Genomic DNA, 209,108 nt, shown 5'->3' on the forward strand with positions numbered 1-209,108 from the left:
TCGGCTCCAGTGCCAGGGCATCCACCGTGGACCCTTGGTATCTTGACCATCTCTTTCATGGCGTTTCAGTCGCGCTGTTCCCCAGGGGGTTCAGTCGCGCTGGAACGCCGGTATATGCGTTCTCTCGCTCGTTTCACACTCGTTGTCATGCTGCCCGCCTCGCTTGAGGCTCAGAAAAGATACAGGTCCTACCTGAATCTGTCAACTCCCCTTGAGGAAGCTGACCTTGAGAGATCAACACAGCTCAGCGGAACGGCGTGTGGCAGCGCGAAACCTCATCGGGGGCTGGGAGACTGGGAGGCGATATGCCGCGCCTCTCCCCCATCCTGTGCCTGCTCGTGCTGGGCAGTGCCCCTGCCACAGCCCTGACCGTGAACCCTGTCGTCGCCGGGGGCACCCTCTACACGGTGGCGACCATCACGCCGGGCCGCGACGACCTGCGGCTGCACTGGCGCAACCCCACCACCTCTGCCCCATACGCGACCTTCGCGCAGCTGGGGGCCCGGTTGAAGAAGGAGGGGCGCACGCTGCTGTTTGCCACGAACAGCGGCATCTACGCGCCAGGCCTGACACCCCTGGGCCTCCATATAGAGGGTGGGCGGATACTGACGCCACTGAACCTCGCGCGGTCCGGTGGGAACTTCGCGCTGCGGCCCAACGGCGTGTTCTGGATCAAGGGCAGCCGCGCGGGCGTGCTGGAAACCGATGCGTATCGCCGCGCACGCCTGATCCCTACATACGCCACGCAGTCCGGGCCGCTGCTGGTTCAGGGTGGTCAGCTGCACCCGGCCTTCAACAAGGGAGGGACCTCATTCAAGCTGCGCAGCGGCGTGGGCGTCTGCCGGGGCGGGCAGATGCGCTTCGCGGTCAGTGCAGGGCCCGTCAACTTCTACACCTTCGCCACCTTCTTCCGGGACACGCTGGGCTGCCCGGACGCGCTGTACCTGGACGGCAGCATCAGCGCGTACGCCACGCCGGACCGCGACACCCAGCTGGCAGGCTTCGCCGGGATCTGGAGCGTGAGCCGCTGAGCGCCCCACCAGACCCGGGAACCCCGCCGCGCCGCCCCCCGTACTGTGCTGCATGGACTTCACCTGGAAAGGCACGACCGAACGCGACCTGAGCTGCGGGCAGAACCGTCTGGAGGTCATCGAGTACAGCGCCGAGCCCATGGAGGCCGCGCTGAGCGGCTACCACCAGACGCTGAGCCGCCCCGCCCGCTGGCGGCAGCTGGCCGTGCACGTCGCCGGGGACGGCAGTGCCGGGAACGCCGTGCTGGAGACCGGCGCCCTGCAGTACCTGCGCGGCACTCTAGAGATGCAGGCCGTGAACGCCGCCGGGGGCAGCGGCCTGGGCGGCTTCCTGCGCGGGGCCGTTACCGCCGCCGCCAGCGGCGAGGGCCTGTACAAGACTGCCTTCCGGGGCAGCGGCACCCTGTACACCGAACCCACCCGCCTGCACGTGCTGCTGGGCGAACTGCGCGGCGAGAGCCTGATCGTGGACGACGGCGCGTTCGTCGCGTGCGTGGGCGACATCAGCGTGGGTCGCCACGTGAACCACGGCTTCGCGCAGGCGGTCGGCAGCGGCGAGGGCCGCGTGCAGCCCAAGCTGACCGGCAGCGGCCTGTTCGCGTTGCAGAGCCCCGTCCCGCCCGAGGAATTCCAGGTGCTTGAACTGCGGGGCGACACCCTGAAAGTCGACGGGAACCTCGTGGTGGCGTACACCGACGGGCTGGAGTTCAAGGTGGAGAAGAGCGCGCGCGGGCTGCTCGGTAGCGGCAAGACCGGCGAGGGCTTCGTGCAGGCCTACCGCGGCACCGGCCGCGTATGGCTCGCCCCGACCCTCCCCCTGCACGTCTCTCACTGAGTCGGAGCACTGACACGGCTGGGACGGTGAATCCGTTTCAGCCTGTTTCAATTCAGGCCCACAGGCCAGGGTGCAGAGGGACGCCTCCGCCAGACGGCGCAGGCGCTTCTGACCGCGCCCCACTAGGGTAGAGGTGAAGTCGCCCCACGCTCAACGTGACGAGGCGGCCCCTTTTCCGTACTGCGCGGCGCCGTTGATTTCCGCAGCGGCCGCCCGCTGGGCCCCACGACCACCGGAAATCTGACCATGTCCATTCCTGATCCTCTGACCCTCTGGCGGGAGCTGGAGGCCGCCATTCGCCACACCCTGACGAACAACGAACTCGCGCAGGGCGGCCTGCTGATCGCCGCGCTGAGCGCCCTGGCCGTGCAGGCCCGCACCCTCCCGGCTACCGCCCTGAACCACCTGAAGGGCCGCTTCACGATCACGCTGGACGTGCAGGGCGACGACGCCGCGTTCCCGTGGCTGGCCGCGTGGCTCGCCGCGCAGCCCGTCGGACGGCACCTGCGGCACCTGGGCGTCGTGACCCGCTTCAACGAGCAGATGGGCGGGCAGAACCTCACGCTGGGCGTCGACCGCGACGGGGACGACGTAAACGTCCGCCTCGTGCCCCTGAGCGGGCAGGTTCTGCTGCGCTACCGCGGCCACTGGGTGCTCGCACGGCCCGCCCGCACCCAGCGGCAGATTGCCGGGAGCAGCGCCGGGGGGTTCAATCACAGCCTTACCTTCCGGATGCTGGCCAGCGCCCGGCCCATCATCGGGGAGCTGCTGCGCGACGCGTACGACAGCACCGCCGGACGCAGCGACGGCCGCGTCGAGATCCACGTGCCCGAGTACCAGGGCTGGACACTCGCCGAGCGCCGACCCGCCCGCCCCCTGAGCAGCCTCATCTACACCGAGACGCTGCTGGACACGCTGAGCGGCGACCTGAGCGCTTTCTTCCGCGACCGGGACTGGTACGCGCAGATGGGTATCCCCTACCGCCGCGGGTACCTGCTGCACGGCCCGCCCGGCAACGGCAAGAGCAGCCTCGTGGCGGCGCTCGCCGGGCACTTCGGGCTGAACGTCTGCGTGCTGAACCTCGCCACGCCCGACCTGACCGACGACCGCCTGACCGGCCTCCTGAGCAACCTGCCCCGCCGCGCCCTGCTGCTGCTGGAAGACATCGACGCGGTGTTCCTGGGCCGCGAACCGCGCGCGCCCACCGTGAAACTGTCCTTCAACGGCCTGCTGAACGCCCTGGACGGTGTGGCCGCCGGGGAAGGCCGCGTGACCTTCATGACCACCAACGACCTGGGCGGCCTGGACGCCGCCCTGATCCGCCCCGGCCGCGCCGACCGGCACGTGCACCTGGGCAACGCCACGCCCGAACAGGTCGCCGGGATGCTCCGGCGCTTCTGGCCCGACTGGACGGAAGCGCAGGTCCGTGACCTCACGCAGCGCGTGCCCGGCGGCCTGCTGAGCATGGCGCGCGTGCAGGAATACCTCCTCGAACGCCGCGCCGACGAGGCGGGCGTCACCCGCGACTGGGCTGCCCTGACCAGCACCGGCTGCCCCACCCGCCTGCGCCTCCTGCCCGCCAGCTGATCCCCGTCTGCACCTGCCCACCCTTCACCCCGCCACGCGTGACAGCATGGCGGGGTGCTTCAGGCCCTGAGTAACGTCCTGCTGCCCGTCATGCTCGTCGCGGGGCTGGGCGCGGTCGTCTCGGCGCGGTTTCCGATTGATCAGGCGACCATCGCGCGGGTCACGCTGTACTTGCTGTCCCCGGCGCTGGTGCTGAACGTCCTGCTGACCACGCCCGTCCAGGCGCGCGAGGTCGTCAGTCTGGGCGCGGCGTACGCCCTGACCGTCGCGGGCAGCCTGCTGCTGGGCTGGCTGACCGGCCTGCGCGCCCCGCAGGATCAGCGGCGCAGCCTCGCCGCGAGCGTCGGCATCTGGAACAGCGGCAACATGGGCCTTCCCATTGCGCTGTTCGCCTTCGGACAGGCGGGCTTCGCGCACGCCACGCTGCTGTTCCTGATGTCCTTCGTGGGCATGTACGTCATCGCGCCCGTCGTGTACACCGCCCGCGTGCGCCGCCCCGACCAGTCGCACCCCACGCCTGCCGGGATGCTGCTGAACGTGGTGCGTCTGCCCGCTGTGTGGATGGTCGCGCTGGGCATCACCCTCCGCGCGCTGCACCTGCATCTGCCTCAGGGCGTCATGCGTGGCGTGGAGCTGCTGGCGCAGGCGACCCTCCCGATGGTGCTGCTCTCACTGGGTCTGCAACTCGGCTCGGGCGGCTGGCCGCGCCTGGACGCCCGCGTGTGGCTCGCGACCGCCGCGCGGCTGATCGGCGGCCCCCTGCTGGGCCTCGTTGCCGGACTCGCCTGCGGCCAGCGGGGCGAGGTGCTAGCCGTCCTCGTGCTGTCCGCCAGCATGCCCACCGCGGTCAACGCGCTGCTGATCGCCCGCGAGTACGGAGGGGACGCCGAAACAGTCGCCCGCACCGCGTTCCTCAGCACGCTGTTGAGCGTCCCGACCATTGCCCTCGTCGTGACCCTCCTGCCCCGCCTGACGCCCTGACGCCTGTGCATAACCTGCATACCTCTGTCCGAGAATCCCCGTACAACACGCCATGTTCAGGTCCGGTGCGTAGAGGTTGACACGCCCTGCATACCACGCTATTCTTTCCTTATCACCGTCCGCGAAGGGCGGATTTTTTATTTCTCCCCCAACTGATCTCGCAACGAATGCCAAAGATCACCTGATGAGCGCCTGTCTGACCCGCAGTCCACACTGAAGGCACATGCGAAATCCTCTGCATCGGAAGATCCGGCAGGCGAAAGTCGAGTGGCGCGTCAAGTACGGCAGCCGCTGCAACGGAGGCCGAACCGGCCGAATCCGCATCAGGATCCCCAAACCCCACCGGCGCGGCGCCTAGCACAGAGAACGCGCAGCAGAGGTATCAGCCCCTGCCCCAGCTCAGCGGCGCTGAGAGGCGATCAGGGCATCCAGCCGGCCCAGGCGGCCCCGCAGCGCCAAGATGTAAACGGGCGGCGGGACCTCCTCACCCATCGTCCAGGTGCGCAGATCGTGCGTCTCGCCGACAGTCAGCAGCTGATCGAGGACCCGCAGGAGCATGCGGCGGCCCTCGGCATGCTCGGCGAGCAGTTCGGGCAGGGTCATGTCGGCCAGGGGCGCAGTGCGGCGCAGCGGCAGGCCGTCCAGGTGGCCTTCCAGACCGATGCGCATTTCCATCTGCATCTTGCGCTCCATGCCGATCGCGCCGCGCAGGGTCTCCTCGGCACCTGCACTCCAGCCGCCGGTGTCCTGCGGGGTGAGGGGTCGGGCGTGCAGGGCGCGCTGCACGGCGCGCGGGTCGGTGTGGCGGGCTTCCTCGCGCAGAAGGTCCAGCGGATGAGGTTCAGGAGCAGTCACGCCGTCCAGTCTGCCGCACGCGTGACCGGAGGGCCTGCGCCGCCTCGCCTATGCTGGAGGGCATGCAACACACCCGCACCTGGTCTGACGTGTATGGCAGCGCCCGCGCCCTGTTCGAGGGTCGCGCCGGGGGGCACGCGTGGCTGATCGCCGCGCCGCCCGAACTGGCGGGCGAACTCGCGGCGGCCATCGCGGGTGTGGACGGGAAGGGCCACGCCGCGCTGATCGTGTACGAGGGCCTGACGCCGCTGCTGGCCGCCGTGCAAGAGGAACGTCCGCGCGGGGTGATCGTGGTCGCGGACACGGCGCTGGCGGGCGGCCCGGCGGTGAGCGTGCCCGACACGCTGGTCGAGGACGCGGGCGACTTGCCCTACCGCGAGGGCGGCGAGTTCCCCGCCTGGACCGGCGAGGACACCAGCGCGGACGCGCAGGGCGAGTGCCCAGCCGCGTCCGCAGTGGCAGGCCTGGGCGTCCCCGTGACCGTCACCACGCCCGCCGCACTGACTGCCACCATGACCGCCTGGATGGACCGCACCCCGCACGGCCGCTGAAGCACTGGAGGTTTACCGCAGCAGGAGGCAGGTGGTCGTGGCGTGCGCGTACAGCTTCCCGGCGTCGTCCACGATGCGGCCCTCGGCGATGGCGGTCTGGCGGGTGACCTGCACGACCTGCCCGATGGCCTGCACCTCGGGGCCACCCGCGAGCAGGGGGCGGATGCAGTTGAACTTCAGTTCCAGTGTCGTGTAGCCCACTCCTGCGGGCAGCGTGGTGTGGACAGCGCAGCCCACGGCGGAGTCGAGCAGCGTGGCGAACACGCCGCCGTGCACGCTGCCGATGGGGTTGTGGTGAAACTCCTGCGGTTTCAGGCGGAAGACGGCGCGGCCTTCCGTGAAGTCCTCGACCCTCAGGGGTTCCATGCCGAGCGTCATGCCAATGGGGGCGGCGGGCAGTTCGCCGCGGGCGATGGCGTGCAGGTAATCCAGGCCGCTGAGGCGGCGGGCGGCTTCCAGCGCGGGGGTCATGTCGGCCCAGGTGTAGGTGCGCTCTCGGGGCAGGTGGGTCATGCGCGGAGGATACGCGCGGGCGGGAGGGGTTTCTGGACTGCCCCTCCCGCCCTGCCCTGCGGGGCATGGGACGCGGGTCACGGTTCGCTCGGGGGTGGGCGGTACACTGCCGCGCGTGAGCCTGCCTGCCCCCTCCCCCGCGCTGGATCCGGTGGCGCGGCACCTGTACGTGCACGTGCCGTTCTGCCCGACGATCTGCCCGTACTGTGATTTTCACGTCCTGACGCGCCGCGCCGGACTGGTCGAACGGTACCTGGAACAGATAGAGGTCGAGGCGGCAGGGCTGGCCGCGGCCTACACCGTCGAGCTGGACACGGTGTACCTGGGGGGCGGCACGCCCAGCTTCCTGCGGGACGAGGAACTCGCGGCGCTGGTGGGCAGCGTCCGGCGGCACCTGGGCTGGGGCCGCGTGGAGAACACGCTGGAGGTCAATCCGGGGACGGTCAGCGGGGCGCGCGCGGCGCACTGGCGGGCGCTGGGCTTCGACCGGGCCAGCGTGGGCGTGCAGAGTCTCGACGACGCCACCTTGAAATTCCTGGGCCGTCAGCATGACGCGGCGCAGGCGCGCGAGGCCGTGACGACCCTGATCGGCGCGGGCCTCCGCGTGAGCGGTGACCTGATCACGGCTGTGCCGGGGCAGCCGCTCCTGAGTGACATCCAGGGGCTGGTGGACCTGGGCGTGGGGCACGTCAGTGCGTACACGCTGACCATCGAGCCCGGCACCGAGTTCGCCCGGCGCGGCGTGACCGTGCAGGAGGACGACGAGCGGCGCGGCTTCGAGGACACCGAGGCGGCCCTGACCGCGCTGGGCTTCACCCGGTACGAGGTGAGCAACTACGCGCGGCCCGGGCAGGAATCCCGGCACAACCTCGCGTACTGGCAGGGCCGCACGTACCTGGGCCTGGGGCCGGGCGCGGCGGGGCACTACCCGGCGGAAGGTGGAGCGCAGGGACCAGGGGACGTGTTGACGGTCCGCCGGACGAATCCGCACCTGCACGAGTGGCTGACGGGGGCAGCGGGCGAGGCGGAGGCGATCGATGCGGCAGAGTTCGTGACGGACGCGCTGTTCATGGGCCTGCGCCTGCGCGCGGGGGTGGATCTGGCGGACCTGTCACGCCGCAGCGGCCTGGATGTGGCTGAGGTGTACGCCGCGCCCATCGCGCAGAACGTCGCGCGCGGCCTCCTGACCCTGGACGGCGACCGGCTGCGCGCCACGCCGGACGGCTGGTGGGTCCTGAATCGCGTGATAACAGACTTCCTGGAGGTGTGAGTCTTTTCTCCATCACCTGTCACCTCTCCCCCATCAACTTTTTTGACCAGTGGGAGTTGTGAATCACGCCTGTCCAGCTATGGCGGCAGGTCAGTGACGGCTCACGGGGGGCGCGTTAGACTGCCAGCATGACGAAATCCTATGACTACGACGTGCTCGTGATCGGCGCGGGACCCGGCGGGTATCACGCGGCGATCCGCGCGGCGCAGCTGGGCCTGAAGGTCGCGTGCGCCGAGCGGGAGAAGGTGGGCGGCGTCTGCCTGAACGTGGGCTGCATTCCCACCAAGGCGCTGCTGCACGCCGGTGAGCAGATCGCCGCGGCGCGGCACGCGGCGGACTTCGGCCTGACCTTCGGCGAGCAGCGGATGGACATTGCCAAACTGAACGGCTGGAAAGACGGCATCGTGAAGAAACTGACGGGCGGCGTGGGCGCGCTGTTCAAGGCGAACAAGGTCACGCACCTGACCGGGCAGGCCAGCTTCGTGGACGACCACACCGTCAAGGTCGGCGAGCAGACGGTCACGGCGGCCAGCATCATCATCGCGACGGGCAGCGAGCCTGCCAAACTGCCGGGCCTGGACGTGGATCAGGAGAGCATCGTGGACTCCACGGGCGCGCTGGTCATGCCGGACCCGGTGCCCGCGCGCATGCTGTGCATCGGCGGCGGCGTGATCGGCTTCGAGTTCGCGCACGTGTACAACAACATGGGCAGCAAGGTCAAAGTCATCGAGTTCATGCCGAACGTGGTGCCCGGCGCGGACGCCGACGCCGTCAAGGAATTCACGAAGGCCATGAAGAAGCAGGGCATCGAGATCGCCGTGCAGACCAAGGCCAACAAGGCCGAGAAGAAAGCCGACGGCGTTCACGTGGAACTCGAGGACGTGAAGACCGGCGCCAAGACAGTGGAGGTCTTCGACCGCGTGCTGGTGGCAGTGGGCCGCCGCCCCCGCACCGACGGCCTGAACGCCCAGGCGGCGGGCGTCACGGTCACGGACCGGGGCTTCATCCCGGCGGACAAGCAGCAGCGCACGAACGTCCCGCACATCTACTCCATCGGGGACGTCGCCAGTAACCCCATGCTAGCCCACAAGGCCATGAAGGAAGGCCTCGTGGCCGCCGAGGTGATTGCTGGGAAACCCGCCGAGCAGGACGCCGTCGCCATTCCCGGCGTGGTGTACACCAGTCCCGAACTGGCCTGGGTGGGCCTGACCGAGCAAGAAGCCAAAGACAAGGGCTACAACGTCAAGACCGGCGTGTTCCCCCTGTCCGCGTCGGGCCGCGCCATGACCCTCCAGCAGACGGACGGCTTCGTGAAAATGGTCGTCGAGAAGGACACGGACCTACTGCTGGGCGTGCACATCGTCGGCCCGCACGCCAGTGACCTGCTCGGCGAAGCCGGACTGGCGCTGGAGATGGCCGCCACCGCCAGCGACATCGCCCTGACCATCCACGCGCACCCCACCCTGGGCGAGAGCGTACTGGAAGCCGCCGAGGCGGTGCACAAGCAGGCGATTCACATCATGAACCGGTAAAAGCGCCGCCAGCGGACCGCGCTGGCCGCCCCGGTTGTGTGCTGCGCCGATCTCCGCACCCCGTGCAACGAGTCACCCCCTGGGATTCCAGGGGGTGACTCATGACCGCCGGCGGCGCGGCTGGCCTGAGGTCAACGGCCCTGAGGTTCGGCGGGGGCGTCCGTGTGCGCGGCGGGCAGCGTGAACCAGAAGGTGGTGCCCTGGCCGGGCGTGGAGTGCACGCCCATGCGGCCTCCGTGCCCCTCCACGATGCGGCGGGCGACGGATAGGCCAATGCCGGTGCCGGGGTACTCGTCGCGGCCGTGCAGCCGCTGGAAGATCGTGAAGATCCGGTCGTGGTACTCGGGGGGGATGCCGATGCCGTTGTCCTGCACGGTGAACTGCACCTCCTGCCCCTCGTGCCGCGCGCTGACGTGCACGTGTGGGGGCGTGCCGGGGCGGTGGAATTTCAGGGCGTTCCCGATGAGGTTCTGCAGCAGGCGGCGCAGCTGGGTGCTGGATACCATGACCGTGGGCAGCGGGTCGGCGCTGAGGGTCGCGCCGGTCTGCGTGATGGGCGCGGCCAGGTCGGCACGCAGCTGATCGAGCACGCGGTTGGGATCGGTGGGTTGAGGGGGTTCGCGCTGCGAGGTGACGCGCGCGAAACTCAGGAGGTCCTGGATCAGCTGCTGCATGCGGGCCGTGCCGCTGGAGATGTGATTCACGTACTGCCGCACGCGCGGGTCCTGCTGCGTGTCAAAGCGCCGGGTGAGCAGCTCGGCGAAGCTCGTGATGGTCCGCAGGGGTTCTTGCAGGTCGTGACTGGCGACGTACGCGAACTGTTCAAGTTCGGCGTTGCTGCGTTCGAGGTCCTGCGTGCGGCGCTGCAGCGTCTGGGCGTGCTCGGCGCGTTCCAGCGCGAGTTGCAGGCTGGACAGGACCGTGTCGAGCAGGCGGCGATTCACGCGGGACCAGGGCACCGGGTCGTGGCGGCCGATGACCAGCACGCCCCGCACACGCCCGCCGCTCTGCACGGGAAAGGACGCCGTGGCCTGGATGTCCGTGATGTCCTGGCGGGCGGCGGCGACGGTGGCGGGGTCGAACTGATCCTGGTAGTGGGGGGCGCGGGTGGTGTAGGGCCGGTCCACGTTGAGGGTCTGCCCGCGGGGCAGGCCGCGCTGGAGGACGGGCAGGAGCCTGGGGTTGCGGAAGTGGCCGCGGTGGCTGAGCAGGCGCCAGTGGTCGCCCTGCGGCTCGTAGTAGGTGATGACGGCGTGCGGCAGGAGGTTCACGATGATCTCCTGCGCGCGGCCCACCAGGCTGACCGGGTCGGGTTCCAGCGTGAGATCGCGGGAGAGTTCCGCGAAGGCTTCCAGCGCGCGGGTGCGGACCTCGAGTTCGGTGGCGTGCTCGCGCAGGGTGCGGGCCTGCTCGGCGCGTTCGATGGCCAGCCCGAGGCTCTGGGCGACGCTTTCCAGAACAGCCTTGTCGGCGCGTCGCCAGGGGCGGGCGTGGTTGAGTCCGAAGCCGAAGATGCCGCGCGGGTGGCCGTTCACGGCCACGGGCAGGGTCGCGGTCGTCTGGAGCTGCGCGGTGACTTCCTCCAGGCCGTCGGCGGCGTGATTGTACTGCTCCTGGTAGTAGGGGCGGCGGCTCTGCCAGGGAATGAGGAGGTTGGACGTGCCCTCGAAGGAGATGCCGGCGTCCAGCGTGGCCTGCAGGTCCGGGTTGCCCAGGTCGCCCACCTGGGATTTCAGGCGCCACAGGTCCCCTTCGGGTTCGTAGTACACGGCGAAACCGCTGGGCAGGAGCTGCTGCGCGAACTGCTGCGCGCGGCGGATCAGGGCGTACAGGTCGACTTCCTCCGTTAGGTCCCGCGTGAACGCCGCGAAGCCCTCCAGGACGGCCGTGCGGGCTTCCAGTTCGGTGTTCTGCGCGTGCAGCTGAGCGGCCAACTGGGCCAGGTCACTCTCGTTGCGGTTGAGGCGCGCCTCGGTTTCCGCGGCGCGGGCCTGACGTTCAAGTTCCAGGGCGCGGCGTTCCCGCAGGTCGCGGACGTAGCCGATGACCAGTTCGTCGGTCTCGTCGTGGTAGCGCAGGAGCTGCACCTCGACCGGGATGGGCTGGCCCTGGCGGTCCAGCATGGTTTTCTCGTACCAGCCGCTGGTGCCGTGCGTGAAGGCCCGCGCGAAGGCCGCCTCGTCGCTGGCGCGTTCCGTGTCGGGTGTCAGGTCCACCCAGTTGATGCGGCCGCCCTCGAAGTCCGCGCGGGTGTACCCGAGCAGGTGCAGGTACGCGTCGTTCACCTCGATCAGCTGGCCGTCCAGCGTGCCCACGGCACTCCCGACGGGGCTGAGGTCCGCGAAGGTCTGGGCGCGCGCCAGGCTGCTGCGGGTGGCCGCCAGGGCGAGGCGCAGTTCGGCGTGACTCAGGGCCAGGGTCGCCACGCGGGTCAGTGCGTGCAGCTCACCCTGTTCCTGGGCGGTGGGGGTGGGGCCGCTCAGGAGCAGGGCGGTGGTGCCGTTCACGGTCAGCAGCAGACCGCCGGGCGTGACGACCGGGCCCGGGCTGACGGGCGAGGCGCCGGGCAGCCCGTCCAGCGCGGGATGGGGGGCGTTGCCCGCGGCCACCGCCCAGCCGGGGCCGCTGCGGTGCAGCCGGGTCCAGTCCACCTGAAGCAGCAGCGCCACGGGCCTGAACAGGTGGCTGTCCAGGTCGGCGGGGGCAGCGATGGCCGTGGCCGCGCCGGTCAGGGCGGGCAGGTGGTCACGCAGGCGGGAGGCAAGCACCCAGGCACCATAGTGTACGGATGAATGGTTGAGCTTGTGACGCTGGGGGTGTCTGGCGTGGCGGGTCGGCGGGCCGGGGGGCTGGTCTAGACTGCCCGCATGGCCACGTCCCTGTCTGACCGTCTGACTGCCGAGCTGTCCGGCCTGCGTGAGAGCGGGCTGCTGATTCACCCGCGCGTGCTGGACAGCGCCAACCGCGCCCGCACGCGCGTGGATGGCCGCGAGGTGGTGAACCTCGCCAGCAACAACTACCTGGGCTTCGCGGATCATCCGGCCCTGAAGGCCCGCGCCGCCGAGTACCTGGAGAGGTGGGGCGTGGGGGCCGGGGCCGTGCGCACCATCGCGGGCACGCTGCGCATTCACGAGGACCTGGAAGAGCAGATCGCGCGGTTCAAGCACACGGGCAGCGCCCTGGTGCTGCACAGCGGCTTCACCACGAACCAGGGCGTGCTGGGCGCGCTGCTGCGCGAGGGCGATCTGGTCGTCAGTGACGAACTGAACCACGCCAGCATCATCGACGGGCTGCGCCTCACAAAGGCCACGAAGAAGGTCTTCAAACACGCGGACCCGGACGACCTGGAGCGGATCCTGCGGGAGAACGACACGGACGGCCTGAAGCTGGTCGTCACGGACGGCGTGTTCAGCATGGACGGCGACGTGGCCCCCCTGGACCGGCTGGTGGCGGTCGCCCGGACGTACGGCGCCGTGACGTACGTGGATGACGCGCACGGCAGCGGCGTGATGGGCGAGGCCGGGCGCGGCACGGTGCATCACTTCGGGTTCGAGTACGCCGACGACGTGATCCAGGTGGGCACGCTCAGCAAGGCGTGGGGCGGCGTGGGCGGGTACGCCGCCGGGCACGGCGACCTGCGGCAGCTGCTCATCAACCGCGCCCGCCCGTACCTGTTCAGCACCGCGCAGGCGCCCGCCACGGTGGGTGCGCTGGCCGCCGCCATAGACGAGGTGCAGCGCGACCCGACCCTGATGGAGCGCCTGTGGGCGAACACGCGCTACTTCAAGGCGGAATTGCAGGGCCTGGGCTTTGACATCTTCGGCAGCACCACGCCCATCACGCCCGTCATCTTCGGCGAGGCGCCCGCCGCGTTCGAGGCGAGCCGCCTGCTGTTCGACCGGGGCGTGTTCGCCGTGGGCCTGGGCTTCCCCACCGTGCCCAAAGGACTGGCCCGGATCCGCAACATCGTGACCGCCGAGCACACCCGCGAGGACCTGGATCACGCGCTCCAGGCGTACGCCGAGGTAGGCCGCACGCTGGGCATCATCTCCTGACCTTTTACCGCGTTCGCGAGTGGCCGGACCTGCCCGCGCTGGGCAGGCTCCGGTCCCTGACGTGGGGTGACCTGGACGACGGGTCACGCTGGCAGGCCGTGCTGAGCCGCAGCCTCACCTGGATCACCGCGCAGGCCGGGGAGCAACTGGTGGGCTTCGTGAATGTCGCCTGGGACGGCGGCGCTCACGCGTTCCTGCTGGACACCACGGTTCACCCGGATTGGCAGCGGCGTGGGATTGGCACGCGGCTGGTGCAGGAGGCGGTTCGCGCCGCGCGGCAGCAGGCGGGCGTCGAGTGGCTGCACGTGGACTTCGAACCTCAGCTGGCCACTTTCTATAGAGGCTGCGGATTCACATCAACCCGGGCGGGCCTGATCCATCTTCAGCCTGCTCTCAATACGACTGTGCCGTTCTCAGGTGTGGACCGGACAGGGCAATGAGCCTGACGTGCCCTTTCCCGCACCCCCAGAGGCCAGAATGCAATCATTTCTGAAACCGCTCAGTCTCCAAAGCTGCGCCGCTGCGTCATGTTTGTGACGCGCAGCGCAGTCTTGCTGAGAGGCGCGCCCGAGCCGCCCGAAGCGCAGCATTCAGGCCGCAATTCAATTCCCGCATCGGTCAAGCAATCAAAGGGCCTGCTCTCCCCTGTTTCTCAATGGTTCAGAAACGAACCTCAATAAATCATCCTCTTTACTTCACTTCAGCCTGTCCCTCATACTCTCAGGTCAGGAGGATTCCACTTATGGCTTACAAGAAACTCAGTGAACAGGTGTTGGAACTCAGCAACCCACAGCGCAGCGATACCTTCGTGAAACTGTTCCAGGAAGCGGTACGGTCCGGCAAGATTGACGGCGCCTACCTGCCTGAACGGTTCACGATGCCCAAGCAGTTCACGCGCCGCGGCAGCGAGGACACCTACCAGCGCGACACGCGCGAGATGCTCTTCGATCACACCCCGGACTTCGAGACGTGGTTCGAGGAGACGAACCGTGAGCTGGCCGCCGCGCGCCGCGGCGGGAACATCAAACCCACCCTGGAAGCAGTGGAGTCGGGCCTGGTGGACTTCCAGAGCATGGTGGAAGAAACCCGCCGCAAGATGCAGGCCAGTTTCGAGAAGGGCCAGGCGCTCGGCAAGGGCCGCGCGAAGACCGCCAAGAAGAAGAAGTAACGCCCCAACGCGCACGGCGCGGACCCCGCCCCGCTGGCAGGATCCGCGCTTTTCACGTGCGGGTTTCCAGTCCTAGGCGGCTTTGGGTATGGTGGGGAGATGACGGTTTCCGAGATTCCACTTTCAACGCCGGCGCGGCGCGGACTGCTGCTGGTCATGACCGGCGCGTCCGGCGTGGGCAAGGGCACGCTGCGCGAACGCTGGCTGGCCGGGCAGGACGTGTTCTTCAGCACCTCCTGGACCACCCGTGAGGCCCGCCCGGGCGAGCAGGACGGCGTGCACTACGTATTCGTGAGCCCGGAAGCCTTCGAGGAGAAGGCGCAGGCGAACGGCTTCCTGGAGCACGCGGCGTTCGTGGGCAACCGCTACGGCACGCCGATCGAGCCGATCGAGGCGGCGCTGAGCCGCGGGCAGGACGTGGTGCTGGAGATCGAGGTGGAAGGCGCCATGCAGGTCAAGGCGCGCGTGGGTGAGGAGGCCATTCTGATCTTCATCATGCCGCCCAGCCTGACGGAGCTGCGCCGCCGCCTGGAGGGCCGCGCGACCGAGACGCCCGAACGGATTGAGAAGCGCCTGGCGCGCGCCCGGGAGGAGATCCGCGAGGCGCACGAGTTCCGGTACGTGGTCGTGAACGACGACCTGGACCGCGCGGTAGAGGAACTTCTGGCGATCCAGCGAGCCGAGCGGGCGCGGCAGTTGCCGGAACCCGAGTGGACCGAAGCGGACCGGGAGGCGCGTGTGCGGGCCGATCACCTGCGCAGCTACACGTTTACGGACGCGCGGCTGGCCCAGGTCACGGGGGAGTAAGGCGCGCATGCCGCTGGAACTCGTGCAGGGGGACATCGCGGCGCAGGATGTGTGCGCGGTGGTCACGGCGGCCAACAAGGAACTGGCGGGCGGGGGTGGCGTGGACGGCGTCATCCACCGCGCGGCGGGGCCGGAGCTGCTGCGCGCCATCCGCGCCATCGGGGGGACGCCCACGGGCACGGCCGTGATCACCCCGGCGTTCGGGCTGTCGGCGCGGGGCGTGCGGCACGTGATTCACGCGGTCGGGCCGATCTGGCGCGGCGGCACCCAGGGCGAGCCGGAGCTGCTGGCCGGGGCGTACCGCCGCAGCCTGGATCTGGCCGTGCAGGCCGGGTGCCGCAGCGTGGCGTTCCCGGCGATCAGTACGGGGGTGTACGGCTACCCGCTGGACCGCGCGGCGGAGGTGACCCTGCGGACCATCACCGCCTTCCTGGCCGATCACCCGGACCTGAACGTGCGTTTGGTGCTGTTCGACAGCGGCACGCTGAACGTGTTCCGCCGGACCTTGCAGCGGCTGCCCGCCTGAGCGGCAGGTGTAGCCTGCGGGCATGGCCGACCTGACGCTGCCGACCCCACTGGTTTCCGTGTCCTGGCTGCGCGCGCACCTGCGTGACCCGCGCGTGCGGGTGCTGGACGCCCGCTACGCCCTGAGCGACCCGCTGACCGGGCGAATCGCGTACCTGGGCGGGCACATGCCCGGCGCCGTGTACGCCGATCTGGAGACGGACCTGAGCGGCCCGGTGCAGCCCGGCGGGGCGGGGGGGCGTCATCCGCTGCCGGACCCGGCGGCACTGGCCGCTTGGCTAGGGAGCGTGGGCGTCGGCAACGACAGTCTGGTCGTGTGTTACGACGATCCCAGTACCGGGCAGGGCTTCTACGCGGCGCGGGCGTGGTGGCTGCTGCGCTGGCTGGGGCACGCGGGGGTGGCAGTGCTGGACGGCGGCTGGACGGCGTGGCTCGCGGCAGGCGGCGAGGTGAGCACCGATGAACCCTCCCCCACCCCGGTCACGTTCGTACCGGACGTGCAGGCGGACCTCGTGGCGACCGCCGCCGACGTGCAGGCACGCGGGGCGGGCACCCTCCTGATCGATTCGCGCGCGCCGGGCCGCTACCGGGGTGAGGTGGAACCCATCGACCGCAAGGCCGGGCACATCCCGGGCGCGGTGAACCGCGACTGGTCTGGCGCGCTGGACGAGGCGGGCCACTGGCGGGACGCCCAAGCGCAGGCAGCGCGGCTGGACGCGCAGGGCGCGCCGACGGTTACGTACTGCGGCAGTGGGGTCAGCGCCACGCCGAACCTGCTGGCCCGGGAACTGGCGGGCGTGCCGTTGGGCCCGGACAACCGCCTGTACGCCGGGTCGTGGAGCGACTGGATCAGCGACGACGCGCGCCCGGTGGCGACCGGCGAGGAATAAGGGTCACTCCTCGGCCCGCACGGGCACGCGGCCGTCAGTCCATTCCAGCGTGAGGGTCTGGCCGGGCGTGACCTGCGCGGCGCGGGTGACGGGCTGCCCGTCGGGGCCGCGCACGAGGGCGTAGCCGCGCGCCAGGGTGCGCTGCGGGGTGAGGCCCAGTGCCTGCCGCATCAGGGCGTCCACGTCCTGCGCGGCGCGATCGGTGTGGCGGCCAGCGGCGGTGCGGGCGCGGTCCAGCGCCCAGTCCGCGCCTGCCTGGGCGTCCACGAGGGCCTGCGTGGCGTACGCGCGGATGATGCGGGCGTCCTCCTGCGCCTGGGCAGCCGCCTGCGCAACGGTGCGGACGATCAACGCGGCGGCCTTGCTGGGCGTGTCCACGCGGGTGTGGGCCACCTCGTCCGGCAGGGTGTCGTCGCGGGCGTGCCCCAGGCCCGTGATGACCGGCACGGGGAAGGTCGCCAGGGCGCGCGCGAACGCGAGGTCGTTCAGCCACGCCAGGTCCGTGACGGCCCCGCCGCCGCGCAGGACGACCAGCGCGTCCAGCGGCTCCTGCTCGTGCAGCGCGCGGGCCTCTTCGGTGGCGCGCAGGAGGCTGGGGGCAGCGTCGCGGCCCTGGAAGGTCGCCTCCAGGTACACCGGGCGCAGCACCCCGGCGGCCTCCAGCGGGTCGATCTCGCGGCGGAAGTCCCCCAGACCGGCGGCCTCACGCGGAGCGATCACGGCGAAGCGCCCGAAGTCCTCGGGGGCCGCCAGCAGGCGGTTCAGGCCGTATACGCCCTCGCGGACCAGGGTCTCTCGGTGCTCAGCGAGGCGCAGCGCGGCGTCCCCTAGCGTGAATTCCGGCGCGACGTCCAGCACGTTCAGCGAGAACCCGTACTGCTCGTGGAAGGTCGCCTCGGCGAACAGGAGGACCTTCAGGCCAGCCGTGAGGGTGCCGCCCGTCGCGCGGCGAAACTTACCTTCCAGGCTGAAGCGTTCGCGGGCCCATACGGTCGCGCGGCACTTGGCGACCTCGCCGTCCTCCGCGGCCTGCACGAGATCCAGGTAGAGGTGGCGGCGATCCGTGACGCTGGCGATCTCGGCGCGGACCCACACGGCGCCCGGCAGGCCCCGCGCGACGACCTGCCCCACGTACGCGAGGAGTTCCGACAGTTCCAGGAACTGCTCCGGGGGGCGGGTGACCTCGGCCTTCTTCCGGCGGCGGGTCACAGCCGCCCCCCCAGGGTGCGGCCCGCCACGGCGGCCAGGACGCCCAGCGTGACGCTCAGCAGCGCGTACAGCAGGGTCGCGCCGCCCCGCCCGTGCGCGAGCAGGCTGTCCAGTTCCACGCTGAAGGTAGAGAACGTCGTGAAGGCGCCCAGCACCCCGGTCCCGAACGCCAGACGCGCCGCGTCCGGCCACACGCCCCGGCCCACCAGCGTCAGCGTCAGGCCCAGCAGGAACGAGCCCACGACGTTGATCAGCAGCACCGGCACGGGAAACTCCGTGCGCAGGGCCAGCGGCGCCAGCAGGACCTGCGTACCGTAGCGGGCCGCTGCGCCCAGGGCGCCGCCCGCCATCACCCACAGCCACGCGTTCACCCTTTCAGCATAGAGGCCGGGCAGGAGTCTGCCATCCTGCGGGCATGATCAGGGCGCGGCGACTCAGTGACGGACAGGACTTTCCCTGGAACGGGGAGCACGAGAACGTCTGGGTGGACACGCAGGACCCCTCCCCGGATGAACTGGCCGCGCTGCGCGCCGCGTTTCCCCTGAACCGCCTGGCGCTGGAGGACGCCCTGGAACGCGGACACTGGAGCCGCGCCGAGGTGTACCCCGAACACGCGTTCATCACGGTGCGCTCGTACGTGAATCCGGATCAGGTGGATGAGTTCACGGAGCGGCTGAGTATTTTCACCTTCGATCATGCTGTGCTGACCCACAGCCCCGGCGGCACCCGAGCCCTGAATGGAGTGTGGCCCCTGGCCGGGCGCGACAGCGTGAATACCGCGCAGGAAGTCACGTACGAGCTGCTGGACCACACCGCCGATACGTTCTTCACGGCTGCCGACGCGCTGGAGGCCCGCGTGGACGACCTGGAAGAACGGGTGTTCCAGCGGGTGCGGGAAAACCCGGTGCCGCACGTCTTCGAACTCAAGCACCTCGTGTCGCAGGCGCGGCGGCTGGCGACCGACGCGCGCGAGGCGACCGCGCTGATGGGCCGCCACGCCAACTGCACCCCGGCTGATCTGGTGCGCTACCGCGACGTGCAGGATTCGTTCACACGCGCCGCCGGACGCTTCGACACCTTGCGGGACCTCCTGACGAACCTGCTGGACCTGCACCTGAACCTCCAGAGCCAGCGCATGAACGAGGTCATGCGCACCCTGACGGCGGTCAGCGTGATCTTCCTGCCGCTGACGTTCCTGGCGGGCGTGTGGGGCATGAACTTCGACCACATGCCCGAGTTGCGCAGCCCGCACGGGTACGCGCTGGCCTGGGCGACGTTCCTGCTGATCGGCGCGGCCCTGAGCGTGTACTTCAAGCGGCGCGGCTGGTGGTAAGGAAAGACCCCGCCTGGGGCGGGGCTTCTGGTGCACTCGCCGCGATTCGAACGCGGGGCCTGCCCCTTAGGAGGGGGCCGCTCTATCCAGCTGAGCTACGAGTGCGCGCGGTGCGGCTGGCGGTGGGAGTATAGCAGGCGTGAGGGCGGGGCGGCTGGCCGCGTTCATGCGCCCAGGGATGAGATATTCATGTAAGTCTGGTGTACCTATACTGCCTTGAGGTCCCTCATGACGAACGCTGTGTACACCATGACCGTCCGCGCCCTGTCCGGGGTGGTATCGGAGCGGGCGGCTGAAATGATGGTCCGGTCAGTTCTGCGCGAGCAGAGTCTGCTGCCGGACACCGTGAGTGCCCAGGAGATGCAGCGCATGCTGTCCGGGCCGCTGCTGTCGCGCCTGAGCGCCGTGATGCCCGCAGCCCGAGCGCGGCGGGAACTGCTGGCCCTGTCCAATCAGCTGGCCGAGAAGTACCCGAAAGCGCCGACGCTGTTCGTCGAGAGCGGTCCGCACGCCACCTGGGACGATACGCAGGACACCGGCGCGTGGAACGACCTGGGGCTCGGCGCGGACGATTTCGAGTTCGACGACCCGGAGTACGCGACCGGGCTCGCAGGCCGCGCGTACGACCTGGGGTCCACGCTGGATCAGGACACCCTGATTCAGACGCTGGGCCGCCTGAGTGGCGTGCAGGGCGTGATGGTGTGCCGCGCCAGCGGCGAGGTGCTGCGCGTGCGGGCCGTGCGGGACGCCAACGGCCTGGCCGGGGTGGTGGCGGCCAGCGCCATGCTGTTCCAGAAGCGGGCGCTGCGGCTCCTGTCGGCCGAACTGGGCGGACAGACGGTGTGCGTGTGCCCGCTGGGCGAGTACTGCGTGGCCGTGATCGCCAGCTCGCAAACGAACGTGGGCCGGCTGCTGGTGGAACTGCAGCAGCTCCGGGTGGCCGCGTGAAGGCAGGCCGGGCGGGTCTGGCCTGGGTGATCGCGTCGCTGGGCGCGGCCGGCGCGCAGAACCTCACGGCGTACGGGGCGCTGGCCAGCAACCTCGACAGCGCGGTTCAGGTGCGGGCGCAGTCCGCCGAGGCCGCCCTGAACCGGCTGGACGCCGCGAGCCGGGCGCTGGATGAACTGGCGCCGACACTGCGTAACCAGCAGATCGTAAGCGGCCTGAAAGACGCCCTGAGCCGCAGCCGCGCCGCCCTGGCACGCACGCCGGCGGAACTGGAGGCGCAGGTGCAGCTGGCGCGCGGGCTGATGCGCAAGGCGCTGTACGACCAGAGCCTGGTGGCCCTGAGCGCGCAGCCCACGAACGCGGACGCGCAGCTGCGGCTGCTGTCCCGCGAGTTCGGGCTGACGGGAGAGGCCGCGCAGGCGCTCTCAGCAGACGCGACGTCAGGTCGGCTGGAGCGCACGGCGTGGCGGTTGCAGCGCGCAGCGGTGCAGAAGGTGAGCGCCGCGCTGGCGGCCACGCAGGCCCGGCAGACGACCGCGTCGTACGTGAACCTGGCGCGCGCGACCGGGTGGTTCACGGTCGTGCAGGATTCCAGCAGTGCGGGCGACCTGAAACTCGCGCAGTTCGGGGACGCGCTGCGCCAGCTGACCGGCGGGGACACGGCGGCGCTGGAGGGCACGCTGCGCACGCTGCGGCAGGGGACACAGGCGTTCAGTCAGGCGCTCAGCTCGCCGCCTGGCGCGAGCGCCACCCCCGCGCCCAGCGCGGCAACACCCACCCAGACGGCGCCTGCCCCAAGCGACAGAGGCACCACCGGCGCCGCAGCGCAGACCGGCACCAGCACGTCCGTGCCGTCCACCTCGCCCGCACCGACGGGCAGTGCCGGTGCGGACGCCGTGTACGCCGCGCTGGGCCGCGCACTGACCGCCAGCGGACACGCGGACGGCGTGACAGCCCGCGCCGCCCTGAAGGAAGCCAGCGCGCAGCTGACCCGCGTGGGCGCGCCCCTGCGCGACACGGCGGAGTACCGCGCCGTGCAGAGCGGCCTGGACAGCGCGCAAAGGCGCGTGGCGCTGCGGCCCGCTGACGTGCAGGCCCTCATTGCGGGCCTGGCCAACGCCGAGCGGACCGCGCGCGGCGAGCGCAGCAGCGCGCTGGACCGCGCGTCGCTGGGCACCACCGGGTGGTTCAGCGGGTGGGTACGCGCCCTGGTGTTCCTGCTGCTGGGTCTGGGCGTGACCGCGCCGCTGTACCTGCTGAACCTGGCGTTCGGCGGGCGCAACGTGTACTGGCGCGCCATCACGGCCGGCCTGGTGCTGCTGCTGCTGCCCCTGTTCTTGGAAGGCGTGTTCGGCTTCCTGGGCGCCATCGGGGACGCGCTGGGCGGCGGGGCGCTGGCAGGCCTGACGAACGTCACGCTCTCGCAGGGCGCGTACGCGCTGCCCATCTGGGCGCTGCTGGCCGCGGGCGCGCTGGGCCTGCTGGCCTTCGGCTTCCGGGGGCTGTGCGTGCAGTTCGGCCTGATGGGCGACGCGAGCGGAAGTGAACACACGACCGCTCATCACACTGTGATTGACTGGGACGAGGATCTCTGATGGGCAGCCTGCACCGTTTACCTGTTCAAATGCTGGGCGACCTGGTGTCCCCCCGCGCGCTGGAGCGCATTCTCCAGGAAGCCGCTCAGACCCGGGGGTCCACGCTGGAACTCCTGGACGTCGCGTCGCTGGAAGACATCCTGAAAAAAGAAGTCTTCAAGCGGCTGCAGCTCAGCGTCCCCGCGCCACTGGCCAAGAAGCGCGTCTCGGAGGTGCTGAGCGAGCTGATTAAGGCCACGCAGGAGCGGCTGCTGCCCGTGCAGGGCAGTCAGATGCCCGCCCTGGAGGAAGCCGCGCGGCGCTTCTCGCTGTACTTCGACTGGCCCGAAACGCAGCGCCTGCGTGGCGTGCTCACCGTGGCCCGTCAGGAGGAAAAAGACGGCCGGGACGTGGCCGACCTGGTCACCGAAGCCCAGAACCTGATCGACACCATGGACCGCCGCCTGCAAGAAGGCCTGATTGAGCAGGGCCAGGACCTCGCGGAGCTGAAAGCGGCGTTCGAGCGGGTGCAGGGCATGGGCGGCAAGGACGTGCGCCGCCTGGACACCCTGATCGGGCAGATTGACGAGGCGCAGAAGCAGGGCACGCTGCTGCCCGGCGAGGTGGAACGCGCCCGCACCATCACCTTCAATCTCCGCAAGCTGCTGGAATCGTCGGTGGTGCAGACCGTCTCCGCAGACCAGGCGGTCATCCCGACCAGCGCCACGATCCTCGACCCGGACGCGCAGGCGCGCGTGCTCGCACTGGAACAGGAGCACGCCGCGCAGCAGCTGAACCTCACCGAACGCGAGTACATGACGCTGCTGCACAGCCGCGCCGACCTGCGTGAACAGCACGACCGCCTGCGCGCCCTGCAGGGCCAGAGTCAGCTGACCGCCGACCTGGTCGAGGGCTGGCGCGCGCAGCTGAAAGTCGAGCGGGACCGCGCCCTGAGTGAACAGCGCGCCCAGCTGACGCAGATGGAAGCCGCGCTGGCGCAGGTGACGGCCACGGCCGACATGCGCATCGCGCTGGACTCTGCCCGGCACCTGCTGGACAGCGGCAGCCTCGCCACCGACGAACTCCAGGAGTTGCAGGGCATGCAGGCCGCCCTGGCCGCAGGCGTCAACGCCAGCGCGCAACTGGAACTGCAACGTGAACTGCTGGACATCGAGCGCTCCGCCCGGAACGTTCCAGGCGCCAGCGAGGAACTCACGCCGCTGCTCACGCAGGCCCGCACGACCCTCGCGCAGGGCGGCACGGTGGACGTCACGGACCTCTGGACCCGCCTGGAACGCCACATGGGCGCCGCCGCGCAGGAACGCGAGGATTTCGACGCCCGCGCCGACCGCGTGATCCGCGAGTACGACATGGTCCGGCAGCTGGCCGGCGAGACCACGCAGCGCCTGGGCCGCCTGGCCGACACGCTGCGCGCCCAGCGGCACCTGGGCCGCATGAGCGCCCAGGCCCGCGAACGCTACGCGCAGACCCTGATCGACGCCGAGGCCCTGCTGACCGAAGCGCACGCCGAGCACCGCGCCGCGCAGGAAGTCACCGCGACCTTCGGCCAGGACGCCCTGAGCGGCCTGCTGGACGTCTTCGACTTCCAGGACAGCGCCATGATGGACACCGACCCGGGCCCCGCCATCGCCGCCCGCGTGGACCCCTTCGGCTTCGGCTCGCCCACCCCGGCAGCCGCGCCCCCCGCCCCGCAGCCCACGCCCGCAACGTCCCTGTTCGACGCCCTCCTGGCCACGTCCACGCCAGACAGCGCGCCGGGCACCACCACGCCGGCGCAAGACACGCCCAGCCCCTTCGCGTTCAACCTGCCCGCCCAGGCCGCCGAACCGGTCGAGACGTGGCTGTGCGTGCAGGGCCAGATTCAGCACGGCGCGCACACGCTGGCGGCGCAGGGCATGGCCACCCTGCTGCAACAGGCCAGCACGCTGGGCCTGCAACGCCTGGACATGGGTGACAGCACGCACGTGTGGTCAGCACGCAGCACCACGCCCGGCGAGTGGCGCGTGGGCCGCGCCCTGAACTGGACAGACCTGGACGAACAGGTTGGGCCCTGGCTCGACACCGGCCAGAGCTGAAGGCAGGTCAGCGGACGACCCGTTCAGGCTCTAAGGACCTGAACGGGTCGTTCCTCAATGTGGTGCACGCCGAGCGGCGAGATGACCTATTGTCAAGTTCGTTTCGGAGGCCACGACATGTTTGAGCTTCAGGGCGCGACCCGCGCCAAAAGCATCCAGAGATCGAGTATCCGCCGCATTGAGGTGACCGAGCAGGTCAGCCCAGCCCCGCTGGCCGCGCCGGTGCAGCGGTTTCTGGGGCGCCCGACGCGCGCCCAGGGTCAGGTCGCCCAACCCGTCCTGCGCGCCCTGGCGCTCCAGCGGCAGGAGGAGACCCGCCTCTCGGGCGCCCGCGAGGTCGTGCAGCAACAGGTTGCGGCCCTGGGTCATGTGCCGCCCGTCCAGCAGCTGGTCCAGCCTCCAGTGCCCGACAAACCCGTCACCCCCACCGACTGGGTCACCGTGATGCGGGCCCGAGCCGAGGGGATCGAAGGTCAGCGCCTCGACGCCCGCACCTTCGGTGAGTTCCAGACCCTGCAACGGCAGGTGGCCCAGTCCCTCAGTCAGGGCTTCCGCGCGGACCGGGGCGAGCCTGCTGCCCGGTACGCCACGTACGGCGCGCACCTCGCCACCCTGCACCGCCACGCGCTGAGTGCACCGGTCTCCAGTGTGGTCCTCGGCCTGGTTCCCCCAGCCGAGCGAGTGCCCCTCCAACGGGCAACGGACGAGGCGCTGCAACGTCAGATGGCGCAGGAGCAGGCCGCCCTGAACTTCGACATCCACATGGCCCTGCAACGTCAACTGGTTGAGCTAGACGCCGAAGCAACCCAGCCTGTCCTACAACGAATTCAGGCGCGGCGGGGTGCGGGGAATCCTCTCCCAGAGGCGGTTCAGCGGCACCTGGAGCAGGGCCTGAACCACGACCTGAGCCGCGTGCGGATTCACGACGACGCCGAAGCGGACAGGCTCGCCAAGGGCGTGAATGCGCTGGCGTTCACGACGGGAACGGACATCTTCTTCCAGGCGGGGCGGTTCAATCCGAACACGCAGACTGGCCTGGAGTTGCTGGCGCACGAGGTGACGCACACCGTGCAGCAGAGCCAGGGCCGGGTGGGGCGGGGCATCGACCCCGACGCCAGCCTCGAAACCGAAGCCAGAGCCATGGGCGCCCGGCTTGCGCAGAGCGGTCCGCAGTTCGGCACGAAACACACCCCCAGACCGCGCGCGCCGCTGACCACCGCGCCCGCGGCCTCCACCGTCCAGCGCTGGGGGCTGGGCGACCTGAAAAAGCTGACCGCCACGGCCACCACTCACGTCAGAGGCGCCGTTCAGAACATCCAGAAAGCTGCCCAGCAACGCGTTCAGAAGACAGTGGCCCGCGTGAAGAAAGCGGCGACGCCGGTGCTCAAGGCCGCCCGTCAATCCGTGACCCAGACGCTCAGGAACGCCCAGCAGCTCCGCTCGCAGGTCAGCGCGCGGATCGCGAAAGCAGGACAGACGGCACGTGAATACGGTCGGCAGACGCTCCAGAAGGTCAAGGCCAAAGCGAGCGCAGCGGCACAACAGGCACAGCAGCAGGCCGCCCAGTTGCGCGTGCGCGCGCATCAGCTGGCGGTCCGTGCGGCCACTGCGGTGGCCCACACGAAGCAGACACTCCAGCACAAAGCGCACGGATTGGCCGGGACCCTTCGGCAGGCGGCGTCTACCACAGCGGCGCATCTGCGCGACAGAGCCAAAGCAGCCGCGCAGACCTTCAAGACCACCGCGAACCGCATCGTTAACAGCGTCAAAACTCACGCCCAGCGTACCCGGGCCCGCGCTCAGGCCATTAGGCAGAGCGTCCAGAAGCGGGTGGCCACCATGGCTACCACTGCGAAAACCAGAATCACCGCCCTGTCAAAAGCCGCCAGGGCCAAAACCCAGAGCCTCACGCGACGCATCGGCACCAAATCCATGCGTGCGCTGCGATCAGTCAAGGGAGGACTGGGCAAATTCCCGAAAAACCGTCCAGCCACGGCACTTCTGCTGGGCGGCGGTGCCGCCTTCACCGCCTTCCAGGCCATCAAACAGGGCGGTGCCAGAGGACTCTGGAATGCTGTTAAGGGTAAGGCGTCCGAAGCCTGGAAGTGGGCGACATCCACCGAGGGTAAGGCCACGCTGGCCCGCCTGGCCGTCACGGTCGGCGTCACGGTCGGCGCGGCAGCGCTGACTGGCCTGACCGGCGGGCTCGCCGCGCCGCTGCTAATCATGGCGGCAGGCAGCGTCGCCGGGGGCGCACTGGGTCGCCTGACGCAGAACGCCGTCCTGCGCACCGATGACAAATACAAGGCAAAGTTGCCGCTGATGCACGGCGTTCTCGATCCCAAAACCATGGCCCTTGACGGTGCACTGGGCCTCGTCATGGGACCAGGCGGCGCGCTCGCCGGTGGCATCGTCAAAGGGGCCGCCGGAAACCTGGGCCGGTACGCCCTGAAGCCCATAGGACAGGGACTCGTGCAGGGCGCGCGGCGCGTCCTCGGTGGACGAATCGCGGTTAATTCTGGTTCACGTGCAGCCTTGGGCAATACCTCGCGGTTAGGGCAGCGCGACCTGATGAATCGTCTCACTCTGGTGTGGAAGGACATGAAGCAGTACAACGCCAAGCTGGCCAGAGAAACTTGGACGGACATGCAGCAGAGTCTGTACGGCAGTGCCGGTGTGGCTGGTCGGGCGACCAAGGACATCAGGTCACTGTTGGGGGGCCGGAAGGCGTTGAGAACCCGGCAGTTTGCCGTTGCACGGGACCGAATTTCTGCCATGGATGACCGTGAGGTCCTGACGCTGGCCGCGCAGCTGAAACTCCCCACGCAGTTTAGTCTGAACAAGCTGCGAGAACTGGTGGTGCAGGGGCTTGTGAAAACCAATCACCGACTGGTGGCGCGTCCCATCGCCAGGGAAGCCCGTAAAGCGGCGCTGGGCGCTTCCAGGAGGGACCTGACGCGGGCCGCTTTTGGTGCGCCCAGGCAGCGCGGTGAGTCCCTGTCCCGCCGACTCCTGAGAGGAACAGGAAACCTGTTGACAGCCGGCCCTCGCGCCACCTACCGCACGATCCTGGAGAAGGACGCTGGCTGGAGCAAGGCCATCAGCCAGGGCGTCGGTACGGGTCACCTGCTCAGCTCGGTAAGCAATGAGGCCGCCAAAGGCGCGGCGCTGGCGGCCAAGACCGAAGCGATCAAACCTGACGGCGAACAGCAACCTGTTAATGGCCTGAAATTGCTGACCGACGCAGTTCTGAACTCATTAGGCTTCAACCCCGACTACCTGAGCGAAAAAGCGTTGGGGGCAGGTATGACCGACGCCGCCAAAGCGACCAATGCGGGGGTCGGGGCTGGCGGCATGAATGATCCCGTACAGCTTGAAGACGCGCCACAGGTCGCCAATCCCTGATTATGTTCTGGAACAGAAAAAAATTTGTTGCGAGCGCATCGTTTACAGGGTCTGCCTTTGACATAGCCCTGAATTACTGCGAAGCACATGAGGTTGTAACTCGGCTGGGCTTGGATAATTTCTCCATCAAGCTGGGCGATTCAGCCGTTGAGGTCCGCCGTGGAGTTGATGACCGCTGGCTAGAAGCTCAAGCCTCGTTCGAGGTTGCAGCTACGAATGGCAGGTCAACGTCCTCCTACACGCAGCTAACCCAGAAGCAGTTCAAGCATATGACGCTGATTCTTGACATGAATAGGGAACAGGGCCTGGTCAGGTTCAGCCAACTCACGCAGTATCAGGCGCAGCCAGAAAAACACGTGTACAACATGCTGTCCGCATTCGAGTACTTTCTGAGCGGAACAGAATCTCGTCCGTGGTCAACCGATGACCTGCTTTTCTACTGCGACGGGAAGAAGTTTAACAATGCGACGGAAGCACTTCTGTTCTACCTACGGAAGGTTCGGCGGTGTCGAGTTATCAATCAGACGGAAGGACACGTGACATTCGAAGTGGGAGGCGCAAGCGTCGTCGTCAGCCTTGTTACCGTGCCTCACGAATTCGTGCTCAGGTGTGGCTTCAATGACTTTGAAAAGCTGATGCGCAATGATCGCCAGGCACTCACACCTCATTATTTCGCAGCGGCGTACCGTAAGTTTCCCCTTCACACTGCCTCGTACGGTTTCGACGATGGCACCTCTGAACTGGCGATTTCGGGGACGTTGACGGCCGGCACGGAGGCGCGGCCCATCTTCACGGCGACCCTGGCGGCGCTGTATCAGGTGCTGCTGGACAGTACAGAGCGGATCAAGATGAATCCGGGCCTCCTGACGGGCAAACAGCAACTTCAGTCCGAGGAAGAGTCCATTCTTCAGGCAAAGCAGTTCGAGGGAGACCGGACGGGTGGCGTGGAATTTCTCCGCGACCCCTGACATTCATTCCAGAGGAGTTCGTATGACTCAGACCATCAAATTTGGCCGGCAGGCGGTTCGTCGTCCTGCGTTTTCGATTAATGAGCTGTCGTTTTCGTCGTTGCCGTTGTCGCTGGCGGAGGAGCAGCGGCTGGCGGGGGCCGGAGAGGGTGTGGCGGAGGACGCGGTGATGTCGGGGGTGCTGGGCGTGCTGGTGGAGGTGCTGAACGCGCGGGCGGAGGGTGAGCTGGTGGATACGGGGTGGTTGATGGAGAACCTGACGCCGTCGGATCTGGAGGGGATCGTGGCGCATCTGCGGGGGGAAGGCTAAGGGAGCTGGGGCCGCGCGTCCCCGTGCCCACTGTCAGAATGGGGGCATGTGGACTCTGGTGCTGAATTGCGGGTCGAGCAGCGTGAAGTTTGCGCTGCTGGACGTGCAGGGTGGGCAGGTGCGGCTGTCGGGGCTGGCGGAGCGGCTGGGGTCGGCGGGCGCGTCGGCGCGGCTGGAGGTGGACGGCGTGCGGCGCGCGGTGGATCTGGCGGGTGGCAGTTACGCGGAGGCGTTCGCGGTGATCGCTGGGGCGCTGGAGGAGCTGGGCGTGCGCGCGCAGGTGGGTGCGGTCGGGCACCGGGTGGTGCACGGAGGAGAGCGCTTTAGTGCGCCGGCGCTGATCACGCCGGAGGTGCTGGCGGAGATCCGGGCGTGCGTGCCGCTGGCGCCGCTGCACAACCCGGCGAACATCGCGGGGATCGAGGCGGCGCAGGGGGCGTTCCCGGACGCGGCGCACGTGGCGGTGTTCGACACGGCGTTCCATCAGAGCATGCCGGAGGTCGCGTTCCGGTACGCGGTGCCGGGGGACTGGTACCGGCAGCACGGGGTGCGGCGGTACGGGTTTCACGGGACGAGTCACGCGTTTGTGGCGGCCCGCGCGGCTTTAGTGCTGGGGCGGCCTCTGGCCGAGCTGAATCTGGTGACGGCGCATCTGGGGAACGGGTGCAGCGTGTGCGCGGTGCAGGGTGGCCGCAGCGTGGATACCAGCATGGGCCTGACGCCGCTGGAGGGGCTGATCATGGGTACGCGCAGCGGGGACGTGGATCCGGGGCTGCATGATTACATCGCGCGTCAGGCGGGCCTGAGCCTCTCGGAGGTGACGGCCGCGCTGAACCGCGAGAGTGGCCTGCTGGGCCTGTCGGGGCTGAGCAACGACATGCGCGAGCTGGAGGAAGCCGCCGGGCGTGGGCATCCGGGGGCGCGGCTGGCGCTGGACGTGTTCGTGCACCGCCTTGCCAAGCAGATGGCGGGGATGGCGGCGGCGATGGGACGGGTGGATGGGCTGGTGTTCACGGGGGGCATCGGGGAGAACAGCGCCTGGGTGCGCGGCGCGGTGCTCTCAAAGCTGGCGGTGCTGGGCGCGCGGGTGGACGAGGCGGCGAACGCGGCCGCGGTGCGTGGGCAGTCGGGCGTGATCAGCGCGCCGGGCGCCCTGGCGGCGCTGGTCGTGAACACGAACGAGGAACTCATGATCGCGCAGCAGACCCAGACGTTGCTGGCCGAGCAGAAGGGAGTCCAGGCATGAAAACGCTCTTCGTCGCCCCGACCCGCAACGGCGTGGGCCTGAGCAGCACGGCGCTGGGCCTCACGCGGGCGCTGGAACGGCAGGGCCTGAAGGTCGCGTTCCTGAAACCCATCGCGCAGACGCACGAGCTGAGCACCGACGACAGCGTGCACTTCGCGCGGGCGCTGGCGCACCTAAGCGTGCCCGACCCGATCGCGCTGGCGCTGGCCGAGGAGCAGCTCAGTCACGGCGGCGAGGAGGACCTGATGGAGAGCGTCGTGGCCCTCGCGCAGGAGGTCACGCAGGGGGGCGCGGACGTCCTGATCGCCGAGGGGCTGGCGCTGAACGAACGGAACACGTACGCCGGGGCGCTGAACGCCAGCCTCGCGCGCAACCTCCAGGCGGACACGGTCCTGGTCTCCAGTCTGGCTGGGGTCACGCCGGGCGAACTGGCCGATGAGCTGGAGATCGCCGCGCAGGCGTACCGGCGCAGCGACGGCTCGGGCCTCAGCGGGTACGTGCTGAATTTCGCCCCGCCCGGCCTGGACTACGGCACACTGATGGCGGAACTGCGTTCGCGCAGCCGCGTGCTCGCCAGCGGGGAGTTGCCGCTGCTGGGCGTGGTGTCGCAGTCGGCGGGCCTGAACGCGCCGCGCACGCTGGACATCGCGCGGCACCTGCGGGCCGACGTGGTGAACGAGGGTGAGGCCGGCGTGCGCCGCGTGACGAGCACCGTCGTGACGGCCCGGACCGTGCCGCGCATGGCGCACCTGTTCGTGCCGGGCGCGCTGGTCGTCACGCCCGGCGACCGCGAGGACGTCATCATGGCCGCCGCGCTGTCGCACCTCAGCGGCGTGCCGCTGGCGGGGCTGATGTTCACGTCCGGCAGCGGCCCCGAGGAGAGCATCGAGCGGCTGTGCCGCGCCGCGCTGGGCAGCACCCTGCCGGTCCTGCGGGTGAACACGAACTCCTTCGAGACGGCCTCGCGCCTCTCGCGGCTGGACGCGCGCGTGCCGCACGACGACCCGCAGCGCATGGACCGCATGCTGGACTTCATCGCGGACCGGCTGGACACCGTACCCCTCGGTACGCGCCTGCGCGCCCCGCTGGACGGCGAGCGGCGCCTGCCGCCCAGCGCGTTCCGCTACGAACTCATCCAGAAGGCCCGCGCGGCCGCCAAACGCATCGTGCTGCCCGAGGGGGACGAGCCGCGCACCGTGAAGGCCGCGATCCGCTGCGTCGAGAAGGGCATCGCGCGCCCGGTGCTGCTCGCCAGGCCCGAGCGGGTGCGGCAGGTGGCCGAGGGGCAGGGCCTCACGCTGCCCGAGGGGCTGGAGGTGCTGGATCCGGACACCATCCGCGCGCTGTACGTCGCGCCGATGGTCGAGCTGCGCAAGAGCAAGGGCCTGACCGCCCCGCAGGCCGAGGCGCAGCTGGAGGACACCGTCGTGCTGGGCACCATGATGCTCGCCCTGGGTGAGGTGGACGGCCTCGTGTCGGGCGCCATCCACACCACGGCGAACACCGTGCGGCCCGCGCTGCAGCTCATCAAGACCGCGCCCGGCTCGAAACTGGTCAGCAGCGTGTTCTTCATGCTCATGCCCGAACAGGTGCTCGTGTACGGCGACGCCGCCATCAACCCCAACCCGAACGCCGAGGAACTCGCCGACATCGCCATCCAGAGTGCCGACAGCGCCCGCGCGTTCGGCATCACGCCCCGGGTTGCCATGCTGTCCTACTCCACCGGCGAGTCCGGCAGCGGCGAGGACGTCGAGAAGGTCAAGGCCGCCACCGCCCTGGTCCGCGAACGCCGCCCGGACCTCCTCGTCGATGGGCCCATGCAGTACGACGCCGCGTCCGTCCTCTCGGTGGGGCAGCAGAAAGCCCCGGGCAGTCCCGTCGCGGGCCGCGCCACCGTGTTCATCTTCCCCGACCTGAACACCGGCAACACCACCTACAAGGCCGTGCAGCGCGCCGCTGGCGTCGTCGCCGTGGGCCCCATGCTTCAGGGCCTGCGCAAACCCGTCAATGACCTGTCACGCGGCGCGCTCGTGGACGACATCGTGTACACCATCGCCCTGACCGCCATCCAGGCCACGCAAGTGGAAGGCACCCCCTCGCCTTGACGGGGTCGTTCACTCGCCGACGCTCCACCCGCTCCCCGGCTGATCGTGCTGGGGGGCGACTGGGGTGAGCCCTGCACCGGCGCGGCATCAGCGGGCCTCACTGATCCTCGCGCCCAGGGGCCTGCCTGGGTACGTGCTGGACGGTGTGGCGTACGGGCTGGCCCGTTCCGCTGACGTGAGGGCACTGGCTGCCCGGCATGCCGGTGGCCTGGGCTTTCTGGAGTGGCATGACGGGGCGGATTTGGCTGACCGGGCCGCCCAGGAGATTCGTGCCGAGCGGGCGGTTCATCTGGCCCGCGCCCTGCTTGATCTGGCGGCCGAGCGGCTGCCCGACGCGGACGGGCAGGCGGCCCTGCGCGCCGACCTGCCCGGAGCGGCAGGGGTGGTGCGCGTCCGGACGGACGGCAGCGCCGACAAGGCTGATGGCCAGCTGAGCCTGGGACACCTGCTGGGCGACCGCCGCTACGCGCTGAACCTGCCGGGCGCCGCGGGTCACGAGGGACTGGCGGAACGTGAGGCCATCCGCGTGGCGCTCACGCACGCGCGGGCGCTGGGCTTCACGCACTTTGAGGTGCAGAGTGACCACAAGTTCCACATGCGGCGCTACGACGAGGACCTGATTCACCGGGGCCGCCGCAAGTCCGCGTCGCTGGAACGGCTGGACGCCCTGGTGGATGAGCTGGGGGACGCGGTGACGTTCGAGTACGTGGGCACCCTGGATACCGACGCGCCGCACCGCATGGCCCTGCACGCGCGGGCGCTGTCACGACTGGACCTGAACGTGCCGCTGTCGCGCGCGCAGCGCCACCCCCTGCGCCGCGTGCACTTCGCTCTGAAGGCGGGCGGATCGGTGCTGTACTGATCCCAACTGGGAGAGGGGCGCGTGGTCTGCACTCACGCGCCCCTCTCCCCTGCCCGGTTACCGGCGGGCGCTGAGCCAGAGCAGCAGGCTGCCTGCCAGTACGGCGACGAGGTCGGGGGCGTACGCGGCGACCGCGCCGGGCAGGGCGCCCTTCTCGCCCATGACGTTGAAGACGCTGTACGTGGCGTAGTACGCGAAGGTCAGCATGAGGGCCCAGACGAAGCCGACGTTGCGGCCGCTGCGGAAGCTGAACACGGCGAGGCTGACCCCGAAGAACGCCAGGGCGAGCGCGGCGAGGGGCGCGGCGAACTTCTGGTGCAGCGCGGTGAACTCGGCCGGCGCCTGGATGCCCTGGGCGCGGTAGGTGTTCAGGCGCTGCCACAAGGCGGGCAGGGGATCGTTGACCGGCCGGGCCTGCGTGGCGCTGCCGAGGTCCGTGCCGGTGTCCTGGAGAGGCAGGGTGCCGGTCTCGAAGCTGAGGATGGTAACGGGCCGGGCGTCCTGGTATGTGACGCGCTGTCCGCCTCTCAGGGTGAGGGTAGCGCTGCCGGGAATGAGGCGGCCCTCGCGGGCGGTGATGACCTCGCGGGGAGGGAGGCCGTCTTGCATGGTGACGATGCGCAGGTCGCGGAGTTCCCCGCCGGGGAGGATCTGCCCGATGCTGATGGCGCGGCCCAGCGCGTCGCGCAGGACGACGTTCTGTTCATCCAGGCCCAGGACGCGGGGGTTGGCCAGAACGATGCGCTGCTGCACTTCACCGATCTGGGTCTGCGCGCGCGGCACGAGGCCCTCGCCGAGGGCGAAGGCGAGGGCGGTGACGACCGCCCCGAGGATCAGGACGGGCCGGTAGAGGCGGGTGGCGGGAATGCCGGCGGCCAGCGCGCTCTTGATCTCGCTGTCGGCGGCCAGCCGGGAGAGGCCCAGCAGCACGGCGAACATCAGGGCAATGGGCAGGGCGCGGGCGGCGGCTTCCGGGACGTTCAGCGCAAGGAGTCGCGCGACGAGCAGGGGCGGCGCGCCCTTGGCCAGCAGCGGCGCCAGGTAGCGTTCCAGGCTGGCGACGACCAGCAGCGCGATCACGGCGGCCAGCGCGCCGAACAGCAGCGGCGCGATCTCGGACAGGACGTAGCGTTCGAAGGTCTTCAGGCGCGGCGCGGGGCGCCGGGCGGTGGCGTGTGGCAGGGAACGGGTCACCGGAGCCTCCAGGCGAGCGCAGCGGCCAGGATCAGGAACGCGAGGTTGGGCGTCCAGGCGGCCAGGTCGGGCTGCACCGCCCCGGCGCGGGCCAGGCCGGGCATGGTGGTCCACAGGGCGTAGAAGCCCACCAGGAACACCAGCACGGCGCCGAACGCGGCGGCGCGGTTGCGCAGCAGCAGGCCCAGCGCGCCGGCGGCCAGGGCGAAGATGATGGGCGTGATGGGGTCGGCGGTGCGCTGGGCGACGGTGAACGCGGCCTCGCGGCGGTCCGTGTCGGGCAGGCCGGGGTCAGCGGCGCGGGCCTTGAGGGCCGTGGTGGTGGTCTGTTCAACCTCGATGATGGCGGGGCGGAGCCGGTCGGTCTGCGGCACGGTGACCGGTCCGGTCAGGGCGCGGGGGTTCTGGCCGGGCCGCGTTTCCCAGGGGTTCAGGAGGGTCCAGGTGCGTTTCTGGGTGTTCCAGGTGCCGGTGCTGGCGGTCAGGGTGGTGTCGCCGCGCTGCACCATGACGCCCTGAAGTTGCGCTTCGGCGCTGCCTTTGGGCGTGATGACCTTCCCGGCGTAGTAGAGCGCGCCGGGCGGGGCGTAGGTGTAGAGCTTCTGTTCGGGGGGTGGGGGGGTCGTGTTGTAGATGCCGTACCAGGTGTTCCACCAGCGGGCCATGCCGCGCGGGGCGGTGTCGTTCGCGTTGACGTACGTGAGGCCCGCGACGAGCAGGAACGGGACCGCGATGGGCCACACGAGGCGCAGGGGCGGGACGCCCCCGGCGCTCATGGCCTTGAGTTCGTTGTCACTCTGCATGCGGGCCAGGGCGAGCAGGATCGCGAACGGCACGGCCAGCACGAGGCTGCGGTTCAGGAAGCTGGGCGCGAGGCTCAGGAAGGCGCTGGCGGCGGTGCTCAGGGCAGGTTTGTACGTGAGGAGGTTGGCGACGGTGCTGCTCAGGGCGTCCGTGAGTTGCAGCGCGAGGAACAGCGCGACGCCCGCCGCGTACCAGCGCGTGACCTCGGCCAGAACGAGGCGGATCAGGAGTGACGGCACGTGCCGGATTCTAGCGGGCCAGCATGAGTGCGGCGGGGGGCATCTGCGCCCACCCGCCGCACCTGCATGACCTTAGCCTGCCTGGGGAGGCTGGGCGCCGTGCCAGCCCTGCCGCTCGTGCCGCGCGAGGTGCTCGTGCACCCGGAGGATGGCGGCGTTGCCGTGCGCGCCGCGGTCCTGGATGGCGCGGGCGGTGGCGGCGTCGAGGTACGCGAGGCGCAGCAGTTCGGTGCTGCTCAGGCCGTCGCGGGTGTGTTTCACGCCGCGTTCGCGGCGGATGGTGGCGCTGTCGGTGCCCAGGACGCTGCGGTTGCTGATGCTGCCCAGCTGCCCGTAGACGTTGCCGGCGCCGCCGTGCCGGGCGACGGTGCTCATGAGTTCGCGGCGGGCGTGGGTGCTGTCCAGGCGGGCGGCCAGCCAGCGGCGCGCTTCGGGGTCGGGGTTGCGCTCGGCGATGCTGGCGGCGAGGCGCACGTCGCCCTGCATGGCGCGGGTCAGGAGTTCCTGCGCGCGCTTGCGCCAGCGGCGGGCCTGCGTGGTGTCCAGCGCGAAGCAGAGCGTGGTGAACGCGGGGACGTTCAGGGCGCCTTCCGGCCCCGCGCCGAAGTCGGCGCTGTCAGGGGTCAGGTCGTGGGCGGCGAGGGTGGAGGCGTGCTGGTCTTCCGGGACGCCCAGTTGCGTCAGGGCGGAGGGCGCGTGGAGGAGTCCGTCCGCGCTGACGGGCAGCCGGACGGTGCCGAAATCGAGGGTCAGGGGTACGTTCTTCACAAGAAAAGTATAGCATAAATTCTGCTAAAAGCATAATGACCGGCGGGTGATCAATCCGCGCGAAAGGGCCAGAGCTCCACGTCAAACTGTCCTCCAGCAGCAGGAATTTCGCTCAGCCCCGGCGCGCAGCAACCCGGATCCCACCCCCTCCCCTTACACTGAGGGTCACGCACAACCCACGCCCCTTCCCACCTGCCGGAGGACCCACCCATGACGGATGCCCCACGCCCTGACCGCTGGTTCGTACCCCAGTCCGTGCTGCGCCGCCTGCAGAGCACCCCCGACGCCGACATCGAGGCCGCCCAGCGCGACCCGGACGCCTTCTGGCTGGCACAGGCCCGCACCTTCGAGTGGACGAAAGCACCCACAACCGGCCTGACCTGGAACCGCCCGCACATGCAGTGGTTCGCGGACGGTGAGACGAACATCACCCTCAGCGCCCTGGACCGCCACGCACGCGGCGAGGCCCGCACGCGCGCGGCGCTGATCTGGCTGTCAGAAACCGAGGAGGCGCAGGTCATCACGTACGGCATGCTGCACGAACGGGTCGAGCGGGCCGCCGCCGGGCTGCGCGCGCTGGGCGTGACCGCAGGCGACCGCGTGGTGATCTACATGCCCCTGACCCCGGAGGGCGTGATCGCCATGCTGGCCTGCGCGCGCCTGGGCGCGGTGCATTCGGTCGTGTACGCAGGCTTGGGCGTGGGCGCGCTGCGCGACCGCATCACGGACGCCGGGGCGCGCGTGGTCATCACGGCCGACGTCGGGTACCGGCGCGGAAAACTCGTGGACCTGTACGCCATCGCCTCCGAGGCCATCGCGGACCTGGGCGGCGTGGAACACCTCGTGCTGTGGGAACGCATCAAGACCTACCAGCGCGAACACGACGCCCGCACCGTCCCCTGGGAGAGCCTCTTCACGCACGGCCGCGCCGGAGCGGTGCCCGTGAACGCCGAGCACCCCCTGTACGTGCTGTACACGTCCGGCAGCACCGGGAAACCCAAGGGCGTCATCCACACGCACGGCGGGTACATGGTCGCCAGCACCTACCACCTCGGACAGCTGTTCGACGTGCGGGCCGGAGACGTGTTCTTCTGCACCAGCGACATCGGCTGGATCGTGGGCCACAGCTACATCGTGTACTCGCCGCTGGCCGCCGGGGCCACCGTCCTCTTCCGCGAGGGCGCCCCGGACTTCCCGGACCCCGGCGTGTTCTGGCGCACGGTCGAACGCTACGGCGTGAACGTGCTGTTCACCGCGCCCACCGCGCTGCGCCTGTTCATGAAACTCGGCCCGGACGTCCTGAAGGGGCACGACCTGAGCAGCCTGCGCGTGATCGCCTGCGCGGGCGAGGCCCTGAACCCCGAGGCGTGGCGCTGGGCGCAGGAGCACCTCGCCGGGGGACTGGAGGAGGGCGCGCACGCCGTCGTCATCGACCACTGGTGGCAGACGGAACTGGGCGCCCCCATCCTGGGCACCCACCCGCGCTGGCCCGCCCGGCCCGGCTTCGTGGGCCGCCCCCTGGCGGGCGTGGACGCCGACGTGGTCGACGAGCAGGGCCGCAGCCTCCCGGACGGCGAGCAGGGACACCTCGTGCTGCGCCGCCCCACGCCCGGCATGATGCGCGGCATTCACGGCAACCCCGAGAAGTACGCGCAGGTCTGGACCGAGAACCCCGCCGGGTACCTGTCCGGGGACCTCGCCGTGCGCGACGAACACGGGTACATCAGCATCCTGGGCCGCGCGGACGACGTGCTGAACGTCGCCGGGCACCGCATCGGCAGCGCCGACGTGGAAGACGCTCTGGTCGCCCACCCCGCCGTAGCGGAGGCCGCCGTGATCGGCGTGCCCGACGACCTGAAAGGCGAGAGCATCGTCGCGCACGTCATCCTGCGCCAGGGCTTCGAGGATCAGGTCGGGCGGGGCCTGCGCGCCAGCATCAGCGAACACGTGCGGCGCGAACTGGGCCCCATCGCCACCCCCGGCGAGATCCGCGTGGTCACCGCCCTGCCCAAGACGCGCAGCGGGAAGATCATGCGCCGCGTCCTGCGCGCCCAGGCGCTCGGACAGGACCCCGGCGACCTCACCACCCTGGAAGGATAGGCGGGGATAGAAATAAAAAAGCCGCCTCGTGGGCGGTGATGTCAAAAACTATACCGCGGTATGCAGGGGAGGTCAAGGGTATCCACTCGAAACTGCCCCTGTCCCGGTTCAGGTGCGCGGGTCCTCGCGGCGCAGCACCTCCAGCCAGTTCACGGCCACCAGCCACGGCAGGAAGGCGACCAGCACTCCGACAATGTTCAGGGCCGCGGTCAGGAACAGACTCGCGAGGTTCCGGGAGTCATAGCTCAGCAGGGCAGGGAACCATTGGATCACCATGAACGGCAGCACGCCACCCAGCATCACGGCCGCCAGGACGCCCTGCGCGGCCCGCCAGCCCGTATCACGGTGGCCCAGCCAGACGCCGTAGGCGAAGATCAGGCCCGCCGCGAGGAGGCCCGTGCTTGCCGCCATGCTGCCCAGGTTCAGGATGGTGTTCATCCCTGTACGCTACGCGGCCCAGCGGGGCCAAGTTGCCTCACCTGCCGCGCGCCCCAGCACCAATAACAGCGATCAAAACGAAAAATCCGCCCTTCTCGGACGGTGAGAGAAATAGGATAACCCGGTATGCGGCGCCTGTCAACTCATGCGCATAGACCTGAAAAACGTGTGCAGCACGGCCTCTTCCGATCTACCGTCCAACGGTATGCAGCCTCGCCTTCCCTCTCCCGGCTGGAACCGTTCCTGGCGCACGGACGCGCACATTGCCCCATGCGGTAGACTTGTCTGTCGCAGGCCCCCTCACCGTGAGGCGCAGGCCGTTTCGGCGGAACCCCCCAGACGCCCGGGGTGGAACCGACACCGTACAAGGAGCGTCACCATGCATAAAGTCGCCATCGTCGGCCGACCCAACGTCGGCAAGTCCAGCCTGTTCAACCGCCTCATCGGCCGCCGCGAGGCCGTCGTCGCCGACTTCCCCGGCGTGACCCGCGACGCGAAAGAAGGCCTGATGCTGTACCACAACCACCGCATCACCCTGATCGACACCGGTGGCCTCTGGAGTGGGGACGAGTGGGAAGAGGCCATCCGCCAGAAGGCCGAGTGGGCCATGGAGGGCGCGCAGGCCATCATCTTCGTCCTCGACCCCCGCGAGGGCCTCAGCGCCGCCGACTACGAGGTCACCGACTGGCTGCGCCGCCTGGGCAAACCGGTCATCATCGCCGCGAACAAGATCGACAGCCCCAAGCACGAGGTCTACATGGCCGAACTGTGGGGCCTGGGCTTCGGGGAGCCCATCGCCATCAGCGCCGAGCACGCCCGCGGCCTCGACGACCTCATGGACCGCGTCCTGACGCACATGCCCGAGGACACCGATGACGTTCCCGAGATCGCGCCCATCCGCATCAGCCTGATCGGCCGACCCAACGTCGGCAAGAGCAGCCTCCTGAACGCCATCACCCAGACCGACCGCGCCATCGTCGCCGACCAGCCCGGCACCACCCGCGACAGCCTGGACGTCGAATGGGACTACGGCGGGCAGCGCTTCGTGCTTGTGGACACCGCCGGGATCCGCAAGAAACCCGACACGGCCATCGAGGACTACGCCATCCAGCGCTCGCAGGCCGCCATCGAACGCAGCGACCTGATCTGGCTGGTGCTGAACGCCGGGGAACTCGGCGATCACGAACTGAAACTCGCGAACCTCGCGTACGACAGCGGCAAACCCGTCATTGTCGTCGTGAACAAATGGGACCTCGTGCCCGACGAGGACCTCAAACGCGTTGAGAAGGACCTCAACCAGAAACTCAACCACATCAGCTACGCGCCGCGCGTGTACACCAGCGCCATCAACGAGTACGGCATTCACGACATGCTTGCCGAGGCCATGAAACTCCACGAGAAATGGCAGAGCCGCATCCCCACCAGCGAACTCAACCGCTGGCTGGAAGTCTGGCAGATGCGTCAGGCCGTCCCGAACTTCCACGGGAAGAAACTCAAGATGTACTTCATGACCCAAGTGGAGACCGCGCCCCCCACCTTCGCGATCTTCTGTAACCGCGCCGACTTCGTCACCCGCGCGTACGAGGGCTTCCTGCAAAACCGCATCCGCGAGGACCTGCAACTCGCCGGGATTCCCGTCCGCCTGAAATGGAAGGAAAAGGGGCCCTACAAACGCGAGAAGAAAAACGAAGCCGACGAGTAACCGTCAAGGACAGAGCCCCCGCCCCGCGCGGGGGTTTCTGCTCAGGGCGCCGGGTTGAGCCCCAGGAAGCTGTTCAGGTTCCGCGACAGGGAACCCGGGTCGGCGCCGGGATCCGTGAAGGCCAGAACCGCCAGGGTGCAGGGTTTTCCCTTCTCGCTGGGGCCCTCGGCATAGGCGCGGGTCAGGAGATCACTCAGATCGCGGGCCAGCTGCGCGTAGCGGTCCGGCGTGAGGCGCAGCGTCAGGCGGTCCAGGTGCGCCGGGAAGGGCGCGCAGAGCTGTTCCGTGATGACTTCGGGGGGCTCGGCAGGATGTTCCTCACTGCCGAAGCTGCACACGTCCTCCTCGCCGTCATGGGCGACGCTCTAGCAGCGTTCGTACGCGCGGCGGAAGCCCTGCGTCAGGGCGTGCATGTCAGCGTTTCCGCTGTTCGCGTCGTCCTCCGGGGGGAACAGGCCGAACGGCACGCGGAAGGTCCGGGCGCGCAGCTGGTCGTACACGCGTCCGGCCTCGCGCCGCTGCTTGAACAGCAGGCCCAGGCCCGCCAGTCGCCGCGCGTGATGATGCACGAGGTTCGCGGGCATCCCGGCGCGGACGGCCACGTCGCTGGGCGAGGCGGGACTCAGGAACAGGCCCAGCAGCCGGGTGTCCTGCCGCAGGGCGCGGGCGGCGGGTTCGTCGGTGACGCGCAGGCTCTCCAGCTGGATGGGTTCGGGCATGGGCGCAGCATGGCCCGGAACGCTTTCAGCGCGCGACCGGCACCGCTGAAACGAGGCGGTCCAGTGTGTCCAGCAGGTCCAGGGGCGGGGTGGTGTGGACGTATCGGACGTTCCACAGACCGCTGCGCGCAATTTCGGGGGTGGGGGCGTGACGGCCCAGCCAGTCACTGGAGGCCGGGTCGCCATGCTGACTGAGCAGGCCAATGACACCACGTTCGATCAGGGCGCGTTCGCTGTCCGGACCGGGCGGGTCGGGGATGGGCAGCAGGAGCACCTGCATGGCCCCGACCCGGCGGCTGACTTCCTCTTCCAGCGGGCGTTCCTGGGCGCGGCCTTCGGGCGTGCCGCGTGGGCTGCCCCAGCTGGGGACCGAGAAGTCCCCCCGGGCGATCAGTGCTTCCCCAAGGTGGCGGCGCAGGATGGACGCGCGGTGATTACCGCTGCCTGCGCGGCTGCCCCGGTGCTGCGCGAGCCGCGTCCAGAGGCTGGCGCGCGAGCCCCGGCTGACGGCGTGCGTGCCGACTCGTACGACGCGCGGTCCGCTGCCCGTGACGCTGCGGTCCTCGCCGGGTTCGTACATGAAGTACACGCCGCGCGGCGGGCAATCCTCGCGCCGCAGGTCACTCAGGACCCGCAGGCCGCCCTGCCGCCGGGCCAGTTCGTCCAGCAGGGCGTAGATCCCCGCCTGGGCAGGGCGAACGTCACGCGAAGAGGGACACTGCATTGCTACAGTGTCCCTCTTCGTTTCTGGTGGAGCTGAGGGGATTCGAACCCCTGACCTTCTGAATGCCATTCAGACGCGCTCCCAACTGCGCCACAGCCCCTGATGCCTCAGGGCTCAGGGAATGTATCACCCTGTGCGGCGCGTGTCCAGTGGGGGCGTGTGTGGGGCTGGTCCTGCGCGGTGGGGGCTGTCCGCGCTACGCTGTGGGGATGTCGGACGCACTGCTTACGCTGGAAATTGAGAAACTTGTAGCCGGGGGGCTGGGACTGGCCCGGGACGAGTCCGGCGTGGTGCTGGTCCGGGGGGCGCTGCCGGGTGAGCAGGTCACGGCGCGGGTGCGCAGCGGGAAGGGCGTCCGCCAGGGCGTGACGGTGGACGTGCTGCGCCGCAGCCCGCAGCGCGTGGACGGCCCGGAGCTGCCCACGGCGGATCTGGCGCACGCGAGCTACGACGCGCAGCTGGAGTTCAAGCGGGCGTTCGTGGAGGAGGCCCTGAGCCGCATCGCGAAGGTGCGGCATGGGGTGGCGGCGACGGTGCCCAGCCCGCAGGAGTGGGGCTACCGGAACACCGCGCAGTACCTCGTGACCCCGCAGGGCCTCGCGTACCGCGAGCGGCGCGGCAGTGAGCCGCTGGTGGTGCGCGCAGACCCGCTGGTGATGCCGGAGATTCAGGCGGTGCTGGACCGCATTGATCCCGAGCGGCTGGACCCGGCGACCGAGGTGGCGTTCCGCGCCAGTCGCCTGACGGGCGAGGTCGTGGCAGCCGTGATCGGTGCGGGGGAACCGAAGGCGTTCCTGCGGGCTAGTGATCACCTGATGGAGGCCGGGGTGGTGGGCGTGAGTCTGGCGCAGCCGGCGGGTCGGCGCTTCAGTGCGGGCGTGCGCCTGATCGCAGGTGAGGGTGAGATCACCGAGCAGTTCGGGGAGGTGCAGGTGCGGGTGTCCGCGACGGGCTTCGCGCAGGTGAACCCGGAGGCGGCGGGCCTCGCGTACCGCCGGGCGACGCAGCTGGCCGGTGAGGGCGAGCACGCGGTGGACCTGTACGGGGGGGCGGGGGCGATCGGTCGTCACCTCGCGAAGCACTTCCGGCGGGTGACGGTGCTGGATTCGTCCGCGGAGGCGCTGGCGCGCGGGCGGCAGGACGTGGCGAACACCGGCGAGGGGAACGTGACGTTCCGCAACGGGGACGCGGCGCGGTTCAGTGAGCTGGGCACGGACGTGATCGTGGTGGATCCGCCGCGCGCGGGGCTGGAGGAGGCGGCGCGGGATCACATCCACGCGAGTACCGCCGACCGGCTGGTGTACGTGTCGTGCGACCCGGCGACGTGGGCGCGGGACGTGGGGGATCTGGTGCGGCGCGGCTGGAAGCTGGGTGAGGTGGTCCCGCATGACTTCTACCCGCAGACGAGTCACGTGGAGATCGTGAGCGTCCTGAACCGCTGACGCGGCGTGGGTGGAGTCCCGCCCTGTCCTGACCTGATGCCGGGCGGGGCGGTCTTCATGAAGCGGTTCATGAGGTTCGTCTGACCCAGGTGGGGGGGCGCAGACGCTAGGATTCCGCGCGTGAAGGCGCTGCCCCTGCTGCTGTGTTCCGTCCTGCTGTGCGGCTGTCAGGACCGTGAGGCCCGCGCCGAGAACGCGGCGCTTCAGGCGCGCTTGACCCAGCTTGAAGCACAGGTGAAGGCACTGAAGAGTGAGCAGGAGACGGCCCTACCCTTGGACGCGCAGAGCGTGACGGAACGCGCTGCGGGGCAGAACTGCGCGAACGCTCTGACCCGCATCCTGGAAACGTTCCGGGAGGACAGCCTGGATGACCGGTACCCGTCCGCGGCGCAGGTGCAGCTCCCGGCGGAATGCGTGGACCTGCGGGTGAACTGGGTCTCGCGCAGCGAGCGGGCCTACACGTTCACGGTCACGGACGACTCGGGGCGTGAACTGGCGCGGCAGAGCGGCGGCGCGCCTACAGCCGCGCCAGCCAGCGGGGGCTGAGGCCTGCCACGGGGTCGTTGCCCGTCTCCCCTTCCCGCAGGATCACGAAGGTGCTCACGCGCGCGCCCGTGAAGCCAATGATGAGCGCCCAGACGGTCGTGGGATCGCGCTGAAAGGTGGCGCTGCGGACGTAGAACGTCTCACCGCCCTGCGTCAGGGTGCGCTCACCGACCTGTTCACGCTGCGCGCCGAACGCCTGCACGCCCGCTTCGCGGTACGCGCGAAAATCTGCCAGGGTGCCCCACTGCGCGCGCACCTCGGGCGTGAACGCCTGCCACAGGGCGTCGAGCTTCACGGCGTAGAACTCCGCGAGCAGCGCGCGGCCGCGCGTCAGGGCGGTCTGCTCCGTGGCGGCCTGGGTGGTCGGCCCGGCGGGCTGATTCTGCGCCTGGGCGGGCGAGGCGACAATCAGGCAGAGGCTCAGGCCGACGCCCCGGCCCACGTTCCGGATGGTGGCATTCATGAGGTAGCGTACGCCCGATTACCGGGGCGTGCTGTCAGCGGGCGGACAGTTCCGGCAGCGTCTCGATCACGGCGGCCACGCCGTCCTCGTCATTGCTCAGGGTGACCTCGTCAGCGGCGCTCCGGGCGTCGGGGTGGGCGTGCGCCATCGCCACGCCGCGCCCAGCCCAGGCGAGCATCTCGGCGTCGTTGGGGGCGTCCCCGAAGGCCAGCACCTCCGCCTGACGGATGCCCAGATGGCCGCACAGCTGCGCGAGGCCCCAGGCCTTGCTGACCCCGGCGGCGAGCACCTCGATGAACGGCGCGCCGCTGTGCGTGACGGCCACGCCCGGCACTCTCAGCGCGCGCGCCTCGCGCAGCAGGTCGTCCGGGGTCAGGGTGGGGTGCCGGACGATCAGTTTCAGGCTGGGCGCGGCCAGCACGTCCGCCAGCGGCAGGGACTCCATCTCGTGCGGGTGCCGTTTGTGATCCTCGAAGTGCGCCAGATCGGCATACCCGGCCTGCGCGGCGAAGACCTCGCCCCGCTCGCGGACCGACACGAACAGCAGGCTCCCGATCCGCTCGTTCAGGGCGGACGCGATAGCCCGCTGCGCCTCGACCTCCACATGCGCCTCGAACAGCGTCTCCCCGGTGCCCAGGTGCACGCCGTGCGCGCCGTTCCCACACAGCGCCCAGCCCGTGAAGCCCGCCTGAGCGGCAATCAATCCCAGGCCGCGCGGCTGCCGGGCCGTGACGGGCACCACCTCGATTCCGGCTGCGCGGGCCGCGTCCAGCGCCGCACGCGTCCGCGCGCTCACCTGCAGACCAGAGGTCAGCAGCGTGCCGTCCAGGTCGGTGGCGATCAGGCGGGTGTTCACGGCGCCTCCCGGTTCACACTTTCCAGGATCACGACCGCGGAGGCGTGTTCTTTGGTGTGCGTGAGGGTCAGGTGCGCGACCCAGCCGCGTTCGGTCAGTTCGGCGGTGATGTCGGGCGCGAAGCCCAGCACGGGCGGCGCGAACGGGAAGGGGCCGCCTGGGGTGCGGTCGCGCTGCACCCACACGTCCCGCCAGCCGTGCGGGCGTGGCCAGACTTTCTGGAAGGCTTCTTTGGCGGCGAAGCGCGCGGCGAGGCTGGGGGCGGGGTCTTGCAGGCGCGCGCAGTAGTCGAGTTCGGTGGGCGCGAAGAGCTTCTCGGCGCGTTTCCCTTCGCGCTCGAGCATGCGCCGGATGCGGCTGATCTCGATCAGGTCATGCCCCACGGCGACGATCATGAGGGTCAGCATAGCGGCTGGGGCGGCCCGCGCCCCCTATCCTGGGGCGCATGCCCGCCGCTGAGCCCCTGTTTCCGGATCTCCGCCTGCCGACCATTGCAGGGGCGCTGCGGGAGGCGCGGCCGCTGTGGGAGGCGCTGGGCGTGGCGCAGGTGCGGGTGTTCGGGTCAGTGGCGCGCGGCGAGGCCGGGCCGAACAGTGACATTGACGTGCTGATCGAGTTCCAGCCCGGTCCGGCGCGGGGTCTGCTGGATCTGATGCGGGTGCGGGACGTGTTCGAGGGGGTCCTGAACCGCCGGGTGGACGTCATGACGCCGGAGGCGCTGCGGCCACCCCTGCGCGGGGAGATCCTCGCGGACGCGGTGGATGTCATGGCAGTGCCGGAGCCCGCGCCACGCTTGCACCGGCCCAAACGCTGGCGCTGGCGGGTGTTCGACCTGCTGGCGGCCATCGACCGGATCGTGGCGTTTACGGACCGGCATTCCCTGACGACCTTCGAGCGGGACGAGGTGGTGCGAGACGCCGTGCTTCACAATCTGGCGCGGCTGGGTGAGACGACTAAGTTCATTCCGCAGAGCGTGCAGGACCGGCATCCGGAGGTGCCGTGGGTGCTGCTGCGTGACATCCGGAACATGGTCGCGCACGATTACTTCGGGATCGAGGCGGGCCTGATCTGGCAGACCGCCCGCGTCGAACTGCCGGCGTTGCGGCCCACGCTCCAGGCCCTGGCGGACGGGCACGAGGACACGCCCGGCGGGTGACCGGGCGTGCCTGAAGGCGGGTGCGGTTAAGCCCCCAGAGCGCGCAGGATCACTCCGGCCTCCTCGGCGCCGCGTGGCGTGACGAAGTAGAACGCGAGCGCCAGGGCGATGTACACCGCGATGAGGAGCACGCCCTCGAACCAGGTGGTCTCGCCGTCCTTGGTGACGCTCGTGACGATCAGGGCCACGGCGATGATCGCGATGAGTTCCAGCGGGGAGCTGAACACGAGGTTCATGGGGTGGCCCAGCAGCGCCCCGATGATGACCAGCAGCGGCGCGGTGAGCAGCGCCACCTGGATGGTCGCGCCCAGGCCGATGTTCACGGCCAGGTCCATCTGGCCACGCCGGGCGAAGTACACCGCGGCGATGTACTCCGCGAAGTTCCCGACCACGGCCAGCACGATGATCCCCAGGAAGAACTCGCTGAGGCCCAGGGTGCTGGCGGTGGCTTCCAGCGCGCCGGACAGCAGCTCGGATTCCAGGGCGATCAGGGCGGTGCCGCCCAGCAACACGCCCAGCGCGACCGGCAGCGACCAGGGTTTCTCCGGGCCGTGCCCGTGTCCGGCCTCGCCTTCGGGCGCGGCGAACACGTCCTTGTGCGTGACCAGGGTGTACACGAGGTTCAGCAGGTACACGACGATCAGCAGCACGGCCACGCCGATGCTCAGGCGCTCGTCGAGGTTCGCGCGGGTGCCCGCCTCGGCAGCGAAGGCGGGCAGCTGCTCGGTGTAATCGAAGATGGCTGGCAGGGTCAGGGTGATGACGGTCAGGAACAGCATCGCGGACAGCTGCCCGGCGTTCGCGGCGTTGAATTTCTGCCGCCCGGCGTTCTTCGTGAAGCCCGCCGCGACAATCGCGAGGCCCAGGCCCAGCAGTGCGTTCCCGATGATCGACCCGGTGATCTGCGCCTTCACGACCTGCGTATTGCCGCTCATCAGGATGAAGATGGCGATGATCAGTTCCGCCATGTTCCCGAACGTGACGTTCAGCAGCCCGCCGATGGTGGGTCCAGCGTGCACGGCGACGTGCTCGGTGGCCTTGCGCAGCCAGTCGGCCAGCGGCACGATCGCCAGGACTGCCGTGAAGAACACCCACAGGGGTGGCGCGTGCACCACGTATTCCAGCAGCAGGCTGATCGGAATGAACGCCATCAGGGCTTTCATGAGCATGAGCGCAGTCTAAGCGCGGCCCGGCGGGACGCCCAGCGGGAAAGCGTTGATCCTGCGCGTCACTGCCAGGGCAGCCGGGCGCGCGCGTCCCAGTAGGCGGCCGGGGGGTGTGCCAGGTCTCGCAGCGCGTCCGCCGGGACATGTAGGTTCAGCGCGGCGAGGTTCTGCGCGAGTTGCCCGGTCGTGCTGGCCCCGCTGAGGACCACGTCCGCCCAGGGCTGCGCGAGCACGGCGGCCAGGGCGACCGCGTCCGGCGTGACCCCGTGCCCGCGGGCAAGTTCAGCCAGGGGAGGCGGCACGTCACCGTGGCCGGTCAGTCCGTGCGTGGTCAGGCGGCCGTTCGCCACGCCCTCCTTCAGCACGACGGTCCATCCGGCCGCGTGGGCCTCGGCCAGCGCCGCGCCGGCCGAGGGCTCCAGCACGTTCCAGGTGGCCTGCACCACGCTGAAGGGGGGCGCTCCGTCCACCCGCACCGCCAGCGCCCGGCGCAGCGTCTCAGCCTGCGCGGGTCCACTCGTGGATAGCCCCACCCGGACGCCCGACGCGGCCAGTTCCGCGAGCCGAGAGAGCACCGCCGCGTTCTCCAGCACGCCGGAGTCCACCGTCGCCGAGTGAATCAGGTACGCGTCCGGCGCGCGTCCCAGCGCGGCCAGGGTCTCCGGCCACTGCCGCGCCAGGGTGGGCAGGTCGTGGGTCTTGACCTCGTGCGTGTCGGCCTCCACGCGCCAGTCCGCGACGTACGTGTAGCCCCACTTGCTGCCCACCGTCACGTCCGCGTACCCACGTGCAGTCAGCCAGCCGCCCAGGAACGCCTCGCCCAGACCGTAGCTGCGCGCCGTGTCGGCGTACCGCACGCCCGCCGCATACGCCGCGTCCAGCACCGCCCACGCCTGCGCGCGCAGGCCATCCACGCGGCGGTCACGCAGGTCCGCCGCGTGGCCCAGGTTGATGTACCCGGGCCGTCCCAGCGCCGCCAGTCCCAGCCCGAACCTCGGGGCGCCCACCGGTAAGAACGTCATGCGCCCAGTCTGCCGCGCCGTGAGGCCCGTACGGGCCGGTCGTCCAGCATGAGGTTCAGCGCCCGGTGTCCGGACAGGCCGCCCAGACCCGACTCCGCAAGTCCCTCTGGCCGCTCAGGTCCGCGCGGGGCGCAGACCCAGCCACACGCTCAGGAGCAGCAGCAGCCCACCCAGGCCGTTCAGCAGCAGCAGGACAGCCACCCGGTGGGTCACGCCGCCCAGCGCGAACCCCATGACGTTCAGGGCGCAGCCCACTGTGATCAGGGCGGCCAGGCGGGCGCGGGGCGAGACGGGCGTCATGCGCTCACCCTGTCACGCCGGGCCGCGAGTGCCAAGCGAAGCTGACCGTCAGGGCAGGACCGCTTCAGCCTCGATCTCCACCAGGTGCAGCGGGTCGATCAGGGCGGCGACCTGCACCATGGTCGTCGCGGGTCGGATGTCCGCGAAGACCTCACCGTGCGCGCGGCCGATCTCCTCCCACTGGCTGATGTCGGTGACGTAGATGCGGGTGCGCACCACGTCCTCCAGCCGCGCCCCGGCGGTGTCCAGCGCCCGGCGGATGATCCCGAGGACCGCGCGGGTCTGCTCGGCGGCGTCGCCCTCACCTACCACCTCGCCGTTCACGGTGGCGGTCGTGCCGCTCACGTGCACCACGTTCCCGATCCGGACGGCGCGGGCGTACCCGATGCTCGCTTCCCAAGGACTGCCGCTGCTGATGTTCTGCCTCATGCCCCAGCGTAGGGGGTGAGGGTCCAGGTGCGACTGCCGCTCGTCTGCACGGGCCCTGTCACCCCGCGTGGCACAGCGGCTAGCCCAGGGCCTTCACGTCGCGGTGCAGGGCGTCCAGTTCAGCGCGCAACTCCGCCGAGCGGGTACGCGCGGCCTCCAGGCGCACCTGCTCCTGCCGCGTGAAGCGTGTGAACGGACTGATCGCGTCGTGCAGGCGGGTGTCGGCGCGCTCCTGCTCCCGTTCGAACTCGCGCCGCACGATGCGTTCCAGCGCCTCACGCAGTTCAGCCACGCGGGTGCGCAGCTGCCGGTGCGCCTGAATGCGCTTGTTCGGCAGCACGAACAGGCCCAGGCTGCCCAGCGTGAGGCCCGCCAGGATGCCGCCCGTGAAGTCCAGCGCACTGGCCCCCACCAGGGCGCCAATCCCCGCGCCGATCCCCACGCCGCCCGCCAGGCCGCCGATCACGCCCTTCATGGCGTCCTCTGCGTCCCGCGAGAGGTTCCGGGCGAGATCCTGCTCGGTGGTGGTCGCCAGGTGCTCCCGGGCACTCCCGGCAATGCCGTCCAGCAACGCCGCCCGGTCGTACGAGAAACGGGTGCGGGCCACCTCCTGACTAGGCTGGCGGCGCACCAGGAACGCCTGCACGTCCTCCCAGAAGTGCAGGTTCGCCTCCACGAAACGGTCGATCATGCTGCCGAACTGCCGGTCAATCGCCTCCGGCAGGTCCGCGACCGCCTCACGGCGGAAGTCCTCCTCCAGCTCACGGCTGTTCAGCAGGCCCCGCAGGTTCGAGAAGCGCAGCCGCGCGTCAATGAAGCGGTCAGCGCGAACCTCGAACTCACTGAGCAGGCGGCCCACCCGGTTCAGCTGCCCGTCCAGTTCACCCAGCATCGTCTCGCGGTGCGTGGCCCGCTGCGCCTCCAGGTCGCCCAGCACGCGCAGGTCCTCCCCCAGCGTCGCGCGGGCGGCCTCGGCGCGGGTGTCCTCCCCGGCGATCAGCTGCGAGACCGTGCCCAGCGGACTGAGCAGTTTCAGGCGGGTGCGTTCCGTCTCCGATAGCCGCTCCTGAAGCAGGGCGCGCAGCGCGGCGAAGCCAGCGTCCCCGCCGCGCTGCTCCGCGCGGGCGCTGATCAGCACGACCGGCGGCGTCAGGCCCAGCACGCCGCGCGCGCCGGACTCCACGAACGCGCGCACCTGCTCCCGCTGATCCGGGGTTTCGAGCAGGTCGGCCTTGTTGACTACCATGATCACGCCGCGCCCCCAGCGGGCCGCGAGTTCCAGGAACTGCCGCTCGGATTCCGTGAACGGCCGGTCCGCACTGGTCAGGAACAGCACCAGGTCCGCGCGCGGCAGAAACCCCTCCGTGAGCGCCTGATGCTGCCGGATGATCGCGTTCGTACCCGGCGTGTCCACCAGTGCCACTCCCTCCAGGCTGGGCAGCGGGTACGTCAGGCGGTTCACGAAGGGGTCACCCGTGGCCTCCATCTGCCCGGGTTGATCGCCGTGCACCAGCACGTAGATGCGGTCCGTGGTGGGCGTCACGCCCTCGGGCAGCACGGGCGCCCCCAGCAGCGCATTCACGAACGAGCTCTTGCCCGCATTGAACTCCCCCACCACCACCAGCAAGAAGGCCTCATCCAGGTTCCGCAGGGCCTGCCGGGCGTGCGCGACGACTTCGGGCGGCGCACCCTGGCCCTCCAGGAACACCTGCACGTCCCCCAGCAGTCCCCGCTCGCGCGACAGCAGTCCCTGAACCCGGTCCGATACCAGCATGAGAGACAGCCTACGCGGCCCGACTTGGCATGACCTTCAGGAAATGCCCCGCACACCTGTCATGTGTGACTGCCCCTGGCGGGGGGGTCAGAGCGCCAGACTCGGCAATGGGGGTATTAATAGAAAAATTCACACTTCCTGACTGGTTTGTGAAAGAAACTTGCAAGAGCGTAAACGCGACATTTTCCACAATGACCGGGGGTCAGGCCAAGATGCCGCGGCTCTCACAGGAGACGATGATGACTTGCCACACCCAACCACCACTCAAGCGGGGGCAGCCAGGCACATGACCCCCACACCCACCTATCCCCACGCGGGCTTCACGCTTCTTGAAATGCTGGTCACTCTGGCTGTCCTAGCCATCCTGATGGGTATCGTCGGCCTGACTCTACTTCCCTGGCTCCAGCGGCAGCAGGTCAAATCCGATCTGAGCGACCTAGTCGCGGACTTCAATCTGTACCGCACTAAGACCATGAGTCAGGGCGCCCCCTACTGCATCACTCTGTCAGCCAGCCAGTACACCGTCGCCACCAACTGCAACACCACCCCGACCACAGTCAAAACCCAGGTCTTCCGCCGGGCGCAACTCCAGCTGACCAACGTGGCCACGGTGTACACCTTCAACACGAAGGGCCTAGTCAAATCAACCTCATCTGGAGGGGCCCTGATGTCCAACACCACTTTCGTGGGTAAAAGGGGCACCGCCAGCGGCACGGTCCTCGTCACCGCCCTTGGCTTCGCGAGGCTCCTGTGAACCGCGACGCTGGCCTCACCATCGTCGAGATTCTGGTCGCCATCGTGATTGTCGGGGTGATCACCGCGGCCGTCATGCCACTACTGACCAGCTCCATGCGGAGCAACAGCAGCGCCAGAACGCGCACCCAGGCAGTCAGCGCGGCGGAAACCTGGATGGAACGCTACCGCGACGGCAGGGAACCCCTCAAGTCCGTCGGAAGCTGCACCGAGAACATCAGCGGCGTTGTCACCTGCACCTATCCCCTCAACTTCAACTACGCGAACGATACGGCCGTTCCTACACACACCGCGGACGGCGCGTCTATGAACTCGCAGTTCCAGCCGTTCAAGTCCGTGCTCGTGGCCACGCCTATCAGCGAGGGCATCAACGTCACCCTCTGGGAGTTAAAAGTCACCGTCTCCTGGACCGAAAAGGAGGAGAAGAGTGTCACGGCCTACACCCGCTTCACCCGCTAGCGTTCAGGGCTTCACGCTGCTGGAACTGCTGATCGCCGCCGCACTGGCCCTCGTGATCCTAGGCGCCGCCGGGGCGCTGCTGTCCACCACCGCCCGCATTCAGAGCATTGAGCAGGAACGCGTACCACTACAGGAGACGGTCCGCAGCAGCGTGGAGGTCATTGCGCAGGACCTGCGGCAGGCCACCGGCAACCGCGTGCTGTACAGCGGCGCGAATCTCCCCGCAGACCTCCTGACTAACCTGAGTACCTCGCAGCAGCTCACAGTCACCATTGCAGACAACAACGGCTACTTCACTATTCCGCAACCGGGCGGGTACCCGAACAGCAAATCATTCTCTCAGAATGCTGTGACTAGCTTAAATACTCCCAACGCCGCCGGGCAAACCTGCGACAACCAGTTCGTGGGCAACGACTGGGCCATGGTGACCGTGGGCAACGCTGTGCGGTGGATCCGAACTCATCCCACCAACCCCTGCACCGGCTCTGGTGGTGGCGGAAACGTGAAGCTGCAGCATAGGGGTTACACCCTGGATGATCTGGCCTGGACCCCGGATAGCGCCATCATAAAGGTGAACGTGGTGCGCTATTACATTGGCACTGCTCTCCTCAACGGCGCGAGCGTACCCACGCTATACCGTAGCGTAGACGCCCAGGATCCGCAGATCGTCGCGTACTACATCACGGCGCTCGCTCTGGCGTACTCGCAGGACGGGGTGAACTTCGTCTCGACCCCAACCGGCGCACCACAGGCCGTCCGGGTCACCCTGACTGGTCGCGAAACCCGCGCGCGTAAGGCTGGCGCGCAACCCGAAACCTTCACCGTTACCAGCACTGTGTCCATGCGGAGGGTCAACTTCAATGCCACGCCCTGAATCCACTATGCCCAGCACCCAGGGGTTCGCGCTGATCAGCGCGCTGGCCGTCATGATCCTGATCACGCTGATCACATTCACGCTGGTCACTACATCCACCAGTGAATTGATGCAGACGAATTCAAGTCAGGGTCTGATGCGCGCCCGTGCCCTGGCGGAAGCCAGTGTGGCCGAGCAGTACGCCACAGTCATGAACGAGGGCGTCACGAAGGCCAACCAAGTTCTGCTGCCCTACGTGGACACCTTTGCGGCCAGCAGTCAAGATGCAGCGAGCAGTCCTATTGTGCCCAGCAGCTCGTACAGTTCTGTCTTGGCTCAGCTCAACAGTGTGGTTACCACTACGACCGCCATAACCGCGCCAGAGAGCATGGGCACATCAAGCGGCAAACTGGTCTTCCAGAACTTTCGCGTGGATTTGGGCAGCTTCTCGAAAGCAGGTCAGACCTACTACGTCGACTATGTCCTCAACGGTCAGGGCAAGAGCCTGAAGTTCGTACGGAATATCACCACCAGTGGTACGCTCCGCCTGATTCTGGGTCGCACATACCTAAACCAGTACGTCCTGCTGGCTGACGACGGCGGGTTCAACCGGGGAAACTGCACGACGAAAAACGGCAAGACCTACTGTGAGGGCGGCGGATACTTCGGTACCGGATCCACCTTTGACGGGCCCGTACACTTCAACAGAAACCTGGCACTGGCTGGTACACCTGTCTTTCAGTATGGGCTCACCGTCGCTTCCCCTACCACCTATATGTGGGATTGTCAGGCCAAAGCGTGGGCGGTCACCGCTGCGCAGACCACCGACTGCACGAAACCTGATTACGGTGGGTACGGTCAGCAGCACGTGACGGACACCGTGGACCTCCCGAAAAATGCCTTCTCGCAGGGCCGCGCGGCGCTGGGCGGCGACCCACAGAAGACAGGCGCACTGACTAACTCTGAAATCTGCCTGGCCACCGGTCAGAAATCCAACTGCACCCCCGCCACCGGCGTATACGTACCCAGCAGCGGCAGCACTGTCACGGGCGGCATCTTCATCCAAGGTGACGCGAAGGACGTGCAACTGTCAGTGGAAGGGACGAATCAGGTCTACACCATCGTGGACGCCGCAGGCGTGACCACCGTGATCAAGGTGAACGCCACCGCCAACACCACCACCATCAAGAAGGGCAACGGGCAGCCCAGTGTCCTGCAGGGCGTCCCGAACGGGCAACTCTACGCCAACGGCAGCATCCAGTCCCTGCGCGGCCCAGCACGCCGGGGACAGCTGGCGAATCCGGCGCCCAGCACGCCAGACAGCACCGTGGTGCCGCCCGCCATTGCGGAGCAGACGCAGCTGAATGTGGCGTCCAGCGGAGATATCCGCATTCAGGGTGACCTGACCTATGAGAAGAACCCTAATCAGAACCCGGATGCGAAGAACGTGCTGGGCATCATCAGTGGGCAGGGGCAGGTGTTGGTCGGTCAGGGCGCGCCGAATGACGTGTACGTCATGGGCTCCATTCTGGCTGGCGCGGATGGCAAGGGTCTGAAGGTCGAGGGCATCGATAATGGGGCCGCCAACTACGGATATCGCGGCAAGGTGCACCTGCTGGGCAGCCTGGCCGAAGCGACTGATCAGTTGCGCGGCGTTGGGAGTGTCACGGGCGCGCTGGTCAAGGGCTATGATGACGACTTCAAGTACGATAAGCGCTTCCTGAACGGTGGCGTGGTGCCACCCTACTTCCCGGCCACCACGAAGTTCGGCGTGACTGCATTCATTCCCCAGCAGCGCACCTGGGAAGAGCAGTAAGGAGCGGCGTGCGGCCTGCGCTGAGGGTGAGGCTGGATGGGATCAAGCGAGATAACCTCCACTTTGTTTTTCAGTGCAGGTGGTAGCCTGTGGGTGTGACGTGGCTCAAGCCCTTAGAGATTGGTCAGGACGCGCAGGCGACCTATAACGAGTTCCTGCGTGATCTGGACGCGCGTCTCTCTGATCCTGCCACCGACCGGTTTGAGGTGGCGGCCGGGGTGCTTGCGGAGATCATGTATGGACGCCCCGTGGCGCAGCTGAGGGTGGACGCGCCGCTGGCGGCCCTGAACGTGGATGCCCGGAATGTCACGTTCGAGGCGGAGTACTACATGGCGACGGACGCGGCGGCCTTTGAACGGGTGAAGCCGCTGCTGTGGCTGTGGAAGAACGCGGATCTGACGCCGGTGGGGCAGAATCCGGTGCTGGGCATTCCGCTGCGCCGGGTGCTGGCGGGTCACATCTTCCGGCGGGTGGGTCGGGATTTCAAGTGCTGGCAGAACGTGGAGTTCAGCGTCGGGTACAACATGGAGGTCGGGAATGACGTGGTTGTGCACCGCCACGTGCTGCTGGATGACATCGGCGGGATTGAACTGCACGACAACGCCAGCATCAGTGATTACGTGAACGTGTACAGCCACACGCACAGCGTGCTGGACGGCCCGGACGTGACGCTGCGGCGCACGGTGATCGGGCGGGGCGCGCGGGTCACGTATCACTCGACGGTGCTGGCCGGCAGCGTGATCAGCGATGACGCGATGCTGGCCACGCACGCGCTGCTGCGCGGTGACATTCCCCCGCACGGCATTGCGATGGGCGTTCCGGCCCGCACGACGCGGTTCAAGCAGCGTGAGCCGCGTGACGTGCACGTGGATTCGCGTTCGTTCGTGCGCGCGACGGACCGCAAGGCAAACCCGGAGTTCCCGGAACCCACCCCGAATCAGACGCGTCTGCCGGATGAGCAGGATCTGGGCCGGTCGCTGGTGACGGAACAGGGCTGAGTCCAGGAGAGGGCAACGCCCAGAGCGAGTGGCAGACGGATAGTTAATCCGCCTGCCACTCACTGTTACAGGGTGGTGTGCTCGCCGGGTTTCAGAATACGGACCTCCACGCCGCGCGCCGCACCTTCGCGCTGGAACACGGCAGGATCGCCGGTTAGGGGTGGGAAGGTGCCGTAGTGCATGGGGATCGCCACCCGGGGCTTGAGGAGGTCGAGGGTGCGCGCGGCTTCCTCGGGGCCCATGGTGTAGTGGTCCCCGATGGGCAGGAGCGCGGCGTCGAGGTCGCGCTCGCCGATCAGGCGCATGTCGCTGAACAGGTTGGTGTCGCCCGCGAAGTACACGCGCCGGTCTCCCAGTTCGATGATGAGGCCGGTGGGCATGCCGCCGTAGGTGCCGTCCGGGAAGGACGAGGAGTGCCACGCGGGGGTCAGGGTGACGCGCCCCCACTCGGCGCGGTAGGTGCCGCCGATGTTCATGCCGATGGCCTGGGTGGCGCCGTTCTTCTGGGCGTACCCGGCAATCTCGGCCGTGGCGATCAGGGGGACGCCGGCGCGGGCGAAGTCCAGGGCGTTGCCCCAGTGGTCGCCGTGCGCGTGGCTGATCAGGACGGCACTGAGCGGCCACTGCCGCGCCTCGTCCAGCGTGACGCTGGCCTGTGGGTTGCCCTCGACGAATGGGTCAATCAGGAGGCGGTGTTCGCCGTGTTCAAGCAGGAACGTGCTGTGGCCGATGAAGTGAATGTTCATGTGGGACCTCCGGTGTCCGTCAGCTTGTCCCGCGCGGCGGGGGGTGAACTGTAGTGTGGGCAGCCTTCGCCCCTCTTTCGGTGGACGCGGTGGGGGCGGGCGTGGCGTTCTCATGGGGCGCAGACCGTATAGTGGGCGCGACTTCGCCCGCCCCGCCCCTAGTCTGTGAAAGGAGTGCCTACCCTTGATGCCCCAGCTTGGACAGGTCAGTGTCCGGGACGTTCTGGACATCCTGCTGGTCACGTTTCTGGTGTATCAGGGGTACCTGCTGGTGGCGGGCACGCGCGCCGTGAACGTGGTACGCGGCATTTTGGTGTTCGCAGGCGTGTGGTTAGCGGCGCAGCTGCTGAACCTGACCACCCTGTCGTACCTGCTGGGCCGGGCGGGCACGGTGGGGATCTTCGCGCTGATCGTGCTGTTCCAGCCGGAACTGCGCGCGGTGTTGGAACGGGTGGGCCGCCCGCGTGGGCGGGACACGGGCGCCAGTGGCGCGGCGCTTCAGGACCTGGCTCGGGCCATGGAACGCCTCGCGGAGCGCAAGACGGGCGCACTGATCGCCATTGAGCGGCGCACGCCGCTGGGTGAGTACGCCGCGACTGGGGTGCCGCTGGACGCGCTGGTCAGCGTGCCGTTTCTGGAGGCGCTGTTCGCCCGGAACGCGCCGCTGCATGACGGGGGCGTGATCATTCAGGGGTCGCGGGTGATTGCGGCGGGGTGCCTGTTTCCACTTCAGTCGAGTGACGGGACGTACCGGCGGTACGGTACGCGGCACCGCGCGGCGATTGGCCTGTCGGAACTGACGGACGCGGTGGTGCTGGTGGTCAGCGAGGAGCGCGGCAGCATGCGCGTGGCGCTGGGGGGCCGCCTGGGCCCGGACCTAACCGGCGCGGAGTTGCGCGAGCATCTGCGGACCCTGGTGTATGACCCGTCCGCCTACCGCGCCCCGGAGCGCCCGCCGGAAGGCCCCGCTGCGGAGCCGCTGGAGCCGTCCGCGCCGGAGGGCCGCGCGTGAGTGTGGGCCTGTGGCAGCGGGCGCGGCGCTGGCTGAGCCCGCGGTACGCGTGGGCGCGCGCCACGCATAACCTGCTGCTGAAGCTGCTGGCACTGGCGGTCTCGGTCACGCTGTGGTTCGTCGCCACAGCGGACCGGCGCGCGAACGTCGAGCAGGGCTTCGACGTGCCCGTTTCCGTGCGGGACACGACCGGCAACGGTGAGGAGAAACGCGCGACCGGCAACCTGAACCCGTCGTCGGTGCGGGTGATCCTGTCGGGCCGCCCAGAGCGCCTGCGGGACCTGCAACCGGACAGCATTGAGGCGGTCGTGGACGTGACGGACGCGCCGGAAGGCAGCTTCACGCGGACGGTGACCGTGACCCCGCCCGGCGGCACGACCCTGCAACGCGTGACGCCCACGCGCGTGCAGGGGTTCGTGGACACGCAGGTGGTCCGGACGCTGCCCGTGACCCTCAGCGTGACCAGTCCGGCCGAGTCGAGCCTGCCGCGCTATCAGGTCACGCCGACCGAGGCGACCGTGACGGGCGCGGGACAGGTGGTGCTGAACGTGGCGCGCATCGTCACCAGCCCCGCCCCGCTGGGCGCGAACTCGGAGCGGGAGGTGCCGCTCGTGGCGCTCGACGCGGCGGGCCGTCCGGTGACGGCCGTGACCATGCGCCCCAGCACGGTCACGGTGCGGCGGCTGGACACTGGGGAGGTGCCGGTCAAGACGCTGCGGGTGGTGCTGAACGATCCGCCGGCGGGGCTGCAGGTCACGGCCGTCAGTGTGCAGCCGGGAACGGTGAGGGTGGTGGCCGCCCCAGAGCTGCTCGCGCGGCTGCGCGAGGTGACCGGTCAGGTCACGTACCGCGTGGGGACGTACACGGCGCCGGTGCAGCTGAACGTCCCGGCGGGCGCGCAGGCGCTGGAAACCGTGAGTGTCCGGCTGACCGTCGTGCGCCGGACCGCGCCTTAATACAGCGGGCGGACTCCTGCCCCTGCTGAACCGAAAACGCTGCCTGACACGCTGATCAGCCGGACGTCAGAAAGTGACCGGGGTGTCAGCTGAGTTCGCCTGCGGGGCGTATAGTCGGGGTCATGATGTGGAGAAGCGGCCACATACTCGCGTGATCGCCCAGTTGCTGCCCCCGCCCCCCGGCGTGGCCGCCTGGACGGGCTGGGAGGAACGGGTGCGGCTGATGGTCAAGCCGCGCCGCTACGAGCATGTGCTGCGCGTGGCTGAACTGGCGGCGCAGATCGCCCGGGCCAACGGCCTGGACGACATGCGCGCCTACGCCGCCGGGGTGCTGCACGACATCGCGCGGGACCTGCCCGACCATGAACTCCTGCGCCTGGCCCCGCCGGAGTGCGAGATCGACGCTGCGCACCCCCTGGCGCTGCACGGCCGCGCGGCCCGCACGCTGCTGGAACGCTGGGGCTACCAGGACCGCGTGGTGCTGGACGCCGTGGAAGACCACACCACCGGGCCGCGCGGCGGCAACCCCGTGTCGTCCTGCGTGTACATTGCGGACGTGTCCGAACCCGGCCGCGGCGTGAACGCCGACATCCGCGAACTGGCCCTGACCGACCTGACCGCCGCGCTGGAACGCGCCATCGTCTCCAAGGTCACGTACCTTCAGGGCCGCGGAATTCAGGTGCATCCCCGCACGCTGAAGGCCTACCACGCCCTGCCCTGCAACGCCCACCTCTCCTGCCTGACGTGACGTCCGTGACCCACTCCCCTGCACCCCGCATCGCTGGGCTGCGCGCCCTCCAGGCGTTCGGCCTGACCCTCTCCGCCCTGGCCCTGGGGGGTTTTGCGCTGCTCAGCGGCGCCGGACCCGCCACGGCCGCCACCGTCACCCCCGGCCAGGCCCCCAACCTCACGCTGCTGATCGCCGGGCGCGACATCGTGTACTGCTACTACCAGCAGCCCTGCAAGAACCAGGACCAGCGCACCGGCCTGGCGCAGCCGCCGAATACCGACACGATCATGCTCGTCAAGATTCAGGGCACCACCGCGCACGTCCTGAACATCCCGCGCGACACGAACGTCGGCCCCTTTGACCGCTACCGGTCCGTGGCACTGCAGAAGATCAACAGCCAGTACTTCTCCGGTGGGGGACCCGAGGCGCTCGTGAAGGCCGCCGAGACCATAACCGGCGAGCACGTCGACTCCTACGTGATCGTCCGCACCGACTACGTCGAGCGGGTCATCGACGCCCTGGGCGGCCTGGACGTCACCGTGCCCGAACCCGGCATCGAATGGGTGGACAACGCGGCGGGCGTGAACCTGAAGCTCGCGCCCGGCGCGCACCACCTGGAGGGCAAAGAGGGCGTGCTGTTCCTGCGGGTCCGGAAGGGCTTCGGGGACGATTACGGCCGCATCGACCACCAGAAGCAGGCCCTCACCCAGCTGGCCGGGAAACTCCGCACCCCCCAGGGCCTCGCGGCGCTGCCCACCATCCTGGGCGGCATCGGCAACGGCGTGGAAACGGACGTGAACCCCGCCACCATCGCCGCGCTGCGCCCCTACCTGGGCCAGCTGAAACTGAGTTTCGCCACGCTCCCCACCGACGACATCCCCGGCACCTTCAACCTCGCCGTGAACCGCGAACGGCTCGCGCAGGTGTGGGGCGACGTGCCCGCCACGCCCCCCAACCCAGACGTGAAGGTCACGGTCGTGGACGCCAGCGGCGAGAACCTCGGCCCGGCCCTGACCCGCGCCCTGACCGCCCTGGGCTACCGCAACGTGCAGGTCACGCCCGCCCCCCGCAGCGGCGAGGCCAGCCAGGTGTTCACGCAGCAGGACGTCGCCGACGCCTCCCAGCTGGCCTTCACGCTGAACCTCCCCCGACTCCAGGGGGAACGCTTCCCCGTCAGCGCAGGCGAAGTCGGCATCCTGCTCGGCGCGGACGCCGTGAGCAGCCTCGGCGCCCTCAAAGGCCTGGGCAGCGCCCCGACCCCCTGACCCGCCCCCGCACCCCGCACACCACCTGAAATGAATTCACGGTAGGCGCGCGACCCGCCCCGCGCCCTGTAGACTGACCCATTGCAGCGCGCCCCGGCCCCAGAGGCCCGCGCCGCGCGCCAAACCCACGCCCCCCCCGCCCCACTCATCTCTGGAGCCCCCATGACCCCTGACACCACCACCATGAACCAGCTGCGCGCCATCGTGGACGCCGCCCGCGAACGCCGCGCCGAAGACGTCACTGTCCTCGACCTGACCGACGTGAGCAGCACCCTCGAATACTTCGTGATCTGCACCGCCACCGCCGGCCTCCAGCTGAACGCCGTGCAGGAGAACATCCGCGAGAAAGCCCAGGCGACCGGCCTGCCCCGCCCCAGCGTGGAAGGCCCTAGCGAACGCTGGCTGCTCCTCGCGTTCGGCGGCAGCGTCGTCGTGCACATCATGACCAAGGACGCCCGCGAGTACTACGACCTCGAAGGCCTCTGGAGCGACGCGCGCGTCCTCGACTTCCCCGAACCCGAAGTCAAAGCGTAAGCCACCAAACAGCGAGGGGCCCCGCCATGAATCAGGCAGGGCCCCTCGCGTTTCGCGTTATTCCTGCGCGGCCTGCATGATCCCTGTGGGCAGCTCGCGCGCCACGCGGTCCAGGGTGCGCCCAGCGGCGGCGCGGATCATCTTCTCGAACGCCGCGCCGCCCCAGCCCTGCGCGTCCGGCGTGGCCAGGTGCGCGCGGAACTGGAACGCGAAGTGCAGCGCATTCCCGTCCAGGCGGGCCTGACCGGCGACCTCCACCCAGGCGCGCTCGCCGCTGATGGCCTCCGGGGTCAGGATCGCGCCGTCCGGCGTGGCGGTCAGGACACTGCGGAACGGCAGGTCCACCTCTCCCAGGCCGGGGAGCGGCACGAGCAGCTCGCCGCGCACGCCCTCGCCGTCGGCACGCAGGTCCCGCAGGAAGCGCACGCGGGCCAGCGCGCGGGCCGGGTTACGCACGAACGCCAGCGCCGCCGCGTCATCCCCGGTCCAGGGCAGTGTGAAGTCCTGCGTCGCCTCGACGATCACGCGAGCACCGGAATCAGTCGACCCACTCGATCACGACTCGCTTCGCGGCCAGCGCCGCCTGCAACTCGGCGTCCCCGGCGCTGCGCAGCCGGGGCAGGTGCGCGAAGCGGGGCGTGGCGGACGCGAAGCCCAGCCGCACCACCACGTCGTCGCTGGCCTCGTCCTTCCCGATGCGCCACACGAGCTGCCCGCCCAGCGCGTCCAGGGCGCGCGCCAGTTCCGGCGAGGCGGCCTCCAGGGCGCTGGAGTCCGGCAGCTCGGCAGGGTCGCCCGGCAGATCGGTCATGCCCGCCATTGTACGCGGCCCGCCACGCGGCGTAGAACGGGTGGCATGACGAGCATCAGCTGGCGCGCCCTGGAAACCCACGTGGGCCTGAACGACCTGCCCGCCTTTCACCGCGCGTTCCTCACGTGGCGCGGCGTCGAGGGCGCGGACGGCATGCCGCTGAGGCGTGTGCAGCAGCGCGTGGAGGCCGAACTGAACCGCCTCGTGCAGGCGGGGCAGGCCACCCGGGACAGCGAGGACTGGCAGCTCCAGCCCGGCGCGCTGGACGGCTTCGAGGCCGCCGCGCCCCACCTCGGCTGAGCCGGGCCAAGTGCACCGTGCTCTATCCTGAAGGGATGACGTTCCCCTCCCCCACCCATACCCGTAGGGGCCAGCGATGAAGCGGATTCCGTCTGTTCCGTGGCTCCCCCGGAACCCCACCGGGGCAGCCACTCCACGCCCGGAACCCGCACGACTCTCACTCGCGTCCGCTCGGGTCGAACGGCAGGCCGTTCAACCGGAGGTGCTATGAGTCTCCGAATTCTGGGCGGTACGGCGAAGGGCCGTAGCCTGCAGGTGCCCGACAGCGCCCGGCCCAGCGGCGCGCGCGTCCGCAAGAGCCTGTTCGACCTGCTGGCCGCCCGAGCGCCCGCCGGACGCTACCCGGAGTTCATTGATCTGCACGGCGGGAGCGGCGCGATCGGGCTGGAGGCCGCCAGCCGTGGGTACCGCGTGACGCTGGTCGAGAAGGACGTGCGGGCTGTGCGGGCGCTGGAGGCGAACGCCCGATCGCTGGACCTGCGGGTGCGGATCGTCAAGGGGGACGCCGGGGCGCTGCTGAAACGCCTGGGGCAGTTCGACGTGGTGTTCAGCGACCCGCCGTACGAAGCAGACATCCCGAAACTGACCGCTCAGATCCTCGCCAGTGGTGTCCTCGCGCCCGGCGGGCTGCTGGTGTGCCAGCACCCGGACCGGCTGCACCTGCCCGGGCACGCGGGCTTCACGCGGGAGGAACGCGAGTACGGCAGCAATACCCTCACGCTGTACTGGCAGGGCGAGGCGGCGACTGACGACGTGCCCGATGACGGCGAAATCGGGTAAGGTGGCGGGGTTATGAACGCCGTTTTCCCGGGCTCGTTCGACCCGATCACCAGTGGGCACATGGACGTGCTGACGCGCGCCTCGCGCATCTTCGACCAGGTGACCGTGACGGTCATGCACAATGCCCGTAAGCAGGGCCGCCACCTCTTCACGCTGGATGAGCGCCTGGAGATTCTGCGCGAGGCGACCGCGCACTTCCCCAACGTCAGCGTGGATTCCTTCGGGGGACTGCTGGTGGACTACATGGCCCGCCAGGAGACGGGCAGCGTGATCGTGCGCGGCCTGCGCGCCGTGTCCGACTACGAGTACGAGTTGCAGATCGCGCACCTGAACCGCCAGATCGGGGACGCGGAGACGGTGTTCATCATGGCCGCCACCCGCTGGAGCTTCGTGAGCAGTTCCATGGTGCGCGAGATCGCCAGTTACGGCGGGAACGTCAGCGAGATGGTGCCCCGCGCCAGCGCCAGCGCACTGCGCCGCAAGCATGCTGACGTGTACGAGGAACGCGAGGCGGAATTGCAGGCCCAGACCGCCGGAAGCTGAAGCCAAAGACCGCGCCGCCCCCAGCCTGAACCGGGGGCGGCGCGTCTCCGTGGATGGGTCAGTCCTGCTGCGCGGCGGCTTTCAGCGCCTCGGCCTTGTGGGTCTGTTCCCAGGGGAATTCGGGGCGGCCGAAGTGGCCGTACGCGGCGGTCTGCGCGTAGATGGGGCGGCGCAGGTCGAGTTCCGCGATGATCGCCTGGGGGCGCGCGTCGAAGTGCTCGGTGACGATCACGGCGAGGCGGTCATCGCTGACCGTGCCGGTGCCGTACGTGTCGACGCGCAGACTGACGGGCTGGGCGCGGCCGATGGCGTACGCAACCTCGACCAGCGCGCGCCGGGCGAGGCCCGCGGCGACGATGTTCTTGGCGATGAAGCGCGCGTAGTACGCCGCGCTGCGGTCGACCTTGGTGGGATCCTTGCCGCTGAACGCGCCGCCACCGTGGGGCACGGCGCCGCCGTAGGTGTCCACGATGATCTTGCGGCCGGTCAGGCCGGTGTCCCCGTGGGGCCCGCCGATGACGAAGCGCCCGCTGGGGTTGATGAAGTACTTCGTGTCAGCGGTGAGGTACTCGGCGGGGATCACAGCGCGGATCACGTGCTCGATCATGTCGGCGCGGATCTGTTCCTGGCTCACGTCCTCGCTGTGCTGGGTGCTGATGACGACGGTATCCACCAGGGTTTCGGTGGCCTCGTGGGGTTCGCCGTCGCGGACGACCGTGACCTGCGCCTTCGCGTCGGGGCGCAGGTAGGGCAGCGTGCCGTCCTTGCGCAGCTGCGCGATGCGCCGCGTCAAGGCGTGCGCGAGGCTGATGGGCAGCGGCATGAGTTCCGGCGTCTCGTCGGTGGCGTAGCCGAACATCAGGCCCTGGTCGCCCGCGCCGACCATCGAGTGCGCGTTCTCTGCAAGTTCACGCTGCTCTTCGATCATGCCGCGCCACTCCTCGCTGTGGTTCACACCACCGGCGATCTCGGGGCTCTGTTCGTGCAGGCTGACCAGCACGGCGCTGTACTCGGCGTCGAAGCCGTAGTTCGCGCGGGTGTAGCCGACCTGCTTGACGGCGTCACGGACGGTCTTCTGGACGTCCACGTGGGCGGTCTCAGCGGTGACCTCGCCCGCCACGACGGCCATGCCGGTGGTGAGCAGCGTCTCCACCGCGACGCGACTGCCGGGTTCCTGGCGCAGGAACTCGTCGAGAATGCTGTCCGAGATGAAGTCGGCCAGCTTGTCGGGGTGCCCTTCAGACACCGATTCCGAGGTGTAATACTTCCGCATGTTGGCTCCTTGCGTGCGGGGGGGCGTCTCACAGAACCACCTGGAGAGGGATGTCGCTGCGGTCCCTGCACGGCTCCCAGCGCCGGGATAGGCGCGCAGTTGCACCCCGCAGGGTACCGCAGGCCGCGGAAGGGAAACAGGGGCGAAGGCCACCGCTGTCCAGCCTGCTGCGGCCGTGCGGGGCAACTGTGGGGGCGGAGCTGACATTCGCCTGACCTGAGCCTTAAGAATGAAGGGACATGAGCCACGTCGTTGTCATCGAGGACGAGGGGACCGTCAGAGACGTCCTGCGCTTTCACCTGGAGCGGGCCGGGCTGCGGGTCACCGCCCTGGAGTCCGTGACCGGCGCGTTCGACGTACTGCCCGGCGCGGACGCGCTGGTGCTGGACTGGATGCTGCCCGGCGAGAGCGGCCTGAGCTTCCTGCGCCGCCTGCGGGCCGACGCAGAACTGCGCCGCATGCCGGTGCTGATGCTCACCGCCCGCGCCGCCGAGGCCGAGCGGGTCGAGGGCCTGGAGTCCGGCGCGGACGACTACCTGACCAAGCCGTTTTCCGCCGCGGAACTCGTGGCGCGGGTGCGGGCGCTGCTGCGCCGCACGCAGCCGGACGTGCCCGCCGTCCTGAGCAACGGCCCCCTGAGCGTGGACGTGGGCGCCGCCGAGGCGCGCGTGGGTGGACGGCGCATGAACCTCACGCGGCGTGAGTTCGACCTGCTGGCGTTCATGACGCAGCACGTGGGGCGCGTCTATACCCGCACGGAACTGCTCGACCGGGTGTGGGGCGCGGACTTTCTGGGCGGCGAGCGCACCGTGGACCAGCACGTCACGCAGCTGCGCGCCCACCTGGGGGACGACCCGGGTAAACCCGGCTTCCTGGAGACGGTGCGCGGCAAGGGGTACCGCATGCGTCCCTGGGCGGACGGCGCGTGACGTCTCCGGAGGCCACCGGCCGCACGGTGGGCGCGTCTGATCACTGGATCGACGCGCTGCCTCAGGCGGTCCTGCTGACGCACACGGGGCTGGTCACGCGCGTGAACGCCGCTGCTGCGCGGCTGTGGGGCGTGCCGCAGGAGCGCGCCTCGGGCCGCCCGGTGCTGGAGGTCGTGCGCCGCCACACCCTGGAAACCCTGCTCGAACGCGGCGGGGAGCTGGAACTGGAGGTCACGGGCCGCACGCTGCGCTGCACCGCCACCCGCGACGGCCTGCACGGCGCGCTGATCGTGGAGGACGTCACCGAGCACCGCCGCCGCGAGGCGGAGCTGCGCGAGGCGACCGCTGTGCTCTCGCACGAGTTCCGCACGCCGGTTGCGGCGCTGCGCGGCGTGCTGGAGGCCCTGGAGTACGACATGCCCCGCGACCTGGCGCAGAATTTCGTGCGGCAGGGCCTTCAGGAGACCGAGCGCCTGGCGCGGCTGGCCGAGGACCTCGCCGTGGGCTTCCGGCCCACCCGCGCCCGCACCCTGCCGCTGGCCGAGGCCTTCGTCCGGGCCGAGCGGCTGCTCTCGGGCGACCTGAACGCCCGCCGGGCCAGCGTCACGTTCGGGCAGGATCACCTCGTGCGGGCCGATCCGGACAAGCTGCTGCAGGTGCTGCTGAACCTCATCGAGAACGCCCTGAAGTACGGCCCGCCCGCAGGGCAGGTCGAGGTGCAGACTCATGAACGCGGCACCTGGATCGAGGTGAGTGTCCTCGACCGGGGCACGCCCATTCCCGACACGGAGAGCCTCTTCAAGGCGCACACGCGGGGCCGCGCCGCGACCGGGCAGGGCAGCGGCATGGGCCTGTACATCGTCCGGAGCATCGTGCACGGCTGGGGTGGGCAGGCCTGGGCCGAGCGGCGCGGCGACGCGAACGCCTTCTGCTTCACCCTGCCGGGCGTGGGCGGCATCGGCTGACGGTGGTCCGGGGGCGTGAAGGTGCCGTGCCTGAAAGTCCCCCGGACCCGAGCGGAGCGAGAAACCGACCAGAACAGGCGAGTGAAGTGGAGGGGATGGGCGTACCGTCCGCCCGTCACCGCAGCGGAAAGCGCCTGCCCCCGCCAGCTGACCATTCCCTGACACTCCCGCGCGGCGCGGGGTGCTACGTTCAACACAGGAGTCCCCATGCGTGAAGCCCTCGAAAACGACCTGCGTGCCGTCCTGAACGGCGCACTGAACATGCTCGGCACTGTCGAGCGCATGCTGCCGGTGGCGGGGGACGTCCTGCTGCGCGAGAACGTCGAACGCCTCGCGGAGGTCAAGGCCCTCGACCGCGAGGTGGACGCCCAGGAAGCCCAGATCGAGGCCGAGTGCCTGCGCATCATCGCGCTGCACCAGCCGGTCGCGCGGGATCTGCGGATGGTCGCCCTGATCCTCAAGAGCCTCAGCGACATCGAGCGCATGGGTGACTACGTCGTGCACGTTGCCGAGGACGGCGCGGAACTCGCGCAGGCGCCCGCCCTGAAACGCTACGTGAACCTCTCGCGGATGCTTGACCGGCTGGGCGAGATGAGCCAGAACCTCCGCACCGCCATCGCCGACCGTGACGTGGCGCGCGCCGAGGCGACCGTGCAGATGGACGACGAGGTGGACGACCTGTACGAGCAGATCCAGCGTGAACTCGTGACGTACATGCTCGAGGACCCCCGCAACATCAGCAAGGCGCTGATGCTCATGCGGGTGGGCCGCAGCCTGGAGCGCGTCGGGGACCACATGGAGAACATCTCCGAACGCGTCCGCTACTGGGTGACCGGCCAGCGCGAAGGCTGACACGAGAAGAAGCGGCACCGCCCTGCCAGAAACGGAGGGTGGTTTTTTACGCCTATCCTGTACCCGTGAGAACGGCTGATGAGCGTCCGTGCGTGCTGGTGATCGTGGGGGGGAGCATGGCGGCGGTGAAGGCCCCGTCGGTGCTGCGCCGGTTGCGGGAACGTGGCGCGCAGGTGCGGGTGATCGCGACCCGCGCGGCGCTGGCGTTCATCACGGAGTTGAGCCTGAGCACGGCGGCGGACGGTGCGGTGGGCACGGACGCGCACTGGTTCGAGGCGCGGCCGGACGCGCTGCACCTCACGCACGCGCGGGTGGACGCGGCGGTGGTGGTGGGCGCGTCGGCGGAGTTGCTGGCGGGGGCGGCGCACGGGCACGCGGGGGATCTGGCGCTGGCGACGCTCCTGAGCGTGCGCGGGCCGGTGTTGTGGGTGCCCGCGATGAACGAGCTGATGTGGACGCACCCGGCGGTGCAGGCGAACGCGGAAACGCTGCGTGGCTGGGGGCACCGGTTCCTGGGGCCGGAGGTGGGGGCGTTCGGCACGCGCGGCGAGGGGCGCGGCGTGGGCCGCATGAGCGAACCGGACGACATCGCGGACGCGACACTGGCGCTGCTGAAGAAGGGGGACGCCTCCCCTGCCCCGCTGAGGGATCTGGCGGGCGTGCGGGTGGTCGTGTCGGCCGGGCCGACGCGGGAGTACCTGGATCCGGTGCGGTTCATCAGCAACCCGTCGAGCGGGAAGATGGGCTTCGCGGTGGCGGAGGCTGCCCGGGACCGGGGCGCGGACGTGACGCTCGTGACCGGCCCGGTGACCCTGCCGGACCCGGCAGGCGTACGCGTGGTGCGGATCGAGTCGGCGCTGGAACTGCGGGACGCCGTGGTGGACGCGTCGCGGGACGCAGGGATCGTGGTGATGACGGCGGCGGTCGCGGATTACCGCGCGGCCACGCAGAGCGGCGAAAAGCAGGCGAAGGTGGCGGGCGACGTGACGGTTCACCTGACGCCGAACCCGGACATCCTGGCGGAACTGGGCCGCGAGAAGGATGACCGGGTGCTGGTGGGCTTCGCCATGGAGACGCACGCCGGGGTGGAACGCGCGGCGGGCAAGGCGCAACGGAAGAACGCGGATTTCATCCTGCTGAACTACCCGACGCGGGAGGGCACGGCATTCGGCGGGGACGACAATCAGGTGACACTGGTGCGCGCCGACGGCTCGCATGAGGACTGGCCGCGCGTGAGCAAGCGCGAGGTGGCCGAGCGGCTGCTGACCGAGGCGGCGCGGCTGCTGCCCCGTCAGGGCTGAGCGGGGTTCTGCCCGGCGGGACGCCCGTCATTGAATTATGCAGTGCATATGCATATGCTGTGTGGAATGGCGGGAACGCTCAGTAAGGAACAACGTCAGAAACGCATTCAGGACATCATCGCCCGCGACAGTGTCAGCACCCAGGGGGAACTCGTCGAGCGCCTCCAGGCCGAGGGCATCCGCGTCACGCAGGCCACCGTCAGCCGCGACATCAACGAGCTGCGGCTGGTGCGCCTCCCGGTCGGCAAGGGCCGCCACCGCTACGCCCTGGCGCAGACCGCCGGGCACGTGGGCGCGCAGGAGGAACTCGCGCGGCTCTTCCAGAACTTCGTGCACGACATCGACCGGGGCGAGAACATGCTCGTGATCCGCACCACGGACGGGCACGCGACCGGCGTGGCGCTGGTGCTCGACCGGGTGCGCCGCGACGACATCATCGGGACCCTGGCGGGCGAGGACACGATCTTCGTGGTGGCGCGCACCACGGCGGACGCGGAGAACATCATGGAGGAGTTCCACGCCATGATGCTGGGCTGAAGCCATGACGAACGAACAGGCCCTGCTGACCGCCGTCGAGGCGTTCGCGGGGACGTTCTACGCCGGGCCGGGCCGCGCGTACCACAATGCCGCGCACGTGCGGGCGCTGCTGGACGCGCTGGCCACGCGGGGCGTGCTGACGCCCGCGCTGGCGCTGGCCGCGTGGGGCCATGACCTGATCTACGATCCGCGCGCGGCGGACAACGAGGCGCGCAGCGCGGACGTGTTCGGGGACTGGCTGGCCGCGCAGGGGGCGCCCACTGACCTTCAGGCGGAGGTGCGGGCGCTGATCCTCGCCACCCGGCACACTGCGCCGCCGACCACGCGGGCGGAGGCGCTGTTCGTGGACGCCGACCTGAGTGTCCTGGGGGCCGATGCTGCCACGTTCGACGCGTACGACCGGGCCATCCGCGCGGAGTACGCGCACGTGCCCGAGGCTGCGTACCGCGCCGGGCGGGCGGCGGTCCTGCGGGGCTTCCTGAACCGCGAGCGGCTGTACCTCACGCCGGAGTTCGCGGGGCTGGAGCCTCAGGCGCGGGTCAATCTGGCTCGGGCGCTGGCTCGGCTGCGCTGATCTCGGGACTGAATCCCAGTTCCGCCAGCACTTCGGCAGTGTGCTGCCCCGCCGTGGGGGGCGCGCGGCGCACCGGGAGGGCCTCCCCGCCGAAGCGCCAGGGGGGGCTGGTGACGGTCGTCTCGCCCAGGGTGGGGTGCGGGACGGGCACGGCGACGCCGCGCGCCTGCACGTGCGGGTCGCTGAAGACGTCGGCCAGGTCGTTCACGGGGCCGCAGGGGACGCCCGCCACCTCCAGGCGGGTCATGAGGTCGGCGCGGGTGTGGCGGGCCAGTGCGGGCAGCAGGAGGAGATCGAGCTCGGCGCGGTGGGTGACGCGGCCCTCGTTCGTGGCGAAGCGGGCGTCCGCGCTCAGATTCGGGTCGTCCAGCGCCGCGCAGAAGCGCCGCCACAGCGCGTCGTTCCCCACGGCGATGTTCACGAATCCGTCCGCGCAGGGGAAGGTGCCGTACGGGACGATGGACCGGTGATCGTTCCCGGTGGGCACGGGGACCTCCCCGGTGGCGAGGTAGCGGCCCACCTGCGAGGAGCCCAGCGCGATCACACTTTCTAGGAGGTTCACGTCCACCCGCGCGCCGCGTCCGGTGCGTTCGCGGGCGTACAGCGCCGCGAGGATCGCCTGGGTGATCAGGGCGCCGCTGTACACGTCCGCGACCGCCACGCCGACCCGCAGGGGTTCGCGGCCGGCCTCGCCGTTGTAGCTCATGAGGCCGCCCATGCCCTGCGCGATGACGTCGTACCCGGCGCGGTCGCGGTACGGGCCGCTCAGGCCGAAGCCGGTGATGCTCGCGTAGATCAGGCGGGGGTACGCGGCGTGCAGGGCCTCCCAGCCCAGACCCAGGCGCTCCAGGGTGCCGGGCCGGAAGTTCTCGACGAGCACGTCACTGCCCGCAATCAGGCGGCGGGCGGCCTCCAGCCCCTCCCCGGTCTTGAGGTCCAGGGTGACGCTGCGCTTGTTGCGGTTCACGCTCAGGAAGTAGCTGCTCTCCCGGCCGCCCGCTCCTGTCTGGAAGGGTGGGCCCCAGGCGCGGGTGTCGTCCCCGCCGGGCGGCTCGACCTTGATCACGTCGGCGCCCAGATCGCCGAGCAGCATGGTGCACAGCGGGCCGGTCAGGACGCGGGTGAAGTCCGCGACGCGCACGCCACTCAGGGGCAGGTCTGGGGTCATGTATGTGGATGCTAGCGCGGGCGTACACTGCCAGGGTCATTCATTCGTTCTTGTCCCCTGGAGGTTTCACCCGTGACCACGCCACAGCCCCCGGCCCGTTCGCACCTGGGTCGTCCCCGCAAGATCATTGACGGCCTGGAGAAACTCGTGGGCCGCGCGCCCTACGTTGCTGATCAGCAGCTGCCGGGGCTGCTGCACGCGCGGCTGGTGCTGTCGCCGTACCCGCACGCGCGGATTCGCGGGGTGGACCGCGCCGCGGCGCTGGATGTGCCGGGCGTGCAGGCGGTGCTGCTGGGCGCGGACCTGAACGTGAAGCCCGCGCACTCGCGGCCCAGCCTGCTGCTCGCGGAGGATCTGGTGGTGTTCGCGGGGCAGCCGGTCGCGCTGATCCTCGCGGACACGGAGGCGCAGGCGGCGGACGCGGCGGCGCTGCTGGACGTGGACTACGAGGCGCTGGATGCCGTGGAGGACGGCGAGGCGGCGCTCGCGGACGGCACGCTGGTGTGGCCGCAAGGCGTGCCGAAGGCGGACGGCGGCATGGCGGGCCTGCACGGCGGCGAGGCGGGCGCGCAGGCGGCGCAGGCGCCCAGCAACGTGGATGAGGACCGGACCTTCGGGCGTGGGGACGTGGACGCCGCCCTGAGCGCGGCCGCCTTCACGGCCGGGGGGTCGTTCCGGGTGGCGGGCGTGCACCAGTCGTACCTGGAGCCGCACGCGGTGGCCGCGCAGCCCGGCGCGAGGCCCGGTGAGGTCACGGTGTACACCAGCACCCAGGGGCAGTACGTGGTGCGCAGTGAGGTGTCGGGCGCGCTGGGCCTGCGCGAGCGGGACGTGCACGTGGTCCCACTGACGGTCGGTGGGGGCTTCGGCGCGAAGTACGGGATCATGGACGCGCTGGTGGCCGCGGCGGCCCTGCACGTTCAGAAGCCCGTGCGGCTGGTGCTGACCCGCAGTGAGGACATGCTGACCACCATGCCCGCCCCGGCCATTGACGTGACGCTGCGTCTGGGCGCGGACGCGGACGGCACCCTGACCGCCGTGGACGCGGACGTGCTCGTCGAGAACGGCGCGTTCAGGTTCGGGCACGGGGGGATCATCGCCACGATGCTGGGGGGCCTGTACCGCTGCGAGAACGTGCGGGTGCGCACGCGGGAACTGCTGCTGAACCGCGCGCCGGTGGGCGCGTACCGCGCGCCGGGCGTGCCGCAGGCGCTGTTCGCGCTGGAGTCCGCCGTGGACGACCTGACCCGGCAGCTGGGCGCCGACCCGCTGGAGTGGCGCCTTCAGCACGCCGTGCAGGCGGGCGACCCGATGGGCACCGGTCGCGCCTGGCCGGACATCGGGCTGCGTGACTGCCTGGAGGCCGCGCAGGCGCACCCGCTCTGGCAGTCGCGCGCCTCGCTCCCCGAGCAGGAGGGCGTGGGACTGGCGGTGGGCGGCTGGCCGGGTGCGTTCTCCCCGGCGGGCGCGGTGTGCCGCGTGGACACGGACGGCACGGTGCGGCTGCACGTGGGCAGCGTGGACATCAGCGGCGTGCATTCCAGCATGGTCCTGATTGCGGCTGAGACGCTGGGCGTGGACCCGGATCAGGTGGAGATCGTGCAGGGCACCACGGACAGCGGGCCGTACGCACCGAACTCCGGGGGGTCGCAGGTGACGATCAGCCTGTCGGGCGCGGTACTGGACGCCAGCACGCAGGTGCGTGATCAGCTGCTGGAACTGGCGGCGCGGCACTTTGAGGCGCACCGGGATGACCTGGAACTCGCGGGCGGGCAGGCGATGGTGCGGGGCATTCCGGACCGCGCGATTCCCATTGGCAAGCTGGCGGCGCAGGCGCAGCGCACGCCGGGCGGGCCGGGCCCGGTGGTCGCGGAGGGCCGCGCGGCGCTGAAGGCCGGGGCGCCGGGCTTCGTCGCGCATCTCGTGCACGTGCGGGTGGATCCGGCGACCGGGGCGGTCACGCTGCTGCGGTCGGTGGCGGCGCAGGACGTGGGCTTCGCGCTGAACCCGCTGCTGGTCGAGGGGCAGATTCAGGGGGGGAGCGCGCAGGCGCTGGGCCTGGGTCTGCTGGAGGGACTGGCGTACGCGGGCGGTACGCTGGTGAACCCGAACTTTCTGGAGTACGCGTTCCCGACGAGTACGGACATGCCGCCGCTGGAGACGGTGCTGGTGCAGCGGCCCAGTGAGCACGGGCCGTTCGGGGCGCGGATCGTGGGGGAGCCGCCGATCACGGCGGGCGCGGCGGCCCTGGCGAACGCGGTGCGTGAGGCGGCGGGGGTGCGCGTGACTGAGCTGCCCATCACGGCTGAGGCGGTCTGGCGGCTGGGACAGGAGGCGGCCAGTCGGTGAGTCTGGGCGGTGGTGGGCTCAAAGGTGAACGCCAGAGTAAACCGATTTAAGTTTTAAAGTTATGCTGGGGGTATGTCGATCCCCGCCTCATCCCCTGCGCCCGGTCTGGCCCCACCCGACCGGGCCACGCAGGTGACCCTTCTGCTTCTCTCCGCCCTGACGATCATGTCCGGGGCGACCATCGCCCCCGCCCTGCCCGCCATGCAGGCGCACTTCGCCAACACGCCCAACGCGGCCCTGCTCGTGAAGCTGGCCCTGACCATCCTGGGCATCGTCATTGCCATCACGGCGCCGCTGTTCGGCACGCTCGCAGACCGGTACGGGCGCCGTCCGGTGCTGCTCGCCTCGCTGGCCCTGTACGTGCTGGGGGGCGGCAGCGGCCTGATCGCCCAGAGCCTCGGGGCGGTGCTGCTGGGGCGCGTGGTGCTGGGCCTGGCCGTGGCGGGCACCATGACGGCCGCCGGGGCGCTCGTGAACGACCTGTTCAGCGGCGCAGAGCGGGGCCGCTTCCTGAGCCAGCAGGCGGCCTTCAACAGCTTCGGCGGCGCGGTGCTGCTCCCACTGGGCGGCGTGCTGGCCGCCGTGGGCTGGCGCGCCCCGTTCACGCTGTACCTCGCCGCAGGACTGCTGCTGCCCCTCCTGCTGCGCCTGCCGCGCGGCATTCCGGGCGCCGCTCACGATCCCGCAACGCCCGCGCAGGCGCCCCGCTGGGGCGCCATCTCCCTGGTGTACGCCCTGTCGCTGGGGTACATGATCGTCTTCTACCTGATGCCCGCCCAGGGGCCGTTCCTGCTGCGCGCCCTGCACGCCAACCCCGGCCTGACCGGCCTGATGCTGGGCAGCTCCACCCTGATGGCCGCCGTGACCTCACTGGTGTTCTCCCGCTTCGCCGGACGCTTTGACGCGCGGCGCCTGGCGGGCCTGGGCATGATCGTGGTCGCCGCGGGCTGGCTGCTGGTGTTCCGCGCGCCGGGCCTAGGCGCCGTGGAGGCCGGGCTGCTGATCGCCGGGCTGGGCGGCGGCGTGATCTTCCCGAACCTGTACGCTTGGCTGGCTGACCTGACGCCCCCCGCCTGGCGGGGCCGCGTGACGGCCGGGATGAGCAGCGCGATCTTCCTGGGGCAGTTCCTCAGTCCGCTGGTGCTGGCTGCGCCCACCGGGCACGAGGCACAGGGCTTCGCGGCCGGCTCGGCACTGGCGGCTGGGATGGGCGCGCTGCTGCTGATCCTCAGCCTGCGCGGCCGCCGTGCGCCTGAGCCGCCGGTCGCGGCGGTGCCCCAGCGGGGCTGAGCAGCCACGCGATCAGCCCATGAAGAAACCGCCCTCCGGCTGGGGGGCGGTCTTTGCGTGGTGCGGGTCAGTCGGCGGCGCTGCCGTGGCTCTGCGCGTTCTGCGCTTCGCGGGCGGCCTTGTTCTTCGCCTCGATCTTCGCCTTGATCTTCTTCTGCGTGAAGCCGGCCTCGCGCTCGCGCTGGTCGAGCACGCTGCGGATGAAGCGGATGTCGTCCTCGATACCGGGGATGACGACCTGCTCCAGGGCGTTCACGCGCCGGGAGGTTTTCTTGATTTCCTCACCGATGCGGCGCAGCTTGGTTTCCGTGCCGGCGACCTTGACGATCGCTTCGAGCACGCCGCCGAAGTCGGTGGCGGCCTGAATGGTCCGCGCGCCGACGTTGATGGGGCTGAAGCTGGCCTGCTGGCCGCGTTCAGGGACCTTGATCTTGGGGACCTTCACGCCGTACAGGTTGTCGATCTGCATGTCGATCACGTAGTCGCTGCTGCCGGCCAGCGAGAGGCTCTCGACCGCTTCGGGGCTGTCCCAGGCTTTCGCGCCGAACAGGCTGGTGTAGGCGCCCTTGCTGACGCCGCTGAGCTGCTCGCGCGCGGCGAGGGCGTCCTTGACCAGCGCGAAGAATTCGCCGATCAGGGCGTCACGCTTGCGCTTGAGCAGGTCCGCGCCGCCGGAGGCGGTGCGCAGGCTGGCCTTGCTGGCCAGCAGGGCGCTGCGGGTGGGGCTGATCTGTCCTGCCATGTGTATTCACCTCCTGACGTTTCTGGAGTTCATTGTTGAGGACCGCAGGGTGCGCCGACGAGGGCCGGCGTCACCCTTCAGGCCCTCAGGGGTTTACTTGGTGGAGCGGCTGCCCTTCCACATGTCGTCCATCTTCGTACCGTAGTACTTGTCGATGGAGTCCTTGCCGATTCGGGTCAGCTGGCTCTGGGGCAGCTTGCTGAGGATGCCCCACGCGACGGTCAGGCTGTCCTCGATGCTGCGGTCCTGGTCGCCCTGGCCGATGAAGTATTCCTCGAAGTCGTTGGCGAACTTCAGGTACAGCTTGTCGGTCTCGGTCAGCGCGTCTTCACCGGTGATGGCCACCAGTTTGCGCAGGTCCAGACCATTGGCGTACGCGGCGAACAGCTGGTCGGAGATGTTCTTGTGGTCGGCGCGGGTCTTGCCCTTGCCGATGCCGTTGCCCTGAAGGCGGGACAGCGAAGGCAGGGGGTTGATCGGGGGGAACACGCCCTTGGAGTTCAGGGTGCGGTCGACCACGATCTGACCTTCGGTGATGTAGCCGGTCAGGTCGGGGATGGGGTGGGTGATGTCATCATCGGGCATCGACAGGATCGGCACCTGGGTGACCGAGCCGGGCTTGCCGTCCACGACGCCCGCACGCTCGTACAGGCTCGCAAGGTCGGTGTACATGTAGCCGGGGAAGCCGCGGCGACCGGGGATCTCCTCGCGCGCGCCGCCGATTTCACGGAGGGCCTCGCAGTAGTTCGTCAGGTCGGTCAGGATCACCAGCACGTGGTAGCCGTGCTCGAAGGCCAGGTACTCGGCGGTGGTCAGGGCCATGCGGGGGGTCAGCAGACGCTCGACCGCGGGATCGTCGGCCTTGTTCAGGAACAGCACGGAGCGGGCGAGCGCGCCGGTGCGTTCGAATTCCTGCGTGAAGAAGCTGACTTCGCGCTGGGTCAGGCCCATCGCGGCGAACACCACGGCGAAGTCACCCTCGTGGCCGGGCACCTTGGCCTGACGGGCGATCTGCGCGGCGAGTTCGTTGTGCGGGAGGCCCGAGCCGCTGAAGATCGGCAGCTTCTGGCCGCGGATCAGGCTGGTCTGCACGTCGATGGTGCTGATGCCGGTCTGGATGAACTCCTCGGGCTTGGCGCGCGCGGCGGGGTTCATGGGCTGGCCGTTGATGGACAGGCGCTTTTCGGCGACCACGGCGGGCAGCCCGTCGATGGGGCGGCCCAGGCCGTCGAAGCGGCGGCCGATCATTTCCTTGCTGACGCCCAGGCGGGCCACGTCTTCGACGAGGCTGACGCTGGCAGTCGCGAGGTCCAGACCACGGGTTTCTTCGAACACCTGAATGACGGCGTTCTGGTCACTCACGGAGATGACCTGCCCGCCACGCATCTTGCCGGAGGCGTCTTTGATGTTCACGATAGCGCCGTAAGCGAGGTCGCTGGCGGCGTTCACGAACAGCAGAGGCCCGGAGATGTACGCGACGTCGTTGTATTCCTTCTGGAGGAGGGTCACGCTTTCACCGCCTTGAAGCTGCTGTCGAGCTCGCCGAGGACGCTGTCGGTGTACGCGGCGAAGTCACCTTCGGGCGTGTAGCGGGCGCGGGCGAGTCGCTCGATGATGGGGCTCTGGATGATTTCGTCGATGGTGCTGCCGTTCTTGAGGGCCGTGTCGGCCTGGTCGTAGAACTTCAGGAACATCTTCATCAGGCCATAGTTCTTGGGCATGCTGGCGCTGGCGTCGACGGGGTCGAAGCCGTTCTGCTGCAGGAAGTCCTGGCGGAGCATGCGGCCGGTCTCGATGATCAGGCGCTCGTTGTCCTGCAGGGCGTCGGGGCCGACGAGCTGCACGACTTCCTGCAGCGCGGCCTCTTCCTGGAGGATCGTGCCGATCCGCTGGCGCAGTTCCGGGAAGTCCTCGCCGACGTTGGCGCGGTACCAGGAGTCCAGGATCGGGGTGAACAGGCTGTAGCTGCCGTTCCAGTTGATCGCGGGGAAGTGGCGGCGGCGGGCGAGGCCGGCGTCCAGACGCCAGAAGGCGCCGGTGATGCGCAGGGTGGCCTGCGTGACGGGTTCGGACATGTCACCGCCGGCGGGGCTCACGGCGCCGATCACGCTGACTGCGCCGTCGTCGCCAGCGAGGGTCTTGACGGCCCCGGCGCGCTCGTAGAACGCGGCGAGCTTGGCGCCCAGGTAGGGCGGGTAGCCTTCTTCGGCGGGCATCTCTTCCAGGCGGGAGGAGATTTCACGGAGCGCCTCGGCCCAGCGGCTGGTGCTGTCGGCCATCAGGGACACGCTGTAGCCCTGGTCGCGGAAGTACTCGGCCAGCGTGATGCCGGTGTAGACGCTCGCTTCGCGGGCGGCCACGGGCATGTTGGACGTGTTGGCGATCAGGATGGTGCGGTGCATGAGGGGGCCGCCGGTCTTGGGGTCTTCCAGTTCGGGGAATTCCACGAGCACGTCGGTCATCTCGTTGCCGCGTTCGCCGCAGCCCACGTACACGACGATGTCGGCGTTGCCGTACTTCGCCACGGACTGCTGGGTCACGGTCTTGCCGGAGCCGAAGGGGCCGGGGATGGCGGCAGCGCCACCCATGACCAGGGGGAACAGGACGTCCAGGATGCGCATGCCCGTGAGGAACGGCAGGCTGGGGTCGAGTTTCTTGGTGACGGGGCGCGGGGCGCGCACGGGCCAGTAGTGGGCCATGCGCAGCTCGGTGCCGTCTTCCAGGCGGGCGATGGTCTGGTCAATGTTGTACTGACCGGCCGGGGCGATCCACGCGATCTTCCCGCCCTTGTCGGGGGGCGTCAGGATCTTGTGCGTGAAGCTGAACTCCGGCACGGTGCCCAGGATGGCGCTGCCGCCGACGGTATCGCCGACCTGCACGCTGGGCGTGAAGTCCCACATCTGCGTGCGGTCCAGGCTGGAGACCTCGATGCCGCGGGCGATGAAGTCGCCGCTGGCCTCGCGGATCTTGCCCAGGGGGCGCTGAATGCCGTCGTAGATGCCGTTCAGCATCCCCGGCCCCAGTTCCACGCTCAGGGGGAGGTTGGTGGTCTGGACGGGTTCACCGACGGTCAGGCCGCTGGTGTCCTCGTACACCTGGACGAAGGCAGTGTTGCCGTCCAGTCGGATGATCTCGCCCACGAGGCGTTCCTCGCCCACGCGGACGATGTCGTACATCTTCGCGCCGTACATCCCGTCCGCAATCACGGCGGGTCCGGCGATGCTCTTCACGACGCCGCTCTTGTTCTGCGTCATTACGTTCTCCTTGAAAGGTCTGAGGGGCGGGGAGGGACTTCCGAGTCTAGAAGGGGAAGCGTCACGTGTCTGTGGGCCTCATCTCCTGGACCCCCGGCTGTCCCTGCGCCCCGACCTCTTACAGTTTGATATCGAAGCCGATGGTGTCGCGCACTAGCTTGCCCATGTAGGCCTTCGCGTCGACCGTGTCGGGGTTGAAGGCGTCCTTGAGGCTGGGGATGGGCAGCAGGATCGGCAGGTCCCGGCCGCGCATGATGCGGGCCGTGGCGGTGGCCGGATCGGCGATCAGGCCGGTATCCACGGCCACCAGGCCGTAGTCCCCGTCCGTGATCAGCTTCTCCAGGGCGGCCTGGGCCTGCTCGGGCGTGGTGTCCACCACTTCGGCGCCGGCCAGGCGGAAACCGGTGGCGGTCTCGTGGTCGGTCAGGACGACGACTTTACGCACCTTGCAGCTCCTTTACCAGCTCGTCCTTGCTCAGGCCGTAGAACTTCGCGCGGCCAATCAGGCGCAGACGGGCGATTTCCTGTTCCTTGCGGCGCAGGTAGTCGAGCGCCACGCCGGGGCCCAGGGCGTCGGCCATGGCGACGTTGCGGCTGGCTTCGTCTAGCAGGCGCCGGGCGACCGCCTCGGCCGTACCGAGATCGGCGGCCTCCGCGATGGGTTGCAGGTCGGCCGCGACGGCGTTGTCGCCGCCTGCGAGGCGCAGGAAGTCGCTTTCGGTGACGTCGCGTCCGCCGGGAATGAAGTACCGGACGTTGGCGGCGCTGCCGCGCAGCTGGCGGGCGATCAGCAGGTTGCGGATGTCGATTTCACGGGTGAAGTAACGGCGCACGTGGGTGCCCCGCACGCCGGCCAGCACCGCGCGGTAGTAACCCTGGTCGAGGGCCACTTCGAGATCCAGCAGGCTGCTGGCCCCACTGCTGACGGCCGAACGCAGGATCTGACCCAGCTTCCCACCGGCAACCGCGAGGGTCTGGGCGAGGCTGGCGACATCGGCACTCTGCGCGGCGCCCTGGAGCACGCTCCAGGGGACCGTACCGGCCGGGATCAGGCCGCCGACGATGTCGTCGGCACTGCGGCCCGTCAGCACGCCGCGGACCAGGGTCTTGACGTTCTGCAGGTCGTACCGGAGCAGCAGGGATTCGATTTCACGGGCGGGCTGCCCGACGGCGATGGAGCGCAGGTGGGCGATGGCCTTGAGGTAGTTGCGGCTCAGGGCCTCGTCCAGCTGGGCCAGCCCGGCTCCCTGCGCCGTGGCGTCGCCCAGGTCCTCGCGGAGCGGGGTTTCGCTGATCTGGCGCAGGAACTCCTGGTAGTTGACGCTGCTGGCCGCTTCGTCCAGCGAGCGGGCCTCCACCAGGGCGGTGCGCATCATGCGCACGCGACCGTTGATGTAACCGTAGGGGTTATTCACGCACCCTCCCTTACGCTTCGGCGAGCAGGCGGGAGACCTGGGCGCTCAGTTCGCCCTGCGCGGCGCTCAGGCGGCCCAGCAGGGTGTTCTGAACGCTGGTCTTGCCGTTCTCGCCGACCAGGCGCACGCCGGTCTTCACGCTTTCGTTGGCGCGGAGTTCCAGGTGACGGCCCAGCTGGGCGAGGGCGGCGCGCACGGCGTCGTGCTCGCTGCTGGCGGCCTCAATCACCTGGGCGTTCGGGAGGGCGGTCAGGGCTTCCTGGATCAGCTTGGCGAGCACCTGGGGGTACTCGGGCAGGCTGGGGATCTGCCTCAGGTGGGTCTGGGCCGTCTGGAAGGCCTGCACCTGCAGCGTGTCGCCGGCGGCGAGACGCTGGGCGTTGGCATCCAGGTCGGCAGCGGAGCGCGCGCGGGTCAGGCCGGCGGCGTAGTCCGTGTGCAGGGCCCGCTGACGGCTCTCGAGCATGGTCCGGGCGCGCTCCTGCGCCTGGGCGATGATCTGGTCGGCGTGTGTCTGCGCCTGCTCGCGGATGCGTGCGATCTCACCCTGAATTTCGGTTTCGAGAATGTCACCAAGGCTCATGGTTCCCTCCGGGGGTTACTTGAGGAGGAAGAAGCCGACGAAGCCGAAGATGACCAGGGTTTCGGGGATGAAGAACCAGATGGCCATCTGACCGAACTTCTCGGGACGCTCGGCAACGACGCCGGCAGCGGCCGCACCGATGGGGCCCTGGGCGAGACCGGTACCGACGGCGCCGAGGCCGAGGGCCAGGCCCGCGCCGATGGCCTTGAGGCCGGCGGTGTTGGCGTCGCCGGTGGCGGCGGCTTCCTGGGCGAAGGCGGTGCTGGCAACGGTGGCGGCGGTCAGGGCGGGCAGGTACTTGGCGAGTTTCTTCATGGGGTTTCCTCCGTGGATTACTTGCGTGCCGCAGGGGCAAATGGGGCGTAACGGATACCGGTTTCCTGGTAGAAGCCAGTGGGGTTGAGGTACTCGACCCAGACCAGTCGGATGGGCTGCATGACGTGGCCCAGGATGGTCAGGACGAACAGGAAGACGTGAACGATCAGGCCGACCAGGATGCCGAGGATCGGGCCGATGACGGGCAGCGTGCCGCCCAGGCTCCAGCCGACGTCGGTGGCGAGGTTCGCGAGGATCGCGGCGGCCACGCCGACGGCGAACAGTCGGGTGAAGGAGATGATGTTGCCGCCGTTTGAGAGGATCTCGATCAGCATCAGGGGGTTGCGGGCGCCAAACAGGCCGCCGACGAACACCAGGAAGCCGAGGAGCATCACGAGGACGAGGGGGTTGCCGAAGTTCGACAGGGCGCCGAAGTCCTGACCGGCGCGGCTGACGTAGGCCAGCAGGATCAGGCCGATCAGGCCGCCCAGCATCCCGACGGCTTCCCAGAAGTGGTGCATGTGCTTGTGCTTCCAGGTCAGCTGCGCCTTGAGTGCCCAGCTCCAGAGCATGAAGATCACGCCCACGGCGATGCAGATCAGCATGATGGTGTTGCTGAATTCTGGCAGGACGCGGGGGAACAGGATCGGAATCAGGCCGCCGGCGTGTTCTTCACCTTCGGCCAGGCGCACGCCCCAGATGTTCTGGATCAGCTCGGGGTTCACGTAGAACACGTGGAGTTTTTCCAGGACATTGCCGAAGAATTCGCCGGTCAGGATGCCCCACAGGATGCTCCAGCCGCTCATGGTGAGCAGCACGGTGCCGACGCGTTTGAGCGTCGCGGGGTCCAGGGTGATGCCCAGCAGACCGATCGGGAGGCTCTCGCCGCGGCGGGCGCGGGCCAGGCCCCACAGGGACGCCAGGAGGAACAGCAGGCCGAAGCCGATGTCCGCGACGATGAAGCCGAAGAACAGCGGGAAGAACCACGCCACGACCCAGCTGGGGTCGAAGGTGCCGTACTTCGGGGGGTCACTGATGTTCAGCATGAATTCGAAGTTCTCGGTGTACGAGGAGTTCTTCAGCTGAACGGGTACGCCGTCCCCGTGGTGGGCGTCAGCGGCATGCAGTTCGAACATGGCGCTCTGCTTGAAGGGGTCCAGCGCGCGCTTGAGGTCGGGCACGCGGTCGTCGGGCACGAAGCCCTGCAGCACGAAGCCGTACTTGCCGCGGGCGGTCTGGGCGCGTGCGTCGTCAATGCCGACGCGGTCGGCCAGGGCGTCGCGGATCGCGGCCAGGGTGGGGCCGTGCTGCTGCGCCAGGGCGCGCTTGTCGGCTTCCACTTTGTCCAGGGCCTGGGGGTGGTTGCGGGCGATGTCCGCGAACGCGGCCTGCACGTCGCCGAGCGGCATGCGTTCGAAGCGGCCCGGGAGGCGCAGTTCGCCCAGTCGGGCTTTGCCCAGCGCGGCGCGGGCGCGGTCACGGTCGGCGCTGAGGACGGCCACGATGGCGGCGCTCAGGCGGTCGTTCACGCGCTCACTGCCGATGGCGAAGCGGTCTCCCAGTTCGGCCTTCAGGGCGTCCTGGGCGGCCTGCAGTTCGCTGGCCTCCTGGGCGGTGAAGGGGATCAGGGCGACGCGGCGGCTGCGGTCGAGGCTGCCGGCCACGCGGGCCAGGGCGGCCACGACGTCGCCGTAGCTGCGCTGCGTGTCGAGGTCGGCGCGCAGTTCCGTTTCGCGGTCCGTGAGGGCGCTGGCGGGCGTGGCGGCCTGTTCGATCAGGGCGCTCCACTCACCCTCGGCGGGCAGTGGGGCGCGGGTGACGCGCGCGGCGTCCAGTTCACCCAGGGTGCTTTCGCTGCGGGCCAGGAGGCGTTCGGCGTCCCGGCGGTCCTCAGCGGCCTGCCCGCTGAGCGGGCCGGTCTGGAAACCCTGGGCTTCCAGGGGCACGATGTGCAGCACGCCAGCCTGTTGCAGGGCCTGCATGATCGCGCGGCTGTCACTCTGACGGCCGGCAACCACGACTTGCTGCATGGGGTTGATCACGGGAGCACCGCCCTCATGATCGTGTCCACCGCCTGCGCCAGTTTGCTCTCGGCGCGCGCGCGGGTGTGCGCGGCGTCCTGCTGCGCCTGGGCGCTGGCGGCGTCGCGGATCGACTTCACTTCCGCGCTGAGCTTCTGCTCGTGCTCGGCCTGCATGGCCTTCGCCTGAGCTTCTGCGTCGCGGAGGATGCTCGTCGCCTGCGCCTCGGCAGCGTCCACGGTCTGCTGCGCCTGAGCGCGCGCCGCTTCGATCTGCGCGTCCAGCGCCGCTTCGCGGCTGGCCAGTTCACTTAAGACTCGACTTGAGACGTCCAAAACTCACTCCTCCTTTCCCTTCGTGACTCAAGCACCCCGGTCAAGCGCCCCATGAACGTCATGGGGTGTGGCGGGGGTGCGGTGAGTTTTTCGGTGGCCCGACCCTGGTAATGGTTGATGTCAGACTCAGGGCGCATCCTAACACACAGTCTTTATGCTTCAGGCAGGGCAAGCGTCCCTGCGCTTGACAACGCAAACCCCCCGGCGTAGAGGGCCGGGGGGGTGCGGACTGGGGTGGGTCGGGCTGCTCAGTCGTGGCCAACGAACACCGGGGCGGCCAGTGGGCTCTGCGCTTCCTGATAGCCCTCCTCTTGGTGTTCGGTGAGGTCCACGCCGCGCGCCTCCTGCTGCTCGGTCAGGCGCAGCGGCGTGAACAGCGCCGTGAGTTTCAGCAGCGCGAACGTGCCGGCCCCGGCCAGGGCAGCGGCGGCCAGGACACCAATCAGCTGCGTGCCCAGTTGCGCGGCGTGCCCGGCAATCAGGCCGGCGCCGGCGGGGTTGATGACCGGGCTGGCCAGCACGCCGGTCATCAGGGTGCCGACCACCCCGGCGGTGCCGTGGCAGGCGAAGACGTCCAGCGCGTCGTCGGGCAGCAGGCGGTGCTTGTTCGCCACCAGCCACCACGACACGGTGCTGGCGACCGCGCCGATCAGCAGCGCCCCGCCGGGCGTGACGAACCCGCAGGCGGGCGTGATGGCCACCAGACCCACGACCGCGCCGGTCGCGGCGCCGATGGCGGTGGGGCGTCCGCCGCGCACCTGGTCCCACAGCAGCCACGTCAGCAGCGCGGCGGCGGCGGCCGTGTTGGTGTTCAGCAACGCGTACGCGGCCACGCTGCCTGCCGCTAGGGCGCTGCCGGCGTTGAAGCCCATCCAGCCGAACCACAGCAGGCCCGTGCCCAGCAGCACCAGCGGGACGTTGTGCGGCACGCTGACGAGGCGCGGGAAGCCCAGGCGTGAGCCCAGCACCAGCGCGGCCACCAGTCCACTCACGCCGGACGCGACCTCCACGACAGTGCCACCCGCGAAGTCCAGCAGGCCCAGCTTGAACAGCCAGCCGTCCGGGCTCCAGACCCAGTGGGCCAGCGGCGCGTAGATCAGCAGGGTCCACAGCGCGGCGAACAGCACGAAGGCCGGGAAGCGCATGCGTTCCACGACGCTGCCACTGACCACCGCCAGCGTGATGACCGCGAAGAGAATCTGGAACACCGCGAACAGGGGCGTGGGAATGGTGCCGGTCAGTTCGCCCGCCATGTGGCCCAGCCCCACCTGGCTCAGGCCGCCGATCAGGGCGTTCCCGCCGGGCCCGAACGCCAGGGTGTAGCCCAGCGCCACCCAGGCGACGCTGGCAACGCCCATGGCCGCGAAGCTCATCATCATGGTGTTCAGGACGCTGCCGGCGCGGACCAGCCCGCCGTAGAAGATGGCCAGCCCGGGGGTCATGAGCAGCACCAGCGCCGAGCACAGCAGAATGAAGGCAGTGTCGGCGCCGTTCATGCCCGGGGTCTGCGCGGCGGCCACGCCGCCCAGCAGGGCCAGCAGGGGGGCGGCGCGGCGGATCACAGGTGGTCCGGGGTGAGTTTGGTCTCGGTGACGGGGGTCAGCGCGGCGGTGTCCTCCTCGCCGGTGCGGATGCGGATCACGCGTTCCATGGGCTGCACGAAGATCTTGCCGTCCCCGACCTCGCCCGTACGCGCGCCCTTGCAGATCGCGTCGATGGCGGCCTGTACGAAGGGTTCGCTGACGGCCATGCGGAACTCGACCTTGTCGTGAAATTCGACCATGACGCGGGTGCCGCGGTAGTGCTCGACGATGGACTGCTCGCCGCCGTGGCCGCTCACGCGGGAGAGCGTGATGCCGCTGATGCCTGCCTGGAAAAGGGCTTCTTTAACCTGCTGCACCCGCTCCGGACGGACGACGGCCGTGATCAGTTTCATACCCACAGAGTAAGCAGGCGCTCAGCTGAAAATGACAATTTGTCCAACATCTGCCCAACATTCTGCACCATTTCGACGCTTCGATGCGATCTGAACGCTGACTAAGGACCTTTTTTACCTGCCGGGAGGTACATCAAGAGGAACCGACCCCCGGGGATGCGGTCGGGGGTCGGTCAACGTGGAGGTTCGGATTCAGGGAAGGCCCGTGCAGGCCCGGGACGGGGTCAGAGGAAGTTCAGTCACCGCCGACGAAGACGGGGGCGCCCAGGCCGGTCTCGCTGTCGGAGTAGCCCTGCTCGCTGTGGGCGCTGACGTCAATCCCGGCGATCTCCTGGTTGACGGGGACGCGCAGCGGCATGACCAGACCCACCAGTTTCAGCAGGATGAAGGAGCCCAGGCCGGTCCAGGCGACGCTGGCAACCACCCCGATGATCTGGATGACCATCTGCTCGCCCCAGGGTTTGCCGCTGCCGGTGGTGAAGGCCAGCGCGCCAGTCAGCAGGGCGCCCACGATGCCCGCCACGCCGTGGCAGGCGAAGACGTCCAGCGCGTCGTCGGCCTTCATGCGGGCCTTGAACTGCACGGCAGCGAAGCTCGCGGCGGCGCCCAGCACGCCCACCACCACGGACGCCAGGGGGCTGACGAAGGCGCAGGCGGGCGTGATGGCCACCAGACCCACGACCAGGCCGGTGGCGGCGCCCACGGCGGTGGGTTTGCCGTTGCGGACGCTTTCCAGGCCCAGCCAGGTGAGCATCGCGGCAGCGGGGGCGATCAGGGTGGTCATGAAGGCCAGCGCGGCGGTCTGGTTGGCGGCCAGGGCGCTGCCCGCGTTGAAGCCCATCCAGCCGAACCACAGCAGGCCCGCGCCCAGCAGCACGAAGGGGACGTTGTGGGGGACGTGCGCGGTGCGGGGGAAGCCGATGCGGGCGCCCAGCACGGACGCGGCGACCAGGCCGCTGACCCCGGCGGCGATGTGGATGACCGTGCCGCCCGCGAAGTCCAATGCGCCCAGCTTGAACAGCCAGCCGTCGGCGTTCCAGACCCAGTGGGCCAGCGGGGCGTAGATCAGGAGGCTCCAGAGGCCGCCGAACAGGACGAAGGCCCCGAAGCGCATGCGTTCAATCACGGCGCCGCTGATCAGGGCCACCGCGATGATCGCGAACATCGCCTGGAAGGCCGCGAAGATGTAGCTGGGGATGGTGCCGGTCAGCTGCCCCGCCAGGCCGCCAAAGCCGAAGTTGCTCAGGCCGCTGAAGAAGGCGTTGCCACCGGACGCGAACGCGATGGAGTATCCGCCGAGCAGCCACAGCACGCCCACCAGGCCGATGCAGACGACGCTCATCATCATGGTGTTCAGGACGCTCTGGGTGCGGCTCAGGCCGCCGTAGAAGAACGCGAGGCCCGGGGTCATCAGCAGCACCAGGGCGGAGGCGACGATCATCCAGGCGGTGTCGCCGGTGTCGAGTTTGGGCGCCTCGGTCTGCGCGAGGGCCGCGCCGCCCAGCATCAGGGCCAGCGGGAGGGTCTTGCGGAGGTGGGTCATGGGTGCACTCCTGTGGGGGCCGCCTCAGGCGGGGGTGAGGCGGGTCTCGGTGACGGGGGTCAGGGCGGCGTTGTCGCGCTCGCCGGTGCGGATACGCACGACCTGTTCGAGGGGCTGGACGAAGATCTTGCCGTCGCCGACCTCGCCCGTACGCGCGCCCTTGCAGATCGCGTCGATGGCGGCCTGCACGAAGGGTTCGCTGACGGCCATGCGCACCTCGACCTTGTCGCGGAACTCGACCATGACGCGGGTGCCGCGGTAGTGCTCGACGATGGACTGCTCGCCGCCGTGGCCGCTCACGCGGGAGAGCGTGATGCCGCTGATGCCCGCCTGGAAGAGGGCTTCTTTGACCTGCTGGACCCGTTCGGGCCTGATGACAGCCGTGACCAGTTTCATGGCGTCTCCTTTTTTCCGCGCAATTTGCAGTGACCGCATCCCTGCATGCCCTCAGCTTAGGAAGATTAGCGCTTCTTGTCAAAAATAATTTTGACATTTGGCTAGATTTTACTGAACAAGCTGCACCTTGGGACCTCAGGTCCAGCTGTTGTTCTCCCAGATCGTGCCGACTGAGCCCGAACGGCTGTTCGTCCGGCACCACAGCAGAGGGGAGAGGCCACCCGCGCCTCTCCCCTCTCCAGCTGAGCCCTCTATCTAGGCGAGGCGCCGTCCCCGCCGCGCTGACCAGAAGCGGTACACGCCCACCACCAGCACCGCGAGCAGCAACGCGGCCACGACCGGCGCGAACACCGCCAGCGCGCTGAGCATCAGGCTCGTGCCGTCCTCCACCGTGCTCACCACCGGGTTGGCCAGACCCGCCGTCGTGGCGGTCGCCACCGGCCGCACCGCCGTGCGGGTCGCCTGCACACCCCCGGCCACGATCAGGCCCAGCGCCATGCTCAGCGCCGGGGGCACGTCCGCCACGCCGGTCTGCGCCGCGAACAGCACCGCGCCCGCCGCGGCGTTCACCACCCCACCAGCCACGTGCAGCACGTGATCCACCCCAGGAATCTTGTCCCCCACGAAATCCAGCAGCCCGATCACCGCCACACCCAGCAACACCCACGGATTTCCCAGCAGGTCAAACGGCGCGTTCAGGTGCACCACGTCCGCGCGCGACAGCAGGCCCACCAGCAGCAGCGGAATGTAAGCGTTCAGGCCCGCCGCACCCGACAGGCCCAGCGAGGACAGCAGACCGGACAGGAGTTCCATATCCTCTCATTACGACCCGCGCGGGCCCGCCGTTGCTCCCGCGGCCCTTACGCGAATCTTGAGAGCCCCGGACCTCAATTCAGCCGGGGAGGGGCCGCGCCGCCTGACGCGCCCTTCCCCCACGGGTCCGTTCAGCGCAGGTAGGCCAGCAGCAGGTTCACGCCCGCACGCAGGTCATCCACATGCACGGCCTCCACGACCGTGTGAATGTACCGGGTGGGCAGACTGAGGGTCAGCGTGGGCACGCCTTCTCTGCTGCGCTGGATGGCCGCGCCGTCCGTGCCGCCCAGCGCCAGGACCTCCAGCTGCGCGGGAATGCCCGCCTGCTGCGCCAGATCCCAGAACTGGTCCACCAGCGGACGGTGCGAGATCATGGTGGAGTCGAACACCTTGATCCCGATGCCCTCACCCACGCGCGTGACTGCCTCGTCCGGCGCGACGCCCGGGGTGTCCACCGCCAGGGTCACGTCCAGCCCGATGCCGACCGTAGGCTGCACGCCGTACGCGGCGGTGATCGCGCCGCGCAGGCCGACCTCCTCCTGCGTGCTGAACACCGCGATCACCTCGTGCCGTGGGGCCGCGCCGCGCAGGGCGCGCAGGGTTTCCAGCAGCAGGAACACGCTGGCGCGGTCATCCATGGCCTTGCCGCACACCAGCCGCCCGACCTGACGGGCCGTCTGGTCCAGCGTGACCATGTCCCCGATCCGCACCTGCGCGCGCACCTCGTCTGCCTCCAGGCCCAGGTCGATGAAGAACTCCTTCACCTCGGGGATCTTCTTGCGTTCCTCGGGGCTGGCGATGTGCACGGGTTTCCCGCCGGGCGTCAGGATGCCCGGCAGCGCTCCGCCGCGCGCGTGCACGGTCACGTTCCGCGCGAAGAGGTTGCGGGTGTCAAAGCCGCCCAGCGCCTGCACCCGCAGGAAGCCCCGCTCGTCAATGAAGCGCACCAGGAAGCCGATCTCGTCCATGTGCGCGCTGATCATCACGCGCTCGGCCACCTCGCCCTTCTTCTGATCGCGGGGCGCGCGGCGGGCGATGACGTTGCCCATGGCGTCCACGCGCACCTCGTCGACCAGCCCGTCCAGTTCGGCCAGCACGAAGTCCCGCACGGCGTCCTCCTGCCCGGGCACGCCCGGCAGGTCCGACAGGCGCATCAGGAGATCCAGGCGCAGGTCCGTCACGGCGGGAGAAACGGCCGCAGCCGCGTCAGCCTTCTTCTGTTTTTTCGACACGCCCGCCAGTATGCGCCGGCGTCACCGGAGTGTCCTGCGGAGTTCGTCCAGTCGGGACAGCCGCAGCGGCCGGTTCGGGCTTCGGCGGTTCCGGCGGTTTCGGACGCAGGTCCGTCCCGTTGAACTGCCCCTGCGCCTCCGCCAGTCCGGACACCGCCCAGACCTCGGCGGCAGTGGCACCCAGGCGCACGAGTTCCGCCAGGTCGGCCTTCTCCTCCTCACGCCAGCGGCTCAGGACCCAGTCCGGCACCGCCCAGCCCGGGGGCGGGCGCGAGATGCCGATCTTGACCCGCGCGAACGCCTCGTGGCCCAGCAGCCGGATGATGTCCCGTACGCCATTCTGCCCGCCGTGCCGCCCACCCATCCGCACGCGCAGCAGCCCGAACGGACTGTCCAGGTCGTCCTGAAGTACCAGCAGCGACTCGCCGCCCAGCTTGTAGAACGACACCAGGGGCGCCACGGCCTTCCCGGACGCGTTCATGAACGTCAGCGGGCGCACCAGCAGCACCTTCGCGCCCACGCCACGGCCCAGACGCACTTCGGCCACCTCGGCGTCCTTGCCTTCCTTCCGCCAGGACGCCCCGGCGCGGCGGGCCAGTTCGTCCAGCACCAGCCAGCCCACGTTGTGCCGCGTCTGCGCGTACTGCGCACCCGGATTGCCCAGGCCCACGATGATCTTCAGGCTCATAGCGCGGCTTACGCCTGGATGCCTCCCAGCAGTTCACGCCACGCCGCCTCGGTCTCACGCACGCGCGCGTCACCCTTGGCGCGGGTGTACCCGCCGCGGAATTCCGCAAAGCGCGTGTCGGTCTCCGCGAACAGCAGCCCCAGCGCCTGCTGCACGTCCGTCAGGTTGCGCTCGGTGAGGGTGGTGTCCTTGGCGTCCAGCACCTCGTCCAGCGTCGCCATCAGGCCCGACAGGGGCCGCAGCCACTGGAACTGCGGGTGGTTCATCACCAGCGAGTACAGCTCGAAGGGGCCCTTCACGGGGCCGTGCATGAACTCGTACTCGCTCTTGGCGACGTCCAGCAGCGCCGAGTGAAAATGCCGCAGGGCCGGAACGAGCGCCGAGAGTTTCGCGCGCACTTCCGCGTCAGGGGAACGGGCGTCAGTCATACCCGCCAGCGTAGCAAGTGCCCGCCCCGCCCCGCGCGTCCCCGTCCCTTCACGCACGCCCCCACCAAGCCCCCCCATCAGCAGCGGTCCTCTGCGCGTGCCTTGACCCCGCGCCCGTGACAAGCTGCAGGTCCCCACCTTCAGTTGCCTCCCGGGAGACCCATGACGGACGACCCGCCCCGTGACCCGCGCGCCCCCGCCACCCAGGCGGTCACCCCCACCCTGACGGTCGCGCTGCACCCGCCGCAGTACGCGCAGATTCTGACGCTGCCCGCCGCGGCCCGACTGGACGCGCGGCTGGCGCACCTGCACGCCCGCACGCCCGACGACGCGCTGCGCGCCACCCTGCGCGACGCTGCCCGCCTGCTGGGCGCGCACCTGACCTTCCGCACGCCGGGTTACCGCGCCGACGCGCACCCCTGGCAGGCCGACACGGCCCTGGTCGGCGTCAGCGTCCGCCGCGCCACGCACCTGCTGCACCTGCGCGCCGCGGCCCTCCACGCACCCGGCGCGGTCCTCAGTGCGGTGAGCTGCTGGCCGGGCGGCACGCTGCTGATCGCGCGGCGCGGCGTGATCCAGGCGCAGCTGAACCTGGCTTGCGACCTGGACCGCCTGCACCTGGATGACCTGAACCTGGACGACCTGAGCCGGCCCGGTCAGGGCGCGCCCATGGCCCTGCACGCCCACCGCCTGCGGCCCAGCGGGCAGCTGGAGCAGTGGCGCACCTCCGGCTGGCCCGACCCCTGACCCACACCAGCGGCGCGGGTTAGTGCAGCTGGGCGTCCCCGTCACGCGCCGCGCGGTCCACGGACGTCTGAAGGGGCAGCGGGCCGTTCAGGTGCGGCGTCCACATGCTGGCCGGCCCCGGACGGCCCGTCAGGTACCCCTGCACCACCCCGCAGCCCAGGTCCCGCAGCACCTGCAACTGCCCGGGCGTCTCCACGCCCTCGACCACCACCGACAGGTTCAGGCTGCGCCCCAGGCTGATCAGGGCACTCACGACGCGCTGCTCGATGGGCGACTCGGCCAGACCCGTAATGAGCGACCGGTCCAGCTTCAACTCGTTCAGCGGCAGCTGCAGCAGCGTACTCACCGAGGACTGCCCGGTCCCGAAATCATCCAGCGAGAGCTGCACGCCCAGAGCCTGCAGCTGCGCCAGTTGCCGCGCGGCGCGCTGCAGGTCCTGCACGGTCAGCCGCTCCGTGACCTCCAGCTTCAGCTGCCCGCCGTCCAGGCCGTGCCGGCGCAGCGTCGCGTGAACCTGCTGCGTGAAGTCCTCCTGCGCGACCTCCAGCGCCGAGACGTTCACCGCGATCGGTACGCGCAGGCCCCACGCGGCCGCCTGACGGCACGCCTCGTTCAGCACCCACGCGCCCAGCTCGCCGATCAGCCCGGCCTCCTCGGCCAGGGGAATGAACCGCGCCGGGGACACCAGCCCCAGCTGCGTGTCCGTCCAGCGGACCAGCGCCTCGAAGCCCAGTAGCTGCCCCGTCCGGACGTCCACCTGCGGCTGGTAGTGCAGGTGCAGCCCGCCCTGCTGCAAGGCCAGCCGCAGCCGGGTTTCCAGGTGCAGCTGACCGTGCACGGCCACGTCCAGGGAGGACCGGAACACCTGCACGCCGTTCTTCCCTTCCCGGCGCGCCTGCGTCATCGCCAGGTCCGCCTGCCGCAGCAGGTTCGCGGGCAGGCTGCTGTCCGGCGGGCTGACGGCCACGCCCACGCTGCACCGCACGTTCACCGGCTGGCCGTCCACGTGGACGGGGCGGGACAGCGTGGCCTGCAGGCGCCGCGCCACGCTCAGCGCCTCGGCCCGGCCGCCCACGTCGGGCAGCAGCACCAGGAACTCGTCGCCGCCCAGGCGCGCCACGGTGTCCGCGGGCCGCACGGCGTCCCGCAGGCGGCGCGCCACCTCGCGCAGCACCTCGTCGCCCACCGCGTGGCCCAGCGCGTCGTTCACACGCCGGAACCCGTCAAGGTTCAGGGCAATGACGGCCAGCGCCCGCTCGTCACGCTCCAGGCGCCGCAGTTCCACCTGCAGGCGGTCCAGGAGCAGCGCGCGGTTGGGCAGGCCGGTCAGCGCGTCGTGCTGCGACTCGTGGGCCAGCTGCGCGGCGAGCGTCCTCAGCTGCTCCTCGGTCCGCCTGCGCTCCCGGACGTCCCGGTCCTGCCCCAGGATCAGTTCGCGCCCGCCGACCGTCACGACGCTGCTGGCACTCTCGATCGGGAAGACGGTCCCGTCCCGGTGCAGGTGCGACCCCTCGCCGCGCACGTGCCGCTCCTCGCGCAGCCAGACCAGCAGGTCCGGGCCGTCCTCGGCCATCATGGGGTACGGGTGCAGCAGATCAATGGACTGCCCGATCAGTTCGCTCCGGGCGTAGCCGTTCATGCGGCCGAACGCGTCATTGCAGTCCACGATCCGCCACGGGACGTGCGGGTCGTTCGGGTCGATCAGGACCACGCCGTCCGCCAGCTGCTCGAACAGCGCCCGGAACCGCTCCTCGCTCTCCTGCCGGGCGCGGCGTTCGGCGCGCTCCGGCGTGACGTCCACGCCGGTCGCCACGACCAGCGCCACCCGGCCGCGCGCGTCCAGCAGCGCCGTGTTCGACCACAGGATGTACCGCAGTTCGCCGCTGCGGGTCCGCCAGTGGTTCTCATGCCGGTTCGGGTAGTCCCCGGCCGTCAGGGCCCCGAAGGCCTGCATGACGCCCTCCACCTCGGGCTCAGGCAACACGAAGGGCCACAGCACCTCGCCGCGCAGCTCCTCGAACCGGAAACCGGACAGCCGCTCGGCCGCCGGGTTGAACCGCACCACCCGCCCCTGCGGGTCCAGCACGACCACCAGCGTGTCCGTGATCTCCAGGACTGCCTCGGCCAGGCCCGCGCCGCCCGGCTGGGTGGCGGACGTGATCGCGGCGGTCAGGCGACTCAGCATGCCCGCAGGCTACGGACCCTCGCCTCACAGAAGCTTGACCTGCGCCTGCGTGAACGGGTCTTAATCCAGAGGGCGATCCCCGCGGCGCCGCGCCCCGGCTCTGCCCAGCGCGCCAGTGCTCCTCAGGGCGCCGGTGCTCCATAGCGCCCACGCCACCAGCAGCGGCTGGAAGAGCAGCCGGACCAGGCGCTTACGGTCCGTGTCCAGGCCGAAGGCACTCTGGCGCGACACGTACTGCGAGACGTTCCCCGGGAAGATCGCCACGAAGAAGGCTGCCAGCGCCAGCCCCACCTGCCTCCGCCGCGCGCCGGAGAGCATCGCCAGGCCGAAGGCGATCTCGGCGGCGCCGGAGGCCAGTACCACCGCGTCCTTGTTCACGGGCAACCAGGTCGGCACCTGCGCCTGAAATGCCTGCCGCTGGAAACTCAGGTGACCCACGCCCGCCAGAGTCATGAAGGCCCCCAGCAGCACGCGCGCCGCTGAACGGGAAGCGGAGGTGGAGGCACCGGCGGACGTCGTCATGCGCCCACGGTACGCAGCGCCAGAGGGCCGCGCGTGACAGCCGCCCACGGGAAGCCTTGACCAAAGTCATGGCCGCGCGGGGCGTGGCGCGTCAGCCTGCGGGCATGAGTTACGCGATCACTTCCCGCTGCGCGGGCGTCCGGGACGGCGCCTGCCTGGACGTCTGCCCCATCGCCTGCATTCACGACGCCGGGGATCAGTTCGTGATTCACCCGGACGAGTGCATTGACTGCGGCGCGTGCGCGACCGCCTGCCCCGTGCAGGCCATTGTGGAGGGCCACGAGGCGCCGGGCGCCCTGGCCTACGCGCGCGCCGCGCTGCACCTGACGCCCTGAGCGCCCCGCCCGGGCCGGCCTGTGCCAGCATCAGGGCCGTGACGACGCTGGACTCCCTGCGGAGCGCCCCGCTGCTGCGCTGCGCCGCGCCGGGCACCCTGGCGCAGCTGGCCGCTCAGGCCACGCCGTGGCCGCTGCCGCGCGGCGGCGCGTTGTGGCGCTGCGGGGCCCCGGTGAGCGCCGCGTTCCTGCTGCTGAGTGGCGAGGTGCGCCTGACCCGCCCCCAGCCGGGCGGGCGCAGCCTGAGCTGGCCGGTGCGCCGCGCGGGTGAGCTGCTGGGCCTGCGGGACGTGCTGGGCACCGCCGGGACCTTCGCCGAGGACGCCGTGGGCAGCGCGGACCACTGTGACCTGCTGACCCTACCCAGCCCACTGCTGCGGCAGCTGATCCTGCGCGACCCGGCCCTGACCGGCGCGGCCCTGACGCTGCTGGCCGACCAGACCCGCAGCGCCGAGGCCCGACTGGACCTGCTGAGCGCCCCGGTGCACGCGCGCCTGATCACGTACCTTCTGGAGCGCGGGCCGCATGTCCTGCCGACCAACTCGGCGCTGGCCGGGCAGCTGGGGACCGTGCCGGAACTGGTCAGCCGTCACCTGGGGGACCTGTACCGTCAGGGGCTGATCGGGCTGCGCCGCCGGGAGATCGTGACGCTCGATGAGGCCGGGCTGCGCCGCCGCCTGCCGGGCTGAGGGTGGCACGCGAACGCGGCCCCCACCGTCCGGCAGGGACCGCGCGGACCACGGTGACCTAGAGCGTGCCCTTGAGGGTCGTAGCGACCTTGAAGCGCACCTTCTTCCCGGCGGGAATGGTGATGCGTTCGCTGGTACCGGGGCGCACGCCGGTGCGGGCGGCGGTCTGCGTGACGCTCAGCGTGCCCAGGCCGGGCATGCCGACGCTGCTGCCGCTGCGCAGGGCGTCCACGATGCAGTCGATGACGGTGGCGACGGCGTCTCCGGCCTGCTTCTTGTTCAGGCTGGTCTTGTCCGCGACCATGTCGATGATCTGCGTCTTGGCGATCTTCCCGGCTTCGGCTTTCGGGGCGGGCTTGGCCGCGCCTTTCTTGGCGGGGGCGGGTTTCTTCGCGGCGGGTTTGGTGCTCTTGGCCATACGTGCAACCTCCGGGAGTGGACTGCGAGCGGCACAGGGCGTACGCAATTGAATTGTGGGCTCAGGCGCACAGTAACACAGCTGCGCCGGGCGTCAAGAGGGGCTGGAGGTGCGCCCAGCGGGGGTGCAGCCCCGGCTGGGTGGGACAGGGGCACGCGGCCCGGCTGCTCCGGACCGCGGGTCAGCGTGTGGTGGGGTGCGGGCGGGTCCTTACAGGGTGCCCTGGGGTGCACGCAGCGTCAGGGTCCGCGCCCGGGCGCTCAGGGCGTCGAAGGTCCACAGGCGCCCGCGCAGGGGCTCGCCCACGCCGCCCAGCACCTTCAGGGCCTCCAGGGCCATGAGCTGCCCGGTCAGGGCGGGCACCGGGCCCAGCACGCCGGCCTCGTCGCAGCTGAGGTCATCGCCGGGTTCGGGGAACACGTCGCGCAGGCCCGCGTGGGGGCCGAACACGCTGACCATGCCGGTCGTGCCGCTGGCCGCGCCCCAGATCCACTCGCGGCCCTGCGCGGCGCAGGTGTCGGCGATCAGGTAGCGGGTCTCGAAGTTGTCGGTGGCGTCCACCAGCAGCGTCACGCCCGCAAGGAGCTGCGGGAGGGTGGCGGCCGTGACGCGCGGCGCCACGCGCACCCGCACGAACGGGTTGATGTTCTGGGCGCGCGCGGCGGCCAGTTCGGCCTTGGGGCGGCCCACGTCGGGCGTGGCGTACAGCGTCTGGCGGTGCAGGTTGCTGAGGTCCACGCGGTCATCGTCCGCGACGGTCAGGGTGCCCACGCCCGCCCCGGCGAGGCTGGCGATCACGGGGCTGCCCAGCCCACCCGCGCCGACGACTAGCACGTGCGCGGCCCGCACGCGTTCCTGCGCGCCGGCGTCCAGCCACTCGGGGACCAGCAGCGCGCGCGAGTAGCGGCGCAGTTCCGGGCGGGTCAGGGGCCGGGCAGACATGCGGGCAGTGTAGCGGGCGCGGAGCGGCGCTCTAGAATGCCCGGCGTATGCCTGACCTGTCCGCGACGCTGCCGCCCGTGCCCACGCTGCTCGTGACGGCTGCGGCGTTCCTGCTGGGCTCGCTGGTGAGTGGCGTGCTGTACTCGCGCGCGCGCGGCGCGGACATCCGCGACCGGGACCTGCCGGGCGGGAGCGGCACGTGGCGGCAGTTCGGGCGGGGCGCGGCGGCGCTGGTGACCGCCGGCGACATCCTGAAGGGGGTGCTGGCGGCGCTGCTGGCGCGCGCGGTCGTCCCGCAGGGCGGCGAGGCGCTCGCGGCGCTGGTGACGGGCGCGGTCGTGGCCGGGCACTGCTACCCTGCGTTCTTCGGCTTCCGGGGCGGCGGGGGCATCGCGCCGCTGCTGGGCGCGCTGCTGGTGTTCGCGCCGGGCGTGCTGCTGGCCCTGCTGCTCACGGCCGCCGTGGTCATTCCCACGTACAAGGCGACCCTGCAAGCCCGGCTGAAACTGAATGCCGTGCCGTTCACGACGGCCGTGGCGGTCCCGGTGGGTCTGCTGGTGGGGGCGCTGACCGGGGGCTTCTGGCCGCTGCTGGCGGGCGGCGTGGTGATGGCCGTGCGGGCCGCGCACCTGCTGCGCCTGGAGCGCGCGTGAACCGCCGCGGCCGGGCGTGGCGGGCCGGGCTGGCCACGCTGACCCTGCTGGGCGCCGTGGCGGGCGCGACGACCACGCTGGAGGGCCGCACGCTGCGCCACGAGGGCAGCCGCGTGTGGCAGCGGACCCTGCCGGACGCGCTGGGCCCCCTGACCGGCCCGCTGGAGGTCGGCAACGTCGTGCTGGTGGGCGCGGGCCCTGCCGTGTACGCCCTGGGGGCGGGGGGCGTAATGACAGGCCGCGCGGACCTGCCGGGCGTCGTGAGCAGCCTGGACGCGGGCGGGGGCGTGGTGACGGTGTCCACCGCGCTGGGCGGCGTCACCGAGCGCTTCACACTGAATGTGCAGGGCGGCGCCCTGAGTGCCGAGGAGCGCGTGGTGCTGCCACCCGACCCGGTGGTGACCGGACACCTGGCCAGCGTGGCGGATCAGGTGCCCGCCGCGCAGCTGGGCGCCGCGGCCCGCCTGGACCCCCTCAACCCGTTCCTGGCGCTGCGGCTGGCGCGGGCGCAGCGCGACCCGTACGCGGCCCTGAGCCTGGTGCGCCGCAGCCTGAGCGGGCCGCTGCCGTTCCCGGCCTGGGTGCAGCTGGCGACCCGGCTGGACGCGGCGGGCTTCCCGGCCGCCGCGGACCTCGCGCTGGCACAGGCGCAGGAGGACGCCGCGGCCCGCGGAATTGACCCGGAGGTTCCGGTCAGCCGCGCGGCGCTGGGCGCGTACGGGAATCCCAGCGGGTACGTGGGCACGCTGCTCGCGCAGGGCCGCGTGGACCGCGCAGGCGTGTGGATGACGTACCTGCGGGACCTGCACCCCCGCTTCCAGGGAGGCGGGGCGCTGTACGAGCGGTACGCGCGGACACTGGACGCCCAGGGGCGCGAGGGGGAAGCGGCGGAGTGGCGGCAGTTTGCGCGTTCGCTGCGCAGCGGCACGCTGTACAACCTGGGCCTGGAGGGCCTGGGACCCGTGCGGGACGCGGCCAGGCTGGCCAGCCTGGCCCTGGGGCTGGCGCTGCTGGCGGCGCTGGTGACGCTGGCGCTGCGGGCGTTCCCGGCCCAGGCGGAGGACACCCGCGCCCTGGGGGGCCGGTACCGGTCGTGGCTGCGGCGGCCGCTGGCGCGGGCGCGGCGGGTGTTCGTGGCGTACGCGTCCCCCAGTGAGCGCCTGACCGTGACGCTGCTGGCCCTGGCGCTGCTGGGCACGCTGGGCGGCGTGCAGTGGGCGAACCTGGCGGGCGCGGCGCTGCGCTCGCCGGTGCTGTCCAGTGGCACGTACGGGGGCGGGTGGTGGAACGCGCAGCTGGACAGCGTCAGCCTGCGTCCCGGGCCGGACGCGGCGCTGCTGACGGCGCTGGGCGCGCAGCTGGACGGCGAGGACACCCGCGCCCGCGAGCTGTACACCTCGGCGTTGCCGGAGGCGTGCGCGCGCAACAACCTGGGCGTGATCGCGCAGGTGCGCGGGGACGCCCCACAGGCCCGGGACCTGTTCCGTACGGCGCTGGCGGCGCAGCCGGACCTGATGGCTGCGGCGTTCAACCTGGGCCTGAAGCCCTCGTCGCCGGAGGCGAACTTCCAGCAGACGCTGCGGCCCGAGCAGCCCCGGCTGTGCTACCCGGATCAGCGCAGCCTGACGCGCGCGGTGACGGGCGACCTGAGCGTGACGCTGCGGGCCTCACTGCGCGCCCCGCTGGCCCTGCTGGACCCCTCGGCGGGCGGCTCGGCGCGGCTGGGGCTGGCCCTGCTGGGCGTGGGGGGCCTCGCGGCGCTGCTGGTGCTGTCGCTGCTGCTGCCGCGCACGCCGCTGCCCCTGGCGCGGTCGCGTCCGGCAGGTTTCCGGCTGCTGGGGCTGCTGCTGCCGGGCGCGTCCCTGCTGGACTCCCCGTGGGGTGGGGTGCTGCTGGGCGCATGGGGTCTGGTGCTGGCGGCCCTGTCGCCCTTGTCCGGCCTGGTGACCTTCGCGGGCCTGCCGCCGCTGGCAGAGGTGCGGACGCCGCTGCTGGTGGCGCTGGCCGTCACGTACGGGCTGAACACGCTGGCGTTCGTGCTGGCAGAGGTCCGGCAGGCGCGGCAGCTGAGCCGTGAGGGGCTGGCGGGGGGCAGCTGAGCAGCGGGCCGTACCGTCTGCGTGGCGCGGGCCTGTTAGCCTGCCGGGCATGAGGCTGGTGGTGGGGGTGTCGGGCGGCAGCGGCATGCCGTACGCGCAGGCGATCCTGCGGGCGCTGCGCGAACTGGACGTAGAGTCGCATCTGGTGGTCAGCAGCGGCGCCAAGCGGGTCATGACGGCCGAGTGCTCGGGGCCGCAGCTCTCGGACCTGACGGCGCTGGCGTCTTTCGTGCATGACGACCGGGATCTGGCGGCGGGCGTGGCGAGTGGCTCGTTCCGCACGGACGGGATGCTGGTGGTGCCGTGCAGCGCGGGGACGCTGGCGAAGATCGCGCAGGGCTTCGCGGATAACCTGGTGGCGCGCGCGGCGCACGTGACCCTCAAGGAGCGGCGGCGGCTGGTGCTGGTGCTGCGTGAGGATCCGCTGCCGCGCCCGATGCTGCTGAACATGCTCGCCGCGCATGACGCGGGCGCCACCGTGATGACGGCCAGCGCGGGCTTCTATCACGCGCCGGGCAGCGTGGACGAACTGCTGCATTTCGTGACGGCGCGGGTGCTGGATCAGTTCGGGCTGGACGTGCCGGGCTTCCGCCGCTGGCGTGAGGATGGCGCATGAGGGGCCGGGCGTGAGGGTCGCGGCGCTGATCCCGGCGGCGGGCTCCGGGACGCGGCTGGGCCTGGGCCCGAAGGCGTTCGTGGAGGTCGCGGGCCGCAGCCTGCTGGGCCGCAGCGCCGCCGCGCTGGCCCCGCACGTGGATGAGGTGCTGGTGGCCCTCCCGGCCGGGCTGGAACTGCCCGCTGACGTAACCGCGCGTACGGTCACGGGCGGCGACACCCGGCAGACAAGCGTGCTGGCCCTGCTGCGCGCCACGGACGCCGAGGTGGTCCTCGTGCATGACGCGGCGCGGCCCTTCCTGCCGGGCGCGGTGGTGCGGGCGGTGATCGCCGCGGCACGTGAGATTGGCGCGGCGACGGCGGCACTCCCGGTGGCGGACACGCTGGTGCGGGCCGGTCCGGGCGGCGACTGGGGCACCCTCACCCCACGTGAGAGGCTGTGGGCGGTGCAGACCCCGCAGGGCTTCCGGCGCGACGTGCTGCTCGCGGCGCACGAGGCGGCGCTGACCGACGGGTTTGCCGCCACGGACGACGCGGGCCTGATCGCCCGCACGGGGGGCGCGGTGCGGCTGGTGCCGGGGGACGCGCGGCTGTTCAAGGTGACCACGCCGGGCGACCTGGCCCTGGCACAGGCGCTGGCCCCGGTATGGGATGCTGGGGGGGCATGAGCGACCCTGCTGCCGTCACGTACTTCGCGCCCGCCAAGGTGAACCTGGGCCTGAGCGTCCGGGACCTGCGTTCGGACGGGTACCACGAACTGCACTCGCTGATGGTCCCCCTGAGCGTCGGGGACGACCTGGAGATCGCCCCGGCGGACACCCTGACCCTACGTGTCGAGGGCGCTGACCTGCCCGAGGACGACGGAAATCTGGTGTTCCGCGCGGCGCGCGCGTACCTGGACGCGGCGGGCGCACCGGGCGGCGCGGCGATCACGCTGCACAAGCGCCTGCCGCTCGCGTCGGGCCTGGGGGGCGGCAGCAGCGACGCGGCCACCACGCTGATGGCGCTGGCGCGGCTGTACCCGGCGGGCGTGAACCTGCCCGCGCTGGCGCTGAACCTCGGTGCGGACGTCCCGTTCTTTCTGCTGGGCCGCGCGGCGGTCGCGTCAGGCGTGGGCGAGGTGCTCTCCCCCACCCCGGTGCCGCGCGTGGCGCTGGTCCTCCTGAACCCGGGCGTGGAGGTCAGTGCCCGTGACGCGTACCGGTGGCTGGACGCCGAGGAGGCCTTCACGCCCGCCCTGGACGTGGAGGGCATCCTGGCGGCCCTGTCGAATGGCCGGCCCGTTCCGTACCTGAATGCGCTTCAAGATCCGGTCGCGGCGCGGCACGCAGGCATCCGCGGGGCGCTCTCGGCCCTGACGGACGCCGGGCTGCACTCGCCACTGATGAGCGGGTCGGGCAGCACCTGCTTCGCACTGGCGCGCGACGACGCGCACGCGCACGACGCGGCGCACGCCCTGACCGCGCGTCACCCGGGCTGGTGGGTGCAGTCCGCGCACGTGCTGGGCGGCTGAACCCGCCCTGCCGGACCGCGGCACCGGCTCCGGCGCGTGGCCGCCACCGGGACGCCCGCCATGACCTTCAGGCTGGGTCAGGTAAGGGGGTCGTAAGGGACGCGGCCGTATGCTGCTGGTATCCCGCGCGTGTCCGTGATGACCTCGCCTGACACTCCTGCCTGACGGCCGCGTGGATCACGGAGTTCCTGCGTGTCCCACACCCCCACCCTGATCACGAATCCTGCCCTGTTCGTTCCGACCGCCGCCTTCGAGCGGATCAGCACGCTGCCGCAGCGGCACACGCTGCCGGGCGCGGAACTGATGGTCTTTCAGTTCTCCAACGGGTACGGCGCGGCCGTGACCCGCCAGCTCTCGCGGCCCGAGGACAGCGCCTTCGAGTTCTGCGTGCTGGACTGCATGCAGCCCACGCCGCAGCCGTGTTTTTCCACGACGGTGGCGGCGTCATTCCTGTCGGGCCTGTCCCGTGAAGGCACCGAGGGCCTGCTGATGCTCACCGAGCGGCTGGGGCTGCACCCGCGGCGCGTGCAGGCGAACACCAGCCTGCTGGACGAGGAATTCTGACCGCCTACGCCTGAGGGAATTGAACTGACCGCGCGGCGGGGGCATACCTACCCCCGCCGCGCGCCTGGTGTGCCTGGGGCGGCGCGGGGCTATGCTGCGCGGGTCACATGAACACGCAAACGGTAGGGCCGCTGCGGCGGCGGGGGTCGTGGGGTCGCCGCGTGGCGACCGGAGTGCTGGGTACGCTGCTGCTGCTGGGCGCAGCGGGCGGCGGGGCGTACGCGTGGCTGCGCGTGACCAGCGAACCGCAGCGTTCAGGGAACGTGAACCTGGCGGGGCTGGGCGGGAACGTGCAGGTCACGCGGGACGCGTGGGGCGTGCCGCACATCCGCGCGCAGATCGATGAGGACGCCGTGTTCGCGCTGGGGTTCGTGCACTGGCAGGACCGCGCGTGGCAGATGGACTTCCAGCGGCGCGTGGCGCAGGGCCGCCTGGCGGAGGTGCTGGGCGAGGCGGCTCTGCCGCAGGACAAGTTCCTGCGCACCTGGGGGTTCCAGCGGGCCGCGCAGAGCGCCCTGCCCGCCCTGGATGACCGCTCGCGCCGCCTGATCCGGGCGTACACGGCGGGCGTGAACGCCGCGCAGGCACGCGGGAAACGCGCCCCGGAGTTCCGCATCCTGGGATACACCCCGGAAGCCTGGCAGGACGTGGACACCGTCTCGTGGAGCAAGCTGATGGCCTTCGACCTGGGCGGTAACTACGACGAGGAGGTCCTGAACGCCCACGTGACGCGCCGCCTGGGCGCGGACGGGCTGGATCAGGTGACCGCGCCGTACCCGGCGGATGGACCCACGATCCTCAGCGCGGACGAGGTGGGCACCGAGAAGAGCGCGCCCCTGAGCGGCGCGACCTCGGTCACCCCCAGCTTGCCGGAGGCGACGGTCGCGGCGCTGCGCGCGCACCTGCGGGCCGCCGAGGCGCTGGGCCTGCAGCACCTTCCCGGCAAGGGCAGCAACGACTGGGTGATCGGCGGCTCGCGCACCGTGAGCGGCAAACCCATCCTGGCGGACGACCCGCACCTGGCGCTGACAGCGCCGATGCTGTGGTACCTCGCGGACGTGCAGGGCCGTGACTTGAAGGCGATCGGGGCGAGCATCCCGGGCCTGCCGGCCATCGTGATCGGCCGCAACGAGCGCGTGGCGTGGGGCGTGACGAACGTGAACCCGGACGTGCAGGACCTGTACGTGGAGCCCGAGGGCGCCGCCCTCACCAGCCGCCAGGAGGTCATTAAGGTCAAGGGGCAGCCCGACGTGACGATCACCGTCCGCGAGAGCGCGCACGGCCCGGTCATCAGTGACAACGGGGGCGGCGGCCTGAACTTCACGGACGCCGGGCCGCGCGTGGCCCTGAAGTGGACGGCGCTGCAACCCGGCGACACCACCATGGACGCCTTCCTGGGCCTGAACTACGCGCAGAACTGGACGCAGTTCACGCAGGCGCTGTCCCGCTACGTGGCGCCCAGCCAGAACTTCGTGTACGCCGACGTGGACGGCAACACCGGGTACTACGCGCCGGGCCGCGTGCCCATCCGAGAGGGCTGGGACGGCAGCGTCCCCGTGCCGGGCGACGGCAGCCGCGAGTGGAACGGCTTCGTTCCCTTCGCGCAGCTGCCCCACACCCTGAATCCCGCCGACGGGCTGGTCGTCACCGCGAACAACAAGGTCGTCCCCGACAGCTACCCCTACCTGCTGGGCAACACGCGCAACTGGGCCGAACCGTACCGCGCGCGGCGCATCACGCAGCTGCTGACCGCCACCCCCAAACTGAGCGTGGCGGACGTGCAGCGCACCCAACTGGACACGCACAGCCTCGTGTGGGACGACTTCCGTCCCCTGCTGCTCGCCACGCGCCCCGGCAGTGACCGCGCCCGGCAGGCCCTGAGTACCCTGCAAGGCTGGGACGGCAACATGACCACCAGCAGCCAGGGCGCCCTGCTGTTCGAGGCGTGGCTGATGAAACTGCAGGAGATGGCCCGCGACGAACTGAACGACACGACCGTCATGAACAGCCTGTCCGTGCTGAACCAGCTGCGCGCCGGCGGCGAGCTGTGCGCGCAGGGCGGCCAGGGCGACTGCGCGGCCCTGCTGACCCGCACCCTGGACGCCACCCTGACTGATCTTCAGGGCCGCCTGGGGGACAACATGCAGGCCTGGACGTACGGCAAGCTGCACCAGGTGGCCAGCAACCACCGCGCGTTCGGGAAGGTCAGCGCCCTGGCGTGGCTGTTCAACCACCACGCCCCCACGCCCGGCGGCACAAACACCGTGAACGTCGCCCGGCCCGAGCACGACACCTTCGCGCAGACGCACGGTCCCAGCTACCGCCAGATCGTCGACCTGAGCGCCCCCGACCGCAGCCTGTACATCGGCAGCCTGGGGCAAGCGGGCAGCCCGCTGGCACCACACGCCACCGACCAGATGAACCGCTGGATTGACGGGCAGTACCTGCCCATGAGTACCCAGGCCGCCGACTGGGGAAACACGCAGACCCTTACCCTTCACCCGGCCGGACAGTAGGTAGACTGCCGTATGGCCGAACCTCACCGCGTGCGCGACGCCCTGCGTGCCAGCATGACCGCCTGGGCCACCCTGACCGTCCGGGACGACCAGGCCCGCGTGACCCTCGCCCCCGACCTCGACGTGCTCGCCCCGCAGCTCGACGCGATCGACCCCGGCTGGAGCCTCACCTGGGCGTGCGACCACCCCAGCCCCCCCATCGTGCGCGCCCGCCTGAACGTCCTAGGTGCAACGCGCGAGGGTCTCGCCAGCGCGCACACCCTCCAGGACGCCAAACTGGCCGCCCTGGCGGACCTGGCCCGCTCGTACGGCGTGACGCCCACCAGCGACCCCATCTGGGTCGAGTACGACCCGGAGGACGGCGCGAACACCAGCGAACTGGAAACCGACACGCCCGCCCCCCGCCCCGCCGCCGAGCGCCCCCTGCCCCCCCAGCCGCCCCGCGACCCGCAGATGGAAAAAGCCCGCCGGCACATCGAGGACCTCCTCGAGCAGCTGAAAGTGGCCGGGCGCGGCGGGGACGCCGCGCGCATTCTCATGCGTGGCTACGGCGAGACGCTGGAAGAAAGCCGCGCCATCTACAAGGAACTCCACGCCCTCCTGAAAGGCTGACCCATGCGTAAATTCCTCGCCTTCGGTGACGTGCACGCCGACTTCGACCTCCTCTGGGCCGCCCTGCGCGCCGCCAGCTGCGCCGACGGCGCGGGCCTGCCCACCCCGCCCGTCCAGGCCGGGCTGTTCCAGGTCATCCTGATCGGCGACCTCGTGCACCCCAAGAACGAACGTGACTACGCGCAGCTGACCGGCCTGCCCCGCTTCGATCACAGGAACCCGGACCACCTGTTCCTCGCCGCCCGCGAACAGATCCGGCACCTGGAAAAACTCAAGGCGTACCAGGAGGCCGCGCCGCACGCCGTGCACATCATCCTGGGCAACCACGACGACGCCGTCCTGAACACCAGCTACGTGCTGGGCACCAGCGGCGGCATGGTGCACGTGGAATTCGACCCGGACCACGGCGGCCTGATCCTGCCCGAACATCTCGCCGCGTGGCTGCGCAGCTTCCCGCGCGAACTGCGCGTCGGGACCGTGCAGTTCGCGCACGTCTCACCCCTGCCCGCGCACGCCTACTACGACGACCTGTTCTACGCCGACCATAGCCCCAAACGCTGGTTCCGCGAATCCCCCGAGTACGTCCGCATGGCCGGACTCGACTACGGCGTGTACGGCCACACCCAGATCGACGGCGGCATTCACCTCGACGAGGATCACAACCTCGCCATGATCGACGCCCTGCACGCCCGCGAGTACCTTGAACTCCTGCTCGACCCCGGTCAGGACGAACCTGTGAAGAACGTCCGCGCCGTTCCCTTCTGAAGTGCCCCCGTGGGTCGGCACACGCGACTTGGGCCCGCTGACCCCGCCGGCACGGCCCCCTGTGGCGGCCTCGCATTGACAACCGTGAAGTGCGCCGCTATCCTTAACCCCGCTGCTTTTGCAGCCCCCTTCAAGGCACGGTCCGGTAGTGTAGCGGTTAGCATATCTGCCTGTCACGCAGAAGGTCGCGGGTTCAAATCCCGTCCGGACCGCCAAGGAAGGCTAGGTAGCTCAGCTGGTAGAGCAAACGACTGAAAATCGTTGGGTCGCCGGTTCAAGTCCGGCCCTGGCCACCACCAAGAATCGCCCCCACCCCAGCGGTGGGGGTTTTTCGTGGCCTCACGCCCATGTCCGCCTGCGTTCATGTGCCGGTGCCATGCTGGGCCGCATGGTTCCTCAGTTCACCCCGGACGCGCTGCGTGCCGTCGCCGCGTTCCTGCCGGTCATGACCGACCCGGCGTTCCGCTTCACGGACGGTCAGCCGCCCGCCGTGGTCCTGACGGACGGCGGCATCCAGATGCGCGGGTATGCATACGATCCGCAGGTGGCGCGGCTGCTGGAGACCCTGAACGCGTTCGGGTGGGTCTACCAGGACGAGCGGTTTCAGTGGCCTCAGTGGGCGCAGTCGCCTGAGGCGCGCGCCCTGCGGGATGACCCGGCGGTGCTGGCGCGGGCCACGCCGGTGCAGCTGGCGCGGCTGCTGACGATCTTCGCGCGGCAGGAGCGGTTCAATGACGGCGCGCGCCTGGGCTTCTGGGAGTCCGGGCTGCTGCTGGGCATCCTGCACCGCGCGGCGGCACTGGCGGATGCGACGGGCTGAGCCCTCTCCCCTGCCGGGTGCCTGCACGCCTTTGTTCCCCGGCCCCTGGCAGGGATGCATGGACTTGTGGATAATGCGCGGTTGAGGTCGCGCCTGCGGGTGCGGACTCCCACAACCGGGTGACCTGTGCTGTCACCCCAGGCCCGCGCCGTTCAGGGCGCGGCCCTGCCGGGAGGAAAGACATATGACGAACGTGACTGCCGGGGCCGACTGCGGACCCCAGAACCCTGGTTTTGACCGCCGCTACGACGTGCAGGGACTCGACGCGATTGACGTGGCCGTGCTGGGCACGTTCCCGCACGTGCGCGAGGACGACCCGGTCCGCTACCCGGGCGAGCCGATGCAGATCGAGATCGTGACCGACGAGTTCAGCCCGGTCTGCCCCTGGAGTGGCCTGCCGGACTTCGGCCGCCTGGAGATCCGGTACCTGCCGCGCGAGGCGTGCGTGGAACTGAAGAGCCTGAAGTACTACCTGACCAGCTACCGCTTCGTGGGTATCTACCACGAGCACGCGACGCGGCGGGTCCTGGCGGATCTGGTAAACCTTCTGAATCCCCTGAGCATGGAGATCCGCTGCGATTACGGCATGCGCGGCGGGCTGAACACGATCTGCACCGTGAACTACGTCGCGCCCGACCATCAGGGGGCGTAGGCGGATGCCCTGGAAGCTGAGTTCGGAGTTCACGTTCGATTCGGCGCACGTGATCACCGGCTACGACGGGCCGTGCGGGAGATTGCACGGGCACACGTACCGCGTCCGGATGGAACTCACCAGTGACCGCCTGCGCCCCAGCGCACACGTGAAGCGGGCCATCATGGTCGCGGACTTCAAGACCCTCAAATGGGCCAAGAAGGACGTGGATGCGGGCGGTCTGGACCACGCGTACCTGAATGACCTCCCCGACTTGGGCGACGACACGACCGCCGAGGTCATCGCCGCGTACATCCACCGCAAGACGATGGACCGCGTGCGCGCCGACCTGCCCGAGGGGGACGACGGCGCGGACCTGCGCCTGCACGTGACGCTTTGGGAAACCCCGGACAGCAGCTGCGAGTACTGGGAATGAGCGCATGAAATACCCGGTGTACGAGCGGTTCTACACCTGGCAGGGCGAGGGGGTGCACCTGGGCCGCGCGGCGTACTTCATCCGCCTGTACGGCTGCCCCCAGGCCTGCCCCTGGTGCGACAGCGCCGGGACGTGGCACCGCGACTACCGCCCCGACGGCGTGACCCTGATGGATGCCAATGAGTTGGCCGAAGTGGTGCGCGCCGAGAGCCCAGACGGCGCAGTGGTAGTCGTGACGGGGGGTGAGCCGATCCTGTTCGACCTCGCGCCCCTGACGGACGTCCTGCACGCCCTGGGCCGCCGCGTCCACATCGAAACGAGCGGCATCGCGCCCCTGCGCGGCGCGCTGGACTGGGTGACGCTGTCCCCGAAACCCTTCGGTCAGCCCCCACGGCCCGAAGTCGTGGCAGTCGCGGATGAGGTGAAGATCATTGTCCACGAACCCGGTGATCTTCAGGCTGGGCTGGACGCCCTGACCGGCCTGCCGGAGGACGCAGTGATCTGGCTGCACCCCGAGTGGAGCCGGGCCCGTGAACGGGACCTGACCGTCCTGAACGCAATCACGCAGGCAGTGAAGGAGAACCCGCGTCTGCGGGCCGGGTACCAGATGCACAAGCTGTACCGCGCCGACGACCTCGACGCGCACAGCGACAAACGCCTCATCCCCCTGGGCGGCAACGCGGAGCTCGGGTACTGAGCAGCGTAGTGGGGTGTGGGCGGTAGAAACGGCACCCCATACCCGGCAACGAGGGTCTGAAGCCCGCTCCCGTGGGGAGAAGGTGGAGTGAGGGGTTCTTTTCGGAGGCTAAGTATGAGTGATAGTCAGAAGCGGGCGGTGGTGCTGCTGTCGGGCGGGCTGGATTCGAGCACGGTGCTGGGTATGGCGACCCGTGACGGGTACGCGTGTACCGCGTTGTCGTTCCGCTACGGGCAGCGGCACACGGTGGAACTGGAACGCGCGGCGAAAGTGGCAGCGCACTTCGGGGCCGCGCACCGGGTGATCGACATCAATATCGGGTCGTTTGGGGGAAGTGCCCTGACGGACGAGTCGATGGTGGTGCCGACGGACGGCACGGAAGATGGCGTGATCCCGCCGACGTACGTGCCGGGGCGGAACACGGTCTTTATTGCCGTGGGCCTCAGTCTGGCCGAGGCGATCGACGCCGAGCGGGTGTTCCTGGGGATCAACGCGGTGGATTACAGCGGGTACCCGGACTGCCGCCCGGAGTACCTCGCGGCGTATCAGACGCTGGCGGACCTGGCGACGAAGGCGGGCCTGGAGGGACGCGGCGCGGTGCTGACGGCGCCCCTGGCGGAAATGACGAAGGCGGACATCGTGCGCGAGGCGCTGGCGGTGGGCGTGCCAATCGACGTGACGTGGAGCTGCTACCAGGGAGGCAAGGAGCCGTGCGGGGTGTGCGACTCGTGCCGCATCCGGGATAAGGCGCTGATCGAGGCGGGCCGACCCGACCTCGCCACCACCTACGCCCAGGCCCAGCTGTAATCCCAGCAGGAGAGGCGGGACGCGCCGGGGTCTCCCCCACGCGTCCCGCCTCCTGTTGAAGGCGTTCCTTACAGGACGCTCTTGACGACCTTGCTGACGTTCTGGACGCTGAAGCCGAACTTCTCGAACAGGACGCTGGCGGGGGCGCTGGCGCCGAAGGTGTCCATGCCGATGACGGCGCCGTCCGTGCCGACCCACTCGTACCAGGGGCCCTTGGCGGCGGCCTCAATGGCGACGCGCTTGACGCCGGGGGTGAGGACGCTGTCGCGGTAGCTGCGGTCCTGGGTGCGGAAGACTTCCATGCAGGGCATGCTGACCACGCGCGCCTGGATGCCCTCGGCGGCCAGGGCCTCGGCGGAGTCCAGGGCGAGGCTGACCTCGCTGCCGGAGGCGATCAGGATGACCTGCGCGCCCTCGGCGTCACGGACGACGTACGCGCCCTTCTTCACGCCCGCGTGGTTGCGGGGCAGGATGGGCAGGTCCTGGCGGGTGAGGGCCAGGGCGGTGGGACCCTTGTCGTACTCGAGGGCCATCTGCCACGCGGCGGCCGTCTCGTTGGCGTCGGCGGGGCGGATGACGTGGGCGCCGGGGACGGCGCGGAGCATGGCGATCTGCTCGATGGGCTGGTGGGTGGGGCCGTCCTCGCCCAGGCCAATGCTGTCGTGCGTGAGGACGTACGTGACGGGCTGCATCTGGATGGCGCTGAGGCGGAAGGCGGGCTTGAGGTAATCGGCGAACACCAGGAACGTGCCGACCATGGGGTGCAGGCCGCCGTACAGGCTCAGGCCGTTCGCGGCAGCCGCCATGCCGAATTCACGCACGCCGAACAGCACGTTACGGCCGGCCATGCTGCCGCTCTGCATCTCGCCGCCGTCCTTGATCGTGGTCTTCGTGCTGCCCGAGAGGTCCGCGCTGCCGCCCATCAGGCCGGGGATGACCTTGGCCAGGGCGTTGATGACTTCACCGCTGGCGTTGCGGGTGGCGACGCCCTTGCCGCCCACCTCGTAGCTGGGGAGCGCGTCGGCGAGGTTGGCGGGCAGTTCGCGCTTGAGCATCGCGTCGACTTCGGCGGCCAGTTCGGGGTGAGCGGCGCGGTAGCCGTCCATCAGGGCGTTCCAGTCGGCCTCGAATTTCGCGCCGCGTTCACGGGCGTCCATGTGCGCCTTGACTTCCTCGGGCACGGTGAAGGGCGGGTAGTCCCAGCCGAGCGCGGCCTTGGTTTCCGCGACGCCCTCGGCACCCAGGGGTTCGCCGTGGGCCTTGCTGGTGCCCGCGCGGGGGCTGGCGAAGCCGATCACGGTGCGGACCTGGATCAGGGTGGGGCGGTCGCTGGTCTGCGCGGCCTCCACGGCGGCGCGGATGGCGTCCAGGTCGTTGCCGTCGGCAACCTTCTGGACGTTCCAGCCGTACGCGACGTAGCGGGCGGCGATGTCGTCGCTCTCGGCCTTGCTGGTGGGCGTGTCGAGCTGCACCTGGTTGTCGTCGTGCAGCCAGATGAGCTTGTTCAGGCGCAGGTGCCCGGCCAGGGCGGCGGCCTCGTGGTTCACGCCTTCCTGCAGGTCACCGTCACCCAGGATGGCGTAGGTGTGGTTGTCGAAGATGGGGAAGTCGGGGCGGTTGTAGCGCGCGGCGAGGTGCGCCTCGGCCATGGCCATGCCGACGGTCATCGCGGCGCCCTGGCCGAGGGGGCCGGTGGTGGCGTCGAGGCCGGGGGTGTGGAAGAACTCGGGGTGGCCAGGGGTCTTGCTGCCCCACTGGCGGAAGTTCTTCAGTTCGTCCAGCGAGAGGTCGTAGCCGGTGAGGTGCAGCAGGCTGTAGATCAGCATGCTGGCGTGCCCGGCGGACAGCACGAAGCGGTCGCGGCCGGGCCATTCGGGGTGAACGGGGTTGAAGCGCAGGTAATCCTGCCAGACGACGTACGCCATGGGCGCGGCGCCCAGGGGCGCGCCGGGGTGGCCGCTGTTGGCGGCCTGCACGCCGTCGATGCTCAGGGTGCGGATGGTGTTGACGCTCAGCTGTGGGATGTCGCTGGACATGCCGCTCATCCTACCCCGAGAAGAGTATGTGTACCCTGTACACTTTGTGGCGCTTTCTAGACGCTCGGGTGAAGCGCTCCCACGACTGGCGCGCGGAGCCACACCAAAAGAAGCGCTCCCGACGACGCGGGAGCGGGGATCATGCTGATTCTGGACCATCCGTCCTGGGGAGCAGGCGCACCATCGGCACCTCCATTCCGGTACAGACAGAATACGCTACAGGCAGAATATTTACAAGTCCTTCCGTGAATATCCACTGAGTCAACATGCAACAGGCCTTGAGTTGACCTTCATCCCAGGTAAGCCAGATGGCGTACCCACCCGATTCGCGCCTCGCCCACACGCCAGCGCACAGTGGACGCATGACCCACGCGCCCCACCCGACCGCTCACCAGCCCCTCCTCCGTCCATTCCGCGCCGCCGATGCCTCAGCCGTCGCCCGCCTCGTGACCGAGGGGGTCCGCAGCCACTGGACCTACGCGCCAGAACACTTCCGGGAGGCACAGCCCGGCACCCACCCCACGCGCCTCGTCGCCGAGCAGGAGGGCGTGGTGATCGCCACCGCACGCCTCGCACCGTTCGGGGAAGGCGTGCCGGACGCGCTGCGGCTGGACGTCGCCGGAGACGGGGGGTCGTTCACACCGCTGCTGCTGGCGCAACTGGCCGAGATGCCCAGCGGTTTCCGGCGCGTGCTGGGCGTCACGCGCGAGGACTTCACCGAGCAGATGACCTTCTTCCACGCTGCCGGCTTCCGGAACGCGTGGCAGTCCTGGGGCGCGCACCTCGACCTCACTACCTTCGACCCCGCCCCCTTCGAGCCCTTGCAGGAGCGGCTGTTCCTGGCCGGATACGAACCCGAACGCCTCAGCCCGGATGCGCCGGACGCCGACTGGGACACCCTCTACACCCTACACCAGACCGGGATGCGCGACCGGCCACGCAACCCCACGACCACCCCCGACCCCCTCACGCGAGGCGGGCTGCGGGACGTCATCCGGCGGGAGGAGGCCGCATTCGTTACGCGCTGGCGTGGGGAGATCGTCGCCCTGACCCGGCTCACCCCACGCGGGCCCGAGGTGGACAGCGAGGACAGCGTCACGCACCCGGACCACCGCCGCCGGGGCGTCATGACCGCCCTGAAAGCCCACGCACTCAGCTGGGCGAAAGACGCAGGGCACACGCACGCCGGGACGGGCGGCACCGTCCTGAACCTCCCCATGCTGCGCGTGAACACCCGCCTGGGCTACCGCGTGGAACGCATGTGGATCACCTGGGAGAAGGAACTGTGAGTCGGGAGGCGTGCCCGTTCACCACACAGATCGGCACCTGGAGCAGGAACGGGTCGAGCATAGTGCCCGAATGAAACATGCCCTGCCCCTGATCGCCCTCGCCATGCTCACGGCCTGCCACAGATTCGCTCCGGCTCCCTTCGGCGGTCTGGGCACGTTCACAACCGTCACGCAGGAGGCACTGGATCAGTGCCGCACGTTGTCCTGGACGATGCGAATCCTGGATGCCACAACGAAGGAAGACGTTAGCGCCAGCCTGCGCTACCGCCTGATCCAGGGTGATGTCATCCGGGAGGACAACCGGGCGTTCGGGCCGGTCATCATCTCCACGGCGTCTCCACTGTTTCAACTCGTGATCTCGCAACTGCCACCCAATGACGGGATTATCGTCAACGCCTTCACCTGCGAAAGAACGGGAGAACGCGTCGAGACGCCTGCTCAGCCCCGGCAACTTGGAGGCAACAGAGCCACCGTCACGTACACATCGACCGGCGGGTTGCAGGTTCGCTGACCACACTGAGGCACTGCAAGCTGCAGTTCACGGATTTTTCTCCGATCCTCTCCCCTGCACCCACGCGAACGCCGCGCCCAGCAGCAGCACGGCCGCGCTGACGCCCAGGCCCAGGCGCAGGCCGCCCGCGCGGTCGGCGAGCAGGCCGGTCAGGAGTGGCCCGGCGACCTGCCCGGCAGCGAACAGCACCGTGAACGCCGCGATGCCGCGCGCCCAGGCGTGCTCGGGCAGGGTGCGGCGGGTGATCAGGGTGGTGAACGCAACGACCGCCAGGAAACTCCCGCCGAACAGCGCCCCGGACAGCAGCAGCACGGGGGGACTGGTGCCCAGCAGGGGAAGGGCGGCCCCGGCGGCCAGGGTGAGCATCTGCGCGGTCATGGCGCGCGCGCCGCGCAGGCGGGCGGTGACGGGCGCCCACACGAACGGGTGCAGGACGACGCTGAGGCCCAGCAGCGCCCAGAACGGCGTGATCCACGCCTGCGCGCCCGCCTCCCGCAGGAAGGCCACGATGAACGTCATGTACGCGATGTACCCGATGCCGAAGCAGGTGTACGCGGCGAGCGTCCAGGCCAGCGGCCGCAGCGACACGGCAGGGGTGCGGGTGGAGGCACTGGCGGCGTGGGTGGGCAGGCGGCGCAGCGCAGGAGCGCTCAGCGGGATGCAGGCCAGCGCGGCGAGGCCCAGCGCCAGCCACGCGCCGCGCCACCCGTGCGCCAGCAGCGGCGGCAGCAGCGCGGCGGAGAGCAACATACCGATCCCGGCCCCGCCGTAGAACACGCCCAGCAGCAGCGGGCTGCGCTCTGGGTGAGCGCGCGTGGCGAGCGCGGCCAGCCCACCGCCACTGACGAACACCAGCGCGCTGCCCACCCCAGACAGGAAGCGCAGGGTCAGCAGCGGCACGCTCAGCCCAGTTGCGGCGCAGGCCAGCAGCGTCAATGCCGTGAGGAGCATTGCGCCCGCGAACACGCGTGCCAGCCCCGCGCAGCGGATCAGGGGTGCGGCGATCAGTGCGCCCAGCAGGTACCCCAGGGCGTTCGCGGCGTTCATTGCGCCGGACAGCGTGAAACTCCAGCCCAGGTCTTCTCGCATGGTGGGCAGCAGCAGCGCGTACGCGAACCGCGCGAAGCCCAGCGCGACCGCGCCCCCCAGCGACAGGCGCAGCATGTCCGCGAGCGCCCCCCGCAGGCTGGACTCGGCGCGGGTCATGGGGCGCGCGGCGTCCGGTTCCCTGGGCGTCCGGCACCGCACCGGACCTCCAGTCCATCTCCCGCCTTACGCCTCTGCTGCATCTCGCTCTGTTTCACAGCTTGATCAGTCCGCTCGGGTGGCCTCGGGCGAGACCACCGCAGTGTTCAGTTCAGCATGCGGCCGCCGGTACCGCCCTGCTGGGATAGGAGCGCCTCGGCCTTGCGCAGGTGCTCCAGCAGGGTCACGTGCCAGTCGTCATTGTCGGGGGTGTGGGCCAGCGCCTGCTGCGCGTGCGCGTACGCGGCGGCCGGGTTCGGGAAGCCCTGCTGCGCCATGACGTCGGCGGCCATCTGGTGCGCGGTGATCCAGTCGCGGCTCTCGGGCGCCGCCTCGCGGATCACGCGGTCGTAATGTTCGAGCGCCTCGTCCAGCTGGAAGTAGTCCAGCGCGACGCTGCCCAGCACGAGGCTGGCGGGAATCACGGCGCCCTGCGCCAGGGCCTGCTCGGCCTCCAGTTGCGCTTCCTGCAGGCGGCCCAGGCGGTAGTCGCACTCGGCGATGTCGGCCAGGACCTCCGGCTGGTACGGGTATTCCGGGTCGGCCAGCACGGCTTCCAGCTTCTCGCGGGCGTCCACCGGACGGTCCAGGTCCAGCAGGGCCACGCCCAGTTCGTGGTTCGCGTAGGGCCGGTCGGCGTCCGTGGCGAGTTTCAGGGCGTCCTCGAAGGCGTTCAGGGCGTCCTGCTGGCGGCCCAGGTGGGTCAGCACCTGTCCGCGCACGAGCGCCACGCCGTAGCTGGGGTCGCCGTGCTGCGCTTCCAGGCGGGCGGCCTCGCGGATCATGTCGTGCGCGGCGTCCGGCTGGCCCAGGTTCAGCAGCGCCTGCGCCCGCAGGTAGTGCCACGTGGCGAGGTTCAGCCCGGCGTCCTCCGCGTCGTGCGTGCTGGGCCGCGTGGGGTACAGGGGCCGCGCCTGATCCAGCGTGTGCTTCGCGGCCTCCGCCTGCCCCAGCTGAAGTTGCAGCGCCGCCTGCTCCTGCAGCATCACGGCGCGGTTCAGCCCGCGGGCGAGGTGGGCGGCCTCCCCGTACAGGTTCGCGGCGTCGGCGGTCTGGCCAAGCCCCTCGTTTGCCTCGGCCTCCCAGGACCGCAGGCGCCAGCGCAGGTGCTCGGGCAGGTCGGACGCCGGGAGGTGAATGTCGAGGGCCGCCTGCCCCTCGTCCATCAGGACCAGGGCGCACAGCGCGTGGAAGCGGGCCAGGGGATCGGTGGCCTCGCGGGCGCTGGCGGGGGGTGGGCTGGCGTCGGGACCGCGCGTGCGGGCGTCGAGTTCCGCCATGAGCGCCTGGTACAGCGGGTCCTCGCGCAGGCTGGGGTCAATGGTGCGGGCCTCGCGCAGCGCGGCGCCCAGGTCGGTGGTGGCGGTGTCGCCGTACAGGGCGTGCAGGCTGCCGAGCAGGAGGGTCAGGCGGGCGCGTTCGGGTCGGTGGGCTTCGCGGGTGGCGGCGTCCAGCACGCTGAACGCCTGCTCGTAGTCGCCTCCGGCGAGCGCCTCGCACACTTGCTGCCAGGTGGTGGCCACGTCAATCATTCCCCGTCAGGATACGGCACGCGCGCCCACCGGGGCGCAGTGGCTGCACCTTTGGCCCTGGCGGGCGGACCTGCACCTTTTTGCGCTTGCGTGCCGGGTCCATCCGCGGTGTCATGGGCGGATGAGACAACGTGGAGCGTGGGGGGCTGTTTCGGGCGGCGTGCTGGCGCTGGCCTTGCTGGCGGCGCTGGGCGTGTGGGGCCTGGCGTGGTGGTCGGGCGCGCGGACGCAGGTGGTGCCGTTCGCGGCGTTCCAGTCGCTGCTGGAGGCCGGGCAGGTGCAGCGGGTGGTGGTGCGGGGGCAGCAGGCGACTGTGACGCTGAAGCAGCCAGTGCCGATCCAGACCCTGACGCCGGGCGGCCCAGCGACGCGTGAGGCGCGGGAGGTGCGGGTGCGTGTACCGGGCCATCTGACCACACCCGACAGCAACCTAATTCCCCTGATGCAGCAGCAGCACGTGGACCTGCGCTTCGAGCAGCCCAGCCAGTGGCTGGGGATCCTGCTGAACCTCCTGCCGGTTCTGCTGCTGGTGGGCTGGACGGCCCTGGTGCTGGCGGCGCTGGTGGGGCTGGAGTGGTGGGCCACGCGGCGCGTGAAGGTTGCCAATCCCTAAAGCGCAGGTGTGAGGTGGGACAATTTCATGCACCTTGAGTCTGGTAGACTCAACTTCAGCGGGGCCGCGCGCCCCACTTCGCCCCATACACCCTCTTCGACCCCTCCCGGAGGACCTGTTCTTGAAACGGCTCAATCCCTGGCTGATCGTCCTGTTCGTGCTGGCCCTGTTCCTGATGTTCTCGCAGGCTCCACTGAGCGGGCGTTCCAGCGTGAACTACACCCAATTCAAATCCCTGCTGGAAAACGGCCAGGTGCAGCGCGTCATCGTCCGCGAGAACAACGCGAACGTGACCCTCAAGGAGCCCACCTCCGTCGAGGTAAACACCGCCGGCGGCCCGCAGAAGCGCGACATCAAGGACTTCAGTGTCCGCCTGCCCGGCAGCGTCGCCACGCCTGACAGCAACCTGATTCCCCTGATGCAGCAGCAGAACGTGGACCTGCGCTTCGAGCAGCCCAGCCAGTGGCTTGGCATCCTGCTGAATTTCCTGCCCATCATCCTGCTGTTCGCCATGATGTACTTCTTCTTCATGCGCGCCCAGGGCGGCCAGAACGGCGTCATGCAGTTCGGGCAGAGCAAGGCCAAGAAGTACGGCAAGGAAAACCGCGTGCCCACCAAGTTCACCGACGTGGCCGGGCATGAGGAAGCCAAGCGGGAACTGGTGGAGGTCGTGGACTTCCTGAAGAACCCCGGCAAGTACCACCAGATCGGCGCGGAAATTCCCAAGGGCGTGCTGCTCGTGGGCCCTCCCGGCACCGGTAAGACGCTGCTGGCCCGCGCCATCGCCGGCGAGGCGGACGTGCCGTTCTTCAGCGTCAGCGCGTCGGAATTCATGGAGATGTTCGTCGGGGTCGGCGCCAGCCGCGTCCGCACCCTGTTCGAGGACGCCCGCAAGAGTGCGCCCGCCATCATGTTCATCGACGAGATCGACTCCATCGGCCGCAAGCGTGGCGCGGGGATCGGCGGCGGGCACGACGAGCGCGAGCAGACCCTCAACCAGATCCTCTCCGAGATGGACGGCTTCGACAAGAGCAGCAGCGTCATCGTGCTGGGCGCCACCAACCGCCCCGACGTGCTTGATCCGGCCCTGCTCCGACCCGGCCGTTTTGACCGCCAGGTGACCATCGATCTGCCGAACCTCAAGGAGCGCGAGGCGATTCTGAAGGTGCACCTGCGCAACAAGCCCCTAGCGGGCGGGGTGGACGTCCCCGAGATCGCCAAGAGCACGCCTTACTTCAGCGGCGCCGACCTGAAGAACGTCACCAACGAGGCCGCGCTGGAAGCCGCCCGCGTCGGTAAGACCCAGATCGACATGAGTGACTTCTACCGCGCGCTGGACAAGATCACCTTGGGCCTGGAGAACGGCAGCCTGACCATCAGCGAGCAGGAGAAGAAGGCCATCGCGTACCACGAGGCCGGACACGCCGTCACCGCCGCCGTCATCCCAGGCAGCGACAAGCTCCAGAAGGTCAGCATCATCCCGCGTGGCCGCGCGCTGGGCGCCGCGTTCTACCTGCCCGAAGAGCAGGTCCTGATGAGCAAGGAACGCCTGGAGAACCAGCTGATCGTCGCGCTGGGTGGCCGCGCCGCCGAGGAAGTCTTCATGGGCAGCGTCACCTCCGGCGCCGCAGACGACTTCCGCAAGGCCACGAATATCGCCCGCAAGATGGTCCTCGAGTGGGGCATGGGCGACAACTTCAAGAACATGGCCCTCACCACCGACAGCGGCCCCGTCTTCCTGGGCGAGGACATGGCCAAACCCAAGGCGTTCAGCGAGCACACCAGCCAGCTGGTCGACGAGGACGTCAAGCGCATCCTGACCCGCGCGTTTGAACGCGCCCGGGAACTCGTCACCGAGTACCAGCAGGCCATGCATGAAGTGGCCGAGGCCCTGCTCTCGCAGGAACTCATCACCGGGGACGTCGTCCGCGAAGCTGTGGGCCGCGTGGGCGGGCAAAACCAGCCCATCCCTCAGACCACCGCCTGATTTCAGCGTCAGCCAGGACCGCTCCCGACCGGGGGCGGTTTTCTGCGTTCAGGGAGCAGGGGTAAACGCTTCAAGGCAGGGGCACGCTGACCCGTGCAGGCCGCTGCGCAGATCTCTTCCGGCCTCCCACCGTCGAGTGCGGTAGCCAGGACCGTTGCCCTGCCCCGTGTTCGTGGGCCCTGCCCACCCGGCGGTCAGAGCTTGAACGACCTGCCGCCTCTCCCCTGCCCGGCCAGAAGAACGCCGCCCCCAGGTCTTCCGGGGGCGGCGCTGCTGTCGCGTTCACTTGAGGCTGATGTGGACTTCGTTGCCGTGCTGGTCTTCCGCGTCGATCAGCGGGCCCGGGTAGGGGGTGGCCTCGATCAGCAGGCGCAGGGCGTCCAGCGTGAACCCGGCGCTTTCCAGCGCGGCCTGCCCATGCGGGGGGATCAGGCGGTCGAGGTGCGGGGCGAGGCTGACGGGAATGTTGGCGTTGTACTCGTCGCCGTGCTGGCTTTCCACGTGAATGCGCAGGATGCGGGCGCTGGGCGGGGCGGGCGGGTAGGGCATGGGGACGCCGTGCAGTTCGTGTTCCACCTGAGTCGTGATGTTCTCCACCATGCTGTCGATTCCTCCGGTGATGCGGTCCACGAGGCCTTCCAGGCCGCGGACGCGCTGGCCGCCAATGACGACCTGGGGGCGGCGGGGCGGCTGGGGGGGCATGGGCGGGGTAGGGCCGGTGTCGCGCACGCCGCGCAGGAGCATCAGGTGCTCGGCCACCTGCCCGCTGTCGAGCTCGTCGCGGTTCAGCAGGGCGGAGATGAGTTCGCGGTCGCTGTCGGTCAGGGCCAGTTTGGGGCTCAGGGCGGCCAGCAGGGGCGCGGCGTCTTCCAGGGTCAGTTTGCCCGCGCGGACGAGGTCCAGGATGCGGCGGATCTTCTCTCTCATCGTGGGCCTCCGGTGAGCAGGCTGCGCTGAATGCGGGCGTGGTGCTGCTCGGCGTTCAGGGTGCGGGCCAGCGTGGCCTGCCGGTGGGCGCACTCGGCGTCCGGGGTCAGCAGGGCGCGCAGCTGGGTGCGCAGGGCGGCGCGCAGTTCGCGCAGGCTGGGCAGGTACGGGGCGGGGCGGGTGGGCAGGGCGGTCATGCGGTCACGACCTTCAGGCTGCCCGCGGTGATCTGGCAGTTCAGGCGGGCGTCGCCGCTGCCGAGCTGACCGGTGTGACGGGTGTTCAGGAAGCCGCCGCTCTTGCCGGTGGGGAAGTCCGCCTTGAACGAACCCATGGTGAGGTGCGCGTCGAGGTGCACGCTGCTGCCGGGCTGGAGGTGTAGTTTCACGTTCCCGGCGTTCACTTCGACGCGGTGGTCGCCGCCGCTGAGCTGCCCGGTCCAGCTGAGGTTCCCGCCGTTGACGCTGGCGTTCAGGGTGCGCGCGCCGGTCAGGCTGAGGTTCCCGCCGTTGACGCTGACGGTGGTGGGGCCGCTCATCTCGGCGGCGTTCAGGTTGCCGCCGTTCACGTCGGCGTGCAGGCTCTGGGCGCGGCCCATGCGGACGTTCCCGCCGTTCACCTGGGCGCGCAGGCTTCCAGCAAGGTCGGGAAGGGTGAGGTTCCCGCCGCTGACTTCGGCGTTGACGTGCCCGGGGGTGAAGGGCAGGGTCAGGATCGCCTTGAGGCTGCTGCCGCCCACGTGCTGCTGCCCGGGGACGCGGGCCACACGCCAGCCCTGCGGGGTGTGGTCGAGGGTGAGTCGGCCTTCCTCGTTCGCGGCGAGGTGGGGGGTGGTCAGGGCGGGGTCGGTCAGGACGGTGAGGCTGTAGCCCTTGATGAGCAGGTGCAGGTCGCGGCCCGCGTCGGTGGGGACGTCACTGGCGACCAGGGCGGTGGCCGGTTGGGGCTGGGGGTGCGGGAGGTCCTGGGTGTCCTCGAGCAGGCCCTGCGCTTCTTCGGGGGTGAGTTTGCCTTCGGCCACCAGACGCTGAACGTGGGCGTGGAACTCGCTTGCGGGGTGCTGGTCATTCATGCTGCCCTCCTGTGTCATATAGAAACATCAGACTTCTTTTTTGTCAAGCTAGGTTTTACAAAAAATTAAAATGGATCTTGCCCATCGACACGGATTTCCGAGAAATATGTGTCTCAGCCGATTTTTTCTAGACGATTTGAACTTGGACCACATGGTCTCCAGGGACCGCCTGGCAGCCATGGCCTACCTGATTAACAACCCGGGCTTTACAGTGCGCATCTTGACCGCAGCGCCCTATCCTCTGGGCATGACCCTGCCCGACCTCACGCCCGCTCAGCGCACCGAAGTGGAACTGCTCGCCCGGGGCAAACAAGAGAAGAGCCGCACCATGCGCGACCTGAGCCAGCCGGAAACGCCTGAGGCCGCGCACGCGCTGCTGCTGCGCGCGGGCCTGTGGACCGACGCCCGCACGCCGTACGCCGACCGCCTGGGAGCGGCCCTGACGCCCGTGGCGCTGGACGTACCGCCCTTCGCACCGGAGACGCGACTGGACCTGACGCACCTGGACACCTTCGCCATTGACGACGAGGGCAACCGCGATCCGGACGACGCGGTGGGCATCGAGGTGCTGCCGGGCGGCCTGACGCGCCTGTGGGTGCACGTGGCGGACGTGGCCGCGCTGGCCCCCGCGGACAGCCCGCTGGACCTGGAAGCCCGCGCGCGCGGCGCGACGCTGTACCTCCCGGACCGCACGATCGGCATGCTGCCGGACGCGCTGGTCGAGCAGGCGGGCCTGGGCCTGCACGCCACCAGCCCCGCGCTGAGCATCAGCCTGGACCTGGATGAGGACGGCAATGCTGACGCTGTGGACGTGCAGCTGACCACGGTCCGCGTGCAGCGCCTCACGTACACCGAGGCGCAGGAGCGGCTGGACGCGGGCGCCGAGCCGTTCATGACGCTGGCCCGGCTGGCCGCCGCGAGCCGTGAGCTGCGCGTGCAGGAGGGTGCGTTAAGCATCGACCTGCCCGAGGTGCGCGTGAAGGCCGACGAGACGGGCGCTGCCGTCACGCCGCTGCCCAAGCCGGAGATGCGGGCGGTCGTGCAGGAGTGCATGACGCTGGCCGGGTGGGCTGCGGCGATCTACGCGGACGACCACGCCATTGCGCTGCCGTTCGCCACGCAAGACCCACCGCACCGTGAGGTGCGCGGCGACACGCTGCCCGCGCAGTGGGCGCGGCGGCGCACGCTGGCCCGCACCCGCTTCCAGCCGGCGCCGGGACCGCACGCAGGGATGGGCCTGGACCTGTACACGCAGGCGACCAGTCCCATGCGGCGGTACCTGGACCTGGTGGTGCACCAGCAGCTGCGGGCGCACCTGGCCGGGCAGGACGGCCTGAGTGGCAAGGAGGTCGCGGCGCGCGTGGCGCAGGCGCAGATGAACGCGGACGCCACCCGGCAGGCCGAGCGCCTGAGCCGACGCCACCACACCCTGCGCTTCATTGCCGCGCAGCCCGAGCGGGAGTGGGACGCGGTGGTCGTGGACCGCCGGGGGCCGCAGGCGACGCTGCTCATTCCGGATCTGGCGTTCGATCTGCCGGTCAGCACGCCGGCTGCGCCCGGCACGGCGCTGCGCGTGCAGCTGGGCGACGTGAACCTGCCGAACCTAACGTTGCGCGCCCGGGTGATCGCCGCTGTCTGAGGCGACAGGGCTGGCCCCGCGTGCATAAAATCAGGGGGGCTGATTTAGGAAATAGCGAAAAATAGCGTGATGGACGCACAATCTGCTTCCCGAAACCTGATTCATCTTTCATTCATTCAACCCCAGGCATGACTACACTGCCAGTCATGTCCGCCGCGAGCATCACCCCCTGCGACATCGTGTCCCTCCGCATGAGCCACTGCCGGGCCGAGCACGCCGCGCGCGAAGCGCAGTACCACCTCGCCGTCCTGCACTACCGCACCTGCCTGGAGGCTGCCGAACGCCGTGAGGACAGCCGCGCCGTGGAATTCTTCGCCCTGAAACTCGCCCTCTGCTACGACCAGATGGGCCTGAACTCCAAGGCCGCCAGCTTCCGCGCCCTGGCCGGCAGCGGCGACATGCCCCTGCTCGGCTGAGGCGCGCCCCGCCTCCGGTCAGCCGCGCCTCAGCTTCACGCGGCACACTCGGCGCATGACGACCCTGCTGCGCCGAGTGCTGCTGCCCCTCGCCCTGCTCGCCGGAGGCGCACACGCCGCCACCCTCGACCTGAAGGTCGGCCAGAGCGGCCCGCTGGGCCAGGCCACCCTGACCCTGCTGCGCACCCAGGACAGCCGCTGCCCCATGAACGCCCGCTGCATCCAGGCCGGGGAACTCGTGGCGACCGTCCTGATCCGCGAGGGCAGCCGCGTGCGCCTGCACCGCCTGACCCTCCCGAACGCGGCCGCCACCACGGGCGTGCACATCAGCGGCGCGACCGCCAACATGGCCGGACAGCACCTGCCCCTGACCGTCACGTTCAGCGACACCCGCTGACCCTCAGCGCCCCCCGCCCGCGCCGACACACGGACCCGCCTGATCCGCCGCGCCTCATCCGATATGAGGCTGCGCCGCGGCACGCTTTTGCCTACAGTGGAGCCCATGAACGCCTCTGCCCTGGCCCTGAGTGCCGCGCTCGCCCTGAGTGGCGCCGCGTCCGCGCTGACCCTGTCGAAACCCACCGTGTACACCGTGCCCGGCGCGGACTCGCACCTCGCCGCGTTCCTGCCGGGCGGACAGGTGGCCGTGGACGCCGACAACGCCGTGCTGATCCTCGACCAGAACCTGAAGACCGTGCGCGGCTGGTACACCCTGCAGGGCAGCGTGCGGGCCCTGAGCGCCAGCCCTGACGGCACCCGCGTCGCCGCGCTGAGCCGCGACCGCTGGGCCGTATGGAACGCGCAGACCGGGCAGGAGATCCGCAGCGGTAAACCCGAGTACGACACCACGCTGGCCTTCGCGGCCGACAACACGCTGCTGCTGCTTGAAGACGGCACGCTGAGCCGGATGGACCTGACCAGTGGCCAGAAGACCGAGGTGCTCGGCGACGGTGAGGCGTACGACGTGCGGGTCAGCGCCGACGGCACGCTGGCCGCCGTGATCTACGAGGACCGCGTGGACCTCGTGACCCTGGCCGACGCGAAAGTCGTGGCCAGCGGCGAGATCAGCGACGACTGGGACGGCCTGGAAGCCACCTTCAGCCCCGACGGGCAGGCCGCCGTGATCCGCACCGGCAGTCAGGCCCTGCTGCTGCGCGCCGGGCAGGACCAGGCCACCGAGATTGAGGGCGGCGAGGACTTCAGCCTGGACGGCAGCGTGCTGTTCCTGAACCCCGCGCAGTTCCTGTACGCCGAGTACGGCGATGGCCAGCTGTTCGACGCGCAGACGGGCGAGACCGTCGGGGACACCCTGGACCTGAGCAGCTTCGACACGCTGGTCGGCGGGCCGGACGGACGGGTCCTCAGCCTGGGCGGCAGCGTGGGTCTCCTGCAACTGGAGGCGCTGGACGCCCCGGCCCGCCCGCAGGTGAAGCTGCCCAGCGCGAACACCTGGAGTGGCGCATTCATTGGCGGCGTGCCGCACGCGGGCCTGGGGGAATTCATCAACCTGAAGACCGGCAAGGGCCTGAACGTCGGGAACCGCGAGCGCCTGTACGCCACGGAAACGCAGGGTGAGCAGGTGTGGACCCTGAACGGCAGCGGCAGCGTGAACGTATACCGCGCCGGGAAGATCGTGAAACTCCCCGCCCTGAACAGCAAAGTCGAGTACGAGACCCTGCACACCTCCCCCGATGGCCGCTACGCCGCGGTCAGCGGCTACGATGGCCTAGCGCTGCTGGACGGCCAGACGGCCAAGGTGGTCAAGCAGTTCACGCCCGCGCAGCTGAAGGTCAAGGACATTCACGACGCGCTGCCCACCCCGGACGGCAAGGCCGTGCTGGTCATCCCGCACGAGGGCAACCCGCTGCGCGTGGACGTCGCGACCGGCAAAGTGCAGGCGGCCGTGAACCTGCCCGCCGACGCCTCGGCCGAGGAGTTCCAGCAGAGTCGGGGCGGCACGCTGGCCGTCGCGTACTCCGTAGATGACGTGTACGCCGTGGCGCTGTTCAAACCCGGCGCGACCACACCGTTCAAAACGCTGAAGTTCGCCACGGCGACCCGGACGCTGCGGTTCAGCCCGGACGGCAAGCTGCTGGCCGTCCTGACCGGCGACGCGCAGAACGCTTTGCAGGTGTTCGACACCGCCAGCGGCAGCCTGCTGGCCCGCACCGGGCAGTTCAGCCTGCGCACCAGCCTGCTCAGCTGGTCGGCCAACGGCACGCAGCTGATGGTCGGGGCCGGTCAGCAGGGCCAGCCGGGCAGCGTCAGCGTGTACGACGTGAAACGCTGAACCTCAGTTCCTGAAAGCGAGAGGCGGCCCCGTCGCAACGGGGTCGCCTCTCGCCGCATAGCCTTGACCGGGCCTGCATACCGCGCTATAGTTTTGTACATCACCGCCCAAGAGGCGGCTTTTTTATTTTCCCGCCTTCTTCTTCGGTGGAGCGAACTGCTCGGCTCCTCCTGCCGCTGCGAACGCCGCGCGCAGCTCGTCCAGGGGCTGCTCCGGTCGGCTGACCGGGTCACCGGGAAGGGTCTTCGCGTAAACCTCCAGCGCGTCCGGGTAACCGTCGCCGTCCGCGTCGCTATCGGCCTGAAGGAGGGTGTACAGCGCCTGCGGGAAGGTCAGGTGCCGTCCCGCCTTCGCCTCGCTCGCGAAGGTCGCCTGGATGGCCTGCCCGAACGGGTTCCAGGGCGCGCCGCCGTCCACGTTCACGTGGCAGTACGTGCAGGGCATCACGCGGCGGTCCAGATCCCACAGCTCATTCCCTTCGGTCAGGTGCAGCTGCGGCGCGGCCTGGAGCCGGTAGCGGGGCATCGCCTCGGCCGAGCGCACCAGCAGCGGCGAGAGCAGCACCAGACCCGCCAGGGTCAGCCCGACCCCCTTCATTCGGGCGCCGCGCACGCCGGACTTCACGCGATCCAGCGCGGCCCGGTGAAGGTGCCGCCCAGGATGCCGCGCGCGTCCAGGTTCAGCCAGCGGGTCAGGGCCTCGGCGTACACACCCCGGAAGTCCTGCCTGTACTTGATGTCCCCTTCGGACAGGTCTTCAAGGTCGGGGCTGCTGCCGTGCACGCCGCCCTTGACGCCCTGCCCGAACGCGAACATGACGCTGCCCTTGCCGTGGTCGGTGCCCGCGCTGCCGTTCTCCGCGACGCGCCGCCCGAACTCGGAGAAGCCCATCACGATCACGTCCTTGGCGAGGCCCTGGCGTTCCAGGTCAGCCTGGAAGGCACTCAGGCCCCCAGCGAGGGTGCCCAGCAGGCCGTCCTGCTCGGCGCGCTGCCCGGCGTGCGTGTCGAAGCCGCCCAGCGACACGTAGATCACGCGCTGCCCCACCCCGGCGGCGATCAGGCGCGCGGCATCCCGCAGCTGCGAGGCGAACTTCGTGTCCGGGTACGTGGCGCCCGCCTTGTACTTCTTGACGTTCTCCTGCACGCGGGCCGTGTTCTTCAGCATCTGGCGGGTGGCGCGGGTCAGGTACGCGGCCTCGCCGCTGCGCGGGGAGTTCAGCAGGGACTGGAAGGGGGTCTCCATCCCGCCCGGGAGTTTCAGCTGGAAGTTGTCCACCGAGTCGATGCTGGGCAGGCTGAACTCGCTGGCCTGGAGGGCCTGCGGCGTGGCGGCCCCCAGATTGCTGGCGCAGAACGGGTCGCCGATCTTCTCCGCGATCCGCCCGATCCAGCCGTCCGCCTGCGCCTGCGCGGGGTCCGCGGTGTGCCAGATGGCCATGCTGGCGAAGTGACTGCGGTTCGGGTTGGGGTACCCGACGTTCTCCATCCACGCGAGGTGCCCGTCGTCCCAGAGTTTCATCAGAGGTCGCAGGGCGGGGTGCATGCCCAGGTCGGGCGTGACGGTCAGCACGTCCTTTTTCGGGATGGCGATGTTGGGCCGCGCGGCGTAGTACGCGCCGTTGCTGTAGGGAATCAGGGTGTTCAGGCCGTCGTTCCCGCCGGTCAGCTGCACGACCACCAGGGTCTTCGTGCCGCCGGCCTGGGTGGCGGCGCGGGCCAGGAAGCCGGGCATGCCGCTCGTGGCGGCGACCGCCAGGGCGGACAGTTTCAGGAAATCACGTCGGTTGGTCACGGGGCACTCCTCCGGGGGGTCAGGCGAGCTGGAATTCGGGGCTGATCAGGCTCAGGTACGTGCGCTGGCGGCCCTTGAGGCTGCTCAGGAGCACCGCGCCCGCCGGGCGTTCCTGGCCGGTCAGGGCCAGCAGGCTGGGCGGGGTGTCGAGGTTGGGGGCCTTGGAGCCCATGGTCAATGCGGCGGCGACCTGCATGCGCAGCAGTAGGGTGGTGTCGTTGATCCACTCGCGGCCGCCGTCCCAGCCCTTGACGGTGTCGGGTTCCAGCAGCACCTGTCCCATGCGCCCGGCGGTGCCGGCGAGGTTCAGCAGGGAGCGCGCGTCGATCTTCGGCTGGCCCAGCGTACGGATACCGCCCACCAGGAACTCAATGGGCGAGCGGATGATGCGCGAGCGGCTGGCGTAGAAGGCCTCACTGGCGAGCAGTTCGGTCAGGACGGCCATGACGTCGCCCTTCGTGCGGGTCCAGGTCTCGGCGCTGCTCTTCACGGCCGCGTCGTCCGGGGTGTCGGCCAGGAACGCGCGGTGCAGTTTGCGGCTCACGAAGGTGGCCGTGGTGGGCTGCGAGGTGGCGATCCGGATGATGTCCTCGCCCTTCAGGGCGCCGCTCTGGCCCAGGTACGTCTTCTTCCCGTCGTCGTGCTGCTGCGGCTGGTACACGAAGCGCGGCTGCTCGAGGTACTGCTTGTTGCCGCGCCCACCCTGGAAAGTCCAGCCGGTCAGGGCGCGTGCCCCCTCGCGAACGTCGTTTTCCGTGTACGCACCGATGCCGGTCGTGAAGAGTTCCAGCAGTTCCCGGCTGAAGTTCTCGTTCGGTTTGCCCTTGCGGTTCTGGTCGTTGTCGAGGTACCGGAGCATGGCCGGGGACTGCGCGACCTCCAGCGTGAACCGTTCGAAGGACCGCGTGGCGGCGTGGCGGCGCAGCAGGTTCAGGTAGTCCACCACGGCGGGCACGTTGCGGACCTTGTCGGTGGCGATCACGAAGTGGTTGCTCCAGGTCAGGGCCAGTTTCTCGCGCAGCGGGTGCGGGCCGTACGCAAGTTCGTACAGCCACGCGCCGCGCCCGAGTTGCAGGGCCGCGCCGGGCGTCGCGCCCTGCAGGGGATCAAACGGGTTGCCGGGCGCGACGCTCTGATCGAAGGTCAGTGCTGCGCGGGCCACGTCCTGGGCTTTCTGGCCGACCAGGGCGCGGATCTGCTCGTCGGTCGCGCCGAAGGCGGTGCGGCGCAGGAAGTGCGCGGCGTCCTCGGCGGTCAGGGGGCGGGACAGGGGGGTCAGGGGCATGCGGAACTCCTTGAAAGGGGGGCGTTATGGATTGGAGTCAGGAGAGGTCGAAAAAGTTCCCAGCGGGTCCGGGGTCGCGCTGCGCACCCCCGCCAGGGCCGCCTGGAGCGTCGGCTGCGGCAGGTTCCCGACCAGCCACACGAACACCTTCCCCACGCGGCGCGAGGTGACACCCGGCGCGGCCTTCACGTCCTGCGGGACGACAACCAGCGTCAGGCCGTTCAGGCCGTCGGTCAGGGCGACCTCCAACCCCTGACCGCGCGGCTGCACACCCACGGGCGTAAACCCCGGCGGGAGTTTCAGGCCCGGCAGGGCGCGGGTCAGGGCGGCGCGCAGGCCCTCGGGCGCGGCGGGCGGGGCCGGGCGAGTCACGCGGGCTGGACTGGGCTGCACGCGGGTCAGGGCAGCGCGGCGGGCCAGCGTGCCGTCCGCTCCGCGCTCCTCGAAGGCGAGCGGCACGTTCCACTTCAGGTCCACCCACAGCGTCCAGCGCGCCGCGTCCCCGACCTTCGGGGTCAGCGTGAAGCGCGCCGCGTCGCGCCCGGCGACCTGCTCGGTGCCGGTGCGGGTCACGCTGAAGTTCTTCGTCAGCAGCGCGGGCCGTACCGTCAGGGCGGGCAGCTGCGCGGCGGCGCGGGTGGGGGTGGCGCGCGGGGGGAACAGCACGGTCACCTCGGCCTGCCCGCGCGCCACCTGCGTGCGGGCCTGCTTCAGGGCGGCCTGCACGTCCTCCAGATCGCCCGCGTGCGCGGTGCCCAGCGTCAGCAGCAGCAGGGTCAGGCGGCGCCTCACCAGTCGGCTCCCCACGCGCTCTGATAGGCGTCGTACGCGGCGCTGCTGGGCAGCGGGCCGGCCCGCTGCGTGGCGGGGCGCAGCACGGTCAGGCCCGCCACCAGGGCTGCCGAGGCAAGTGCGCCGGTCAGCCACCCCGCGCGGCTGCGGGTGCGGGCGGCGCGGCGGCGGGTCAGGAAGCGGTCGGCGGCGCCCACGTCGGCGGGGGTCAGCTGGCGGGCCTGCGCGAGCAGGGTGTCGAGGTCGTCATATTCATCGGTGTATTCACTGGGGTCGTGGTGGATCATGGGGTCACTCCGACGCGGGTGAGCAGGGCGCGCAGGGCCGCGCGGCCCCGGTTGATGCGGCTCTTCACAGTGCCGAGTTCCGCGCCGGTCAGCGCGGCGATCTCGGCGTATTCCAGGCCCGACAGTTCGCGCAGGGCGACCGCCTCGCGCTGGTCGGGCGGCAGCTGCGCCAGCGCCCGGGCCAGGCGGTCGCGGACCTGCGCCTGCTCGCCCGCGCGGGCCGGGTTGTGCGGCGCGTGGGGTTCCGGGGTATCCGAGAGCGGCACCGCCTGCCGCGCGCCGAGGGCCCTGTGGCAGGCGTTCAGGGTGATGCGGTGCAGCCAGGTGCTCAGGCTCGCCTCGCCCCGGAAGCCTTTCAGGGCCTTATGCGCGGCGATGAACACCTCCTGCACGATGTCGTCCGCCGCGCCCGGCCCCACGAGGCTGGCGGCGAGGCGGTGCACCTGCGGCGCGTGCGTTCTCACGAGCGCCTCGAAGGCCCGCTCGTCCCGCGCGGCCAGGCGCGCGAGATGCAGGTCGGACAGAGTGTCGTGCGGATCATTCAAGGGCACCTCATACCTTAGAGGAGGCCAGCCACGAAAAAGTTCCCATCTGCGGTGCCGCTACACTGGGCGGCATGACCGGCCGTTCCCTGTCCCGCTCGGCGGAGGATTACCTGAAGCACCTGTACACGCTGGGGCAGGCGGGCAAGGTGAACACCCAGGCTCTGGCGGCGGCGCTGGAGGTTGCGCCCGCCAGCGTGACCGGCATGCTGCGCAAGCTGACCGAGCAGGGCCTCGTGTCGCACGCGCCGTACCAGGGCGCGCAGCTGACCGCCGAGGGCGAACGGGTCGCGCTGGAGGTCCTGCGCCACCACCGGCTGCTGGAACTGTTCCTGCACCGCGCGCTGGGCGTCCCGCTGGACGAGGTGCACGAGGAAGCCGAGCGGCTGGAACACGCCCTGAGCGAGCGGCTGGAGGCCCGCATCGCGGCGTGGCTGGGCGACCCCACGCACGACCCGCACGGCGACCCGATCCCCACCCTGGACGGCGAGCTGCCGCACCAGCCGCAGCGCCGTCTGTCGCAGCTGGCGCCTGGCGACACCGCGACCGTGGCGCGCGTCCCGGACGGGGACGCCGATCAGCTGCGGGCCATGATGGCCGCCGGGCTCACGCCGGGCGCGCCGCTGCGGCTGGACGCCGTGGACGCCGCGCTGGGCACCCTAACCGTCTGGGCGACCGACCACACCCTGACCCTCTCGCTGGGTGTCGCCGCGCAGATCCACGTGCAGACGACCTGATGCGGATGCCGTCTGTTTCGTCGACCACCCGGGACAGCGCCGGGTGGTCGACTCCACGCCCGGCATCCGCTTTCCTCCCACTCGCCTCCGCTCGGATGAAACGGTTTGGACAAACCGCTCCATCGGAGGGGGCCTGATGCGCGATCAGCTGCGCGCGGCGCATCTGGCGCTGACGTTCCTGACGACCCTGCCCCTGCCGCATATCAAGGAGATACGCGACGGGGACTTCGCGCGGGCGAGTGCGTACTACCCGCTGGCCGGGTACACGGTGGGCGGCGCCGTGGCGCTGCTGCTGTGGCTGGACGTGCCACTGCCCGGCGGGGTGATCGCCGCGCTGGGCGTGGGCGCGTGGCTGCTGCTGACCGGCATGCTGCACTTCGACGGGCTGGTGGACAGCGCCGACGCCCTGTTCGCCATGAAGACGCCCGCCGAGCGGCTGGTGATCCTGCGCGACGTGCACATGGGCGCGTTCGGATTGGCGACGGGGGGCCTCTATCTGCTGCTGCTCTGGACCCTGCTGTCGGCGCCCATCCCCCCGCTGGCGCCGCTGGTGGCTGCGGTGGCCGCGCGGACGCTGCTGCTGATCCCCATGAACACCTACCCGGCGGCGCGCGCCGAGAGCCTGGGCGCCCGCTCGCGCGAGGGCCGCCTCTGGGCGGCGGCGCTGATCGCCGCGCCGACCCTGCTGATCCCCGGCGCGTGGGCGGCGTGGCTGGCGGCGCTGATCGGCGCGCTTCTGGTCGCGGCGTTCGCGGCGCGGCGGCTGGGCGGCGGCCTGAACGGCGACACGTACGGGATGATCGTCGTGACGGCGGAACTGCTCGCGCTGGGCGCGTTCGCCTGGGGCCGCTGAGCCGTGCCGGACGCCCTGACGCTGCACCTCGTGCGTCACGCGCCTACCCTCCCGAACGCGCAGCGCCGCTACCCGCACCCGCGCGAGGACGCGCCCCTCACGCCCGCCGGGGAGGCGCTGGCCCGCCGCCTCGACCTGCCCCGGCACGCGCTGGCGTTCACGTCTCCGCTGGGCCGCGCCCGGCAGACCGCGCGACTGGCCGGATTCCCGGACGCCCTCCCCCACCCGGCGCTGGCCGAGGCAAGTTTTGGCGTGATGGCCGGGCACACCTGGGCCGAACTGGAAGCCGCGCACGGCGACGCGCCCCGCGCCTGGATCGAGGCATTGAGCGACCCCGCGAGTCCCCACGGCCCCCCCGGCGGCGACACCGGGCAGGGCTTCCACGCCCGCGTGCAGGGGTGGCTGGATACCCTCCCGGCGGGTGAGGTGGTGGCCTTCACGCACGCCGGGCCGCTGCTGGCCGCGCTGCGCCTGACCGTGAACCTCTCCGCAGTGGCCGCGCCGCCCGGTATGGTCGCCACCCTGCGCCGCGAAGCCGGACACTGGTGGCTGACGGCGCTGTGGCCGCCCGCCTGAACGGGCAGAATGCGCGCTGATGCTTCCTGACCTGACGGCCCTCCTGACTGCCATCCAGCCTGCCGATGCCGACGCGATGGGGCGGGCGCGGGCGCGGCAGGCGCAGCTGACGAAACCGGCGGGCGCGCTGGGCGATCTGGAGGAGCTGTCGGTGCGGCTGGCGGGCGTGCTGGGCAGCGAGCGGCCTGATCCACGGGGCGTGGCGGTGATCGTGGCGGCGGGGGATCACGGGGTGGCGCGCGCGGGCGTGAGTGCGTACCCGCCCGAGGTGACCCCGGCGATGGTGGCGAACTTCCTGGCGGACACCCCGGCGGGGCCGGGTGGCGCGGCGGTGAACGCGCTGGCGCGGGCGGTGGGCGCGCGGGTGTACGTAATGGACGCCGGGGTGAACGCGGAGTTGCCCGAGCATCCGGCTCTAGTCCGGGCGGCCCTGCGGCGGGGCACGCACGACCTGAGCGTGCAGGCGGCCATGAGCGTGGACGAGGCGCAGGCGTTGATCCTGGCGGGCGCGGCGCTGGCCCGCCGGGCGATCGAGGACGGCGCGGTCGTCCTGATTCCGGGTGAGATGGGGATTGGGAACACCACCCCGGCGGCGGCCATCACGGCGCGGCTGCTGGGCCTGGACGCGGCGCAGGTGACGGGGCGCGGCACGGGCGTGGATGACGCGCGGCTGGCGCACAAGGTCGCGGTGATCCGCACGGCGCTGGAGCGCACGCCCACCACGGACCCGCTGGAGGTGCTGGCCGAGTTCGGCGGCTTCGAGATCGCGGCGATGCTGGGCGTCATGCTCCAGGCCGCCGCCAGCCGCCGGGCGGTGATCCTCGACGGCTTCGTGGAGGGCAGCGCGGCTCTGATCGGCGTGACCCTCGCCCCGCACCTGCGTGACTATCTGTTCCCCGCCGGGGAATGCGCCGAGATCGGGCACGCGGCGCAACTGGCGCACCTGGGCCTGAAGCCCATGTTCCACCTGAACCTGCGCCTGGGCGAGGGGACGGGCGGCGTGCTGGCCGCGCCGATCCTGCTGGGCGCGGCGGCCACCCTGCGGGAGATGCGGACCTTCGCGGAGGCGGGCGTGCCGGGCGCCTGACCCCTGCGGCGGTGCCCATGGCGGGGGTCTAGGCAACGTGTCTGACCTGAGGTTCAATAAGAACATGAGAATCTTGAAGGTCTGGGCATGTGCAGCGCTGCTGCTGGGCTCGTGGGCGGGCGCTCAGGCCCTGCCGAAGACAGTGCGGGAGCGGATCATTCAGGCGACGGTCATGCTGCTCCCCACCGACGAGGAGGGCGAGCTGGACGGCTCGCTCGGCTCGGGCAGCGTGATCAGCCCGCAGGGCTTCATCCTCACGAACTACCACGTGGTGGGCGACCCCGACACCCGGCAGCTGTCCAAGTGGATTCAGGTGCGCGTGGTGCAGTTCGCGGACCGCGAACCGGTGTTCACGTACTGGGGCAAGGTGGTCGCCGCCGACCCGAACCTCGACCTGGCCATCGTGCAGATCGTGGAGGACCGCAACGAGAAACCCGTCGGGAAGCTGAACCTGCCCTTCGTGGAGGTCGGGGATTCCAACACCCTCAGCATCGGGGATGACATCTACGTATTCGGCTTCCAGGGCACCGGCGGCATGACCCTCTCGTTCTCACGCGGGTCCGTGGGGGGCTTCACCGGGGAGGACCTGAACACCAGCGGGCGCCAGTGGGTCAAGCATGACGCGCAGACCGGGCCCGGCAACTCGGGCGGTGGGGTGTTCGACGAGAACGGCGCGCTGGTCGGGGTGCACTCGGCGGGCGTGGCCGGGGATCACAACTCGCGCACGTCGTTCATGCGGCCCCTGGCGCTCGCGTGGGGCCTGATCACCCCGAACGTGACGGGTTTCGTGGTCCGCAAGGGCGGCGGCGCGGCCGTGACGCCCAGCACGAACACCAGCGCCGGAGCGGGCGGCGGTGTGTGGCCCCCGGCGCTGGCGACCGGGCGGGCCAGCGTGACCGGCACGGTCCGCGTCACGGGCGGCGCGGCCGCCGGCACCTGGACGACGGACTTCACGGAAGTCACGGACGACGGCAGCCTCAAGGGCCGGGCCCGCAGCGGCAGCAAGGACCAGACAGCGTTCTTCTACTACAACGAGGATGACAACGAAGTCTGGGTGGAGTGGACCCCGGACGGCAAGGCGTACAGCAGCTGCGTCGTGGAACCCAGCGGCGTGAAGGCCGGCAGCGGCGACTGGACCGGCAGCCTGTACGCCTTCCCGAACCTGGAATCGGACGGCACGCGCACCGGGGACTGCGTGGTCAGCCTCAGGGCCAAGACCTCGGGCACCAGCACGAGCACCTCCACCACGGCGGCACCGGCGGGCACGTGGCCCCCAGCGCTGGCGGCCGGTCAGACCTGGACGGTCACGTTCTCGCAGGGCGGCGCGTACAGCGTGAAGCTGGGCGCCAAGGACAGTGACGGCGATTACCCCGGCACGGCCACGCAGGGCGGCAAGACCAGCAACGCGCTGTTCACGCTCGACGGTCAGTCCCTGCTGATGATCGTCGGTCAGGCGGACAAGACCTTCCACACCTGCACCGTGGACCGCACGCTGCGCGGCAGCGCCAGGGCCTACCAGGACAGCAAGGACCCGGGCGTGGCTGCCGGGACGTGCACGCTGGCGAGCGGCGCAGCAGCCGCGTCCACCGGCAGCGCCGCCCCGGCCCTGAAGTGGCCGCTGGCCCTGAAAGTCGGGCAGCGCTGGGACGTGAGCTTCCCCGGCGTGGGCACCTTCACGGTCAGCCTGGACGAGCCGGACGAGGACAGCGGCTTCAGCGGCGCCGCCACGCGCGGCAACGAGAAGGGCAGCGTGCTGATGGACGCGGACGCCAGCGAACTGCTGGTGATCGTGCAGCGCACCGACAAGACGTTCCTGGTATGCAGCGCCGACAAGGGCGGCCTGAGCGCCGGGAGCGTCAAGGGCGACGCGACCAGTCACCGTGACAGCAAGGACAAGGGCACCAGCCTGGGCAGCTGCACCGTCACGCCCCGGTAAACCAGATGTCCGTGAGCGCCACCCCTGCGAGAGGGTGGCGCTCCTTCTGTTCTGCTGCGGGGCGGCTGGGACCAGCCCGGCGCGGCGGCAGGTCCGTCCAGCCTGCGGCTCAATCCTTCAGGGGAGCAGGCGGCGCAGGTGCCACAGGTGCGCGCCGGCCCATTCGCGGCGGTCCTCGACGGCGCCCTGGATGCCATCGAAGTAGCCGAGGGCGCGGTACAGTCCGCCGGTCAGGGTCGCGTCGGCGTGCAGGGCGCGCAGTTCGTCCAGCGGGGCGAGGTCCAGCCACTCGCGCAGGTACGCGTCGCGCGCGCCGCTCAGCACCTCCGGATCGGTGTCGGTGCCGTCCGGGCACAGGTAGGCGGGATTCGCGTCGAGGAACGGGTGCGTGAGGCTGGCGTCGGACCAGTCGAGCAGCGTCACCTGCCCGGCCTGCGTGGTGACGTTCCCGCCGTGCAGGTCCCCGTGCCCCAGCGTGAGGGGCAGGGGACTGGCGCGCAGCCGGTCCAGGGCCGCTTCCAGTTCGGGACGGCGGGCGCGCAGGGCGGTGGCCTCAGCGGGCGTCAGGGCGTTCGCGTGCGGGCCGCCCTCGCCGGCGTGAAGGCTCTCGTCGCTCAGCAGGGCGTCCAGTTGCCCCAGCAGGTACGTGGGGCCGCGCTCACGCAGGTGCAGGTCGGGCAGCAGGTGCAGGGTCGCGCGCTGCACCTGCGCCAGCTGACGCAGGACCGCCTCCGGGTCGCCCCCGGCGTCCCCGCAGGCGTCCAGCAGCAGGAAGCCGCGCCGCTCATCCGCGGCCAGGACGGGTGGGGCGGCGCCGGGAACCTCGGCGGCCAGGCGGGCGGTAACGGTCACCTCCCGCGTGAAGAAGTCCGGGACGGCCTTGAAGTACACGGGCCCGCCTAGCGCCGGAACGCGCCACAGCACGCTGATCTGCCAGTGTTTCAGCACGACCGGGTCCCCCTGGCGCGGGCGGTCCTGCGCGGCCAATTCCTCGTCCAGCCAGTTCAGGGTGCCCGCGTGCCAGTCCGGTTGGAACCAAGGCGTGCGGACCGGGCTGAGTGCAGCCGCGGCCAGGTCGCGCAGTTCGTCCGGGAGCGGGCCCGGATGGGTCGCCTGCGGCGTGAACAGCTGCCACGTGCAGGTGGCGCGGGTCACGCCGTCCCCGTCCGGGGCGTGGCGGGTGAAGGCCAAGCGCCGCCCCAGCCAGCCCTCGATACCTGCGGCGCGCGCGGCCTCCAGCACGTGCTCGCCGTAGTACACGGGCGTGGTCACGGTCAGGGTCCGGCCCTGCACCTCGTGCCCGCCGGGCGGCGTGAGCAGGAGGTGCAGGGTGGTCTCGCGGCGCGCGGGCTCACTCATGCCCGCAGCGTGGCACGTTCCCTGGCGTGCGGGCATCCGCCAGGTGACGCACCCCCGGGCGTTACTCGCCGTTCAGGCCGCGGAACACCTGCGCGTACGTGCCGTTCAGCGCGGCGTTGCGCAGCGGCAGCACGCGCTCCACGAGGACTTCCTGAATGCCGGGCCGGGCGAGCAGGGTCATGGTTTCCTCGATGAAGTCGTTCAGGGGCATGGCGTGCGGGTCGTGGCTGCCGCCGGGCATGAGTTCCGTGGCGACGTAGGGCGGCGCGAGTTCGATGACCTGGGCGGGCGTGCCGCGCAGCTGGTGGCGCAGGCTCTCGGTGTAGGAGCGCAGCGCGGCCTTGGTGGCGCTGTATGTGGGCGTGCGGGTCAGGGGGATGCTGGCGAGGCCGGAGGTGACGTTCACGATGACCGGGCTGGGCTGCGTGAGCAGATGGGGCAGCAGCGCCTGCGTGACGCGGACCGGGCCGAGGAGGTTGGTGGTGACGGTCGCCTCGGCGGCCGGGAGGGCCGTGCCGTCCAGGAGATTCTCGGCGAGCATGATGCCGGCGTTGTTGATCAGGACGTTCAGGGTGGGGTGGTCGGCCGCGACCTGCGCAGCAACCCTCTGGATGGAAGCGGGGTCGGTGACGTCCAGGGGATAGGCGTGCAGGCCGGGGTGGGCGGCCACGGCGGCGTCCAGAGTGCGCTGGCTGCGGCTGGCGATCAGGACGGTGTTGCCGTGGTCCAGCAGGGCCTGCGCGAGGCCCAGGCCGATGCCGCTGCCGCCGCCGGTGATCAGGATGGTGTTGCCGGTGATGTTCATGGGGTCTCCTCCGGGGGGTAGCCTGTCGTGTGGGCCACCCATCCCTGTGTCCCGACCATACCCCCGTCACTCTCTTTTGGGAAGTAGGCACCCGAAAGTGCTATAGTTACCCGGTGGAGAGCACTCAGAGCGTGGCACCCTGGCCGCACAGCACCCCGGAGGTCGAGGGGCTGGTGCGCGAGATGATCGGCCGCGTGGCTGACAAGTGGACCCTGATCCTGCTGGAGGTCCTGGAGGAGCGCGGCACGCTGCGCTTCACGCAGATCAGCGCGCAGGTGCCCGACATCAGCCAGAAGATGCTGACCAAGACCCTGCGGCAGATGGAATTCGACGGCCTGCTGACCCGCGAGGTGCACCCGGTCATCCCGCCGCGCGTGGAGTATACCCTCACGCCGCTGGGCCGCAGCCTGAGCGAGGCGTTCTGCCCGGTGTGGCTGTGGGCCGAGGCGAACCACGCGGCTGTCATGCAGGCCCGGGCGCGTTTCACGGAGAATGCAGCGCATGAGTGACCGGGAACTGAACTTCGCGCGCGAGATCATGGGCAGCCGCCCGTACCGGGACGTGCCCGATACCGAGGTGCTGCGGGAAGCTGAGCGCCTGCTCGACGGCTGGATGGCCGGGGAGCTGCGCATGGAACGCCCGAAGATCTACGACCACTACGCGCTGCTGCTGCTGGCCCTGACCCGGCAGGTACGCGCGCTGGAGGCCCGGGTGGCCGAACTGGAAGCCGCGCGGGAGACCCCATGAGCGTGAAGGTCAAGGTGTGCGGCACGACCAGCGTCCACGACGCCGTCCTGAGTGCCGAGGCGGGCGCCGACGCGCTGGGGTTCATCTTCGCGCCGGTCAGCAAGCGGCTGGTCAGCCCGCAGGTGGCGCGCGAGGCGGGCCTGAGCGTGGGTCCCAGCGTGGCGCGCGTGGGCGTGTTCCTGAATCAGGGTCTGGACGAGGTGCTGCGCACCGCTGAGGCCGCGCGGGTCAGCGCTGTGCAACTGCACGGACCCTTGTCAAGTCTTTACGTCAATGCGGTCGCCGCGTATTATCCCGTTCTGCGTGTCGCGCAGCCCGCCGATCTGGCGGCGCAGGCGGACATGTGGCACGGGCACCCCGGCGTCACCCTGATGCTGGACGCGCCCGAACCCGGCGGCGGGATTCCGCTCGACTGGGACGCCCTGCGCCTGCTGTTCCCCCACGGGGCGTGGCTGGCCGGAGGCCTGGGGCCGGGGAACGTGGCGGCCGCCATGATCGCCCTGAGGCCCGCCGGGGTGGACGCCGTGAGCCGCCTGGAAGCGGGGGCCGGCGTGAAAGATCCCCGCGCCGTGCGGGCTTTTGTGAGCGAAACCCGCCGCGCCGCCCAGAGTTATCCACAGTGAAACGGCGGCCTGTGGATAACTCTGGGGTCCGTGGAACTCTTCCACCCTGCACCTGAAAAGCGTGTTTCACACGAACAAATGACCCACCGAGCAGGGTTGCGCCCTGCCCCTTATCCACAGGCTGTCCACAGCGCCTGTGGATAAACCTGTGGATAACCTGCCCGGCTCCGTGCCCGGCGCGTCCTGCTGCCCACCCCCGTGGGCGGCCTCTCATCCTGAATGGGTGCGCCGGACACTCTAACAGCCGGGTCCCCAGACCAGTCAAGCCGGCGCCAGCCCGAACCAGCCCGCCAAGATCTGCCCGGCCTCCACCACATCCGTCGGGTTGCCCAGCGGCAGACCCGCACCGGCGAACGGCACGCGCGCCAGCGTGTGTCCCTTCGTGCGCAGGTCCTCCAGATTCCCGTGGTCACTGCTCAGCGCCACCCGCGCCCCCGCCCCCAGCAGGCCCGAGAGCAGCGCGTCCACCCGCCGCAGGTACGACCGCCCGGCCGCCAGCGCGTCCCCGGGCACGTCCGGCGCGCCCGCGTGGCCCAGCAGATCCCCGAACCACAGGTCCAGGGTCAGCAGATCGAGTTCCGCGGCCGCGCGGGCCAGCCCCTCACCGTGCCGGATCAGCCGGTCCAACGCCGCCCGCTCCCCCACCCTGCCCTCCCAGGGCCGGGCGTACGGCAGGCCCAGCGTCGCCCCCAGCAATGGCACCCCCGGCGGGTTCAGCGGCAGGCCCGCCGCGCGGAACGCGAACGGAAAGCAGCCCATCCGGTTGCGGCGACCCGCCCCCGATTCCAGCGCCTGAAAGTACGCAGGCACGTACTCGTTGCCCAGCGCCACGCGTGCCCCCGCCTGCGCCAGCCGCACCGGCAACGCCTCTGATTCCAGCAGGCGCTGGAGCGTCGGCCCGGGATGCGGCCCGAAGTGCTCACCCATCACGCGCACCGCGTCCCGCCCCGTCAGCCAGCACGCCTGCCCCGTCCCCGACTGCGGCAGGCCCGGCACGCCCAGCGTCGCGTCCAGGCACCGGCCCGCGTCCACCAGCGGACGCAAGGTGTCCAGCGGCTGATCCCAGACACTCCCGCCCGGCGCGTCCTGCGGGTGCCCCACGCCGTCCAGCGCCAGCCACACGATCCCGCTCAAAGCGTCCTCACGGGCCCAGGATACGCCCGCATACCCTTGACCAATCCTGCATACCACGCTATAGTTTTGGACATCACCGCCCAAGAGGCGGCTTTTTTATTACCTGCTGCCCATCACGCTCGGCCAGTTGACGCATCCCCCCGCGGGCCAGAGCGCGGTAGCGTGCGGGCATGACCCGTGACCTGCTTCCCGGAACGCGTGTGGCGCTGCACGTGCCCCTGCCTGGGCTGGCGCAGGGCACGTGGGGCGTCGTGGTGGGCGGCACAGGCAGCGTGTACGACGTGAACTTCGCGGGGGTGGTACGCCCTGTGAACCGCGTGCATCTGAAAGTCGCCCGTGCGGACGCCGAGGCCCTTCCCCTCCCGGCCGCGCATGAGGACCTGAGCCCCTATGTGCAGTACGCGTGCGTGATGGGCAGTCGCGCCTTCGGGCTGGGCACGGACGCGTCAGACACGGATGTGCGCGGCTTCTACCTGCCGCCCGCCCGGCTGCACTGGAGCCTCGCAGGTGTGCCCGAGCAGCTGGAGTTCGAGGCGCCCGGCCGCGAGGACGTGTACTGGGAGGCGGGGAAGTTCGTGCGGCTGGCGCTGCGGGCGAACCCGAACGTGCTGGAGGTGCTGGCCTCGCCGCTGCCAATGACGGTCACGCCGGTCGCGGCGGCGCTGCTGGACATCCGGGACGCGTTCCTGAGTCGCCTGATCGTCACGACGTACGGCGAGTACGTCCGGGCGCAGCTGCGCCGCCTGGAGAACGAGCGGCGCGTGCACGGCGAGGTGCGGCTGAAACACCTCGTGCACCTGCTGCGCCTGCTGATCAGCGGCGCGCACGCCCTGCGCACCGGGGAGGTCCTCGTGGACGTCACGCCGCACCGGAACGCGCTGCTGGCCATCAAGCGCGGCGAGACGGGCTGGGCCGAGGCGGACGCGTGGCGGCAGGCGCTGCAAGCCGAGTTCGAGCAGGCGGCCGAGCGCACCCGCCTGCCCGAACGGCCCGACGCCGCGCGGGTCGAGGCATGGCTGCTGGACGCCCGGCGCGCTGCGCTCGACTGGTAGGCGTCCGCCCGGTGCCTCCGCCATCCGGCTCAGTGCGGCCCGCGCAGCTGGCCGATGCGGGCACGTTCAGGGCGCGGCTAGGCTGCCGGGCGGTGATGCTGCATGAGAGTCAAGTACCCCTCCACCCCACATCTGCCCTGGTCGCCCGGGCTTCAGAACGATGACCGCCGCATTCCGTCCCTGAGGGGCCTGGATGGACAGGAGGTGGTCGTCACCGAGAAGCTCGACGGCGAAAACACCAGCCTGTACCGCCACGACCTGCATGCGCGCAGCCTCGACACGCGGCCTCACCCGTCGCGGACGTGGGTGAAGGCCGAGCGGGGCCGCTTCGGGCATGAGATTCCGCCCGGCTGGCGGCTGTGCGGAGAGAACGTGTTCGCCGTGCACAGCCTGCGCTACGAGGCGCTGGCCGGGTACTTCTACCTGTTCAGCGTCTGGGACGACCAGAACGTGTCGCGCCCGTGGGCTGAGGTGCGGAACTGGGCGGCGCGGCTGGGCGTGCCCACCCCACGCGAGCTGTACCGGGGCGTGTGGGACGAGGCGGCCCTGCGGGCGCTGACCGTGGACACAGAGCGGACGGAGGGGTACGTGGTGCGCGTGACGGGCGAGATTCCGTACGCGCAGTTCGGGCAGCGCGTGGCGAAGTGGGTGCGGACCGGGCACGTGCAGACCGACGAGCACTGGCTGAACCGCCCGGTGGAACGCAACGGCCTGCGGGACGACCCGGCATGAGGGGGCCGGGTGGGGTGGAGGCACTCCTCGCGCAGCTGGAAGCCGGAGCGCCCGTACCGTTCGAGTCGATCAGTGCCGAGTTGACGCCTTTCGTGTCGCTGCTGGCCCAGCTGCCGGACACGCGGCAGGACCCGCAGTGGCACGCGGAGGGCAGCGTCGCGGCGCACTCGGCACTGGTGGTTCAAGGGGCTCACGAGCTGGCGGACGGGGCGGACCTGCGCGGGGAGCGGCGGGCCGCGCTGATCCTGGCGGCGGCGCTGCATGACGTGGGCAAGGCCCTGACGACCCGGGATGTGTCGGACGAACAGGGGGTTCTGCGGGTGCGTTCGCCGCAGCACGCGCGGCGCGGGCGGGACGCCCTGTCGTTCCGGCTGCTGGATTCTGGACTGCCGCCCAGCCTGATCCGGACCGTGCTGGCGCTGGTCGCCGCACATCACAGCCTGCACCGCGCGCTGGACGGCCACCTGGAACGGGGCGTGCCCGCGCTGGCGCGCCGCGCGCCGCTGCCGCTGCTGACCCTGCTGGCCCGCGCCGACGCGCGCGGGCGGGTGGTGCTGGGCGAGGACGCCCGCGTGGGCGAGGACACCGCGGACCTGCTGGAACTGGCCGCGCGGGAACTGAACGTCTGGGACGCGCCGCAGCCGCTGGCGGAGTTCCGGGCGCAGCTGCGCGCCCTGCTGCCCGGCGCGGACGACGACCTGCTGGCCCTGGCGCTGGGGCGCGGCGTGGCGGACTGGGAGGCGGGCGTGATCCACACGCCCCACGAGGCCGCGCAGCGCGTCCAGGCCGCTGCCCGGCAGGGGTTCCCGCGTCTGACGGTGCTGTGCGGGCCGTCCGGCAGCGGCAAGAGCACCCTGGCCGCCCAGATTCCAGGGGCGCGGGTGATCAGCCTGGACGCCCTGCGCGCGCAGCTGGGGCGCGGCGCGCAGGACCAGCGCATGAACGGGCAGGTCCTTCAGGCGGCCCGCGAGGCGTTGCGTGAGGGCCTGCGGCGGCGTGAGCATGTCGTGTGGGACGCCACCAGCCTGCGGCGCGATCAGCGGGCGCAGGTGCTGGGCCTGGGGCAGGATTACGGCGCGCTGACGCGGGTGTGGGTGGCCTGGACCCCGCCGGGCGTGGCGGCGCAGCGCAACGCCACGCGGGCGCGGGTGGTGCCGGGGGCGGTGCTGGCCGATCAGCTGCGCATGCTGGAATTCCCTGATCTCAACGAGGCGCATGAGGTCACGCTTCACCCTCCTGGAGGTGACGTATGGACGCTGGAATCACCTTTCCTCCTCAGCTGACCAGAGCCGTGCGGGAGCACGCGTTCCCGCTGGTGTTCGCGACGGTCAGTGGGGCGCACCTGTACGGGTTTCCCAGTGCGGACAGCGACTGGGACCTGCGCGGCGTGCACGTGCTGCCGCTGGCGGACGTGCTGGGTCTCAGGGAGGGGCCCGGCACCCTGTCCCTGGAGCGGGATGACGGGACCGTCGAGCTGGATCTGGTGACGCATGACGCCCATAAATTCGCGGGGCTGCTGCTGAAGCGGAACGGGTACGTGCTGGAGCAGCTGCTGTCGCCGCTGGTGGTCCACTCGTCAGCGGCGCACGCGGCGCTGGTGGCGCTTTCGCCGGGGGTGCTGACGCGGCATCACGCGGCGCACTACCTGGGGTTCACGGTGAACCAGTGGCGGCTGCTGGAGAAGGAGGCTCCCACCGCTCAGGGCGCGCGCGTGAAGCCGCTGCTGTACGCGTTCCGCACGGTGCTGACCGGCCTGCACCTGCTGCGCACCGGGCAGGTGGAGGCGAACCTGGGTGTGCTGAACGCCGGGGCGCGCCTGCCGTTCCTGGAGGACCTGATGGCGCTGAAACGTTCGGGCCGGGAGGCCGAACCGCTGCCGGAGCCGCTGGACACGTACCGCGCGGCGCACCTGCGGCTGCTCGCGGCACTGGAGGACGCCCCGCACACCACCCGGCTGCCTGGGGCCGTGCCGGCCGGGGTGCAGCGCGCGGTGAGCGACTGGGTCGTGCAGGTGCGGCTGGGGACCCTGCCCCTCACTGCACGTTGAAGGCCGAGGTGCGGGTCAGGATCACCGCGCCCTGCCGGTTCTGGACGCTCAGGGTCAGGCTGTGCGCGCCGGGGCCGAGCGTGGCGGGCAGCGTGAAGGCGTACGGCAGGGTCTGCCCGACCGGGACGGGCTGCCCGTCGAGGGTCAGCGTGACGCGCGCGGCGGCCTCCACCGTCTTGATCCAGAGGTTCCCGCCATGCGGCGTTCCGCCGGGGACGCTGGTGGGCAGCGCGCGTGGGGTGAGGGCCGCGCCGCTTCCGGGCCGCGCCAGGAACGCCGGGTGCGTGAGCAGTTCACGGAACGCGGCGAGTTTCTCGGGGCTGTCCAGCAGGCGGTAGTCGTTGCGGCGCGTGACGGGCCTGGGCTGCACGTATGGGCTGGTGAGCATGTTCAGGTCCAACCAGTTGATGTTCTTCACACGCGGGTATTTCAGCGCGGCGCCCCAGTACAGCTCGCGGAGTTTCGCGGCAGCGAACGCGGCGTACCCGGTGGCGGGCTGCGCGCCGCTGCGGCTGGAGGACGCGAACTCGCTGATCTGGATGGGGTGCGCGCAGGCGTAGCGGCGGTAGATGACGTCCAGCGCGTCCAGCGGGCTGTCGTTCAGGGCGCTGTCGCGGACGTTGCCGTTGCGAAACGGCGTGGCGTAGACGCTCAGGCCCACCCAGTCCACGGCGTCCGCGCCGGGGTAGTAGCGGTCAATGACGTCCAGGCGGGAACTCATAGGCATCCAGACCAGGGCCACGTTGGGCGCCAGTCTCTGCATGACGTCATGCACGAGGCGGAACTTGGCGCGGTACAGCGTGGGGTCGCGGCTCCACTCGTTGGCGGGGTCGTTGAACTCCCCGGCGAAACGCAGGTAGATGGGCGTGCCCGAGGCGCGGGCGGCCTGCGCGAAGGGAATCAGGGTCTGTTCGGTGATCTGCCGCAGTGGCAGGCCCGGTTCCAGCGCGATGTGCACGGCCATGCCCGCCTGCCGTGCCGCCCGCACCCAGCGGGTGGGGAAGGCCTCGCCGCGGCCGGAGGCGCGCAGCGTGAAGTACCGGAAACTCACGGCCAGTGGGGTGCCCAGGCGCGGGTCCACGCGCAGGGTCCCGGCCGGGGTCAGGGCCTGCTCGTCGGCGTAGCGGCCCAGCAGGATCCCGGCGGCTGGTTCCAGCCGGGCGGGCCGCGCGGCGCAGGTGGGCGCCGGGTCCGGGCTGAAAGTCGCGGGGGCTAGCAGGTACGCCTGGCCGTCCTGGCGGTAGCGGGCGGCGATCAGGTCGGTGGCGCGGGCGGTGTTCAGGTCGCCGCGCGCGCGGGCCAGGTTCGCGGCCTGCGTGTAGGCCTGCACGGCGCCGTCGTAGTCGCGCATCTGGGCGCGGGTGTCGGCCAGGGCGCGCCAGTTGGCGGCGGTGGGGTTCAGGGTGGTCGCCTGGAGGTACGCGGCGTGCGCGGCGGTCCACTGCCCGGCGCGGGCCTGCGCGCGGCCCTGCGCGTACCACTGGTCAGCGCTGCGGGGTGAGGTGGTGGCGGCGGCCGGGACGGCGAGCAGGGCGAGCAGGAGGACGGCGCGGCGCATTCCGCGCATGGTAGAGGCTGAGCACCGCATGAAGCTGCGGCGAAGCTCGCAGGATCAGCTTCGGGTCAGTTTCCACTCACGCGGGACGCCCGTCCGCTCCCGGAAGGCCGCTGTGCGAGGATACGGGGCGTGACCCTGACCGCCGCCCCCGACGTCATCGAGCTGCCCGCGCTGGCCCTGGTGCTGCTCGCGGGCGTGCCGGGCTCGGGCCGCCGGGCGTTCGCGGCGCGGCATTTCACACCCGGCGAGGTGTTCGACGCCCACGCCTTCCAGGAGCCAGCGGACCTGCACGCGGCGGTGGCGGCGCAGCTGGCCGCGGGTGAACTGGCGGTGGTGATCGCCCCGGCCACGCGCCCCGCCGAGCGGGCCCCCTGGTCGGCGCTGGCCCGCGAGCACGACGTGAAGGCGGTGGCCGTCCTGCTGGATGAGGAGCGCGCTGTGCTGGAGGCACGAACAGCGAACAGCCTGAGCCGCGAGGAGCTGATCGCACAGGTTTCGGAGCTGCGGCGCACGGCGGGTGGCCTGCGCGCCGAGGGCTTCCGTCAGGCGTGGCACCTGCGAGGCGCGCAGATCGCCCGTGTGGGCGTGCGGCGCGTACCGCTGCGGGTGGACCGCCGCGACCTGCACGGCCCGTTTGACCTGATCGGGGACGTGCACGGCTGCCTGAATGAACTGCGCGAGTTGCTGGCCTGCCTGGGCTACGCGGTGCAGGGGGATACGATGACACCTCCAGCGGGCCGCACGGCAATCTTCCTGGGCGACCTGACCGACCGCGGGCCGGACAGTGCGGGCGTGCTGCGCCTCGTGATGACCATGGTCGCGTCGGGCGCGGCGCTGTGCGTGATGGGCAACCACGACGAGAAGCTCCTGCGCGCCCTGAGTGGCAAGGCCGTCAAGGCGATGCACGGGCTGGACGTGACCCTGGCGCAGCTGGACGCGGCGGGCCCCGCGTTCCAGGGGCAGGTGCGGGCCTTCCTGGAAGGACTGCCCGCGCACCTCGTGCTGGACGGAGGTCAGCTGATCGCGGCACACGGGGGCCTGCCGGCGCACCTGCACGGGCGCGGGAGTGGCCGCGCGCGGAGTTTCGCGCTGTACGGGGACACGACCGGCGCGTACGACGAGCTGGGCCTGCCGGTACGGCGCGACTGGGCCGCCGGGTACGCGGGCGCGCCGCTGGTCGCGTACGGACACACGCCGCACGCCACGCCCCGCTGGGTGGGGAACACCGTGAACATCGACACCGGCTGCGCGTTCGGTGGGGCGCTGACCGCGCTGCGCTACCCGGAGCGGGAGACGCTCAGCGTTCCGGCCCGCGCCGTGTACGCCCAGCCGCCCCGGCCGCTTCCACCGGGCCAGCCGCCGCTGGCGTGACCTTCGCGGGCCACTGGGCCAGCAGCGCGCCCGCCAGGATCAGCGTGCCCCCCAGCGCCGCGCCGGGCCCCGGCGTCTCGCGCAGCACCGCGCCCGCCAGCAGCACCGTGAAGAGGGGCTCCAGGGTGCCCAGCAGGCTGGCGCGCGTCGCCCCCAGCCGCTGGATCGCGCCGTACAGGGTGGGCACCGCGATGATGGTGGGCAGCAGCGCCAGCGCCAGGATCGGCCCCCACTGCGCCGCCCCCTGCGGCACGCGGAACGTTCCGCCGAGCAGGCCCAGCGCCGCGAACACCAGCCCGCTGATCAGCGCCATGTGCGCCGTGGCCGCCAGGGCACTCACGCCGCCCAGCAGCCGCTCACTGGCCACCAGGTACGTGGCGTACAGCGCGCCCGCACCCGCCGCGAAACCCAGGCCCACGGCGTCCCGGTCCGCGGCGGACGGCAGGCCCACCACCAGGCCCAGCCCCACGCCCGCCAGCGCCACCGCGCCCAGCTGCGTGCGGCGCGGCGCGCGGCCCAGCACCCACGACAGCAGAATCACGAACGCCGGCGCGAGGTACAGCAGCAGCGACGTCGCGCCCGCCGAGACCCGCTCCAGCGCCCCGAAGTAACAGGTGGTCGCCAGGGTGTACAGCAGGCCCACGCCCAGCATCCGCGCCCGCTGCGCACCCGTGACCCCGCGCGAACTGACCGGCAGCAGCAGCGCCGCCACAATCAGGAACCGCCAGCCCAGCGTCGTGAAGGACGCCAGCCCCGCCTGACCCGCCAGTTTCCCCCAGATGCCCAGCGTTCCGAACGCCGCCGCGGACGTCACGCCCAGCAGCACGCCCCGGCGGACATCCAGTTCCCCTGCCCCTCTGCTCATCCGCCCGAGGGTACTGCCTCACCGTTGCCCGGGCACGGGTCGCGCTAGCCTGAGGCACGTGATGCGGCTTCCGTCTGTTTCGTCGACAACCCGGAACGGCACCGAGTCGTCAACTCCACGCCCGGAACCCGCGCGGCTCCTGCTCGCTCCGCTCGGTCCCAATCAGCGCGGTGCGCCGATCGGGACGGATGCTGGATGACCCCACCCGCCGCCCCCTCTCTGGAATCCTGGCTGGTGGTCGTGAATCTGCCCATTGGGCCGTGTGATTTCGCCCCGCCGCACGGCTGGACGGGCGCGGCGCCGCTGGGCTGTCGGGTGCTGGTGCCGTGGCGCGGCGCGCTGGAGGTCGGACTGGTCGTCGGGAGCGGCGACGGACGCGGCGGGCACCGATTGCGGGAGCCCGTGCACGTCCTCGACGACCCCGATGGCCCCTGGGTGACCCCGGCGACCGCAGCCGGCGTGCAGGGCTGGGCGGCGGACGCCCGCATTCCCGCCGGGCTGATCTGGGGGGACCTGCTGGGCGTGGGCTGGCAGGCTGAGGTGACGCACATGGTCCGCGCGGTGGAGGGCGCGAACCTGAGCATGTTCGCGCGCCGCCCGCCCACTGAACGCTGGACGGACGCGGGCGCGTTCCCGGACGCGCTGCTGGACGCCATCCGCGAGCAGGGCCTGCTGGAGGAACGCTTCACGCCCCGCCCCCGCATGCGCGGCGCGGTCGCCGCCCGCCCCCTGGACGAGGTGCCACTCGCCAGCCGCACCGCGACGGTCCTGAGGGCCGTGACCCCCGCCCCGGGGGGCCTGACGGCGAAGCAGGCACAGGCCGCCGCGTGGCTCTCAGCGCACGGCCCCTGCGACACGCTGAGCGGCTGGGCGAAGGGCGCGGGGGTGAGCAGCGGCGTGGTCACGGCGGCCCTGAACGCGGGCGGCGCCGAGTACACGCTGGTCGATGCCCCCCCGCCGCCCGCCTGGACGTGGCTGCACGAGCACGGCCCGGTGGACACGTACGCCGCGTGGGCGAACAGTGCCTCGGCGGACGGGGTGCCGCTGACCCCCACGCAGGCGGGCACGCTGGCCCTGCGCGGCTGGGCCGACACGATCGAGGTGCCGCAGCCCCCACCCGCCCTGCCGGAACCGTACCCGCAACCCGACCCCGCCGGGGCGCCCGACCCGCTGCCGGAGGCGCCGGTGTGGCGGCTGCACGGTGGCCGCGCCCGCGCGCGCTTCGCGCTGCTCGCCCCGCGCGTCACGCGGCTGCTCACGCAGGGGCGGGGCGTGCTGGTCCTGGCACCAGACCACGCGACGCTGCGCCGCGCCTGGGAGGGCCTCTCCGGCCTCGCCGCGCACGCGGGCACGGGGGCGGCGCAGCTCAGCGGCACCCTCAGCGAGCCGCAGCGCGCCCACACCTGGCAGCTCATCCGCACGGGCGCGGCCCGGCTCGTCATCGGCAGCGGGCACGCGCTGGCCGCCCCGCTGGACGACCTCGCGCTGATCGTCGTGCTGGAGGAGGCCAGCGACGCGCACAAACTCCTGAGTGGCAGCCGCGCGTTCCTGCCCGACCTCGCCACGCGCATCGCCGCCGCGCACGACGCCGCCCTGGCCCTGGTGGGCACCACGCCCGCCGCCGAGAGCGTCCCCCACCCCGGCGCGGTCCTCCCCCCGCCGCGCGCCCGCGTGCACGTCGTGGACTACGCCAACCCGCCCGAGCAGGCCGAACTGGGTCCGCTGTCCAGCGTGCACCTGCGCCTCGGGGACCAGGGCTACCCGCTCAGTCACGACCTCGCCCGGGTGCTGCGGCAGGTGCAGGAACGCGGCCGTCAGGCGGCCCTGCTCGCGCCCCGGCGTGGGTACAGCGCCCTGCTGCGCTGCCCCAGCTGCGACCACACCCCGCAGTGCCGCAACTGCGACGTGCCGCTGCGCTTCCACCGCGAGGGGCGGCAGCTCACCTGCCACCAGTGCGGGTACCACCAACCCATCCCCGAACGCTGCGATCAGTGCGGCGACCCCATGTGGCAGGCGCGTGGCCCCGGCACCGAATGGATCGCGCAGGAGGTGCAGAAACTCCTCCCCGGCTTCCCCGTCTACCGCCTCGACCGGGACCGCCAGGACGACCTGACGCCCCTGATGCGCGGCGAGAGTGGCGTCGTCATCGGCACGCAACTCCTGCTGTCCCACGAGCCACCGCCGGACCTCGCGCTGATCGGAGTCACCCTGGCCGACACGTGGCTGAACGTCAGCGACTTCCGCGCCTCGGAGCGCTACCACCGCCTGCTGCGCCAGCTCGCCGAGTGGCACCCCACCCGCGCCCCCATGCTGCTCGTGCAGACCTTCCAGGCGGACCACCCCGCCCTGAAAGTCATGGTGGACGGCCGCGACACCCTCGCGTACCCCGCCGCCGAGGAACGCGCCCGCGCCGCCCTGAACTACCCCCCGCACGCCCGCCTCGCGCAGATCGAGATCAGCGCCCGCGACCAGCACCGGGCCCAGACCGCCGCGCAGGACCTCGCTGACGCCCTCCACGGCGCCGGCGCCACCGCCCACGAGGTCCTCGGACCCGCGCCCAGTCCCGTCGCCCGGGTGCGCGGTGTGTATCCCTACCACCTCTTCCTGCGCGCCCGGAACGACACCCGCCTCGGCGAACTCCTGCGCATCCTCGACACCCGCACCTGGAAAGCCAAGATCCGCGTGGACGTGAATCCCAGAGGCGGGCTGTAGGCAACGTCAGTCCAGCAGCGCGAACCCGCTTCAGTTCACCCAGGGAAGATTGACATGAACATTGGGATCAAGGTCGTTTATCAGGATTCAACCGCCATCATCTTCGAGTCCCCGCTGCGCGCGTATCCCAGTCTGGCCATTCAGGGTGATCGTCTGGCCCTGCTGGCTATCAGAACGCAGGAGGTTCTCGACTCGCTCCGACGGGGAGAGATCAGCGAGGAGAGCCTTGACCTGCTGGAGAACGTGGCGGACACCTTGACTCACATTGATCAGCTGTACCGGGAACACGGCGAGCGTTCATAGCTCAACCTGTCACCTCGGGTACAGGTTCGCCGCCCATCTGGCGTTCCAGGGTGGCGTACGCGCCGCCGCGCCTGCGGAGGGTGTCGGGGTGGCCGTCCTCGACGATGACGCCGCCTGCGAGGACGATGACGCGGTCGGCGGTGCGGGCGAGGCTGGGGCGGTGCGTGACAATCAGCGCGGTGCGGCCGCGCGTGAGTTCGTCCAGCGCGGCGACGACCTGGGTTTCGCTCTCGGCGTCCACGGCGCTGGTGGGTTCGTCGAGCAGCAGCAGGGTGGGCTGGGCCAGCAGCGTGCGGGCGATGGAGAGCCGCTGGCGCTGCCCGCCGCTGAGGCGCACGCCGCGTTCCCCCACGACCGTCTGAAGGCCCTCGGGGAGCGCGTGGACGAAGGTGTGGGCGTGCGCGGCGCGCAGGGCCGCCTCGACCTCGGCGTCAGTGGCGTCCGGGCGGGCGTAACGGACGTTGTTCAGCACGGTGTCGTGGAACAGGAAGGTGTCCTGCGCCATGACGGCGGCGTTCTCGCGCAGGCTGCGCAGCGTGAGGTCCCGCAGGTCGTGCCCGTCGAGTGTAACGAGGCCCTCTTGCGGATCGAAGGTGCGGGTGACGAGGGCGAGGAGGGTGCTCTTGCCCGCGCCACTCTCGCCAAGGAGGGCGACGCGCTGTCCGGCCGGGATGTGCAGTGTCACGTCCCGCAGGATGGGCCGGGCCGGGTCGTACCCGAAGGTGACTCCCTCGAAGCGCAGGTCGCCCCGCACGGGCTGCAGCAGGGGCCGGGCACCGGGCCGGTCCTGCACGGGGACGGGCGCGTCGAGTACCTCGAACACCCGCCGCCCGCTCGCCTCGGCCCGCTGGAGCAGGTCGCCGATGTTCACGAGGTCGTCGATGGGGCCATAGAAGTACCGCCCGTACCCCCGGTACGCGAGCAGGCCGCCGAGCGTGAACTGCCCAGCCATGATCAGCCACGCGCCGCCGCCCAGCATGATCACGTTCCCTAGGTTCCCCACGAAGCGCGCGCGGGGGAAGGCGCGGTTGCGGATGGTCACGGCCTTCACGCCCTCGGCGTACAGGTCATCCCCGAGGGCGCGGATGCGGTCGGCCTCGGCGTCCTCGCGCGCGAAGCCCTGCACCACGCGGATGCCGCTCAGGCGGTCCGTGATCAGCGCGCTCAGGTCCCCCAGGCGGGCGCGCGCCGCGCGGTACGCGGGCCGCACCGTGCGGGCGTAGCGGCGCAGCATCAGCGCCACGGCGATCATCGGCAGGGTCGTCAGAACGCCCAGCAGCGGCTGCAGCGCAATGAAGATGCCAATTACCCCGATCAGGCGCAGGGCGTTCGCCAGCACGGCGTCCGTGCCACGCACCAGCACGTCCTGCAGCGCGTCCACGTCCCCGGTCACGCGGGCGATCAGGTCCCCGGTGCGCTGCCCCTCGAAGTACGCCGCCGACTGCCCCTGCAACTTCCGGTACAGGGTGAGGCGCAGGTCGCGCGTGAACGCCTGCCCGGCCCGCTCCAGCAGCAGCCCCCGCCACGCGGACAGCGCCTGCTGCACGCCGAACACCGCCACCAGCAGGACCAGCTGCCACCCGATGAACGTCCAGTCGCGGTTCGCGATCCCGTGGTCCACCACGCGGATCCACACGAGCGGCGGGTATAGTTCCGCCGCCACGCTCCCCAGCAGCAGCAGCAGCCCCACGGTCACCGTGCGGCGGTACGGACTGAGCAGCCCGTACAGGCGGCGCAACACGGACGGGGAGGAGGCAGGCATGGGCCCGAGGCTACGCCACCCGCGCGCCCGCACCTGTGAGGAGTCCCGCCTTCCCCGTTCCATTTCCCGCGTCGGTCACCTCGTATGCTGCGCGGCATGACGAGTGCGCGGCCGGATGACCGGATTCCTGTGGTGGTGGTGGGCGGCTTTCTGGGGGCCGGGAAGACGACGCTGGTGAATCACCTGATCCGGTCGCTGCCGCACCGGCTGGGTGTAATCGTGAACGAGTTCGGCGCGCAGGGCGTGGACGGCAGCCTGATCGAGCGGCTGCAGGACGACGTGACGGAACTGACCGCCGGGTGCCTGTGCTGCACGGGCCGCGATGACCTGCTGCGCGCGCTGGTGACGATTGCCATGCGGGAGCAGAAACCGGACGCGGTGATCGTGGAACTTTCGGGGGTGGCAGACCCGACGCCGGTCCTGACGACGCTGCTGGAACGTTCGGTGCGCGCGGCGTTCCGCGTGACGACGCTGGTGGCGGTCGTGGACGCCCGGCACGCCCTCCAGACGCTGCGGGAGCATCCGGAGGCCGCGCGGCAGCTGGCGTACGCGAACGTGGTCGTGCTGAACAAGACCGACCTGGCCGACCCGGCTTTGCTGGACCACGCGCAGGGCGTGCTGCGCGGCGTGAACCCGCTGGCGGACATCAAGCGTGTGGAGCAGGGCCAGATTGACGCGGAAGCGCTGCTGGCCCGCGACGATTTCGACCCGCGCGTGCTGGACGGCGTGGATACCCGCGCGGCGCACACGCCGGGCCTGAAGTCCTTCACGCTGCGCGCCGACCGCCCCCTGGACCCGTACGCGTGGCAGCGCTTCATGACCGACTACCTGCTGTCCCGCCCGGCGGAGGTCCTGCGCGCCAAGGGGTTCCTCGACCTGTTCGGGTACCCGCAGCGCATCCTGTTCCAGGCGGTACGCGACCTGTTCACCGCCGACGCCTGGGAGGCTGGTGACGGCACCTCCGAACTCGTGGTGATTGGCCGTGGCCTCGACCGCGCGGAATTCGAGGCCGCATGGGCCGCGTGCCTGACGCCCGACCCCCACGACCTCATCCCGGACTGAATCAGAAAGAGGCCCCTGCGATAAGGGGCCTCCTTCCTTCTGGCGTTACTTGCCCTGCTGGGCGAGTTTCAGGTAGTAGGCGCTGCTCTTGTCGATGGGGTCCAGCGCGACGGCCTGGGTGTACGCGGCGGCCGCGCCGGGGTAGTCCTTGCGTTCGTAGCGGGTGCGGCCCAGCCACGCCCAGGCCTTGGCGTACCTGGGGTTCTGGGTGGTGGCAGCCTGGAAGCCCGCTTCAGCGGCCGCCTTGTTCCCGGCGGCGTACTTGGCGTAGGCGTCGCGGTAGGTGCGGACCGCTTGGAGGCCGTACGTCTGCGCTTCCTGGGCTAGGGCGAGGTTGTACCTGTCGCTGGCGGTCGCGCCGGGCAGGGCACCCAGGGCCGTATACGCGTCCAGGGCGGCCTGGGTGTTGTTCAGCTCCAGCGCGAGGCGGCCGGCTTCGCGATGCGCGTCCGCGAAGTTGGGGGCGCTGCGGGCGGCCTCCTGGAATCCGGCGAGGGCCTGCGCCTTGCGCCCGGCGTCCAGGTCGCCGTACGCGCGGCTGAAGGTGCGGGTGGCGGCGGGACCGTACTGCGCGGCCTTGTCGGTCAGCGAGCGGAAGTACGTGAGGGTCTTGTCGCCGGGGTTCAGCGTCAGCGCGCGGTCGTACAGGGTGCGGGCCTGGGTGTACTGACCGGCTTCCAGCGCAGTGCGGGCGGCCCAGGTGGCGCAGGGGGCGCTGGCGGGGTCGAAGGTCAGGCAGGTGTCGAAGAACTTCGCGGCCTGATCGGGCTGGTTGCGGGTGTACGCGGCGTACCCGAGGTTGTACTGGACCGTGGCGGCGCTCTTCGCCTCAGGAGTGTTGCGCGCGGCGTTCGGGGCCGCCTGGAAGTAGGCGGTCCAGGCGAGTTCCGCCTGTTTCCAGAAGCCAACCTCGGTGTAGATGGCGGCGCGGAGTTTCAGGTACTCGGGGTTGCCGGGCGCAGCGGCGACGGCGGCCTCGGCGGCGGCGGCGGCCTGCTTCCAGAGGGTCTGGTCTATATTCGCGCTGTCCTTGGGGTAGGTGGCGCGGGCCTTGTCGGCCAGGGCACGGGCGTCGGCGGCGAGCGCGGCGGGCGTCTGCGTGGTCGTGCTGGTCTGCGTGGTGTCGGTCTGAGCCGTCTGTGCAGAGGCGAGTTGCAAAGGCGCGGTCAGGGCCAGGGTGGCGGTCAGGGTCAGTAGGTTGAGTCGCATGAGGGGCTCCTTGAATGCAGGACGGGGCTTGAGGGTCGTCTGGTCATGTGAGCAGGTCAGCCTGACGCTGGGGGGCCGGATTCCCTAAGGCGCACTTCACGCTTCACCTACCCGTCTGCGGGCATCTGGAAGGCAGGGCAGGGTCGCTTCTGGGGGCGTTCTGGTAAAACAGGAGCATTGTGAGCGACCCTGCCTCCCCCCGCGTGTACCCCCTGCGCCTGTACGGTGACCCCGTCCTGCGCCGCAAGGCCAAACCCCTCCAGGCGACCGACACCCTGACCGTCCCGGGCTTTGAGCCGCAGACGGTGCGTCAGGTGGCGGACACCATGCTGGAAACGATGTTCGAGGCGCACGGCGTGGGGCTGGCCGCGCCGCAGATCGGCCTACCCGTGCGAATGTTCGTGGCGGTCGAGTACGAGGACGACGAGGAGGAGAACGAGGGTCAGGAGAAGCCCCTGAAGTCCCGCGTGCTGCGTGATTTCGTGATGCTCAACCCGGTGCTGCGGGTCATCGACAAGAAGAAGGACCGTTCGTACCAGGAGGGCTGCCTGAGCATTCCCGGCATCTACGAGGAAGGCGTGCCGCGCGCCCGCGCCGTGCAGGTGAGCTACACCGACCTGGACGGCGTGGCCCGCGTGATCGAGGCGGATGATTTCCTGGCGCGGGTGTTCCAGCACGAGGCCGACCACCTGGACGGCGTGCTGTTCCTGGACCGCCTGCCCGCCGAGGTGACCGAGGATTACCGCAAGGAGCTGCTGGCGATCCAGCAGAAGTCCCGCACGTTCCTGAACGATCTGGCCGCGCACGAGCGGCAACGCAAGGCGGGCCTTTGACCGGCGGCGGGCCGCGCGTGGCGTTCTTCGGCTCGCCCGCGTTCGCGCTGCCGGTGCTGGACGCGATCCGCGAGCACTTCGAGGTGGTGCTGGTCGTGACGCAGCCGGACAAGCCGGTGGGGCGCGGCCTGAAGCTGACGCCGCCACCCGTCGCGGCCCGCGCGGCCGAGCTGGGCCTGCCGCTCGCGCAGCCTAAAAAACTGCGGGGGAACGCGGCGTTCGAGGTGACTCTGCGTGAGTCCGGCGCGGACGTGGCCGTCACCTGCGCGTACGGGAAGATCCTGCCCCTCAGCGTGCTGGAGGTCCCCCGCTACGGGTTCCTGAACACCCACACCAGCCTGCTGCCCGCGTACCGGGGCTCCGCGCCGATCCAGTGGGCGCTGATCAACGGTGAGGCGGTGACGGGCACGACGATCATGCAGACCGACGAGGGCATGGACACCGGCCCGGTGCTGCTTCAGGAGGCGCTGCCGGTCGCGCCCGAGTGGACCAGCCTCAACCTGGCGGACGCCCTGAGCGCCCAGGCGTCGCGGATGATCGTGCAGGCGCTGTCCGACTTGGACGGCCTCTCCCCCACCCCGCAGGACGAGGCGCAGGCCACGCACGCGCCCATGCTCGTCAAGGAGGACGGCTTCGTCCGCTGGGGCGACACCGCCGCGCAGATCGTCAACCGCTCCCGGGGCGTGGCCGCGTGGCCGCAGACGACCGCGTTCCTGGGCGGCGCCCGCCTGAAACTCGGCGGCCTGAGCGTCACCGCCGGGTCCGGCCAGCCTGGCGAGGTGCTGGGCGTCAGCGAGGACGGCCTGACCGTCGCCGCGCGCGAGGGGGCCGTGTTGATCCGCACCGTGCAGCCCGAGGCGCGCAAAGCTCAGCCCGCGCACACCTGGGCGCAGGGGGCAGGCGTGACGCGCGGCACCCAGTTCGACCTGTGGGAACCGACCCCAAGCTGAGCCCGTACCCGGGGGCATGAGCCTCGCCTTCCCCCTGACGCTGGAATTCAAATTCAGTCTCTTCACCGAACTGCGCGTCACCGATGCGCGCGGGCAGCTCGTCGCGGTCGTCAAGGAGAAGACCTTCAGCGTCCGCGACGAGGTCCGCATCTACCGCGACGAGCAGAAACAGGTGCAGACCCACCGCATGAAAGCCAAGGGCTTCCTCGCGGGCGCTCTGGACTGGAAGGCGTCGCGCCTGATTGAGCGGATGGACGGCACGCCCGTCGGGGCGCTCCAGGCGCAGGGCATGCGGACCCTGTGGGCTGCCGGTTATGACCTGCTCGGCCCGAACGGCGAGCCGCGCTTCGCCATCCGTGACGACCACCCCTGGCTGGGTCTGATCGAAGGCGCGCTGGACGCCATTCCCTTCGTCGGGGACTTCATCGCCATGGGCTTCGACTACCTCGTGAACCCCACGTACACCGTCACCGACACGGGCGGGCAGGCCGCGTACCGCGTGCATAAGAAACGCAGCTTCATGGCCCGCCGCTTCACGGTCGAGGAACTCCAGCCGCGCACCGGGCAGGACGACGAACTGGTCCTGTTAGGCCTTATCCAGCTGATCCTGCGCGAACGCGAACGCGGCTGAGCATGTACCGCGAAGACCAGCAGACCACTGAGGCGCTGCTGGCCTTCCTGAAGGCGTACCACCAGACCCTCGGGGCCGAAATTATCGGCACCCGCTGGGCTGACCTACACCCGGAAGGCCACCCACTGCCCCTCTGTCCTCTCATCCGCGCCGTCCACCAGGAAGGCGAGGCACTGGCCCGCGCGCACCTCGGCTGAGCCTCACCCCTTCCAGGCGGGGACGTTCTCGCCGTACTGCGCGTAGGCGTCACAGCGGTCCCGCAGGACACACACCCCGCACTTCGGGTCGTACCAGGAGCAGACCCGCTGCCCGTGCCGCAGCAGGTTCACGTGCAGTTCGTACAGGAACGGCGGATCGGGCGGCAGCAGCTTCAGCAGCGCGCGGTGCGCGGCCTGCTCGCCCATCCTCGGAATGGCACCCACGCGGGTCGTGACGCGGTGCACGTGCGTATCCACCGGGAACACCGGGCGGGCGTAATTGAACAGCAGCACCAGACTGGCGGTCTTGATGCCCACGCCGGGCAGGTCCGTCAGGAACTTCAGGGCGTCCTTGACCGGCAGATCGCGCAGGTGATCGAGGTCGTACCCGCCGGGCGAGTCGCGCAGCGCCACCAGGGTCGCCTGGATGCGCGGGGCCTTGCTCTCTGGGTAGTTGCTGCGCTGGATGGCGTGCGCGACCACCTCGGTCGGCGCGGCAATGATGGCGTCCCAGTCACCCAGCGTGCACAGCTCCTGGTACGCGGCCTCCTCGTCGGCGTGCGTGGTGCGCTGCGAGAGGATCGTGCTGATCAGTTCGTGCAGCGGCTCCCGGCGGGGCTTCAGGGGCCGCTCACCGTACTCGGGCCGTAGCGTGTCCTTCATCCACACGAGCAGCGCGGCCCGCTCGTCATCCGGGCGGGCCACGTTCAAAGCAGTCGGATCGGTCACGGCCTCAGGACTGGCCGGGCGTGCTGTCGTCCTCCACCTCGTCCCGTCCACCCTCGGCCGGCTCGGGCTTTGCCGCCGGATCAATATTCGGGTCCTTCCCACGGTCCTCAGCCGGAATGGCGTGGCTCTGCCCTTCAGCGGGGCTGGTGTTCGCAGGGTCGTATCCGGTCTTCTGCTCGTCACTCATGCCCTCCAGCTTGCGCGCCCCACCGCCCCACCGCCAGAGAGTGGCGTAAAGGAACGTTCATGGCCGCCCGGGAGACCCTGGCGGGATTCCCCGCAACCCGTTCCAGCGTTCCCTGGCCATTCCTGACTGGGCCGGCACACTCAGCTCACCTCGGACCAGTGGGTAGACCAGTGCTCCCCGGTCATCAGCAGGCACACAGGAGATCCCCATGAACATCACCAACCAGACTGCCCGTTCCGTCACCGCTGCGCTGCTCGGCACCCTTCTGCTCGCCTCATGCAACACCACGCCCGTCCCACAGGACAACGCCCCCCCCCTCACCGCGCAGCTGCTGCTTCCAGAAGAACCCATCTGCGACGCGACGTCCCTGGAATGCCCGGGCACCGGCGGTGGCGGCGGACCCTCATTCACGTACTGGACGCTTGGGCAGGTCGCCACCATTGACGCCCGCGCGGCGTACACCGTGAATCTCGCGCTGGGCAGCGTGGCGCAGTACCAGCAGGAGTACAACCAGCATCACACCGCTCAGGTCAATACCATCAACGGGGCGCCCAAGCCCACCAACTGGGATGACATTGCCAACGCCGCCACGCCGTACGCGGGGCTGAACTGGAGTCAGGACGGCTGCTCCGCGCCCTGGTACGCGGCGCTGCTGACCTTCGGTATGACGGCCCTGTATTCACAGACCTTCGACTCTGCCTGCCGCCTGCACGACTTCGCGTACCGCAACATCGGCCGGTTCTCTAATGCCGCGCAGGTGGCGAGTGGACAGACAGCCCTGGTGGATCAGAATGCCCTGCGGGCCGAAGTTGACGCCCGATTCCGCGCGAACATGATCGCCATCTGCGAGAAGAAGGACTGGATCATGCGTGGCACCTGCAAGAACTGGGCCAACACCTTCGCGGACGCCGTGCGCAAGCACGGGCAGTCCAGCTGGCAGATCTGGAGTTTCGACGGGCTGTAACGCCCCTTCTCCGCGCCCCCACCGCTGCACAGGACGGTGGGGGCGTCCTCGTCCGGACAGCGCGGCGTCCAGACGACACATCACCACCTCACCGAGAGGGGCTCCCAAGGGTGCTCCGTCTTGTCAGGACGCTCCCCTGTGGCGTCCAACTGAGGTGGTCGCAGCGGTGGTCAGCTCTGCCGGGCGGGGCTCGCCGAGCAGAGCTGACCACCGCTGTCCCAGACTGGTGCTCGCTCTACGGGGCCGCTCAGTACGACCGTTCTGGCGCCGGGATGCGCGGCGCGCACTCCACGGGAAAGCACCCTGTCACAGCCCCCGCCTTCCGGATGTTCGGACCCAGCCACCGGCGCCGTGTCACCACGGCGCGAGGCCACGTGACGTTCTGCTCTGGCTGTCACAGGGCGAACCGCTGTGATAGGACGCGACCTCAGACACCTGCGGCTCTCAGGTCCCTCAGAGAGCAGCGGAGCGCAGTGCGTCCCGGGCGTAGGCGGCTTTCATTTCATCCGCATCTGGCACCCGGTGGCGAGAGGGCAAGGGCGCGCCGCCCCCCGGTACTAGGTCCGGGGGACGGCGCGCAGAGGAAGCCCAGGAGCTTACCGGATGGTGCCGTTGGCTTTGTTCACGGTGAACTGGTAGACCTCGGCGGAGTGGCAGCTGGTGCAGCCGGTGGCGGGTGGGTCGTAGACGGTGTTGCCGTTGGCCGTGACGGCCAGGTCGATGTTGCGGCGGTAGCTGCTGAACAGGCCGCTGGGGCGGTAGGCGATGCTGCTGACCTTGATGATGGTGTCGCCGACGGGGTTCAGCTGGCCGGTGATGTCCAGGGTGCCGTTGCCGCCGAGGGTGCCGATGCGGGTGCTGGCGCCGCTGTTGGGGTCGTACTTGTACACTTCGACGCTGCCCTGCACGCTCGTGAAGTTCAAGGTGACGTTGGTGTAGCCGGTGGGGTTGGTGGGACCGCCGCCGCCGGGAAGCGTGCCGTTCCAGCAGCCGATCTGGCGTTTCCAGTCCACGACGCGGGCCTGCCAGGTGCTGGAGGTGATCAGGGGGAAGGCGACGCCTGCGTCGGCGCGCACGCCGGCGTCCAGGCAGGCGCTGTAGCTGCCCCCCGTAGGGCCGTAGGTGGCGTTGGCCTGTCCCTCGGCGAAGGCGCGGGCGTGCACGAACACCTGTGGGCCGCTGGTGGAGGCGCTGTACAGGGCGAGGATGCCCTTGGCGCCGAGGTACGCGCCGACCTGCGCGCTGCCGGTCACGGTGGGGGCGGGCGGCGCGTTGAAGTTCCAGTTGCTGCTGTTGATACCGCTCCAGCCGCTGCCCTTGTTGTACTCGACGCCGTAGCGGCCGTTGAAGGACTGCGTGGCCTCGTAGCGGAGGGTCGCGGTGATCTGGCCGTTCGTGCCGACGGTAGGGACCAGGATGGGCGTGATCACGACGGGGACCGGGCCGATGAAGAAGGTGAGGGGGCTGAACACGATCTGCCACTGCGTGAGGTCCTTGTCGATGTTCCACCCGTAGGAGCCTTTGCCTTCCAGGGTGGCGCGGGCGCTTTCGGTGAGTTCCACCCCGGCGTCGAAGCGGCGGACGCTGAACCAGCGGATGCTGGCGTTGATGAACGCGTCGGCGCGGGCGCTGAGCTGGCCGTCCAGGGTGACGTAGTTGGTGCTGGGCACGCGGCTGCGCAGGCCGCTCGCGGCGCCGTCGTCGCAGCCAAGGTCGCGGGCGGCGTGATCGTACAGGCAGAAGGGGTTGCGGCTGAAGTTGAAGAAGTTGAAGGTCTTCTGCGCGCTGAGGGTGTTCTCCTGCGCCTGGATCATGGCGCCGGATTTCTCGTAGTCGATCATGCTGGAGTCGAGTTTCACGGCGGCGTCCAGGTCGCCGTCCTGAATGACTTCCTCCAGGGTGATGTCGCCTAGGTAGACAGTGGTGGTCTCGCCGTGGTTTTCGATGGCTTTCACGCGGCCCAGCACGCCGCCGGGCGCGGCCTCGGTGGGGCGGCTGACGAGCGCGGCGCCCTCTTTCAGGTCCTTCAGGATGGGGCTGTCGCTGCGCAGGGTCAGGGTGCGGCCGTCCTCGGAGGCGTTCAGGAGGCCCAGGCGGTCCTGGGCGCCCAGGACGCGGGTGGTGTCGGGGATGACGGCGTCGAAGCGTTCGCCGTCGCTGTTCCAGGGGTTGGCGTTCTGGCCGTCCACGGCAATCCAGAAGCGCGTCTCGGGGCTCAGAGTGCCGTCAGCGGTGAAGCTCCAGCTGCCCCCGTCCGTGGAGGCCATGCGCCAGTTCGCGCCGAATTCCGTGGCGCAGAACGCGTCGGCGGTCTTGCGGGAGGTCAGGGCGGTTCCGCTGACGGGTGGGGTGGCCCTCACCTCACCGCCCGCCCAGCTGCTGGTTTCGAGGCTGGCGGTGTCCGGGGCCACGCGGTCATCCACGTTCAGGCACAGCAGGGGCAGGTCGGCGGTGGCGCTGGTGTCGCCGCGCTCGGGGTTGGTGGCGGCGTCCGCGCCGACCTGGGTGAAGTCGCCGTCCTGCTTCAGGACGCGCCAGGTGGTGCCGCGCCAGGCGTCGCTGACGTCCAGCGTGCTGATGTTCTGCACCTTCCCCTGAGCGGGGGCCAGGCCGCCGGGTTTCGTCAGGCTGGTGGGGGTGCCGGGCTGGGGCGTGCTGGGGGCGCCGCAGGAGGCGAGCAGGACGGTCAGGGACAGCAGGGACAGGGGCAGGTGTTTCATGAGTCACTCCGGGGTGGGTGGGAATGCGGGGTTGTATGGGCGGTGAACCGTGGCCCGGTGGGCTGGATTCATGACCAGAGTGTGCGGAGGCCGCCTGGAACGCTTAGGGAAGGCGCGTGGTTCCGGCTGACGTTTCCCTGAGGATTCCCTCCGGGGGCCGCGCTACACTGGGGCATCCATGACTGCTGTCCTCAGACGTTCGGGCGTGCCGCGTCCCGCCCGGTTCGAACGGCCCCGCACGCCGCTGCTGGGCGTGCTGTCGGACGCGCTGGACGTGCCGCTGGTGGTCCTGAGCGCCCCGACGGGGTACGGGAAGACCACGCTGCTGGCGCAGTACGCGCGCTTCACGCCGCGCCGCGTGGCGTGGGTGCGGGTCACGGACGAGCACGAGGGGCCCGTGAGCCTGCTGTCGCGGCTGGCGGCGACGCTGCCGGAACTGGCGCCGCTGGCCCACGCCGATCCGCGCACGCCCCCCGGGACGCTGCTGCATCAGCTGGGCGCGTTGCTGAGCAGCGTGGATGACGGCCTGGACCTGATCGTGGACAACGTCAGCAGCGAGGCGCAGCGCACGTGGCTGGCGCAGCTGGCCGACCTGCTGGAGGAAGGGCACCGGCTGCTGATCAGCACGTACAGCACCGACGGGCTGCGGCTGGCCCGGCGCCTGGCGGACGGCCTGGCGGTTGTGCTGGACGCGGCCGACCTGGCGTTCACAGAGGCTGAGGTCACGGCGTACCTGCAGGAGCGCGGCGGGCCCCTGTCCGCCGGGGACCTGGCGCACCTGGGCGGCTGGCCGGCCGGGCTGGCGCTGGCGGCCTCTGGGTCATCCCGGCATGCGGTGGCCGAGGATCTCGTGCTGGACGCCCTGGCGACCCTCCCGGCGGGGCTGGCGGGCCAGCTGAGCGCGCTGGCCCCCCTGGACGTGTGGACGGAGGCGGACGCGGCCCTGGTCGCGCCGGACCTCCCGGCGGGATGGCTACTCGCGGTGCAGCGGGCCGGCCTGCCGGTCCTGGCACTCGGGCAGGGCGCGTTCCGCCCGCACGGGCTGCTGGTCAGCGTGCTGGAGACGCAGTTGCGGCGGGCCCCGGACGCCGCCCGGCGCGCGCAGGGGCAGGCGGCCCGTCTGGCCGAGGCCCGCGGTGACGCAGAGCGCGCCGCCGCGCTGTATCTTCAGGCGCAGGAGCCCGAGGCCGCGCTGCGGGTGGCGACCCCGCTGGTGTCGGTGTACCGCGACCGCGGCGAACTGCACCGGACGCGCGCGCTGCTGGAGGCGTTCGGTACTCACCTGAGTCCGGCGCTGCGGGAGCGGCTGGCGTGGGCGCAGATCGAGACGGGCGCGCCCGCGCAGGGCGGCGCGACGCTGGAGGCGCTGCACGCGGCCGGGCAGCTGAGCGCGTCGGGTCTGGCGTCCCTGGCGATGCTGCGCGGACGGCAGGGCGACACGGCGCAGCAGTACGCGCTGTCCCGCGAGGGCCTGGCGCTGGACGGCCCGCTTACCCCGGCGCTGTTCTGGCCGTTCGTGCAGGCGGCGCTGCGCCTGGGGCACTTCGAGGAAGCTGAGGCCAAGGCGGCGCGGCTGCGCCGCTGGGCCCTGCGCGATCAGGACGCCGTGCGTCAGGCCGAAGCGTGGCACCTGCAGGCGCTGGTGTGGCGCCAGACCCGCCCGCCGCAGGAGGCGGCGCAGGCCCTGGCTCACGCGCGTGAGGCCTACGAATCGCTGGGCTGGCAGGGGCGGGCGGCGACGCTGCACCTGGATGAGCTGGAACTGGCGGTGCGGGCCGGCACGTGGCCGGAGGACACCGCCCTCACGCTCGGCGCGCTGGAGGGGCGGCTGCCGCCGGAGATGCCGGTGCTGCACCTGCGCCGCCTGAACCTGCTGGGCGCGGTGCAGGCCCGCCTGGGGCAGGCGGCGGCGGCCGAGCGGACCCTGCGCTCGGCGCTGGCCCTGGCGCGCGAGGCAGGCGTGCACCTGGGCAGTTCCGGGCTGAGCCTGACCCTGGCGGACGCGCTGCTCGCGCAGGGCCGCCCCGCCGAGGCGCTGGACTGGTTGCAGGAGGAACCGGCGGGAGGCTCTTCTCTGCTGCGGACCCTGCTGGTGGCGCAGGCCACCGGGCAGCCGTGCGCCTTCACGGAAGCGGAACTCCAGGCGGAACCGGACGTGTACGTGCGGGAGCGGGCGCGCGCCGCCAGCGGCGCCCTCAGGCCAGACGTGAAGGCGCCGGTGACGGCCACGTCCACTGCGGGGCCGCTGACGTTCCCACTGCGCGTGGTGACACTGGGCGACTGCCGCGCCACCCTGAACGGCCAGCCAGTAAAGCTGGGGCTCGCCAAGGCCCGGGAGCTGCTGGCGTGGCTGGCGCTGCACCCGTCCGGCTCGCGCGATGAGCTGGTCACGGCGCTGTGGGACGGGTCCGCCGAGGACCGCCACGTGGAGTACTTCCGCGTGACCGTCCGTCGCCTGCGCAGCGCCCTGCGCGAGCACGTCCCCGAGGGCCTCGATCCCCTGCCCTACGCGGATGGCCGCTACCGCCTGAGTGACCACCTGACCGTCAGCGTGGACGCCCTGGACCCGCCGGGACCCGCTGCACTACAGCCGTTCCTGCCGGGCGTGGACACCGAGTGGGCCGACGTGTACCGGCAGGGTCACACGCGGCGCGTGTCGCAGGCGCTGCTGGAACAGGCTGCGGCCACCCCGCCTGCCGAGGCGATCGAGGCGTACCAGGCGCTGCTGCACCTGGATCCGCTGCTCGGTGACGCGCACGAGGGTCTGATCCGGACCCTGCACCGGCAGGGGGACGCGGCGCGCCTGACCCTGGCCCTGAGCACCTACGAGCGTCTGCTGCGCGCCGAGTACGGCGCCGACCTGCCTGACGCGCTCCGCCAGCTGCGCCCCGCCTGACCCGGGTGGACGCCAGATTCCCTGGGATTCCCTGATCGTTCCCAGCGCACGCGCGATGCTGCGCGGCAGAGGAACCCCCCATGACCAAGACCCTGCGCCTCCTGCTCCCCCTGACCACCGCCGCCCTGCTCGCCTCCTGCGCTACCACTGCCGCGCCGTCACCGGACAGCCCGCGCCTGACGGCTCAGGACGGCAAGTACAACATCGACATCTGCCCCTCCTGCGGCCGGCCGGGCCTGGGGGCGTGGGTGGCGCCCGCGCCGCAGGCGGCCCTGTCCATCATCCGGGACGGCGAGGAGACCCTGGACAAGGTGGACGCCTCGGCCATCCGGGCGGCGTTCGTGACGGAGCCCAGCGCGGACCTCACGCATCTGGTGCTGGCGGGCTCGTCGGACCTGAGCCTGCCGGTCGCCTGCCTCCTGCCGATGCAGCTGGAGCGCCCGCAGGCCGTGCCGGCCCTGATGTGGCCGTCCGAGTCGACGGTCTTGAACGTCTGGACGGGCGGCCTGATGAGACGCGCCGGCACCCTGACCCTCGCGGAGCTGAGCAGCGTGCAGAAGGGTGATCAGCTGTGCAGCGCGACCTTCGGTGAGGGGTGGCGGATGCTGAGCGTCACGGACAGTATGGACACACTCAACCCCGGCACAGGCGTGGATGACCTGTGGGCGTACTCGAAGTGACCAGGGCCGCCCTGAACTCCGTTCACGCGGCGGGAGCCACATGAGCCGCGCCCGCGCGCAGTGGCGCACGCTGACGCCCCTGGCCCTTGATCTGCTGCGCGACCTGCGCCGCACGCTGGGCCAGCACCCCGAGACGAGCACCTGGACAGCAGCGGAGCGCCAGCACAGCCAGGACCTGCTGGACGTCCTCCAGGACGCCTGGACGCAGGAGCGCATTGATCTGGACGCCCTGAACGAACTGACGCACCTGACCGGCCAGCTGAACCTGACGGCCACCGTCATCGGCCGGGCTGCCCTGGAGGGCCTGCACAGCCTGTACCGCCGCGTGGCCGAGGTGACGTACGAGGAACTCGCGCCGGGCGAGCCGTCCCCGCTGGGCCAGCGGGCCCCGCCGGGCACCCCCACCTGAGATCCTGAGGGGGAGACAGAGCAGAGGGAACCGGGTCTTGACGACCACGGCTCCCTCTATTCTGTTTCGCCTTCAGAGGGCAGAGAGACCAAACCGGGTGGAACAGCCTTCCCGTTCCACCCGGTTCACTTACATCGCTTCGAGCATCAGGCGGTCGGGGTTCTCCAGCAGGCGGATGACTTCCTTGCAGAAGCGCGCGGCCTCCGCGCCGTCCACGAGGCGGTGGTCGAAGGACAGGCTGAGGTACATCATGTGCGCCACGACGATGTTGTCGTACTCGTCCACGATGGGCCGCTTCTGGATGGAGTGAATGCCGAGGATGGCGGCGTCGGGCACGTTGATGATCGGGAAGGAGAACAGCGCGCCGATCGAGCCGATGTTCGTGACGCTGAAGGTGCTGCCCGCCAGTTCGTCCGCCTGGAGTTTGCCGCCCTGGGCACGCGCGGCGAGGTCGCTGACTTCACGGGCGAGGTCGAAGACGCTCTTGTGGTTCACGTCCTTCAGGACGGGGACGGTCAGGCCCGCGTCGGTGGCGACGGCCATGCCGATGTTGTAGTAGCGCTTCTGGACGATCTCCTGGGTGACCTCGTCGAAGCTGGTGTTCAGGCTGGGGAACTTGCGCAGCGCCACGGCGACGGCCTTGAAGATGAACGGCAGGTACGAGAGCTTCACGCCCGCCGCGGCGGCGTCTTCCTTGACGCGGGCGCGGAATTCCACGAGTTTGCTGAGGTTCACCTCGTCCACCGTCAGGGTGCGCACCGTGTACAGGTGACTGGCCTGCATCTGGTTGCTGATGGCGCGGCGCATGCCCCGCAGCGGCACGCGGTCCTCGAGGTGCTCGTAGCCCTTGGGCGTGCGGTACTGCACGGGCGCGACGGGCATCCCGCCCGCAGCGGGGGCCTTCGCGACGGAGGCAGCGGCGGGCTGGGCGGGCGCCTGGGCCGGGGCGGCGGGCTGCGCGGGGGCGGCCTGACCCTGGTGGATGCCCTGGTGGGCCAGCACGTCGCTCACGCGGATGCGGCCGTTGGGGCCGCTGCCGCGCACCTGCGTCAGGTCAATGTTCAGTTCACGGGCCAGCTGCCGCGCGGCGGGCACGGCCAGCACCCGGCCATCCGCGCGGGTCGGCTGGGTGGGTGCGGCAGGGGCGGCAGGCTGGCGGGCGCCGAGGCCCTGCACCTGCACCTTCTCGTCGCTGGAGAACGCCTTGAAGAGGCTGGTGGAATCGTCGTCGGCCCCCTTCTGGAGGTGTCCGGCCTCGACGATGCTGCCGCCCACCTGCTCGCGTTCCTCCTGTGCCTGCGTGCTCAGCGGCTCAGCAGCAGGGGCGGGAGCGGATGCAGTGGCGGCAGGGGCGGGAGCGGATGCAGTGGCGGCAGGGGCGGGGGCAGCGGCAGCCCCACCGGTCTCGTCGATCAGGGCGATGGCGGCGTGCACGGCCACCACGTCCCCCTCGCCCGCGAGGCGCCTACTGAGCACCCCGGCGACCGGGCTGGGAAGTTCCACGGTGACCTTGTCGGTCATGACTTCGCACAGGGGTTGTTCCAGGGCGATGGTATCGCCCTCCTGCACCAGCCACTTCAGGATTTCGCCCTCGACGACGCTCTCGGCCAGTTCGGGCAGCAGCACTTCTTTCATGGGATACCTCGTTTATCGGTGGTCAGCGGGCCTGAGGATGGTGTTCCCGACAGCCCCTGACCCGAACGGAGTGAGAAACCGTGATGCACAGCGGTTTGGAGTGGAGTGGACGGGAGTGCTTTCCTCACGGCCACGAAACGGAGAAACGCGGTGTTGTTTCAGTTCAGCGCAGCACGGTGGCGCGCAGCAGACCGTAGATGAGCAGCAGGAGGCCCAGCACCTGAATCCAGCGTTCCCCGCGGGCGTACACCCAGGCGCTGACGCCCAGCAGGGCGAACATGCCGCCGATGGCGACGCTCTGCCAGGGTTCGGCGAGTTTTCCCGCGAGGGCGTACAGCGTGAAGCCGATCAGCAGGCCCAGGGTGCCCAGCAGGGGGCGCAGCAGGTCAGGTCGCATGGAGACAGCTTAGGGGCCAGGCGGTGGGGTCAGTAATTGAGGGCCTGGACGCAGGCGGCCACGATGCGGTTCGCGCCGGGCAGGTACACCTTGTCCTGCACGTACGGGTACGGCGTGTCGAAGCCCGCCACCTGTCCGACGGGGGCAGTCAGGTAGTCGAAGGCCTGCTCCTGGATGACGTATGCGACCTCGCCCATGAAGTTGCTGATGCGCGGCGCCTCGCTGACGAGGACAGCCCGGCCGGTCTTCTGCACGCTGGTCAGGACGCGGTCGCGGTCCCAGGGCACCAGGGAGCGCAGGTCAATGACCTCCACGCTGACGCCCTCGGCGGCCAGGGCGTCGGCGGCTTTTTCCAGATCGGGCATCACGCCGCCGTAGCCGATGAGGCTCAGGTCGCTGCCCTCGCGGCGGATGGCGGCCTCGCCCAGTTTCACGATGTAGTCGTGGTCGGGCACCTCGCCTTTGGCGGCGCGGTAGAGGCGTTTGGGTTCGAAGTAGATGACGGGGTCCTCGCCGCGCAGCGCGGCCTTCAGCAGGCCCTTGGCGTCGTAGGGGGTGCTGGGCATGACGACCTTCAGGCCCGGGGTGTGGGTGTAGTAGCTCTCGGGGCTCTGGCTGTGGTGGTGGCCGCCCTTCACGCCGCCGCCCGAGGGGGTGCGGATGACCATGGGCGCCGTGAACTGCCCGGCTGACCGGTAGCGGATCTTGGCGGCCTGCGAGATGATCTGGTCGAAGCCGGGGCCCATGTAGTCCGCGAACTGGATTTCCGCGATGGGGCGCAGGCCGCGCACGGCCATGCCGACGGCGGCGCCGACGATGCTGGCCTCGCTCAGGGGCGTGTCGAACACGCGGTTCTTGCCGAAGCGTTCCTGAAGCCCGGCGGTGGCCATGAACACGCCGCCGCGCGCGCCGACGTCCTCGCCGAACAGGACGACGCGCTGGTCGCGTTCCATCTCCTCGGCGATGGCCTCGGTGACAGCCTGGATGAGGTTGATGGTGCGGCCGGTCGTCATGGGGGCAGCCTCCGGGCGGGTCTGGGTGGCGGTCATGCGCGGCCTCCGGTCTGCTCGGCGCGCAGGAACGCCTCCTGCTGGCGCAGGTGGTCGGGCAGGTCGGCGTACACGTCCTCGAACATGATGCGCCAGTCGGGCTGCCCGGTCGCCTCGGCGGCGAGCACCTGTTCGTCCACCTCGCGGTGCGTCTGCGCGATCAGGGCGGCGCGCTCCTCGGCGGTGACGGGGTGGCCCAGGTGCGCCAGGAGGTTCTCCAGGCGGGTGATGGGGTCGCGGGCCAGCCACGCGTCGACTTCCTCGCGGGTGCGGTAGTGCTTCTCGGCGTCCGCGTCCGCGTTGCTGTGCGAGCCGACGCGGTAGGTCAGGCACTCGACCAGGGCGGGACCCTGGCCGCTGCGGACCTGCTCGGCGGCGTATCCGCAGACTTCCATGACGGCGATGATGTCGTTGCCGTCCACGTAGTAGCCGGGCATGCCGTAGGCTTTCGCCTTGATGTGGATGGTCTCGCTGGCGGTCTGCTCGCGGATGCTGGTACTGATCGCCCACTGGTTGTTCTCGCAGACGAACAGCGCGGGGGCCTGCGCGGCGCCCGCCATGTTCATCCCGGCGTGCCAGTCGCCCTCGCTGGTGGCGCCGTCCCCGAAGGTGCAGACCGTGATCTCGTCCACGCCGAGGTACTTCTGCGCCATGGCGTTCCCGGCAGCGGGCGGCACCTGCGACGCGATGCTGGAACTGATGGACACGAAGTTCTGGCGCTGCGCGGCGAAGTGGTGCGGCATCTGGCGGCCCCGGCAGGAGTCGCTGTTCGTGCCCAGGCACTGGCTGATCAGTTCCGCCATGGGCACGCCCATGGCGAGGCCCAAGGTGTGGTCGCGGTAGTACGGCCAGACCCAGTCGTGCCCGACGCGAATCGAGCGGGCGAGGCCCACCTGGGTGGCTTCCATGCCGCTGGACTGCGCGTAGAAGGTGGTGCGGCCCTGGCGGAGTAGCGTGATGAGTTTGCGGTCGAATTCGCGCGCCTGGAGCATCAGGCGGTGCAGGTCGCGCAGCACCTCGGGCGTGTAGCGCTCCGGGAGGGGCTGCACCGGCGTCCCGTCTTCCGCGACGAAGCGGATGGGTTCGGGGGTGAAGGGTTGAATCATGGGCTGGAGCCTCCTGACCGGGTGCGCGCCGCCGCTGTGGCATGCGCACGTCCGGAAGTTCATCTGTCTAGCAAACGCTCGTTAGGCATTTTAGACGCTTTGTCCATGAGGCGCGAATCCTGCCTCCTGAACCTGAACCGATTCCAGACCTCTACCACTCCTCACATCCCACGCAGACACCCTTATGCGTCCAGTCAGGCTGGACATGTCCAACTCAGTGAGCGAAGAACACGAGATCACCCGGCACATGCGGCGGCACGGCTCTCCCCTCCCCTGCCACGCTCATCCCCTCCGCCAGCACCCGCGCCTCACGTAGGTAAACCTCATACGGCACTGCGCCCGTCCCGGTCAGGGGCCGCGCGTCGCCAAACAGATCCAGGGGCGCGGCGTCCGCCGGGTGCGTCCACGCGCCTGAATTCCAGTCAAAGTCGTACAACGGCACGAAGCGCTCCCCAAACTCTGCAATGAACTCGACCGCGTCCAGCAGGAACTGCACCTCGGCGTCCGTCGCCCAGGGCGCCAGATTCAGGCGCGTCCAGCCCGGCTTCACGCTGTCCAGGTGATTCAGCGCGCACTGCATGTAACGCTCGCTGGTTACATCGTCCACGTTCAGTAGCACGTGCCCGTACGGCCCGGCACACGCGCAGCCGCCCCGCGCCTGAATCCCGAACAGGTCATTGAGGAGCCGCACCACCAGCCGTGGGTGCAACTGCTGCCCGCTGGCCGTGAAGGTCAGGAAGGACAGGAACGCCAGGCGCGGCGCGTCCAGGTTCCCCAGCAGCCGCACGCGCGGGTTCGCCTGCAGGCGGGTCAGGGCCAGTTCGAACAGCTGATGCTCCCGCGCAGTGATCTGAGGGGCGCCCAGTTCCTCCTTCACGCGAAATGCCAGCGCTGTGCGGATCTTCCCCAGAATGGCGGGGGTTCCCGCGTCCTCGCGCGCCTCGATGTCATCCACGTAGATCTGCCGCTCACGGTTCACGAAGGTGACCGTCCCGCCGCCCGGTGTGCTGGGAACCGCCAGCCGGTACAGCTCCTCCCGGAAGCACAGCAGGCCCGGCGTGCCGGGGCCGCCCACGAACTTGTGCGGGCTGAGGAACACCGCGTCGTACCCGTCCGGCCGCCCGGGCTTCATGTCGATGGGCACGTACGGGCCGCTGCCCGCGAAATCAAAGAACGCGTACGCGCCGTGGGCATGCAGGATGCGCGCCACCGAACGCGTATCTGTCAGCAGGCCGGTCACGTTGCTCGCGGCACTGAACGACCCGATCTTGGGCCGCCCCGCGTACCGCGGGTCCTTCAGCGCGGCCACCAGCGCGTCCAGGTCCAGCGTGCCCCGCTCGCACAGGGGAATATCCACCACCTCGGCCAGCGTCTCACGCCAGCTGATCTCGTTGCTGTGATGCTCGTACGGGCCGACGAACACCACCGGCCTCTCCTCCACTGGCATCCCGGCCAGGATCGCGGCGCGGTGGTGCGCGCCCACCGTCAGGCCCAGGATGTCCTGCATGCGCCGCACCGCCGCCGTGCTGCCGGAGCCGCAGAACACCAGTTTGCAGGTCTGGTCCCCGCCCAGCTGCCCCTTGACGTACTCGGCCGCCTGGTGGGTCAGGTGCGTGGAGTGCGCGCCGGTCGCGCTGTCCTCGGTGTGGGTGTTCGCGTACAGCGGCAGCGCCAGGGTCGCCACGCGCTCCTCGACACTGCGCAGCGCGCGGCCCGACGCGACGTAATCGGCGTACGTGACGCGCCGCTCCCCGAAGGGCGTGCGGATCACGGTGTCAGTCCCGATCAGGTCGGCGCGCAGCTGCTCGAAGTTCATACCCCCCATGGTAGTCAGCGCCGCCCTGAGGCTCAACGCCACCGATCGGGTCAGCCGGTCACCTCGGCCTGCAGACCGGCCAGTCCTGCACTGGGTCACCGTTGCGCATACGCCGGGCAGGTACACTGGTGGGCTGATGAGTGGCTGGAATGTCTTGGTCATAGGTGGTGGGCACGCGGGGCTTGAAGCGGCGTGGGCCGCTGCGAAGTTCTCCCGCGTGGCCCTGCTGATCGGGAACCCCGCCACCGTGGGCCGCATGCCGTGCAACCCGGCGGTGGGCGGCCCCGGCAAGAGCCAGCTGGTGTTCGAGTTGCAGGCCCTGGGCGGCCTGATGGGCCGACTGGCCGACGAGACCGCGATCCACACCCGCACCCTGAACGCCAGCAAGGGCCCCGCCGTGCAGTCCCTGCGGGTGCAGAACGAACGCGACGCCTACGCCGAGCGCGCGCAGGACGTGATCTTCGGGCACCCGAACATCGACATCCTGCGTGGCGAGGCCGCCGATCTGGAAAGTGACGGCCGGGGCGGCTGGCTGGTCGTCACGACCGACGGACGGCGGCTGGCGGCGCGCAGCGTCGTGGTCGCGGCGGGGACGTTCATGCGCGGCGTGACGTGGTACGGCCGGCAGTCCCGCGCTGAGGGCCGCCAAGGCGAACCACCCGCGCGCTTTCTGTCCGCGCCGCTGGCCCGCGCCGGGCACGTCCTGAAGCGCTACAAGACCGGTACGCCGCCGCGCGTGCGGGCCGACGCGGTGAACTTCACCGAGTTGCTGGAGATCCCGGCCGACCCTAACCCGCGTGGGTTCACCGGCACGCCCGGTCCGCGCGCCGCCGATTCCCCCACCTGGCAGACGCACACGACCGCCGAGACGCACCGCCTGATCAACGACAACCTGCACGAGTCCCCGATGTTCTCGGGGGATATCGAGGGCCTGGGGCCGCGCTACTGCCCCAGCATCGAGGACAAGGTCGTGCGCTTCGCTCATCACGACCGGCACCTGCTGTTCGTGGAACCGGACGGTGTGCAGACCAGCGAGGTGTACCTGCAGGGGTTCAGCTCGTCGCTGCCGCCGCACCTGCAGGACGCACTCGTGCGGTCGCTGCCGGGCTTCGAGCAGGCGGTCATCCAGCGCTACGCGTACGCCGTGGAGTACGACGTGGTGGACTCGCTGGAACTGACCCTGAACCTCGAATCGAAGCTGATGCCGGGCGTGTTCACGGCCGGGCAGATCAACGGCACGAGCGGCTACGAGGAGGCGGCCGCGCAGGGCCTGATCGCCGGGACGGCGGCGGCCCGCCGCGCGCTGGGTGAGCAGGAGGCATTCATCGGGCGGGAGACCGGGTACATCGGCGTGTTGCTGGACGAACTGGTATTCAAGGGCAGCAACGAGCCATACCGCATGATGACCAGCCGCGTGGAGCACCGCCTGCTGGTCCGTCAGGACAACGCCGACGAGCGCATGACTCCTATCGGGCACTCGCTCGGGCTAGTGAACGACTCGGAACTGGCGTGGGTGCGGGCCAAGTACGCGCGGGTGGAAGCGGGCATCGCGGCGCTGGAGGGTCAGCGGGCGCAGGGGCAGACCGGGGACGCGTGGCTGCGCCGCCCCGAGTTCAGCCTGCCGGACGTGGAGGCGCTGGGCGTGACCCTGCCGGAGCTGTCGCCGACCGAGCGCGAGGCGGTGGAGATCCGCGTAAAGTACGCCGGGTACATCCGCCGGGCCGAGGTGCAGTTGCGCGCCGAGGACCGTTCGCGCGGCCTGAGTCTGGAGGGCATCGATTTCGGCGGGATCGCGGCGCTGTCGAACGAGGCGCGCGAGAAACTGGGCCGCGCGCAGCCGCGCACTGTGGAGCAGGCCAGCCGGATTTCCGGCGTACGGCACGCAGATATCAGCGCGCTGCTGGTGCACCTGAAGCAGCGGGGCGGGGACGTTTCACGGGAAACTTGACGGTGAAACAATATGGGTCGGAGAGCAATGTACTCTCCGGCCTTCTCTGTGCTTGACCCTACCGACATTTCACGGGAAACTTGACGGTGAAACAACGGAGGTTCGATGACCGGATCAGTCAACACTATGGACGCCACCTTCGAGCAGGGCCTGCTGCTGGGCATCCTAATAGGCGAGGGCCACTTCGGCGGGGACGGCAAGCAGCCGCAGATCACGCTGCGAATGCACACCCGCCACCAGAAACTCTTCGAGACGCTGCTGCGCCTGTGCCCCGGCTCGAAACTGTACGGACCGTACAACCACGGCGGCAGGCGCTATTTTCAGTGGATGGCGCGCGGCGAGGTGCTGCGCGAGACGCTGCTGCCCCTGCTGGACCGGCTGCCGCTGGAGGACATCGATGAACACGTCTACGAGAGGTATCAGGATATGAAAGTCAGGTACGGCCTGTGACCCCGGAAGGGCAGGCGCTGCTCCGTCAGGGTGCAACGGAACTCGGGCTGGATGTCGAAGGCCAGTTACCGAGGTTCGAGCAGTTGCTGGACCTGCTGGTCGAGGCCAACAGCCGCATGAACCTCACGGCGCTGAAGACGGAATCGGACATCGTCCTGAAGCACTTCGTGGATTCTCTGAGCTGCCTGCGCGGCGGGCACCTGGACGGCGCAGGGCTGCGGGTGCTGGACATCGGGACCGGGGCGGGCTTCCCGACGCTGCCGGTGGCGATCATGCGCCCGGATGCCGCGTTCACGCCGCTCGACTCGATCCGCAAGAAGATCGACTTCGTGCGGGCGGCGGCCGAGGCGCTGAACCTGACAGGTGTCACGCCACTGGTGGGCCGCGCCGAGACACTGGGCCGCGACCCCGAACACCGCGAACGCTACGACCGGGTGGTCTGCCGCGCCGTGGCGGCCCTGCCGATCCTGGCAGAACTGGGTCTGCCGCTGCTGAAACCCGGTGGGCTGCTCGTGGCGCAGAAGGGCCCGATCAGCGAAGAGGAACTGCACGCCGGTCGCCGCGCGGCGGGCGAGGTGGGCGGCAGGGTCACCGAGGTGGACGCCTTCACGCTGCCCGTGCTGGGCGACGCCCGCACCCTGGTCGTGATCGAGAAGGTGGGGCCCACCCCGAAGAAGTACCCCCGGCGCGAGGGTGTGCCCAACCAGCAGCCGCTATTCTGGACGGCACGGTGAACGGCTTGCGACACAACGACATGCGGGGGACGCCGTGAAGGTACTCGGCGTCGTGAATCAGAAGGGCGGGGTGGGCAAGACCACCACCGCCGTCAACCTCGGCGCGTACCTCGCGGCGGGCGGCAAACGCGTCCTGCTGCTGGACATGGATCCGCAGGCGAACGCCACGAGCGGCCTGGGGCAGCGCGGCGCGGCGCAGGGCCTGTACGAGGCGCTGGGCGAACCGGCCCGCGCCGCCGAGTACACCGTGGAAACCGTGCAGGCGAACCTCTTCCTGCTACCCGCCACACCCGATCTGGCCGGGGCGGGCGTGGAACTCGCCGAGGACCCGGACGCCCTGACGCGCCTGCTCGCGTCCATCAAGGGGTACGACGTGGTCCTCATTGACGCGCCGCCCAGCCTGGGGCCGCTGACCGTGAACGTGCTGGCTGCCGCCGACGCGCTGCTGATTCCCCTGCAGGCCGAGTACTACGCTCTGGAGGGCCTCGCGGGCCTGATGGAGACGGTCGAGCGCGTGCAGGGCGGTCTGAACCCACGCCTGAAGGTGCTAGGCGTAGTGCTGACCATGTTCGACGGGCGCACGAACCTCTCGCAGGACGTCGAGAGCATGGTCCGGCAGCACTTCGGGGAGCTGGTGTTCTGGTCGGTCGTGCCGCGCAACGTGCGCCTGTCCGAGGCGCCCAGCTTCGCCAAGCCCATCAACGCGTTCGCGCCACTGTCGGCGGGCGCAGCGGCGTACAAGCGTCTGAGCGAGGAGGTGATGCAGCGTGTCGAAAAAATCTAGCCTGGGCCGCGGCCTGGACGCCCTGCTCGGCAAACCCGCCGAGAGTGCGCCGGGCGCGCAGGTGCAGTCCCTGAGGATCGAGAAGATCGTGCAGGCCGCGTACCAGCCGCGTCAGGTGTTCACGCCGGAGTCCCTGGCGGAACTCGCGCAGAGCATCCGCGACAAGGGCGTGCTGCAACCCCTGCTCGTGCGCCCGCGGGACGACCACTTCGAGATCGTGGCCGGGGAGCGCCGCTGGCGCGCCAGTCAGCTCGCCGGGCTGACCGAACTGCCTGTGATCATCCGGGACCTCGGGGACCGCGAGGCGCTGGAGATCGCGATCGTGGAGAACCTCCAGCGTGAGGACCTGGGCGCGCTGGAAGAGGCCCGCGCCTACCAGGCGCTCATGGAGCAGGGCCTGAATCAGGAGGGCGTGGCGCAGGCGGTCGGTAAGAGCCGCAGCGCCGTGTCGAACGCGCTGCGCCTGCTGACGCTGCCCACCCCGGCCCTGCGGGCGCTGGATGACGGGCAGATCAGTGCCGGGCACGCCCGCGCGATTCTTGCGCAGCCCGACACGGACCGCGCCTGGGCGCTGGAGCAGATCACGGCGCGCAGCCTGAGTGTCCGCGAGGCCGAGGCCCTCAAGCGTGAGAGGCGCGAGCCCACGCCGATCAAGGTGAACCCGCCGCGTGCTTTCCGTCAGGTGGAGCTTGACCTGAGCCGCCGCACCGGCACCCGCGTGCGCATCACGGGCGAGGACAAGGGCCGCGTGGAACTAAACTACGCGTCTCGCGAGGAACTCGACCGGATTCTGGAGATCCTGGGCTACGCCGCCGAGGAATAACGGCGAAGTCAGCGACAAAAGGCGAGAGGCGGCCCCCGGTAACTGGGGCCGCCTCTCGGTCACGCGGTCAGCGGGTGCCGACGAGGTAGATGTTCGGCCAGGGGCGGTAGGTGCTCTTGAGGGTGTCCTGCTTGAAAGCCTTGCCGTCCCGCATGAACTTGCGGGTGACCTCGATCACGGCGCCGGGCGCCGCCCAGTCCACCTGCTTGCGCTGCCCCCTGGCCAGCGTGGCGTCCGGGATCAGCCGGTCGGCGGGGGAGGGGGTGGTGCTCAGGGTGCGGGGCGCGCCGATCTCGACGGTGAAGTCGCGGGCCTTCCCGAACACAGTCACGGTTAGGGTGGAGGACTCGTCATCCCAGTCACTCTGGAACCACAGCGAGCCGCCGGTGTCGTTCGCGAACTTCAGGTCCAGGCTGGGCTGGTAGATCGTGGCGTCGAGACCCTGCGGGTCGTAGTAGTGCACCTGATATGAGTGGTTCTGGCGTTGCAGGATTGGCAGGCCCGCCGCGTACAGCGCGCGGAACACAGTCGTGCTGACCTGACAGATCCCGCCGCCCACGCCGTTCGCGGTACGTTCCCCCGCGATGACCAGCCCGGTCACGAAGCCCGTGCCGGTGGTAATGGGGCCGACCATCTGATTGAACGACACGCTCTTCCCGTCCAGCAGGCGGTCCTGGAAGCGGCTGGTGCCCACGTGAATGTTCGTGACGCGGGCGGCACTGCTGCCGTAGTAGTTCGTCTGACCGGTGCCCAGGTGCGCGGTGATGCCGCGGGACGCGAAGTAATCCAACGTGCGCCCCGGCGCGACCTGACCCTTTACGGGAATGGTGACCTTGATGCCTTTGGGGTCCTTGATGGCCGCCAGCAGGTTCGTGCGGGCCTTCGCGGCGTCCACCTTCAGGCCGTTGCGCTGCACGACCGCCCAGCCGTCCCAGAGTTCCTCGAAGCGGGCGTCCTGCGCGGTGGTGGGCAGGGCCTTCAGGAACGCGGTGAGTTCCTGATCCAGACTCTCGGTGATCACGCCGCGCGCCCGGATAACCTCCACGCGCTTGCCGGGAATGGTCAGGGTCCGGGTGAAGGGCACGGTCGTTTTCTTGCCGTTCACGAGCGCGGGCCACTGGGCCTCCACCGTGATCAGCAGCGGCGCCGTGATCTTCGCCGGGACCGGGGTGACCTGGGGTGCGGGGGTCGGCGGCGCGGGCTGAGGCGCTGGGGCCGGGCTCGGTTCAGGCACCGGGGTGGGGGCGGGCGTGGGTTCCGGGGTCGGCTGAGGTGCTGGAGTCGGCTGGGGCTCTGGCGCGGGCGTCGGTGCGGGGCTCGGCTCCGGCTGGGGGGAGGGCGGCGTGGGCGGAATCGCGGGGATGGTCTGCGCCGGTGGGGGAGGGGAGGGTTCCGTGCCCGTCTGGGCCAGGGCAGCGGTCACGAGGGAGCCACTGAGCAGCAGGGCGCCCAGGGTCAGGGCGCGCCGGGGGGCGGGGGTCATGCGGCGAGTATTCCACGCCCCCAGTCCCGCTCCATGAAAAGAACCTCCATGAAGGAGGCCGCCCGGCGGGCTGCACCGGGCGGCCCCACAGGCCCGATTCAGGCGGGCTGCACGCCCCGCTCGGCCAGCTGCCGCGCGATCTCGGCGACGGCATGATCGGCGTGGAAGCGGCCGTTCTCGATGAACACCTGATTCGTGCGTCCGGCGAAGCCTGCGCTGCCCACCACGAACAGGCCCGGTACGCTGCTCTGGTAGTGCTCGTCCAGCACGAGGCACTCGTCCGGCTGCGTGGCGAGACTCAGGCCGTCCAGGAAGGAGAGATCTGGGCGGTACCCGGTCAGGGCGAACGTGAAGTCGGTCGGCAGCTCCCAGGTGGTGCCGTCCTCGCGCTGCACGACCACGTGCTCGGGGTGGATCTCGACCACGCGGGAGTTGAAGTGCGCCGCGACGCTGCCTTCCTTGATGCGGTTTTCCAGGTCGGGGCGCACCCAGTACTTGATGGTGCTCTTCAGTTCGGGCGCGCGGACGACCATGGTGACGTTCACGCCGCTGCGCCACAGGTCCAGCGCGGCGTCGGCGGCGCTGTTCCCGGCGCCGATCACGGTGACGTTCAGGCCCATGAACGGGTGCGCCTCGGTGTAGTAGTGGCTGACGTTCTCGCTGTCCTCACCGGCGATGCCCAGCGCCAGGGGGTTGTCGTAGTACCCGGTGGCGACCACCACACGCCGCGCCTCCACGACGCCAGGCGTCCCGTCGCGCTTCTCGACCTCCAGCGTGAAACCTGCCGGGGCGGCGTGCACGCGCGTCACCTCGGTGTACTGCTCGACGTTCAGGGCTTCACGCTGCGCGACCAGCCGGTAGTACATCAGCGCGTCGCGGCGGTCCGGCTTGTCGTGCCCGGTCACCATGGGGTGATTCCCGATCTCCAGTTCCGGCGCGGTCGTGAAGAACGACATGTACGTGGGGTACTCAAAGATCGCGTTTACCACGCAGCCCTTCTCCAGCACCACGTAACTCAGGCCCGCACGCTTGCAGGCGATGGCGGCAGCGAGACCCACCGGGCCCGCTCCGACGATGGCGACATCCACCAGACTCATGAGCGGCATTCTGCCAGCCGCGCGCCGCCCGAGTCTGCGGGCAAGGCACGGTGACGGGATCAGGCGCGGCGGATCAGCGTGCGGAAGGTCAGGTCGAAGGGGTTCGCGTCGTCCGCCGCACGCGTCCGCTCCTGCGTGACGACCCACCCGTCTCCCAGGTCCGGCATGACCGTATCACCCTCCAGCCGCGCGTGAATCAGCGTGAGTTCCACCCGGGTCAGCTGCGCGAGGTACAGGGCGTACACCTCGGCCCCGCCGATGATCGCCACCTCCGGCACGTCCCCGGCCAGGGCCAGCGCCTCCTGCGGCGAGTGCGCCACCTGCGCGCCGGGCGCGCTGAACGCCCGGTTGCGGGTCAGGACGATGTTCGCCCGGCCCGGCAGGGGCCGACCACCCAGCGAATCCCACACCTTGCGGCCCATGACGTTCGGCTTCCCGCGACTGTGCGAGCGGAAGTGCGCCAGATCTGCCGGGAGGTGCCACGGCATCCCACCGTCCCGCCCGATCACGCCGTTCTCGGTGACCGCGACGATGCCGACCAGTTCAGGCCCCACGCGTTCAGCCTCGCCCAGTTCAGGGGGTCGGGACATGCCGCACCTCGATCCCCGCGTCCCGCAGGATCTGCTCGCCGCTCGGCAGTCCCGACTCCACGCGGTTCGTCTCGCGGTACGCCGTCTCGAAGATCACGCGTCCCACCCGCCGCGAATTCACGATCAGGCGCGCACACGCCGCACATGGCTCGTGCGTCACGTACAGCGTGTGGCCCTCGCCGTTCCAGTTCGCGGCCAGCAGGGCGTTCACCTCGGCGTGAATGAACCCGCTGTGTCCCTGCGACAGGCTCTCGCGTTCGTTCGGTTCGCCCGCCGCGCGCCCGTTGTACCCCACGCCCACCACCCGGTGATGCCGGTCCAGGATGCACGCCCCCACCCGCACCTTGCTGTCCGCGCTGCGCGTCGCCCACAGCCGGGCGGTGGCCAGCCCCAGCTCATCGAACGACGGGCGGGTCATACGGCCACCGGGGCCTTGATGCCGGGGTGAGGGGTGTAGCCGTCCAGGCGGAAGTCCTCGTACTGGAAGTCGAAGATGTCCTTCACCGCGGGGTTCAGGTGCATGACGGGCAGGGGGCGTTCCTCGCGGCTCAGCTGAAGCTTTGCCTGCTCGAAGTGGTTGCGGTAGAGGTGCACGTCGCCGCCCGTCCAGATGAACTCGCCGGGTTCCAGACCGCAGACCTGCGCGACCATCAGGGTCAGCAGGGCGTAGGACGCGATGTTGAACGGCACGCCCAGGAACAGGTCCGCGCTGCGCTGGTACAGCTGGCAGCTGAGGCGACCGTCCGCGACGTAGAACTGGAACATCGCGTGGCAGGGCGGCAGGGCCATGTCGTCAATCTGCGCGACGTTCCAGGCGTTCACGATCAGGCGGCGGCTGTCCGGCGTGCGCTTGATCTGCTCGATGACCTGCGCAATCTGGTCAATATGGCCCCCGTCTGGAGTGGGCCAGCTGCGCCACTGGGCGCTGTACACGGGGCCCAGGTCGCCGTTTTCGTCGGCCCATTCGTCCCAGATACTCACGCCGCGCTCCTGAAGCCACTTCACGTTGGTGTCGCCCCGCAGGAACCACAGGAGCTCAACGATGACGCTTTTCAGGTGCACCTTCTTCGTGGTGACCAGCGGAAAGCCGCGTTGCAGGTCGAAGCGCAGCTGCGCGCCGAACACCGAGCGGGTGCCGGTTCCGGTCCGGTCGGTCTTGTCGGTGCCGTGCTCCAGCACGTGCTGCATCAGGTCGAGGTACGGCCGCATGGGGACAGTCTAAAGCGGCCCACTGGGGGCCGCCTCGGGCTGGCTGGGGTGGGTTCAGGCGGCCTGGGGTTCGCCGCGTGGGTCCTGACGCTGGGCGCTGAGCACCCCGAGGGCCAGGAGGATCAGGGCGGCGCTGGTGCCGAAGGTGCCGGGGCCGGCGGTGCGGGCGTACAGCGGGCCGGCCAGCAGGGGTCCGGTGATCTGGGCGAGGGCGCCGAAGCTCTGCGCGCCGCCCTGGACTTTGCCCTGCGCGTCGGCGGGCGCGGCGTTCGAGAGCAGGGCGCCGGTGCTGGCGGTGAAGATGCCCTCGCCGACGGCCATGCAGATGGTCGCGGCGTACACCAGCCACGCGGCGGGCCAGAAGGCCAGGGCAGCCAGCCCCAGGGTGCCCACCACACCCAGCGTCAGGCCCAGTTGCGCCACGCCGCGCTCGCCGAGGCGTTTGAGGAGCAGGGGCAGCAGGCCGCCCTGGGCGATGATGTCGCACACCCCGACGATCATGAAGACGGTACCCATCTGCGCGGGGCCCCAGTGCAGGGTGTCGCGGCCCAGGAGGACCAGCACGGTCTGGAGGATGGTGAAGGGCAGCATGAACAGGGCGCTGACCGTCACGAGGCGGCGCACGGCGGGGTAGGCCAGGACGCCGCGCAGCTGCGCGAGGGGGTTGAGGTGCGCGGCGTCGAAGTGCCGCTGGCGGCGCTCGGGGCTGAGGCTTTCGGGCAGGATGAACGCGCCCCAGAGCATGTTCAGCAGGCACACGCCCGCGGCGACGAACATGGGCAGGCTCAGGCTGATGTGGGCGAGCGCGCCGCCGATGGCGGGCCCGAGGATGAATCCGGCGCCGACGACCGCGCCGATCTGCCCGAAGACCCGGCCGCGGTCCTCTTCGGGGGTGGTGTCGGCGAGGTAGCCGAACAGGGCGCTCATGCCGCCCGCGGTGAGGCCGTCGATGCAGCGGCCCAGGAACAGCATAGTCAGGCTACCGCCGATGCCGAACAGCACGTACCCGATGGCGGAGCCGAGCAGGCTGAGGATCAGGACGGGCCGGCGGCCGTACGCGTCACTCAGGGCGCCCAGGACGGGCGAGGCGAGGAACGACAGCAGCGCGAAGCAGGCGCCCAGCCAGCCGATGACGGTGGCCTGCCGGGCCACGTCCGGGACGTACTGCATGACGATGTACGGCAGGACCGGGAACACCAGGGACATGCCGATGGAGAACAGGAACGCGGTGGTGAGCAGGAACAGCAGCGGGGGGCGGCGGGGTGGGGCAGAGGGGGTCATGCGGTTCAGGCTAGGGGAGCGGCGGGGCGGAGCGATTGAAGAAAAGCGGCGCGTTCAGGGGTGCACGAGCGGGGAGCGGCGGGTGTACAGGCCCTCGTCCTGGAGGGCGTCGTGGCGGTGCTGCATCTGGCGGGCGTACTCGCGGAAGGTGCGGGGGGTCATGTGGGCCAGGGCGCGGAATTCGCGGGTCAGGTGGGCCTGGTCGGCGAAGCCCAGGTCGTACGCGAGGCCGGCGAGGGGTTCGTCCGGGTTGAGGTGCAGGCGGTTGTGGGCTTCCTCGAAGCGGATCAGGCGGGCCAGGGTCTTGGCGCCCACGCCGACTTCCTGACTGAAGGCGCGTTCCAGGGCGCGGGCGCTGACGTTCAGCGTCTCGGCCAGGGGGCCGATGCGGGCCGTGCCGAGCGAGTGGTACAGCTGCGTGGCGGCGCGGATGCCCACGCCGGGTTCCCGCTCCTGGTCGCGCAGGCGTTCAAGCAGCCAGGCGTCCACGACCTCGCGCGCCTCGGTCCACGCGCCGGCGCGCAGCAGGGCGGGGACGGCGCGGGCGACCGGGGCGGACAGCTGCCCCAGGTCCAGCTGGTCCACGCCCATGCGCCAGCCGAACAGCTGCACGGCGCCCCAGGGGTACAGTTCGATGCCCAGTGCGCGGGTCAGGCCGTAGGACAGCAGGCGCCGTGGCGTGAGGCTCAGGCCGCTCAGGTGCGCGCCGCTCAGGCGTTCGGGGGCGCTGGTCGTGTCCGGCGCGAGCCAGGAGTCGCCGCTGAAGAACAGGACGCGCACGGTGCGTTCCGGCATGAAGTGGTGGTATTCCTCGCCGGGCGCGTGGTGTTCTTCCAGCTGCCAGTACGTGCGGACCAGGGCGCGCAGGGGCGGGCTGGGCGGCAGTTCCTGGTACATGCTCCTACTGTGGCAGAGCGGAGGGCGGGGCACCTCCGCCAGACGGACAGGGCCGCTGACGGAAATCTTCAAGACGCCCTGCTGGGGTGTCCGGTCAGGCCGGGCCCGGAGTACGCTGAGGGGACCATGGCGACGCGCCGGCCTCCCGCTTCCGACCTGCCATTCCGGGGGCCTCCGGAGGAATTGCGCCGGACGCTGTACCTGCTGGCGATCGTGCTGGGCCTGCTGGTGGTGGGGGCGCTGAACGTGCTGGCGTACTCCACGGGCACCCGGAATCTGTACGTGCAGGTGGTGCTGCCGGTCACGATGATCCCGGTGCTGTTCAGCCTGGGGTGGCTGCTGTCGCGCCGGCCTCTGGCGCTGCCCGAGCGGCTGATGTTCTTCACGGTGAATGTGCAGGTGCTCGCGCAGGCGCTGTTGGAGGAGATGCAGCGTCCGGCGCTGTCCGGCGGGTCGGACTTGGTGTACTGGTCGGTGGTGGTGAACGTGATGCTGGCGTACCTGCTGTTCCCGAACCGCGAGGCGGGGCGCTACAGCGCGGCGCTGTTCGTGCTGTCCGTGGTGGTGCCGTGGGCGGGGCTGGCGCTGGGGGGCGGCGCGGTGTCGGCGGACCTACCGCGGGTGCAGCTGACGGTGGGGATCGTACTGCTGTTCGTGCACGCGCTGTCGTGGTACCGGGGGCAGTTCGAGGCGCAGCGCAGCGAGGTGCGGGTCATGGCGCAGCTGGCGCACACGGACCTGCTCACGAACCTGCCGAACCGGCGCGGCATGTACCCGGCTGTGCAGGAGCTGCTGACGTCGGGCGGCGCGGCGCTGCTGCTGGATCTGGATCACTTCAAGCGCGTGAACGACACGTTTGGGCATCAGGTGGGCGATGAGGTGCTGGAGCGCTCCGCGCGGCTGATGGAGGCGCAGTTGCCGCCCGGCGGGAAGGTGGGCCGCTGGGGTGGCGAGGAGTTCCTGATGACCCTGCCGGGCCTGGGGGCCCCCGAGGCCGCTCAGCTGGCCGAGCGGCTGTGTCAGACGTTCCGCACGCAGAGCATGGTGGGCGTGGGGCTGGTGACGGTCAGTGTGGGGGTGACGCTCGCGCGGGTGGGGGAGACCCTGCCGGCCCTGGTGGCCCGCGCGGATGAGCACCTGTACGCCGCCAAGCACGCGGGCCGCGACGGCTGGCGGGACGCGCCGCTGCTGGACGGAGGCGCGGACGGGTCGGTGTCTGCGTTCCCGGACGTGTGACACCCGGCGGCGTTTAGACTTGCCGCTGTATGACGACCTACCGCAAAGAGTCGGACACGATGGGCATCCTGGACGTGGACGCCAGCCGTTACTGGGGCGCGCAGACGGAGCGCAGCATTCACAACTTCCCGATTGGCCGGGACACGTTCGTGTGGGGGCGGCCCGTGATCCGCGCGCTGGGCATCCTGAAAAAGGGTGCGGCGCAGGCGAACGCGGACCTGGGTGAACTGCCGCGCGACGTGGCGGACCTGATCGTGCAGGCGGCGGACGAGGTGATCGCCGGGACGCTGGACGAGCACTTCCCGCTGGTGGTGTTCCAGACTGGCAGCGGCACGCAGAGCAACATGAACGCGAACGAGGTCATCAGCAACCGCGCCATCGAGATCGCGGGTGGCGAGCTGGGCAGCAAGAAGCCGGTGCACCCGAACGATCACGTGAACCGCGGTCAGAGCAGCAACGACACCTTCCCGACCGCGATGCATATCGCGGTGGTGCTGGAACTGAACGAGCGCCTGTACGGCAGCGTGGGCAAGCTGCGCGACACCCTGCATGCCAAGGCGCAGGAGCACGCCGGGCTGGTGAAGGTGGGGCGCACGCACCTGCAGGACGCCACGCCCATCACGCTGGGTCAGGAGATCGGCGGCTGGGTCGCGCAGCTCGACTACGCGCTTGCCGAGGTCCGGCACGCTGGCGAGGGCCTGCTGGAACTCGCAATTGGCGGCACGGCGGTGGGTACCGGCCTGAACGCCCACCCGCAGTTCGGTGATCTGGCCGCGCAGAAGTACGCCGAGGAGACGGGCTTCGCGTTCCGCAGCGCGGAGAACAAGTTCGCGGCCCTCAGCGCGCACGACGCCCTGGTGCAGACCAGCGCGGCCCTGCGGACCCTGGCGGGCGCTCTGATGAAGATGGCGAACGACGTGCGGTGGCTCGCGTCAGGCCCCCGCAACGGCATCGGCGAGATCACCATTCCCGAAAACGAGCCCGGCAGCTCCATCATGCCCGGCAAGGTGAACCCCACCCAGAGTGAAGCGATGACGATGGTCGCCACGCGCGTGTTCGGCAACGACGCCACCGTGGCCTTCGCCGGGTCCCAGGGGAACTTCCAGCTGAACGTGTTCAAGCCCGTGATGGTGCACGCCGTGCTGGAGAGCATCCGCCTCATCAGTGACGCCTGCCTCGCCTTCAACGACAACTGCGCGGTTGGCATCGAGCCGAACGTGGAGAAGATCGAGCACAACCTCAGCATCAACCTGATGCAGGTCACGGCGCTGAACAAGCACATCGGGTACGACAAGGCCGCCGCGATCGCCAAGAAGGCCCACAAGGAGGGCAGCAGCCTCAGGGAGGCGGCGCTGGCGCTGGGTTACGTCACGGAAGACGAGTTCGCGCAGTGGGTCGTACCGCTCGACATGACGCACAGCTGAACCTGACCGCACAGGGGAACGGGAGGCGTCAGCTGGTTGCCTCCCGTTCCTCTGTGCGGTCAGTTCGTGTCCGGGACGTAATGCAGGGCCGCGGCATTGTCCAGGCCCAGGCTGAACAGCTCGGTCTTGAAGTCGACACTGACGTACATCATGTTCCAGCCCTTCTTGAAGGGCAGGTTGATTGCGATGCTGATCGCGTTGTTGCACTTCAGGGAGCCCGTGACCGTGTCGTCCTGCGTGACGAACACCGGCACGTGGCGCGTGCTGACGTAGGACGAGCCGTTGAAGGTGATGGTCACCTCGTTCAGTGACACGCCCCCCTGCGTTGACGTGAAGTCCGCGCCGGTCACGAACAGCGCCTGCGTGCCGGGCGCGGACTCCGTCAGGGACTCCAGACACACGGAGGACAGGTCGCCGATCACCTGCGGCGCCGCCTTCGGGGACAGGTTCGTTCTGGCCAGGACGCCCTGCGCGCTGCCGGGCAGCGTGACCGTGCCGGTGCCCAGGGCGCTCACGCTGGCCGTGGAGAGCACCGGGCCGGGCACGCTGGTGTTCGTCGTGTCGAGCGTGCGCAGCGTCAGGGTCCCGGGGCCGTACGTCCACGCCGAGTTCCCCAGCACGCCGGTCTCCAGCGCGACGTTCAGGGTCGCGCCCGGAATGACGGCCGGTGCGGGCGCTCCACCGCCGCCACACGCGGTCAGGGCGGCACTCAGGGCGAGGAGGGCGGCGCTCGTCAGAAGTCGCTTCATGGGGTCAGTGTGCGTGCGCGGCCGTTGCGGCGGCGTTGCACCTTCCTGGGCGTTCCCGGTCATCAATATGTTCAGGTGGCCGGGTTCACGCGGCCCACCGGCGCGCCGGGGCAGCGCGTCAGAACCGCGCAAGAGCGGCGGAGTACACTCGAGGTCAGAGAGGACCACGTGGTCCTTCAGTCGGGCGTCAGGTGCGCTTGTTACGCTGGGCAATCACAGGTCCTCGCGGCCTGCCCAAGCCCTGAACACCCCAGCCCCCTCTTCTCTTCCCGGAGCCTGCCTGATCCCATGCGTGTCCTGACCACCCTGCTGACCACCCTCCTGCTGTCCTCGCCCGCCGCGGCCCTGCAACTCATCGTGTGGGACCGCGACCTGTCCACCAAACTGGGCGACGGCGAGAGCAGCGGCGGGCGCGTCACGGTGCGCTTGGCCTCGGATTACACCGGGCCGGTGGTGGTGCTCTTCGCCCCCAGTGACGACGAGCGGGCCCGCGGCACCTTCGCCGGCCTGAAAAGCCGCTACGTGGGCACGCTGACCAATGGCCAACTGAACCTGTTCCCGGAAGACCGCTCGTCAGCGCAGTCCATCACGAAGTTCCTGTCAGGCTTCAAGCTGTCAGTGAACGTGCAGGTGAACGCCGCGCCGGTCAGCCTGCCGGGCCTGCGGAAGTCCGCGGCGCCCGGTCAGAACCGCTGAGTCTGACGCCCCCCGCGCAGCGGGACCGTCAGAACCACGCAGATTTCATCAAGACAGCCCCGCATGGACGGGGGTAGGATCACGTCATTGCGTCTGCCTGCCGTGGCAGGCGACCTTCAAGGAGACCCATGCTGGCCCAGATTCTTGTGGTTGAAGACGATCCCCACCTCGGACCCCTGCTCAAGGAGTACCTGTCCGCCGACTACCAGGTGCATCACGCCGCCACCCTGAAAGACGCGCAGGCCTGGCTGGGGACGCACACGGCCCAGCTGATCCTGCTGGACCTGAACCTGCCCGACGGGGACGGCCTGGACCTCGTGCAGGCGCTGCGGCAGTACTCTTCGACGCCCGTACTGGTCCTCTCGGCCCGCAGTGGCGTGCAGGAGCGCGTGGCCGGACTGAACGCCGGAGCGGACGACTACCTCACCAAGCCGTTTGCCATGCCGGAACTCGACGCGCGCATCTCCGCGCTGCTGCGCCGCACGGCCGCCGGGACGGGCGTGAACCTGGGCAACACCAGCCTCTCGACCAGCAGCCTGCTGCTCAGCGTGAACGACAAGAATGTCAACCTCACCGAGCATGAGGCCCGCATCCTGGAACTGATGATGCGCACGCCCGAGCGGGTGTTCTCCCGGGCGGACATCGAGTCGCACCTGTACGGCTGGGAAACCCCGAACAGCAACAGCGTCGAGGTGCGCATCTCACAGCTGCGCAAGAAGCTTGAAAGTGCCGGATCGGACCTGAGAATCCGGACCATCCGCAACGTCGGGTACGTCCTGCAGGCCTGATGATGCCCGAGGCGCGGCCCGTCACGACCCCGCCCGGGGCGCGGCGGGCCGCGCTGCTCACGCCCGGCGCGGGCCTGTACTCGGCGCGGGTGGCGTGGCGGCACAGCCTGCGCTTCCGGCTGGCCCTGACCTACAGCGCCCTGAGCGCCCTGCTACTGATGCTGATCACGCTGGGCGTCGTGTCGCTGCTGCTGTCGCGCATGGAGCAGCAGTTCGTGGACCGCCTGAACGACCGCGCCGACACGCTGGCCGAGGCGTTCACGAACACGGGTGGGGGGCTGGGCCGCACGGCGGGCGGCGCAGGCGCCTACACCCTGCTGATCGACCCGGACGGGCAGGTCGTGGCGGCCAGCCCGGCGCTGCGGGATTACATCGACTCCGGGTACCCGTTCGGTTCACTGTCGCGCGTGCCCATTCAGAACACCACCGTGCGGGCCGTCAAGCGTGCCGCCGGGAACTTCGGGACGCTGTGGGTCGGCCTGCCGGAGGATGACCTGATCGCCGCGCGCCAGAGCGCCCTGAGTGCGCTGCTGCTGGCCCTGGTGACCGCACCGCTGATCCTGCTGCTGACCGGCTGGTGGGTGGGCCGGCGCGCGCTGGCGGGCCTGGAGCACGCGGCGAATCTGGCCGACCAGCTGGACCCGGCACGCAACCTTGACCCGCTGCCGCTGCCCGCGCGGGAGGACGAGGTGCAGCGCCTCCTCGTGGCGATCAACAGCCTGCTGGTCCGCATCGAGGCCCAGCAGGCGCGTGAGAAGCAGCTGCTGGGCCAGATCGTGCATGAGCTGGGCGCGCCGCTGACCGTGCTGAAAGCCAGCCTGAGCCGCGCCGAGGCCCGCCTGGGCGACCCGGAGGTCGCGCGCGCCGCCCTCGTCGCGGACGAGCTGACCTTCACCACGCAGGACCTGATGCAGCTGGCGCGCGGGCAGCTGGAATTGAAACTCGCCTGGCATTACATCCCCGCGCGCACCCTGCGTGACCGCCTGGACCGCCTGGTGCCGGGCACGACCTTCACCGGGGACTGGGGGGGCGGCATCCTGTGCGACCCGGACCGCCTGACGCAGGCGCTTCGGAACCTGCTGGCGAACGGGCGGCGGCACGCGGGCCCCGAGGGCACCGTCACGCTGGACCTGCACGAGACGCCGGAGAAACTGTGCTTCCGGGTGCGGGATTCCGGGCCCGGCCTGCCCGCTGAACTGGGTGACCGGATCTTCGAGCCGTTCGTGAGTGGCGCGGGCAGCAGCGGCCTGGGCCTGAGCGTGGCCCGGCAGATCGCGCGCATGCACGGCGGGGACCTGAGTGGCACGAACCACCCGGACGGCGGCGCCCTGTTCACGCTGGCGCTGCCCGGCGCGGCCCTCGGGGATGACAGCGAGGATCTGGAAGACGCCGAGCTACTGGACGAGCCGCCCCTGGCCCCGGCCACCCCGCCGGTCACATGAGTGCGCCGGGGTCCCGCAGGCCCCCTATGCTGACCGGGTGACCAGCCGTCTGTTCGATCCGCCCGCCCCACCCCATCCGGACGAGCGGCGGGCGCTGCTGGCCCTGCGCTTCGCGCCGCAGCTGGGGCCCCGCCGCATTGAGGCGCTGCGCGTGCACTTCGGTTCTGCGGCCGCCGCGTGGCAGGCGCCCCTGCGGGACCTGCGCGACGTGCCGGGCCTGGACGCACGGGCCGCGCAGGCCGTGGGGAGCCCGGCGGCCCTGACCCGCGCGGACCAGGAACTCGCGCGCGTGCAGCAGGAGGGCGTGACGCTGCTGCTGCGCGGCCTGGACGGCTACCCGGCGGCCCTGGACGCGCTGGGCGACCCGCCCGCAGCCTTGTGGATTCTCGGGCCCCTGCCGGACCTGCCGACCGTGCCGCGCGCCATCGGGATGGTGGGCACCCGCGCGGCCAGTCCGCACGCGCAGGCGTTCACGCGGATGCTCGCCGCGGACCTCGCCCGCGCCGGGGTGGTCGTCGTGAGCGGCCTGGCGCGCGGCATCGACACGGCCGCGCACGGGGCGGCCGTGGAGGCAGGCGGGGTCAGTCTGGGGGTGCTGGGCAGCGCCGTGAACCGCGTGTACCCACGGGAGAACACCCGGCTGGCCGCGCAGCTGACGCTGGTCAGCGAGTACCCGCTGGACACCGGGCCCGCGCAGCATCACTTCCCCACCCGTAACCGCCTGATTGCCGCGCTGAGCGCCGGGACGGTCGTGGTCGAGGGCGAACGCAAATCCGGCTCGCTCATCACTGCCACGCACGCCCTGGAATGCGGGCGGACGGTGTTCGCCGTGCCCGGGCGCGCCGGGGACCCACGCGCGGCCGGCCCGCACGCCCTGATCCGCGACGGCGCGGTGCTCACTGAAAGCGCGGCCGACATCCTGACCGAGCTGGGATGGGGTACCGTTCCGGACGCGCCGCTGCCGGACCTACCCCATGAGCAGGCGCGGGTCCTGGCAGCCCTGATCGGCCCGGTCACGCTGGATGACCTTGTCGTGGCCACCGGATTGCCTCTAGCGGACGTGCAGACGGCCCTGGTCCTCCTGAACCTGCTGGGCCTCGCAGAGGAGATCGGAGGGCGCTGGGTGCGGCGCTGAGGGCTGACCATAGCCGGCGCATTGCCTCCTGAAGTTCAGGCGTGCTGCGGGCCGAAGTCCTTTTCCACCGTGACGCGCGGCTCGCCGCTGAGCGTGACCCCCTCCTGCGCTGGGTCGCTCAGCGTCCCCAGCAGGGGCGCCAGACCCACCGCGAGCGTCCCACCGTCCCCGGCCACGTCGTGCCCGAGCGGATCGAGGGTCAGCGCCCAGCCACCGCCGGGCCAGTTCACGCGGGCGTGAATGGGTTCACCGCGGTTCAGGGCCGCCAGTTCCAGGTCGTCAATGCGGACGCGGACGCGTCCCGGCGTGAACCTCACCTTCATGGGTGACAGGATAGGGGTATGGACATCCTGATTCTGGGCGGCACGCAGTTCGTGGGTCGGCACATCGTGATGGCGTTCCTGGCGGCCGGGCACCGCGTGAGCATCCTGACCCGCGGCCGCACCGCGGATGAACTGCCGGCTGAGATTGAGCGGCTCCGCGGCGACCGGAGTGAGGTGAATGGCCTGGACGCCCTGACGGGGCGGTCCTGGGACGCCTGCGTGGACGTCAGTGGGTACCTGCCTTCCGCGGTGCGCGCCAGCTGCGCTGCGCTGCGGGATCAGGTGGGCCGGTACGTGTTCATCAGTACCGCCAGCGTGTATGCCGAGCCGGACCGGCACCCGGTGCGCGAGGATGATCCGCTGCTGCCGCCCGCGCCAGAGGACGCTACCGAGGTGACCGGGGAGACGTACGGCCCGTTGAAGGTGACCTGCGAGCAGATCGTGCAGGCCACGTTCGGCGACGGGGCGACCATCCTGCGGCCGCAGATTGTCGCGGGTCCTTTCGACCACACGGCCCGCTACCCGTACTGGCCTGACCGGGCGGGCAGGGGAGGGGAGACCCTGATGCCTGGAAGCGGGCAGGATCACGTGCAGGTGATTGACGCGCGGGACTTGGCGCGCTTCACGGTGCGGGTGGTCGAGGAGCACGTGGGTGGGGTGTTCAACCTGGCGGGGCCGCGACTGAGCTGGGCGGCCTTCGCGCAGGTACTGGGCATCCAGTCGCCGGTGTGGGTGGACGCCGCGCAGCTGGAAGCGCTGGAGCTTGGCTTCTGGGAGGTGCCGCTGTTCATCCCGGAGGATGGGCCACAGGCGGGCCTGATGGATATCAGCGCCGAACGGGCCCAGCGGGCGGGCCTGACGCTCACCCCGCCGGAGGAAACCGCCCGTGACACCCGGGCCTGGAGTGAGCGGGCGGACCTGACGTACGCCCTGACCCCGGCGCGGGAGGCCGAGGCGCTGGCCGCCGCGAAACGCTGAGACGAGAGAGAAACGCCTTCTCTGGCATGGAGCGGAGAGAAGGCGGGAGAGAGGAGCGGGCGGTGATATGCTGGCTCCCGCTCAAGAGTGCCTTAAGGGAGGTGCGCCTTATCTCGCAGGAAATCTGGTCGGACGTGCTGGGGTACGTCCGCAAGAACATTACAGAGGTCGAGTACCACACGTGGTTCGCGCCGGTGAAGAATCTGGGCGTACAGGACGGCTCACTGGTGCTGGGCGTGCGCAACTCCTTCGCGCAGGAGTGGTTCCGCAAGAACTACCTGAAGCTGCTGGAGGACGCGCTGCGCAGTCTGGGCGCGCAGAACCCGCAGGTGAGTTTTCAGGTGCTGCCCGCCGCGCAGGACGCGCTGCTGCTGCCCAGTGATCCGCCCCCGCCACCCAGCGTGCCCGCGCCGCGCGCCTCGGCCCCTGCACCCATGGAGAGCCGCAAGGTGCTGAACCCGAAGTACACCTTCGAGAACTTCGTGGTGGGCCCGAACAACAACCTTGCGCACGCGGCGGCCCTGGCAGTCGCAGAGTCCCCCGGCAAGGCCTACAACCCGCTGTTCATCTACGGGGACGTGGGCCTGGGGAAAACCCACCTGATGCACGCCGTCGGGCACTACATGCTTGAACGTTTCCCGGGGAAACGGGTGGAGTACGTATCCACCGAGTCGTTCACAAACGACCTGATCAACGCGATCCGCGACGACAAGATGACGCAGTTCCGCAACCGATACCGCTCGGTGGACCTGCTGCTGGTGGACGATATTCAGTTCCTGGCGGGCAAGGAGCGCACGCAGGAGGAGTTCTTCCACACCTTCAACGCGCTGTACGAGAGCCACAAGCAGATCATCCTGAGTTCCGACCGGCCACCGAAGGACATCCAGACACTGGAGGGTCGCCTGCGCAGCCGCTTTGAATGGGGCCTGATCACGGACATCCAGTCGCCGGAATACGAGACGCGCGTGGCGATCCTGAAGATGAACGCGGAGCACAACCGTATTGACATCCCGCAGGAGGTGCTGGAGCTCATCGCGCGGCAGGTGACGAGCAACATCCGCGAGCTGGAAGGCGCGCTGATGCGGGTCGTGGCCTTCTCCAGCCTGAACAACGTGCCCTTCTCGCGGGCGGTGGCCGCCAAGGCGCTGAGCAACGTGTTCGCGCCCCAGGAAGTGAAGGTGGAGATGATGGACGTGCTGCGGCAGGTGGCCGCACAGTTCAACATGCCCCCCGACGTGATCCGCGGCTCGGGGCGCGTGCGTGAGGTCGTGCAGGCGCGGCAGGTGGCGCAGTACCTGATCCGCGAGCTGACCGATCATTCCCTGCCGGAGATCGGGCAGTTCTTCGGGCGGGATCACTCTACGGTCATGCACGCCATCAGCAAGGTCTCGGAACAGATGGGGAAGGACAGTGAACTGACCGCGGCGGTGGACCTCTTGCGCCGCCGCATGAAGGGTCAGGATGACGAGGATTCTGATGCGTAATTCGTTCTCATCATTCAGCTTCAAGCAGAATAAGTTCCAAGTTTCGTTCCAAACACCTGTGCAGCATTTCACGAGCTGTGGAAAAGCCTGTGGAAAAGCTGTGGATAACCCCCGGTTTACCTGTGGATAACTCTGTGGATAAACGTACCCCCTGACTCCCTGTGGATAACCTGCCAACTTTTCCACAGGTTATCCACAGGAAAGTGCCAGTTATCCACAATTTTGTCCACAAGGCAGATCTGCGCCTAGTGCAGCCCAAACCCACTTATCCACAGTTTCCACAGGACCTATTACTACTACTACTATCTTTTTTTAGAATAAAGACAGATAAAAGATAGGGACCAGACAGAGAGGCACGTATGAACGTACACGTCACCAAGAAAATCCTCAGCGAAGGCCTGGGCCTGCTGGAACGCGTCATCCCCAGCCGTAGCAGCAACCCCCTGCTCACGTCCCTGAAAGTCGAGGCGAGCGAAGCTGGCCTGACCCTGTCCGGTACCAACCTCGAAATCGACCTGTCGTGCTTCGTGCCCGCAGAGGTGAAAGATCCCCGTAACTTCGTGGTTCCTGCCCACCTGTTCGCGCAGATCGTGCGCAACCTTGGGGGCGAACTCGTTGAACTGGAACTCAGCGGCTCGGAACTCTCAGTGCGTGCGGGCGGCTCGGACTTCAAACTGCAGACCGGCGACATCGACGCCTACCCCCCGCTGAGCTTCCCCGCACAGGCTGATGTGAGCCTCGACGCGACCGAACTGGCCCGCGCCTTCTCCAGCGTGCGCTACGCCGCCAGCAACGAGGCCTTCCAGGCAGTCTTCCGCGGCATCAAGCTCGAGCACCGGCCCGAGGGCGCGCGCGTGGTCGCCTCCGATGGGTATCGCGTGGCGATCCGGGACTTCCCGGCCAGCGGGGACGGCCGCAACCTGATCATCCCGGCGCGCAGCGTGGACGAACTGATCCGCGTGCTCAAGGACGGCGAGGCCCGCTTCACGTACGGCGACGGGCAACTGAGCGTGACCACGGACCGCGTGCACATGAACCTGAAGCTCCTGGACGGGGACTTCCCGGATTACGAGCGCGTGATTCCCAAGGAGATCAAGTTGCAGGTCACGCTGCCCGCCACGGCGCTGAAGGAGGCCGTGAACCGCGTGGCGGTGCTGGCCGACAAGAACGCGAACAACCGCGTGGAGTTCCTGGTCTCGGAGGGCAAGCTGCGGCTGGCCGCCGAGGGCGACTACGGCCGCGCGCAGGACACGCTGGACGTGGTGCAGGGGGGCAGCGAGCCCGCCATGAGCCTCGCCTTCAACGCCCGGCACGTGCTGGACGCCCTGGGCCCGATCGACGGGGACGCGGAGCTGCTGTTCTCCGGGTCGACCAGCCCGGCGATCTTCCGCGCGGCGGGGGGCGGCGGGTACATGGCCGTGATGGTGACCCTGCGCGTCTGAGGTGCCGGGCGGGTGGGGCGCGCGGCCGCACCTGTCTGCACCGGAAGTTGAACCGGGTGCATCTTTCTGCGGGGGCACCCGCTTATAGTGTCTGAAGTACACCTACTCGCCTGCGGGCGACAGGGCCGTGATCCGGGAGGAAATAGGGATGAAGATTCAGAAAGTGATCGCCCGTGAAGTGCTGGACTCGCGCGGGAACCCCACCGTGGAAGCCGAAGTTCACCTCGACAGTGGCCTGCAGGGCCGCGCGATCGTACCCTCGGGCGCCAGCACCGGTACCCACGAGGCCCTGGAACTCCGCGACGGTGGCAGCCGCTACCTCGGCAAGGGCGTGCAGCAGGCCGTCAAGAACGTCAACGAGGCCCTCGGTCCGGCCGTGGTTGGTCTGGACGCCAGCGAGCAGGCCGCCATCGACGCCGCGCTCATGGCGACCGATGGCACCCCCAACAAGGGCAACCTGGGTGGCAACGCCATCCTGGCCGTCAGCCTCGCCGCAGCCCGCGCCGCGGCCGCTGAACTGAACATCCCGCTGTACCGCTACCTGGGTGGCAGCAACGCCAAGACCCTCCCGGTCCCGATGATGAACGTCATCAACGGCGGCGCGCACGCCGACAACAGCGTGGACTTCCAGGAGTTCATGGTCATGCCCGTCGGCGCGCCCAGCTTCCGCGAGGCGCTGCGCTACGGCGCCGAAACCTTCCACAGCCTCAAGAAGGTCCTGTCGAAGAAGGGCTACAACACCAACGTCGGCGACGAGGGCGGTTTCGCGCCGGACCTCAAGAGCAACGAGGAAGCGCTGGACGTGCTCCTCGAGGCGATCGAGAAGGCTGGTTACGAGCCCGGCAAGGACATCGCCATCGCGCTGGACCCCGCCGTGACCGAGCTGTTCAAGGACGGCCAGTACCACCTCGAATCCGAGGGCCGCGTGCTCTCAACCGCCGAGATGGTGGACTTCTGGGCCGACTGGGCCAGCCGCTACCCGATCGTGAGCATCGAGGACGGGTTGGCCGAGGACGACTGGGACGGCTGGGCGCAGCTGACCGCCAAGATCGGCGACCGCGTGCAGCTGGTCGGCGACGACCTATTCGTGACCAACCCCGAGCGCCTCCAGCGCGGCATTGACAGCAAGGTCGGCAACGCGATCCTGGTGAAGGTGAACCAGATCGGCAGCCTGACCGAGTCCATGGACGCCATCGAGCTGGCCAAGCGGCACCACTACGGCACGATCATCAGCCACCGCAGCGGCGAGTCCGAGGACGCGTTCATCGCGGATCTGGCGGTCGCCACGAACGCCGGGCAGATCAAGACCGGTTCGGCCAGCCGCTCGGACCGCATCGCGAAATACAACCAGCTGCTGCGCATCGAGGATAGCCTCGGTGACCGCGCGGTGTTCCCGGGCCGCAAGGCGCTGCGCTAACCCCGGCAGGCGGGCGGCGGGGGTGACCCTGACCGCCCGTCGCCTTCACGCGCTTGGAAAGGATTCCAGATGAAACAGATTGACCGCGCCACCAAGATCGTCGCCACCGTCGGGCCCGCCAGCCGCACCCCGGACGTGCTGAGCCGCATGATTGACGCCGGACTGAACGTCGTCCGCATGAACTTCAGCCACGGCGACCCCGAGGACCACCGCCAGACGGTGCAGATGGTCCGCGAACTGGCCGCCAAGAAGGGCGTCACCATCGGCATCCTGCAGGATCTCCAGGGCCCGAAGATCCGCGTGGCCCGCTTCAAGGACGGCAGCGTGACCCTCGCGCCCGGCGACAAGTTCACGATCACCATGGACGACGTTGAGGGCGACGAGACCCGCGTGGGCACCACCTACAAGGACCTCGTGCGCGACGTGCACCCCGGCATGGCCCTGCTGCTGGATGACGGCAACATGGCCCTGCGTGTCGAGGGCGTGCGTGGCAACGACGTGCTGACCACCGTCGTGATCGGCGGCGTCCTGAAGAACAACAAGGGCATCAACGTGCCCGAAGCCGACCTGAGTGTGCCCGCGCTGTCTGAGAAGGACGTGCAGGACATGGAGTTCGGCGCGGAACTGGGCGTGGACTGGGTGGCGCTGAGCTTCGTGCGCTCCCGCGACGACCTGCTGCTGGCCCGCCACTACATGTCCCGCTTCGGCAGCCGCGCCAAGCTGATGGCCAAGATCGAGAAGCCGCAGGCCGTGGACCGCTTCGAGGACATCCTGAAGGAAGTGGACGGCATCATGGTCGCCCGCGGTGACCTGGGCGTCGAGATGCGCCCCGAGCAGGTCCCCACCATCCAGAAGCGCATCATCCGCATGTGCCGTGAGGCCGGGAAACCCGTGATCACGGCCACGCAGATGCTGGAGAGCATGATCAGCCTGCCGCGCCCCACCCGCGCCGAGGCGTCCGACGTGGCCAACGCCATCTACGACGGCACGGACGCCGTGATGCTCTCGGCGGAATCCGCCGCCGGGCAGTACCCGGTCGAGGCGGTCGCCATGATGGCCCGCATCGCCCGCGAGGCCGAGGGCAGCGAGCATTACAAGATGCTCCAGCGCTCCTTGGTGATCGACACTGAACTGGCGCAGGATGCCATCGCGTCGGCCGCGTGCAGTATCGGCGAGAAGCTGGACTCCCCCGCCATCGTGACCTTCACGAGTACGGGCGGCGCGGCGGCCCGTATCGCGAAGAACCGTCCCCCGCTGGCGATCCTGGCCCTGACGCCCAACGAGCAGACCCGCAACCAGCTGGCGCTGTCCTGGGGCGTCGTGCCGGTGCTCAGCGAGGACCCCCGCAACACCGACGATATGGTCCGCATTGCCAACGATGAGCTGCGCCGCAGCGGCCTGGCGGATGTGGGCGACCGTTACGTGATCACGGCGGGCGTGCCCTTCGGCGTGCGCGGCACAACGAACATGCTGCGCGTTGAGCGTCTGCGTGAGGATCTGCTGCAACCCTGAACATGGGTTTCGCCTGATCTGGGTGCAAACTTCATCTGAGCGTCAGATTTTTATCCACAGGGACGGGCTTTTTCCACACCGACCCTGTGGATAACTGTTGTGTTGTCCACAGGGTTTTGCTGCGCCTGGCGGTCATCCACAGGCAGGGACAGTTGTCCACAGCTGCCTGTGCATAACTTTCCCCCTCTGGCCTTGACCTGAAGGTTGCATGAAGATGGGCCTCCCAGCGCCTGGGAGGCCCATGAAGGCCCCATGAAGTTCAGGGGTGGATCAGGACCCCAGAACCAGTCGCGCGAACTTGTCCTTGCCCTTCTGAATGACCGCACCGCCCTCCTGAGACAGCTGCTCGCGGGTCAGGCTGGCCTGCGCGTCCGTCACAGCCTCCCCGTTCAGTTTCAGGCCCCGGTTCTGCATCAGCTTGCGGGCCGCGCCGTTGCTGGGCTCCAGGCCCGCCAGGACCACCAGCTTCACCAGACTGATCCGCTCGGGGTCAGCACTGTTCGCCAGTTCCGCCGCGGGCACCGTCACGGTCGGGATGTTCTGCGGAATGCCCCCCTTGGCGACGCTGCGGAAGCGGGCCTCGGCGGCGTCCAGATCCGCGTCCGGGTGGAACCACGCCACCACCTCGCGCGCCAGTTCGCGGTGCGCGGCCACCGGGTGTCCGGCCAGCAGCTCCTCGATGCGGGGGCGGGGCAGGTCGGTCAGCAGCGTGAAGTAGTTGTCCAGCAGCGGGTCGGGCACCTTCATCAGCTTCGCGAACATCTCGTGCGGCTCGTCGGTCAGGCCGATGTAGTTGTCGAGGCTCTTGGACATCTTCTCGGTGCCGTCCAGACCCACCAGCAGCGGCAGCGTCATCACAACCTGTGATTCCTGCCCGTAATCCCGCTGCAGCGCGCGGCCCACCAGGTTGTTGAAGAGCTGATCGGTGCCGCCCAGCTCCACGTCTGCCTCCAGCGCCACGGAGTCGTAGCCCTGCGTGAGGGGATACAGCAACTCGTGCACGGCGATGGGCACGCCACCCTCAAAGCGCTTGCGGAAGTCGTCGCGTTCCATGATGCGCGCGACCGTGTAGCGGCTGGCCAGGCGGATCACGTCGGCGTACCCCATGGGCTCCAGCCACTCGCCGTTGAAACGCACTTCCAGCACCTCGGGTTCCTGGCGCAGGATCAGGCGGCACTGCTCCAGGTAGCTCTTGGCGTTCTCGCGGGTCTGCTCCAGCGTCAGGGGTGGGCGGGTCTTGCTCTTGCCGCTGGGGTCGCCGATCATCGCGGTGAAATCACCGATCAGCATGATCACCTTGTGGCCCAGGTCCTGGAACTGGCGCATCTTACGCAGGATCACAGCGTGCCCCAGGTGCAGGTCCGGGCGGGTCGGGTCGGCGCCCAGCTTCACGCGCAGCGGCTGACCCTTGGCCAGTTTTCGGCGCAGGTCGTCCTCAGACACCAGATCCACGACGCCGCGGCGCAGCAGCTCGATCTGGTCGTCCACAGGTAGGTTCCATCGGATGGGGGCGGGTTCTTGCCGGGTCATTTCATTCTGCATGAGCACTCCATGGGGGAGCGGCGCATCAGGACTGTCCGGATGCGCCGCTCGGGGTTGGATTTCAGGCTGTGACTGACCCTGCTCCCACCGGTGGCGGCGGGCAGGGATACGCACGTCGGGTCAGACGCCTCATGCCGCCCAGCATAACAGGCGCCGCCGCCCGTTAGCATGCCTGCTGTGAAGACCATTCAGGAGTTGCGTGACACCTTCCCCCGCCCCGGCGTGATCGAGTGGCTGGGGCTGCGCCCCGCGCGCCGCGCACCCGTGCAATCGGTGCCGGAGGTTGAGGCGCACCCGCTGGTCGGATTGATCGGCGATCACGGGAAACTCGCCCCGCCTCGCCTGACCGCCCTGACAGGCGAGGCGGGGGAGGCCGCACGCCCCGCGAACGCCCCCGCCATTCCCGGCGGGCCCGGGCGACGGCAGGTGACGCTGATCCAAGCCGAGCACCTGCCCGTGATCGCCGCGCTGGCCGGACTGAACGAGGCGAGCCCGGAACAGCTGCGCCGCAACATCGCCGTGCGCGGTATTCCCCTGCTGGCCCTGAAGGACCGCCGCTTCCAGATTGGCGAGGCGATCCTGGAAGGCACTGGCGAGTGCCACCCCTGCTCGCGCATGGAGGAAACCCTGGGTGAGGGCGGGTACAACGCCGTGCGCGGGCACGGCGGCCTGACCGCCCGCGTGATCCGGGGCGGCGTGATCAGATTGGGTGACCAGATCCGCCCGCTGCCCAGCCCGGACGCCTGAGCTGGCCAGTATCCTGAGCAGCATGCCGAAGCGCCCCGCTCCGCCCCTGAGTCGCACGCGGCGCGTCACGCTGGCGGGCGCGTTCGGGTTCACGCGCCTGATCGTGGAGCTGGGCGTGCTGAGTTCCTTCGCGTTCAGCCTCGCGCTGTTCGTCGCGGCCATCGCACAGGCGTACGCGACGATCCGCGCGGCGCTGGGTGACCTGGGTGAGGCGCACACCACCAAGAGCCTGATCGTCGCGGCGGTCGAGCAGGCCGACACGCTGCTGGTGGGCGTGGCGCTGCTGATCATCTCGTTCGGCTTGCAGGCGCTGTTCGTGGGCCGCGTGCAGAACGTACCCCGCTGGCTGCACATCGACTCCTTCGACGACCTGAAACAGAAACTGATCGGCATCGTGATCGTGGCGCTCAGCGTGAACTTCTTCAGCGTCGCGCTGGAATGGAAGAGCGGGTCCGACATCCTCGTGTACGGCGCGGCCATTGCCGCCGTGATTCTCGCGGTGGGCGCGTACTCCGTGATTCTCTCGCGCCTCGGTCACCGCCCAGACGCGCCCGACGACCAGCATGCCGAACCTTGACGCGCGCCTCCAGGCGGCCCTGCACCTGATCCAGGCCGAGACTCACGCGGACATCGGCAGTGACCACGCGCACCTCCCGATCAGGCTGGCCCAGCTGGGCCGCATCACTCGCGGCGTGATTGTCGAGGTGAACTCAGGCCCGCTGGAACACGCCCGCGTGAACGTCGCCCGCGCGGGCCTCACGGACCGCCTGGAGGTCCGCGCCGGGAACGGCCTGGCCCCGCTGGCGCCCGGCGAGGTGCAGAGTGCCAGCATGACCGGCATGGGCGCGCAGACCATGCTGGGCATCCTGACCCGCACGCCAGGGCGCGTGCCGGACGCGCTGGTGCTGCAACCGAATGACAGTCCGGAACCGCTGCGCCGCTGGGCGCAGGAAAGCAGCTACCACGTCGCGGCGGAGGTCCTGGCCCCCGGCTTCTGGCGGTACCCGGTGCTGAGGCTGGAACGCCAGTCCGGCCCTGACCCGGCCTACGCGGGCCTGCCCGGGAACGCGGCCCTGCGGTACGGCCCGCTGTTGCTGCGCGAGGGGAGCGGGCTGCTGCGTGAACAGGTCGCGGCGGACATCGCCCGTTTGACGCCGCTGGCCGCCCCAGGCCGCGCCGCCGAGCACGACCTGCACGTCGCGCAGAGCGCCGCCGTGTGGCTCTCAGGGAATAGAAAATAAAAAACCCGCCTTCTTCGGCGGTGATAGAAAAAACATAGCGCGGTATGCAGTCGGCGTCAAGTCTTGCGGAATAGCTGGAAAAACACCGTCCTGGAGAGGCTTTTTCCCTAGTACTTCTGCGGAGATATGCAGCTCCGGTCGGTGTGCCCGACCTTCCCGAAGGGGCTGGTGGCGGCTTCCCCGATGAAGGGGACAGCTGGCCGCCGGGAGTCACGGGGGACCAAAACGAAAAATCCGCCCTTCTCGGACGGTGATGGGAAAAGAATAGCGCGGTATGCAGGTCCGGTCAAGTCCTACGTGCTGACCAGAAATTTGTCGCGCTGGACGTTCTGCTATTAAGAGCGGTAGCCGAGGGCTATGCAGTTGGGCACGCCGACGCGATGCTAATCTTCCGGCTGCCGCGCGTCGGACTGGTAGTGTCCGGATGCCTCATCGGCAGGGAGCGGCTCCCGGTGGTGGCTTACTTGGGGAGGCCCAGACCAAAACGAAAAATCCGCCCTTCTCGGACGGTGATAAAAATAGGATACCCCGATATGCAGGCCGTGTCAATCCCCACGCATCGGCCTGAAAAATCTCGTGCTACACGGGTGATCTCCAGCGACGTTCCTGGCGGTATGCAGCGAGGAGGGCCGGAGCGCATAGCCCCGGCCCTCCTCTTCCCGTCTCTGCTCAGCGGGCGACTTCCACGGCGCGGCTCTCGCGCACCACGGTCACCTGCACCTGCCCGGGGTACTCCATGTCCTGCTCGACCCGCCCGGCGATCTCGCGGGCCAGCAGGGTCGCCTGGGCGTCCGTGACCTTCTCCGGCTGCACGATGACGCGTACCTCGCGCCCGGCCTGGATGGCGTACGCCTGCTGCACGCCGGGGAACGATACGGCGATCTGTTCCAGCATCTCCAGGCGGCGCACGTACGATTCCAGTTCCTCGCGGCGCGCACCAGGGCGGGCGGCGCTGATCGCGTCGGCGGCGGCGACGAGCACGGAGTACAGCGTCTCGCCGTTCTCCGGGTCGTGGTGGTGCGCGATGGCGTCGATGACCTCGGCGGGCTCGCCGAAGCGCTTGGCGAGGTTGATGCCGATCTCGACGTGCGTGCCGTCAATCTCGCGGTCGATGCTCTTGCCGACGTCGTGCATCAGTCCCGCGCGGCGGGCCATGCCGGCGTCCAAGCCCAGCTCACCGGCCATGATGCCGGTCAGGTGCGCCACCTGAATGGAGTGTTTCAGGACGTTCTGACCGTAGCTGGTGCGGAAGTACATGCGGCCCAGCAGCTGCACGAGGCCCGGCTTGATGCCGACCACGCCCGCCTCGATGGCGGCTTCCTCGCCCTGGGCGTGCATGAAGGTCTTCATCTCATCCTGCGCCTTGTGCACCATCTCCTCGATGCGGGTCGGGTGTATGCGGCCGTCGGCGACCAAGGCGTCCAGGACGTGTTTGGCAACCTCGCGCCGCACCGGGTTGAAGCTAGAGAGGATCACCGCTTCGGGCGTGTCGTCGATGATCAGGTCCACGCCGGTCAGGGCCTCAAAGGCACGGATGTTGCGGCCCTCACGGCCGATCAGGCGGCCCTTCATGGCGTCGTTCGGGATGGGCACGACCGATACGCTCAGCGCGGCGCTCGTCTCGGAGGCGCTGCGCTGGATGGCCTGCGCGATCACGTGCCGCGCCGAGCGTTTCGCGTCGGCGGTGGCGCGTTCCTGCATGGCCTTCACGCGGATGGCCTTCTCCTCCTCCAGCTCGGCGTCCAGGCGGGTCAGGATGTCCGCGCGGGCCGCCTCGGGGGACAGGCCCGCGATCTCGAACAACTTGAGGTCCGCCTGATGGAGTCGCGCGGCGATCTCCTGCTCCTGCGTGCTCAGATGCCGGGCGCGGTCCTCGAGGCGCTCTTCCAGCGAGTCGAGTTTCTCGCCGCGCGCGTCGAGCTGCTCGGCGCGGCGGTTGAGCCGCTCGATCTCGCGCTTGAGTTCCTCACGTTCCCGGCGGGTTTCCTGGCGGTCACTGCTCAGCGCCTCGCGTTCCCGGGCGGCGTCCTGCTTGGCCTGCGCGCGTTCCTGTTCCAGCCCGGCGCGCAGGGCGCTGACCTGCTCCCGCTGGCTGTCAAGCTGGGCCAGTTGCGCGTCGAACTGCGCAAGCTGAACGCTGAGCTGAGCTTCTCTTTCGGCGGCTTCCTTGATTCTGCGGGTGGCGTCCTGCCTGTCCTGGTCAGCTTCGGCCCGCGCCATGCGGGCGTCGGTGTCGGCCTGAGCGCGGATGCGATCCGCTTCACGCTGGGCGTCCTGTTGCAGGCGGTTGTCGATCTCGGCGCGCTGCCGCGCCCCACGACTCTGCCCTATCAGGAACCCCCCGACCAATCCGAGCAGCAGCCCCACGATGATCCATGCGATCGTCACGGTGCGCTCCTTTGGGTGTGTTGCATGGGGCACGCGCCTGAATGGCCACGCGCCCCGAGGTGGGAAACTGAGGGTGAACGCCTCCGCTGTGATGGACCTGTGGGGACGTTCGCCCCAAGTGTAGCGGGAAAGCCCGGCAGCGCGCGAAGGCCTGACCCTTCAGGTGGTCAGGGCAGGCAGGAGGCAGGAACGACGGTTCTTCAAGACCGCCTGAGCAGGTCAGCGGTGGTCAGGGTTGCACGGTGAAGGTCAGGGTCCCGGACAACCCGGGGTTCAGGAGCTTCACCTTCGCCGCAACTGCACCCAGCAGCGACCCTCTTCCCTGGGGGCTGACTGTGGCGAACGTGGAACTGGAGCCTGGCGTCCGCCACAGGTTCAGTGGGCCACTGCTGATGTGCAGCAGCGCTGCGTGGGCGCGCTGGCATGGAGGGAGCAGTGAATGGGTGGGGAAGTAGAAAACCCCCGCCGTGGGGCGGGGGTCAAACGCTTGATGGCGTTTACTTCGCGGCGTGCACCACGAGCTTCATGGGGATGCTCACTTCGGGGTGGGCGCGGTAGGAGATGTCGTACTCGCCAATTTCCTTGACGGTTTTCGGCATCGTGATGCGGCGCTTGTCCACGTCGAAGCCCAGCTTGTCCAGGGAGTCGGCAACGTCTTGGTGCGTGACCGCACCGTAGATCTTGCCTTCGCCGGCGCGGACGCTGAGTTCCACGGCGACGCCGTTCAGGCGGCTGGCGAGGTCCTCGGCGCTGGCCTTCTCGGCCGCCAGGGTCTTCTGGCGGGCGCGGATGCGGGCTTCGAGGCTCTTCATGTTGCTGGCGGTGGCCGGCGTGGCGATACCCTGGGGGATCAGCCAGTTGCGGGCGTAGCCGTCTTTGACGTTCACGACGTCGCCGGTCTTGCCGAGCTTGCCGGGTTCAAGAAGAATTACTTGCATGTCAATTCTCCTTATTTCCGGACGAGCTTCTCGGTGTAGGGCAGCAGGGCCAGCTGGCGGGCGATCTTGATCGTCTGCGCGATGCGGCGCTGGTGCTTGGCCGAGAGGCCCGTGCGGCGGCGGGGGAGGATTTTGCCCGTGTCGCTCACGAAACGGCGCAGCATCTTCACGTCTTTGTAATCGGTGATTTCCAGTTCTCCAATGGAGAACGGATCGACCTTGGGCTTGCGGGGACGCTTGGGTCCCTTGCCGCGCGGTTTGCGCTCGGCGTTGTTGGTCTGGGTCATGGGTTAGTCCTTGAAATCTGCGTTCCGTGCCCAAGCGGGTTTAGAACGGCAGGTCTTCTTCGTCCGGTGGGAAATCGTCGAGACCTTGGTCAATATCTAAGCCGCCCGAACGGTTCCCCGTGTTCGCTGCCCGGCTCGGCTGGCTGTAGCCGCCGCTCTGGGGGCGCGCCGCACTGCTCGCGGTCTGCGTGCGAGGTCCGGCGGGGGTGGCTGCAGGGTTACCGGCCCCTGCGCCTCGGGACAGGGCTTCGACTCGCGTCGCCTCTACTTTGGTGCTGTTGCGTTTGTTGCCGTCGCGGTCGGTCCACGCTTCGTTGACCAGTCGTCCCTGCACGAGCACGGGGTCCCCCTTGCGGAGGTCTTTCATGCTCTCGGCGAGTTCGCGCCACAGCGTCACGTCGATCCAGTGGGTCTTCTCCTGCCGCTGGCCCTGACGGTCGTTCCATGTCTCGTTCACGGCCAGGCCGAGTCCGAGCACGGCGTCGCCGGCGGGGGTGTAGCGTAGTTCGGGGTCGCGGGTGACGTTCCCGATGAGAATGACTTCGTTCATGCCGCTGCTCATGCGAACGCCGCCTCCGGCGTCCTGAACGAGTTCGGGAGTATATCCGAGCTGTTCCATGCGCAGGGCTTTCACGCGGACCATGCTGCGTTTGCCGCCTTCAGGGGCTTCCCACTGGCTGTACTCCACGCTGCCTTCGACCATCACGGCGTCGCCGCCTTTCAGGTTGCGTTCGGCCTGCCACTCGGCGGGTTTGCCGAGGATGGACACGCGGTGGTACCAGGGGAGTTTGCGTTCGCGCCCGTCGTTGCCGATGATGTGATCTTCACCGGCGATGGTGGCTTCGAACACGGCGGTGCCGCTGGGGGTGTAGCGCAGTTCGGGATCGCGGGCGAGTGCGCCGATCAGGTAAACGTGGTTCATGCCTCGGGCCATGACGTGGTCTCCTTTGTTGCTGGCTGAATCCGGCAGGATTCGTACTGGGGTCTTGAATGCGGCTGGCTGTGCGGCCCTTGCGGGTTGACCGTACGATAACAAACCTGATCTCGTTACGTCAATGGCGTAAAAAGATCAGGCCTTCTTGGTCTTCCACTCCGGGCGGTCCTTGACCACCAGGACGCGGCGCACGTGGTCACGCAGACGCAGGGTGCTGGCGATGTCCGTTTCGGGGTTGCCAGCGGCCTTGATGGTGTACATCAGGTAGTAGCCCTCGCGGTCCTTGCTCACGGCGTAGGCGAGGCGGCGGTTGCCGAGCTCGTCCAGGGTGCTGATTTCCCCGCCCGCGTTCTTCACGGTGGTCTCGATGTATTCCTTCTCGATGCCCACCTGCTCGGCGCTGAGGTTGGGGTTCAGGATCAGGTTCAGGTCGTACTGGTTCATAGTTCACCTCCTCTGTCGCCACTCGCGGGCAAGGTCAGGCCTCGCCGGGCAGCGCAACTCACCACATTACCAGACTTGACGCGGGGTTGCCAGCGGTCAGATGACGCATGCCCGCCCGCCTCGCGCCCCGTACGCTGAGCGGCATGACGAACCCCAGCGAGTCGGCGTCCAACGCGGTCAGCGGCATCCTCGGCATCCTGCGGGAAGCCGTCTTGGGCGGTCAGCCCGGTCAGGGCACCGCCTTCCTGGACGGCACAAAGGCAGACGGCAGTGGCAACCACGGCCTGCTGGCCACCCTGGACGCCCTGAGCGCTGCGCAGGCCAGCCAGGACGTACTGGGCAGCACCGTGGCCGCGCACGCAGCCCACACTGCCTACCACCTGGAGGTCATCGTCCGCTGGGAACGCGACGGCGACCGGGGTCCCTTCGACTGGAAGGGCAGTTTCGAGCCCACCCACGTGGACGATCCGGCGTGGGCGGCGGTCCGGGCCCGCCTGCGCGCCGCGTACGAGGATCTGGTGGCCTTCGCGCGCACCTGGGAAGGCCGCCCTGTGGACGGCGACGTGACCGAGGGCCTGAGTGGCGCGGTCGCGCACGTCGCGTATCACCTGGGGGCGATCCGGCAACTGGTCAAGGGCGTGCAGTGACCCAACCTCGCCCCTACACCCCGGACGACGCTCCGGCTTTCGCTGCGCTGCTGTCCCTGGGCGGACGGAGTACCAGCGCGGACGACCTGCTCGCCACTGACGCCCGGCGCGCTCACGGTGACCAGCCCTGGCGGCGCGTCCTGACGTCCCCCGACGGCCGGGTGCTGGGTGGCGCACAGGTGCAGCGGTCCCTGTTCATCCCACCGGACTTCCTGCACGTCAGTGTGCTGGTCTTCCCGGAAGCCCGTGGGCGCGGGGTGGGAGAGACCCTGTGGCAGGCGGCGCGTCAGGAGGCACTCGGGCAGCAGGCCCAAGGCCTGAGCGTGGACGTCCCGGACGGTGATCCGGCCGACCGCGCCTGGGCCGAGCGACGCGGCTTCACGCTGCGCGCCCACCGCTTCGCCTCCGAGCTCGATCTGCGGAACGTCAGGGTGGCCGACTTCCAGCCCGCCCTGGACGGTGCACGCGCCCAGGGCGTGACCTTCACCGACCTGCGAGGTGCGGACGACGCCACGCTGCGCCGGTACGTGGAGTTCGTCGCGGACCGCCTGATGGACACGCCTGACCTCTCTGGCTACCCCCGCTGGACTTCCGCTCAGGTCCGCGAGATCCTGCGACTGGAATCCGACCCACGGCCCGACTGGCTGATGCTGGCGGTCGGGCCGGACGGCGAGTGGCTGGGGACGACCGTCATGGTCCGCTTCCGGCACCTGCCCTTCGTCTACAACGAACTGACCGCCCTGCACCCCAGCGCGCGCCGACGCGGTCTGGCCCTGCCCCTGAAGTTGCAGGCCGTGCAGCGCGCTCAGGCGGAGGGGCACACGACCATGCGTACCAACAACCATTCACTGAATGCACCCATGCTGGCCGTCAACCGTCGCCTGGGCTTCCGGGCTCTGGCGGGCCGTTTCGAGATGCACCGCCTGACCTGAGCGCCCCAGTGGAGTGCTTCGCTGCCCATACCCCTGCTATTTGCGGCGGCGGAACGGATTCCAGCGAGGCCCGCTCCGCTCCTCCCGGGGCTCGGGGTCAGCGCCGGGCGGTGTGGCGGGCCTCACCTGAGCGGGGGCATGACGGCCCATGGGCCGCACAGGCTCCACCTCGGGCTTGACGGCCTCCTCGTACACCTCGTCCTCCGGCGTTTCCCCCAGAGCGCTCAGCAGGGCCCGGCGGATCTGGTCCGCACTGGGCCGGTCCGTGGGCCGTTTCGCCAGAGCCAGCTCGGCCAGGCGACCCACGGACCGGGTCACCTGCGGATTCAGCTGCGTCAGCGACGGTGGGAAGCGCGTCAGGTGCGCCACCATCAACTCCTCGTAGGTGTGCCCGTTGAAGGGCCGGTCCCCGCCCAGCAGTTCGTACAGCATGATCCCCAGGCTGTACACGTCGCTGGCGCTGCTGGTCGCCTCACCCTGGTACACCTCGGGCGCCATGTAGTACGGACTGCCGCTGGTCTTGCCGCCCTGCGACACGAAGTACGTGTTGCCCAGGTCACCCAGCGCCGCGCGGCCGTCCTCCATGACGTACACGTTGTGAGGCTTCACGTCCTGATGCACGGCGCCCTGATGGTGCAGGTAGGTCAGCGCCGACGCGAGATCCGCCAGGATCCGCAGCGCCTGGTCAGGCGGCAGGGTCCGGTCGGGCAGGTCCGCCAGCTGCTCATTCAGCGCACCCTGGGGGTAGTACGTGATCGCCAGGAATGCCCCCGGACCGAATGGCGTGCCCCCGAACCCCCGCACCAGATGTGGATGGCGGAACTGCAGGGTCAGGCGCACCTCATTCCCGAACCGTTCCGCGGCGTCCTGCACCGACAGCGTCTCCGGATGCGGGAGCTTCAGCGCCACCAGCTGCCCCTGCGCGTTCGAGGCCAGGCGCACCAGTGAGGTGTTCCCGCGCCCCAGCACGCGGTGCAGGGTGTATCCGTTTATGGTGCTCGCCTCGGTCATGCTTGCCCTCAAGGGTGTCACGTTCCACAGCGGCTGACAAGCATGAACGCCACCACCCCACGCAGCACCAAGGAAAAGGAAAAGGCGCCACCGCACAGAGCGGCGCGCCCGGTCCCTTCACTGCCGTTATTCGTCGTCGCTGCTTTCTTCAGCCACGCGCTTCCCAGCCATCCATTCCAGGCCAGCCCACTGCAGGTCTTCCAGGTCGCCGTCCAGCACGTCGTCGGGGTTGTGCTTCATGACGCCCGTCCGGTGATCCTTGATGTACTGCTTGTCCAGCACGTATGAGCGGATCTGGCTGCCCCACTCGATCTTCTTCTGCTCACCGCGCGCCTTGGCTTCCTCTTCCTCACGCTTGCGCATCTCAATGTCATAGAGGCGCTGCTTGAGGATCTGCAGGGCGATCTCGTGGTTTTTGATCTGCGAGCGCGTCTGCTGCGAGGCCACCGCAATGCCCGTCGGCAGGTGGGTCAGGCGCACGGCCGAGTCGGTCGTGTTCACGCCCTGCCCGCCCGCGCCCTGCGAGCGGAACACATCACGGCGCAGGTCGCTGTCCGGAATGTGAATGTTGATCTCCTCTTCCGGCACCTCCGGGACGACGTCCACCGACGCGAAGGACGTGTGACGGCGGTTGTTGCTGTCGAAGGGTGATACGCGCACGAGGCGGTGCACGCCGTGCTCGGGCAGCATCATCCCGAAGGCCTTCTCGCCGCGGATGATGAATTCGCTGCTGATCACGCCGGCCTGATCGCCGTCCACCTGATCGATCAGGTCCACCTTGTAGCCCCGGCGTTCGGCCCAGCGCATGAACATCCGGGTCAGCATCCCGGCCCAGTCCATGCTCTCGGTGCCGCCCGCCCCACTCTTCACGCGCACGATCGCGGCCGTGTCGGCGTGCTTCATGGTGAACAGCGTTTCCTTGTACAGCTCATCCACGCGTGTCTCGATGGACGTCTGCTCTTCCATGAGCATCTCGCGCTCGTCGGCGTCGGCCATCTCCAGCATCTCGCTGAGACCCTGCGCGTCCGAGTTCAGCGTCTGGTACCCCTCGACCACGCGGCGGAGCGTGCCTGCTTCCTGCGTCACCTTGCGGGCGCGCGCGGAATCGTTCCAGAGTTCCGGGTCGCTCAGTTCACGGTCCAGTTCGTTCAGGCGGCGTGTTTTTCCGGGAATGTCAAAGGTACTCCCGGAGCGACGCGAGTTTTTCCAGCAGTTCCTGCATGGGCGTGCCTCCCTTCCGCGCACTCCCGTTGAGCGGGACGCGGGTTCATATGCCAAGAGAAGAGTATAGGGACGCCCCCGACACAACAGTGGCCCAGAGGAAGCAGAGCAACAAAGCTTGCTTGGAGCGGGAAGAGGAGGTGCAAGGCCTGTTCTACGGTTCGCTGCATGGACGAGCTGAGCAATGATGCTCGTTCTTCCGGTGCTCCTTCCTGCTCTCGAGGACATGCTGCGCGTGGTCGCCTGGGCGTGCGAGCGAAGGTCAAGGAGGGCTTTGGGTTGGGGTGTTGACAGATTCACGCGGGGCCTG

The 209,108-nt window shown here is 69.9% G+C and carries 210 protein-coding genes and 4 tRNA genes; 121 read left to right on the forward strand and 93 right to left on the reverse strand.

The annotated features are described in order from the left end of the window. Positions 1–305 precede the first annotated feature (305 nt). The 4 genes from IEY63_RS09580 (at position 306) to IEY63_RS09595 (ending at position 4,434) form a co-directional block, all read left to right on the forward strand. Positions 306–1,031, forward strand: coding sequence for a phosphodiester glycosidase family protein (locus IEY63_RS09580; RefSeq protein WP_189068804.1), 726 nt, complete (start codon positions 306–308; stop codon positions 1,029–1,031). 52 nt (positions 1,032–1,083) lie between these two features. Beyond that, on the forward strand, positions 1,084–1,866 hold the full coding sequence (locus IEY63_RS09585) for an AIM24 family protein (RefSeq protein WP_189068805.1): 783 nt from the start codon (positions 1,084–1,086) through the stop codon (positions 1,864–1,866). Between the two features lie 246 nt (positions 1,867–2,112). After that, on the forward strand, positions 2,113–3,453 hold the full coding sequence (locus tag IEY63_RS09590; protein ID WP_189068806.1) for an AAA family ATPase: 1,341 nt from the start codon (positions 2,113–2,115) through the stop codon (positions 3,451–3,453). Between the two features lie 54 nt (positions 3,454–3,507). Next, positions 3,508–4,434 (forward strand): AEC family transporter, encoded by a 927-nt coding sequence (locus IEY63_RS09595; RefSeq protein ID WP_229784620.1) that lies wholly within the window; start codon positions 3,508–3,510, stop codon positions 4,432–4,434. Between the two features lie 399 nt (positions 4,435–4,833). On the opposite strand, the gene IEY63_RS09600 is transcribed toward IEY63_RS09595, so the two are convergent. Further along, positions 4,834–5,289, reverse strand: a complete 456-nt coding sequence (locus tag IEY63_RS09600; RefSeq protein ID WP_189068807.1) for a hypothetical protein — start codon at positions 5,287–5,289, stop codon at positions 4,834–4,836. A gap of 62 nt (positions 5,290–5,351) precedes the next feature. Here IEY63_RS09600 and IEY63_RS09605 point away from each other — a divergent pair, with 62 nt between their 5' ends. Next, on the forward strand, positions 5,352–5,840 hold the full coding sequence (locus IEY63_RS09605) for a hypothetical protein (protein WP_189068808.1): 489 nt from the start codon (positions 5,352–5,354) through the stop codon (positions 5,838–5,840). Between the two features lie 12 nt (positions 5,841–5,852). Here the strand turns inward: IEY63_RS09605 and IEY63_RS09610 are convergent, their stop codons facing one another. After that, on the reverse strand, positions 5,853–6,353 hold the full coding sequence (locus tag IEY63_RS09610) for a PaaI family thioesterase (protein ID WP_189068809.1): 501 nt from the start codon (positions 6,351–6,353) through the stop codon (positions 5,853–5,855). Between the two features lie 115 nt (positions 6,354–6,468). Between IEY63_RS09610 and hemW the strand changes: the two genes are divergently transcribed. Both hemW and lpdA read left to right on the forward strand, forming a co-directional pair. Next, on the forward strand, positions 6,469–7,623 hold the full coding sequence (hemW, locus tag IEY63_RS09615) for a radical SAM family heme chaperone HemW (RefSeq protein ID WP_229784621.1): 1,155 nt from the start codon (positions 6,469–6,471) through the stop codon (positions 7,621–7,623). Positions 7,624–7,751: 128 nt separating this feature from the next. Then, positions 7,752–9,155, forward strand: a complete 1,404-nt coding sequence (gene lpdA / locus IEY63_RS09620) for a dihydrolipoyl dehydrogenase (RefSeq protein ID WP_189068811.1) — start codon at positions 7,752–7,754, stop codon at positions 9,153–9,155. A gap of 131 nt (positions 9,156–9,286) precedes the next feature. Here lpdA and IEY63_RS09625 read toward each other — a convergent pair whose 3' ends face one another. After that, positions 9,287–11,923 carry an ATP-binding protein gene (locus IEY63_RS09625; protein WP_189068812.1) on the reverse strand — a complete coding sequence of 879 codons (2,637 nt, stop codon included), beginning with the start codon at positions 11,921–11,923 and terminating at the stop codon, positions 9,287–9,289. A gap of 99 nt (positions 11,924–12,022) precedes the next feature. On the opposite strand from IEY63_RS09625, the gene IEY63_RS09630 reads away from it, so the two are divergent. From IEY63_RS09630 to IEY63_RS09655, 6 genes are all read left to right on the forward strand, one after another. Continuing rightward, positions 12,023–13,210, forward strand: a complete 1,188-nt coding sequence (locus IEY63_RS09630; RefSeq protein WP_189068813.1) for a BioF/Kbl family PLP-dependent acyltransferase — start codon at positions 12,023–12,025, stop codon at positions 13,208–13,210. A gap of 98 nt (positions 13,211–13,308) precedes the next feature. Beyond that, positions 13,309–13,650, forward strand: a complete 342-nt coding sequence (locus IEY63_RS09635; protein ID WP_229784622.1) for a GNAT family N-acetyltransferase — start codon at positions 13,309–13,311, stop codon at positions 13,648–13,650. Positions 13,651–13,952: 302 nt separating this feature from the next. After that, positions 13,953–14,378: a hypothetical protein gene (locus IEY63_RS09640; protein WP_189068814.1), complete on the forward strand. Its 426-nt coding sequence runs from the start codon at positions 13,953–13,955 to the stop codon at positions 14,376–14,378. Positions 14,379–14,477: 99 nt separating this feature from the next. Next, the gene (gmk, locus tag IEY63_RS09645) at positions 14,478–15,185 is read left to right on the forward strand and encodes a guanylate kinase (RefSeq protein ID WP_189068815.1); all 708 of its coding nucleotides are present in this window, start codon (positions 14,478–14,480) and stop codon (positions 15,183–15,185) included. A gap of 7 nt (positions 15,186–15,192) precedes the next feature. Beyond that, on the forward strand, positions 15,193–15,711 hold the full coding sequence (locus IEY63_RS09650; RefSeq protein ID WP_189068816.1) for a macro domain-containing protein: 519 nt from the start codon (positions 15,193–15,195) through the stop codon (positions 15,709–15,711). A gap of 22 nt (positions 15,712–15,733) precedes the next feature. Further along, on the forward strand, positions 15,734–16,600 hold the full coding sequence (locus tag IEY63_RS09655; protein WP_189068817.1) for a sulfurtransferase: 867 nt from the start codon (positions 15,734–15,736) through the stop codon (positions 16,598–16,600). A gap of 3 nt (positions 16,601–16,603) precedes the next feature. Here IEY63_RS09655 and xseA read toward each other — a convergent pair whose 3' ends face one another. Continuing rightward, a complete protein-coding gene (gene xseA / locus IEY63_RS09660; protein WP_189068818.1) occupies positions 16,604–17,809 on the reverse strand; it encodes an exodeoxyribonuclease VII large subunit in 1,206 nt (401 codons plus the stop codon). Then, a complete protein-coding gene (gene crcB / locus IEY63_RS09665) occupies positions 17,806–18,159 on the reverse strand; it encodes a fluoride efflux transporter CrcB (RefSeq protein WP_189068978.1) in 354 nt (117 codons plus the stop codon). Before crcB ends, xseA begins: the two co-directional genes overlap by 4 nt. A gap of 65 nt (positions 18,160–18,224) precedes the next feature. Here crcB and IEY63_RS09670 point away from each other — a divergent pair, with 65 nt between their 5' ends. Continuing rightward, positions 18,225–19,142, forward strand: coding sequence for a magnesium transporter CorA family protein (locus tag IEY63_RS09670; protein WP_189068819.1), 918 nt, complete (start codon positions 18,225–18,227; stop codon positions 19,140–19,142). Between the two features lie 28 nt (positions 19,143–19,170). Here IEY63_RS09670 and IEY63_RS09675 read toward each other — a convergent pair. Beyond that, positions 19,171–19,247, reverse strand: a tRNA-Arg gene (locus IEY63_RS09675). Positions 19,248–19,370: 123 nt separating this feature from the next. On the opposite strand from IEY63_RS09675, the gene IEY63_RS09680 reads away from it, so the two are divergent. From IEY63_RS09680 to IEY63_RS09690, 3 genes are read left to right on the forward strand one after another with little or no spacing between them, the layout of a single operon-like run. Next, a complete protein-coding gene (locus IEY63_RS09680; protein ID WP_189068820.1) occupies positions 19,371–20,090 on the forward strand; it encodes a roadblock/LC7 domain-containing protein in 720 nt (239 codons plus the stop codon). Next, entirely contained in the window at positions 20,087–21,685 is a 1,599-nt protein-coding gene (locus IEY63_RS09685) for a hypothetical protein (protein WP_189068821.1), read from the forward strand. Before IEY63_RS09680 ends, IEY63_RS09685 begins: the two co-directional genes overlap by 4 nt. A gap of 29 nt (positions 21,686–21,714) precedes the next feature. Then, positions 21,715–23,760, forward strand: a complete 2,046-nt coding sequence (locus IEY63_RS09690) for a coiled-coil domain-containing protein (protein ID WP_229784623.1) — start codon at positions 21,715–21,717, stop codon at positions 23,758–23,760. A gap of 54 nt (positions 23,761–23,814) precedes the next feature. On the opposite strand, the gene IEY63_RS22185 is transcribed toward IEY63_RS09690, so the two are convergent. Further along, a complete protein-coding gene (locus IEY63_RS22185) occupies positions 23,815–24,384 on the reverse strand; it encodes a hypothetical protein (RefSeq protein ID WP_229784624.1) in 570 nt (189 codons plus the stop codon). Positions 24,385–24,483: 99 nt separating this feature from the next. Between IEY63_RS22185 and IEY63_RS09695 the strand changes: the two genes are divergently transcribed. The 6 genes from IEY63_RS09695 to IEY63_RS09720 all read left to right on the forward strand — a co-directional run bounded on the left by IEY63_RS09695 (position 24,484) and on the right by IEY63_RS09720 (position 32,656). After that, complete coding sequence (locus tag IEY63_RS09695; RefSeq protein WP_229784625.1) at positions 24,484–27,165, forward strand: eCIS core domain-containing protein; 2,682 nt, start codon at positions 24,484–24,486, stop codon at positions 27,163–27,165. 110 nt (positions 27,166–27,275) lie between these two features. After that, positions 27,276–28,133, forward strand: a complete 858-nt coding sequence (locus tag IEY63_RS09700) for a hypothetical protein (protein WP_189068824.1) — start codon at positions 27,276–27,278, stop codon at positions 28,131–28,133. A gap of 22 nt (positions 28,134–28,155) precedes the next feature. Next, entirely contained in the window at positions 28,156–28,443 is a 288-nt protein-coding gene (locus IEY63_RS09705) for a hypothetical protein (protein ID WP_189068825.1), read from the forward strand. A gap of 46 nt (positions 28,444–28,489) precedes the next feature. Then, complete coding sequence (locus IEY63_RS09710) at positions 28,490–29,689, forward strand: acetate kinase (protein WP_189068826.1); 1,200 nt, start codon at positions 28,490–28,492, stop codon at positions 29,687–29,689. After that, complete coding sequence (gene pta, locus IEY63_RS09715) at positions 29,686–31,794, forward strand: phosphate acetyltransferase (RefSeq protein WP_189068827.1); 2,109 nt, start codon at positions 29,686–29,688, stop codon at positions 31,792–31,794. The genes IEY63_RS09710 and pta overlap by 4 nt, the downstream gene beginning before the upstream one ends. Positions 31,795–31,858: 64 nt before the next feature. Further along, a complete protein-coding gene (locus IEY63_RS09720; protein ID WP_189068828.1) occupies positions 31,859–32,656 on the forward strand; it encodes a hypothetical protein in 798 nt (265 codons plus the stop codon). Positions 32,657–32,713: 57 nt separating this feature from the next. Here IEY63_RS09720 and IEY63_RS09725 read toward each other — a convergent pair whose 3' ends face one another. From IEY63_RS09725 to ddrC, 3 genes are all read right to left on the reverse strand, one after another. Next, a complete protein-coding gene (locus IEY63_RS09725) occupies positions 32,714–33,802 on the reverse strand; it encodes an LptF/LptG family permease (RefSeq protein ID WP_189068979.1) in 1,089 nt (362 codons plus the stop codon). Positions 33,803–33,846: 44 nt separating this feature from the next. Then, on the reverse strand, positions 33,847–34,893 hold the full coding sequence (locus tag IEY63_RS09730; protein ID WP_189068829.1) for an LptF/LptG family permease: 1,047 nt from the start codon (positions 34,891–34,893) through the stop codon (positions 33,847–33,849). 72 nt (positions 34,894–34,965) lie between these two features. Next, positions 34,966–35,661 (reverse strand): DNA damage response protein DdrC, encoded by a 696-nt coding sequence (ddrC, locus tag IEY63_RS09735; RefSeq protein WP_189068830.1) that lies wholly within the window; start codon positions 35,659–35,661, stop codon positions 34,966–34,968. 210 nt (positions 35,662–35,871) lie between these two features. Between ddrC and IEY63_RS09740 the strand changes: the two genes are divergently transcribed. Then, positions 35,872–37,761 (forward strand): acetate--CoA ligase, encoded by a 1,890-nt coding sequence (locus IEY63_RS09740; protein ID WP_189068831.1) that lies wholly within the window; start codon positions 35,872–35,874, stop codon positions 37,759–37,761. Positions 37,762–37,869: 108 nt separating this feature from the next. On the opposite strand, the gene IEY63_RS09745 is transcribed toward IEY63_RS09740, so the two are convergent. Continuing rightward, the gene (locus tag IEY63_RS09745) at positions 37,870–38,199 is read right to left on the reverse strand and encodes a hypothetical protein (protein WP_189068832.1); all 330 of its coding nucleotides are present in this window, start codon (positions 38,197–38,199) and stop codon (positions 37,870–37,872) included. Positions 38,200–38,578: 379 nt separating this feature from the next. Between IEY63_RS09745 and der the strand changes: the two genes are divergently transcribed. After that, positions 38,579–39,901, forward strand: a complete 1,323-nt coding sequence (gene der / locus IEY63_RS09750) for a ribosome biogenesis GTPase Der (RefSeq protein WP_189068833.1) — start codon at positions 38,579–38,581, stop codon at positions 39,899–39,901. 41 nt (positions 39,902–39,942) lie between these two features. Here the strand turns inward: der and IEY63_RS09755 are convergent, their stop codons facing one another. The 4 genes from IEY63_RS09755 to IEY63_RS09770 all read right to left on the reverse strand — a co-directional run bounded on the left by IEY63_RS09755 (position 39,943) and on the right by IEY63_RS09770 (position 41,444). After that, complete coding sequence (locus IEY63_RS09755) at positions 39,943–40,239, reverse strand: hypothetical protein (protein ID WP_189068834.1); 297 nt, start codon at positions 40,237–40,239, stop codon at positions 39,943–39,945. A 27-nt stretch (positions 40,240–40,266) separates the two neighbouring features. Then, entirely contained in the window at positions 40,267–40,620 is a 354-nt protein-coding gene (locus IEY63_RS09760; protein WP_189068835.1) for a helix-turn-helix domain-containing protein, read from the reverse strand. A 25-nt stretch (positions 40,621–40,645) separates the two neighbouring features. After that, on the reverse strand, positions 40,646–41,344 hold the full coding sequence (locus IEY63_RS09765) for a GIY-YIG domain-containing protein (RefSeq protein WP_189068836.1): 699 nt from the start codon (positions 41,342–41,344) through the stop codon (positions 40,646–40,648). Between the two features lie 24 nt (positions 41,345–41,368). Then, positions 41,369–41,444: transfer RNA gene (locus tag IEY63_RS09770), tRNA-Ala, on the reverse strand. Positions 41,445–41,553: 109 nt separating this feature from the next. On the opposite strand from IEY63_RS09770, the gene IEY63_RS09775 reads away from it, so the two are divergent. Both IEY63_RS09775 and IEY63_RS09780 read left to right on the forward strand, forming a co-directional pair. Beyond that, entirely contained in the window at positions 41,554–42,786 is a 1,233-nt protein-coding gene (locus IEY63_RS09775) for a class I SAM-dependent RNA methyltransferase (RefSeq protein WP_189068837.1), read from the forward strand. A gap of 120 nt (positions 42,787–42,906) precedes the next feature. Continuing rightward, positions 42,907–43,332, forward strand: coding sequence for a hypothetical protein (locus IEY63_RS09780; RefSeq protein ID WP_229784626.1), 426 nt, complete (start codon positions 42,907–42,909; stop codon positions 43,330–43,332). Here the strand turns inward: IEY63_RS09780 and IEY63_RS09785 are convergent. From IEY63_RS09785 to IEY63_RS09795, 3 genes are read right to left on the reverse strand one after another with little or no spacing between them, the layout of a single operon-like run. After that, on the reverse strand, positions 43,304–43,795 hold the full coding sequence (locus tag IEY63_RS09785; RefSeq protein WP_189068838.1) for a hypothetical protein: 492 nt from the start codon (positions 43,793–43,795) through the stop codon (positions 43,304–43,306). The genes IEY63_RS09780 and IEY63_RS09785 overlap by 29 nt on opposite strands. A 34-nt stretch (positions 43,796–43,829) precedes the next feature. Further along, positions 43,830–44,651, reverse strand: a complete 822-nt coding sequence (locus tag IEY63_RS09790) for a Cof-type HAD-IIB family hydrolase (RefSeq protein ID WP_189068839.1) — start codon at positions 44,649–44,651, stop codon at positions 43,830–43,832. Then, positions 44,648–45,046, reverse strand: a complete 399-nt coding sequence (locus IEY63_RS09795) for a 4'-phosphopantetheinyl transferase superfamily protein (RefSeq protein WP_189068840.1) — start codon at positions 45,044–45,046, stop codon at positions 44,648–44,650. Before IEY63_RS09795 ends, IEY63_RS09790 begins: the two co-directional genes overlap by 4 nt. Before the next feature lie 50 nt (positions 45,047–45,096). Here IEY63_RS09795 and IEY63_RS09800 point away from each other — a divergent pair, with 50 nt between their 5' ends. Beyond that, positions 45,097–45,807 (forward strand): HepT-like ribonuclease domain-containing protein, encoded by a 711-nt coding sequence (locus IEY63_RS09800; protein ID WP_189068841.1) that lies wholly within the window; start codon positions 45,097–45,099, stop codon positions 45,805–45,807. Positions 45,808–45,833: 26 nt separating this feature from the next. Here IEY63_RS09800 and cax read toward each other — a convergent pair whose 3' ends face one another. From cax to IEY63_RS09825, 5 genes are all read right to left on the reverse strand, one after another. Beyond that, positions 45,834–46,976, reverse strand: a complete 1,143-nt coding sequence (cax, locus tag IEY63_RS09805) for a calcium/proton exchanger (RefSeq protein ID WP_189068842.1) — start codon at positions 46,974–46,976, stop codon at positions 45,834–45,836. A gap of 59 nt (positions 46,977–47,035) precedes the next feature. Further along, positions 47,036–47,995 (reverse strand): aldo/keto reductase, encoded by a 960-nt coding sequence (locus tag IEY63_RS09810; protein WP_189068843.1) that lies wholly within the window; start codon positions 47,993–47,995, stop codon positions 47,036–47,038. A gap of 114 nt (positions 47,996–48,109) precedes the next feature. Further along, positions 48,110–48,295 (reverse strand): hypothetical protein, encoded by a 186-nt coding sequence (locus tag IEY63_RS09815; protein WP_189068844.1) that lies wholly within the window; start codon positions 48,293–48,295, stop codon positions 48,110–48,112. Positions 48,296–48,343: 48 nt separating this feature from the next. Beyond that, positions 48,344–48,724 (reverse strand): RidA family protein, encoded by a 381-nt coding sequence (locus tag IEY63_RS09820; protein WP_189068845.1) that lies wholly within the window; start codon positions 48,722–48,724, stop codon positions 48,344–48,346. A gap of 79 nt (positions 48,725–48,803) precedes the next feature. After that, positions 48,804–50,498, reverse strand: coding sequence for a dynamin family protein (locus IEY63_RS09825; RefSeq protein WP_189068846.1), 1,695 nt, complete (start codon positions 50,496–50,498; stop codon positions 48,804–48,806). Between the two features lie 286 nt (positions 50,499–50,784). On the opposite strand from IEY63_RS09825, the gene IEY63_RS09830 reads away from it, so the two are divergent. From IEY63_RS09830 to IEY63_RS09850, 5 genes are all read left to right on the forward strand, one after another. Beyond that, positions 50,785–51,252 carry a pilus assembly FimT family protein gene (locus IEY63_RS09830; RefSeq protein ID WP_189068847.1) on the forward strand — a complete coding sequence of 156 codons (468 nt, stop codon included), beginning with the start codon at positions 50,785–50,787 and terminating at the stop codon, positions 51,250–51,252. Continuing rightward, positions 51,249–51,710, forward strand: coding sequence for a type IV pilus modification PilV family protein (locus IEY63_RS09835; RefSeq protein WP_189068848.1), 462 nt, complete (start codon positions 51,249–51,251; stop codon positions 51,708–51,710). The genes IEY63_RS09830 and IEY63_RS09835 overlap by 4 nt, the downstream gene beginning before the upstream one ends. Continuing rightward, positions 51,679–52,584 (forward strand): prepilin-type N-terminal cleavage/methylation domain-containing protein, encoded by a 906-nt coding sequence (locus IEY63_RS09840; protein ID WP_189068849.1) that lies wholly within the window; start codon positions 51,679–51,681, stop codon positions 52,582–52,584. Before IEY63_RS09835 ends, IEY63_RS09840 begins: the two co-directional genes overlap by 32 nt. 52 nt (positions 52,585–52,636) lie before the next feature. Further along, positions 52,637–54,379, forward strand: coding sequence for a DUF4900 domain-containing protein (locus tag IEY63_RS09845; protein WP_189068850.1), 1,743 nt, complete (start codon positions 52,637–52,639; stop codon positions 54,377–54,379). A 95-nt stretch (positions 54,380–54,474) separates the two neighbouring features. Then, on the forward strand, positions 54,475–55,377 hold the full coding sequence (locus tag IEY63_RS09850) for an acyltransferase (protein WP_189068851.1): 903 nt from the start codon (positions 54,475–54,477) through the stop codon (positions 55,375–55,377). A gap of 65 nt (positions 55,378–55,442) precedes the next feature. Here IEY63_RS09850 and IEY63_RS09855 read toward each other — a convergent pair whose 3' ends face one another. Further along, entirely contained in the window at positions 55,443–56,123 is a 681-nt protein-coding gene (locus tag IEY63_RS09855; RefSeq protein ID WP_189068852.1) for a metal-dependent hydrolase, read from the reverse strand. A 187-nt stretch (positions 56,124–56,310) separates the two neighbouring features. On the opposite strand from IEY63_RS09855, the gene cdaA reads away from it, so the two are divergent. The 5 genes from cdaA to rsfS all read left to right on the forward strand — a co-directional run bounded on the left by cdaA (position 56,311) and on the right by rsfS (position 60,620). Next, positions 56,311–57,135 (forward strand): diadenylate cyclase CdaA, encoded by an 825-nt coding sequence (cdaA, locus tag IEY63_RS09860; protein ID WP_229784627.1) that lies wholly within the window; start codon positions 56,311–56,313, stop codon positions 57,133–57,135. After that, a complete protein-coding gene (locus IEY63_RS09865) occupies positions 57,132–58,091 on the forward strand; it encodes a CdaR family protein (RefSeq protein WP_229784628.1) in 960 nt (319 codons plus the stop codon). Before cdaA ends, IEY63_RS09865 begins: the two co-directional genes overlap by 4 nt. 223 nt (positions 58,092–58,314) lie before the next feature. Further along, entirely contained in the window at positions 58,315–58,839 is a 525-nt protein-coding gene (yqeK, locus tag IEY63_RS09870) for a bis(5'-nucleosyl)-tetraphosphatase (symmetrical) YqeK (protein ID WP_189068982.1), read from the forward strand. Then, positions 58,836–60,086, forward strand: coding sequence for an LCP family protein (locus IEY63_RS09875; RefSeq protein ID WP_229784629.1), 1,251 nt, complete (start codon positions 58,836–58,838; stop codon positions 60,084–60,086). Before yqeK ends, IEY63_RS09875 begins: the two co-directional genes overlap by 4 nt. Before the next feature lie 162 nt (positions 60,087–60,248). Further along, positions 60,249–60,620: a ribosome silencing factor gene (gene rsfS / locus IEY63_RS09880; RefSeq protein ID WP_058974504.1), complete on the forward strand. Its 372-nt coding sequence runs from the start codon at positions 60,249–60,251 to the stop codon at positions 60,618–60,620. Between the two features lie 57 nt (positions 60,621–60,677). Here rsfS and IEY63_RS09885 read toward each other — a convergent pair whose 3' ends face one another. Next, positions 60,678–61,145, reverse strand: a complete 468-nt coding sequence (locus tag IEY63_RS09885; protein WP_189068853.1) for a DUF3809 domain-containing protein — start codon at positions 61,143–61,145, stop codon at positions 60,678–60,680. Positions 61,146–61,158: 13 nt separating this feature from the next. Beyond that, entirely contained in the window at positions 61,159–61,431 is a 273-nt protein-coding gene (locus IEY63_RS09890; RefSeq protein ID WP_189068854.1) for a DUF3248 domain-containing protein, read from the reverse strand. Positions 61,432–61,476: 45 nt separating this feature from the next. On the opposite strand from IEY63_RS09890, the gene IEY63_RS09895 reads away from it, so the two are divergent. The 3 genes from IEY63_RS09895 to coaD all read left to right on the forward strand — a co-directional run bounded on the left by IEY63_RS09895 (position 61,477) and on the right by coaD (position 63,054). Further along, complete coding sequence (locus IEY63_RS09895; protein WP_189068855.1) at positions 61,477–61,731, forward strand: hypothetical protein; 255 nt, start codon at positions 61,477–61,479, stop codon at positions 61,729–61,731. Between the two features lie 207 nt (positions 61,732–61,938). Further along, positions 61,939–62,511: an RsmD family RNA methyltransferase gene (locus IEY63_RS09900; RefSeq protein ID WP_189068856.1), complete on the forward strand. Its 573-nt coding sequence runs from the start codon at positions 61,939–61,941 to the stop codon at positions 62,509–62,511. Positions 62,512–62,523: 12 nt separating this feature from the next. After that, positions 62,524–63,054 carry a pantetheine-phosphate adenylyltransferase gene (gene coaD, locus IEY63_RS09905; protein ID WP_189068857.1) on the forward strand — a complete coding sequence of 177 codons (531 nt, stop codon included), beginning with the start codon at positions 62,524–62,526 and terminating at the stop codon, positions 63,052–63,054. A gap of 58 nt (positions 63,055–63,112) precedes the next feature. Here coaD and metK read toward each other — a convergent pair whose 3' ends face one another. Beyond that, positions 63,113–64,327 (reverse strand): methionine adenosyltransferase, encoded by a 1,215-nt coding sequence (gene metK / locus IEY63_RS09910; RefSeq protein ID WP_189068858.1) that lies wholly within the window; start codon positions 64,325–64,327, stop codon positions 63,113–63,115. 239 nt (positions 64,328–64,566) lie between these two features. On the opposite strand from metK, the gene IEY63_RS09915 reads away from it, so the two are divergent. The 6 genes from IEY63_RS09915 to IEY63_RS09940 all read left to right on the forward strand — a co-directional run bounded on the left by IEY63_RS09915 (position 64,567) and on the right by IEY63_RS09940 (position 69,485). Continuing rightward, entirely contained in the window at positions 64,567–65,256 is a 690-nt protein-coding gene (locus tag IEY63_RS09915) for a winged helix-turn-helix domain-containing protein (protein WP_189068859.1), read from the forward strand. After that, on the forward strand, positions 65,253–66,221 hold the full coding sequence (locus IEY63_RS09920; protein ID WP_229784630.1) for a sensor histidine kinase: 969 nt from the start codon (positions 65,253–65,255) through the stop codon (positions 66,219–66,221). The genes IEY63_RS09915 and IEY63_RS09920 overlap by 4 nt, the downstream gene beginning before the upstream one ends. Before the next feature lie 207 nt (positions 66,222–66,428). Then, the gene (gene phoU, locus IEY63_RS09925) at positions 66,429–67,073 is read left to right on the forward strand and encodes a phosphate signaling complex protein PhoU (protein WP_189068860.1); all 645 of its coding nucleotides are present in this window, start codon (positions 66,429–66,431) and stop codon (positions 67,071–67,073) included. Positions 67,074–67,138: 65 nt separating this feature from the next. Continuing rightward, positions 67,139–68,374 carry a bifunctional phosphopantothenoylcysteine decarboxylase/phosphopantothenate--cysteine ligase CoaBC gene (coaBC, locus tag IEY63_RS09930; RefSeq protein WP_268239656.1) on the forward strand — a complete coding sequence of 412 codons (1,236 nt, stop codon included), beginning with the start codon at positions 67,139–67,141 and terminating at the stop codon, positions 68,372–68,374. A gap of 66 nt (positions 68,375–68,440) precedes the next feature. Then, positions 68,441–68,911 carry an arginine repressor gene (gene argR, locus IEY63_RS09935; protein WP_110832006.1) on the forward strand — a complete coding sequence of 157 codons (471 nt, stop codon included), beginning with the start codon at positions 68,441–68,443 and terminating at the stop codon, positions 68,909–68,911. A gap of 4 nt (positions 68,912–68,915) precedes the next feature. Next, complete coding sequence (locus IEY63_RS09940) at positions 68,916–69,485, forward strand: HD domain-containing protein (protein ID WP_189068861.1); 570 nt, start codon at positions 68,916–68,918, stop codon at positions 69,483–69,485. On the opposite strand, the gene IEY63_RS09945 is transcribed toward IEY63_RS09940, so the two are convergent. Further along, complete coding sequence (locus IEY63_RS09945; RefSeq protein ID WP_189068862.1) at positions 69,451–70,653, reverse strand: CaiB/BaiF CoA transferase family protein; 1,203 nt, start codon at positions 70,651–70,653, stop codon at positions 69,451–69,453. The two genes, IEY63_RS09940 and IEY63_RS09945, sit on opposite strands and share 35 nt — an antisense overlap. A 72-nt stretch (positions 70,654–70,725) precedes the next feature. On the opposite strand from IEY63_RS09945, the gene IEY63_RS09950 reads away from it, so the two are divergent. Then, positions 70,726–73,002 (forward strand): xanthine dehydrogenase family protein molybdopterin-binding subunit, encoded by a 2,277-nt coding sequence (locus IEY63_RS09950; RefSeq protein ID WP_189068863.1) that lies wholly within the window; start codon positions 70,726–70,728, stop codon positions 73,000–73,002. A 72-nt stretch (positions 73,003–73,074) separates the two neighbouring features. Then, entirely contained in the window at positions 73,075–74,292 is a 1,218-nt protein-coding gene (locus IEY63_RS09955) for an MFS transporter (RefSeq protein WP_189068864.1), read from the forward strand. 67 nt (positions 74,293–74,359) lie between these two features. On the opposite strand, the gene IEY63_RS09960 is transcribed toward IEY63_RS09955, so the two are convergent. From IEY63_RS09960 to IEY63_RS10040, 17 genes are all read right to left on the reverse strand, one after another. After that, positions 74,360–75,034: a V-type ATP synthase subunit D gene (locus tag IEY63_RS09960; protein WP_189068865.1), complete on the reverse strand. Its 675-nt coding sequence runs from the start codon at positions 75,032–75,034 to the stop codon at positions 74,360–74,362. Between the two features lie 93 nt (positions 75,035–75,127). Then, positions 75,128–76,543, reverse strand: coding sequence for a V-type ATP synthase subunit B (locus IEY63_RS09965; protein WP_189068866.1), 1,416 nt, complete (start codon positions 76,541–76,543; stop codon positions 75,128–75,130). After that, complete coding sequence (locus IEY63_RS09970; protein WP_189068867.1) at positions 76,540–78,288, reverse strand: V-type ATP synthase subunit A; 1,749 nt, start codon at positions 78,286–78,288, stop codon at positions 76,540–76,542. The genes IEY63_RS09965 and IEY63_RS09970 overlap by 4 nt, the downstream gene beginning before the upstream one ends. A 118-nt stretch (positions 78,289–78,406) precedes the next feature. Beyond that, on the reverse strand, positions 78,407–78,733 hold the full coding sequence (locus IEY63_RS09975) for a V-type ATP synthase subunit F (protein WP_189068868.1): 327 nt from the start codon (positions 78,731–78,733) through the stop codon (positions 78,407–78,409). Beyond that, on the reverse strand, positions 78,726–79,703 hold the full coding sequence (locus IEY63_RS09980) for a V-type ATPase subunit (protein ID WP_189068869.1): 978 nt from the start codon (positions 79,701–79,703) through the stop codon (positions 78,726–78,728). Before IEY63_RS09980 ends, IEY63_RS09975 begins: the two co-directional genes overlap by 8 nt. A gap of 10 nt (positions 79,704–79,713) precedes the next feature. Continuing rightward, positions 79,714–80,286 (reverse strand): V-type ATP synthase subunit E, encoded by a 573-nt coding sequence (locus IEY63_RS09985; protein WP_189068870.1) that lies wholly within the window; start codon positions 80,284–80,286, stop codon positions 79,714–79,716. A gap of 15 nt (positions 80,287–80,301) precedes the next feature. Continuing rightward, complete coding sequence (locus IEY63_RS09990) at positions 80,302–80,601, reverse strand: ATP synthase subunit C-like protein (RefSeq protein WP_189068871.1); 300 nt, start codon at positions 80,599–80,601, stop codon at positions 80,302–80,304. Between the two features lie 17 nt (positions 80,602–80,618). Next, the gene (locus IEY63_RS09995) at positions 80,619–82,643 is read right to left on the reverse strand and encodes a V-type ATP synthase subunit I (RefSeq protein ID WP_229784631.1); all 2,025 of its coding nucleotides are present in this window, start codon (positions 82,641–82,643) and stop codon (positions 80,619–80,621) included. Then, complete coding sequence (locus tag IEY63_RS10000) at positions 82,640–82,957, reverse strand: V-type ATPase subunit subunit G family protein (RefSeq protein WP_189068872.1); 318 nt, start codon at positions 82,955–82,957, stop codon at positions 82,640–82,642. Before IEY63_RS10000 ends, IEY63_RS09995 begins: the two co-directional genes overlap by 4 nt. Before the next feature lie 248 nt (positions 82,958–83,205). After that, entirely contained in the window at positions 83,206–84,519 is a 1,314-nt protein-coding gene (locus IEY63_RS10005) for an ammonium transporter (RefSeq protein WP_444542378.1), read from the reverse strand. Further along, positions 84,516–84,893 carry a P-II family nitrogen regulator gene (locus IEY63_RS10010; RefSeq protein ID WP_189068873.1) on the reverse strand — a complete coding sequence of 126 codons (378 nt, stop codon included), beginning with the start codon at positions 84,891–84,893 and terminating at the stop codon, positions 84,516–84,518. The genes IEY63_RS10005 and IEY63_RS10010 overlap by 4 nt, the downstream gene beginning before the upstream one ends. A gap of 235 nt (positions 84,894–85,128) precedes the next feature. Continuing rightward, a complete protein-coding gene (locus tag IEY63_RS10015; RefSeq protein WP_189068874.1) occupies positions 85,129–86,436 on the reverse strand; it encodes an ammonium transporter in 1,308 nt (435 codons plus the stop codon). Between the two features lie 24 nt (positions 86,437–86,460). Continuing rightward, entirely contained in the window at positions 86,461–86,832 is a 372-nt protein-coding gene (locus tag IEY63_RS10020) for a P-II family nitrogen regulator (protein WP_189068875.1), read from the reverse strand. 255 nt (positions 86,833–87,087) lie between these two features. Beyond that, positions 87,088–87,645, reverse strand: a complete 558-nt coding sequence (locus tag IEY63_RS10025) for a DUF4126 domain-containing protein (RefSeq protein WP_189068876.1) — start codon at positions 87,643–87,645, stop codon at positions 87,088–87,090. A gap of 131 nt (positions 87,646–87,776) precedes the next feature. Then, positions 87,777–88,877, reverse strand: coding sequence for a M42 family metallopeptidase (locus IEY63_RS10030; RefSeq protein WP_229784632.1), 1,101 nt, complete (start codon positions 88,875–88,877; stop codon positions 87,777–87,779). Continuing rightward, complete coding sequence (gene pth / locus IEY63_RS10035) at positions 88,852–89,559, reverse strand: aminoacyl-tRNA hydrolase (RefSeq protein ID WP_189068989.1); 708 nt, start codon at positions 89,557–89,559, stop codon at positions 88,852–88,854. Before pth ends, IEY63_RS10030 begins: the two co-directional genes overlap by 26 nt. A 14-nt stretch (positions 89,560–89,573) precedes the next feature. Further along, on the reverse strand, positions 89,574–89,993 hold the full coding sequence (locus IEY63_RS10040) for a hypothetical protein (RefSeq protein ID WP_189068877.1): 420 nt from the start codon (positions 89,991–89,993) through the stop codon (positions 89,574–89,576). Positions 89,994–90,155: 162 nt separating this feature from the next. Here IEY63_RS10040 and IEY63_RS10045 point away from each other — a divergent pair, with 162 nt between their 5' ends. Further along, on the forward strand, positions 90,156–90,740 hold the full coding sequence (locus tag IEY63_RS10045) for a hypothetical protein (RefSeq protein WP_189068878.1): 585 nt from the start codon (positions 90,156–90,158) through the stop codon (positions 90,738–90,740). Positions 90,741–90,759: 19 nt separating this feature from the next. Here the strand turns inward: IEY63_RS10045 and IEY63_RS10050 are convergent, their stop codons facing one another. Further along, complete coding sequence (locus tag IEY63_RS10050) at positions 90,760–92,925, reverse strand: putative bifunctional diguanylate cyclase/phosphodiesterase (protein ID WP_189068879.1); 2,166 nt, start codon at positions 92,923–92,925, stop codon at positions 90,760–90,762. Positions 92,926–92,985: 60 nt separating this feature from the next. Then, positions 92,986–93,447, reverse strand: coding sequence for a DoxX family protein (locus IEY63_RS10055; protein WP_189068880.1), 462 nt, complete (start codon positions 93,445–93,447; stop codon positions 92,986–92,988). Between the two features lie 104 nt (positions 93,448–93,551). Between IEY63_RS10055 and IEY63_RS10060 the strand changes: the two genes are divergently transcribed. Together IEY63_RS10060 and IEY63_RS10065 are read left to right on the forward strand one after the other, a co-directional pair. Continuing rightward, a complete protein-coding gene (locus IEY63_RS10060) occupies positions 93,552–93,782 on the forward strand; it encodes a ferredoxin family protein (protein ID WP_189068881.1) in 231 nt (76 codons plus the stop codon). A 38-nt stretch (positions 93,783–93,820) separates the two neighbouring features. After that, positions 93,821–94,471 (forward strand): Crp/Fnr family transcriptional regulator, encoded by a 651-nt coding sequence (locus IEY63_RS10065; RefSeq protein WP_189068882.1) that lies wholly within the window; start codon positions 93,821–93,823, stop codon positions 94,469–94,471. Between the two features lie 58 nt (positions 94,472–94,529). Here IEY63_RS10065 and IEY63_RS10070 read toward each other — a convergent pair whose 3' ends face one another. Beyond that, entirely contained in the window at positions 94,530–94,889 is a 360-nt protein-coding gene (locus IEY63_RS10070) for an HU family DNA-binding protein (RefSeq protein WP_189068883.1), read from the reverse strand. A gap of 210 nt (positions 94,890–95,099) precedes the next feature. Beyond that, positions 95,100–95,831, reverse strand: a complete 732-nt coding sequence (locus IEY63_RS10075; RefSeq protein WP_189068884.1) for a HesA/MoeB/ThiF family protein — start codon at positions 95,829–95,831, stop codon at positions 95,100–95,102. 47 nt (positions 95,832–95,878) lie between these two features. Between IEY63_RS10075 and IEY63_RS10080 the strand changes: the two genes are divergently transcribed. The 16 genes from IEY63_RS10080 to queC all read left to right on the forward strand — a co-directional run bounded on the left by IEY63_RS10080 (position 95,879) and on the right by queC (position 108,559). Next, positions 95,879–96,484, forward strand: coding sequence for a glycerol-3-phosphate acyltransferase (locus tag IEY63_RS10080; protein WP_189068885.1), 606 nt, complete (start codon positions 95,879–95,881; stop codon positions 96,482–96,484). Next, positions 96,481–98,583 carry a hypothetical protein gene (locus tag IEY63_RS10085; protein WP_229784633.1) on the forward strand — a complete coding sequence of 701 codons (2,103 nt, stop codon included), beginning with the start codon at positions 96,481–96,483 and terminating at the stop codon, positions 98,581–98,583. The genes IEY63_RS10080 and IEY63_RS10085 overlap by 4 nt, the downstream gene beginning before the upstream one ends. A 49-nt stretch (positions 98,584–98,632) precedes the next feature. Then, the gene (locus IEY63_RS10090) at positions 98,633–99,199 is read left to right on the forward strand and encodes a UbiX family flavin prenyltransferase (protein WP_189068886.1); all 567 of its coding nucleotides are present in this window, start codon (positions 98,633–98,635) and stop codon (positions 99,197–99,199) included. Then, positions 99,189–99,866, forward strand: coding sequence for a 2-C-methyl-D-erythritol 4-phosphate cytidylyltransferase (ispD, locus tag IEY63_RS10095; RefSeq protein WP_189068887.1), 678 nt, complete (start codon positions 99,189–99,191; stop codon positions 99,864–99,866). The genes IEY63_RS10090 and ispD overlap by 11 nt, the downstream gene beginning before the upstream one ends. Beyond that, positions 99,863–100,711: a 4-(cytidine 5'-diphospho)-2-C-methyl-D-erythritol kinase gene (locus tag IEY63_RS10100; RefSeq protein ID WP_189068888.1), complete on the forward strand. Its 849-nt coding sequence runs from the start codon at positions 99,863–99,865 to the stop codon at positions 100,709–100,711. The genes ispD and IEY63_RS10100 overlap by 4 nt, the downstream gene beginning before the upstream one ends. 192 nt (positions 100,712–100,903) lie before the next feature. Then, positions 100,904–101,275 carry a hypothetical protein gene (locus tag IEY63_RS10105; RefSeq protein ID WP_189068889.1) on the forward strand — a complete coding sequence of 124 codons (372 nt, stop codon included), beginning with the start codon at positions 100,904–100,906 and terminating at the stop codon, positions 101,273–101,275. A gap of 107 nt (positions 101,276–101,382) precedes the next feature. Further along, positions 101,383–103,791: a penicillin acylase family protein gene (locus IEY63_RS10110; protein WP_189068890.1), complete on the forward strand. Its 2,409-nt coding sequence runs from the start codon at positions 101,383–101,385 to the stop codon at positions 103,789–103,791. A gap of 12 nt (positions 103,792–103,803) precedes the next feature. Continuing rightward, positions 103,804–104,403, forward strand: a complete 600-nt coding sequence (locus IEY63_RS10115) for a single-stranded DNA-binding protein (protein ID WP_189068891.1) — start codon at positions 103,804–103,806, stop codon at positions 104,401–104,403. Positions 104,404–104,406: 3 nt separating this feature from the next. Further along, the gene (locus IEY63_RS10120; protein ID WP_189068892.1) at positions 104,407–105,168 is read left to right on the forward strand and encodes a metallophosphoesterase; all 762 of its coding nucleotides are present in this window, start codon (positions 104,407–104,409) and stop codon (positions 105,166–105,168) included. A gap of 139 nt (positions 105,169–105,307) precedes the next feature. Next, positions 105,308–105,383 (forward strand) — tRNA-Asp (locus IEY63_RS10125). A gap of 5 nt (positions 105,384–105,388) precedes the next feature. Continuing rightward, a tRNA-Phe gene (locus IEY63_RS10130) sits at positions 105,389–105,464 on the forward strand. A 92-nt stretch (positions 105,465–105,556) separates the two neighbouring features. After that, positions 105,557–105,988 (forward strand): DUF6508 domain-containing protein, encoded by a 432-nt coding sequence (locus IEY63_RS10135; RefSeq protein WP_189068893.1) that lies wholly within the window; start codon positions 105,557–105,559, stop codon positions 105,986–105,988. A 184-nt stretch (positions 105,989–106,172) separates the two neighbouring features. After that, positions 106,173–106,640, forward strand: coding sequence for a preQ(1) synthase (queF, locus tag IEY63_RS10140; protein WP_189068894.1), 468 nt, complete (start codon positions 106,173–106,175; stop codon positions 106,638–106,640). A 4-nt stretch (positions 106,641–106,644) separates the two neighbouring features. Continuing rightward, positions 106,645–107,055, forward strand: coding sequence for a 6-pyruvoyl trahydropterin synthase family protein (locus IEY63_RS10145; protein ID WP_189066319.1), 411 nt, complete (start codon positions 106,645–106,647; stop codon positions 107,053–107,055). A 4-nt stretch (positions 107,056–107,059) separates the two neighbouring features. Then, positions 107,060–107,752, forward strand: a complete 693-nt coding sequence (locus IEY63_RS10150; protein ID WP_189068895.1) for a 7-carboxy-7-deazaguanine synthase QueE — start codon at positions 107,060–107,062, stop codon at positions 107,750–107,752. Between the two features lie 114 nt (positions 107,753–107,866). After that, on the forward strand, positions 107,867–108,559 hold the full coding sequence (gene queC / locus IEY63_RS10155; protein ID WP_189068896.1) for a 7-cyano-7-deazaguanine synthase QueC: 693 nt from the start codon (positions 107,867–107,869) through the stop codon (positions 108,557–108,559). Positions 108,560–108,627: 68 nt separating this feature from the next. Here the strand turns inward: queC and tkt are convergent, their stop codons facing one another. Then, the gene (gene tkt, locus IEY63_RS10160) at positions 108,628–110,595 is read right to left on the reverse strand and encodes a transketolase (RefSeq protein WP_189068897.1); all 1,968 of its coding nucleotides are present in this window, start codon (positions 110,593–110,595) and stop codon (positions 108,628–108,630) included. Positions 110,596–110,957: 362 nt separating this feature from the next. On the opposite strand from tkt, the gene IEY63_RS10165 reads away from it, so the two are divergent. Both IEY63_RS10165 and IEY63_RS10170 read left to right on the forward strand, forming a co-directional pair. Beyond that, positions 110,958–111,884, forward strand: a complete 927-nt coding sequence (locus IEY63_RS10165; RefSeq protein ID WP_189068898.1) for a GNAT family N-acetyltransferase — start codon at positions 110,958–110,960, stop codon at positions 111,882–111,884. 70 nt (positions 111,885–111,954) lie between these two features. After that, the gene (locus tag IEY63_RS10170) at positions 111,955–112,395 is read left to right on the forward strand and encodes a hypothetical protein (RefSeq protein WP_189068899.1); all 441 of its coding nucleotides are present in this window, start codon (positions 111,955–111,957) and stop codon (positions 112,393–112,395) included. A 27-nt stretch (positions 112,396–112,422) separates the two neighbouring features. On the opposite strand, the gene IEY63_RS10175 is transcribed toward IEY63_RS10170, so the two are convergent. Both IEY63_RS10175 and IEY63_RS10180 read right to left on the reverse strand, forming a co-directional pair. Further along, positions 112,423–113,601: a YbfB/YjiJ family MFS transporter gene (locus IEY63_RS10175; protein ID WP_189068900.1), complete on the reverse strand. Its 1,179-nt coding sequence runs from the start codon at positions 113,599–113,601 to the stop codon at positions 112,423–112,425. 146 nt (positions 113,602–113,747) lie between these two features. Next, a complete protein-coding gene (locus tag IEY63_RS10180; protein ID WP_189068901.1) occupies positions 113,748–115,172 on the reverse strand; it encodes a tetratricopeptide repeat protein in 1,425 nt (474 codons plus the stop codon). 121 nt (positions 115,173–115,293) lie between these two features. Here IEY63_RS10180 and IEY63_RS10185 point away from each other — a divergent pair, with 121 nt between their 5' ends. Both IEY63_RS10185 and ftsH read left to right on the forward strand, forming a co-directional pair. Then, positions 115,294–115,785 (forward strand): ATP-dependent metallopeptidase FtsH/Yme1/Tma family protein, encoded by a 492-nt coding sequence (locus tag IEY63_RS10185; RefSeq protein WP_189068902.1) that lies wholly within the window; start codon positions 115,294–115,296, stop codon positions 115,783–115,785. A 121-nt stretch (positions 115,786–115,906) separates the two neighbouring features. After that, complete coding sequence (gene ftsH, locus IEY63_RS10190) at positions 115,907–117,772, forward strand: ATP-dependent zinc metalloprotease FtsH (protein ID WP_189068903.1); 1,866 nt, start codon at positions 115,907–115,909, stop codon at positions 117,770–117,772. A 282-nt stretch (positions 117,773–118,054) separates the two neighbouring features. On the opposite strand, the gene IEY63_RS10195 is transcribed toward ftsH, so the two are convergent. Genes IEY63_RS10195 through IEY63_RS10205 form a run of 3 tightly spaced genes read right to left on the reverse strand, consistent with a single transcriptional unit; the run spans position 118,055 to position 119,771 of the window. Further along, positions 118,055–118,699: an SHOCT-like domain-containing protein gene (locus IEY63_RS10195; protein WP_189068904.1), complete on the reverse strand. Its 645-nt coding sequence runs from the start codon at positions 118,697–118,699 to the stop codon at positions 118,055–118,057. Continuing rightward, positions 118,696–118,896, reverse strand: a complete 201-nt coding sequence (locus tag IEY63_RS10200; protein WP_189068905.1) for a hypothetical protein — start codon at positions 118,894–118,896, stop codon at positions 118,696–118,698. The genes IEY63_RS10195 and IEY63_RS10200 overlap by 4 nt, the downstream gene beginning before the upstream one ends. Then, a complete protein-coding gene (locus tag IEY63_RS10205) occupies positions 118,893–119,771 on the reverse strand; it encodes a DUF4097 family beta strand repeat-containing protein (RefSeq protein WP_189068906.1) in 879 nt (292 codons plus the stop codon). Before IEY63_RS10205 ends, IEY63_RS10200 begins: the two co-directional genes overlap by 4 nt. Before the next feature lie 247 nt (positions 119,772–120,018). On the opposite strand from IEY63_RS10205, the gene IEY63_RS10210 reads away from it, so the two are divergent. The 4 genes from IEY63_RS10210 to IEY63_RS10225 all read left to right on the forward strand — a co-directional run bounded on the left by IEY63_RS10210 (position 120,019) and on the right by IEY63_RS10225 (position 124,116). Continuing rightward, positions 120,019–121,410 carry an RNB domain-containing ribonuclease gene (locus IEY63_RS10210; protein WP_189068907.1) on the forward strand — a complete coding sequence of 464 codons (1,392 nt, stop codon included), beginning with the start codon at positions 120,019–120,021 and terminating at the stop codon, positions 121,408–121,410. A gap of 146 nt (positions 121,411–121,556) precedes the next feature. Beyond that, the gene (locus IEY63_RS10215; RefSeq protein ID WP_189068908.1) at positions 121,557–121,826 is read left to right on the forward strand and encodes a hypothetical protein; all 270 of its coding nucleotides are present in this window, start codon (positions 121,557–121,559) and stop codon (positions 121,824–121,826) included. A gap of 55 nt (positions 121,827–121,881) precedes the next feature. Next, on the forward strand, positions 121,882–122,223 hold the full coding sequence (locus tag IEY63_RS10220; protein WP_189068909.1) for a hypothetical protein: 342 nt from the start codon (positions 121,882–121,884) through the stop codon (positions 122,221–122,223). 105 nt (positions 122,224–122,328) lie between these two features. Then, positions 122,329–124,116, forward strand: a complete 1,788-nt coding sequence (locus IEY63_RS10225) for a WD40 repeat domain-containing protein (RefSeq protein WP_189068910.1) — start codon at positions 122,329–122,331, stop codon at positions 124,114–124,116. 123 nt (positions 124,117–124,239) lie between these two features. On the opposite strand, the gene IEY63_RS10230 is transcribed toward IEY63_RS10225, so the two are convergent. From IEY63_RS10230 to IEY63_RS10255, 6 genes are read right to left on the reverse strand one after another with little or no spacing between them, the layout of a single operon-like run. Continuing rightward, the gene (locus IEY63_RS10230) at positions 124,240–124,728 is read right to left on the reverse strand and encodes a hypothetical protein (RefSeq protein ID WP_229784634.1); all 489 of its coding nucleotides are present in this window, start codon (positions 124,726–124,728) and stop codon (positions 124,240–124,242) included. 8 nt (positions 124,729–124,736) lie between these two features. Beyond that, positions 124,737–125,909 carry a DUF1501 domain-containing protein gene (locus IEY63_RS10235; protein WP_189068911.1) on the reverse strand — a complete coding sequence of 391 codons (1,173 nt, stop codon included), beginning with the start codon at positions 125,907–125,909 and terminating at the stop codon, positions 124,737–124,739. A gap of 19 nt (positions 125,910–125,928) precedes the next feature. Further along, complete coding sequence (locus IEY63_RS10240) at positions 125,929–127,194, reverse strand: DUF1800 domain-containing protein (RefSeq protein WP_189068912.1); 1,266 nt, start codon at positions 127,192–127,194, stop codon at positions 125,929–125,931. Between the two features lie 24 nt (positions 127,195–127,218). Beyond that, positions 127,219–127,986 carry a sigma-E factor regulatory protein RseB domain-containing protein gene (locus tag IEY63_RS10245; protein ID WP_229784635.1) on the reverse strand — a complete coding sequence of 256 codons (768 nt, stop codon included), beginning with the start codon at positions 127,984–127,986 and terminating at the stop codon, positions 127,219–127,221. Continuing rightward, positions 127,983–128,273, reverse strand: a complete 291-nt coding sequence (locus tag IEY63_RS10250) for a hypothetical protein (RefSeq protein WP_189068913.1) — start codon at positions 128,271–128,273, stop codon at positions 127,983–127,985. The genes IEY63_RS10245 and IEY63_RS10250 overlap by 4 nt, the downstream gene beginning before the upstream one ends. Then, on the reverse strand, positions 128,270–128,818 hold the full coding sequence (locus IEY63_RS10255; protein WP_229784636.1) for an RNA polymerase sigma factor: 549 nt from the start codon (positions 128,816–128,818) through the stop codon (positions 128,270–128,272). Before IEY63_RS10255 ends, IEY63_RS10250 begins: the two co-directional genes overlap by 4 nt. 71 nt (positions 128,819–128,889) lie before the next feature. On the opposite strand from IEY63_RS10255, the gene IEY63_RS10260 reads away from it, so the two are divergent. The 5 genes from IEY63_RS10260 (at position 128,890) to IEY63_RS10280 (ending at position 134,004) form a co-directional block, all read left to right on the forward strand. After that, complete coding sequence (locus tag IEY63_RS10260) at positions 128,890–129,552, forward strand: metal-dependent transcriptional regulator (RefSeq protein WP_058974392.1); 663 nt, start codon at positions 128,890–128,892, stop codon at positions 129,550–129,552. 136 nt (positions 129,553–129,688) lie between these two features. Continuing rightward, on the forward strand, positions 129,689–130,405 hold the full coding sequence (locus IEY63_RS10265) for an adenosylcobinamide-GDP ribazoletransferase (protein WP_189068914.1): 717 nt from the start codon (positions 129,689–129,691) through the stop codon (positions 130,403–130,405). Positions 130,406–130,408: 3 nt separating this feature from the next. Continuing rightward, a complete protein-coding gene (locus IEY63_RS10270) occupies positions 130,409–130,981 on the forward strand; it encodes a histidine phosphatase family protein (protein ID WP_229784637.1) in 573 nt (190 codons plus the stop codon). Positions 130,982–131,000: 19 nt separating this feature from the next. Further along, positions 131,001–132,068, forward strand: a complete 1,068-nt coding sequence (gene cobT, locus IEY63_RS10275; protein WP_189068915.1) for a nicotinate-nucleotide--dimethylbenzimidazole phosphoribosyltransferase — start codon at positions 131,001–131,003, stop codon at positions 132,066–132,068. A gap of 64 nt (positions 132,069–132,132) precedes the next feature. Then, positions 132,133–134,004 carry a S1 family peptidase gene (locus IEY63_RS10280; RefSeq protein WP_189068916.1) on the forward strand — a complete coding sequence of 624 codons (1,872 nt, stop codon included), beginning with the start codon at positions 132,133–132,135 and terminating at the stop codon, positions 134,002–134,004. Between the two features lie 117 nt (positions 134,005–134,121). On the opposite strand, the gene IEY63_RS10285 is transcribed toward IEY63_RS10280, so the two are convergent. Next, positions 134,122–135,363, reverse strand: a complete 1,242-nt coding sequence (locus tag IEY63_RS10285; RefSeq protein ID WP_189068917.1) for a phosphotransferase family protein — start codon at positions 135,361–135,363, stop codon at positions 134,122–134,124. A gap of 61 nt (positions 135,364–135,424) precedes the next feature. Next, the gene (locus tag IEY63_RS10290) at positions 135,425–136,168 is read right to left on the reverse strand and encodes an SDR family oxidoreductase (RefSeq protein WP_189068918.1); all 744 of its coding nucleotides are present in this window, start codon (positions 136,166–136,168) and stop codon (positions 135,425–135,427) included. Between the two features lie 113 nt (positions 136,169–136,281). Here IEY63_RS10290 and IEY63_RS10295 point away from each other — a divergent pair, with 113 nt between their 5' ends. From IEY63_RS10295 to IEY63_RS10305, 3 genes are read left to right on the forward strand one after another with little or no spacing between them, the layout of a single operon-like run. Continuing rightward, positions 136,282–136,677 (forward strand): winged helix-turn-helix transcriptional regulator, encoded by a 396-nt coding sequence (locus tag IEY63_RS10295; protein ID WP_229784638.1) that lies wholly within the window; start codon positions 136,282–136,284, stop codon positions 136,675–136,677. After that, the gene (locus IEY63_RS10300) at positions 136,670–136,915 is read left to right on the forward strand and encodes a hypothetical protein (RefSeq protein WP_189068919.1); all 246 of its coding nucleotides are present in this window, start codon (positions 136,670–136,672) and stop codon (positions 136,913–136,915) included. Before IEY63_RS10295 ends, IEY63_RS10300 begins: the two co-directional genes overlap by 8 nt. Next, on the forward strand, positions 136,912–137,538 hold the full coding sequence (locus tag IEY63_RS10305) for a phosphoribosylanthranilate isomerase (RefSeq protein WP_189068920.1): 627 nt from the start codon (positions 136,912–136,914) through the stop codon (positions 137,536–137,538). The genes IEY63_RS10300 and IEY63_RS10305 overlap by 4 nt, the downstream gene beginning before the upstream one ends. Positions 137,539–137,799: 261 nt before the next feature. Here IEY63_RS10305 and IEY63_RS10310 read toward each other — a convergent pair whose 3' ends face one another. After that, the gene (locus IEY63_RS10310; protein WP_189068921.1) at positions 137,800–138,672 is read right to left on the reverse strand and encodes a metalloenzyme domain protein; all 873 of its coding nucleotides are present in this window, start codon (positions 138,670–138,672) and stop codon (positions 137,800–137,802) included. Between the two features lie 170 nt (positions 138,673–138,842). On the opposite strand from IEY63_RS10310, the gene IEY63_RS10315 reads away from it, so the two are divergent. The 4 genes from IEY63_RS10315 to IEY63_RS10330 all read left to right on the forward strand — a co-directional run bounded on the left by IEY63_RS10315 (position 138,843) and on the right by IEY63_RS10330 (position 142,503). Further along, the gene (locus IEY63_RS10315; protein ID WP_189068922.1) at positions 138,843–139,724 is read left to right on the forward strand and encodes a nucleotidyltransferase domain-containing protein; all 882 of its coding nucleotides are present in this window, start codon (positions 138,843–138,845) and stop codon (positions 139,722–139,724) included. A gap of 102 nt (positions 139,725–139,826) precedes the next feature. Beyond that, positions 139,827–140,456, forward strand: coding sequence for an RNA ligase family protein (locus tag IEY63_RS10320; protein ID WP_189068923.1), 630 nt, complete (start codon positions 139,827–139,829; stop codon positions 140,454–140,456). After that, entirely contained in the window at positions 140,453–141,739 is a 1,287-nt protein-coding gene (locus IEY63_RS10325; protein ID WP_189068924.1) for an AAA family ATPase, read from the forward strand. Before IEY63_RS10320 ends, IEY63_RS10325 begins: the two co-directional genes overlap by 4 nt. Then, positions 141,706–142,503 (forward strand): nucleotidyltransferase domain-containing protein, encoded by a 798-nt coding sequence (locus IEY63_RS10330; RefSeq protein WP_229784639.1) that lies wholly within the window; start codon positions 141,706–141,708, stop codon positions 142,501–142,503. The genes IEY63_RS10325 and IEY63_RS10330 overlap by 34 nt, the downstream gene beginning before the upstream one ends. Here IEY63_RS10330 and IEY63_RS10335 read toward each other — a convergent pair. Next, positions 142,490–144,061 (reverse strand): hypothetical protein, encoded by a 1,572-nt coding sequence (locus IEY63_RS10335; protein ID WP_189068925.1) that lies wholly within the window; start codon positions 144,059–144,061, stop codon positions 142,490–142,492. The genes IEY63_RS10330 and IEY63_RS10335 overlap by 14 nt on opposite strands. A gap of 129 nt (positions 144,062–144,190) precedes the next feature. Between IEY63_RS10335 and IEY63_RS10340 the strand changes: the two genes are divergently transcribed. Further along, complete coding sequence (locus tag IEY63_RS10340; protein ID WP_229784640.1) at positions 144,191–145,432, forward strand: metallophosphoesterase; 1,242 nt, start codon at positions 144,191–144,193, stop codon at positions 145,430–145,432. Here the strand turns inward: IEY63_RS10340 and IEY63_RS22450 are convergent. Continuing rightward, positions 145,359–146,297 (reverse strand): DMT family transporter, encoded by a 939-nt coding sequence (locus IEY63_RS22450; protein ID WP_189068926.1) that lies wholly within the window; start codon positions 146,295–146,297, stop codon positions 145,359–145,361. The genes IEY63_RS10340 and IEY63_RS22450 overlap by 74 nt on opposite strands. Positions 146,298–146,492: 195 nt before the next feature. Between IEY63_RS22450 and priA the strand changes: the two genes are divergently transcribed. Together priA and IEY63_RS10355 are read left to right on the forward strand one after the other, a co-directional pair. Further along, on the forward strand, positions 146,493–149,009 hold the full coding sequence (priA, locus tag IEY63_RS10350) for a replication restart helicase PriA (protein ID WP_189068927.1): 2,517 nt from the start codon (positions 146,493–146,495) through the stop codon (positions 149,007–149,009). Between the two features lie 54 nt (positions 149,010–149,063). Then, a complete protein-coding gene (locus IEY63_RS10355) occupies positions 149,064–149,312 on the forward strand; it encodes a DUF6959 family protein (protein ID WP_189068928.1) in 249 nt (82 codons plus the stop codon). 1 nt (position 149,313) lies between these two features. On the opposite strand, the gene IEY63_RS10360 is transcribed toward IEY63_RS10355, so the two are convergent. Beyond that, on the reverse strand, positions 149,314–151,074 hold the full coding sequence (locus IEY63_RS10360) for an ABC transporter ATP-binding protein (protein WP_189068929.1): 1,761 nt from the start codon (positions 151,072–151,074) through the stop codon (positions 149,314–149,316). A gap of 96 nt (positions 151,075–151,170) precedes the next feature. Between IEY63_RS10360 and IEY63_RS10365 the strand changes: the two genes are divergently transcribed. After that, positions 151,171–152,136, forward strand: a complete 966-nt coding sequence (locus tag IEY63_RS10365; RefSeq protein WP_174367554.1) for a CobW family GTP-binding protein — start codon at positions 151,171–151,173, stop codon at positions 152,134–152,136. Between the two features lie 45 nt (positions 152,137–152,181). Here IEY63_RS10365 and IEY63_RS10370 read toward each other — a convergent pair whose 3' ends face one another. Further along, positions 152,182–153,345, reverse strand: a complete 1,164-nt coding sequence (locus IEY63_RS10370) for a tetratricopeptide repeat protein (protein ID WP_189068930.1) — start codon at positions 153,343–153,345, stop codon at positions 152,182–152,184. 179 nt (positions 153,346–153,524) lie between these two features. Between IEY63_RS10370 and def the strand changes: the two genes are divergently transcribed. The 4 genes from def to IEY63_RS10390 are packed head-to-tail and all read left to right on the forward strand — an operon-like array spanning position 153,525 to position 155,956. Further along, complete coding sequence (def, locus tag IEY63_RS10375; protein WP_189068931.1) at positions 153,525–154,178, forward strand: peptide deformylase; 654 nt, start codon at positions 153,525–153,527, stop codon at positions 154,176–154,178. Continuing rightward, on the forward strand, positions 154,175–155,128 hold the full coding sequence (gene fmt / locus IEY63_RS10380) for a methionyl-tRNA formyltransferase (protein WP_189068932.1): 954 nt from the start codon (positions 154,175–154,177) through the stop codon (positions 155,126–155,128). The genes def and fmt overlap by 4 nt, the downstream gene beginning before the upstream one ends. A gap of 16 nt (positions 155,129–155,144) precedes the next feature. Continuing rightward, on the forward strand, positions 155,145–155,759 hold the full coding sequence (locus tag IEY63_RS10385; protein ID WP_189068933.1) for an LURP-one-related/scramblase family protein: 615 nt from the start codon (positions 155,145–155,147) through the stop codon (positions 155,757–155,759). Positions 155,760–155,761: 2 nt separating this feature from the next. Further along, positions 155,762–155,956: a hypothetical protein gene (locus tag IEY63_RS10390; RefSeq protein ID WP_189068934.1), complete on the forward strand. Its 195-nt coding sequence runs from the start codon at positions 155,762–155,764 to the stop codon at positions 155,954–155,956. A gap of 3 nt (positions 155,957–155,959) precedes the next feature. Here IEY63_RS10390 and IEY63_RS10395 read toward each other — a convergent pair whose 3' ends face one another. Both IEY63_RS10395 and IEY63_RS10400 read right to left on the reverse strand, forming a co-directional pair. Next, on the reverse strand, positions 155,960–156,619 hold the full coding sequence (locus tag IEY63_RS10395) for a monofunctional DNA glycosylase (protein ID WP_189068998.1): 660 nt from the start codon (positions 156,617–156,619) through the stop codon (positions 155,960–155,962). Positions 156,620–156,689: 70 nt separating this feature from the next. Continuing rightward, a complete protein-coding gene (locus IEY63_RS10400; RefSeq protein WP_189068935.1) occupies positions 156,690–156,872 on the reverse strand; it encodes a hypothetical protein in 183 nt (60 codons plus the stop codon). Positions 156,873–157,080: 208 nt separating this feature from the next. Here IEY63_RS10400 and IEY63_RS10405 point away from each other — a divergent pair, with 208 nt between their 5' ends. Continuing rightward, entirely contained in the window at positions 157,081–157,836 is a 756-nt protein-coding gene (locus tag IEY63_RS10405) for a phospholipase A2 (protein ID WP_189068936.1), read from the forward strand. Between the two features lie 596 nt (positions 157,837–158,432). On the opposite strand, the gene IEY63_RS10410 is transcribed toward IEY63_RS10405, so the two are convergent. Beyond that, positions 158,433–160,556 carry a hypothetical protein gene (locus IEY63_RS10410; RefSeq protein WP_189068937.1) on the reverse strand — a complete coding sequence of 708 codons (2,124 nt, stop codon included), beginning with the start codon at positions 160,554–160,556 and terminating at the stop codon, positions 158,433–158,435. A 178-nt stretch (positions 160,557–160,734) separates the two neighbouring features. Between IEY63_RS10410 and IEY63_RS10415 the strand changes: the two genes are divergently transcribed. The 3 genes from IEY63_RS10415 to IEY63_RS10425 all read left to right on the forward strand — a co-directional run bounded on the left by IEY63_RS10415 (position 160,735) and on the right by IEY63_RS10425 (position 164,541). Next, positions 160,735–163,452, forward strand: a complete 2,718-nt coding sequence (locus IEY63_RS10415) for an AfsR/SARP family transcriptional regulator (protein WP_189068938.1) — start codon at positions 160,735–160,737, stop codon at positions 163,450–163,452. An 80-nt stretch (positions 163,453–163,532) separates the two neighbouring features. Next, on the forward strand, positions 163,533–164,132 hold the full coding sequence (locus IEY63_RS10420; protein ID WP_189068939.1) for a hypothetical protein: 600 nt from the start codon (positions 163,533–163,535) through the stop codon (positions 164,130–164,132). 40 nt (positions 164,133–164,172) lie between these two features. Beyond that, positions 164,173–164,541 carry a hypothetical protein gene (locus tag IEY63_RS10425; RefSeq protein ID WP_189068940.1) on the forward strand — a complete coding sequence of 123 codons (369 nt, stop codon included), beginning with the start codon at positions 164,173–164,175 and terminating at the stop codon, positions 164,539–164,541. A gap of 129 nt (positions 164,542–164,670) precedes the next feature. On the opposite strand, the gene IEY63_RS10430 is transcribed toward IEY63_RS10425, so the two are convergent. From IEY63_RS10430 to IEY63_RS10450, 5 genes are all read right to left on the reverse strand, one after another. Continuing rightward, complete coding sequence (locus tag IEY63_RS10430) at positions 164,671–166,176, reverse strand: dihydrolipoamide acetyltransferase family protein (RefSeq protein WP_189068941.1); 1,506 nt, start codon at positions 166,174–166,176, stop codon at positions 164,671–164,673. Positions 166,177–166,339: 163 nt separating this feature from the next. Beyond that, positions 166,340–166,573 carry a hypothetical protein gene (locus IEY63_RS10435; RefSeq protein WP_189068942.1) on the reverse strand — a complete coding sequence of 78 codons (234 nt, stop codon included), beginning with the start codon at positions 166,571–166,573 and terminating at the stop codon, positions 166,340–166,342. Positions 166,574–166,602: 29 nt separating this feature from the next. After that, the gene (locus IEY63_RS10440; RefSeq protein WP_189056236.1) at positions 166,603–167,622 is read right to left on the reverse strand and encodes an alpha-ketoacid dehydrogenase subunit beta; all 1,020 of its coding nucleotides are present in this window, start codon (positions 167,620–167,622) and stop codon (positions 166,603–166,605) included. Continuing rightward, positions 167,619–168,728 carry a thiamine pyrophosphate-dependent dehydrogenase E1 component subunit alpha gene (locus IEY63_RS10445; RefSeq protein ID WP_189068943.1) on the reverse strand — a complete coding sequence of 370 codons (1,110 nt, stop codon included), beginning with the start codon at positions 168,726–168,728 and terminating at the stop codon, positions 167,619–167,621. The genes IEY63_RS10440 and IEY63_RS10445 overlap by 4 nt, the downstream gene beginning before the upstream one ends. A 214-nt stretch (positions 168,729–168,942) precedes the next feature. Continuing rightward, complete coding sequence (locus IEY63_RS10450) at positions 168,943–170,544, reverse strand: aminotransferase class V-fold PLP-dependent enzyme (RefSeq protein ID WP_189068944.1); 1,602 nt, start codon at positions 170,542–170,544, stop codon at positions 168,943–168,945. Between the two features lie 136 nt (positions 170,545–170,680). On the opposite strand from IEY63_RS10450, the gene mnmG reads away from it, so the two are divergent. The 5 genes from mnmG to parB all read left to right on the forward strand — a co-directional run bounded on the left by mnmG (position 170,681) and on the right by parB (position 175,283). Further along, the gene (gene mnmG / locus IEY63_RS10455) at positions 170,681–172,492 is read left to right on the forward strand and encodes a tRNA uridine-5-carboxymethylaminomethyl(34) synthesis enzyme MnmG (RefSeq protein ID WP_189068945.1); all 1,812 of its coding nucleotides are present in this window, start codon (positions 170,681–170,683) and stop codon (positions 172,490–172,492) included. Positions 172,493–172,597: 105 nt separating this feature from the next. Further along, a complete protein-coding gene (locus IEY63_RS10460; protein WP_229784642.1) occupies positions 172,598–172,942 on the forward strand; it encodes a hypothetical protein in 345 nt (114 codons plus the stop codon). After that, on the forward strand, positions 172,939–173,676 hold the full coding sequence (rsmG, locus tag IEY63_RS10465; RefSeq protein ID WP_189068946.1) for a 16S rRNA (guanine(527)-N(7))-methyltransferase RsmG: 738 nt from the start codon (positions 172,939–172,941) through the stop codon (positions 173,674–173,676). Before IEY63_RS10460 ends, rsmG begins: the two co-directional genes overlap by 4 nt. Next, positions 173,636–174,460, forward strand: coding sequence for a ParA family protein (locus IEY63_RS10470; RefSeq protein WP_189068947.1), 825 nt, complete (start codon positions 173,636–173,638; stop codon positions 174,458–174,460). The genes rsmG and IEY63_RS10470 overlap by 41 nt, the downstream gene beginning before the upstream one ends. Next, positions 174,444–175,283, forward strand: a complete 840-nt coding sequence (gene parB / locus IEY63_RS10475; protein WP_189068948.1) for a ParB/RepB/Spo0J family partition protein ParB — start codon at positions 174,444–174,446, stop codon at positions 175,281–175,283. Before IEY63_RS10470 ends, parB begins: the two co-directional genes overlap by 17 nt. A gap of 67 nt (positions 175,284–175,350) precedes the next feature. On the opposite strand, the gene IEY63_RS10480 is transcribed toward parB, so the two are convergent. The 7 genes from IEY63_RS10480 to IEY63_RS10510 all read right to left on the reverse strand — a co-directional run bounded on the left by IEY63_RS10480 (position 175,351) and on the right by IEY63_RS10510 (position 181,840). Then, a complete protein-coding gene (locus tag IEY63_RS10480; RefSeq protein WP_189068949.1) occupies positions 175,351–176,766 on the reverse strand; it encodes a VanW family protein in 1,416 nt (471 codons plus the stop codon). 98 nt (positions 176,767–176,864) lie between these two features. After that, positions 176,865–177,863, reverse strand: a complete 999-nt coding sequence (locus tag IEY63_RS10485; RefSeq protein WP_189068950.1) for a YpdA family putative bacillithiol disulfide reductase — start codon at positions 177,861–177,863, stop codon at positions 176,865–176,867. Between the two features lie 59 nt (positions 177,864–177,922). Then, positions 177,923–178,453 (reverse strand): dihydrofolate reductase, encoded by a 531-nt coding sequence (locus IEY63_RS10490; protein ID WP_189068951.1) that lies wholly within the window; start codon positions 178,451–178,453, stop codon positions 177,923–177,925. Next, positions 178,437–178,871 (reverse strand): deaminase, encoded by a 435-nt coding sequence (locus IEY63_RS10495; RefSeq protein WP_189068952.1) that lies wholly within the window; start codon positions 178,869–178,871, stop codon positions 178,437–178,439. Before IEY63_RS10495 ends, IEY63_RS10490 begins: the two co-directional genes overlap by 17 nt. After that, positions 178,868–179,662: a thymidylate synthase gene (locus IEY63_RS10500; protein WP_189068953.1), complete on the reverse strand. Its 795-nt coding sequence runs from the start codon at positions 179,660–179,662 to the stop codon at positions 178,868–178,870. Before IEY63_RS10500 ends, IEY63_RS10495 begins: the two co-directional genes overlap by 4 nt. A 54-nt stretch (positions 179,663–179,716) precedes the next feature. Continuing rightward, positions 179,717–180,943, reverse strand: a complete 1,227-nt coding sequence (locus tag IEY63_RS10505) for an MFS transporter (protein WP_189068954.1) — start codon at positions 180,941–180,943, stop codon at positions 179,717–179,719. 54 nt (positions 180,944–180,997) lie between these two features. Further along, positions 180,998–181,840, reverse strand: a complete 843-nt coding sequence (locus IEY63_RS10510) for an AraC family transcriptional regulator (RefSeq protein WP_189068955.1) — start codon at positions 181,838–181,840, stop codon at positions 180,998–181,000. Between the two features lie 183 nt (positions 181,841–182,023). Here IEY63_RS10510 and IEY63_RS10515 point away from each other — a divergent pair, with 183 nt between their 5' ends. Together IEY63_RS10515 and fumC are read left to right on the forward strand one after the other, a co-directional pair. After that, positions 182,024–183,076 (forward strand): GGDEF domain-containing protein, encoded by a 1,053-nt coding sequence (locus tag IEY63_RS10515; RefSeq protein ID WP_189068956.1) that lies wholly within the window; start codon positions 182,024–182,026, stop codon positions 183,074–183,076. Between the two features lie 29 nt (positions 183,077–183,105). Then, positions 183,106–184,500, forward strand: a complete 1,395-nt coding sequence (fumC, locus tag IEY63_RS10520; protein WP_189068957.1) for a class II fumarate hydratase — start codon at positions 183,106–183,108, stop codon at positions 184,498–184,500. 59 nt (positions 184,501–184,559) lie between these two features. Here fumC and IEY63_RS10525 read toward each other — a convergent pair whose 3' ends face one another. Beyond that, positions 184,560–185,249, reverse strand: a complete 690-nt coding sequence (locus IEY63_RS10525) for a hypothetical protein (RefSeq protein ID WP_189068958.1) — start codon at positions 185,247–185,249, stop codon at positions 184,560–184,562. A gap of 288 nt (positions 185,250–185,537) precedes the next feature. Here IEY63_RS10525 and IEY63_RS10530 point away from each other — a divergent pair, with 288 nt between their 5' ends. From IEY63_RS10530 to dprA, 4 genes are all read left to right on the forward strand, one after another. Beyond that, positions 185,538–185,945 carry a hypothetical protein gene (locus tag IEY63_RS10530; protein ID WP_189068959.1) on the forward strand — a complete coding sequence of 136 codons (408 nt, stop codon included), beginning with the start codon at positions 185,538–185,540 and terminating at the stop codon, positions 185,943–185,945. 128 nt (positions 185,946–186,073) lie between these two features. Next, positions 186,074–186,733, forward strand: a complete 660-nt coding sequence (locus IEY63_RS10535) for a response regulator transcription factor (RefSeq protein ID WP_189068960.1) — start codon at positions 186,074–186,076, stop codon at positions 186,731–186,733. Positions 186,734–186,735: 2 nt separating this feature from the next. Next, positions 186,736–188,175 carry a sensor histidine kinase gene (locus IEY63_RS10540; RefSeq protein WP_189069000.1) on the forward strand — a complete coding sequence of 480 codons (1,440 nt, stop codon included), beginning with the start codon at positions 186,736–186,738 and terminating at the stop codon, positions 188,173–188,175. Positions 188,176–188,212: 37 nt separating this feature from the next. Beyond that, a complete protein-coding gene (gene dprA, locus IEY63_RS10545; RefSeq protein WP_229784645.1) occupies positions 188,213–189,310 on the forward strand; it encodes a DNA-processing protein DprA in 1,098 nt (365 codons plus the stop codon). Positions 189,311–189,345: 35 nt separating this feature from the next. Here the strand turns inward: dprA and IEY63_RS10550 are convergent, their stop codons facing one another. Then, a complete protein-coding gene (locus IEY63_RS10550; protein ID WP_189068962.1) occupies positions 189,346–189,633 on the reverse strand; it encodes a hypothetical protein in 288 nt (95 codons plus the stop codon). Positions 189,634–189,651: 18 nt separating this feature from the next. Here IEY63_RS10550 and IEY63_RS10555 point away from each other — a divergent pair, with 18 nt between their 5' ends. The 5 genes from IEY63_RS10555 (at position 189,652) to pyk (ending at position 196,466) form a co-directional block, all read left to right on the forward strand. Then, the gene (locus IEY63_RS10555; RefSeq protein ID WP_189068963.1) at positions 189,652–190,611 is read left to right on the forward strand and encodes an NAD-dependent epimerase/dehydratase family protein; all 960 of its coding nucleotides are present in this window, start codon (positions 189,652–189,654) and stop codon (positions 190,609–190,611) included. Between the two features lie 110 nt (positions 190,612–190,721). Further along, on the forward strand, positions 190,722–192,095 hold the full coding sequence (gene dnaA / locus IEY63_RS10560; protein WP_189069001.1) for a chromosomal replication initiator protein DnaA: 1,374 nt from the start codon (positions 190,722–190,724) through the stop codon (positions 192,093–192,095). 359 nt (positions 192,096–192,454) lie between these two features. Continuing rightward, a complete protein-coding gene (gene dnaN / locus IEY63_RS10565) occupies positions 192,455–193,537 on the forward strand; it encodes a DNA polymerase III subunit beta (protein WP_189068964.1) in 1,083 nt (360 codons plus the stop codon). Between the two features lie 148 nt (positions 193,538–193,685). Continuing rightward, positions 193,686–194,954: a phosphopyruvate hydratase gene (gene eno / locus IEY63_RS10570; RefSeq protein ID WP_155298634.1), complete on the forward strand. Its 1,269-nt coding sequence runs from the start codon at positions 193,686–193,688 to the stop codon at positions 194,952–194,954. A 69-nt stretch (positions 194,955–195,023) separates the two neighbouring features. Continuing rightward, positions 195,024–196,466 (forward strand): pyruvate kinase, encoded by a 1,443-nt coding sequence (gene pyk, locus IEY63_RS10575; RefSeq protein ID WP_189068965.1) that lies wholly within the window; start codon positions 195,024–195,026, stop codon positions 196,464–196,466. 270 nt (positions 196,467–196,736) lie between these two features. Here pyk and tyrS read toward each other — a convergent pair whose 3' ends face one another. Continuing rightward, positions 196,737–198,008 (reverse strand): tyrosine--tRNA ligase, encoded by a 1,272-nt coding sequence (gene tyrS / locus IEY63_RS10580; RefSeq protein ID WP_229784646.1) that lies wholly within the window; start codon positions 198,006–198,008, stop codon positions 196,737–196,739. Positions 198,009–198,185: 177 nt separating this feature from the next. Here tyrS and IEY63_RS10585 point away from each other — a divergent pair, with 177 nt between their 5' ends. Genes IEY63_RS10585 through IEY63_RS10595 form a run of 3 tightly spaced genes read left to right on the forward strand, consistent with a single transcriptional unit; the run spans position 198,186 to position 199,996 of the window. Then, positions 198,186–198,755 (forward strand): MOSC domain-containing protein, encoded by a 570-nt coding sequence (locus IEY63_RS10585; protein WP_229784647.1) that lies wholly within the window; start codon positions 198,186–198,188, stop codon positions 198,753–198,755. A 22-nt stretch (positions 198,756–198,777) separates the two neighbouring features. Continuing rightward, positions 198,778–199,332 carry a YqhA family protein gene (locus IEY63_RS10590; RefSeq protein ID WP_189068967.1) on the forward strand — a complete coding sequence of 185 codons (555 nt, stop codon included), beginning with the start codon at positions 198,778–198,780 and terminating at the stop codon, positions 199,330–199,332. After that, a complete protein-coding gene (locus tag IEY63_RS10595) occupies positions 199,319–199,996 on the forward strand; it encodes a tRNA (adenine(22)-N(1))-methyltransferase TrmK (RefSeq protein WP_189068968.1) in 678 nt (225 codons plus the stop codon). The genes IEY63_RS10590 and IEY63_RS10595 overlap by 14 nt, the downstream gene beginning before the upstream one ends. Before the next feature lie 669 nt (positions 199,997–200,665). Here the strand turns inward: IEY63_RS10595 and rny are convergent. The 5 genes from rny to rpsF all read right to left on the reverse strand — a co-directional run bounded on the left by rny (position 200,666) and on the right by rpsF (position 204,987). Further along, positions 200,666–202,384 (reverse strand): ribonuclease Y, encoded by a 1,719-nt coding sequence (gene rny, locus IEY63_RS10600; RefSeq protein ID WP_189068969.1) that lies wholly within the window; start codon positions 202,382–202,384, stop codon positions 200,666–200,668. A 497-nt stretch (positions 202,385–202,881) separates the two neighbouring features. After that, complete coding sequence (gene rplI, locus IEY63_RS10605; RefSeq protein WP_046843749.1) at positions 202,882–203,322, reverse strand: 50S ribosomal protein L9; 441 nt, start codon at positions 203,320–203,322, stop codon at positions 202,882–202,884. Positions 203,323–203,333: 11 nt separating this feature from the next. Further along, positions 203,334–203,609: a 30S ribosomal protein S18 gene (rpsR, locus tag IEY63_RS10610; RefSeq protein ID WP_189068970.1), complete on the reverse strand. Its 276-nt coding sequence runs from the start codon at positions 203,607–203,609 to the stop codon at positions 203,334–203,336. Positions 203,610–203,649: 40 nt separating this feature from the next. Continuing rightward, entirely contained in the window at positions 203,650–204,543 is an 894-nt protein-coding gene (locus tag IEY63_RS10615; protein ID WP_189068971.1) for a single-stranded DNA-binding protein, read from the reverse strand. Between the two features lie 135 nt (positions 204,544–204,678). Further along, entirely contained in the window at positions 204,679–204,987 is a 309-nt protein-coding gene (gene rpsF, locus IEY63_RS10620) for a 30S ribosomal protein S6 (protein ID WP_189068972.1), read from the reverse strand. Positions 204,988–205,130: 143 nt separating this feature from the next. On the opposite strand from rpsF, the gene IEY63_RS22200 reads away from it, so the two are divergent. After that, positions 205,131–205,634, forward strand: coding sequence for a DinB family protein (locus IEY63_RS22200; RefSeq protein WP_229784648.1), 504 nt, complete (start codon positions 205,131–205,133; stop codon positions 205,632–205,634). Continuing rightward, positions 205,631–206,566 (forward strand): GNAT family N-acetyltransferase, encoded by a 936-nt coding sequence (locus IEY63_RS22205; protein WP_229784649.1) that lies wholly within the window; start codon positions 205,631–205,633, stop codon positions 206,564–206,566. Before IEY63_RS22200 ends, IEY63_RS22205 begins: the two co-directional genes overlap by 4 nt. Before the next feature lie 36 nt (positions 206,567–206,602). On the opposite strand, the gene IEY63_RS10630 is transcribed toward IEY63_RS22205, so the two are convergent. Both IEY63_RS10630 and prfB read right to left on the reverse strand, forming a co-directional pair. Continuing rightward, positions 206,603–207,577, reverse strand: coding sequence for a serine/threonine-protein kinase (locus IEY63_RS10630; protein WP_189068974.1), 975 nt, complete (start codon positions 207,575–207,577; stop codon positions 206,603–206,605). Between the two features lie 126 nt (positions 207,578–207,703). Then, positions 207,704–208,799, reverse strand: a protein-coding gene (gene prfB, locus IEY63_RS10635; protein WP_189068975.1) for a peptide chain release factor 2 whose coding sequence is annotated in 2 segments (ribosomal slippage) — positions 207,704–208,753 and positions 208,755–208,799 — 1,095 coding nt in all. Because the reading frame shifts where the segments join, the coding sequence is not laid out codon by codon here. Positions 208,800–209,108: the final 309 nt, after the last annotated feature.

Origin of the sequence: Deinococcus radiotolerans (genome assembly GCF_014647435.1) — a bacterium.
GTDB lineage: Bacteria > Deinococcota > Deinococci > Deinococcales > Deinococcaceae > Deinococcus > Deinococcus radiotolerans.

What these genes read in the sequence shown, in the direction of transcription:
- IEY63_RS09580 (WP_189068804.1), top strand. Translation starts at nt 306, where the DNA reads ATGCCGCGCCTCTCCCCCATCCTGTGCCTGCTCGTGCTGGGCAGTGCC.
- IEY63_RS09585 (WP_189068805.1), top strand. Translation starts at nt 1,084, where the DNA reads ATGGACTTCACCTGGAAAGGCACGACCGAACGCGACCTGAGCTGCGGG.
- IEY63_RS09590 (WP_189068806.1), top strand. Translation starts at nt 2,113, where the DNA reads ATGTCCATTCCTGATCCTCTGACCCTCTGGCGGGAGCTGGAGGCCGCC.
- IEY63_RS09605 (WP_189068808.1), top strand. Translation starts at nt 5,352, where the DNA reads ATGCAACACACCCGCACCTGGTCTGACGTGTATGGCAGCGCCCGCGCC.
- IEY63_RS09610 (WP_189068809.1), bottom strand. Translation starts at nt 6,353, where the DNA reads ATGACCCACCTGCCCCGAGAGCGCACCTACACCTGGGCCGACATGACC.
- lpdA (WP_189068811.1), top strand. Translation starts at nt 7,752, where the DNA reads ATGACGAAATCCTATGACTACGACGTGCTCGTGATCGGCGCGGGACCC.
- IEY63_RS09630 (WP_189068813.1), top strand. Translation starts at nt 12,023, where the DNA reads ATGGCCACGTCCCTGTCTGACCGTCTGACTGCCGAGCTGTCCGGCCTG.
- IEY63_RS09640 (WP_189068814.1), top strand. Translation starts at nt 13,953, where the DNA reads ATGGCTTACAAGAAACTCAGTGAACAGGTGTTGGAACTCAGCAACCCA.
- gmk (WP_189068815.1), top strand. Translation starts at nt 14,478, where the DNA reads ATGACGGTTTCCGAGATTCCACTTTCAACGCCGGCGCGGCGCGGACTG.
- IEY63_RS09650 (WP_189068816.1), top strand. Translation starts at nt 15,193, where the DNA reads ATGCCGCTGGAACTCGTGCAGGGGGACATCGCGGCGCAGGATGTGTGC.
- IEY63_RS09655 (WP_189068817.1), top strand. Translation starts at nt 15,734, where the DNA reads ATGGCCGACCTGACGCTGCCGACCCCACTGGTTTCCGTGTCCTGGCTG.
- crcB (WP_189068978.1), bottom strand. Translation starts at nt 18,159, where the DNA reads ATGGCGGGCGGCGCCCTGGGCGCAGCGGCCCGCTACGGTACGCAGGTC.
- IEY63_RS09670 (WP_189068819.1), top strand. Translation starts at nt 18,225, where the DNA reads ATGATCAGGGCGCGGCGACTCAGTGACGGACAGGACTTTCCCTGGAAC.
- IEY63_RS09680 (WP_189068820.1), top strand. Translation starts at nt 19,371, where the DNA reads ATGACGAACGCTGTGTACACCATGACCGTCCGCGCCCTGTCCGGGGTG.
- IEY63_RS09690 (WP_229784623.1), top strand. Translation starts at nt 21,715, where the DNA reads ATGCTGGGCGACCTGGTGTCCCCCCGCGCGCTGGAGCGCATTCTCCAG.
- IEY63_RS09695 (WP_229784625.1), top strand. Translation starts at nt 24,484, where the DNA reads ATGGCGCAGGAGCAGGCCGCCCTGAACTTCGACATCCACATGGCCCTG.
- IEY63_RS09705 (WP_189068825.1), top strand. Translation starts at nt 28,156, where the DNA reads ATGACTCAGACCATCAAATTTGGCCGGCAGGCGGTTCGTCGTCCTGCG.
- IEY63_RS09710 (WP_189068826.1), top strand. Translation starts at nt 28,490, where the DNA reads ATGTGGACTCTGGTGCTGAATTGCGGGTCGAGCAGCGTGAAGTTTGCG.
- pta (WP_189068827.1), top strand. Translation starts at nt 29,686, where the DNA reads ATGAAAACGCTCTTCGTCGCCCCGACCCGCAACGGCGTGGGCCTGAGC.
- IEY63_RS09740 (WP_189068831.1), top strand. Translation starts at nt 35,872, where the DNA reads ATGACGGATGCCCCACGCCCTGACCGCTGGTTCGTACCCCAGTCCGTG.
- IEY63_RS09745 (WP_189068832.1), bottom strand. Translation starts at nt 38,199, where the DNA reads ATGAACACCATCCTGAACCTGGGCAGCATGGCGGCAAGCACGGGCCTC.
- der (WP_189068833.1), top strand. Translation starts at nt 38,579, where the DNA reads ATGCATAAAGTCGCCATCGTCGGCCGACCCAACGTCGGCAAGTCCAGC.
- IEY63_RS09760 (WP_189068835.1), bottom strand. Translation starts at nt 40,620, where the DNA reads ATGCCCGAACCCATCCAGCTGGAGAGCCTGCGCGTCACCGACGAACCC.
- IEY63_RS09765 (WP_189068836.1), bottom strand. Translation starts at nt 41,344, where the DNA reads ATGCAGTGTCCCTCTTCGCGTGACGTTCGCCCTGCCCAGGCGGGGATC.
- IEY63_RS09775 (WP_189068837.1), top strand. Translation starts at nt 41,554, where the DNA reads ATGTCGGACGCACTGCTTACGCTGGAAATTGAGAAACTTGTAGCCGGG.
- IEY63_RS09785 (WP_189068838.1), bottom strand. Translation starts at nt 43,795, where the DNA reads ATGAATGCCACCATCCGGAACGTGGGCCGGGGCGTCGGCCTGAGCCTC.
- IEY63_RS09795 (WP_189068840.1), bottom strand. Translation starts at nt 45,046, where the DNA reads ATGATCGTCGCCGTGGGGCATGACCTGATCGAGATCAGCCGCATCCGG.
- IEY63_RS09800 (WP_189068841.1), top strand. Translation starts at nt 45,097, where the DNA reads ATGCCCGCCGCTGAGCCCCTGTTTCCGGATCTCCGCCTGCCGACCATT.
- cax (WP_189068842.1), bottom strand. Translation starts at nt 46,976, where the DNA reads ATGCTCATGAAAGCCCTGATGGCGTTCATTCCGATCAGCCTGCTGCTG.
- IEY63_RS09810 (WP_189068843.1), bottom strand. Translation starts at nt 47,995, where the DNA reads ATGACGTTCTTACCGGTGGGCGCCCCGAGGTTCGGGCTGGGACTGGCG.
- IEY63_RS09815 (WP_189068844.1), bottom strand. Translation starts at nt 48,295, where the DNA reads ATGACGCCCGTCTCGCCCCGCGCCCGCCTGGCCGCCCTGATCACAGTG.
- IEY63_RS09820 (WP_189068845.1), bottom strand. Translation starts at nt 48,724, where the DNA reads ATGAGGCAGAACATCAGCAGCGGCAGTCCTTGGGAAGCGAGCATCGGG.
- IEY63_RS09825 (WP_189068846.1), bottom strand. Translation starts at nt 50,498, where the DNA reads ATGCTGGTATCGGACCGGGTTCAGGGACTGCTGTCGCGCGAGCGGGGA.
- IEY63_RS09830 (WP_189068847.1), top strand. Translation starts at nt 50,785, where the DNA reads ATGACCCCCACACCCACCTATCCCCACGCGGGCTTCACGCTTCTTGAA.
- IEY63_RS09845 (WP_189068850.1), top strand. Translation starts at nt 52,637, where the DNA reads ATGATCCTGATCACGCTGATCACATTCACGCTGGTCACTACATCCACC.
- IEY63_RS09855 (WP_189068852.1), bottom strand. Translation starts at nt 56,123, where the DNA reads ATGAACATTCACTTCATCGGCCACAGCACGTTCCTGCTTGAACACGGC.
- cdaA (WP_229784627.1), top strand. Translation starts at nt 56,311, where the DNA reads ATGCCCCAGCTTGGACAGGTCAGTGTCCGGGACGTTCTGGACATCCTG.
- yqeK (WP_189068982.1), top strand. Translation starts at nt 58,315, where the DNA reads ATGGTCAAGCCGCGCCGCTACGAGCATGTGCTGCGCGTGGCTGAACTG.
- rsfS (WP_058974504.1), top strand. Translation starts at nt 60,249, where the DNA reads ATGACCCCTGACACCACCACCATGAACCAGCTGCGCGCCATCGTGGAC.
- IEY63_RS09890 (WP_189068854.1), bottom strand. Translation starts at nt 61,431, where the DNA reads ATGACCGATCTGCCGGGCGACCCTGCCGAGCTGCCGGACTCCAGCGCC.
- IEY63_RS09895 (WP_189068855.1), top strand. Translation starts at nt 61,477, where the DNA reads ATGACGAGCATCAGCTGGCGCGCCCTGGAAACCCACGTGGGCCTGAAC.
- IEY63_RS09900 (WP_189068856.1), top strand. Translation starts at nt 61,939, where the DNA reads ATGAGTCTCCGAATTCTGGGCGGTACGGCGAAGGGCCGTAGCCTGCAG.
- coaD (WP_189068857.1), top strand. Translation starts at nt 62,524, where the DNA reads ATGAACGCCGTTTTCCCGGGCTCGTTCGACCCGATCACCAGTGGGCAC.
- metK (WP_189068858.1), bottom strand. Translation starts at nt 64,327, where the DNA reads ATGCGGAAGTATTACACCTCGGAATCGGTGTCTGAAGGGCACCCCGAC.
- IEY63_RS09915 (WP_189068859.1), top strand. Translation starts at nt 64,567, where the DNA reads ATGAGCCACGTCGTTGTCATCGAGGACGAGGGGACCGTCAGAGACGTC.
- phoU (WP_189068860.1), top strand. Translation starts at nt 66,429, where the DNA reads ATGCGTGAAGCCCTCGAAAACGACCTGCGTGCCGTCCTGAACGGCGCA.
- argR (WP_110832006.1), top strand. Translation starts at nt 68,441, where the DNA reads ATGGCGGGAACGCTCAGTAAGGAACAACGTCAGAAACGCATTCAGGAC.
- IEY63_RS09940 (WP_189068861.1), top strand. Translation starts at nt 68,916, where the DNA reads ATGACGAACGAACAGGCCCTGCTGACCGCCGTCGAGGCGTTCGCGGGG.
- IEY63_RS09945 (WP_189068862.1), bottom strand. Translation starts at nt 70,653, where the DNA reads ATGACCCCAGACCTGCCCCTGAGTGGCGTGCGCGTCGCGGACTTCACC.
- IEY63_RS09955 (WP_189068864.1), top strand. Translation starts at nt 73,075, where the DNA reads ATGTCGATCCCCGCCTCATCCCCTGCGCCCGGTCTGGCCCCACCCGAC.
- IEY63_RS09960 (WP_189068865.1), bottom strand. Translation starts at nt 75,034, where the DNA reads ATGGCAGGACAGATCAGCCCCACCCGCAGCGCCCTGCTGGCCAGCAAG.
- IEY63_RS09970 (WP_189068867.1), bottom strand. Translation starts at nt 78,288, where the DNA reads ATGACGCAGAACAAGAGCGGCGTCGTGAAGAGCATCGCCGGACCCGCC.
- IEY63_RS09985 (WP_189068870.1), bottom strand. Translation starts at nt 80,286, where the DNA reads ATGAGCCTTGGTGACATTCTCGAAACCGAAATTCAGGGTGAGATCGCA.
- IEY63_RS09990 (WP_189068871.1), bottom strand. Translation starts at nt 80,601, where the DNA reads ATGAAGAAACTCGCCAAGTACCTGCCCGCCCTGACCGCCGCCACCGTT.
- IEY63_RS10010 (WP_189068873.1), bottom strand. Translation starts at nt 84,893, where the DNA reads ATGAAACTGATCACGGCCGTCGTCCGTCCGGAGCGGGTGCAGCAGGTT.
- IEY63_RS10015 (WP_189068874.1), bottom strand. Translation starts at nt 86,436, where the DNA reads ATGACCCACCTCCGCAAGACCCTCCCGCTGGCCCTGATGCTGGGCGGC.
- IEY63_RS10020 (WP_189068875.1), bottom strand. Translation starts at nt 86,832, where the DNA reads ATGAAACTGGTCACGGCTGTCATCAGGCCCGAACGGGTCCAGCAGGTC.
- IEY63_RS10025 (WP_189068876.1), bottom strand. Translation starts at nt 87,645, where the DNA reads ATGGAACTCCTGTCCGGTCTGCTGTCCTCGCTGGGCCTGTCGGGTGCG.
- IEY63_RS10040 (WP_189068877.1), bottom strand. Translation starts at nt 89,993, where the DNA reads ATGACTGACGCCCGTTCCCCTGACGCGGAAGTGCGCGCGAAACTCTCG.
- IEY63_RS10045 (WP_189068878.1), top strand. Translation starts at nt 90,156, where the DNA reads ATGACGGACGACCCGCCCCGTGACCCGCGCGCCCCCGCCACCCAGGCG.
- IEY63_RS10050 (WP_189068879.1), bottom strand. Translation starts at nt 92,925, where the DNA reads ATGCTGAGTCGCCTGACCGCCGCGATCACGTCCGCCACCCAGCCGGGC.
- IEY63_RS10055 (WP_189068880.1), bottom strand. Translation starts at nt 93,447, where the DNA reads ATGACGACGTCCGCCGGTGCCTCCACCTCCGCTTCCCGTTCAGCGGCG.
- IEY63_RS10060 (WP_189068881.1), top strand. Translation starts at nt 93,552, where the DNA reads ATGAGTTACGCGATCACTTCCCGCTGCGCGGGCGTCCGGGACGGCGCC.
- IEY63_RS10070 (WP_189068883.1), bottom strand. Translation starts at nt 94,889, where the DNA reads ATGGCCAAGAGCACCAAACCCGCCGCGAAGAAACCCGCCCCCGCCAAG.
- IEY63_RS10075 (WP_189068884.1), bottom strand. Translation starts at nt 95,831, where the DNA reads ATGTCTGCCCGGCCCCTGACCCGCCCGGAACTGCGCCGCTACTCGCGC.
- IEY63_RS10080 (WP_189068885.1), top strand. Translation starts at nt 95,879, where the DNA reads ATGCCTGACCTGTCCGCGACGCTGCCGCCCGTGCCCACGCTGCTCGTG.
- IEY63_RS10090 (WP_189068886.1), top strand. Translation starts at nt 98,633, where the DNA reads ATGAGGCTGGTGGTGGGGGTGTCGGGCGGCAGCGGCATGCCGTACGCG.
- ispD (WP_189068887.1), top strand. Translation starts at nt 99,189, where the DNA reads ATGGCGCATGAGGGGCCGGGCGTGAGGGTCGCGGCGCTGATCCCGGCG.
- IEY63_RS10100 (WP_189068888.1), top strand. Translation starts at nt 99,863, where the DNA reads ATGAGCGACCCTGCTGCCGTCACGTACTTCGCGCCCGCCAAGGTGAAC.
- IEY63_RS10110 (WP_189068890.1), top strand. Translation starts at nt 101,383, where the DNA reads ATGAACACGCAAACGGTAGGGCCGCTGCGGCGGCGGGGGTCGTGGGGT.
- IEY63_RS10115 (WP_189068891.1), top strand. Translation starts at nt 103,804, where the DNA reads ATGGCCGAACCTCACCGCGTGCGCGACGCCCTGCGTGCCAGCATGACC.
- IEY63_RS10120 (WP_189068892.1), top strand. Translation starts at nt 104,407, where the DNA reads ATGCGTAAATTCCTCGCCTTCGGTGACGTGCACGCCGACTTCGACCTC.
- IEY63_RS10135 (WP_189068893.1), top strand. Translation starts at nt 105,557, where the DNA reads ATGGTTCCTCAGTTCACCCCGGACGCGCTGCGTGCCGTCGCCGCGTTC.
- queF (WP_189068894.1), top strand. Translation starts at nt 106,173, where the DNA reads ATGACGAACGTGACTGCCGGGGCCGACTGCGGACCCCAGAACCCTGGT.
- IEY63_RS10145 (WP_189066319.1), top strand. Translation starts at nt 106,645, where the DNA reads ATGCCCTGGAAGCTGAGTTCGGAGTTCACGTTCGATTCGGCGCACGTG.
- IEY63_RS10150 (WP_189068895.1), top strand. Translation starts at nt 107,060, where the DNA reads ATGAAATACCCGGTGTACGAGCGGTTCTACACCTGGCAGGGCGAGGGG.
- queC (WP_189068896.1), top strand. Translation starts at nt 107,867, where the DNA reads ATGAGTGATAGTCAGAAGCGGGCGGTGGTGCTGCTGTCGGGCGGGCTG.
- tkt (WP_189068897.1), bottom strand. Translation starts at nt 110,595, where the DNA reads ATGTCCAGCGACATCCCACAGCTGAGCGTCAACACCATCCGCACCCTG.
- IEY63_RS10165 (WP_189068898.1), top strand. Translation starts at nt 110,958, where the DNA reads ATGACCCACGCGCCCCACCCGACCGCTCACCAGCCCCTCCTCCGTCCA.
- IEY63_RS10170 (WP_189068899.1), top strand. Translation starts at nt 111,955, where the DNA reads ATGAAACATGCCCTGCCCCTGATCGCCCTCGCCATGCTCACGGCCTGC.
- IEY63_RS10175 (WP_189068900.1), bottom strand. Translation starts at nt 113,601, where the DNA reads ATGACCCGCGCCGAGTCCAGCCTGCGGGGGGCGCTCGCGGACATGCTG.
- IEY63_RS10180 (WP_189068901.1), bottom strand. Translation starts at nt 115,172, where the DNA reads ATGATTGACGTGGCCACCACCTGGCAGCAAGTGTGCGAGGCGCTCGCC.
- IEY63_RS10185 (WP_189068902.1), top strand. Translation starts at nt 115,294, where the DNA reads ATGAGACAACGTGGAGCGTGGGGGGCTGTTTCGGGCGGCGTGCTGGCG.
- IEY63_RS10195 (WP_189068904.1), bottom strand. Translation starts at nt 118,699, where the DNA reads ATGAGAGAGAAGATCCGCCGCATCCTGGACCTCGTCCGCGCGGGCAAA.
- IEY63_RS10200 (WP_189068905.1), bottom strand. Translation starts at nt 118,896, where the DNA reads ATGACCGCCCTGCCCACCCGCCCCGCCCCGTACCTGCCCAGCCTGCGC.
- IEY63_RS10205 (WP_189068906.1), bottom strand. Translation starts at nt 119,771, where the DNA reads ATGAATGACCAGCACCCCGCAAGCGAGTTCCACGCCCACGTTCAGCGT.
- IEY63_RS10210 (WP_189068907.1), top strand. Translation starts at nt 120,019, where the DNA reads ATGACCCTGCCCGACCTCACGCCCGCTCAGCGCACCGAAGTGGAACTG.
- IEY63_RS10215 (WP_189068908.1), top strand. Translation starts at nt 121,557, where the DNA reads ATGTCCGCCGCGAGCATCACCCCCTGCGACATCGTGTCCCTCCGCATG.
- IEY63_RS10220 (WP_189068909.1), top strand. Translation starts at nt 121,882, where the DNA reads ATGACGACCCTGCTGCGCCGAGTGCTGCTGCCCCTCGCCCTGCTCGCC.
- IEY63_RS10225 (WP_189068910.1), top strand. Translation starts at nt 122,329, where the DNA reads ATGAACGCCTCTGCCCTGGCCCTGAGTGCCGCGCTCGCCCTGAGTGGC.
- IEY63_RS10240 (WP_189068912.1), bottom strand. Translation starts at nt 127,194, where the DNA reads ATGCCCCTGACCCCCCTGTCCCGCCCCCTGACCGCCGAGGACGCCGCG.
- IEY63_RS10250 (WP_189068913.1), bottom strand. Translation starts at nt 128,273, where the DNA reads ATGATCCACCACGACCCCAGTGAATACACCGATGAATATGACGACCTC.
- IEY63_RS10260 (WP_058974392.1), top strand. Translation starts at nt 128,890, where the DNA reads ATGACCGGCCGTTCCCTGTCCCGCTCGGCGGAGGATTACCTGAAGCAC.
- IEY63_RS10265 (WP_189068914.1), top strand. Translation starts at nt 129,689, where the DNA reads ATGCGCGATCAGCTGCGCGCGGCGCATCTGGCGCTGACGTTCCTGACG.
- cobT (WP_189068915.1), top strand. Translation starts at nt 131,001, where the DNA reads ATGCTTCCTGACCTGACGGCCCTCCTGACTGCCATCCAGCCTGCCGAT.
- IEY63_RS10280 (WP_189068916.1), top strand. Translation starts at nt 132,133, where the DNA reads ATGAGAATCTTGAAGGTCTGGGCATGTGCAGCGCTGCTGCTGGGCTCG.
- IEY63_RS10285 (WP_189068917.1), bottom strand. Translation starts at nt 135,363, where the DNA reads ATGAGTGAGCCCGCGCGCCGCGAGACCACCCTGCACCTCCTGCTCACG.
- IEY63_RS10290 (WP_189068918.1), bottom strand. Translation starts at nt 136,168, where the DNA reads ATGAACATCACCGGCAACACCATCCTGATCACCGGCGGCGGCAGCGGC.
- IEY63_RS10300 (WP_189068919.1), top strand. Translation starts at nt 136,670, where the DNA reads ATGAGTGACCGGGAACTGAACTTCGCGCGCGAGATCATGGGCAGCCGC.
- IEY63_RS10305 (WP_189068920.1), top strand. Translation starts at nt 136,912, where the DNA reads ATGAGCGTGAAGGTCAAGGTGTGCGGCACGACCAGCGTCCACGACGCC.
- IEY63_RS10315 (WP_189068922.1), top strand. Translation starts at nt 138,843, where the DNA reads ATGACCCGTGACCTGCTTCCCGGAACGCGTGTGGCGCTGCACGTGCCC.
- IEY63_RS10320 (WP_189068923.1), top strand. Translation starts at nt 139,827, where the DNA reads ATGAGAGTCAAGTACCCCTCCACCCCACATCTGCCCTGGTCGCCCGGG.
- IEY63_RS10325 (WP_189068924.1), top strand. Translation starts at nt 140,453, where the DNA reads ATGAGGGGGCCGGGTGGGGTGGAGGCACTCCTCGCGCAGCTGGAAGCC.
- IEY63_RS10330 (WP_229784639.1), top strand. Translation starts at nt 141,706, where the DNA reads ATGGACGCTGGAATCACCTTTCCTCCTCAGCTGACCAGAGCCGTGCGG.
- IEY63_RS10335 (WP_189068925.1), bottom strand. Translation starts at nt 144,061, where the DNA reads ATGCGCCGCGCCGTCCTCCTGCTCGCCCTGCTCGCCGTCCCGGCCGCC.
- IEY63_RS22450 (WP_189068926.1), bottom strand. Translation starts at nt 146,297, where the DNA reads ATGAGCAGAGGGGCAGGGGAACTGGATGTCCGCCGGGGCGTGCTGCTG.
- priA (WP_189068927.1), top strand. Translation starts at nt 146,493, where the DNA reads ATGACCCCACCCGCCGCCCCCTCTCTGGAATCCTGGCTGGTGGTCGTG.
- IEY63_RS10355 (WP_189068928.1), top strand. Translation starts at nt 149,064, where the DNA reads ATGAACATTGGGATCAAGGTCGTTTATCAGGATTCAACCGCCATCATC.
- IEY63_RS10360 (WP_189068929.1), bottom strand. Translation starts at nt 151,074, where the DNA reads ATGCCTGCCTCCTCCCCGTCCGTGTTGCGCCGCCTGTACGGGCTGCTC.
- IEY63_RS10365 (WP_174367554.1), top strand. Translation starts at nt 151,171, where the DNA reads ATGACGAGTGCGCGGCCGGATGACCGGATTCCTGTGGTGGTGGTGGGC.
- IEY63_RS10370 (WP_189068930.1), bottom strand. Translation starts at nt 153,345, where the DNA reads ATGCGACTCAACCTACTGACCCTGACCGCCACCCTGGCCCTGACCGCG.
- IEY63_RS10385 (WP_189068933.1), top strand. Translation starts at nt 155,145, where the DNA reads ATGAGCCTCGCCTTCCCCCTGACGCTGGAATTCAAATTCAGTCTCTTC.
- IEY63_RS10390 (WP_189068934.1), top strand. Translation starts at nt 155,762, where the DNA reads ATGTACCGCGAAGACCAGCAGACCACTGAGGCGCTGCTGGCCTTCCTG.
- IEY63_RS10395 (WP_189068998.1), bottom strand. Translation starts at nt 156,619, where the DNA reads ATGAAGGACACGCTACGGCCCGAGTACGGTGAGCGGCCCCTGAAGCCC.
- IEY63_RS10400 (WP_189068935.1), bottom strand. Translation starts at nt 156,872, where the DNA reads ATGAGTGACGAGCAGAAGACCGGATACGACCCTGCGAACACCAGCCCC.
- IEY63_RS10405 (WP_189068936.1), top strand. Translation starts at nt 157,081, where the DNA reads ATGAACATCACCAACCAGACTGCCCGTTCCGTCACCGCTGCGCTGCTC.
- IEY63_RS10410 (WP_189068937.1), bottom strand. Translation starts at nt 160,556, where the DNA reads ATGAAACACCTGCCCCTGTCCCTGCTGTCCCTGACCGTCCTGCTCGCC.
- IEY63_RS10415 (WP_189068938.1), top strand. Translation starts at nt 160,735, where the DNA reads ATGACTGCTGTCCTCAGACGTTCGGGCGTGCCGCGTCCCGCCCGGTTC.
- IEY63_RS10420 (WP_189068939.1), top strand. Translation starts at nt 163,533, where the DNA reads ATGACCAAGACCCTGCGCCTCCTGCTCCCCCTGACCACCGCCGCCCTG.
- IEY63_RS10425 (WP_189068940.1), top strand. Translation starts at nt 164,173, where the DNA reads ATGAGCCGCGCCCGCGCGCAGTGGCGCACGCTGACGCCCCTGGCCCTT.
- IEY63_RS10430 (WP_189068941.1), bottom strand. Translation starts at nt 166,176, where the DNA reads ATGAAAGAAGTGCTGCTGCCCGAACTGGCCGAGAGCGTCGTCGAGGGC.
- IEY63_RS10435 (WP_189068942.1), bottom strand. Translation starts at nt 166,573, where the DNA reads ATGCGACCTGACCTGCTGCGCCCCCTGCTGGGCACCCTGGGCCTGCTG.
- IEY63_RS10440 (WP_189056236.1), bottom strand. Translation starts at nt 167,622, where the DNA reads ATGACCGCCACCCAGACCCGCCCGGAGGCTGCCCCCATGACGACCGGC.
- IEY63_RS10445 (WP_189068943.1), bottom strand. Translation starts at nt 168,728, where the DNA reads ATGATTCAACCCTTCACCCCCGAACCCATCCGCTTCGTCGCGGAAGAC.
- IEY63_RS10450 (WP_189068944.1), bottom strand. Translation starts at nt 170,544, where the DNA reads ATGAACTTCGAGCAGCTGCGCGCCGACCTGATCGGGACTGACACCGTG.
- mnmG (WP_189068945.1), top strand. Translation starts at nt 170,681, where the DNA reads ATGAGTGGCTGGAATGTCTTGGTCATAGGTGGTGGGCACGCGGGGCTT.
- IEY63_RS10460 (WP_229784642.1), top strand. Translation starts at nt 172,598, where the DNA reads ATGACCGGATCAGTCAACACTATGGACGCCACCTTCGAGCAGGGCCTG.
- IEY63_RS10480 (WP_189068949.1), bottom strand. Translation starts at nt 176,766, where the DNA reads ATGACCCCCGCCCCCCGGCGCGCCCTGACCCTGGGCGCCCTGCTGCTC.
- IEY63_RS10485 (WP_189068950.1), bottom strand. Translation starts at nt 177,863, where the DNA reads ATGAGTCTGGTGGATGTCGCCATCGTCGGAGCGGGCCCGGTGGGTCTC.
- IEY63_RS10490 (WP_189068951.1), bottom strand. Translation starts at nt 178,453, where the DNA reads ATGTCCCGACCCCCTGAACTGGGCGAGGCTGAACGCGTGGGGCCTGAA.
- IEY63_RS10495 (WP_189068952.1), bottom strand. Translation starts at nt 178,871, where the DNA reads ATGACCCGCCCGTCGTTCGATGAGCTGGGGCTGGCCACCGCCCGGCTG.
- IEY63_RS10500 (WP_189068953.1), bottom strand. Translation starts at nt 179,662, where the DNA reads ATGCGGCCGTACCTCGACCTGATGCAGCACGTGCTGGAGCACGGCACC.
- IEY63_RS10505 (WP_189068954.1), bottom strand. Translation starts at nt 180,943, where the DNA reads ATGACCCCCTCTGCCCCACCCCGCCGCCCCCCGCTGCTGTTCCTGCTC.
- IEY63_RS10510 (WP_189068955.1), bottom strand. Translation starts at nt 181,840, where the DNA reads ATGTACCAGGAACTGCCGCCCAGCCCGCCCCTGCGCGCCCTGGTCCGC.
- fumC (WP_189068957.1), top strand. Translation starts at nt 183,106, where the DNA reads ATGACGACCTACCGCAAAGAGTCGGACACGATGGGCATCCTGGACGTG.
- IEY63_RS10525 (WP_189068958.1), bottom strand. Translation starts at nt 185,249, where the DNA reads ATGAAGCGACTTCTGACGAGCGCCGCCCTCCTCGCCCTGAGTGCCGCC.
- IEY63_RS10530 (WP_189068959.1), top strand. Translation starts at nt 185,538, where the DNA reads ATGCGTGTCCTGACCACCCTGCTGACCACCCTCCTGCTGTCCTCGCCC.
- IEY63_RS10535 (WP_189068960.1), top strand. Translation starts at nt 186,074, where the DNA reads ATGCTGGCCCAGATTCTTGTGGTTGAAGACGATCCCCACCTCGGACCC.
- IEY63_RS10540 (WP_189069000.1), top strand. Translation starts at nt 186,736, where the DNA reads ATGCCCGAGGCGCGGCCCGTCACGACCCCGCCCGGGGCGCGGCGGGCC.
- IEY63_RS10550 (WP_189068962.1), bottom strand. Translation starts at nt 189,633, where the DNA reads ATGAAGGTGAGGTTCACGCCGGGACGCGTCCGCGTCCGCATTGACGAC.
- IEY63_RS10555 (WP_189068963.1), top strand. Translation starts at nt 189,652, where the DNA reads ATGGACATCCTGATTCTGGGCGGCACGCAGTTCGTGGGTCGGCACATC.
- dnaN (WP_189068964.1), top strand. Translation starts at nt 192,455, where the DNA reads ATGAACGTACACGTCACCAAGAAAATCCTCAGCGAAGGCCTGGGCCTG.
- eno (WP_155298634.1), top strand. Translation starts at nt 193,686, where the DNA reads ATGAAGATTCAGAAAGTGATCGCCCGTGAAGTGCTGGACTCGCGCGGG.
- pyk (WP_189068965.1), top strand. Translation starts at nt 195,024, where the DNA reads ATGAAACAGATTGACCGCGCCACCAAGATCGTCGCCACCGTCGGGCCC.
- tyrS (WP_229784646.1), bottom strand. Translation starts at nt 198,008, where the DNA reads ATGCAGAATGAAATGACCCGGCAAGAACCCGCCCCCATCCGATGGAAC.
- IEY63_RS10590 (WP_189068967.1), top strand. Translation starts at nt 198,778, where the DNA reads ATGCCGAAGCGCCCCGCTCCGCCCCTGAGTCGCACGCGGCGCGTCACG.
- IEY63_RS10595 (WP_189068968.1), top strand. Translation starts at nt 199,319, where the DNA reads ATGCCGAACCTTGACGCGCGCCTCCAGGCGGCCCTGCACCTGATCCAG.
- rplI (WP_046843749.1), bottom strand. Translation starts at nt 203,322, where the DNA reads ATGCAAGTAATTCTTCTTGAACCCGGCAAGCTCGGCAAGACCGGCGAC.
- rpsR (WP_189068970.1), bottom strand. Translation starts at nt 203,609, where the DNA reads ATGACCCAGACCAACAACGCCGAGCGCAAACCGCGCGGCAAGGGACCC.
- IEY63_RS10615 (WP_189068971.1), bottom strand. Translation starts at nt 204,543, where the DNA reads ATGGCCCGAGGCATGAACCACGTTTACCTGATCGGCGCACTCGCCCGC.
- rpsF (WP_189068972.1), bottom strand. Translation starts at nt 204,987, where the DNA reads ATGAACCAGTACGACCTGAACCTGATCCTGAACCCCAACCTCAGCGCC.
- IEY63_RS22200 (WP_229784648.1), top strand. Translation starts at nt 205,131, where the DNA reads ATGACGAACCCCAGCGAGTCGGCGTCCAACGCGGTCAGCGGCATCCTC.
- IEY63_RS10630 (WP_189068974.1), bottom strand. Translation starts at nt 207,577, where the DNA reads ATGACCGAGGCGAGCACCATAAACGGATACACCCTGCACCGCGTGCTG.